Raw genomic sequence first — 230,686 nt, forward strand, 5'->3', positions numbered from 1 at the left:
GGTGCCGCTGGAGCAAGTTCCTGACCCGGCGTTTGCCGAGAAACAAATGGGTGAAGGTATCGCAATCGAACCTTCGGGGAATCAAGTGGTTGCCCCATTTGACGCAAAAGTGGCACATGTCATTAAAAGCAAACATGCGGTTATATTGGAACACACGAGCGGACTTCAAGTGTTGATTCATGTCGGCATTAATACGGTATCCCTTAAAGGAGAAGGTTTCTCTATGTATGTAGACACGGGTGATCGCGTGAGAGCCGGAGAGAAGCTGCTTGAATTTGACCGTAACGTTATCGAAAATGCCGGTTATCCACTCATTACGCCTATTATTATCCCGGATGGTCAGGATATGGTTGAACGGGTTGAAACGGTGACAGGAGATGTCACTTCAAGTCAGAGCGGCGTTCTCAGGATTCATCTGAAAGGATAAATTCATATCTGGTAGTAGTCAAAAGGAGCTGTGAAACCTGCAGCTTCTTTTGGCGTTTACAGGTGTGATTTTCTATAGTCATCATGATAAAATAGTTATGCCATCAAGTAATTACAATTTTTGATAATGAGTCGAAGTGCACTCGTTTGGCGCTTCAGTTGAATGTCAGTCATACGGAGAAAAAGCAGTTCATACAGTGGGTGTACAAGGCGTGTTCCTAGTCAAATGATAAGGAGGAGAGCCATGACTCGGGTAGCGGTGATGGTCATTCATGGACTGGGTATGCAAAAAGAGGATTATGCTGACAAGCTGATCGCTTGCTTGAGCAAAGAAATGGAACGTGTCATGGTGCTGCCAGGCGCCGCGAAACAGATGCTGGATATTGAACCTGTCTTCTGGGCGGACGTGTTCGAGGAGCGGGAAGAGGCTTTGTTTCAACAGTTGGTTCGTTCACCAGGACTGCACTATCAGGCATTGCGCCGTTTTGTCATTCATTATCTCGCCGATGCGGTGGCTTATCAACCTGTAGAGAACCAAGGACATCATTATGATGCCGTGCACCGGACGCTGAATCAGGCCATGCACGTTCTCGCACAGCGCAATGGGCCGGAAGCTCCGCTTTGTGTCGTCGCTCATAGTCTCGGAGCTGTCATTGCAAGCAACTTTTTCTATGATCTGCAGTATCCGTCATCCAACCGAATACCGGAAATAGTGGATGTGAATTCGGCTTTGGAGCGGGGAGATACGCTGACCAATTTTTACTCTTTTGGCACAACATTGCCGCTATGGAGTTTGCGCTACGATAATTTCAGCCGTCCCATTCGGGTGCCTGCGCCGCAGGCCACGCATTACTTTCCACATCTGGAAGGGGAGTGGGTTAATTTTTATGAAAGCAACGATATATTAGGTTATCCATTACGTCCCATTGACCCGGCATATGCGGCCGCTGTGAAGGAGGATATTGAGGTGCGTGTCGGTGGACCAGCTACAAGCTGGAATCCACTGAGCCACGGAGGATATTTTACCAGTGAGCACATGAACCGCAGAATCGCCCAAGGGTTAGCGCGAACATGGACATGGGTAAATCGCTCAAGGTAACAGAATGCTATATGAGGCAAATGAAGGAGGAAACATCATGGAATGCAGGACGGGATGTGCAGCATGTTGTATTGCCATATCCATATCATCACCGATTCCCGGCATGCCTGAAGGCAAACCTGCTGGAGTGCGATGTATCCAACTGACGGACGATAATCGCTGCGGTATATTCGGTCAGGCCAGCCGCCCGGCAGTATGTAGTGGATTGCAGGCTGAGGAAGCGATGTGCGGCAGCAACAATCAGGAAGCCTTTCATATTTTGACACAGTTGGAACGGCAGACAGCACCAGGCCTAAGATGAAAGACTTGTTTGATTACAGAAGGTTAATTATACTTAATATGGAATAATATTGATTGTGGAAGGGGGATTAATAATGGATTGGATCAAACGTCTAGTGAAAGTGGTTGGCCATATGATGAGCGATCTGTGGATGGGTTCATATCGCCGCAACTCCGATCATTATGATGAGCAAGCTCCAAGTCCAAAAAATAAACCGAGATATTACACTTTTGTTGTTCTAGCAGCGGTAGTCACGGTGGGTATAGTCGTTCTTATGTATAATCCAAAATATTGGTAGGTAATCAAGGAGAAATAATCCAAAAAAGAGAGTATCCCGTGAATGCTACAGCATGAGGATACTCTTTTTTTAGTTGTTTATGGTTACGATCTGTCTGCAAGAACAGTAACAGAGGGCTTTGGCTCTCTAAACATGAAGAAGTACATCAGGGAAGAGATGACGTAAAGACAGCCTGTAATGCTGAACGTAACCGCGTATCCCCAATAGGTTCCATAGGTAGTAACCAGATATGACTGCACGGGCCCCATCGTGGCCCAACCAATCATAAACGAAGTTTGCATCATGGAGTTGGCGATCCCGCGGCGTTTATCCGAGATCCGGTCCACTAATATGGCGGAATGAATTGGATTAGCCGCATTCATCAGCGCTTGCCTGAACAAAAAGCTGACGGATGCAATGAAAAGCAGGTTCGTAAAGCCTGTAAATAACAGGAAGGGTAGCGATAATACTTGGAAAATAACTACAGCTCGTACGCTGCCAACTTTGGCAGCTAACGTTGGGCCAATCAACATGGACACAATGGTCATGATCTGACCGAGTGCAATCAGGATGCTCATGCCGCTTAATGATACGGCGAAGCGATTCGTAAAATACAAATTCAGATAAGGCACAACGAGCCCTGATCCTAATCCGATCAGCAACTGTGTCACAATGAACTGACCAATCAGCTTGGTATCTCTTTTTTTAATACGTGTGTCATCATCAACGGGTAATGGTGTTATCACAGCACGAGTAAGCTCCGCTTCAGCCCTCTGAACAGATTGTTGGCTAGGCTGAAGTTGTTTCGTATTTAGATCTGTACTAGATTTCTGATTCTCGGTTACAAAAAGCAACGGAATGAATGCGGCTAGTGTCGCAGCTCCGCCCATAAATAGGACCGTCTGCAATCCGGTGACTTTAACCATGCCGGCAGAGTGAAGCACGTCTGCAAGCACGCCTCCGCCCAGACTGCCAAGAACCTGAGATGCAAGCACCAAAGAGGAATAATAGCTAAACATTTTGAGACGCTGACTTTTTTTGACGTTCTCTGCGAGATAAGGAATAGCGAGTACCTGAAAAACACCAGCAAATAGCCCAGAAAATACAGCAAACCAGATCAACCCGCTGGCGGCATAATCGAAGGATCGTCCGATCAGAAAAGCACCGCTGAATAGTGCCCCGATAATCAACAATTTTTTGCGGCTGAACTTGTCACCGCTAAATCCAATAGGAATGAACATGATTGCTGTAGCAAGAGATTGGATACTGACAATTTGACCATTCATGGTGTCATCGTAACCTAAGCCTTGAATGTACAGATTATAAAGAACCGAGAACATGCCGTTTCCGATCTGATACAGCAGACTTGCCAGAAAGAACAGTTGAATATTGCGAGACCACCCGCCAATTTCAACCTGAATCTGTCGTAAAGCTCTCAAGTGACTCCCTCCAGTCTGCCTGTGCAGTGATACCAGTGTAACAGGAAAGGCAGATTTTCGGAAGAATTGACCACTGTTTATTTTGTTACAGGGGAATCAGTGACACGAGCAATCACAAATCCGTCGTATCCTTTACTACCTACGGTTTGCAGTGCCGTGGCTTCAAGATGAGGGTGATCTCCGATGCATTCGAGAAAAGTTCGAACCCCTTGAACTCTTGCGTCTTCACTGTCAGAGTGAATGACTTCCCCGTCCCTTATAATATTATCTCCGATGATCAAGCTTCCTGGTCGTGTCAGACGTAAAGCCCATCTCAGGTAATCCGGATTACTCGGTTTATCAGCATCGATGAAAATCAGATCAAAGGGTTCAGGGTACTCTTCCTTAATATCAGGAAGGGAGGTTAGTGCCGGGCCTACTCGAAGATCTACTTTGTGCATTAGTCCGGCCCGGGTCAGATTGGCTTGTGCGATTGCCGCATGTTTAGGTTCTGACTCCAGCGAGACAATTCGTCCATGGTCTGGCAGGGCTCTGGCCATCCAGATGGTGCTGTAAGCACCTAGAGTTCCGATCTCCAGTACGCGCGAGGCCCCCTGTATTTTCAGCAATAGCTGAAGGAACTTTCCCTGATTCGGTGTGACATCATGTGACGGTAGCCCTGCTTCTGCATTGGCTTCAAGTGCAGCTTGCAAGTCTTTGTCGTTTGGAAGAAGAAGGCTGTTTATATAATGATCGACCTCATTCCAACGGGCGGGCTGGTTAACCTGGCTATTATTCAAATCATGTTTACTCATTACACATCTTCCTTTCTGTTTAGCTGAATTCGTATTTCTTATAATTCAACTATAGAGGAGATTGACATATAAATAAAATATATATTTTGTATGTTAATATATATTAAAGTTATATATTATGATGGATAAAAATGTTGGACCAGTACGTAAGTAAGCAAGGAAGAGGAGAAGATGTATGAATTTGCATGGATTACGATTGTTTCACGCCATTGTGAAGTACGGCGGAGTTACCCGGGCTGCGGAAGAATTGAATATCAGTCAACCTGCGGTATCTTCTCAGGTCAAACGGTTTGAGCGTGAACTAGGCATAGTGCTGTTTGGTTCCGAAGGACGAAAACTTGTACTTACCGATGCAGGGAAACATTTAATGGAATATGCCGAGCGATTATTCATGCTGGAACTGGAAGTGGAGCAATTTGTGGAGGACATGAGGGAGGGGAAAAAAGGACTGATTCGTCTTACGGCGACTTACTTGCCGGCCAATTTTTTGCTGCCACGTTGGATTGCCACGTTCAAGCAAACACATGAGGATGTTGAGCTTGTCGTAAGCACAAGCAATACACAGATGGCTTTTGACCAGTTGTTTCGTTATGAAGCTGAGATTGCGATATACGGAGGAAGTGGAGTCAGTCATCCGGGTGTGCATTGGGATAAGTTATTCGAAGATGAAATGTGGTTTGTGGTGCATCCAGATCATCCGTATGCAGGTCAAAACATTACATTGCACGAGATGATGGATGAGCCATTCGTAATGCGTGAGAAAGGCAGTGCAACACGAGAACGACTGGCTGCCTTGTGTACGACCAATAACCTGCCCTCCCCACGAATAACACTTCAGTTCAACGGATTGAACGAAACGATTAGCGCAGTAAAGGCAGGATATGGTGCTAATTTCATCTCATCCCTTGTTGTAAGAGAGGACGTTAATCAAGGCAAACTTGCCCGTGTATATGTACAAAACGTACAGTTACAGAATACGATTGCCATCTGTACACGGGCAGGGGAACAGCTGACGCCGGCAGCAAGACAATTGGTTCAATGGATCAGGAAAGAAGCCCTTGCGATGCACTCTGCAATAAATCATTGAGCATTGTTAAATTGTTTCAGTAGCACATATTCGCAAGATGTTCCTCACTCCGGATTACGATGTAACTCTAATTCTTTGCCCCAAGACGCGAATCTTGCCTGAAGCGTTACGCCAGCAATGACCAGTACAGGAACCCACACCGCTACCAGGGGCACATGATGGAAAAGCAATGCTGCGATGATGACTCCGCCGAGATAGATCACAACTGCGCCTGCTCGCAGGTAGGCGTCAGAGGACAGCGCTTTGACCAAGGAGCGAATATTGGCATGTTTTAACCGATGAAGAATGCTTACAGCATCTTCAATCACCGCTGCCAGATTATTGGTCAGCACCGTTGTAGAGATTCCCGCAATACCAATCCTTCGGGCAGCCGTTGTTTGCATCCCCATGGCGATCGCAAACAGTACAATTAACAGATAGGATAATTGCTCGGAAAAGGGAGTGATCATAAGGATTGCAAAGAGCAGAAGTAGTATGCTTTCAACGGTAAATACGGCAGTTACCCGCGGTGACCAACCATTTTTGGTTTTGACCTTTCCAAGCATATGTGCCGCAATTGCATTCCCCGCAATAAAACCGATGAGGGCGAGCAAAGCCCGCAGTACAACAAATTCCTGAGCGCGGGCAATCGCGATACCCAGCAGCACGATGTTTCCAGTCATATTAGCTGTGAGTACATGCCCAAGTCCCAGATATCCGATGACATCGACCATACCGGCTGACATGCAGAGCAGTAACATGGCGTATTTCTGGAGGTGATTGTGATTCATATTTTCCCGTCCTTTCAAGCAAACATAACTCCTCCAGTATACAGCTAATGTACCGCCTTCATCAAAACGAAATCTGAACCAAAGCGGCACATGTACATTTCTAAAATTCGTTTATTCATGTCAGATGTTTTATAATGATATAGAAGACATGTCATAAGACCAGCATGCATACGAACGTATACAAGTTGGTTATCAAATCATAGAGGTGTCAAAAGAAAGGAAGAAACTGATGATGAATGCTCCGCATCCGATTGACCAGTTCAAGAAATTTAAATACGAAATTACACGATTTATGATGATCTATAAATTTGCGCTGGATCAGATGGAAACCAAAATTGAAGTGCTGAAAGAAGAGTTCCAGTCCCTTCATGACTACAGTCCGATTGAGCATACCAAGTCGAGATTGAAGTCTCCCGAGAGCATTATGAACAAAATGTTCCGTAAAAATCATGAGCTGACGTTTGAAAGCATTAAGCAAAATATCAAGGATATTGCTGGTGTACGTATCACATGTTCGTTCATTTCCGATATTTATCGGATTAAGGATATGCTGTGCAACCAAAGTGACTTGCGTGTCCTCGAAGTGAAAGACTACATCCAAAATCCGAAACCAAATGGGTATCAAAGTTTGCATCTGCTTGTTGAAGTGCCGGTATACATGTCTAATGGAGAGGAACGTGCCTGTGTTGAAATTCAGATTCGTACGATCGCGATGGATTTCTGGGCGAGTCTGGAACATAAAATCTTTTATAAATACAACAAAGATGTTCCGGAACATTTAACAAGGGAATTGAAAAGTGCGGCGGATTCTGCCAATGCATTGGATCACCAAATGGAACGCTTGCACCGTGAGATCCAGGAGATCAAGGACGCCGAGAACGAGCGGGATGATGAGGAGTTACGCCGGATTATTATCAATAACCAACAGTTCACCCTGCCGAACAACTTGCTCAGATTGCTTGGAGATGGAGAGAACTAAAAATGAACATGGCAACACGATTGGAACGAAAGGGACATCTTTGGGATGAAAAATAAAGCAGCAGCTTCATTACACACCACGGCTACGCCAAGAGTGAGAATGGCGCTAATTCTCGGGACGCTCTCCGCATTCGGACCGCTGTCTCTGGATATGTATCTGCCAGCCCTGCCAACGCTCGCGGATGAATTTGGCTCGTCCACTTCGTACGCCCAGCTCAGCCTGACAGCTTGTATGATCGGGCTTGCGCTGGGCCAGCTGCTTGCGGGGCCATTAAGCGATGTGAGAGGTCGTCGCATACCGCTGATTGCCGGACTTGTGCTGTATACGATTGCGTCTATATTATGCCTGGTTAGCCCAACGATGGGGTCATTCGTTGTGTTACGTTTTATTCAAGGTCTGGCCGGAGCGGCGGGGATTGTCATCGCACGTGCAGTGGTCAGGGACGTATACGAGGGTCCAGAACTGACTCGGTTCTTTTCTTTGTTAATGCTTATTAATGGAGTGGCACCTATCGCGGCACCGATTATAGGTGGACAAATTCTGACGTATACTTCATGGCGAGGCGTATTCATTTTGCTAAGTCTTATTGGTGTGCTTGCGCTTCTCGCGGTCATCTTTGGTTTGGGCGAGACACTTCCGGCGCAAAAAAGATCGAGCGGGGGGCTTAAGCAGACGTTGCTGACGTTTGGCAGCATAGCGAGGAATCGCCGTTTTATGGGTTATGCTCTAACGCAAGGTTTCGCAGCGGCAGGCATGTTCGCTTACATATCGGGATCACCATTTGTACTTCAGAAAATATACGGGGTGTCCCCTCAAATGTTCAGTATATGTTTTGCCATCAATGGACTTGGCATTATTCTTGCCAGCCAGATTGCAGGACGACTAGCCGGTAAGGTATCGGAGACACGGCTGTTAATCGCCGGATTACTTATAGCGGCTGTTGGAGGAACTTCCTTACTTGTCGCGATTCTTGCTGGAGGCGGGCTGATTTCAGTTCTAATCCCCTTATTCTTGGTTGTGTCCAGCGTGGGGTTGATTAATACAGCGTCGTTCGCGCTGGCTATGGCTGATCAGGCGAAATCGGCTGGAAGTGCATCAGCGTTGATTGGGGTTATGACCTTTCTGTTTGGCGGACTCGTTGCTCCACTCGTGGGTCTTGGAGGAGAACATACAGCAGTGCCCATGGGAATTGTGATCGCATGTGCTGATCTGGGAGCATTGTTCTTGTATATTGTTATGATCGGTAGAAGTAAACCGAAACACAACGTTTCTAAAACTGCATAGTGCTTTGGTTAACCAGGAACGGCCCGCAGGGAAGCATAGTCTTCCAATGCGGGCCGTTTTAGTCTGTCTGCCAATTAACAAAGGGCGAACAAAATTTGGGTGTTGAGCAGAATTCCTGGTGTCTGGTATGGATAGAAATAGCCGACAACAAAGCCAAACAGATTAATAGCAGGCCACATTAAATACACATCATTATACGTAAACACGAGCGACCAACGGTTATAACAGAAGTTAGGGAGTACACGCTGCTCCTGATCCCGTGGGGCGGCCGCACCTGTTTGGGCAAATTGAACGGCTTGTGTCAAGCTTTGCGGTTGCTGCTGGAGGAAGAGTGGCAGTAGTCCAGGACTGCTTTTGATAAGGTTATACAAAAATAACATCTCGGCAGGCGGCTGACCGACCGGGCGAGGATAGGCGCTTAGCAGGGAAGGGAGATTCCCCTGAGCTAGCTGTGGGGGTACACCTGGAGCAGGGCCCGGACCAGGACCCGGTATGCCGCCAGGGAAATAGGGACCCGGAGGGGTTCCTGCACCAGGAATGAAAGGAGGATAGGAGCCCGGGCTTCCGGGAATGCCTGGCGGAGTTTGCCCTCCAGGGAGACTACCTCCACCCGGGAAGAGTGGAGGGAATTGAATGGAACGATCTTCGCCGTAACTTGTATAACGACCTTCATAATAACCTACATAAGGAGAATAAACATGGTTCATATTCAAGAACATCCTTCCTGTCATTTTATTCTGAAAACAGTCTATGATGGTATTCGCCTAGATGTGATTGTTAACAAGTGTGTATTTCTAAACATGAGCAATGAAAATGGGACACTCATGATGGCCATTAGGTCTATACAAGTATTTTTTTGTTTTTATGGACGGTATGCATATATAATAACGAAGGAGAAAGTCGAAGCTAAAAAAGCTGAGGATCAGCCTCATGCATGCAAGTAAGAAAGGGGACTTACATATGTATTCACTAAATCCGGAAGAACTCACGGCTAAAGATAATTATAAATTAATGAGCGGTTCAATCGTACCGCGTCCGATTGCCTTTGTAACTACGCTCTCAGATCATGATGGAATCATTAATGCAGCGCCATTTAGCTTTTTCAATATCGTGAGCTCTGATCCACCACTGTTATCCATCTCGGTTGGACGTAAAAATGGTGTAATGAAGGATACGGCACGCAATGTGCTCGCCCATAATGAACTGGTTGTGCACATTTGTGACGAAGACATGATTGAAGACGTGAATGAAACTGCGGCTTTACTGGAGCCACATGAAAGTGAATTAGAACGGACTCATCTGACAACGGTACCCAGTTCCATGGTCGCTGTACCCGGAATTCAGGAAGCCTTGATCCGGATGGAGTGCAAGCTGTATCAACATATTCCAATCTCGAATGATGCAGGCGTGCCTGTAAGTGACCTGCTTCTGGTGCGTATCGTGCATTATCATTTTAGCGAAAAGGTCTATCTTGCGGATAAAGGTTATATCTTGATGGATCAATTAAAACCGGTCAGCCGTCTGGCAGGGAATGATTATGCCAAACTGGGTGATCGATTCACTGTCGTTCGGCCTGAATAATTGGATGTAAATTAAAACAGTGAGGACGGACAGCCCCATGTAGCATATACATGAGGCTATTTGTCCTTGTTTCATTAGGAACATAATCATGTTTGTTCATGAATAGACTTGTACTACACAAAGCATATCTTATGGTGCTAACCATAATTAGAATCCAATTTATATGCAGAGGAGCTTGGGGATGGGATATCGAAGCTTGGCTGCTCTCATTAGTCGGTATCCGTGGTTTATTATCATCTGCTGGGTGTTTATCATCGGGATGTCGGTCGCCTGGGCATGGAAGTTGCCTGACATGGTTCAAGATCACGGGTTGAAACTGGCTGGGGGACAAGCCCAAGCCGTAGAACAGATATTGGACCAGGAATTTGACTCTCCGCCTGATCCGGTCGTATTACTTTTTAATAAACATCCCAATACTTCTGAGATATCCTTCAAGACGTGGATTCAAGAACAGCTAGCCGCAGTCCGCACCTTGCCAGCGATATCCTCAGTGATTTCCCCTTTTGATGTAAACACACAGGGTAGAATGTTACGTGATAATCAGGCTTACGCTCTGGTGCACATGGACATCGCACCTCACCGAATAAAGCATCCACTAGCTCAATTACGCGAGCTTCTTGAAGAGGACAAGCAAGTCCATCTGCCTGGAACTGTTCAACTTACAGGGAAAACAGTTGTGCAACAGGATGTAAATCAACTAAGTTTTCAGGATTTAGAACGAGCAGAGATCGTGGGGATACCGATTGCATTAATCGTTCTTTGCTTTGCATTCAGAGGACTGTATGCGGCATGTATTGCTGTCATGATGGGGATCAGTGCAGTGATTATGGCAATGGGCATAACGTCTCTACTGGGTCAATACCTTGAGCTGTCCAATTTTATTATTAACGTTATTCCAATGGTGGGTATGGCGCTCAGCATTGATTTTGCACTTATTATTTTGAGCAGATACAGGGAGGAATTAAAGCATCGTTACGCAAGCAGAGGCAAGTTCAATAGTGAGCGCAACAGCATCAACCAACGCGAAATTTTGGAACGGACATTGTGCACAGCTGGTCGAGCGGTTCTGTTCTCAGCGGCATGTGTATTCCTGGGTTTGCTGGGTCTTCTCTGGATCAGGCTACCTATGTTTCTCAGTGTATCGCTTGGGGCTACCATTGTTCTGGTGCTGTCCTTATTGTTAAATGTAACATTGTTGCCAGCCATTCTTTCAATAAGTGCAAACAGAGTATTTGCTCAGATAAAGCCCACAGCCAGCAGTTCTGGAGAACGAATAAAAGATGACACGCTTGAACGAAACTTCTGGCACCGCTGGTCAGCGATGGTCATGAAACGTCCTGTATGGATGGGGCTTGCAGGTACTACGCTGCTGCTATGTTGTGTATTTCCCTTTACACGGATGGATTTGTCCGTTCCCGATGCTTCCTCCTTACCTGCCAGAATGGAGTCCCGTCAAGCATCGGAGCAGATCGAGCAAAATTTCGGTCAGAAGCATATTACTCTGGTCGATATGATCATCGGGAAAAAGGATGAGCCGTTAACAGACTCTCACTGGAGGGTGGCCAAACACAAAGTAACCAGGTTTCAACAGGATGAAAGAGTGGTGAGTATTCACTCTCAAGGGGGGATTTCGGATTCTTTTATTCGCTTAACGGTCGGTGTATACGGCGAAGCGGGTTCAGATGAGATGAAAGAATGGCTGCGACAGACAAGAGCAGAGGATGTAACAGCTGGGCCGGAAGGCATTCCGATTCGTTATGGCGGCGAAGCAGTTTATGAAGATGAAATAATGCATGAAATTGCGCAACAGTTACCCAAAGTACTTGTATTTGTCGTGGTAAGCAATTATCTGGTGTTGCTACTCGCATTCCGTTCACTACTAATACCACTAAAAGCGATTCTGATGAACCTACTTAGTCTGGCCGCATCCTTTGGCATACTTGTATGGGTCTTTAACGAGGGGCATATGGGAATGGAAGTATCATCAATCGCCATTATGATTCCGGTATTCATTGCTGGCCTTGTGTTCGGTATATCGATGGACTATGGCGTCTTCATGTTAAGCCGTATTCAGGAAGTATACAGACAAACAGGAGACAGTGACACAGCGGTTCAACAAGGCTTGGCTTCAACAGGTCGTTTAATTACGTCTGCAGCAGGTATTTTACTGGCGGTAACGGTTCCTTTTGCTTTTGCCGAGATTGAAGGGGTAAGACAGTTAGGGATTGGCATAACAGCAGCTGTATTCATCGATGTGACGCTAATCCGTCTTGTGCTTGTTCCGTCCTTGATGAAACTGATGGGGAGATGGAACTGGTGGCTACCTGGCCAGTAACCATACAAGCAGTGAAAGTACAAGAAGATGATGGAGAGGCACACAAACTTGTTTGAATCCTAGAAAAACGTATGTGAGGATACTCCGGGCCTGAATGCAGGTATGGAGTATCCTTTTTTTTGTTGGAATGCTCTATTTTCAGGGGGAATGGCTAGGTTAAACCTGAATTTTTATTCGGATGAAATGGTTTCCTGAAAAAACTTGTCAAATTTAGGGTGGGAGTGACTTATATTATATAACTTACGCGAAAAATATTCTAATATTTGGTTGTATTAAATATTTATTCAATAATATAACTGATTTTATGCAAAAAAGGGGGCTGTGGCCGGTTTTTGAAGGGTGCATTAATTATTCCAAATACAATTTATAAGGAGGAAAAAAACATGGATCAACAAATTGGTACAAACAGTTGGTTGTGCAGTGTTACTTGCTTCGGAGGTTGTTTAGTGGGGTGTGCAGCAGGATGTGCAGTGGATGGACCGGTCCCAATCTCTGATGTAATTGGTGCAACGGCTGTTAATGCAACAGCAACAACGGTATCAACTGGAGCTACTAAATCAGCATTATAATCGGGATATTTAAAATAAGAAATTAATAAATTCAATCGAATTTGAGGAGGAAGTAAACATGGATCAACAAATTGGTACAAATGGTTGGCTTTGCAGCGTAACTTGTTTTGGTGGCTGTTTAGTAGGCTGTGCCGCAGGGTGTGCAGTGGACGGTCCGGTACCGATCTCCGATGTCATCGGTGCAACCGCTGTCAATGCGACAGCGACAACCATTACTTCGAGTAAGACAAGCTCTGCACTTTAAGTTCTGAGCTGCCGAGTGGGACATTCCGGACAAAACGTGCGGAATGTCCTCTTTCATCCTTTTTTATTCCAAGTTAAGGTGGGCTGGATCATGAATAATATAGGTGTATTTGAAACCAAGCAGGGAAGCAAGTACATTTTTGACGGGGCAACTAATATGGTTCTTTCGGTCAGCGAAGAGCTAGCCCAAACCATTGAAGGTCACGATAAGCTGAACAGAGAGCTTATATATGACCAAGCCGATTTACCGCTGAGACAGCTAATGAAGAAATGGGATCTGTTCAAGCTTCATGAGGTGGAATTAAACCAAGATATGATTTTAGATGAGCTTAGAACCTATCCTTATCCGCAGATGATCCTCGGGCTGACAGAGAATTGTAATTTGAGGTGTAAGTACTGTATTTTCTCCGGGAATTACGAAGAGATGAGGACACATACGTTTAAACGAATGGAGAAAGAAACTGCGTTGAAAAGCGTGCAAAAGTATATAGATTACATTAACGAATGGAAGGAGTACGCCCCAGACAAGCAGCCTGTTATTTCATTTTACGGTGGTGAGCCTCTCCTCCGATTTGACCTCATACAAGAAGTTGTCGCATATGTGAAGCAGACTGGTTTCAAGACCATGTTCTCTATGACAACAAACGGAACTTTACTGACAGATCATATTATTGAATTTTTAGTCACACATAATGTAATGATCTCTGTGAGTTTGGACGGTTCGAAGGAAATGCATGATAAAAATAGAGTTTTTGCCAATGAACGCGGAACATTTGATGTCGTATATGGAAATATCCGTAAATTGCTTGCGGAGATCAAGAGGCAGGGGAAGGAGCAGATCCTGCCCATGATGATTCTTAGCTGTTATGAAAATGAAACGGATATGGTTGCTATGAACGAATTTTTTGTACAGGAAAAGCATCTCCTAAAATCAATGGGGGGGCGACTATCCAAAATTTTGGACACTGAATTGGGTGAGCGTGGTGCTGTCCATGAGAGTATGTCTGTGCTTCTCGACGAGTATCTTCAGGAGATTACTACCCCGAAGAGCGGAGAGCCCGTTCCAGAGCTATTCTTCAAAGAAAGACTTTTTGGTTCCAGTCTGAAAGTCAGTCATAACCGTAACATTAATCCGTATGGAAGAAACTATTCTTCAATCCTCGGTAACGCCTGTATCCCGGGAAGCCGTATGTTCGTAGACGTGGACGGAACCTTTCATATGTGTGAGAAGATAAGTTATCAGTTTCCGATCGGGAACTGCGAAGAGGGTTTGGATATTAAGGCGATTAGTGAGATCGTGGAAAAGTGGAGTGAAAAATTTACAGCGCAATGTAAAGAATGCCCCTATCAATCCATTTGTGGACTCTGTTATGCAAGCTGTGCTTCAGGAGATAACTTCGACATAAAAGGTATTTGCACCACACGAAGAACCGATATCGAGAGACAGTTGTCTATTTTATACAGCACTCTGGAGCAGAATCCAGACGCGATGCGTGATTTTTCAGCACACAAAGACAGTATTGATCGTAAGTATGATTCTTTTCGTTTCATAATGGACAAATGCTAAGATCGTTTTTAGTAGAAGAGGAACATCCAATTGGAGGTGTCTGATATGTTTTTCAAAACGGGTTCCCATTGTTACATTGTACAGGGAGAACTTCAAGCCTCAGTATATGATTTGAGCGAAAATAACATGTTAACGATATCATCAGCAGATGCACTAATGCTGCTTGAATTGAATAGAGGAGTACCTGTCGAACAAGTAGATAACATAAATTACATTTTGCTCTCTCAGCTTATAGATAAAGGTATGGGAAGTTATTATCCTCACAATGCTTATATTGAAAAGGTACGTTTTGGTCTTCCGCCATCCATTAGAGATTTTGCCAAGAATAGAGTAAGAATATCGAATCTATATCTCAACATTAACGATGAGTGTAATTTACAGTGCAGTTTTTGCAATACAGATGACCGAGTGAATCGGATGACCGGGTGCAAGCGTTATAGCGGATTAAGTCAAGATAACCTAATGGGCGAAAATGACTATCATGAAGTACTACAGCAGAGCTATAAATTGGGGTGTCGATCATTGCATATCATTGGCGGAGAGCCGCTGCTGCAGTGGGAGCTGCTTTCTATAATTCTAGCTGAGGCACGGCAATTGGGTTACAGTAATATCTTTATTTATACAAACTTATGGGATGTAGGACAAGTTCATTGGGAAGAGTTATCTTGTGCCAGCTTGGTGATCAATGCTTCCTCCCATAATCAGAATCTGACCAATCGAATGATAAAAAACAGCCCCGACTTCTCAATTTTTTATGAAAATATGAATAAATTGAAAAAAAAAGGAATTTCCTTCTATTTTAATGTAGTATTGAATAAAATGAACTATATGTTTCGAGAGGAGATGGTAGCTTACTATAAGCTCTTTAATCCTTTGGGTATGCAGTTCAGCTTTATTCATGAACTCGGAGATGACACGGTGTATAATGAGCTTTTATTTAGCGACAAGAGCGCTCAGAGCTGTTTTACCGATCTTAGTTTTTTTCATAACGTCGACTTTCATCCTTGTTTAAATGGCAAGTTGTCTGTATTTCGAAACGGCGATGTAACGGTTTGCCCAATGATGAGAAATGAAAAAATTGGCAATGTGCTTAAAGACTCTTTCAAACAGATTGCTGATAAACGAGATTATCAAGAGTATTGGACGTATACGCTGGATAAAGTAGATTCTTGCCAAAGTTGCAGTTCTCGATATGCATGTTCGGATTGCCGGGCTATTGAGAGTAGTGCAGGCGGAGCATTATCCTCCAAGGTATATTGTAAACAGGCTTTAAAGGAGAGCTTGGTATGAACAATATAATTATGGTTTTAAGTATTGTTGCTATAGGTATACTAACCGTTTTCCTCAATAAAAAGGTCAAAAACAAAAGCAGGATGAGCATGATTCTGGCCATCGTTTTTGTCCTGTATATTGCGACATTTATGATTATAGGCATGTTCAAAAATTAATGATGAAAAAATTGTTTAGCAACCTTATGTACCTTAGGCCGTATCTTGAGGGCAGCAGGTTGCTTCTGGTCCTGTCTTTTGGAGCTTTGGTCATGGTATCTCTAATTGCCATGCCAATCCCCCTCATGACAGGAAATGTTATTGACAATCTTTCTTCGCCGGAAGGCACAGTGAGTTTTTTATATCAACAGGTCATTATCATCATATGTTTACATCTAATAAGATACGTTCTCTCTCTCATCGGTAAATACTATCTTGTGAAAGCAGGAACACGTGCTTCCAACGAGCTCCGAATGAAAATGATCGGACATACGGTAGATATGCCTATGGAGTTTATTGACCAACATGATAAAGGTTATTTGATGTCCAGGATTTCAGAGAGTGGAAGCGTGGGTAGTCTTTTTTCCCCATCTGTCATTACCATTCTCATCGGGGTATTGGATGGTCTAATCTCTGTGGTTCTTCTTTTCCGAATTCATTGGAAGCTGGCGCTGATTGTTCTGGCAATTATTCCTGTATATGTTGTTATTACTGTTTGGTACAGTCGACGGATGAGTGCTAGTACAAGAAAAGTGAGTGAAAGCTCAGCTGAAATGGCCGGAGTTGTGTTTGAAACCCTTAATGGACTAGAGGAAATTAAGGTTCAGGGGGCGAAACAACGTTACATATCACGGATTTATAAAAAAACAGATCATGTTATTACTGCTATTCTGAAACAAAACCGAAATATTAACGGTTATATGGAAAGTTCTGCACTTATCAGTTCATTGTCCGGGGCTATTGTTTTACTGTTCTCTGGGATCATGATTTTAGGAAAAACACTAACTTTAGGCGACTATGTATCCTTCACCGGTTACTTCGCAAAAGTTTTGGGAAATGTCCAAGCTATGGCTTCTTTCGGAGTAACTATAAATCCCATAATGGTTAGTATTGATAGAGTAAGGGAGTATATGGATAATAAGGATGAGGAGTTTGATAGAAGCGAGGTTCTTGTGGAACCTATTCATTTCGTTGACATTCACAATGTCTCCTATTCTTATGTTTCCGGAAACAAACAGCGACCTGTGCTGGAGCATATCAATATTAACCTGTATAAGGGCGATATCGTTATTCTGAATGGAGCCAATGGTTCGGGCAAAACCACCTTTGTTAAACTGCTTCTAGGTCTTTACCCTGTGAATGAGGGAACGATCCTTTACAACGGCATGAATATATCATGTCTCAAGTTATCTGATTTGCGCAGAAGAGTTTCCTACATATCACAAAAGACCTATTTGTTCCAAGGGACTATACTGGACAATATTCTCCCGAATGGTCGTCAAGAACAACTTCATTATTTGAGAGAATTGCTGGAGAAGTACGAGCTTCAACATTTTATCTCTAATTTTCCAGATGCGCTGGGTACGGAAATTGCCCATGGAGGAGCTAATCTATCGGGTGGGCAAAGACAGATGATTGCTTTTTTGAGAACAGTGCTGGCGAACAAAGAAGTGGTGATTCTGGACGAACCTACAGCTAACATGGATGCAGTCATGAAGAACAGTGTACTTCGAATGATCGAGAACGAATCCTTTTATAAAATTCTAGTTATCATCTCCCATGATCCGGATTTTTTCTATTTAGGCAGAAAAATAAATTTAGGAGAGTCATCCAGAGAGATGGTGGAGAGCAGCTATACATCAAACTAAAACCTTCGTTTTCATAATTAGAGGGGGAAAATCATGGTATCACAGGTCATTCAAACACGTGGATTAAATTTGAGTCTGCAAGGGAACCAAGTACTCCATAATATAGACATTACTACGTATTCCGGGCAAATCTGCGCGTTCATTGGGGAAAACGGGGCGGGGAAGACGTCAACGATTCGCTGTATTACGGGACTATACCCGCCAACGGCAGGGGGCTGTACGATGTTTGGCGAGCCGGCATATAACATGAGCCAGAAGAATAGAAACCGGTTTGGTATCGTTTTTGACGAGGGTGGGTTGTACGGTGAAATGTCTGCCTGGGAGAATGTCCTTTTTTTTGCACGTCTCCGAGGAATGGATAAGGATAAGATTAACGAACGCTTTAATAGACTTGTACAACATTTTGAGTTGAAGACTGCGTTAAAAGTTTCGCGTTTTTCCAAAGGCATGAAGCAAAAGCTTATGATAATACGTGAATTAGTGCACGAACCTGAACTGTTGATTCTGGATGAGCCCTTCAACGGACTTGATCCGGATTCCAAAATTTTTCTAAGAGATAAACTCAGTGAAGTCTGTTCTAGGCAGGGGACCTCGATCCTTATCAGTTCCCATGATTTGTTTGATTTAGAGAAAATCGCTGATCAGGTTGTTATGATTCATCAAGGCCGAATTGTGGCAAATCAGGCGCTTGAGGAAATAACCGGGATTACGGAGCGGTACATCGTAACTTGCAATAGTCCTCACCAGGTAGCAAGCATTCTTCAGGATATTGAGGGAATTACAGTCGTGAATCATGATGAGCACTCAGTGACATTTACAGTTGAATCAGAGGTTATTAAACAACCGTTACAAATTCTATTGAAGCACAACGTTGAAATTCAGGAATTTTATAAGGAGAAAAGTTCTTTGGAGGACTTTTACAGAACAACTAAACAAGCGGCTGTACAAAATTAAAGTGATAAGTAATCTGTCTGATTAAAGGAGAGGCTAAACTTGCTGCCGTTATTAAGAAAAGATGTACAAATCCTTAATTGGAAAAGGTCAATGACCATGCAGGTATTGATGTTTGGTATTTTCTTTGTGTTTACGATCGGTCAACTGGGGGAACTGGAAGCAAGTCTGGGATTAACCATAGATGGTCTTGTCCCGCTGCTGCACAAGTTAAATGAGACAAGCGAACATCGTGCCATGTTTACAAATTCATTGATTGCTGTAGGTTTCCTGTCATCTGCATTGGTGTTTGCTCTGTATGTTGGCATTCCTCACGTTCTCCAGTTCTTCACGAAAGAAAAGGCCGAAAAGAACTTGAGTTTTCTGCTTGCAGTAGTTTCAAAGCCTGGTAAAATCATGCTTGCTGTCTGGTTATTTGCCCTAATTCGTGTTGTAGCTATGGCTATTATTAATGGTGCGCTCATCTGGGTTATATTTACTTTATTAGGATTTAGATCTGTATGGTCGGCTAGTATGATTACTTCTTCTCTGACTATTATTTTGTGTATTGCTGCATTTTTGTATATTGCCAATGCCATAGTATGGGCTACCAATGGAAGTGAAACCGTACTGAAGATTTTCAGAATATTAATTCTAGTGGGCATTGTCGCAGCATTTCCAGCGGTTAACTATCTTCGGATGGATTTCAGCTTTCTGGATTTTCGCTATGCGGCTTACAGTGGAATGATTTGTATTATTGCAGTGATTCTATCCCAATTTCTAATGAAATTATTTAAGGTTGAAAAAGTTGTATAATGGACTGATACTGTCTGAATTTTAAAATGAATTCTCATCTGATCAAGAGTGGGAATTCATTTTTTGTTCATAAGAGATTCCTTATTTTTACTTTTAGTTCTATAATGGAAAAAACAAAGAAATAACAAGTTATCCATTGAACAGCACCTACAAACAGGAGGGACATAAGCAAATGCAGGATATTGATAAATACCTGTACGAACAAACCAATCTTCAAGGGCGCTCCGTTTATCACGAGGATTTGGATTTTACAGCATGGCGTAGTACATTGCGAGAGAGAGTGCAGGAGCGACTTGGTGGATTACCGGAGGTGGTTGCCGATTTAAAGCCCGTAGTGATTGAACGAACTTTTTGTGATGGCTACATCCGGGAGCGGATTGAGATCACAACGTATGAGGGATTACGGATGCCCATTTATCTTTTAACCCCCAATAATGTAAGCGCTACCGATATGAAGAGGCCTGCTATTGTTGCTTGTCATGGACACGGCTATGGGAGCCGGGAGATTTGCGGAATGGAGCCGGATGGTTCGCCACGGGCAGGGGAGCCTGGATTACACAAAGATTTTGCCGTTGCGCTTGTGAAGCGTGGGTACGTTGTGGCTGCTCCAGAACTGCTTGGGTTTGGAGACAGAAGACTGGATGAGGATCGAGAGGCGCCGCCAGGCGCAAGTTCCTGTACGAAGATCGCCGCACATCTGCTTATGGTGGGTAAAACGCTCGCAGGACATCGGGTCTATGAAACAACACGTGTGTTGGATTATTTATCCACTCGACCTGAAGTTGATTCAGAGCGGATCGGAAGCATGGGCATCTCCGGTGGGGGGCTGGTTACAGCCTTTACAGCAGCATTGGACGAACGATGCAAAGTGGTCGTGGTCAGTGGTTACGCAAGTACGTTTCATGGCAGCATTCTGGATCGCAATCATTGCCTCGACAACTACATTCCGGGGATTCTACAGGAAGCAGAGCTGCCGGATATCATCGGTCTGATTGCTCCGCGGCCTCTATTTCTGGAGATCGGAAGTGAAGATCTTGTATTTCCGCTACATTCGGCACGAGAGGCTCACGAACGGTTGAAAATGATTTATGAGCATGCTGGTGCAGGACAAGTACTGGATGCCGATTATTTCGACGGTGGACATGAGATAAGCGGTGCAAAAGCTTATGATTGGCTTGAACAGGTATTGTAACCGTAGTGGTAACCGTAATTTTTCATCATGATCTGGAATGTGATGGGTACAAAACCGTATCATTCGAATTCGAGAGGAGCGTTATATGATGAAATGGACAACTTCTTTACGAATCATGTTATGTACTGTACTTGCTACGAGTCTGATCGCGGTTGGGTTTGGGAGTGACAGAGCAGAGGTGGCCGAGGCTGCATCGGATCATTACAAATTCGATTTTGGCGCAGGAGCAGTGGCGAACGGATATACTGGAGTGTCTGCCTCAACGGCCTATACAGCTGCAAGGGGGTATGGTTTCAACACTCCGGCTAATATGAAAAATGTTTCCGCATCCGGTAGTGGTGTTGCAAGTGATGCCGTTCAATTTCTGAAATTTGGTACGAAAAGTGATAATACGTTCAATGTTGACCTGCCGAATGGTCTGTATGAGGTCAAAGTGACTCTGGGTAACACCGCCAGAGCTAGTGTGGCAGCCGAAGGGGTCTATCAGATCATGAATATGACGGGCAACGGTGCAACCGATCAATTCCAGATTCCAGTGACAGACGGACAGTTGAATCTGCTGGTAACGGAAGGGAAGGCGGGTACTGCTTTTACGTTAAGTGCCCTTGAAATTCGGAAACTTTCCAACCAGCCTGTCACGAATCGCACGATCTATATTGGTGGAGATTCAACGGTGTGCAACTATTATCCGCTTGGTAGCAGCGTACAGGGGGGCTGGGGGCAGTTGCTTCCTACCTATGTAAACAATACAACTTTCCAGGTTCGTAACATGGCCACAAGCGGGCAGATTGCCAGAGGGTTCCGTGATGATGGTCAGATGGAAGCGATTCTGAAGTATATCAAACCGGGTGACTATTTTATTCTACAGCTCGGAATTAATGATACAAACGCCAAGAACAATACAACTGAGGCCCAGTTCAAAGAAATTATGCGCGATATGGTTCGTCAGGCGAAAAACAAAGGCGCAACCGTTATTCTCTCGACACCTCAAGGGCGGGCAACAGACTTTAATTCGGCCAATGTGCATCAAGCCGAGAACCGTTGGTATAACGCGTCTACGCGTGCACTGGCACAGGAAGAGGGAGTAACACTCGTGGATCTGAACAAGCTCAGCTCGGCATACTTCACTTCCATTGGGCCGGCAGCTACGCTTGCTCTGTACATGAATGGCGATAGCTTGCATCCGAATCGGCAAGGGGCATCACAGCTTGCTCGAATCGTGGCTGCAGATCTGAAACGCCAAGGCTTAAACGGTTTCTGATAAAATAGTGACTTTATAAATACACTCACTCTGTATCGAAGTATGCGCACCATATCAGATTGTATAAGAAATCCCCGAAGGAAAGCCGCTTAAGAGCGATGCATCCTTCGGGGATTTGTTTGTATTAATTTTCGCCACTATATAAGTTGAATTATTTTTTACACTTTAACGGAGAGGACAGAAAAAACCTGAAGAAGCGCTAAGCGTTCGCCTTTATCACCGGATTTTTCCCTTTGGAAAAGGGAATCCAAAAAATCCGGGGATAACAGCGATCGGAAGGTTATTCTGTCATCGGAGTGTTCCGTGTAAACTATTCATTAAATTTATATAAGCTACTCCATCATATCCTTTGCTTCGTGGTTCATCTTTTTCCCTTTTAACAACGGTTCAAGTTCGTCTTGTACACTTTGCTCCCAGAGAGGTACATCGGTGCGGTAGGCCGCACGGCCGTTCAGGTGCCCCGCAACAGGTGCAGTGATGAAAACAAACAAAATACCGAGTAGCAAGCGAGCACTGATATAGTTGTCAAAATACCAAAAGAAGAAAAATGCACCGCTCAGCACACAAAACACGCCTAGTGTCATGCTTTTGGTGGCAGCGTGGGCTCTCAAATATACATCAGGCAGACGAAGGAGTCCGAAGGCACTAAGTGCACTAAGGAGGGCCCCAAGTAACACCAGTAGCCCAATTCCCGTTTCAGCAGTGCTACTAACGATCTCCTTCATTTTTAAACACCGCCCCTCGTTCAATATAACGTGCAAATGCGACTGTGCTTAGAAAAGCCAGAATGCCGATCAGCAAAATGATGTCCAGATAAGCCTGTGTCTTCAGCATCATGGAGAGTACAGCTACGATGGCAATGACATTGATACCGATCGTATCAAGAGCTGTAATTCGGTCAGCCATGGACGGGCCGCGAAGAACACGATACAAACAGGCCAGAATCGCTAGAGATAGAATGAGCAGTGAGATAAACAGTAGTGAGGATAACATTAACGTGTCACCTCCATGATTGCTTTTTCAAACGTATTCTGAATATCGTTTCGCAGTTTCTCTTCATCTTTGATATCCAGTGCATGGATGAAAAGCTTACGCTGATTCCCCGAAATTTCCAGCGGCAGTGAACCTGGCGTCAATGAGATCAGCAGACACAGCAGTGTCACTTCCCAATCCGAAGATAACTGTGTGCGATAGGTGAAAATGCCTGGTCGAATGTCTAGCCGTGGTTTGATAATCTCTCGAATGACCTCAATGCTTGCTCGAACGAGTTCTTTGAACAGCAATCCGATCAATTTGAAGATAGCCCACACTCGAACGATGTAGAAGCGCTGCGGGAAGAAACGTCGCATGCCTCCGATGAGGAGCAATCCAAGCATATATCCAATGAGAAAACCAACGCCATTCCAGGCATTATTCAAAAACATCCAGACAAAGGCAATGATAAGATTGAGTACAATTTGAAAGGCCATAGACATCTACTCCTTCAATACGGCATCAATATAAATGTTGGGATGCAGCAGAATATCACCTGCGCGAGACGTGAGCTGAAACATACCTTCAGCCCCCAGACCCATGACGATGATAAAAGCAAACAGAATTCCGGCAGGAATCAGCAGTCCGCTCACTGCATAGGGACGTCTTGCCATGCCTGCAGGAGGCTCACCCCAGAACGCCTGAATGAAAATGCGGAGTACCGAATACAGCATGAGTAGACTAGAGAGAACGGCAACACCAGTTAAACCGTATAATCCGGCTTCGAAGCCGCCCTCAAACAGCATCAATTTTCCCGGGAATCCACTGAACGGAGGCAGACCCGCAAGCGCAAGCGCACTGATGAAAAACATCCATCCCAGCACGGGATAACGTTGGATTAGTCCACCCATGTTATCAAGCCTGGAAGTTCCCGCAACAGCAATGAGAGCACCGCCGAGCAGGAAAAGCAGTGTTTTGATCAACATGTCATGCAGCATATAGAACAGTAATCCTTCCAGAGCACTACGGCTGGCAGCAGCCATACCAAACGCGACGAAACCTACGCCAGCGACGACATTATAGATCAAAATTTTGTTCACATCACGGTAGGAGATCGCTCCAATCACACCCAAAATCATTGTGGCACCCGCCATCCAGCCGATCAAAGCATTAAAGAAGTCTGGATCATGATAGAAAATCAACGTAAATGTCCGCACAATGGCATACAGGCCAACCTTGGTGAGCAAACCGGCGAATAACGCGGTAACGACGGCGGGCGGAGCTGCATAAGAGCCGGACAACCAGAAGAACAGGAACAAGCCCGCCTTAATGCTGAATACGATCAAGAAAAGAACTGCAATCAGTGTGACTACTCCGCTCTGTCCCACTTCAGCAATGCGTACCGACAAATCAGCCATATTCAGCGTACCCGTGATGGAATACAGAAAGCCGATCGAAGCGACAAATAAGGCAGAAGACACGATATTGATCAGTACATATTTAATCGTTTCACGTAGCTGTCTTTCCGTGCCTCCGAGTACAATGAGAGCGTAAGAAGAGATCAGCATCAATTCAAAGCTGACAAACAAATTGAACAGATCCCCGGTTAGAAACGATGCGTTCACGCCCGCAATCAAAAAATGAAAGAACGGATAGAAGTGATGTTGCTCCCGCTCCTTGTTGATGCTTCGAAAAGCATAGAGCAGGCAAGCCAGTGCAATGATGGAAGCAGCAACAACCAGCAACGCTGCGACCATATCGGCAACAAGTACGATTCCATAAGGTGCTTTCCAGCCACCCATATTGAGTGTCAATACGCCAGATTGGGCAACACGTGTGATGAGTATGGTTGAGACCGTTGCAGTGGCTAACAGACCAATCACGCTAAAGAAACGTTGTATATTGATTTTACGGAAGAACAACAGAGTGATCACGCCCGTGACCAGTGGAAGCAGGATAGGCAGAACCACAAGATTATTCATATGGACGCCCCCTTACTTCTTCCATGTCATCCGTTCTCAGCTTCAGATAAGAACGGTAAGAAAGGACAAAAAAGAAGGCTGTCAGACCAAAATTGATGACAATGGACGTTAAAATCAACGCCTGAGGGAGCGGATCAACGTATTTCTCCGCCATTTCTCCCAGTAGTGGAGGAGCCCCCGTCTTGAGACGTGACATCGTAATTAACAACAGGTGCACTCCATGTGTCAGAATCGACATGCCTAGTACGATACGGAGCAGGCTCCGTGACAAGATTAGAAAGACGGCAACCGCAAACAAAATGCCTACGGCCACACACATCAAAATTTCCATATCAACGATCCTCCCCGATCTGTAAAATGATAGTCATGGTGACGCCGAGCACAGCGAGGTATACGCCTAGGTCAAACAGCATGGCTGTAGCAAGCTCTGTTTCGCCCAGCAGGGGTAGTTCGAAATATCCGAATGTCTGACTGAGAAATGGGACACCGAACAGGAATGAACCTGCACCAGTAAGCAAAGCTATGGCTAAACCAATGGCTGTCAAACTTCGAAAATCGATGGGCAGCGCTTTGCGTATCGTATCCGTACTGAAGGCCAGAGCGATTAGTACGAGGGCTGCAGCTGTGACGAGTCCACCGATGAAACCACCGCCAGGATTATGATGCCCGGCAAAGAACAGATGCATGGAGAAGGTTAAAATGATAAACACAACCACTTTCGTTGTGGTTTGCAACAAAACATCATTACTTTGCAAAGGAACCGTGTCCCAGGACAATGTACTACGCTCGCGGTTTCCGTATTTTTTGGTGTTGTCCGCTTCATCGTCAAGCTCGGGTTCTTCGTCCTTTTTCTCCTCATTTTTACGGAATTTCAATCGGGCTCCAAGATCCTTCGCTTCGAGATTCAGGTTGATCATGGAGTAGATGGACAATGAGGCTACGCCAAGAACCATAATTTCAAGTAATGTATCATAACCGCGGAAATCCACCAGCAATACGTTTACGACATTTTTACCACCCGCGGAACTGTAAGCTTCCTGAAGAAAGAAAGCCGAGATGCTATCCAAGGATACTGTGCCGCTTGCAGCGAGTGCGACGAATGTCATCACAACGCCAACGGAAACAGCTACAATGGCATTCACCGTGAGATAGCGGGAGCTGGACTTGCCACGTTGTAACTCGGGCAGATGGTAGAAGCAGAGCAGGAACAATGCGACGGAGACCGTCTCTACAATCATCTGCGTCAGCGCAAGATCGGGTGCCCGGAACAAGACAAACAGCAGTGTAACCAGGTAGCCGACAGCTCCGGTCATAATGACAGCAGATAATCGGTTTTTCGCAAAAGGAATGGAGATGGCGGCTGCAATCAGCGTGACCAGCAACACGACTTCATAGAATGAGTAGGGTGCATTATCCTGCACATGCCAGGTAATATTTTCACCAGACCGGAAGAAGGCGTAAACGAGTAGCGCAACGGTAAATGAGAATATATAAACCAGATAATTGCGGACGGAGCCGTTCATATAAGCTTCTGTCCACTTCTGTGCATAGTGCTGTACATTGTCTAAAACAACATGATACATATTGTTAATCGTTAATCCCTGTGGATAATGCTCATAAATATTCCTCCATCGTGGCAGTAACTTGTATAACATGACCCCCAGCACAATAACGCCGATAGTCATGAACAATTCGGGAGTCCAGCCATGCCATAAGGAGAAATGTACATCAAAGCGTTCATCCCCATTCAGAAGGGAAGGGAGAACGGCAGCCATTGCCGGTTCGATCAATGACCCGGACAGTAGATCCGGAAAGAGTCCAAAACCGATGACCAGCGCGCCTAGAACGATCGGTGGGATGAGCAAGCCGATAGGCGCTTCATGTAATTTCTCGGCAGGTAACTCACTTCGGCTACGACCGAGGAATGTTTTGAACACAAAAATCAGGGCATAGATCAATGTGAAAACGCTGGCAAGCCACGCGATGACAGGTAGGAGAATACTCCAGGAGCCCATTCCAAAGATACGAAGATCTGTAATCTGTACCATCGCTTGAAAGAACAATTCCTTACTAAGGAATCCGTTAAAGGGCGGAATACCTGCCATAGCTAGTGAACCGATCAGCGCCAGGCTGAATGTGACAGGCATGAATGCTGCCAGCCCGCCAAGCTTGCGAATATCTCGTGTACCTGTCTCATGATCGACAATGCCGGCGACCATAAACAAAGCAGCTTTGAAGGTACCGTGGTTGAATAAATGGAGCAGTGCAGCAGTTATCGCTACGGTGTACATGGCAGAGGACTCGCCATATCCGAAATAGAGAGCAGCAGATCCGATCCCGAAGAGGGACATGATCAGACCGAGCTGTGAAATGGTGGAATACGCAAGAATGGCCTTGAGATCATTTTTTTTCACTGCTAAAAATGATCCGTACCCCAGTGTGAGCAGTCCAACGCCAGTTACAAGCCAGAACCAGAGTCCCTGCCCGCCGAAGATCGGTGTGAAACGGGCAACTACATACAACCCGGCTTTGACCATGGTAGCGGAGTGCAGATACGCACTGACTGGAGTTGGAGCTTCCATAGCGTCAGGCAGCCAGATGTGGAACGGGAATTGTGCCGATTTGGTGAACGCTCCAATCAGAATAAGAACGAGAGCCGGCAAGAATAGTGGGCTGTCCTGAATATGTCCCCACTCGGTAATGGTTGCACGGATGCTGAACGTACCTGTCATCAGGTACATCAACATGAATCCGGCAAGCATGGCGAATCCACCAAAAACCGTAATCAGGAACGATTTTTGTGCACCTGATGTGGAAGCTTTACGCTTGTAATGAAAGGCAATTAACAAAAATGACGTAATGCTGGTGAGTTCCCAGAATCCATACAGCACGATCATATTATCAGATAATACGACGCCAAGCATGGCGCCCATAAACATTAACAAGTAGAGATAGAACCGGTTTAACGCCTCTGTTTTGCTCATATAAAAGATGGAATAAAAGACAACAAGCACGCCTATTCCGCTGATCAGCAACGTTAACAGTAGACTTAGTCCGTCCAAATATAGATTAAATCCGATGTCCAGGGACGGAATCCAGGGAATCTGTCCGGATACCGGGTGACGCTGGGACACGACAGAAATCTGGCTTGCAAAATAAACAAATAATGATGCCGGTACGACGAGTACCAGCCATCCCAGATGAATTTTACGGATTAGTCTGTGTAGCAAGGCTAGAACGATGCCAGCTACAAAAGGCAAAATAACAGCAATGTGAAGCAGGCTCAAATAATTACACCCCCAATGTTTTTTTCTCGTCATTCTCTCTGTGACATACAGGCGCAATCCTTTAAGGATATGCTTGCTCTCTCTATTCATAACCCAAGTTTGTATATACAGAATCGTGACTATTCTTTGAATGGAAGAAACTCGGTTGTGATTTCGGGTAAATTTTGTATGGGTGCATATATTAAAAATGCAAACTAAAATACCGATATAATTCAAAATAAGTGAGAGCTATTTCTTATCATTTTGCAGCGCAGAGCTGTGGATGATTGAGATTGTAAGAGCGGTTCACCGTATGTGCAGGAGGAATTATGTCATTTAAACTTAGAACGGTGCTCACCGTCATTTTCGCTGTGTTATCTCTGTTTGTTATCTTAACCATTGGATATGTTTTCAGCCAAAAATCATTTGATGCGGTGGAAACCGAAATTGGGCACTCTCTGGAAAGCACGGCTCTACAGACCGTGGACAAGCTGGATCGTTTCATGTACTCTCGTTCTGGTGAAATGAATCTTCTGGGCAACATGGCATCTATGAATGATGAATTTAATCACAAGGATATTCAAATGCTGTTGGATCAGCTGCAAAATAGTTTCCCCTCTTTTTCATGGGTTGGATTCATGGATCCAAAAGGAAAAGTGCTAGCCGCTACAGACGGAATACTTTTAGGCGAAGATTTATCGGAGCGGCCTGTGTACCAGGAAGGAATCAAGGGTAAATTTATTGGAGACGTACATAATGCGGTGCTGCTCGCCAAACTATTGCCTAATCCATCGGGAGAGCCATTGCAATTTGTAGATATCAGCTTCCCGCTTAAGGATAGTGATGGACAGATTCGTGGTGTATTAGCAGCACATCTCAGTTGGGCGTGGGCCAAAGAAGTCGAGGCTTCCGTACTCGTTCCCTTACAACGTGAGGAGAAGGATATTGAATTCTTTATCGTTAGCAAAAAAGAGCACACTGTGCTTCTCGGCCCCAAAGAGTGGGTAGGTAAACCCCTTGCACTAGAAGAGATTGAAAATCATCGGAACAGTAAAAGCAGCTGGTCCACTGAAAAGTGGCCGGATGGCAAGGAATATGTTACCGGTTTAGCCTATAGCCAGGGATATAAAGATTATCCGGGACTGGGTTGGACCATTATCATCCGTCAGGGTAAATCAGCAGCTTTTTCCTCCGTTGTTGATCTGATGTGGTTTAACATCGGTGCGGGCATCGTTGTGATGCTTTTGTTTGCGCCGATTGGGTGGCTTCTCTCCAGACTCATCTCGGCTCCACTGGTTCGATTAACCCGTGTTGCAGATCGTCTTGGTGCAGGAGAAAATATTGACATCCCCGAGACCAAAGGGCTGAAGGAAATTGAGGCATTGTCACGGTCACTACGAAACATGGTTTCTTCGATCATGAATAAAGACTCGGAACTGGTTGTGATGCAGAATCTTGCACATTATGATCAGCTGACCGGATTGAAGAACCGCACAGCGCTAGAGACGTATCTTGAGGAAACTCTGGAGATGGAGAGCGAGGATCATACGTTAACTTTTCTCTATCTGGATCTGGACGGTTTCAAAAGTGTGAACGATTCGCTGGGACATCAGACGGGGGATGTTTTACTGCAAAAAGTTGCTCAGCGACTTACAGCCCTAAGTCATGAGGATGGTATAACGGTTCGGCTTGGCGGTGATGAATTCCTGATTGTACTTCGCTCAGCCTTGGATGATCCGCGGCAGGAAGCGATGGAGTATGCGCAAGATATTATTCAAACTCTGAACAAACCATTCATTATTGAGTATGAGCGAGTTCATATTGGATGCAGTATTGGAGGAGCGGAGTATCCGACAAATAGCAACAATCCGAGTGAGATTATTCGAATGGCAGACGAGGCACTTTACAGATCCAAACGTGCCGGCAAGAACAGAGTCACATTTTATTCCGAGTTGGAAAACGAGGGTTAGCATATAATAGTACTATGAAGTGGGGAGTCACTTGAGCATTAAGGCAGGTGTGCATGGACAGTGAGGTAATTGAGAAGGGAGGTGGGGCGCTTGTCTGGAAAATATGCAAACGTACCCTTTGGCTATGAGCCTGTTCAGCCTAGTCGCAAGGGCACGTTGATCTTTTACGATTCGTTTGAGAGCGTAACGAACGAACAGCTTGAGCGTGCAGCAACGATTATGAATGCAAGAGCTTTCAAGCAGCTAGTGCTTTACCCATTACATGAAAGCACGGTAAAACGAATGAGCCGAGACGCGGTACAATCCTTTTACAAGAGAGAGGATCGTCTTCACGAATGGCGGCGTGATCACGCATCTGCACCAATCCGGGTAGAAGGACTAGAGGGGAAGCGCAAAAAGTATACCCCGATTGATACAGCCTTAAGGCATATTCAAGCGGAATACCCGTCACCTCTTTTTCTGTATATGACTTTAGAAATGGCTAATCAATGGGCATCCTTTGACTCCTTTACCGATTGGATCAAGGAACTTCGCCTCATTATTGACGGTCAGTCTGACGAGGTCCATCCAAGGCTGGAGCAATATCGCCATCGCTGGGAGTGGGCAACAGAATAAAGAAAGAACCACAGTTCAAAAAAACAGGCAGATTCGTATGAAAACAAAAAAAGTTGTGTGGTGATCCGTTTGACCGGGTGTACACCACACAACTTTTTTCAATTTACTTTCTCATTAATCATCATGCTGGAACGAGTGAGGTTACGGTTTTATTTTTACCAGTACGTTTGGCAGCATACAGGCAAGCATCCACATCTTCAAACAACTTATCTTTACTCAAATCAAGGTTGTATCCTTTGAGGCCGATACTTACGGTGATGGAAGCACCCCCAAGTTCCAGATGGCCCATTAATGAAATTTTTTGCCGGATAAGCTCAACCAGATCATAAGCTTGTTCAAAGGATTGTTCGAACATTAACAAAGCGAATTCTTCACCGCCATACCGCGCAGCAATGTCACTAGCCGTGATGCTCTCCTGAATGATCAAGGACACCTTTTCCAAAATGATGTCGCCCACACGATGACCATACGTATCATTGATCACTTTAAAATCATCAATATCGATCAGCGCCAAATGCAGACTCATCCCGAGATTGGCGTACTCAAATGCCTTCTCATAATAATCTTTGAACGAGCTCTGATTGTAAAGATTCGTTAACCCGTCTGTTTTAGACTGTTTTGCAATGATGGCATTTCTGACGATAAGGTCTTCCTTGGCGTTCATGCTTGTCTGCAAATCGTCCAGTACTTCGATGCCGGTAGTCACAATGATTTGTGCCACATAGGTGGCCAGGATCAGAAATATCGGAATGGAAACCATGTCAAAGGAGCTAAGATATGCACGATACACCGGGTCAAGTAGTAGAAGACCATATCCTGCCACTTGTAATGAAAAAATGAACCAAACGCGTTTGCTGTCATAAAACAACACAGAGGCAAAGATCGGTAAAAGACATATGGCTGGCATAATTCGAATGTCGTAATTAACATGAATAATGGTCCAGGCAATTACTGTACTGGTTATGGACATTGTAGTGAACGAACAGGAAGGAAATTTTCGATCCATATAACTGGTGAGCAAAATACAAAAAACAGCTAAAACTGTGGGCCAAAATAAAACGTTTACGATGAAATCCAGGGGGGCGCGATCATATTTCAAAAAAAGATAACAACCAATCTGAACTAAAAAATGTACAATAACAACGACCCAATAAGCATGAAGCATTTTACGTAACCATTTGGAATGCTTGATCTCATACTCTCTTGGAATATGTCTGCTATGTTCTGCTGAACTGTTCATAAATCACCGCTGACTGCATCAAAATGATACGACAGATTGCTCTCGTATAAGTAGATTATAAGATAGAATCAGCAAAACGCAAGGGATAAAATTTTAAACATGATAATAAACCTTACATAATAATCCATAGAATATCCAAACTTTCGGAAGTGGACATACAAATTCCCTTACTTTGAATCATAGACTGATAACAGGCTCTGTTGCAGAATTCCCATTTTCCGCTGAAGGGGAGGTGAAATCCATTCCTCTTGTCGTTCGTTCAACTGTCAACGCTACAGGTGCAATTACGTTCACGGGCAATACACTTGGACTAAGCCGTTCTGAAACGGCAGGAGTGCCAGGGACGCAAGACAGTATCGGAGGATTTACAACGATTAATACGGCTTCCACTTATGGAACGTACCCGGCAGGTACAACCAGTCTGTACCAAAGCAACAGCTCAGCAGCGATTCTGGTTCTGCCTGCGGGAAGTACTGTTCTTTATGCGGAGTTGATCTGGGGCGGGAGTTATATTAACGGGACGGTTAACCTCAGTTCGGCAATCAATAACCCGGTTACGTTTACTACCCCTGCGGGCACATCCAGTGTTACGCCTGACCCGGCCACATATAATCAGTTCGACCTTGGCAACAACGCAGCGGGGTATGTCCGATCGGCTAACGTGACCACCCTTGTACAAAATGGGGGAGCAGGTACATATGTCACCGGGGGAGTCGTAGGAACGATTGTAATCACCAATGATGCTACAGCGAATCATGCAGGCTGGACGCTGGGCGTTATTTATCAAAATGGAAATCTACCTTTTCGTAACATGTCTTTACGTGCGGGAGGAGTACTGGTTCAAGCTAGTTCGGCACCGGTTGTTACGACGCTTACTGGTTTTGCAACACCCATCTCAGGAGCTTTGGGGGGCAGGGCGCTCTTCAGTGCACAGGAAGGGGATGCGAACCGCACAGGAGATCAGGCGTTATTTGGAGCGACATCCGCAACTTCAGTTGCATTGTCCGGGCCCAACAATCTAGCGGCCAATTTTTTTGCGTCACAAATTAATGGGGATTCGGGTGCCCTGAATACGACAGGTACCTTTGGAACTCGCAACCAGATTAATGGAGCACCCGGGACCAATATTGTCGGGGGACGTCAGGGCTGGGATATTACCAATGTGGATGTGTCCGCAAGGCTGATTAACAATCAGTCTTCAGCTGTCTTGACACTTACCACATCAGGGGATGCGTACATCGTGAATGGTAACGCCATTCAGGTCGATATTAACGCACCGCGGATTACTGTCGCGAAGTCATTTATAGCAACGGGCGCAGTTGCCGGAGATACAGTCACGTATACAGCGACCATTACGAATGGTGGCTCGGCTAGTGCAGCCAGTGTGGTTCTGTCGGATACGCTGCCTGTCGGTTTAACCTTTGTACCTGGAAGCATTACGGTAGGAGGTGTCTCAAGGCCAACACTGGATGTGACATCAGGTATACCATTAGGCTCTTTGGCGCTCAATAGCAGTGTTGTCGTTACTTACCGAGCTCAGATTACAAACGATACAAGCACTTTACAACTCGTCAATTCCGCAAATGCCGCATTTACTTTTCAGAGTGTTGCTGGTGGTCCGGTGATTAGTGGGGTTATTCCTTCCAATAATTCAACGCTTCCTGTATATTCACCGAATCTCTCTATCGTAAAATCAGCGAATACCACGAATGCAACGGTAGGGGATCAGGTAACCTATACGCTTCAGGTGACGAATGGAGGAAATGTAGGAGCAAGTGTGACGATTGCTGATAATATCCCAGCTGGCAGTTCCTATGTAGCTGGTAGTTTCCGTGTCAATGGAACGGTGGTGGCAGGAGCCAATCCTGCTGCAGGTGTCAATTTGGGTACACTGGCTGCAGGGAGCGTGACAACCATTACGTTTCAAGTGCTGGTGACCAACCTGCCAACACCGCCCACATTGGTTGATCAGGCGACTGCTTCGTATTCGTTTAACTCACCAGACGGAAGAACCATCACGGGCTCAGCGGCATCAAACACACTAACCATCCCGGTAACTCTGCCGAATGTGACGGTTCTCAAAACAGCAACGGTTACGGATGTTGCTGTCGGAGAGACCTTCACGTATTCAGTGGTCACGACCAACGGGGGCATACAGCCGATCACGAATGCAATATTGTCAGATAGTCTTCCAACAGGGCTGAACTTTGTCCCTGGAAGCGTCACGGTTCGGGGTACAAGTGTGCCGTCAGCTAACCCCGCCAGCGGAATCGCTTTAGGAACATTAAATGCAGCGACCTCCGCAACGGTGACTTTTCAGGTAAGTGTGCAGTCCGTACCAGCAGGAGGATCACTTCTTAATCGGGCCTCTGTGTCTTACAGTTCAGGAACATTTACAGGCATTTCAAATTCTAATTCAATAACCACACCTGTGTATCAGCCTGTGATTAACATTGTGAAATCGGCAAGTCAGACCAACGCAACACAGGGAGATCAGCTTGCTTATACACTCGTTGTCAGCAATACAGGAAATATTGCGGCTCAAGTCAATGTGACAGATACAATTCCGGCAGGCCTTACATTTGTGCCGGATTCAGTAACGGTTAACGGCACAGCTAGACCAGGAACAAGTCCGCTAACGGGGATTACACTGGGAAGCATTTTGCCTGGAGGAAGCGCAACCGTGATATTTCGTGCCACATTGACTAGCATTCCTTCTCCACCTGTATTAGAAAATCAAGGGTCTGCTACTTACACATATCAGCTTCCAAGTGGCCGAAATCTATCTGGCAGTTCCAGTTCCAATGTCGTCCGTATCCCTGCTTCCGCGCCTAATATCACCTTATCGAAAACAGTAAACACCACAGACGGCACAGTTGGAGATGCTCTCACATACAGGGTTGTTATCACAAACGCTGGTGGGGCTACTGTACAAAATCTGGTACTCTCCGACACACCTTCATCCGGCTCCGAATTCATAGCGGGAACGGTTACAGTGAACGGAGTGGTGCAAAGTAATGCCAGTCCTGTCGCAGGTATCGCCTTAGGGACTTTGAGCACTTCCGCGAGTGTTACAGTGACGTACCAGACTAGAATTACTGCTGTTCCGCCGTCAGGTGTCGTGAGCAACAGGGCAAGTGCCGCCTTTACTTCAGGCAGCTTTAACGGTGTGTCTTCATCTGTAACGGTGAACACCCCCGTCTATCAACCGGTCATTCAAGTGTTGAAGTCAGCAAGTACGTCAAGTCTGACGGTGGGAGACACATTCAACTACAATGTTCAAATTACCAATACCGGCAATATCCCGGCAGTCGTTACCCTGACCGATCCGGTTCCTGCCGGGGCCATATTTGTGACAAACAGTGTTTTGATTAATGGAAACCCGTCACCAGGTGTGAGTCCGAATACAGGAATCAGCCTGGGAACACTGGCTGCTGGAGCGTCCGTAACGCTGTCTTTTCTGTCCACCGTCACAAGTCTGCCCGATCCAAGGCAGTTAATTAACCAGGCAGTTGCCTCATACAGCTTTACACTGCCAAGTGGAAGAGTTATTGCTGGCTTTGTTCCATCCAATACGGTGACGATTCCGGTCTCTTTGCCTAACGTCAGCATCGTTAAAACGGATAACGCTGATTATGCCGTGTCCGGAGATGTGATCCGTTATACTTCTGTGATTCGAAATAATGGAACCACTGCTGTGAATAACGTCATTTTTATCGATCCATTGCCTTCGAACACCCCATTTATATCCGGAAGTGTCCTGGTGAACGGCATTGCTTCACCGCTCTCCAATCCGACCGCCGGCATCCCAATCGGTACTTTGGCCCCGGGAGCTGAAGTTACCGTAACTTTTGAGGTGAGGATAACTATGCCGATCCCTTCCCAGATTAACAATCAGTCGACGGTCAGCTTTACTTCCGGCTCTTTCTCGGGTTCATCATCTTCCAATACAACACAGACCCCTGTCATACAGCCGCAAATTGCACTAGTCAAAACGGCAAACACCATCAATGCAACCGTGGGAGATACTGTTGTTTATACGATAACGGTGAGCAATACCGGAAATCTGCAAGCAAATGTTACCGTAACGGATACGATCCCGGCAGCGACAACCCTTGTGCCCAATAGTGTTGTTGTCTCGGGTGTACCGCAGCCGGGAGTTACGCCAGGCGCTGGCATTCCGGTAGGCGTTGTAGCGGCAGGGGCAACAGCCATTGTAACGTTTGCGGTTGTTGTGGATACTTTGCCATCTCCGCAACAACTTAGTAACTTTGCTTCATCGACGTTTACATTTACGCCGCCTGACGGTCGAACGTTGACAGGAACGGCAACGTCCAACACACTTACTTTTCCGGTTTCATCGCCTAACGTAAGTGTAGTTAAAAGCACGGTATCTACCGCTGCAACCGTGGGAGATACCATTGTTTATTCCGTATTGGTGACTAATAGCGGTATTGCACCTGTCAACAGTGTGCAGTTCTCTGACCCGATTCCGTCTGGTGCTTCATTTGTTCCAGGCACTGTAACGATAAATGGTGTGGCACAACCCGCAGCAAGTCCGTCAGGTGGAATACCGCTAGGTACCCTTGCACCAGGCGGAACGGTAACCGTTACATTTAGCGTCATTGTTAACGGAATTCCTACGAATAATCAGTTGAGTAATCGGTCAACGGTTACGTTCACTTCCGGAACATTCTCGGGTACAACGTTCTCGAATACCGTCTTAACTCCGGTATTCCAGCCCGTATTAGTCGCTCAGAAAACAGCCAGTACTCAGAATGCCACCGTAGGTGATACGGTCAGTTATACGATTAGTGTGAATAATCAGGGGAATTATGGAGCGCAGATTAACCTGACCGATAATTTGCCAGCAGGTACAGTGCTTGTGCCGAACAGTGTTATCGTCAATGGTCAGCCACTGCCAGCTGCCAGTCCGACAACGGGTATTCCTGCCGGGGCGGTTGCAGCCGGTGCGACAACGACGATTACTTTTTCGGTTGTCATAGACACACTTCCAAGCCCGCAACAACTTGTGAATCAGGCTTCAGTTGCTTTATCGTTCACCTTGCCAGATGGGAGAACTATCAACAGATCCGTGCTCTCTAATGTACTGACAATCCCGGTGTCGGCTCCTGACGTAAATGTTGTCAAATCCACCACTTCCACAGCCGCTTCTGTGGGGGATATCGTAACCTACAGCATTGCAGTGACCAACAATGGAATTGCCAATGTCAGCAATGTCATATTTACCGATGCTTTGCCTGCAAGTACAGTACTCGCGCCTAGCGGTGTATTTGTGGATGGAGTGCTACGACCCAATGCAAATCCTTCCACAGGCATTACTTTGGGTTCCATTGCACCTGGAGCTACCGTAACCGTTGTATTTAGTGTAAGTGTGACAAGTCTGCCTTCACCGGCAATATTGAACAATCAATCAACGGTAAGTTTTACCTCAGGAGCATTCTCAGCGACTACGTTTTCCAACACGGTATCAACCCCGGTATATCAGCCTATTTTGGCTGCAGTTAGAACAGGGGATCAAGCTATTGCCACGGTGGGGGATACGGTAATCTATAGCATTGCTGTCACAAATACCGGAAACTATGGTGCTTCTGTGACACTGACCGATACCATTCCTGCCGGTACAGAGTTTGTGCCGAACAGTGTCGTAATTAATGGGGCATCGGCGCCTGGCGCTGACCCTGCTTCTGGAATTTCACTTGGTGTGGTCTCCACTACGACCATCGTCACTTTTTCAATCGTCATCACAACGCTACCCGTAAGTCAGTCCATTACAAATCAGGCGTCAGCAACCTTTACGTATACGTTACCGGATGGAAGAACACTTGGGGGAAGTATTACTTCGAACGCTCTGATTATTCAAGTCTCTGCACCGAATGTCACTGTTGTGAAAACAACAACATCTACAGATGCCGTCGTAGGCGACACCATTGTTTATGAGATGGTTGTGACCAACAGTGGTATAGACCCGGTCAACAATATCGTCCTGACAGACCCGATCGATCCGGCGACCACTTTTGTTACGGGAAGTGTGCTGGTTAACGGCATACCTCGTGCTTCGGCGAACCCGGCACTTGGCATTGCACTCGGTACGCTGGCTCCTGGGGAGTCGGTTGCGGTATCCTACGCGGTCCGTGTTAACTCACTTCCGACGCCGCCGCAAGTCAGCAGCCAGTCTTCCGTAAGTTTTACATCAGGTGTGTTCTCCGGAGCAGCGTATTCCAATACGGTTGTTACTCCAATCTATCAGCCCATTATTGCCGTTTCCAAAACAGCAAGCACATCCAACGCTACGGTTGGTGACGACATCGTGTATTCATTTACAATTAACAACAGCGGTAACCTTGTTGCCAACCTTACATTAACAGATAACATTCCAACTGGTGCGGTGCTTCTCCCGAACAGTGTTCTGATCGATGGTGTTCCGCAGCCGGGGGCTAATCCCGAAACGGGTATCGTCGTAGGCAACATCCCCCCTGGTGGCTCTGTAAACGTTACGGTCACCCTGGGCGTAACGGTCGATTCGTTGCCTCAAAATCAGCAGTTGAGCAACCAAGCAGTCGCAAATTATACGTTTAGTCCGCCAGACGGACGCGTACTATCGGGAACGGTATCATCCAATGTACTTATCATTCCTGTATCAGCTCCAAATGTAGTTGTTGCCAAGAGCACTAGTGCGATTGATGCTGTCGTTGGTGATGTAATCACGTATACGGTAGTGGTGACCAATAGTGGCATCGAAACGGTGAATAACGTGGTTATGGTCGACCCGGTACCTGTCGGTACTGTATTTGTGCCGGGGAGCGTTGTCGTGAACGGTGTGGCGAGACCGACGGGTAATCCGAATACGGGTATAACTTTAGGTTCCATTGCTGCTGGAGCTTCTACTACAGTTACATTCAATGTAGAGGTTGTGGTGATATGAGCGAAATTCCAGGTACGTTGTCCCACTGGTTAAAGAATCAGTCCCTGGTTCGATTCAGCTCGGGTACGACTGAACTGGAACAGGTGGCTTATTCCAACACCGTTGTGACACCATGGATCGGCCCCAGGCTTAAGGTAAGCAAACAATGCAATGTAACGACAGCAGCCTTGGGCCAATCTCTGACTTATCAGATTGAGATTGTAAACACGGGAAACCGCACGGCAATTGTCCGTGTGGTAGACCCGCTCTCTCAGGAAACCTCGCTTCTGCCGAACAGCGTGCTGAGGGATGGCATCCCGTTGCCGGGAGTGTCACCCACGCAGGGATTACCTCCGGCAGAAATAGCACCTGGTGCAGTGCTGACCTATCATTTTCAAGTCGTTATTGTGCGAGTGCCTGAGAATCTCACGTTATTGAACCAGGCGGAAGTGAAATATGAGTTTGTCACAACAGACAACAGAACGGTTAACGGGACGGAAAAGTCCAACGTTGTTGAAGTTCGTATCGAAACATCGCGGCTCGAAGTAAGTTTGCAAGTGGACCGAAGCAACACGTTTGCTGGAGATATCTTGATGTATACGGTGCTGGTGAGCAATCCGGGGTTTGCCGCAGCGACTGATGCCGTATTAACAGTGAGGTTACCCCAAGGTGCCATCTTTATCCCGGCAAGTGTGACGATTAACGATATGTTCGCACCACAAGTCACACCGGATGCTGGAATTGATCTTGGTAATATCGGGCCAGGAAGTGTGGTTCGAGTGCAGTATCGAGTACAGGTAACTGTAACTCAGGCGACAGGTTCACAAGCGCCGGATCAATTATCAAGTGAAGCTGTCTTAAGATACATTACTGCAGGGAAACAAGAAGTAGTATATTCCAATGTGGTCACACTGATTATTGTTGAACCTCAAATTTCTGTTGTCAAAACGGTCTCTCCTGTAATAACGACATCAGGAGATACGGCGCAATATCATATCACCGTGTCCAACCAAAGCAATTATGCGGTGGATGCCAAACTACAGGATGTTTTGCCTGCGGCGCTAGTCTTTGTTGAAGGTAGTCTCAGCTGGAATGGAGTCAAACGTCCAGGTTCGAACCCGAATACAGGGATAAACTTGGGCACATTAACTGCCCGCTCCGAGCTACATATTCAATTTGAAGCTCAGGTGGAGAACGAAGTGGCCGGGGCAGTGATTTCCACGCAACACAGTTATGTGAATCGCGCCGTATTACTATACACATTCCGCTTGCCGGATTCTCGTAGAGTTCAACGCAGACTTATCTCAAATGAAGCTGTTCTGGAGGTCAGATTGCCTGTCATTCAGGTTCATGTGGAGGTATTTCCCCCTATTGTTGAGCAGGGAGGCACGGTCACTTTCAACGTAAGTGTCAGTAATACGGGTTCGTTGCCTGCACGCGTGCAGTTGGGCAATATTCTGCCTCAGGGAGCTAAATGGGTGGGGCAGGAGAGTGGTCCGATGCAGTTAAATGTCCCCGAATATTCGACTCCAAGGTATCTTCACATTGGTGAGCTCGGCGCAGGATCGGTAAAAGAGTTTGCTTATCTTGTGCAACTTGCTCCTGAACAAACGGGTGTTCTGCAAGGGACCTTGACGGCCCTATACACGTATGAGTGGAATGCACAACGACGCTCGGGAGAGACTAGATCGAACGAATACACCATACTGGTTGAAGCTCAAGATGAGTAAAAGATGATGGGAACGGAATACAAGTTAAATATATACGAAGGAATCGACCGAAAAAAAGGTGTTATGGCATTACACACACGTAAATGAATGGTATACTAATTGAATACGCACTCGGCAAGCAACCGTGGAATCGGGACGTCGTAGTAGAGGAGGTAGCTGTTTTGGCCAAAGCAAAAGTCGCAAAAAGACCCACACGGGATGAGTTCGAACTGGAGGAATTAGGGAATCAACTTGTGGAGGCTTTTCATGAGCGCTCAGAAGTGTTATTGACCGTCTGGGGTAAGGAGGAGCAGGTACAGGGTATTATTGTAAAAATGGACTCCCGTACACGCCTTGTACATGTTGAGCATACGGAAGAAGAATTCACGGCGAAGGTGCCTTTTATGGATATCATGCAGGTACAGTCGCCACGGTACTGATTCAAAATGAATTCAAACGAATTTTAACAATGGGGCATTCGCCCTGTCAAAGTTTTGTTCTCTGCATAAGATAACCCATACCTGTTGCAGAGGAGGTACAATCAATGAGCGAAGTTTTAGGTGGAGAAACAAGAGGTTACGGCTATGGTGGTTTCACTTCTGTAGGCGCGATTCTGGTTCTGTTCATCCTGTTGGTAATCATCTCCAAAGCGTTCTTGGTATAATCATTTTTATAAAAATGATAAAAGAAAGCTCTGCCGTCATGGCAGAGCTTTTTTATTATTATGTTCCGTGAATTCGTCCTTTGACGAATAATGTAGAAAATCGGATGCAAGCTACTTTCGTGTTGTGTTAAAATGAAAACATTCCCACAGAAAGAGGTGTTTTTTCATGAGTCAAGAACTGACAGCGTCTTTAAACGAGCAGATGAACTTCGAGTTTTACTCTGCTCATGTATACATGGCGATGGCTGCGTATTGTTCCAGTAAAAGCCTGGATGGATTCGCTAATTTTTTCCTCGTACAAGCGGAAGAAGAACGTTTCCATGGCATGAAAATTTATAAATTTCTGAATGACCGCGGACATCGTGCTACACTGGCTGCGATGCCTGAACCGAAAAACGAATACAACTCCATGCTGGATGTGTTTGAACACGGTTATGCACACGAACAGCAAAACACGAAGAAATTTTATGCGCTGGCAGATATCGCGCTGAATGAGCGTGAACACGCAACCATGTATTTCTTGAAATGGTTCATCGATGAACAGGTTGAAGAGGAAGCTTTGTTTGATAACATCATTCAGAAGCTGCGCCGCATTGAGAATGACAGCAACGCCTTCTACATGCTGGATGCAGAGTTCAGCAAACGTTCATTTACGGCTCCTGCGGAGTAAGCAGAGCTAAACATCAAAGCGTATATTCGTAACATTACATACCGTATAGCCTACTACTGTATCCCTAGAAGGAGTACCAAGTCATTTTATAAAATGGTCAGTGCTTCACTCAGGTTGTGGTGTATACGGAAGAAAGCTTGCATTCGTGCAAGCTTTTTTGCTGTGTTCAATCCTCCTAAATTCATTATAAGTCTATCAGAATATAAAAATAGGGTAATAAATAATATGTCAACATTGATCTATGGATACAGATGCTAGGTTGGAGATCAAATCTATCAAAATCGTTTTAATTTTTAAGTTTATCTGACAAAAGTGTAACTCATCCGTAGCCTTTGAAGCGAGAAGAGTGAAAGGTGTCTCTGATACTATTAAAATTAATCGCCAAGGGATACGAGTTAAGAGGATACACACACCCGGGTAAAAACACACACAAGGGAGACTATTATTATGCTACAACTTCGTAAATCATTCGTTGCTACACTTGCTATTTTACTTCTGTTTCCGTTGTTATTGTCGCCACAGTCTGCATCGGCCACAGCGTCATCCGCCGATAAATCAAACTCTAAGGCCAGTACGAAAATTTTATATCTGACTTTTGATGATGGCCCTACAGCACATACCGATCAACTTCTCGATATTTTGGATCAATATAAAGTTAAAGCTACCTTTTTCATGCTCGGGCCTCATATGGAGCAATATCAGAAAGCAACGAAGCGTATTGTCAAAGAAGGACATGGACTTGGATTGCATGGTGTAACCCATGTGCCAAGCAAATTTTATAAAAATGCTTACAGCGGATTGAAAGAAATGCAACAAGCCAATAAAAGCTTGAATAAGGTTGCAGGTGTTAAAACGAGTCTTGTACGCACGCCCTATGGCAGTAAACCTTATTTGAAACCTGCTTATCGTAACGTGCTTCTAGCGCAGGGAGGATTTCATCTGTGGGATTGGAATGTTGACTCACTCGACTGGAAATACAAAAAGGATCATCAGAAAGTTTACAACAACGTCATGCAGCAAGTTCACAACGTCCACAAAAATGGTACCACGCCTGTAGTACTTATGCATGATCAGGAGGCTACGTTGAAAGTATTGCCTCAAGTATTGAAAACATTGAAGGCGGAAGGATATCAATTCGAAATTTTAACCAAAAATGTGCAACCGGTGAATTTCTGGAATGACAAGCGCTGAGAACAGGTTACTTGAAACGAAAAACTAAAAACTGGGCCGGTGCAATCATTAGGAGGTATACATCATGAAAAAACAATCGATATGGATGACCATTCCGGTGACGACAGCCGTTGTGCTCGCGCTGGCTGGATGCGGAGGGCCAGACTCCAATCAGCCATCAACAAGTGGGCAAACATCTACAACAACCGGTAGTGAGCAAACGCAGTCTGGCAGCGGGAACTCCGCTTCTTCCGATGATTCTTCTGCTTCAACGGTCAAAGACAGCACAGCCAATTCAAACACGAATGAAAGTACAACTCATTCAGAGTTATCCGATGTTGACGAAGTGGTAAAGGCTGTTCGTAATGAGTTGAAGAATCAGGATGTGTCACTTCCGACAACCCTCCCATTAGCTAAGGGTCAGTATTTGGGCGCAGCCATTACAACAAATACGATAGATGCTTCACATGTAAACTTCTATACAGGAGACAAACCAACGACTTTAAATGATCCCTCATTTACGAAGTCAAACAGTAAAACGCCTTGGTTAGCCAGTTATGAAGTGAAAACCTATGAGAATCCCGATCAAACGGACTTATTCCCTCAAACGGATGTGCAAAACATACCGAAAGATATGAGTGTGGATTTGGGACACGGAATTAAAGGTATGGTGGAAGGTGCCGCAGGGAGTCAGTATCTGACATGGCAAGAGGGCCGGTGGACATTACAGATTCGATCTGTGTCTGAGGATCAGATGAACAACCCAGGGATTGCGAAGAAAATGGTTGAGTATCTGGAGTCACATACGCTTCCTGCCCCCAAAGACAAAGGATTTGTGGACGTGCAATATGCTAGTGGCGGAAAAAGCGTGCGTGTTGCAATTTCATGGCAAGACGGCAAACGAATTCATCAGTTGAAAACAGACCAAGTTCCACTGGATGCGCTTGGCATGGTTGTGTCGGTAAAATGATGGCTTATTGCATGGACGTATCTCAATGATGATCGCGAACAGTCAAACCAAAGGCAAATAACCAAAAAAAGCTTGGCACAAGAGGAACCTTCTTGAGCCGAGCCTTTTTGGTTATTGCGTTTCTGATGCAAGGTAATGGGGACCGTTTATCGTTTGCGTCCATTACCGGCTCCTTCACTTAAACCACCCTTTTTCTTTGGAACGGGTGATCGCTTCAATGCGGTTACTTGCATTCAATTTGTTAAGAATAATCGAGATGTAATTCCGAACAGTGCCCGTTGTAATGAACAAGTGTCCGGCAATTTCCTTCGTGTTTTTTCCGTCAGCCATGAGGCCAAGCACAGCGTGTTCACGTTCGGTTAATGGATTTTCCTCTACATAAGCTTCATCGACCAGATCAGGAGCGAAGATGCGTCTGCCATTCATCACTTGACGAATCGCTTCGGCGAGCTCTTCTATAGGGCTGTCCTTAAGCAAATAACCGCGAACACCGCCTTTAAGCGCACGTTCGAAATATCCGGTTCTGGCAAACGTGGTAAGAATAATGACTTTGCAGTTCATGCCTTTGAGTTCCTCGGCAGCTTCTAACCCACTCTTAACAGGCATTTCGATATCCATTAAACAGATATCAGGCGCATGTTGTTGTACGAGCGCAAGAGCTTCCTGGCCATTGCTAGCTTGTCCAACAACCTCCATGTCTTCCTCCAGATTAAGTAGCGAAGATAATGCGCCTAGCATCATGCGCTGATCTTCAGCAATGACGATTCTGATCATTCTTCTGCCTCCTTTATCGGTTTGCGTACCAGCTTGGGCACATGGATGATCAGCGATGTACCTTCGATTCCTGTACCTGACCGAATGTCCATGCAGCCGTTCACAAATTCCAGTCGTTCTTTCATGCCGAGAATGCCCGTTCCGCGTCGATCTTGCTTGCGCGTGCGCTCCATGCCTATCCCATTATCGTCTACGGTTAAGACATTGTGGGAAGGGGTTTCTTTAATTCCAATAATACACCTCGTAGCCTGACTGTGTTTGACTACATTAGTCACCGCTTCCTTTAAACACATTCCGAGCACATTTTCATTTAATTGAGAGGTGTCCTGTAGCTTGGGGTTGCCTTGTAAAATAAATTCAATGGAAGCGGCTTTCAGAATCTGCTCCGCCCGGAACATCTCATCCACAAGTTGCGTTCCGCGCATCGTTGTAACCATCTCGCGAACTTCCTTCAAAGCTGTGCTTGCTGTCTGTCTAAGTTCATTCAGTTCAATGATGGCTTGATCCGGATTTTTGCGAAGCAAGCGCTTGGCCAGATCGGTTTTGAGACCGATCAGCGAGAGCTTTTGCCCCAGTGTATCGTGTAAGTCTCGTGCAATCCGTTGACGCTCTTCCATTTTCACCAGATCGTCCAGCCGTTTGTTCGCACTTTCCAGCTGGCCTTCTAGTTGCTCTCGCTTGTTTTTATTGTACGTGCTAATCGGTAGGAGAATAGAGGCCATCAGGCTGATAAAGACAAATGGAAACTGGCTGAGCAGCATTGAGTTTTGATTGATAAAACCATAATTGACCGTAAGGAAGCTTGCACCGAGATTTACCGAGTAAAGGGTGAAAAATCCAGCTTTATTTTTAATATTGCCAATAAAAAAAGCGAGAAATAATGAGAAATAAGCATAATCATATGCAATCGTCATCGTAATGGATATGGCAATCAGTAGTCCGATCCACATGTAGACCTGCCAGCCCTTGGTAATGAAGGCCAGTAGATAACACACGAAAAATACAAGAATAATGATAATGCCGGTCACCAGTGTCCACAATTGCGAATATTGAGAGATGTAGTAGAAGGGCAGAATGAAAAAAACAAGCCATACATATGGATTCAACCCTGTATTTTTATAAAATAGTTGCGACCACTTCTGAATATCATTCTCCTCCTTGAAAAAGGTGTTACTGGACTTTAGCCTGACTGTAGCATGACTGCTGTCCGAATACAAGAAAACGAATCCGACAGAGCCTAAGGCTTCTCTGTCAGACCCGCTTGATTAGTTACCCGAATAGGATTCGGAATATACTTTTTGCGTGATGCTTGTTTCAGCTCTCTGAAACTGATGAATTGTTTATGCTCTTCATCCCACAGACGGAAGCGGAGTGCAACCAGACTGGAACGTAGTGTGATCGTTGTGGCCTTCTGCAAAGGCGGTGTTGAGTTATGTGCTTCTTCCAGATAGTAGTTCGGCACACGTGGGCTCAAGTGATGCACATGGTGGAATCCAATATTTCCGCTGATCCATTGTAGCAACTTCGGCAGCTTGTAATAGGAGCTTCCTTCTACTGCTGCTTTGACATAACTCCATTCGTCTTCGTGTTCGAAATATGTCTCTTCAAACTGGTGCTGTACGTAGAACAGCCAGATGCCAAAGAAACCGGAGAAGAAAAATACGGGTGCTTGCACCATGACAAAAGCTTGCCATCCAATCAGCCAGCACATAAAGCTATATAGAGCAATGATTAGAATTGTTGTTAAATGGGTATTAATTCTTTCCTTGCGTCTTGCCGCTTTGCGGTTAAAACGATAGGCAAACAGAAACACATAGATCGGTCCAATGCCAAACATGATCACCGGGTTACGATACACACGATAGAAGAGACGCATCCAAGGTGTTGCAGACTTATATTCATCGACGGTCATAACCCAGATGTCACCTACACCGCGTTTATCCAGATTGCCGCTTGTTGCATGGTGGATCGAGTGCTCTGCTTTCCATTGCTGGTAGGGAGTCAAGGTTAATACGCCCGTGATGGTGCCGAGAATATCGTTAGCCCGTTTGCTTTTGAAGAATGAGCCGTGACAGCAGTCATGAAAAATAATAAACGTTCGAAGCACGAATCCCGATGCCACTAGTGCAATAGGGAACGTAAGCCAGTACGAGATCGATAAGCTGTAATATGCAGCTGCCCATAATATAAAGAGCGGGACTAATGTATTGATTAATTGACGAATGCTAAGTTTGAGATCGTTTTTTTCAAAAGGTGTAACTTCTTTTTTTAGCGCCATTTCTTTGCTTCTACTCATACATGTTCCTCCTTATGCGTACAAACCATAGCGGTCTGTACCCTGCCGATTCCCGATAATGCTCTTTTAGGAAGCGTTTTTATCATTGTAAAAGAATGCGCGCATGACGGTAAGTCACAAACGTCAGCCTGCTGTAATGACAAATATCAAGTATCGACCATGACATTTGTCATGGTCAGTTTCCGTTTTACATGATACAGAGCGTGAAAAGATGGCGTTTTCAAATTTCCTTTGCACAAATGACGCAACAATTTGTATTATGTATACAAATTTTGCGAAGAGCATGGTAGAATCTATCCTGGAGTGTATATGACAGATTATTAGGTAGAGAGTTAATTTAGATGTATTAGTTAAGGTAAGGCGATTAATTAGAAGATTTAGATAAGCTATTATTTTTGGATGGATTGGATGGAGCGCCGAATGAAAAGAAGAATCACGGATATTTTATTTATTATGGCTGGTGCGTTTCTGTTTGCGCTGGCGGTAAACTTGTTTGTCATCCCCAATGATCTGGCAGAGGGAGGCGTAACAGGGATCACGATCATTTTGTATTATCTCTTTCACTGGTCTCCCGGACTGATGAACCTGATTCTCAACGGTATATTACTACTCGTAGGTTATAAGTTTTTGGATCGAACCACGACAGTGTATACGATTATTGCGGTTATCTTTAACTCGCTCTTCCTGCACCTGACAGAAAGCTGGAGCATTGCATCAGATGAGCTATGGGTTAATACCATTTTTGCAGGTGTATTTGCAGGTCTCGGGATCGGTTTAATTGTTAAAGTAGGAGGAACAACGGCAGGCACGGTCATTCTGGCACGGCTTGCGAACAAATACCTGGATTGGAATATCAGCTACGGATTGCTTTTCTTTGATCTGATCGTGGCATTCTCTTCTTACTTTATCATTGGGCCACAGGGTTTGATGTGTACGATTGTATTGCTATTCGTTGGAACGAAAACGATGGAATTTATTATTGAAGGATTGAATCCGAAAAAAGCAGTTATGATTATCTCATCGAAGCAGGATCAGATCGCGAAGCAGGTCATTGAGAAGATGGATCGTGGGGTTACAGTTCTGTCCGGCCACGGTTATTATACGAAGAATCCGAAAGAGATTTTGTATATTGTGATCAGCAAGCAAGAAGTTCCAATGCTGAAGAAAATTGTACGTGCAGAGGATGAGATTGCGTTTATCACCATTCATGACGTGCGCGACGTATTCGGGGAAGGTTTTATCGAGCTTTCGAAGTCATAATATATGATATTGTACAGGTTCAAGCGTGGATAAGGACGAAGTGGGGAAACCATTCCCATTTGGTCCTTTTTGCGTTGTGGATTTACGGAAAATGTGCTGTACACACTTCAAAGTGGATGATATATTGAATTTAATTCGTTAAGAAACTTAACTAACTATGGAGCGGAGGTGATAAAATGGCTGGCACACCGCAATATATCCGTAATCTGAATGAAAACTTGATTATGGATGCCTTGATTACACAAGGCTCCATGTCGAGAGCGGATATCAGCCGTCAAACAGGACTTAGTAAACCGACAGTATCATCAGCGGTAGAGCACCTGATTGAGCGTAATCTGGTGAAGGAGACAGGTCGGGCAGACAATGCCCAAGGGCGCAAGGCCACGTTAATTCAATTTAATGAAACAGCTTATTATGTCTGCGGTATTGATATCGGGGCTACACGAATTCGAATTGCCCTGTCTGACCTGAATGGGCAAATCATTGCGTATGATACCTATCCGCCAATTGATCCAGATCAGTACGTGCAGTTCAACTCAGCAATCGTACAGTCCTCTGGAAAGGTCGAAGTCGAGGGTGGGTATGAGACATCTGTTGTCTCTGAGGTGCCTGTACTTCGCTTGTTACACAGCTATGTGGATCAGCTGCTTCAGAACAATCGCCTTCAGTGGAGTGATCTTCGCTGCATTGGGTTTGGAATTCCAGGTGTTGTCTTGCCTGTCTCAGGCAAGATTAGCCGGATTGTTGACCCGCTTGCAGGCATGGAGCAGGACTTCTCCCGTGATGCCTTAGCTCGTGCTTTTCCATGTGATATTATGCTGGACAATGATGTGAATCTCGCTGCGCTTGGGGAATATAGAAAGGGAGCTGCGATGAATTCGCCTTTGTTCATATTTTTCTCCATTGGGGCGGGAACGGGTGCAGGGATTATGGTTCAGGGTCATTTATTACATGGCTTGGGGGGACTAACTGGTGAAGTAGCTGAGATGCGGATGCAGGATGGCCGCCGTCTGGAAGATGTGTTGTCGGCTGATGGGCTGATAAGCCTGGCGAAGCGACATTACTTAAAAGGCCTTTTAAGTTCAGACATGCAACCTGAGGATATCTTTGCGGCGACTCGTAGCGGAGAGGGATGGGCTATAAGCATGATGAAGGAGTACAGTCAGATGATCGCTTCGGCGTTGCGTCAGATTAGCACGTTGCTTGCCCCTGAATTAATCGTGCTTGGAGGCGGCATTGGCGGGAATGGTGATGTATTGTTACCTCTGCTAAGGAAAGCTGTTGCCGAACAATTTCCGGTGCAACCACAGCTGATATGTTCGGATCTTGGAGAGCGAGCGGTCGTTACAGGGGCTGTGCAAGTAGCTTTGCAACATACATTGATGAAGCTTAAACAAGCGACGACTGAAGAGTAGAAATCAAAGAAAATAAGTTTTGAACCGTTGTACTACCAATAATAAAGAACAGATCTGCCAAGGAGGAAGTGTAATGACAGAAGCACAGCTTGAAGGGTTCGAAGCGAAAGGCTCATGGGTCGCCGGTATTGACATCGGAGGAACCAAAATACTGATGTTGTTATCCAAACAGAAATGCGGTGGAGAAGTGCATGAGCGCAGATTGCCAACACAATCCGCGGAGCAACCGGAACTGTTTTTCCAGTGGTTATTCACGGAATTAAAAACGTTCTGTGTAGAGATTGGATGTGATTGGGATCGGCTCGCGGGTGTAGGGCTAGGTTTCCCGGGTGTTATTTTGCAAGATGAAGCTGTGCTTCGGAATGCTCCTGCATTCCAGTGGCCCGAAGAAGATATTCGCCCGATTATCGCCAAATACTACAGCGGAAAGATCGTTCTGGATAACGATGTGAACATGGCGGCCATGGGAGAAGTGGATCAGGGGGCAGCCAAAGGACATCGTCATAGTGTAATGGTAACCGTAGGTACAGGCATTGGCGCTGCGCTCGTGCTCAATGGAGAATTGCACAGTGGGCAGCACGGTGCGGCCGGTGAGATAGGACATTTTATCACAGGTGATGAGGGACTGAGTTCCGAATATGTAGCAGATGGTGATGCCTTCGGTGTATTTGAACAAGTGACGTCGGGGACCGGCATTACGGAGCGGGCAAGGCATTATTTTAATTCGGGTAAGGGAAGTGAACTATCCCTGATCTGGAGTCTGGCCGGAGGCGAAGTGCAACAGATTGAAGCAAGACATGTGTTCAAGGCGGCGGAGTCAGGCGATGTAGCTGCACTTGAAATTCTGGAACTGCCTATGCGTTATATGGCAAGAGGACTCGCGAATATTACGGCGCTGCTGAACCCGTCGATTATCGTACTCGGCGGCGGAGTAGCTGCATCCAATCCAGCCTATTATCTGAATGAAGTTCAGGCCAGACTCAAACGTTATGTTGTGCTCCCGGTCCAAGTGGTTATTGCCGAGCTTGGCAATAAAGCAGGGGCAATCGGGGCGCTAGCTTCCATTAGACGTCACCTTGAACGTATGTAGCGGCTAGTCATAGGAGTAAACCATACACAGAGACTACAGAAATCAAAGGATGGAGATCCGGATGAGCGATAGACATATGACGGCTACTACAAAAAAAACAAAAGCCGAATTCAATGAAGCAAAAGCTGTATTAATTAAATTGCAGGGTTTATATCTGTTTATGGGACTTGCTGGAGGCATATTTAACCCTTACATCAATCCGATATTGGTTGCTCAGGGTTTTTCGAGTAAGGATACCGGATTCATCATGGCATTTGGAACATTAATATCCATCATTCTCCAGCCAGTCTGGGGGATTTTGGTGGATAAATTCAAAAAAACACGCCTTGTATTGGTGGTCAGCCTGCTTGTTCCAGCAGCGTTAGCGTATTTTTATAATATTCAGGTGTACATTATATTAATTTTGATTTATACTTTGTGCACTATATTTCAAGTGACACAGATACCTGTAGCTGACTCCTACGCGGTAACGGCAGCAAGAGCGGCGAATACCTCTTACGGTATGATTCGGCTGTTCGGAAGCCTGGGGACAGGGGTTGGCGGATTCGCTGCAGGGATGTATCTCTCCCAGTTTTCCATTCATATGTTATGGTTGCCCTTTCTGTTTTTCAACATCTTGAGCGCAATACTGGCGGGCACACTCCCCAAGCAGACGAGCATCTCCTCGTCCTCGGTAACTTTCTCCGTAGGTTTGGCAAGATTACTTCGAAATCGCACGTTCCTTCTCTTTCTCACGGGTTGTTTTCTGGTGAATCAGACCCTTACAGCATTTAACTCCTTTTTTGTTATTTCATTTCAGATGGCTGGTGGCTCGGTTGCCTTGACGGGTACAGCTCTTTTGATCGCTTCCATCACCAATGTACCCTCTATGCTGGTAGCCGCTTATGTGTTGCGCAGGTGGGGACATGAACGAACCATGTTGCTGGCAGCGGGAGCCTACATGTTACGCTGGGGAATTCAATGGTTATGGCCAAGTCCCGAAGTGATGATTGGTGTTCAGGTGTTGCACGGATTGTCATTTGGATTTTTCTATATCGCGGCAGTGGAATATGTGGCGTCTGTTACTGGACGTGAGATGCAGGCGACAGGTCAAAGCTTGTTTAACATGGTGTTTGCAGGACTCGGAGGCATTGTGGGAAATATGCTTAACGGCTATTTGTTGGATACTGGCGGTCCGTCAATGATGTATCTGGCTTGTACCATCAGTGCGGCAATGGGGGCAATTATTCTGTATATCGTCAGCAGACAGGCCAAAGAGCAGAGAAGGGCCTACCCGTTAGAGTAGAAATGGAGTTAGAAACTTAAAGTAGAAACGGAAGGAACTGAGGCCTATGAAGGTAAATCTGAAGCGGACATGGCACACCAGGTTGATTTATTCATATTTCCCCCTATTTCTGCTCACGATTTCCATTCTGATCTTTCTCTCCTTCCTGGTTGTTAACGAATTGTCACGAAAAGAAACCAAAAAAGCGGATATGATCTCCACACATTACATTGTCAGCACATTGGAGCGTTCGTTAGGCGATATCGAGATGAGACTGCTGGATGAAATTGTAACGAACACAATGTACAGTCGTTTTTTGGAAGCCGAAAAAGGACAATTGTCCAGTCAGTTTATTTATGATGCAGCCAGTGATCTGAACCGTATGGTGGATCAACAGGGTATGGTGCAGTCGATTTACCTCTACCGAATGTCGGATTCAAGCATTATTACACCTAGAGGAATGGTAAGTTTTGAGGAATTTGAGGATAAATCGTATATCGAACAGGCGTTGAAAAATAAATTGAATCTGGGTTGGAATCAGCCCAGATCCTACAAAGAACGTTCATTTGATGTCCCTTCACAGGTCATCAGCATGAATAAATGGCTACCACTGCCTTGGGGTGGTGAAGGTCTGCTTGTTATTACCATACGGATGTATGCCTTGGAGAGGCAAATTGACAATATGACGGATGCGAATCTCTCTTTTCTACAGGTGAAGAATAACTATGGGGATCTCGTATATTCGGCTCATCAGATTGACTCGGCAGAGGGGAATGTCCTTAATCAGGTCAAGGCTGAGAAGCTTGGACTTACCTTTGAGAGTGGCATTCAGACAGGTCAGTTATATTCATGGGTATCGCTGGTGTCCTATGTGTGGATTGGAATTGGTATTCTCACCATTGCTGGTGCGGTCGCAGGTCTGATCTATATTACACGTAGAAACGTAAAACCCATGCAGCTGATGATGAATCGCATTCAGGCGTTACAGCCCCGTGTGCATGAAGAGGATGCCGCACCTTCTGTCAAAAACGAGCTTGCACTGATCGACCGGGCGCTGGAACATCTCATTGCTCAAACCGTAGATTACGAGAAACAGCATCATGAGAATCTGCTGATTCATCGCAGGCAGTTGCTTGTGGATTTGATGGAGGGTGAACGTATAGATTCTTTCCGTCAGCGTCTTCGTCACTTGCAACCGCTTGAGGAAAGGTTTCTTGAACCGCAGTGCGCCGCTGTATTGGTAGCGGAGATGAATGGGGCAGACCTGCCCGCTCCTTCCAATACGCTAAAAATGGCACTGATGAATGTGTTCAAGGAACTGGTGCAGAAAGAGAGCAATTTTGGTGCGTGGGCAGAATGGTTTGGCAATCGGCGTTTAATCGTTGTGGTAGCCTGCAATGAAAAAGAAAGACTGAGTCGTGAACTTCTGATGGATTTGGCTAAACAGTTGCATATGTGGATTGCTGAGCATTTCCGGATTCGGTTTACGTTCGGAATCGGGCAGACGGTTAATGGCTGGGAAGAAATCACTCGATCCTATAGCAGTGCAGACACAGCTCTGCAGCACCGGCTCACCCTTGGTCAGAATGCGATTGTACTCAGTGAACAACTGCCAGGCCACATGGAACTGCATTCGTATAAATATTTGCAAATGCTCGCAGACATCGTTCGGGAGTTCAGGCTTACGGGGGATGGCTGGCGAGCACAGCTTGACCAGATGTTTATTGCGTTCAATGAAGACCAAATGAACGATAAAGATATTCGTATGCTCTTGCAATCGTTGATTCAGATGTTGGCGCGTGAGTTCGGGGAGTTATCTGAACGTTTGCAACACCAATTTGATGAGCTGCTTTTGGCGCGGCTTCGCTCGCAAATTCAGGAGCACGATACGCTCGAAGGCATTCGGGGGATTTTGCTGGATTGGCTCAAAGAGGTCTATCGCAATTATGTTGCCGTTAACGAAACGAAAAGTCACCGTGCGATGATAAACGAGCTGCGCGTATACATTGAGGAGCATTTCGATGATCCGGATCTGTCGCTGAAACACCTGAGTGACCGTTTTCAAATCTCGGGTAAATATGCGAGTTATTTGTTCAAAGAAGAATTCGGTATGAAGTTTGTTGATTTTCTTGTGAAATTGAGAGTAGAAAAAGCATGCCGAATGCTAACATCAACGGATACAGCTATTCAGGATATCGCCCAGCAAGTGGGGTATGCTAATGCGATCTCGTTTGGAAGAGTGTTCAAACGTGTGATTGGCGTGACTCCTGGGGATTATCGCAAGCAATATGGCAAACAAGAAGAACAATGAAGCGAAGCATTATTTTTGAAAACTCCTCTACTTGAGCAACGTACATTTTTTTGTTGCGTCGTAGGGGAGTTTTTTTGAGGCTACTCGAAAAATGACGTAAGAACACAGTAGAAAATAAACAATATGTTCTAAACTATATATACATATATCAAAAGGAGGGGACAAAATGCATCAGTATGGACAGCAAGTTTGGGGCTCCGTGGAACTGGGTAGCGAGGTTAACATTACAACGGATAACAGTACCTTCGGTTTTAGCGTAGACGGTTTGCAATATTCTTTGGACATTCCAGCGGGAAGCTACATGACCAGTAGGAACAGACATGAGTCAGAGCTTGTTCAGATCATGACTGAGACAGCTGAGCATCTGAGCTTGCCTGTACAGTTCAAGCTGGGCGGGATTCATGATGATCAGAAGCTGAACGTATTAATTCTGGAACATCTCGACAAGAGTAAAGAGTATGTGCTGGATGAATTCGGAGGAAGCGCAGTAGATACGATTTTTGGAGAAGTGCGTTTTAATCTTGCTCCAAGAAATTAGCCGGGTAGCATCATCATAGATTGTTTAGAAATGACCGCTGATAAGGCGGTCTTTTTTATTTGCGCGCAGATCAGGAAAATGGATTAGTATTTGTCGTTGATTGTCGAATTAGAGGGAATTACCACCTGTAAAAGAGTGAGAATAACTTATATTTGTGTTAGTTTATATAACATAATTAGTGTGAAAATAGTTTATTGTCAGGAAAATTGTTTATAAAGATAGGTTATTTGACGTTAAAATAGCTTTATTCTGTTTTGAAAATAGTTTATTGTCGATTTTCAGAAAACAATGTAATAATTAATGACATTCACAGGTGCAACGAGTTGGACAACCATAACGGAGTGGCGATCATGTGAATCATTACAGAATGGGTGCGAAAGGGGAAAGGTCAAATGAAATTATTTCAGAGATGCAAGGCAGGAAAGGCAAGTTCGATTCTCGCAGCGGTAACAGCATTCACTCTATTATTATCCGCGTGTTCGTCAGGTAGTGAACCATCATCTTCATCATCCGGGGAAGCGGGTGCGGGGAACAGAACCACGTTGAAAGTAGAAATTTTTGACCGGGGAAATACACCGGCTGGTTACACCATCTCCGATAGTTATCTGACACGCTTCATTCAAAAGGAATTTGGTGACCCGAACAACATTGATGTTCAATTTGTTCCGGTTCCCCGCTCAGAAGAAGTGCAGAAGCTTAACGTGCTCATGGCAAGTGGTTCTGAAGTGCCCGATGTTGTATTCACTTATGATTCCGGTACCTTTAATCGTTATGCCTCACAAGGCGGTTTGACAGAGTTGACTGATCTGCTGAACAAAGAGGGAAGCAATCTGAAAACATTTTTGGGTGATGACACGCTGGCATACGGTCAGTATGATGGACAACAATTCGCAGTTCCGGGTAAACGTCTGGTGTTAGGAAAGTACGCTTCTTATGTTCGCCAGGACTGGCTGGATGCACTTGGACTGCCAACGCCTCAAACGGCTGAAGAACTGCACACAGCCTTGAAAGCAATCAAGGAGAAAGATCCGGGCAAGGTGGGCTCGGCACTCATTCCCATGGGGATGTCAATCGCTTCGGCGCAATATGAGCCATTGATCTGGTCTTTCATTCAACCTCTTACGGAAGAACAGAGATATACACTGACTCAACAGCTAGGCTCTAATGATTATCCAACGTTGCTCCCTGGCTTCAAAGATGCACTTAAATATATGAACACGTTGTATAACGAGGGATTAATAAGTGCAGACTTCGGGCTGGATAAAGACAAGAAGAAACTATGGGAAGATGTATCCAACGGGAAAGTAGGTTTCTACAGTGAAGATGCCGGAGAAATTTACATCTCAGGTACGTATAAAAACCTGCAAACGAATAAACCTGATGCGGTGATGACACCGATTGATGCATTCAAAAATTCGGAAGGCAAATTTGCCAAGCCGGCATATGCACCCAATGCGATGTATGTCATGATTCCTAAAACAAGTCAGAATGCAGAAGCGGCTATGAAATATCTGGATTGGATGGCTTCTGGCAACAATTTGTTTGATCTACAATACGGCGTGAAAGACGAGAACTATGAACTGGTGGACGGAGTACCGCAGATTAAAGAAGATGCTTCTCCTGAAATTGCTGGTCGGATCTACAACTCTGGTGATATTGCCATCATTGTAAACGGAAAATATGTCGGAGATGAAAAGAAAAACGAAGAGGCTTATGTCGTTCAGGTAGATCCCAAATATCGGGATGACATGCGTAAATCGGTAGCCATCTCCAATACGGATACGATTCAACCCGTGCGTTTCTCCAAACCAATTGAAGCGGAATCTCGTTATGGTAACGGCTTAAAAGACAAATTCTCTGAGTTTATTGTGAAAACAACCATCTCCAAACCGGCTGATTTTGAAGCTGTGTATAACAGTATGATGAGTGATTATATGGCAAGTGGAGGCCAAGCTGTTCTTGATGAGCGTACGGAGGCTTACAAAGCGATGAAGTAATTATTCATCATATAGCGCAGGTTAGACAGGTCTGGCCGTATTAAACAGGACTTTTCATGGGGGCGATGTAAGGATCGCCTTCCATGAGACATCCTTCACGACTTGGAGGGAACATTATGAAGACAGGCACTTATTTCCGCAGAAACTGGCAAATGTACGCATTACTTGTGTTGCCCATGTTATACTTCATCATTTTCAAATACGGTCCAATGTATGGGGTACAGATCGCATTCAAGGATTTTAACTTCTTCCAAGGGATCAGTGGCAGTGAGTGGATTGGATTCGATGGGTTTAAGGAAGTGTTTCAGAATCAGGGGTTCTATACCGCCTTGCGCAATACTATTATGCTTAACTTGCTCGACTTGCTTGTCTCCTTTCCAGCACCGCTGATTCTGGCTATTCTGCTTTTTGAATTACGAGTCGCCTGGTTCAAAAAGATGGCACAGACGTTGCTTTACATTCCGCACTTTATTTCCTGGGTTATCATTGGTGGTATCGTACTCCAGGTGTTTGGCACACAATCTGGATTCGTTAACAACATGTTAATGAGCATGGGGCTTGATCCGCTTCCATTTCTATCGGATAAAAACTATTGGATCTTTACGTATCTCGCCGTGGGCGTGTGGCAGAGCGCAGGCTGGGGAACGATTTTGTATCTGGCATCCCTTACAGGCATTAACCGTGAACTCTATGAAGCAGCCGAGGTAGACGGAGCCAGCCGTTTGCGCAGAATTTGGCATATCTCCCTGCCAGGCCTCAAAACGACGATTGTTACCTTGCTAATCATTAACGTTGGTAACATGATTTCTATCAGTTTTGACAGGCCGTTCATCATCGGAAATGTGGCAGTACGCGAATATTCGGATGTGCTTAGTACGTTTGTGTACCGTCTGGGTCTGCAATCCGGCCAGGTAACTCTGGCGACCGCAGTGGGACTGTTCCAGGCTGTCGTTGGACTGATTTTCATCCTCGGTGCAAACTACGCATCTAAAAAATTGACAGATGAGAGCATTATGTAACGGAATGAATGCTTCTGCGGCAACACGGTATCCATCTATGATCTGTAAGGAGTGAGTGAGATGTCGGAAAACACGGCGAATCGAATATTCAACACAGTAAATGTAATTCTGATTGTCATTGCGATGGTACTGTGCCTTGCACCATTTATCCATATCATTGCGATCTCGCTTAGCTCGAACCGGGCGATCGGTTCGGGAGAGGTTTCCTTTTTCCCCAAAGAGCTGTCCTGGGAAGCCTATGGCAAGGTGTTCGGTGATGGCTCCATGATTCGTTCCCTGATCTACACGATCTGGCTGACGGTTCTGAGTACGGTGCTTAGTATGCTTATGACGATTATGGCAGCATATCCCCTTGCCAAAAGCAGTCTGAGAGGCCGCAAATGGTTCATGCTGGTCATTGTTGTGACGATGTTTTTTAGCGGGGGAATAATCCCGGAGTATATTTTGATCAAAAATTTGCATTTGCTTGACAGCACTTGGGGATTAATTCTTCCTGGCCTGATCAGTCCGTTTTATATGATTATTCTGATCACCTTTTTTCGCGGCATTCCGGAAAGTCTGGAGGAAGCTGCTGATATTGATGGCAGTACCCAGATTGGAACGTTAATGCGCATTATACTGCCACTATCTCTTCCGGTAATGGCAACGCTCAGCCTGTTTTACGCTGTAGGACGCTGGAATGGATTCCAGGATGCGTTAATGTATATTACCAAACCGGAGTTGTATCCGTTACAATTGAAGTTATATCAGATGATTCAGCAAAACCAAATCACCGAACTGATGCAAAATGAAGGTATTGGTGCAGTTCATGTGTTACCGGAAAGCTTGAAAGCAGCTAGCGTAATATTTTCGACGTTGCCAATCCTGCTCGTCTATCCATGGTTGCAACGATTTTTCATCAGCGGTGTAATGGTAGGTGCTGTAAAAGGTTAACGTCCCAGGAGGTCATAGGCATGACACAACCGATGGTTAAGAAGATGTCCAAGGAACAGCAACATCTAGTACACCAGTCCATGATTATGATGGATCGTTTTTATGACGATGAATTCGCATTGCTTCGCAGCTTTGAAGACGATGCATCAGAGCATGGTACACGAGGCAGTGCACATTATGCGCTGGGCTTGCTGATTCGTCAGGAGCCCGGCGATGTGGAGCGGGCTGTTCGTGTGTTTCACAAAGTGCTCGATTATCAATATGATGCGCCAGAAGAAATCTATCACGGCACCTTTGCTACCCAGACAAATGAAGAGCACCCGCCTGCGGGTCATTATGCATGGAAATCATTTGCGCCAGGCACAGCCTATTTCCTGGAACGCACCTTTGAGAAGGTGTCTGCGCAGTTTATTCATAATCTGCAGCAAGAGAATGATTTGATGAAGGAAGGCGCAGACGCCAAACAATTGAAAGAACTGTTCTATACGTCCGTGAACGCTGTTTTGCCCCCGGTCTGGATCAGTTATGATCCGAACTGGCGGGAATTTATCGCATGTGCGTGTGCTATAGCAACAGCCGAGTTTGCGGCACTTCTGCCGGATACGCTTATTCAGCGGATGGATGAAGCGATGGAACGTGCCGTTCAGGGCTCTGTTGATCGCAGAAGGTCAGATGTGATTCCAATGAACACCAACATTGAACTGATGCATATTTTTATTACCCATTATTATGGACATCGGTTCCAGCGAACGGATTGGATTCAGCATGCGGATGCGCAGGCCGAAAGTCTGTTACAGGAGTTTGAGCAGTTCGGAGGCACGTTTGCCGAGTTCAATACCACGACCTATTACGGAGTGGATCTCGCCGTACTTGGCATGTTCCGAAAGTATGCTGTAACTGAGCGCATGACTGAAATTGCTCACTCGATTGAGCATGGATTATGGAACAATATCGCGCTGTATTACAATGCCAATCTGGAGAATCTCTCCGGGCCATTTGCGCGGGCATATGATATGGAGATGCGGGAGCATAGCTCGATCGGTGTCTTTCTCTATCTATTGCTGGGAGAAGGCTACGAGTATTTGACAGGCATGAATTGTGAATCGGGGCATGATCCGATGATAGCGTTGTTGGGTGTTGATGTCCCTGAAGAGGCTGTACCGTATTTCAAAGCCCATCAAGGAGACCGACTCGTGCAAAAACAGTTCATGGAGCTCTGCGAACGGAGCGATCCAAAAGCGAATCGAAACTTGTGCACCGCTTCGGCCTGGATTGGAGAGAGACGAATGATGGGAGCGATGTCTGGCAGTCGCAATACCAACGGCCAGATGCATCCGGCAACGATTCATTGGCAGACGGAGACAGGAGAGCGGTATTACTTGCGTCTTGTTCGGCGTGAAACAGGTGGAGACTGGAACAGCCATCTGCGGGGTATCACTTTTGAAGCGGAGGTCACGCCGGAAACATTGTATATTGAAGTGCAGCTGGATACGGCGGAAGAGATCGAGGTTTATTTTGAAATCAAAGGACCTCACCTGCATCCTCAGCATTTACAACCGACACGCTGGACGCTTCCGGGGCTAACCTGTTCTGTAAAAGCAGAAGCGCCAGCGCCGGCAGTATTAATGTATACCGACTATGCTGAAATAATCTATCGTTATGTTCCGGGTGTGACGGAGAACCGTATGAAGTTTGAACTCGAGATCAGCGAATAGATCGATGAGGCAAGACGGTATCACAGGGTTAGGCAGGAGACTAAGAGTGGACTTCTATAGAAGGCTATTAGAAGGACTGGGATAGGGCTAATGTGCGGAAGGAGGCAGGGCAGAGTAAATGTATACAGACAAAAAAGAATACTCATTCTCGACATGTTGGAATATCAAGCGCCATACGACGGGTGAAGGTATGATCGACGAGATTCTGTCGCTTGGATTCAGGCAGGTGGAGTTGAATTATAATGTGACGGATGAGCTATTAAAGACGATTGAACCGATGATTGAACGTGGGCAAGTGGGTGTATCGAGTGTGCATAACACGTTTCCGCATGTAGCCGATCCGGATTATGGAACGGATTCGGTGCTGCTTGGATTCGACGATGAGGCGCGGCGTAAAAAGGCGATTGAACTGCTGCTTCGTTCTGCCGAATATGCTCATCGCTACGGTGCGAAGGCTGTTGTTGTGCACCCGGGGGAAGTGCCGTTTGAGTATAACATTGATGAAGCTCTGAAAAAGATCTATCACAAGCAAGGCAAGGATTCACCGGCTTATCAAGCGTTGTGGCATGAGATGCTGGAGAAGAGACGGGCTAGTAGTGAGCACTACTTGAGACGCATACAGGAAAGTCTAGAAGAGGTATGTAATCTGTCAGAGCAGCGTGGATATGGTGTGAATTTCGGAATTGAAACCCGTTCGCGCTGTTATCAGATGCCTACGTTGCAGGAAGCAGGAACGATCATTGGTCAGATGAAGGGTGCACCGCTTGGGTTATGGTATGATATCGGCCACGGCATGATGATGGATCGCATGGGATTGTATGACAATGTGCGCGAAGCGAATGCGCTGATCGATCATGTCGTGGGGGTTCACATCCATGAAACGGTAGGATTGTCCGATCACTGGTGTCCGTATATTCATAGTCAGGACATGAGCTATTTTGATTCATTTCTAGATATCATCGATCGATCTCCTGTGAAAGTGTATGAACTGAAAGCGGCCTGCACACCCGAGGAGATTGACGAAAGTCATAAACTCATTACAGCTCGTATTGCTGAACGCGGGAGAAAATGAAGCAGGCGAACGAATTGTGATGCAGTAGTGGAATTGGGGAAGTCCAAAGTACAACAAGCGTGAGTAAATAGAGCAAACACAGAAATTGCAGAAAACAGAGAAAGCACAGAAAACACAAAATGCACAGAAACACAGAAACACGAGGAGAGCATAACACTCTCTCGTGTTTTTTGTTTACTGATCGAAGCTGAGTGCGTCAAGCAGGTTAAGGGGAGGAACGGAATGGAGAGAGCAATTGAACGGAGCGGTGATCGGAACACGTTAACGTATCAGATAAGAATAGCAAAATGAGTTCTAATCCCGACCCTTAAAGTTCTAACGATCAGCAGGAACCTTATTTCCTCCATCTAGACTGATATAAAATTCTAACGATCACCAGAGAGCTTATTTCTTTAAAGCCCCCTAATCCAATTGGACACTCAAAGCTACCTCAGATACACTAAATGAAATGAGGAGAGTGTTCATGAAAAGACGATTTAGATGCCCAGTTGAGGCGAAAAAGGAGTATGTCGTAGAGGTGCTTTCTGGCCTCCGGACAGAGGTCGTGGCACGAAAGTACGGCATGTCTCCTAAAACGCTGACGACTTGGGTTCGTCAATACGAAGATGAGGTGGGGGAACTGGTGGCTAAAAAACAAAAAGAAACACAACAAATACAGCAAGATGCAGCCAACTATCAAGAATTACAGGAGAAATACAATGAAGCTTTGAAACTTCTTGGCGCAAAAGAATTAGAAAACCAGATTCTTAAGGATCTCGTTAAAAAAAAGTATCCCGACTACAAACCGCGATAGGTTGGATTGAGCGAGGATATCCTGTCCGTACGGTGCTCCGGATCTGCGATGTTCCTCGCTCAACATATTATTATCACTTGAAACACCCTGAACGCCAGCAACCCATAAGTAGCGGACGAAAAATCCCTGGATACTCTTACAACCAGCAAGGGAATCGTATTTCGGACACTCGGATTGTCGGGTTTCTTCGTCGTTTGATTCAAGGGCCAAATGCAGCGTTTGGCTACCGAAAACTAACCGTGTTGTTACGCCGAAAGTACAATCTGGTAATTAACAAAAAGAAAGTATATCGGCTCTGTAAGTCTCTCAGTATCCTTCTCCCTCAGCGCGAACAAATCCATACCGTACCGAGAAAAGTAGCTAATAACCGAACGGTAGATGGGCCTAACCAATTGTGGCAGATGGATATCAAGTACGGTTATGTTGCGGGGAAACGCCGGCACTTTTTCCTCGCAAGTATTATTGATGTTTTTGATCGTCGAATCGTCGCTCACCATCGCGGTAAAGCCTGCGACACGCAGAGCATCCTGCATACGCTCCGGCAGGCTATGGTAACGCGACGTATCCCTAAGACCGAGCCAAAGCTCGTGATTCGTACCGATAACGGCCCTCAGTTTATAAGCAAAGCGTTTTATAACTTCTGTGAAGAAGCAGGTTTAGAGCATGAGCGGACACCCGTTCGAACACCGAATAAAAATGCTTTTATTGAATCGTTTCATAGTGTTCTGGAACGTGAGTGTTACCAGCGACATTGTTTCGAAAGCTACGAAGAAGCCTTTTCCGAGGTAGACCGTTATATCCGTTATTACAACAAAGACCGTATTCACGGCAGTCTACACGACTGGTCGCCGACAGATTACCTGCGCCTGGTCAACGAAGGAACCATAGAGCCCAAATCCATTGCATTATGATGCATCAATCTGAGAAAAAGCTAGCTAGTGTCCAATATTAAGGGGTTGAACCGATTTCGTTGTTTCAGTAACTTTTTGCGTGTATTTAGGCCTTTTTTTGGAAAATAGCGTCATCTGAGATCGTTAAAATTTTAAAACCGCCAAAAAGGTCCAAATAAGCTCTCTCAGGATCGTTAGAGTTTGATTGCCTTCATACCTACACCCGCGCGCTCAAAATTGCATCCTATAATACCCGAACCCGTTCCAGTTCACCCCACATACCTTTTCCTTTCACTCATACATCCGTCGTTCCAATTCAGCAAAAGCAATAGCAGGATCATCACTAGAATTGTCGATGTATGCGATAGATTCCGTTGGAAGTGGCCAGGCCACGCTTTTTCGATCAAGAGAAGAACGGAACGCATCCCAGTTAGCTAGTTTCCATTCGTCTAATGGGGAATGTCTCGCTGTGATTCGTTGACGGTATAACGCTTCGTTCTGCAAGTAAACATAAGCCACTCGAACGTCTGTGTTATCGAGGGAACGGCCAATGCGTGCGAGTTCCTGCTCAATCCAATCCGGTGTCCCGGTCTCTTGGGTAAAAGGCCCAACCACGAGAGTGTCTACACCAAGTTGTACGTTATCCAAAGCGGCGTCCATCGTGATTCGATAACCTAGATCACGGCACAGGCGTTTGTATTCTGGTGAATCCCGGTCTGATGGATCAAGCCCTTGTAACGTCATGATGGCCTCAGCTGCGGGACGAAGCAGGATGTCCATGTCCAAAAATGCAGCTTTATATTTACGCGAGAGCGCTTTGGCGAGTGTAGTTTTGCCACTTCCGGCTCCGCCGAGAAAGAAAATAAGTTTACTTTTGCGCATGAGAGAATGTCTCCTTTAATTCGTAATATCGGTATATCTAAATCTGTAAAGTTCGAAAAAATTTCTATACACAATTTAAGGCTGGATAGAGGTAGTTTAACATAAAAAGATAAATGGGGTGCTGGACATAGAAGGAATTATAAGGTATCATGACACCTAGATTAACTATGCATAGATTTCCGATGTATTAGACCAGTACTTAGGAGGGAGCGTTTTGTTTGCAGATTAATAAACAAATGATTAAAGGAAGTACAGAAACATTAATTTTAACTTTACTTCATGCACAACCCATGTATGGCTATGAGCTGATTAAGGAACTGCATCGTCAATCAGAGGGAGTGTTTAATCTCAAAGAAGGAACATTGTATCCGATTCTACACGCGATGGAAATCGAAGGATGGGTGGAGGCTTATTGGGCAGAAGTGGAGGGCAGAAAACGGAAGTATTACTCCATTCGAGAGCAAGGCATACAGGCATTACAACAGAAAAAAGCGGAATGGTCTCTATTTCGTCGTGCTGTAGATCGCGTGATCGGTGAAGGAGGTTTAGCCTGATGAATCTGAAGCAAGTGAAAGAGCAGGGGAAGCAGAAAGAAAAAAAGGAACAGATTCAGAGTTATCTGGATCAAATCTGTGGTCAGGTCAGGGCGAGGGAAGTACATAAAGATCTTCGTGAGGAACTCGGGAATCATCTTGAAGAGATGACCTATGACAAGGAGCATGAAGGATTTACACCGGAGGCAGCTGCCACATACGCTATTGAACAAATGGGTGATCCGGCTGATCTAGGCAAAAGAATGCACAAAATTCATCGTCACCGAATGCACTGGGGATTATTGGCGGGAGTCGTGGGGATGGCTCTTATTGGCATGGTTTTGACCTGGATATATACGAATAGTCTATTAGACTTGGGAAATGAATACTCATCCGGCCATCTACTGTATACAAGTATGGGGATGTTAGCCATGTTGTTCTGCCTCTTTTTCGACTATAGGAAATGGATTAAATCTGCTTGGTGGGTATACATTCTAATGAATGTTCTCTTATGGATTACCCCGGTGATAGCAGACTCGTATGGTAGCTTGAATAGAATGCTCATATTGCCATTTGGCTTCTCAATCGATGTTACCACGTCCGCGCTTTGGATATTGCCACTCGCGATCGGCGGGATTGTCATTTCCCATTTTCGTTCGGGTCTGAACGTGCAAATGATCTTTACCTATGTTGCGTTAGTAGCTTTGCCTATGGTACTCATCTATCAAATCTCGGATTGGGTCCGATTGTCGTTATTTGGGTGCATATCTTTGCTACTGTTCGGATGGATTACAAGAAAGTGGCTGTATACGCTGATTACTGCGTGTTTTTGCGGAGCGGCTGCAGCCTTTCTATTACTTGTAACAGATCAATATAGTCGATTCGAAAGGTTGTCTGTGGTATTTAATCTGGATCAAGACTCTAAGGGTATGGAATTTATGAATAACGCTATTATTGATATCGTCAAAACAGCGGGATGGTGGGGAAATGGTACGAATATCCCGATAGGATCAACTTTAAAATATCTTTATCTGAGTTATCCAGGGGTTATGCTTATAGACGTGTTTGGGTGGTCTGCCTGTGCGCTGTTTATTGTTGGCATAGTGTGGTTTGTAAATACATTATTTAAAATACTGCCGCGTATACAAGACAAGTTTGGTTCGATGATTGTACTGTCTGTAACGGTTACACTTGCACTTCAACTGAGTTATTCAGTTGCGATCGTCACGGGAATGGTCCCAATCATGAGTATTGAATTTCCCCTTATCGGATATGGATCTCATGTGATACTTGAATACGCTATGATCGGTTTGCTTCTTGGTGTTTATCGTCGAAAGGATACGGTTTCCTTGAGCCGTAACTACACCCGAACCCACACGGGAAAGAGTATGACTTTATCAGAAAGATGATGGACTATGCCAAGGTTCACAACTTATCAGAGGGAAACCAGATGTGCCGCAGATTAACCCAGCCCTGACTGTTGAATGACATTCCGCGAACGGAAGGAAGATAAGCGGTTTCTACAGGTTTTTGGGACAAAATGAACATTAGGTGTTCACGAATTAGAATTTCTTCGATATCGAATAGTGCCTGCTCACGCTCGCTGGTATGTGGAGATGTAGCAACGGATTGTAATCTATGCTGAACCCACTCCTGAGACGGGGATTCCAGATGCTCGGATAATGTGGAGAACAGATCATATCTGCGAAGCTCCACGTCACGATCTTGAATCAGGGAAAAGAGAATCAGATCGGATTCAAGCCGCCAATCGCCTTTGAATTGTTCCATGCTACCTGTGTGTATGGTGCAATGAAAACCGGATTTTTCCAAAACCAGTGCAAGCCGCTCAGCATCGGGCCGATATTGCGAAATGGTAGCAAGGTGCAAGGCAATGGGCTCAGCATAAGGAGGGCTCTCCTGCGAAGTGGGACTATTCTCATATTTATATTCATGATGTTGAGGCCGATTTTGTGTCCCCTTCTGTTGTGCCAGATCAATAGACTGTTGCAAATAGGCTCGTATAGCCGGATCGTTTAACGGTCCGGTTTTTTGTGTGTTACACGTAAGCAACTTGGTCACGGTCACACCAGAGCTTGTCTGTGTCCAAGATGTACCCGCATTTTTAGCCGGATTATGAACAAGGTGGAAGAAGGGAGATTCCACATGTTCAATTGGTCCAGGCTCCTGATTTGGATCAAGTCCCTCCTGTGGAGTACTCCACGGAATTTGCAGAATATCCACCCGGTCAATAAGAGCTCTACCCTGAAAATAAGTTGCATAAGCTTCAAGTCTGCACAGGTGGTTATCCCATGCGGTGACTTTAAAAGGCCCCGTTCCAACAGGTTTCAGCATGGATTGTATCTTCTCGGTAGGCATGTTTATCTGATCTGTATCTGGGTTTCGAGTAACAATGACGGCCCGGCTTGTCGTCAGAAAAGATAAAAACAATTCCTGCGGTTGTTTTAAACAGAAGCGCACAGTTAAGGGGTTTAACGCTTCAACTGAATGGATCTGGTTCATAATTTCACGGTACAATGTACGGCGCTCTGTAGATAACAGCCGCTCGAACGAATAGACGACATCGGGTGCTGTAAAGGGACTGCCGTTGTGAAAATAAACCCCTTTCCGCAAATGGAAAATCCATGTCCGTCTATCATCGGATACATCCCATGTATGCGCTAGACAGGGCAGAATCTTTCCTCGTTCATCTCGTTGTACAAGTCCATCGTATACGTGGCTTGTTACAAAAGACTCGGCAAGCAGATTAATATATAACGGATCGAGCGCATGAAGTTGCTGACGAATAGGTAAACGAAACGTATCAATGGGTTCATTATTCGTTCCAGCTTCCGTGTGGTGCCCTGAATAACCAAGCAACCACTGATTGAGAACATGTTGCATAGAGATTGAACTGGAGAAGTCCCGAACTTGATCCGCAGCCTCTTGTAACTCCAGGCGATTCATCGCTTGCATCATGTACTCTGCAGCAATTTGATCTGCTGGAATCAGTAGAGATAGTGTCGAACGCCGTCCTCGTCCCCGCTGGGCATGCCAATGAATCCAGCCCAAAGAAGCCATTTTTTTCACAATCGTTAATGTGTTGCGATGGGTACAGTCAAGGATCACAGAGAGATCTGCTAGAGTTATGGTGTGTTCTGATGTTTCGCCGAGCTGGCTGTGGAGTAGCAAGTATTGCTGATGTAGCTTCATCGGGGTTCCTCCTTGATGACAAGGTGTATGACGTTCCTTAGCAATCTAAAATAAGAAGTTATATCGGTCAAGATTTCTGTTTGTGTTCTTATTTTATCATTTAGAATAAAACGTAGATAGATGAATGGAGGTTTTTCCTATGATTGATATAATCTCTTCATCCCATCTTTGTTATCTTGTAGCCCGGGTAGAATTGTCCAAATTAAGAACGGAATAGAGCGGAGTTTGGATTTGCCAGCAGTTCATTTATGCAAACGTGATATGTAAGTGCTATAATGTAAAAATAAACGTATGAAGGGGGTGAATCTCTTGTTTGAATTACATGAGCTATTGCCGTATATATTCTCCATTGGTCTGATTTTTACCGTCAGTTACGCCTATATTGCCCATCTACACTGTGGTATGACGGAGTACTGGATGGAAGGTGGAGCTGGAGACGGAATTGAACCCGTCTTTCCGGCACTTGGCTTGAACTTACAGTGCAGGCCGGAAAACTGGAGCCGCATGGTCAGACGAAAAGAAGCACCGGATGAAGATGAACCAGACTGTATTTCCTTGTTGAGACTGGAATCAACCAATCAACAAGGAGGATATATATGGAACAACATACAAACAAGAGGTTCACACTCACATCTGGCAAGGGACGGATCTATGGCCTGATTGTGATTTTATTCGCAGTTATGCTGCTTGCCGGATGCAGTAATAATGTATCAGAGATTAATTCTTCCACTCCAGGGTTCTTTAATCATTACATCGTATTTCCGCTGTCGTATCTGATTCAGCATATCGCCAGTATATTTAGTGGAAGTTATGGTGTTGCGATTATCGTCATTACACTTGTCATTCGGCTCGCATTATTACCGCTCATGATGCGTCAAGCCAAGTCCCAGCAGGGAACACGGGTGATTATGAATGCGATGAAACCTGAACTGGATGCCATTAAGAAAAAGTACGAGGGCAAGAACGATACGGCTAACCGGCAGAAGTTGTCTGAAGAGACAATGGCGTTATACAAAAAGCATAAATTCAACCCGCTGAATATCGGCTGTTTGCCATTGTTAATTCAACTCCCGATTTTATCGGGGATTTACACGGCAATTCGGCTAACGCCAGAGCTGTCGTCCCATTCGTTTTTGTGGTTCAAGCTTGGCGCACCTGACTATGTACTGGCTGTAGTTGTAGCTGTTATTTATCTTATTCAGGCGAAGGTATCACAGGCAAATATGGCTCCTGAACAGCGCAAACAGTTTGCGATAATGGGGTATATCTCCCCGCTAATGATGGCGTTTTTCTCGTTTTCCGCACCAGCAGCTATGCCACTGTACTGGACGGTTGGGGGTTCGTTCTTAGTGCTACAGACGTTGCTGTTCCGCAAATTGTACCCAGTCGAGCATCCGCAGGTAGCCGAAGTGACGGAATTAAGCACGCAGAAGCCTGATCACATCAAAGGTGCTAAAAGCACGAAGAGCGCAAAGAATACCAATAGTGCAAAGAATACACAAAATGCGGGTAATTCCAAACGTTCTGCTAAACCTGCCAAATCGTAGTTGAGTTATAAAAATATTAAATAATGCAATCAAAGAAGCGCGTCCATAGGGACACGCTTCTTTGATTTGCTTAACTTATATTCTAGGTATATCCAGATCTCCGGATAATTGAAAACGGGAAACAAAATGCCAGATTAACTCCCGACGGGAGGAAACCTTTGTTTTGGCGAAGATGGACTTCAGATGATCTTGAACGGTGTAGGCTGAAATATGCATAGCCTTTGCAATTTCCTTCGAGGAAAAGCTGCGTAGCACATAGGCGAGCAATTCACGCTCCCGAGCGGATAAGGCATAACTCTCGGACAGCAGGGGGAGTATGTCCTGAGGCATAGCCTGCTCCAGCCAAACGGCGATCTGATCCCATTTCTCTGCATGTTCTGCCGATTCGAAAGACTGCATCATACTAGCCTGAAGCATAACGTAACGACCGTCCGCCAACTGGACACATACTTTAGACAGTGAACCGTCCGATGTTGGTGAAGCTGACGAGGCATTCTTTTGAATGGATTGCAGTAGATGAGAAATCACGGCACGAACGGGTCTCGGAAGCACATCGGATTCAATCTGCTCCAATCGGCGTAATTGGGATAACCAGTATTGTGCGGCCGGATTTTGCATTACAGGTTCGAGCGGAGCGCGTAAAATAACAATGCCTGGCTCCCGCGGACTGCCACCTTGAAGCTCTTCCATCAATAATAGATGCGTTGTCCGTAGCATAAATGCAATTGAGGATGCCCAGTGTTGCATGAGCTCCCGCTCTTCTTCAGAGAATGTAAGCTTGTTCTGTTTGCGGTACAACGTGAGATAACCCCAGCAGGCATCGTTATTCACAAATACCGTTCGAAGCTCATCCCCGAATCCGGCAGGCTGTAAAATATTCGTGTAACGTGAACTTGCTCCAGGCCGTGATTGGATGGAAGCATGCAAAATAGCAGCATACTGACCGGACTTAATCAAGTCGCTATATTTATGGATATCCTCTTCCATGTATTCATTAATAAATAATCGATCATGAATGACTTCAATGCCATCTTCCGTCACCGCGCCTGTAGAAAGAAGGGTGGAAGGATCTACGGTGGTGAAGCAATAAGCATCATATGTGATAACCGTATGAATTTGTTTGAGAACAGCTTCCCGATAGGTGCGAGAGGTCCAGTTTCCTTTTTCAAGGGAAGTAATCCTGTGTACATTCTGTGCAGTAATTAGGCTGGTCAATTGGATAAGCTCCTTCCCGAGTACGTTAATATCCCATACTTATGGGATGGTCGTCTGTATGTATCCTTTTATAATGAAATTAGACGATTTCAGAGTCAAGTCTAACTTCAAATTCAGAGGAGTGTAACTGCGATGAAAGATCATATAAATGGTACACGGGATGAAAAACGAAATAAAGGAACGGATCATACATGCTCGGATAATCCTTCACCCATGAGTTGGGATAGCGCGGACATCGTTCGTTATGAACAATCGATTGCTCTCAAAATTCCGGGATATGCCCACATGCATGATCTGATGGATAAACTTCTCACAGCAACAATAGCAGATAACAACCATATTAGAATATTAGTTACTGGGGCTGGAGGGGGCAAGGAAATCACTTTGTTGGGTACAAAGCATCCTGACTGGTCGTTGACAGGCATGGATACTTCTAAGCCGATGTTGGATTTAGCGAAAAAAAGAGCAGATGAAGCTCGCATCTCGCATCGGGTCAAGCTTTTTTCCGAGACCATTAAACAATTACCTGAGGATGGATTGTACGATGGTGCCACGAGTATGCTGATGCTGCATTTTATTCAGGGACTGGAAGCAAAAAAGTCTTTCCTGATGCATCTCGCCAGTAAGCTCAAACCCGGCGCACCTCTAATCCTTGCGTCTGTTAATGCAGATCTGGATTCTCCGGCTTATCCAATCATGATGCAGGCGTGGCGGGAACATATGATGCAGGCGGGAGTGCTTACGGAGGAATGGGAACGGTTCGCCGCATCGCTCGGTCAGACATCCGATCCCGTATTCGCTGAAATTTTAGTGAGATTGCTTGCGGAGTGCGGTTTTTCAAGGATAACCCGTTATTTTGCAGCATTCTGGGTGGAGGGGTATTATGCAATCCGAGACTAATATACAACAAGACAACATCATGAAGGATCAGATCTGGGTTGTTGGTGGTTATGGCCAAGTGGGGCAGATGGTCTGTACTCAGCTTGCGCAAGCATTTCCCGGCAAAGTGTGGGCTGCGGGTACACGATTGGAACGTGCCGAACAATTCAGTCGCCAGACGGGTGGAGTAGTTAAACCACTGCAACTGAATATTATGAAAACGGTGGACCCTGCCATGTTGCGACACGTTAAACTTGTCGTCATGTGTGTAGATCAGAATGACACCCGGTTTGTTGAAAGTTGTGCCAAAGCCGGAGCCGATTACATCGATATTTCTGCCAAAGGTGATTTCTTAAAACAAGTGGAAGGATTGCATTCAGTGATGAAAGTTTCTGGATCAACCGCTATTCTTAGCGTTGGTTTGTCGCCCGGCATAACCAATCTGCTTGTTCGTGAAGCGTCGATGCATTTGGATCAAGTGCAGGAGGCGAACATCACGGTGATGCTTGGTCTCGGGGAGAAGCACGGCAAGGCGGCAATCGAATGGACGGTAGACCAGATGAATACGGCTTATGAGGTCAAGAAGCATGGAAAGTTTACCAAAGTTCAGAGTTTGAGCGATGGAAAATGGATTGATTTCGGCGAGCAACTGGGAAGACGGATCGCATATCGATTTCCGTTTTCAGACCAACAGGCTGTAGCCCAAACGTTGCACATCCCTACCGTTTCAACCCGACTGTGCTTGGATTCCCGTTGGATTACCAGAGCATTGTCGATATCCAGACAAGCAGGATTAGTGAAGCTGCTGCGTTTTGCTTGGGTTCGTGATCTGGTAGTAAAAGCATTTGCTGCGATTCCAGGTGGTAAGCCGATGTTTGCTGTGAAGATAGATGCGACAGGATGGAAAAATGGAGAGCGGGTGGGAATAGAGCAGCTCGTTGTTGGCGAGAAGGAGGCTGTTCTCACAGCAGAGGTAGCTGCAGCTGTAGCGAAAAGGGTCTATATGAACGGTCAACAGCCAGGCGTGTATCATGTGGAACAATGTTTCTCCATAAAGGACATTGAAGAGGAACTTAAATACTCGTTAAATGTGGTAACCAAAATCACATAATCTGAACCGTATCCAAGTGACGCGACGCGTTGGACTCATGGCTTAAAACAACTTAAAGGTTGTTTTGTCTGAAAGCGCCAATCTGCTATGATAAAACTAAGGATCAAGCACGATTGGAGGGAGAACATGGACTATATTGCCATACTGCCTTATTACAGAGTACAACGAGAGATGACTGGCCTTTCGCAGGAGATTGAGAGGAATGCCCGTACCATGACCCTTTATTCGGATCGAATCGTGACCAAGTACAGGGAGTTCAGGATTACGGAAGTATTTGATATGTCTTTTCGCCGGATGGGGGACGCAGGTGGTTTTTTCTATCTGCATACGAGCACAGGAGTATATCCCTATATGGTAGAGATAGATCCTAGGCCGTTTATCCAGACATTCCACCAAGTGGCGATTGCTCGAATCAAATGATTGACCTTGCCGCCACGTGAAGCCTTACGATGGATGGGTAGTAATTATATCCAATCCAGAGGAGTGTATCTCATGAGTATTTTGATTCAACAAGTAACTATTCTAACGATGCAAGAAGCCGAAGCACCTTTCACGGGGGATATACGGATTGAAGGAAATCAGATTGTGCAGATCGCGAGTCATATCATGCCTCAACCTGAGGATGAGGTGATTGATGGTCGAAATAAACTGGCGATGCCCGGTCTTGTGAATGCCCACCAGCATTCGCCAATGAGTCTCCTTCGAGGTTTTTCCGACGATCTGAAGCTGATGGACTGGCTGGAGCGCAAGATGTTGCCTGCCGAAGCACGGATGACACCTGAAGATATTTATTGGGGAGCTAAATTGGGCATTGCAGAGATGATTCGTTCAGGAACAACGGCTTTTGCCGATATGTACATTCATATGAATGAGATCGCTGAAGCAGTCACGGAAACAGGCATACGTGCATCGCTGACTCGTGGTATGGTTTTTATGGAGGATGATGGAGGACGCAGGCTGCAGGAAGCGATCGATCTGGTGCAACGCTGGTCAGGGAAAGCAAATGGTCGAATCACAACGATGTATGGACCGCATTCTCCTTATACTTGTCCGATGGAACCGTTACGTGAAGTCGTTGCAATGGCTGTTCAGGACGAGATTCCACTGCACATTCATCTGGCGGAAACGAAGGAAGAAGTAGAGAAGATTCGTAGCCGCTATGATATGACACCTACGGAATATTTGGAGGAATCAGGTATGTTCGAGCGGGCGCATGTGCTACTGGCTCACGGAGTACATCTGAACCCTCAAGACATCAGCAGGCTGAAGGGCATGCGCGGCGGTGTCGCCCATAATCCGGTGAGCAACCTGAAGCTCGGTTGTGGCATTGCTCCAGTAGAGGCGATGATATTCGAGGGGATCACGGTAGGAATCGGGACAGATGGAGCAGGGAGCGCAACAACACTGGATATGTTCGAAGAAATCAAGGCTGCATGCTGGCTGCAAAAGCTGGACTACGGTGATCCAACCCGGCTTCCAGCACGTCAAGTACTTGATATGGCAATCCGTGGGAGTGCAAAATTGTTATCATTGCAAAATGAAGTGGGGATGCTTGCACCTCGATACAAAGCGGATCTCATTCTGATTGACCTTGCCAAACCTCACCTGCAGCCCATTCATAATGTAGAGTCGCTGTTGGCCTACAGCGTGAATGGGGCGGATGTGCACACCACCATTGTAGATGGGCAGATCCTGATGCAGGACAGAAAGTTGCTTACCATAGATGAGGATGAGTTATATCGCGAAGTAAACACTCGCGCGAAGCGAATTGTGGAAGGCGTTTAAAAATATCATGTTTTCGTTTAATCGATTAATTCAAAAGGCAATCTCTAATTTCATCTTAAAAAGTGCTGTATTTCTCCCCATATTTTATTGGCTTCCACAGCGTTTTGTGCTGGTGCGACATACCGGGAGTTATTTTTTGCATGAATGAAATATAATGTATTGAATTTATCGTCAGCCCACTGAATCGTATAATAATCGTCGAGATCAGTTCGGTTTTCATTTGCAATAATGGGGAAATACCGATCACCATTCATTTTTTTCTTCATTTTAGCTATGAAACGATCTGACCTTTCAGGTTCAAAAACATCATATACTTTGTCGTCAATAAGCATTTTTCCTTTAAAGGTAGTAGGTCTGAAAAAATCCCGATAACCTTTCATCGTCATTTGAATTTCGATTTTTTCTCCATCTAATGTACTAGCAGTGTATTTTTGCTCAATGTCATAAGGTAATTTATAGATTAATAGCAATATAAAAAAAAGACTGACAACACCAACAATTAAGGCAATTAATTTCTTGATAATATGACCGCCTTTCTATGAGTGAGTAACGTAAATGATCTATCCTAAGAACAATTCTGTTTACATGTTCATAGTCATTGAAATATCCAAAAATAAAAATAACTGTGGGCACTGTAATTTGGTATGCTGATACAAATTATAACATGTAATATACTGGAAAATAAATCATTTATCAGTATATATAAGTGGGGTTATTCGCGTTTATGATAAACTCAAAATAGAAACTTGCGGATATTTAAAAATATTTTTTTCGAAAATTCAATCGAAAATGGAAATTTTTTGATGATTAAAACGCTATGGGAGCTTATCCTATGGCGTTTTTTGTCGAATATTAACTGGTAATAGTTCTATTGACCTGTTCAGAATCCGTTCAGAAAAGGTCGTTATACTTGCTATGTATCTATATTAAAAATCAGATAAACACGAGGAGGAACATGAATTGAAGGGGAAAAATAAACACAATAAATTAAAGCCGATCATGAAAAAAAGCATGTTGGCCGCACTTAGTCTTGGTATTGCCTTGCCTGTAGCCGGTTCACTTCCTCACGCTCTGGCGGGAGCACTTGAGCCGACCACCATTAACATTTCACGCCCAGTACTTAATGATGATATTTATTGGCTAAGCCATTCGTCCGAGCAAGTGGATGCACTACCTATTATGCCTTCTACCCCAATCGGAGTTGATAATAATACGATCATTATTGATTTGAGTACTCATTTTCCTTCTGAGAAGTTCATTCAACTCGGTGCGATTTCAGAGAATACGAATGTAGCTCGCACTTATGTAACTAACGACAATAAACTTATTGTTGTTCCTTATCGTAGCGGCAAGATCAACATTCAATTGCAGGCTAAAAATGCACTATCCCCAGAAGGGGAAATGATTAGAGACAATATAGAGCTCTACATCAGCAAAAAAGGAGATCTAAACGGTGACGACAAAGTTGATTCTGCGGATGCAGTTCAGCTATACAATTACCTTCGTAACATGGTAACCCGTCGTGGCTTCTCTTTTGTAGAGATGAACCAAGCAGATGTAGATCGAAACGGTGAACCTGAATTGGCAGATATGAATGCTTTGCTAAGTGGTTACGCTAACCAATCTCTTGGGGCTAAAGATAATAGCTATGTATTAACTTTCAAGCAAGTCGATGACGCTCCATATGTGTTGAATGGCAAGTTAAATGGGGATTTGAAAGTGGGCGCTACGTTAACAAGTAACACCGAATTCTTTGACCCTGACGGCGATACACTTAGAACGATGCACTATCAATGGTATCGGGGCTCCGAAGCAAGTGGAGAAGGTAAAACAGAAATCATAGGAGCTACTGATGCAGTATATAAGATTACTGATGCCGAGCAAGAGAAATATCTCTTTTTACAGATTACACCTGAATCTTATTCATCTGATCGTCCTCAAGGAAAACCGGTAGTCCTTCGTAGTGAGTCAACTGTTGCGGTAAAACAGGAGGATATCGTAAGTCTTTCGCCATCGAATGGTTCTACGGAAGTTAGAATCGATGAACCTTTAGTCATTACGTATCGTCAAAATGTTAGAGTAAATAATTACAGCAATTCCAGTATTGTCATTAAGAATCTGACAGCTGACGAGGTGGAGGCTTCCTACATGATTAGTGATGGAGGTAATTTCTATATAATGGGCAATAAAGTATATATCAGAAACAACGGTTTGAGATATGGAGCTAATTATTCCATTGAAATCCCGAATGATGCCTTCATAGCTGCGGATCCGGATGATAATGCTTATATGCAAGGGACCGTCGTAGAACAAAATGGTGTTCCATGGACATTTACAACACGGATACCACAATAATTTAAAATTCTAGCTTGCTCAAAAATGATATCTACCCATTATTGATTCAGACATGGAGGTTATACCATGCTTCAACTGAAAAAGAAACGTATTAAAATGAGAAAAACAATGTCAGGTCTGATTATGTTGACATTATTTTCGTCACTTGTTTTGCCGGGCTCCGCAGGAGCTACACCTTCTCAATCATCACAAGTGGAATTGGCGAATGTCAGTGTACAGGCAGGTCAAACCGTTCATGTGCCTGTTGTTATGAAAGCGACGGAACTTCCGATCAAAGCTTATAATATGCAAGTTGATTATGATACAACAGCGTTGGAGATTGTACGAATCACTCCAAGAACGATCAATACAATCACTTCATCCCCAGAATTAAATACTCCATCCGATTTCCAGTACGTTATTAATAACGAGGAAGGATGGGTGCGGATTATCTGGATGGATCTTAGTGAAGTTGAGCATTGGATCGATACAGGTGACCAAATGTTCGATATCGAATTTAAAGCTAAATCCACTGCTACTCCAGGACAAAAACAGCTCAAAGTGAATCAGGATGACTCAGAACACTTCCATTTCGAAAATGTAGACTATGGTGCTAATGCCCAATTGTCAGGTGGAATCATTACCATTACAGCAGCTAGTTCAGGCGGTAACTCCAGTTCGCCTTCAACGGGTTCATCAGGTGGTGGGGGAGCGGCACCATCTCCTGCACCATCTGTGCCAACCACATCTTCCACTCCAGCGCCAACTAAAGGTGTAGACATTTACGTGAATGGACAGAAGCAGGAGCAGTCTGCAACGGCATCAACCTCCACGATTGATAATAAAGTGACTACAACGATTCAAGTGGATAACAACAAAGTGATCAATCAAGTGGGGAACGGACTTCGTACTCTGTTACTTCCGGTTACAGGCACAGGTACTAATTCGGTTGTCGGTGAACTGAATGGTAGACTCGTGAAGACGATGGAAGGAAGCAATGCACAAGTTGTAATTCAAACGGATACGGGAACGTATACCCTTCCAGCCAGTCAAATCAAAGTAGATCAGGTGGTCAGACAGCTTGGCGGCTCAGCACCTTTGGAAGATGTTAAGTTCCAGATCGCGATTACACCAAGTAATGATGCAAAGAAAGCAGCGATTGCAGCGGCAGCAAGCAAAATGAATAATACAACGGTTATTGCGGCTCCGGTTGATTTTGAAGTGAAAGCTGTTTACAAAGGTCAGCAGGTGGATGTGAATCGCTTCAATGCTTATGTAGAGCGCACGATCACCTTGCCTAAAGACACCGACGGCTCCAAAATCACCACAGGTGTTGTGCTTCAAGCGGATGGTACGATGTTGCATGTGCCAACGAAAGTGATCAAAGGAACAACAAATGATTCCGCGGTAATTAACAGCTTGACGAACAGCACGTATGCGCTGATCTACCACCCGGCAACATTCACGGATATTTCCAATCACTGGAGTCGCACGGATGTTGAGGATTTGGCTTCTCGTCTCGTTGTAGAAGGTGCAGGAGATAACACATTTGCACCGGATCGCAGCATTACGCGTGCAGAGTTCACAGCCGTATTACTCAGAGGTCTTGGTCTGCATACTCCTGAAAGTGCAGTTACGACAACATTTACAGATGTGAAGTCAGACAGCTGGTATGAAAATGAAGTGCAAACCGCCATTTCCTACGGATTGATCTCCGGTTACATGGATAACAGCTTCCGTCCGAACGACGAAATATCCCGTGCCGAAGCGATGACCATCGTTGCACGTGCGATGAAACTCGTAGACTTGGCTAAAGCGGATGCTTCCGAGACGGCGAATCTACTTGGTGGATATAGTGACGGTAGCCAAGTCCAAGCATGGGCCGCAGAGCCTGTAGCTTCAGCAATTAAGCAAGGTCTGGTCCAAGGGGCTGACGGGAAATTGATGGCAGACGCAGACATTAGCCGTGCTCAGACAGCAGCTATTGTGAAACGTTTGCTGGCAAAAGCCGGATTGATCTAATTTATTTTCAAATGATTGTTCATTAAAATGTAATCCTAACAACAATAGAACACCTGCCTCTCGTTTAACGTTATCGTTGAATGAAAGACAGGTGTTCTTTATTTCAAACGAAAGTTTTGTTTAGAGGCGGATCATTTGATAAAATAGAAGGGACGCCTCAGCACACTTTTAATAGAAAAAGTATATTGGCACATTTTTAGATCCTTTACTGTGAGCCTTGTCGTGCGTCTATGTGAATATATGAACATAATCTAGCGATTTTATTATACACAGAATGGAGCCATCCGATGAAATATCGCAATATGGAAGATTGTATAAACGACCTGGAGCAGCATGGTCATCTGATCAGGGTTAAGGAAGAGGTTGATCCGAATCTGGAGATGGCTGCGATTCACATGAAGGTGCATGAGGCTAAGGGCCCGGCGCTGTTATTTGAAAATGTAAAAGGCTCCAAGTTCAAAGCCGTGTCGAATCTGTTCGGCACCGTTGAACGCAGTAAGTTCATGTTCCGCGAGACACTGGAAGGTGTACAGCGCGTTATGGATGTGCGGGACGACCCTATGAAGGCACTCAAGACACCACTCAAACATGTTCGCACAGGACTTGCTGCCTGGCAGGCATTGCCGAAGCAAAAATCCATCAGCCTTCCGGTATCGGCGCAGGAGATTCAGATTTCCGATCTGCCGCTCATCAAACACTGGCCGATGGATGGAGGCGCGTTTGTCACATTGCCTCAAGTGTATTCGGAAGACCCGGACAAACCGGGCATTATGAATTCCAATCTGGGCATGTATCGTGTGCAGCTGAGTGGCAACGACTATGAGATGAATAAAGAGATTGGATTACATTATCAAATTCACCGTGGAATCGGAATCCATCAATCCAAAGCGGTGAAAAAAGGCGAACCGCTGAAAGTTAGCATTTTCATCGGCGGCCCGCCAGCACATACGTTATCAGCAGTCATGCCGCTGCCAGAAGGATTAAGTGAGATGACCTTTGCGGGCCTGCTTGCCGGACGTCGCTTCAGATATAGCTACAAGGATGGGTACTGCATTAGCAATGACGCAGATTTTGTCATTACGGGGGAGATTTATCCTGGCGAGACCAAGCCGGAAGGTCCTTTTGGGGACCATTTGGGTTACTATAGCCTGACTCACGAATTCCCGCTTATGCGTGTTCATAAAGTATATGCTAAACCAAACGCGATCTGGCCATTTACGGTTGTAGGGCGTCCGCCGCAAGAAGATACGGCATTTGGCGATCTTATTCATGAAATTACGGGAGATGCCATCAAACAGGAAATTCCGGGTGTGAAAGAAGTGCATGCTGTGGATGCTGCTGGAGTCCATCCTTTGTTATTCGCCATCGGCAGTGAGCGTTATACGCCTTATACCGATGTGAAGCAACCAACCGAATTGTTGACGATTGCCAATCGAATTTTAGGAACAGGCCAACTCAGCTTGGCGAAGTATCTGTTTATTACGGCGGAGGATCAGCAACCGCTGGATACGCATCAAGAAGTTGAGTTCCTCAGCTATATTCTGGAACGGATGGATCTGCAAAGGGATATTCATTTTCATACGCATACTACGATTGATACACTCGACTACTCAGGTACGGGGCTCAACAGTGGTAGCAAGGTGGTTATGGCGGCATACGGCGACAAGATTCGTGAATTGTGCAAAGAAGTGCCGGAATCGCTGAAGAATATTCGCGGTTACGACAATCCGCAACTGATCATGCCGGGCATGGTTTCCATTCAGACATCTGCCTTCACTACGTATGAAGATACTGCGCGGGAGATGAGAGAGTTTACGGATCTGCTGCAAGAGCGTGGGGGACTGGAATCATGCCCGTTGATTATCGTGTGTGATGACAGCTCGTTCCTGAGTGCAAACCTCAGTAACTTCTTATGGGCTACGTTTACGCGCAGCAACCCTTCACATGACATGTACGGAGTGAACAGTAGTTATAATCACAAGCACTGGGGCTGTGACCAGCTGATTATTGATGCGCGGGTGAAACCACATCAGGCGCCGCCGCTTATTCCTGATGCATCGGTGGAGAAGAGCATTGAACGTTTTTTCGTAAAAGGTGCAAGTCTGGAATCCATTAAACTTTAAGTCGCATTGTAATGAATTGCTCATGAATCAGGAGTCCAAACCATGTGTTAGGGCTCTTTTTCATTACGTTAGTTTCGTTTCATTCGCTTGGAAACACTTGAAAAAGTTATTAAATCTCGCATACACGAAATTAAAAACCGGGATAATACCTTATTGCCTATGAGGATAAAGTCTTAGACGTTCATTTTTGTCCATATGATTAAGGTCGTTTGGACTATGTTGAAAATGTTGGATTCAAACGATATAAGATGTATAAGTATGTCTCGGCCCCGATCATTCGGGGTTGTTAACTATAATCATTTGTTCAGGGGGAGTTCCGATTGAGAATCCATATTATGAACCTGCAAGACGGGGACCGTCTGACAGCGGATACGTTTAGTGATGCAGGACTGCACATTCTCGGAAAGGGGACTGTCATTCGAAGCGAGGATATTACCTTGCTTATGCAGCATCGGGTAGATTACGTAGACATTGAATTGCGTGAAGAAGGAATTACCGAAGCAGAGTTTTTCGCAGCTTCGATGAAACACGCATCAGAATCCAGAAGTAACAGCAGTTCTAGCGGGACGAGCACTGGTGAACAACCTCCTGAAGAAGAGATGAAGTCTCAATTCCTTCAGACTGTACATAATTATCAGAATGCATTTCTGGAAGCGCTGACGGTAGGCAAGTTTAATGCGACGATGGTAGATGATGCCCTGCAACCTATGGTGGATGGACTTGATGAGCAAAAGGACGTTGTACATCTCCTGATGATGCTGGAACGCGATGACGTTAACAACTACACCCATTCCATACAGGTAGGTCTATTATCCTTCTATATTGCGAGCTGGCTAGGATATTCTCAGGAAGAAAGTTACAAAATCAGCCGGGGCGGGTACTTGCACGATATCGGCAAGTGTAAGGTTTCACTTCGAATTCGAAACAAAACAGAACCGTTGACGGCAGAAGAGCAACTCGAATTGCAGCGTCATACGATCTATGGACATGAAATCATTAAGAACTCTATGACAGATGAAGCTACGGCTCTGGTCGCTTTACAGCATCATGAGCGTGAAGATGGATCAGGGTATCCAATGCAACTTGGAAAAGGTGAGATTCATCCGTATACTCAGATTGTGTCTGTAGCTGATATCTACATTGGTATGCGGACCGGTAAACATGGAGCGAGCAATCCGAACCTGATTAACAATCTCAGAGATATCTATGGCATGGGATTTGGTAAATTGAATGAAAAGGCGGTTCAAGCGTTAATGCAGCATTTGCTGCCTAACTTTATCGGTAAACAAGTACTTCTCAGCAATGGTGAGAAAGGTGTTATTGTTATGAACAATGCGTCCGATATTTTCAAACCGCTGATTAAAGTGGAATCCGAACAGTATCGTGATCTGTCCAAAGAGCGCACTCTTTCCATTAACGAATTGCTGATTTAAGCGGTAAAAAAGAAAACAGGCAAAACGAGCTTCTTATCATTGGATGAGAAGCTCGTTTTATTAATGAAACAATCTCAACCATTGCTAGCGATCACGCCTCGCTAAAACAAACCGCTCCGACAGAAGATCCACGATCCATACCAGCAAAGCCGTGATACTGACACCTGTACCTAATAAACATACTCCCCTCCAGCCTGACCAGGCGTACACTTGTGTAGAAATAATGGAACCAACTGCGCTGCCGATGGAATAGAAGATCATATACGATGCAGTTAATCGGCTCTGAGCTTCCGGACGGACTTGATAAATCAGACTTTGATTGGTCACATGCACAGCTTGTACAGCAAGATCAAGCAGGATCACACCCACAACCAGAAACCATAATGAAGTATGTAACAGGCTGGTAGGAATCCAGGACAACACTAAAATGATGAGAGAAATGCCGGTTGTTGTCTGTCCAGAACCATGATCGGCCAGTTTGCCTGCTTTGGCGGCAGCAAGTGCTCCAGCAAGGCCTGCAAAGCCAAAAGCGCCTATAGCAGCGTGGGATAACGATATTGGGGGTGCGCTGAGTGGTAACACAATGGCAGTCCACAATATGCTGAAGGCCATAAAAATCAACATGGCTAGTAACCCTCGGATACGAAGTACATGTAACTCTTTATATAGTCGCAGGGTGGAAGCAAGCAGTTGCAAGTAGCCAAGCTTGGATTGTTTGAACGATCCTTGAGGGAGCATACGCCCCAGCACAAATACACTAATCAGAGTGAGACTGGCTGAAAATAAATATACAGATCTCCAGCCCAACCAGTCGTTCATCAAACCGGCCACAGATCGCGCAAGCAAGATGCCGATGACAATTCCGCTGGTTACCCGGCCTACGATGCTCCCTCGCTGGGAGTCGGCTGACAAATGAGCCGCATAAGCGACAAAGGTTTGTGTGATAACGGCTAATAACCCAACCATTGCAATAGCTGAGAATAAAATGGATGATGAAGCAGAAGTTCCTACAACGATTAGAGCGGATGCGGATAAAATCATCTGGATCAGGATCAGTTTTCGGCGGTTGACGAGGTCTCCCAGTGGAACAAGCAGTAAGAGGCCAAGCGCGTAACAAATCTGAGTAATGGTAATCACGAGACCAATGGTTGCAGTGGATAGATGAAATTCGAGTGCGATGGAATCCAATAAGGGTTGCGCATAGTAAATATTCGCTACGGATAGACCGCTACACACAGCAAATACCCATGCTAATGCTCCTGTCATGCTCTGTTTTGTAGAAGATTCCTTGTTTACTTTTTGAATAGAATGTTGCATTTATGACGCATTCCTTTCTTGTTTTCTATTTTGTACTGGTTGGTATATTATTGATGGGATTAACCATATATTTTATCTTTCTGAATGTCAATAGGGCTCCTGATTAGAAAAAGAGGAAATGGTTATTAATTGATTGAGATGCTATGTTTATTGTGGGGGAGGGAGGATTGATGATTTAAATACATTTTGACATTTCGAATCAATGCGTTAGTATATAACTATACTGTTCGATAAATAATGGAGGGGTATTGTGGTTAGAAAAAGAGAGTTTAACACAGAAGAAGCACTGGATGCTGCTATGCATGTATTTTGGCTTAAAGGGTTCGAGGCAACCTCACTAACGGATTTAACAACGGCAATGGGGATTCAGCGTCCCAGTTTGTATGCAGCCTTTGGAGATAAAATGGAGCTGTTTGAACATGTGCTTCGTAGATACACCAATTCACATGCCGCGCAGATCAGAGCTATGCTAGGGCATGGGGAGTCCGTCAGAGAAGCTTTTCGCGCAGTTTTTGACTGGATTACATCTGGGAAGAAGAAAGTTAATGCCAGTCACGGTTGTTTTTGTATCAACACCATGGTTGAACTGGCTCCCCATGATCCCAAATTTGCTGTGTTAACACGCGAGCATCAGATGTATCTGGCGGTTATTTTCAGAGAAACACTCGAAAAAGGTCAACAGAATGGAGAGTTACCAGAGGAGTTAAACGCCGGACTTGTGGCACAAAGTTTAGTTGTTTCGATGATTGGGTTAACTGTGCTAATGAAGGCGGCACCGGATCGTTCGTTCATCGAACAAAGCATTGAGGCAACGCTATCTGTATTGAATAACAGCGATCATAGAAACGAGCCTCTTATTTTAAAATAAGAAGCTCGTTTTTTGAATGGATACGGCGATAATTGTGTACAAATCCGTTTATCCTCATTTTTAGGAATGGGCATTGTTTATCGGGTTTGACGAGCGAATCATAGCTACACTGGACTCGCGGACAATCAACCGCGGTTCGAACTGGATATGTTCGTAATCTGAAGTACTCATCTCACGAATCCGTTTAAGCAACAACTCCGTTGCGAGCCGAGCGACCTCCTCACCCATGATGGAGACGGAACTGATCTGGGGCGACGACACCGTTGTCCATTGATTATTATCCACGCCCACCACAGCAACATCCTCGGGTACCCGTACGCCGAGCTCTTTAAAGCGGTTCACAAGTCCGATGGCAACCATATCATTGATTGCATAGACTGCATCCGGCATATGGGTCAAACCATAGAAGTAATCCGCTGCACTTGCTCCCGTAGCAAGTGAGAAGTCCTCACCGAAGTAAACGAGGGAAATATCCACATGTCCGACAGCCTGCTCGTAAGCACGATAACGCTCCTCGATAATATCTTTGGGGGCTCCGGCATAAGCAATCCGGGTTCTTCCGATCTTAAACAGATGCTCCATAACCAGTTTTCCCTCAGGTTGCGATAAGGAGACGATGTCTGCTTGAATGCCAGGTTCCAATTTTTTTCCGTAGTTAATAATCGAGATGGGAAGAGGCGCTTTGTCAATGAGTCCGGGCAGTGTTTTTGGATAGGCAAGTGGCATGAAAATAAGACCATCAACGTGTAATTTCTTCACATTACGTATCGTTTCAAGTTCTGTTCTGGCATTGCCAGCTGTGTTAATCTGCACAACATGGTACCCGTGCTGCTTCGCGGTCTGCTCAACGGACCAGGAGATTTCGGGAATGATGGCGTTGCGGATATCCGGAACAACAAGTGCAATCTGATGCGTTTGCCTGATTTTGAGACTCTGTGCAGAAGTGTTGGGCACAAATCCTAAATCTTCTATGGCACGCATAACCTTTTCTCGTGTTGCACTGCTGATTCCATCCGAATTGTTAATAGCCCGCGATACGGTAGCAATCCCTACACCAGCGCGTTCAGCGACATCTTTAATCGTGATTTTCTGCTCTTTACTCACTTTATCATTGACCTCACTTCATCGGAAACGATTCCGTATTTTAGGCTTATGTATGTATTGCAAAGTATGCATATAACTTGATTATACCATTGCAACATTATAGTATCCCGTAAACAAACAGAAATGGATGTAAATTTATGCATCTTTATGTTTAATTTTCTAATTTATGATTAAAAACAAACGAAATCTTAGAATGATCATCGCGTTTTTTTTCTTTAGGAGCATAAAATTACAGATTAATCGACGAATTTACTCACGAGATCGACATATTTATGGAGAAAGAGGTTTGACAGGTTATCTCTAATGTGACATATTTAATTTACGGAAACGTTTCCGATATTATATGAATTAATCATTTGGGAGATGAATGAAATGAAAGCATTGCGTTGGCATGGTGTCAAAGATCTTCGTCTGGAACATATTTCTGAACCTCAGATTGAACAGGGTAAAGTGAAAATAAAAGTGGAATGGTGCGGGATCTGTGGTAGCGATCTACATGAATACACAGCTGGACCGATTTTTATACCAGCTCAGGCTCCGCATCCGCTAACAGGGGAAAAAGCACCTGTTGTTATGGGACATGAGTTTTCTGGACAAGTGGTTGAAGTGGGCGAAGGGGTGACTCGTTTTCAGGCAGGTGATCGTGTGGTTGTAGAGCCCATTTATGCGTGCGGTCATTGCGAAGCTTGTAAACAGGGCAGATACAATTTATGTGACAAGATGGGATTTCTAGGTCTGGCCGGGGGAGGAGGGGGATTCTCCGAGTATGTAACAGCAGATGAGAAGATGGTTCATGCCATTCCTGATTCCATCTCCTATGAGCAAGGTGCTCTGGTTGAACCTTCTGCAGTAGCTCTGCACGCTGTACGCCAGAGTAAACTGAACGTCGGGGATACGGCAGCGGTATTTGGTGCAGGGCCGATTGGACTGCTGGTGATTGAAGCGCTCAAGGCATCCGGAGCATCGGATATTTATGTTGTGGAACTGTCGCCGGAGCGTAAAGCAAAAGCGAAAGAACTGGGTGCAATTGTGATTGATCCGACCGAGGTTCAAGTGGTTGAAGAGATTCACCAGCGTACACAAGGGGGAGTCGATGTAGCCTACGAAGTAACAGGTGTACCTCGTGTGCTGCAACAAGCGATTGACTCAACGCGTATTGGTGGCGAACTGATGATTGTAAGCATTTTTGAACAAGAAGCGCCAATGCAACCGAACTCCATTGTGATGAAAGAGCGCACAGTAAACGGAATCATCGGTTATCGCGATGTGTTCCCGGCGGTCATCCGTTTGATGGAGAAAGGATTTTTCCCGGCCGACAAGCTGGTGACCAAACGAATTGTGCTGGATGAGGTTGTAGAACACGGTTTTGAAGCGTTGCTTAAAGAAAAAAATCAGGTGAAAATTTTGGTTAAAGCAGAATAGTTCTTGAAACCTTATAGTAGACCTCTTATCCACGGATACGAGCGTCTACTTTTTTTGCTGAAAAGGGCGAAATTTGTTGCAGTGTACGCACCTTTTACATACTATAAAAAGATACAATTTGTATCTTTTTTGAACGTATGAAAAGTGATTATGTTGAAGGAGGATGCGGATATGCAAAGGAAAGTAACCTGGGCAGCAATTGGGCTGGCTCTTGTCGCCGGAGCAGGCTGGATGCTGATGGGAAACGCCAAACCCAAGACGAACACTCCGGCCATAAGACCTGTGGCTACAGAGCGTGGGGGTGTGCAAGTGTCAAATGCCCCGATTCAATCCGTTGATGTGACAAGCAAACTGGAATTGTTAGGGAGGGCTTTTAACAAATCGCCTTATGCCAACAACGTATGGGACATGCAACAATACAACGGTAAAATCTATCTGGGTCATGGAAATAGCAGCAATACGGGGCCTGCACAAAATGCGGGGCCGATCCCTGTCGTGTACTATGATGCAACGAATGCCGAGTTTCAGACACAGGCGGTGACAAACAGTAATCCGAGCATTATACCCTCAACAAAAATGTACGTGGATGAAGAGCAGATTGATCTCTATAAGGTGTTAAATGGAAAACTGTATATCCCTGGTCATGATTCCGATGGTGAAAGCTGGGACTTTGGAAACTTTTACCGCTTGGACGAAGGGACGTGGACCAAATATCGCAATCTGCCCAAGGGCGTTCATGTCTATGATCTCGCATATTATCAAGGCAAGCTGTTTGCTGCACTTGGCACAGAAACCAAACCAACCATCTTAATCTCACATAATGATGGGCAAAGTTGGCAGCAGTTTGCAACAATCAACACATTTGGCTTTAGAGCATATACGCTATTCGAAATCCAGGGGAAATTGTATGCCTCCGGAATGATGTACCCCGCCAATAAAATATGGAATGACAAAACGAATATACTGGAGATTAATGAACGTTTGGAAAAGAGAGATGTAGCTATCTACGGTAACAAAATGTTACCCGGGTTGACCTATCAACAAGGTACAGTTCCGTACAATAAAATTGGTAAAAATATTAATTTTAACAATAAGCTGGTGTATATTGCTGGTGGTGTCTTCAATGATAGTCAACTGTTGCCTAAGTCATTGAATGTGATGACGGATATCAATCAGGCGAGACGTGTCAGTCTGGCAGATGCGAATGCGTTACCAACAGACCTGCTTGTGCGTGATGATAAAGTTTATGTGTTAACGTATACGCGCAAGCAGGCCAATGTCTACGTGAGCAGGGTCTATCAAACCAATGATCTGACAACATGGAATGAAATTTTGCGCTTTACACAGGACACTTATGCCAAGTCATTTGAGGAGCTTGATGGTGATTTTTATTTTGGATTGGGTACAGACCCGGACGTCCTATCGCCCTCATCTGGAAAAATATTACGAGTGAATCGAGTGGATATTCCTGTGAATTCAAATTAAAATATAAGGAAGATTATGGATTATATACTATGCTGCATCCACATTGTTGGTGACCCGGCGATGTGCTGATGATATTCATCGTGCAGAACAAACTGCAGCACCCGAGTCAACGGACAGCGGCTCTTCCGAAGCTGTTCTTTTTTTTGTGGTTCAGTTTCGTGTGAGAAATTTGTTTGAAAATAAAAATAAGAATCTATAAAATGGATAAAGAGAAATATTCATGACAGTCCACAGGCGTATGACCGCTGCTTGATGTATCCAAAGCATGTCACATCTCAAGGTAAGTGCGAAATGTAAACTTCCCATTGCAAAGGAGACTAAATCATGAGCGTACCTTCATCATTGTTTAAACCGTTCACATCTGACAAACTTACCTTGCCCAATCGAATTGTTATGGCACCGATGACGCGGGGATTTTCACCGAGCGGTGTACCAGGGCCCGATGTGGCTGACTATTACCGCCTTAGAGCGGCTGGCGGCGTGGGACTTATTATTACAGAAGGCACAGGGATCAACCATCCATCCTCAGTAAGTGGTGAGAACATCCCACTTTTTTATGGAGAAGAAGCGCTGCAAGGATGGGCGAATGTGGTCAAGGCTGTTCACGATGCCGGCGGGAAAATAATGCCTCAGCTCTGGCATGTTGGCACTGCACGGCGCTCTGGAGATTTACCTAATGCAGAGGCTCACCCGGTTAGTCCGTCCGGAATAAGCATGGCTGGTGAAGCGGCTTACGAACCATTAACGGAAGAGGAGATCCAAGAGCTTATACAAGCCTATGCAGAAGCAGCGGCTGATGCGAAGCGTATCGGTTTTGATGGAATTGAGTTACATGGTGCGCATGGATATTTAATTGATCAATTTTTCTGGGCGCAGACGAATCGCAGATCTGACAAGTATGGCGGAGATTTAGTACGCCGGACACAGTTTGCAGTCGAAGTGATCGAGGCTTGCCGTGCTGCAGTAGGACCTGATTTTCCAATTGTTCTTCGCTTCTCGCAATGGAAAATGGGCAGTTACGAGGCAAAACTGGTCGAATCGCCAGAGGAGCTGAAACAGTTTTTGGAACCGCTCAGTGCAGCGGGGGTAGATATTTTCCATTGTTCCACACGTCGTTTCTGGCTTCCGGAGTTTGAAGGTTCTGATCTCAATCTTGCCGGCTGGACCCAGAAAATAACGGGTAAACCCGCGATTTCGGTTGGTTCAGTAGGTCTAGAGGCAGAGTTTGTTGAACGTGGCAGTGAAAAGCAAGAAACGGGAGATGCTCATCTTGACTTGCTGGATGATAAGATGAAGAATGGGGAATTTGATCTAATTGCACTTGGACGTGTGCTACTAAGTGACCCCGAATGGCCGCTTAAAGTGCAAGAGGGACATAATGCTGATATCATTCCTTTTACAAGTGAAGTATTATCCAAATTGCACTGAGAATTTCATTATATGAAAAATTCGAAATAGCAATACTTAACATGTGATTACATCCATAACAACGGGATAAAAAGGTGTTTAAAATCAACAGCAGAGCCGCCGCAAGGCGGTTTTTTTATTCCCGATTTTATTTTTCCAATAACCATCCTCTTAAACAAAGAACTTAATACCCACCATTCTCAAAAAAATAAATATTTCATCATATGAAAAATTCACAATAGAAAGCGGAAATCCGCATATACCCAGAACACATCCACAACGTATACTCCCGCCCACTGTTAAAACAGCTATTCATGCCATATCCAGGTACAAGAAGCAAGAATACTTTTCACATCTAAGACCTATTTTGAAAATCATTTACCTTATGGTAAGGTTAGCCTGAACGAATTCCAAAATTTTCAGAACCGATAAGACATAAGGAGGAAGAACATCCTTGAACGTGAATAGAAACCTGCGTTTGAAGCGGAATTTCAGATTTGTGCTGGTGCTGTCTGTGATTGCAACTCTGAGCCTTGTACTGGCCGCATGCGGACAAGCTCCAAAGCCTTCAACTGCAACAGGTAACAATAATGGAACAGCATCGGGCCAAAATCAATTACCTTCTGGGAATAACGCCGCTGCACCTCAAGATGAAGTACATGAAGAACCTCAGGATGAAACACAGGAAGAGATTGATCCGGTAAAGGAACAGCTTCAGCAACTAACGCTGGAGGAAAAAGTAGGCCAGATGATTCTTGCTGGTGTGCAAGGAACAGCGTTGGATGAACAGGCGAAACGAATGATTGCTGACCAGAAGATCGGCGGCATTATTTTTTATGCCAACAACGTAACAACGCTTCAGGGAACGGCCGCATTTGTGCAATCGATTAAAGAGGCGAATCAGCAAAACCCGGTTCCCATTCTAATGAGTGTGGATCAAGAGGGCGGTAAGGTAAGCCGCATGCCAGATACGGTTGAGTCCATTCCTTCCAATCGAAAAGTAGGCGAAACCAATGATACTAAGCTTGCTGAGAAGATGGGCGCATTGCTGGCGAGACAGATCAAGCTTGCCGGTTTTAATGTTGATTTTGCACCCGTGCTGGATATTAACAGTAATCCCAAAAATCCAGTCATTGGAGATCGTTCCTTCGGCACTACTGCTGACCTGGTTACACGTATGGGGATCGCCGAGATGAAAGGACTTCGTAGTGAAGGGGTCATCCCGGTGGTGAAACATTTTCCAGGCCACGGTGATACTTCCGTCGATTCTCATCTGGACTTGCCTGTGGTGAACAAATCGGAGAAACAGCTTGCAGAGCTGGAGTGGATTCCGTTTCAGGCGGCGGTGAAACAACAGGCCGAGGCGGTAATGGTTGCCCATATTTTGTTTCCCAAGCTTGACCCGAATTACCCGGCATCCCTATCAAAAGTGATCATAGGGGATCATCTGCGCGGAAAGTTCAAGTATGACGGTGTAGTGATCACTGATGATCTGAGCATGGGGGCGATCTCGAAAAACTACCCATTGAACAAGGCTGCAATCGCAACGGTTCAGGCCGGAAGTGATATTTTGCTGGTGGCTCATAGTTATGAAAGTGCCAAAACGATTTTTGATACTTTAATTAGCGCAGTGAAGTCAGGCAAAATCAAGGAGTCTCGTATTGACGAGAGTGTGTATCGTATTCTGGCATTGAAACAGCATTTCAAGTTGTCTGACGACCAAAAGGCTACTGGAGATGTGAAGCAGTTAAACGCAGATATTCGAAGCTGGCGCAAGCAAGTCGATGCCCGCTGATCTATCCTGTGTTATGATTTGGCTATAAATAGAGAGACATTTGCCATCATAACAGGTTAGAGGAGAGAGCTTTTCATGTATACCATTATGATTATTGAAGATGATCCCAAGATTGCGGGACTGCTGAAATCACATATCGAGCGTTATGGGGACCGAGCTGTATCCGTTGAGGATTTTGAGAATGTGACGGAACAATTCAAACAGCTTCAGCCTCATGTTGTATTACTGGATATCAACTTGCCGAGCTATGACGGGTTTTACTGGTGCAGGCAGATCCGAACGATATCGACATGTCCGATCCTGTTTATTTCCGCGAGAAGTGGCAAGATGGATCAGGTTATGGCGCTGGAGAACGGGGCTGATGATTATATTACCAAGCCGTTTGAACATGAGATTGTTATGGCTAAAATACGTAGTCAGTTGCGCCGGGTGTATGGAGATTATGCTGCCCGAGATGAAGAACGTAAGGTCGAACTGAACGGACTCGTGGTGTACTTGGAAAGGCTTGAGATTGAACTCGGCGATCAGAAAGTGCAACTCACCAAAAAGGAAACGATTCTACTGGAAACGCTGATGCGTCGCAGTCCAAAGCTGGTCAGTCGGGAAACCATTTTGGAGAAGTTATGGGATGACTCGTTTGTGGATGATAATACCCTTAGCGTTAATATTACCCGGGTACGGAAACGTCTTGCCGAACTAGGCATTACCGATGCGCTGGAAACGGTGAGAGGCTCCGGATACAGGCTGATTAATAACTGGAAAGCGACATCATCGTTATGAAGTTGTTTATTCGAGAACATATCGCTCTGACGTGCTGGGTGTTTGCGATGATGTTCACCGTGGTTGCTGTATTTTGGTACGATGGATACGATCATTGGAAGACGGCGCTATATGCCGTAGGGCTGGGCTTGTTTTTGTATGTCGGTTATCTGGTGTATCGTTACATGTCACATCGAGCCTTTTACACCCGTATGACACAGCCCGTGAATTCGCTGAATGAATTGGTAGCATTACATGAAACGGCGCCGTTATCAGCCTCTTTGGAAAAACTGCTGGATTCCCAGTACGGCCAATATCACGCACATCTGAGCCGGCTCGAACAAAAGCAACAGGAATATCTTACGTTTATGAACCAATGGGTACATCAGATGAAAACACCGTTATCGGTCATTGAGCTGACCGTGGAAGAAGAAGAGGACGATGATGCTCGTTTTCGCAGTATTCGTGAGGAAGCAGATCAGATGCGACGTGGATTGGAAACGGTCCTATATGTCGCAAGGCTGGATACCTTCGAGCAGGACTTCAGCGTGGAACCGGTTGAACTGCGAGTGGTAGGTGAAGAAGCGATTCATGAGTTGAAACGATTTTTCATTCGTAACCATGTGTATCCCGAGATGCAGATTGATGCTTCGCTGGTGGTGCAATCTGATGCAAAGTGGGTTCGATTTGTGCTAGTACAGCTGTTATCCAATGCCATCAAGTATGCTGCAGGCAGTGGACAGAAAGTGCATCTTCGCGCCTACGAAGCGGAGCAGAACGTCATACTGGAAGTTCAGGATCATGGGATTGGCATACCCAAATCAGACCTAAACCGGGTGTTTAGACCCTTTTTCACTGGGGAGAACGGAAGGCATTTTAAGGAATCTACTGGTATGGGGCTGTACATCGCAAAAGAAGTGCTGACACGTATGAATCATCAGATTGAGCTTGAATCGGTATATGGGGAAGGAACGACAGTCCGAATTACCTTTTCGGTTTGAACGCAAGATAATGAATAATTAGACCTGATTTTATATATGAAGTTGAATATGAATTACATGTGAAATAACGACGCCTTTTGCTGTGCTGGGAGGAAGGCGTCTTTTTCTTGCGATTTCTGAGGGGGACGGGTACGGAATCTTACAATATTGTCATGTTGGTGAAAGGTTAACCCATAGGAGAATGAGTGAAGTTTCGGGTAGACTGTAGTCAGAAGGTTAGCGAAGAAGATAAGTACTTAGAAATTAAAATTAGACGTTAATCGTTAAAGGAGTTGTACGTATGGAGATATGTTCCGTCAAACAGATCAGCAAAATTTATAAAGGGATTGTATCCTATGAAGCCTTGTCAGGGATTGATCTTAGTATCCAAGAGGGAGAGTTTGTGGGCATTATGGGGCCGTCCGGTAGTGGCAAAACAACATTACTGAACATGATTTCAACCATTGATCATCCGACGTCAGGGGAATTGCGAATTGCGGGTCAGAATCCATTTGATCTGGGGTCGGATCAGCTGGCTTTGTTCCGGCGCAGAGAACTAGGCTTTGTCTTTCAATCCTTCAACCTGCTTAACACACTGACGGTGAAGGAAAATATCGTGCTCCCATTAACATTAGACGGTATTTCCGTTCGGGAGATGAATGCGCGAGTAGTGGAGCTTGCTAACAAATTGGGGATTGAAGGAATTTTAAACAAACGCACGTATGAAATATCGGGCGGACAGGCACAGCGGACAGCGATCGCTCGAGCGTTAATCCATTCTCCCAAGCTGATTCTGGCGGATGAGCCGACGGGAAATCTGGATTCCAAGGCTGCCAAGGATGTGATGGAGATTCTTGAACAGCGCAATCGAGAGGATCAGGCGACGATGTTGCTCGTAACCCACGATGCTGTGGCAGCTAGTTACTGTAGCCGAGTGGTCTTCATTAAGGATGGTCAATTATATAACGAAATTCATTACGGTGATAACCGCGCGGCCTTCTATCAAAAGATTATAAACGTATTATCCCTGATGGGAGGCTCTGGACATGAATTTTCGCCAGTTCGCCATTAATAACGTTGTTCGAAACAAACGAATTTATTTAGCTCATTTTCTAAGCAGTACGTTCTCGGTTATGATCTTTTTTATCTATGCGTTGCTGCTGTTCCACCCGGATTTACAAGATGGTTTGAAAGGTTCTTCCCAGACGGTGACGGTGCTTGCGAACCAAGGCCTGATGATTGCTGAAATCATCATTTTCATATTCTCTTTCCTGTTTCTGCTGTATTCGGTCGGTTCATTTCTGAAGACTCGGAAGAAGGAGTTTGGTATCTTCCTGATCATCGGCATGACTCGAAAACAGATGAACCGACTTTTATTTATGGAAAATATGTGTATCGGCTTAGCCTCCATCGTGGCAGGTATCGGACTTGGACTCATATTTGGTAAATTGGTTTTGCTTATTTGTGGTTCCATGCTTGCGGTGGAGAACAGTCTGAGATTTTACTTTCCACTCAAAGGAATTCTGCTGACAGCCGGAGCGTTTCTGGTGCTTTTTGTAGTCATTGCTCTGTCATCCTCATTGCTGATTCGTAAGAGAACGTTAATTGACCTCGTGAAGTCAGAGGAAAAACCAAAACCTGAACCTAAGGCATCCCCGCTGCTCTCGCTGCTCTCGGTTGTGCTGATTGGTGGAGGGTATACAGGTGTATTTATTTTCGCGTGGGGATCATATATTTTCCCTTTATTGTTTGGCAGTGTGCTCAGCGTAATTGCAGGTACGTATCTTCTGTTCACGCAGCTGAGTGTATATGTCATTCGGGCATTGAAAAAGAAAGAAGGATTGTTTTACCGCAAGACCAATCTGCTCTTTCTGTCCGAGCTTACCTATCGCATGAAAGATAACGCCGTGATGTTTTTTATGGTCAGTGTTATCTCGGCTTCTGCGTTTACGGGCATTGGCAGCATGCTGACTATAGGTGACCCAAGGCTGTCTTCCATGACGAATCCATATGCTTTTACGTATACAAATTCAGGCTTTACGGATTCTGCAGTCGTTGATCGTCAGATCCAAAAAATTGAAGAGACGCTGGTTAATCGCGAAGTTCCATATGTAAAAGGTAGTTACCAGCCTCTCTATGAGAACAATAACAACTACATCATCAAACTGAGTTCATATAACCGTCTTGCCAAAGCACTTGGTTATGAAGAACGGGTGCTGGATCGCAATGATCTGGCGTTTAATACAGCACCCAATATTACTGCACGCAATAAACTGTTAGATACGAAAAAGGACAGTTACCCATACTCCGCTGACTTGTATGTTGGTGAACAGCAGCATTTACAAATGCAGATGTTGCCACCGGCAACCGATATCGTGATTCCGATGGAGGGTGAGGCGGGCGTCTACGTTGTTTCTGATGACCTGTATTCCAAGATTCGAGAAGCATACATTGCAGAGATTAAGATGGATGTTGATTTTTACTCCGATCAGACGACATTTTTTGTGGTAAAAGACTGGATGTCGACACGCAGTTTTGCTTCGGAATTGCTGGATACTATTGAAAAAGACCGTCCGGAGAAGGGATATGTTCAGTTCACTTCTCTTGTCGTAGACTGGCTGAATAACAAACAAACCAATGGCATCATTCTCATCGTAAGTGGATTGATCGGTATTGTGTTTTTCACCTTCGCGGCGAGCTTCACCTATTTCAGGCTGTATGCAGATCTGGAGCGAGATGAGGCACAGTATCGCATGATTGGTAAAATGGGGCTTAGCCACCCGGAGCTACGCAAAATTGTAACAAGACAGCTCGTGCTGATGTTTTTCCTGCCGCTTCTCGTGGCTTTGATTCACAGTACAGTTGCATTTACGGCGCTGTATCAGATGGTTCAGTTTTCGATTCTAGATCATAGCCTTGGCGTATTTATGGTGTTTGTCACGATGCAACTTATCTTCTTTGCCATAGTACGCTGGCGCTATCTGCGTCATATGTATTCGAAGCTCGTGTAAATTAGCAGTGCACCTTATACATTTCACTGCGTTTTATCAGCCTTGGCCTGTAGGTCAGGGTTTTCTTTTTTAGTTAAGAAAGATTTAAGATAGAGGAATTAGCAGGAATGAAGGGATTTGATATATAGTAAATATTAATATATAGAGAAAAGAATAATTCAAAGCTGAAGAACGGCGATAAATCTATTGTTTAAAGGTAATGCATTTGTCCGGTTCAGCATTGCACTGGCCCTGATTTTGGTTAATATCTATTTATTATCCTGTGTGAGCACGCCTAGAGGGCAGAAATGTAACTGTGCGTAAACCGTGGTAGAATAGAAGGGATAACATCCATACTTAGAACAACAAAAAAAGATCATAAGGAGAGGAACTTATGTCTGAAATCATTGAAAAAACTGTAACCGAAGCGGAATATATTGCACCTCCAGCGATTCAGCTTGGAACCATTCATATTTCTAACGATGTCGTGTCCAAAATTGTGGGCATGGCCGCGCAAACCACTCCAGGAGTGTCTTCCATGTCTGTTGGGCTGACGGAAGGTCTCGCCAAGAGCATCAGCGGTAAAAGTCTGCAAAAAGGAATTGACGTTCATATTCAAAATGATGAAGCGTCCATTCAATTGCGCATTAATGTGCAATATGGCCGCAAGATGCACGAGGTCTGCCAGGAACTGCAACATAACGTACAGCAAGCGGTGGAGCAGATGGCAGGCGTAATCGTGAAAGAAGTTAAAGTGCAGGTTGTCGGCATTGCCATGCCTGAAAACGTCTAGATCTTATAATCTTATAATAGGTAAGCACCTTCCTAACATGGGTTCATGGGGAAGGTGCTGTTTTGTGTTTTCGATAGTAGGTGGGAGCTTCACCCAGCACTTTTTTAAACATTTTGGAGAAAAGAAGTTGGTCTGTATATCCGACGGAACGGGCAATATCCCCGATACTCAGGCTAAGATCGAGCGTCAGCTCGGCTGCTCTGCGCATACGATAATGGACGAGATAAGATTGAATGCTGCTTCCGATCTGATCTTTGAAGAGTGAACACAGATAACTTCGCTGCAAGCCGATGTGAGAGGCGATGGACTGCACTGTAATGGCGTTGGCATAGTTCATCTCGATAAAATCAATCACTTGGGTTACATATGTTTCTTTGCCGTATTCTGCAGTGGGCTGAACGTTCTCGTCATGCGAATGATCAATCAGAATGGCAAAAAACTGATAGAGCCATCCGGTCATACTAATCTCCCAGCCTTTATAAGCCGTGCGAGAATGGATGATGCGGTGCAGACATGAGCGCATCTCATCGTCTTCGTCACCGAGATCAAAGATGGGTTGTTGTTCCGATAAAGAGGCTTGTTGTAAAAAGGAAGCACTATGCGTGCCCTGAAATGCAACCCAGCTATACTCCCATGGATCATCTTGATCAGCTTTATAATGTACCACGAAATGTGGCACGATCAGGAAGCCTTGCCCCTTACGTAGTTGATAAGTCTTCCCTGCAACTTCAAACGTGCCTTTGCCGTTCAGGACATAATGGATTTTATAGTAATCCCTCATTGCTGGGCCGAAGTGGTGCCCGGGCGTGCAGGCTTCAGTACCATAATGAAGGAGCTGCAACTCCTGAAAATGCGTGTTTTTGAACATATACGTAATCATTACGTCCACTCCTGTGAGAATCAATTGATTCTTGCATTTTAACATATATATAATTGTAATTGGTACTTAAATTGAAGTATAAGTTTAGCTATAACGATCATTTTTACATATCAATGTAGTGATAAACCATATCGTTTATGCAGAAAAATGACTAAGATAAAAGAGTATTAACGGCTGGGCTTAACCTACTTTACAGAAAAGAGTGAATTCACGATGCCTTATATTGCAAATGAACAACGTTATGATGATATGAGCTATTCTCGCTCAGGCAAATCGGGAATTAAGCTTCCACAGATTGCGCTGGGATTATGGCAGAATTTTGGCGGCAATCGCACGCTGGATATTCAGGAACAAATGATTTTACGCGCGTTCGATCTCGGTATTAATCATTTTGATCTGGCGAATAACTATGGGCCACCTCCAGGGTCAGCAGAAGAGAACTTTGGCGTGATCTACCACAAACATCTGCGTCCTTACCGGGATGAGCTACTGATCTCTTCTAAGGCAGGGTACCATATGTGGAGCGGCCCTTACGGCGAGTGGGGTTCCCGTAAAAATTTGATTGCCAGTCTCGACCAGAGCTTGAGCCGAATGGGACTGGACTATGTAGACATTTTCTATCATCATCGTCCAGATCCAGACACGCCACTGGAAGAAACGATGACAGCGCTGGATCACATCGTAAGGCAAGGTAAGGCGTTATATGTGGGCTTGTCCAACTACAATGCACAACAGACGCAGGAAGCGGTGACGATTCTGCGCGGGCTCGGAACACCTTGTCTTGTTCACCAGCCGAATTATTCCATGCTGAATCGCTGGATTGAAGAGGGTTTGCAAGATGTGTTGGACGAGCAAGGTGTAGGTTCTATTGCGTTTTGCCCACTCGGTCGAGGTCAGTTGACGAACAAATACGTGGACAAAATCAAAGCGGAACGGGCCAATCCTACAGGTAATCTAAAGAAAGAATCTTATACAGACGAACGTATCGCGAAATTCGAAGCGCTACAAGCCGTGGCAGAACGACGAGGACAGACGATTTCACAACTTGCACTCAACTGGGTATTACGTGGTAACCGTGTAACGTCCGCATTGATCGGAGCCAGCCGAGTATCGCAGATTGAAGAAAATGTTGCTGCACTCAAGGCTCCTGAATTAACAGCCGCAGACCTGAGTGAGATCGATACGATTTTGGACGGCATCGGAAATATTCCTTGGTAAACGTCTTATATAGGTAATGTTTATATTGAGTACCTTTTCTCTTTATAGAGAAGGGGTACTTTTTATGTTCAGAAGGGAAGAACTGGCGTATCGAGTAGCATAAGGTTTATACTGGAATGATTCGTTATTAGGTTATCAGATGAGCAAGAAAGGGAGATGCATCATGGAGTTTTATCGATTTGATCAAGAGAGCGGCAAACAGATCACGAAATTTGATTCCGACTTTGTGATGTCGCGAATCATTCAAACGAGTGGGAACGCGCATATAGGCTGTATGCATATCCCCGCTAATGGTGTGGTCGGATACCACCAGGCGAATTCACCGCAACTAATGCTCATTATGACAGGAGCAGGACGGGTCCGAAGCGGGAACGATGATTTTATCGAAATAAAAGCGGGAGAAGCTGTTTTTTGGGAAAACGGAGAATGGCATGAAACCATATCAGAGATCGGTCTAACAGCTATTGTCATCGAGAGTGAAGCATTGAACCCCTCAGCATACATGACTCCCAAAGAAAGTGACCTCTAGATATCACGAATAGAATGAGAAAGTCGCGTTCTTATGATAAAAAGGTTGTTGTTCATAGTACCTGGTCATAGGATTTGATGTATAATATAAAGAAGCTATATAAATGAACTTTTTTACACGTAAACGGAGAGGACAGAAAAAACCTGGAGAAGCGAAGTTAAAAGCTTTCTGTAAGAAAGCTACATCGTAAGCATAAGATTCGCCTTTATCACCGGATTTTCCCTTTAGAAAAGGGAATCAAAAAAATCTGGGGATAACAGCGATGGGAAGGTTATTCTGTCATCGTAGTGGATGTGTAAACCTATTCAATTTATATATATTTGAATGATAAAGGAGAGGCTCCATTTGAATTTTGAACAGTGGATTGCGCCTGAAAACTATAACCTGACATCCGAGATGGAGAATCACCCGTCAGACCGGATTGCACTTAGATGGCTCAGCGATCAGAAAGAAGTAGAAGAGATTACGTACGGTGATTTGTTAAAACAGGCGAACCGTCTGGCTGGAGGACTGCGTGAACTTGGTTTGGCGAAAGGAGATCGGGTGCTGGTCATGGTACCACGCCGGATTATCGCTTATGTGATATATATTACATGTCTGAAACTTGGCATTGCTGTGATTCCATCTTCGGAGATGCTACGTGCGAAAGATTTGGAATACCGTCTGCGGCATTCATCGGCGAAGGCAGTCATTGTATGGTCTGAGACCACATCAGAAGTGGAGAAAATGGATTCCGACCTGCCAGCACTTGCCCATCGTATCGTTGCATCACCTAACGAAGACCATGGTGTTCCTGGAGAAGGCTGGGTTAACGTACATCAATTGATGCAGAATCAGCCGGATGAAATGGCTGCTGTTCAGACGCACCGTGATGATATGGCTATTCTGGCGTATACCTCTGGCACGACGGGCAATCCAAAGGGCGTCGTACATAGCCACGGCTGGGGTTATGCACATCTGCGGATAGCATCCACGTTATGGCTGGATATTCAGCCGACAGATACGGTGTGGGCAACAGCAGCACCTGGATGGCAAAAATGGATCTGGAGCCCGTTCCTGTCGGTACTCGGAAGAGGGGCAACAGGTTTGGTATACAACGGCTCATTCCAGCCGAAGCGTTACCTGGAGTTGATGCAGGCGCATCAGATTAACGTGCTCTGCTGTACACCGACGGAATACCGCCTGATGGCAAAAACGGATGATCTCGGACATTATGATTTATCCCATCTTCGTAGCGCTGTATCGGCGGGAGAACCGCTGAATCAGGAAGTGATTGAAATCTTCCAGCGCCATTTCGATCTCACCATCCGTGATGGTTACGGACAGACGGAAAGCACGCTGTTAATTGGCAGTTTGAAGGATGCGCCTGTGCGCATAGGTTCGATGGGTCAGTCCATTACCCCGGGATTGATCGAGATTATCGGTGAAGATGGACAACCTCTACCTGCTGGGGAGGTTGGAGATATTGCTGTGCATCAAGACATGCCAGCGCTGTTCCGTGCTTATTATCAGGACGAGGGTCGCAAGGAAGCGAACCAGCGCGGGGAGTATTTTGTCACAGGTGACCGGGCAAGCAAAGACGAAGAAGGGTACTTCTGGTTTGAAGGCCGCAGTGATGATATTATCATCAGTTCGGGATATACCATTGGGCCGTTTGAGGTGGAAGAAGCGCTCATGAAACATGCGAGTGTGAAAGAGTGTGCTGTCGTTGCAAGTCCGGATGAAATTCGGGGCAACATTGTCAAAGCTTTTGTTGTGCTCCGAGACCCTTCCCAGGCTTCATCGGAACTCGCGCATGAACTGCAAAGACATGTGAAGGAATGGACAGCACCTTACAAATATCCACGCAAAATTGAATTTGTAACGGATCTACCCAAGACCAACTCAGGTAAAATTCGCCGCATTGAACTCCGTGAACAGGAAAAACGCAACGGTTAGTTTGCGGACTGTGTATAGAGTGATATAGAGGCTAAAGATGAAATAACATTTTTGATTGATGAAGTTTGAGAATACAGCAATTTGAAATCTTACCGAAGCAGGAGTGAACCTAACATGAGCTCGTTTGAACAATCTTTTGCAACATCATTGGAACAATACGCTGAACTGGTCGTCAAGGTTGGTGTGAATATCCAGAAGGGACAAGACCTACTGGTAACAGCACCGATTGAAACATTGGAGTTTACACGTCTAATCGCCCAAAAAGCTTACGCGGCCGGAGCTAACTATGTACAAGTCGATTTCGAGGACGATAATATTACACGTAGCCGGTTTGAGCATGGTTCGGATGATAGCTTTGACTATTATCCGAAGTGGAAAGGCGACATGATGGAACGTTTCGCCGAAGCTGGAGGAGCAACACTGACAATTAAAGTTCCTGACCCAGACTTGTACAACGGAATCGAAGCGACCAAAGTATCCCGTGCAACCAAAGCGGCAGCAGAGGCACGCAAAGGATATTCCAAATATACACGTAACCATGACATCAGCTGGTGTCTGATCAAAGCGCCAACCAAAGCTTGGGCCAATAAAGTGTTTGCCGACATTCCTGAGGAAGATCGCATCAACGTGATGTGGGATACCATCTTCAAGATGAATCGTGTGGACGGCGGAGATGCTGTACAGAACTGGAAAGAGCATATTGAGACGTTGAACAAAATGAGTGAGTTACTCAATCAGAAAAATTATAAGAGTTTGCACTATCGTGCACCAGGTACGGATCTGAAAATTGAACTGGTAGACAACCACATCTGGGGCGGTGGCGGCAGTGAAAACAAACAAGGGGTCTACACCGTCGCGAATATGCCGACAGAAGAGGTATTTACGATGCCGAAGCGTAGCGGTGTGAACGGTTATGTTAGTAGCACGATGCCGCTGAATCTGAACGGACAGCTGGTAGATCAGATGCGAATTACATTTAAAGATGGTCAGGTTGTTGCGTATACAGCGGCTTCTGGCGAAGAGCATCTGAAGAACCTGTTTGCGACAGACGAGGGGGCTCGTTACTTGGGAGAAGTGGCGCTCGTGCCGCATGATTCGCCAATCTCGAATCTGAATCGTATTTTCTATAATACGGGCATTGATGAGAATGCATCCTGTCATCTGGCTGTCGGAAGTGCGTATCCGTTCACCATGAAGGGTGGCACATCGATGTCGAATGAAGAACTGTTGAAACATGAATGCAATGTAAGCCTGACACATGTCGATTTCATGATTGGTTCTGCGGAACTGGACATCGACGGGGAGTTACAGGACGGTACGATTGAGCCGGTATTCCGCAAAGGAAACTGGGCATTTTAATATGAAATGCATAGTCTGTTAACGATGAAAGTATAAGTGCAATTCTAGTGTAGTCAAATCAATAACAGATGCAACGTAGAAAAGTGACTTCAATGGAAGTCACTTTTCTGTTTATATTCAGTCATTAGGGAGCATATAAGACTAAGTCTGGGATAAAACATGTGAAGTCTAAGCAACTGTGGAATCATCTCATTCCAGGTTTCCTGAATACCCTCAGCCGTATGAGGAATCGTGAAAATGATAGTCTGGTAGCATTGTAAACCACCCAAAGAACTCATAAAATAGGCATGATACGACATTTACATAGTGAACGTGTGAAATTGACTAGGGAGGAGAATGGATGATGAATATGGATGGAATGGATATTACAAACGCCTTTACAGATGAACTTTTCAAGCAATACATATTAGCGAATTATTGTGATCAACGGGGTTATATTCGGGCACAGGATGTGAGTGAAGTGGAGACCCTGGAGCTTCCCAAAGTAGGTATGAAAAATCTTCAAGGCATTGAATATTTCACGGAACTCAAGGTGCTCGATTGCACATATAATGCGTTGGTCAGTCTGAATGTTGAACATAATCTGAAGTTGAGAACGTTATTATGCAGAGAAAATCAAATTGTTGAGCTGAAGTTGAACTCCAATACAGAGCTTGACACATTAGATTGTAGCTTTAATTGTTTGCGTAAACTGGAACTTTCGCAGAATCATAAGCTGATAGCGATTGAATGTAACTGGAATTTGCTCTCTGAACTGAAAGTAGGGCATCTAAAGCAATTGCAAAGACTTGCATGCAGCTACAACACACTTTTCTCACTGGATATGGTAAGTAATGAGCATCTAACTTATTTGGATTGTTCGAGCAATGATCTTATTGAGCTTGATGTCACTGGCTGTCCCGCTTTACTAGAGCTTCGCTGTCACCACAATCAACTTAAAAGTCTGGATCTCCGTTCCAATCACCGTCTGGAAAGTGTGCGTTGTTTCAATAATCATATTCGTGAACTGGATTTACGTAATAATACCGAACTTGCGGAACTATATTGTTCTGAAAATAAGTTAAAATCACTTGACGTGAGCTGTAATTCCAAGATGGAGCGCATGCAGTATGGAGCGCATGCAGTACGGTGATAATCTCATCATTGAACCGGATCATGAAGTCCCAGGCATGGGTACATTTCAATATGATAACGAAACGACGATATATCATATGAATTTGCAGGAGGAAGGAAGAGAACTGCGAGTTACGGCACAAATTTCAACGAAGGCCGGTATGGATGCATTGTCCGCTTCTTTCGAAGCTGCTTGGGAACAATGGCATGTCCTGCGAGAACGGGCGCTTCATATGATTGGTAACGCTCATCCAGACGAGGATGTAAATACTTTGGCGCTGGCAGATGTAGAATTTCAAGCAGATGGCATTTTAAAGTTGGGATTTGATGCTGGCGATACGCCAGCCGGGCAGCTCTATATCTATGCGGAATTCGATAGCGATCTCCAGATCTCGGATGAGTTAATATATGAAACGTATTGAAACAACGGAATGTTAAGAAGGCTATTAAGGCAGTCAGTAACTTGATTAAGTTCTACACACGAAAAAGCCACGAAGTCGAAGTCGTGGCTTTTAAAGCACTTTTATTTTAGGAAAAAGATCGGATAACAGTTATTCGGCATTCATTTTATTAAAGCTAACATATTCATGAATGGGTTTGCGATACCCGCGTGGACGCTGTTTGGATTCTGATTTTTTGCCAATGGTAATCATCATCGCAGGTACATAATGATCCGGAATGTTAAGACTTTGCTGCAGTTCCTCAGCGTTAAATCCAATCATCGGACAAGTATCCCAGCCACGATCCTGAGCGATCAGCATGAATTGCATCGCTGACAGGCTGGCGTTACGGATGGCATCCTCACGTTGGAAAAATCTGCCGCGAGTTTCGTAGAATTCGATAACACTTTGTGATTCCTGCTCGTATTGAAAAGGCGTGAGTGCGCCTAAGTTAAGCAGTCCTTCGTTAATCGTGCGAATATGATGATGTGCATTGACATCCCCTAACACGATAATGACCGCAGAAGCTGTTTTCACCTTGTACTGCTGAGAAGCCTGATATACTTTCTCTTTCTGAGCTTCATCGGTCAATACAAGATAATGAGTGTGTTGCAGGTTAAACGCGGATGGCGCAAATTTGTTCAAAGCAAACATTTCTTCCAGTTCGGACTCTGAAATTTCAATTCCCTCTTCAAAAATAACAGCAGATCTTCGGTTTTTAATCAATTGGTCCAGTTCGCTCATGTTGTTTACCTCACTTATGTATAGTTTGCTTGCTTATAAAGTGAATATAACATACTTAATTACTTTATGTAAGTATTATTTTTGAATAAGACAAGATATGCTCGCCATACGCTAGTAGAAAACAGCAGAGGTGAGTCATGAGATCATTCATCCTCAGATTAAAATCAGCTTGGCGGCATCGTGAGTTCCAGGTTTATGTCTTTGAATCCTCTGCCCTTAAAAAGTTTGTGGTGGTGGAGATCATACTGGGTTACATTGTATACAAAACAGCCTTTTATCTGAGCCACAACGATTTACTGGCAGGGGCAAGTTCCTGGGCGGGTACCGAAGGTGTAAAACGGTTGCCTGTTTTGATTCGGCGTATTGCTGGAGTCTAAAAAATGTTGAATAGTTGATCTGTAACCGTGTGGGATACGTGACTGCAATCAAGAACACTTTCTCAGAATACATTGGTGCACAGATGCTTTCCTGGAACTATAGCTATCTTGTAATTTATATGGAGAAGGGGCGAGTGTGCCCCGTTCTCCAGGTATCGATCTGCAAATGAAGAGGTTGAGTTACTAAGCTGCTTGCCGACCGAGAGCTTATTTTGCACGTTCCAAATATTGCTCCAAAGTTAATTTTTGGCTAGTAATCTCGCCAGCAATGTAGACACCAACATAACGGACATGCCAAGGCTCATATGAATATCCGGTTAACTTCTCTTGATCTTTGCCATAACGGATAATAAAACCGTATTTGTGGGCATTGGCTTTCAGCCATTTGCCTTCTTTGGTGTTGCCAAAACTTTGCTGAAGATCATAACCTGCCGAAGCGCTGGAAATGTCCATGGCGAGTCCGGTTTGATGTTCGCTCTGTCCTGGACGAGCACTTGTTTTGTTAGCAACAGCTTCGCCTTTGATGCTGGCATTACGGTCAAAGATTGCTTTCTGCGTAGCATATGAACGGTAGCCGGATACAGCTTTGATATCGATACCATCCTTTTTCGCGGCGGCAAACAATTTCTCCATTGCTGTTGCTGCGACTTTACGCATCTGTTTCTTGGGACTTGAGCCGGAGAAGCTGAATGGGATGTTAGGAACGACCAGATCTTTCGGCTCGTAAGTGGATGGTAGGTTTCTTTTTTTATTCACAAGCACAACAGTGCTGGATAGGTTCGTCACGGTAGCAACGCCTTTGCTAGAGGTCGTAACGGTACGGCTTGGTGCGTTATCTCTCAGAAATTGAGAGAAGCTTGAGCTTGCCGCAGAGGCAACCGGGTTAAAGATTTGGTTGATTGGAAGTGTAGTAAACGCTGTGCTTGCAAGCACTGAGCCAACCAGAAGTGTCGATATGATGGATTTGCGAGTAAATGATGACATGATGGGAATTCCTCCTTGGAATATATTAATCTATAAACCAAGTATACTGGAGGATTATGTCCATAGGTTCTCCAAATGTTTCCGACTTGTAAACAAAGTTTGCTAGAATCTATTTTATTGGGAAATTAGATGAAAGTTCGAATATCGCATATTTCAGGATGAAGGTCCTAGAAAATCGGTTGCTACCGGGCAAAAGATGCTGGAAGGAGAAATGTAAACGGTGGGGGAGAAAGGAAAAAGATGAAAGTGAGTAAAGACATAAAGAGCACAAAATATAGAGTATAAAGGGAATAAACAGGGAGGGCCAAGTTATTCATCAGCAAATTCAAGGCACAAGCAAGTAAAACAATTTAAGCGAGTAACTCGAGGCTTTTACCCAGTAAACTGTAAAAAATCTAACGATCACCACAGTGCTTATTCTACGAAAAAAGCCCATTTTTATAATCAAATACTGCTTTCAGGTTAAATAACGTTACTGGTGATCGTTAGATTTTCAATTTACTATTTTGGAGCTAAATAAGGTTCCTCATGATCATTAGAAGTTGCTCCAAGCATCTGGTGCTTGAGAAAGCTGGAAAAATCATCTTTGCAGGCTTTCCTACAAGGGTGACAATACTCTGCTTACCTGCTGTTTAGGATAGTGTACATGCATTTTCCGCACTAGGTGTACCTACTGCGGCAGCACGTGTATCCCGGAGTCTGAGATTACTGCTGATTACACCCGAATCACTGCTCAAAGTAAAGGCAGGAAAGTTTTCTTGTGCATCCAGCTTCATGTTTGATTCCAGGTTAAGCTGGTGTTTGGGGTCCACGTAGAATGGAACAAAGTTGGTTTCAATCTGCTCATCCAGCGCAGCCAGTTCATCAACAATCAGCAGTACGACAACACCGTTACATCCACAGCCTTCCATATCGTAAAATACTTTGAAATAACCCGGTTGATCATTCAAACTTGTTGTTAAACGTTGTGCCGCCAGATCAGTAATTTGCATATGCATATCGCTTCACTCCTCTATATATTGACCTCGTCATAAATGGTTAAGGAACATTCAGCCTGTAATGCCATTATACCACTTTGTCGAAAATTAAATCATTCATTTTCTTGACTGATCAGTCTGGAAAGTGTAAGATGTGTTTAACGAAGAGGAGGTGGGGACACCAGTTGGGAAGAGCGAAAGAGTTTGACACAGAACAAGTATTACGAAAAGCGACTTCTGTTTTTGGCGCTTATGGTTATGAAGGGACCTCGTTAACGGTATTACTTAATGAACTCGGCATTGCCCGGCAAAGCCTCTATGACACCTACGGAACAAAACATGATTTGTTTGTCTCTGCTCTGAAATTTTATGTGCAGCAGAAAACAGAAGCATCGACACAACTGTTAGAACAAAGCGGCAGTGTACGTGAGGGTATGCAACAATTGTTTGAAGAGGTGGTGAACGTGTTAGCCGATCCGGATCGGCGCAACGAATGTTTTATCATTAACAGCGCGATAGAACAGGCACCTCAGCAACATGAGATCGCTGCGTTTATACAGGCGAATAATCGCTGGATGGAGAACGTATTTTACACAGCACTTTTACGAGGGTGCAATACGGGAGAGTTACAGTTACAAGAAGAAGAACTGCATCGTATCGCACGGTTTCTTAACTATTCAAGGCTTTCGTTCACATATACGGCGAAGAGTGGTGCTAGTGAGGAAGAAATGCGGGAACTTGTGCAAACGACTTTGAAGGTTTTGGATTAAACGATTAATAAATGAACGCCTTAAGCGTTTATTTTTTTAACTATTCTAGACTGATTAGTCCGAAAAGGAGAGGGTTTAAAATGAAAGAACAACAAGAGGTGGACAATGAGCAAAATGTGCCCAAGCAAATCATGCAACACTTCACAGGGCTTTTGCTTGAGGGGAAACTTGATGAGTGGGCAGAGCTGTTTACCACGGATGCCATTTTTGAATTTCCTTATTCACCTCCGGGTTATCCGCAGCGGCTGGAAGGGAAATCAGCCATTTTCAATCATGTGAATGCGTTGTTTAAATTTCTCAAAATTCATCAATTTAGCGAACCGACCATTTTAATCGATTCAGACCAACAACGATTTGTAGCAGAATTCACTTGTGAAGGCGTATTTCTGAGTACAGGGAAGCCATACAATCAAACATATATTTCTGTCGTCAGCTATGATGGTGACAAAATTACGCATTACAGAGACTATTGGAATCCTCTTGTCGTAATGGAATCGGAAATGGGAGGTGTTGTAGATGAGCAATGAGAAACCTCTTACACTCATTACCGGAGCGAGTGGCAAGACAGGAAGTCGAGTGGCTGCACAGCTACAGAAACAAGGTTATCCGGTACGTTTGGCTGGAAGAAAGCTTCCGTCGTCCACAGATTCTCGTGGGAATCATGTCTACTTTGACTGGTATGATCCTGCGACATATGGCGCAGCACTAAAGGGTATTAATCAAATTTATCTTGTTGTGCCACAGATGGATATGAATCCAGAGAAAGTGATGTTTCCTTTCATTCAGGAAGCGATATGGAGTGGAGTGAAGCGTTTTGTGTTGCTGGGAAGTGCATCTGTCGATGAAGAAGGGCCCGTTTTTGGCAAAGTACATCAAGCCTTGAAAAAGCTTGCGCCAGAGTGGGCTGTGTTACGTCCTTCTTATTTTATGGAAAATTTCACGGAGGGTCCTCATCGACAGTCGATTGCCCAGTTTCGCAAAATATATAGTGCAACGGGTGAGGGGAGAATCGGTTTTGTAAGTGCGGACGATATAGCAGCTGTTGCCTTTCATGCCCTAACCGATACTGTGCCTCATAATAGAGAGCACATCATAACGGGACCGGAATCGTTATCCTATGCAGAGGTGGCGCAGAAAGCCAGTGAAATATTAAATCAGCCAATCCAGCATGAATCGTTATCGGAAGAGACTTTAAGAAACCAGATGATTCAAGTAGGGATGCCTGAGAATTATGCGATAATGCTTGCAGGTTTGGACACTCATATTAGAGAGGAAGGAAGAGAAGATCAGGTAACGGATACTGTTATTCGCGTAACGGGTAATCAACCACGATCCATTGAGCGCTTGTTTTCAAAACAGATGATGGAGTAGCATAGTGGAGAAATTTCATGAGAAAATCTTGGTGAGTATCAGATCATTGCATAATCTATTATTACAAGAGGTAAGAGCATAAGTGAAGCATATAAGGTAGATTATGAGGTAGTTTACAAGGTAAATGTACAGGATACGTCGAATTCCTACATGTATAGACGAAGCAGAAAGGATGGGAATGAAGATGTCCGTCAACTTTACAAACCTTGAACGAGGAAGCTGGACAACCGAGCCTGTCTATACCCAACATGATGGAGAGAGGTTGATTGTACAGGCTCAGGAGGGCAGCGATTTTTGGGAAGAGACGTTCTATGGTTTCTGTCACCGAAATGGCCATGCCTTGCTTGCGCCGTGGGATGGGGAACAAGCTGTTGAAGTTTCGTTTGATCTAAGTTCTTTTACAGAATTATATGATCAGGCGGGATTAATGCTGTGGCATGGAGAACATCAGTGGATTAAAGCCGGGGTTGAAGTCAATGATGGCATTGTGCATGTGGGCGCTGTTGTCACAGATCAATTTTCAGATTGGTCACTCTCACCTGTACCGGAGTGGGGGGGACGAATCGTTACCATTCGTGCATCGTATCACCAGGAATCCGTTGTCATTCGTGCGCGTACAGATGAGCATCCTTGGCGTACGATTCGAGTGGCGAGATTTGCTTATCCAACCAATAAGCAGGCAGGACCGTTCCTTTGCTCGCCTAAACGGGCAGGCTTTGAGGTTGCTTTTACAAGATGGACCTATACTCCACCAGATGCAGACTTGCATACCGATCCACCAATTAGCGGGTAAACGCAGAGAATAGATTCTGTAAGGGAATCAGTGAATCAAAATGTATAGAAGATGTATGAAGGTTCGTTTTATCGGATGGATGATGGAGGGCATTTAACTCATATGCGAATTCAGAAGGCCATGACTCATTACCGATTCAAATCCGACGGAGAACAACGCCTGAAAGGCGTGTACCCTATCCAAAATGTAAACAGCTACCACAGCCAATTGAAGAAATGGAAGGATTGCTTCGATTGTAAGAATAAAAAAACTTCGGTTTTCTGCTTCTTCTTGTTAAGCTAAAGGGCAGTTATGCGTAACTTTCAGGGAATGTAAACATCTAAATAACGTAAGAAACGAGGAGGCAGACAATTTATGGGGGAAACGAATGTATGGGATGCGGAGTGGGAGGTTAATGAAGAGCAGGCGCAGACGCTGATCGGCAGACAATTCCCTCAGCTGTCATCAAAGCAAGTGAAGCGATTGGGATGGGGCTGGGACAATACGGTTTTTCTCATCGGTGACGAGTACGTGTTCCGGTTTCCAAGAAGAACGTTTGCAGTTGGTCCGATTCGTATGGAAGGGAAGCTGCTACCGAAGCTGGATGCATATTTGACCATCCCTTATCCGAAACCGTTATTCTATGGCGAAGCAAGTGACGAATACCCGGCACCATTTCTTGGCTATGCCCACGTGCCAGGAGATTTCCCAATTGGTTTGGCGGAAGAACGCCGGGCTTTATCGGCAGAGACGCTGGCGAAATTTTTGCGGAGATTACATGAGTTTCCGGTGCAGGCGGCGCTGGAGTGCGGAGTTCAGCAAGATCATCGAAACTTGACGGACATCGCATCGCGCAAAGTGAAAATGGAGGGTTTTCTATCGAAGGTAGTCGAACACTTGTCGCCGGAAGAGTTCGGTGCAATCGAAGCATATATTGGCAGTCTGCCACAGGACCGTGTCAAGGCCGTGAATAAAGTGCTACATGGAGATCTTCATTTCAAAAATATGCTTGTGAATGAGAAAGGGATCGTTTCCGGCATCATTGATTGGGGGGATCTGAGTGTAGGTCATCCGGCTTGCGATTTGAGCATTGCTTATAGCTTTTTACCACCATACGCTCGCGGCGTGTTTTTTGAAACGTACGGAGGAGCGGACGAGGAAACGAAGTTGCTGGCGCGTCTGATCGCTGTATACATACCTATACTGATCTTAATGCAAGCGATCGATGACGGGAATGAAACGATTGCGGCAGAAGCGAAATCCAATATCATGCGGGCACTGTCGGATTAGGTTCATTATTTCGTTCCGGCTAAGAGGCTATGGCTATCAACACCATTTTGGCGTTTATAGTCGCGATAAGGTACGATCCGCCTTCTCAGACGCCGCTTTACATCTACGAACACGGAATTCAACAGAGTAAGTCGTTGCGCTAACGGGACACGATTGTAATTACCGCCTTTTCAACAAAGGCGGTTTTCTTATGGTCAAATATCAACATTACATTCAATGAATGCTTCATGAGGCAGCTAGCGAAAAATTGTATTCTGGCAGAAAATGCTCAAGTACGTTCATAGGATGGCTCGATGAGCAATTAGAGGTAGCACTATATTACATTTTAGAATAAATTTGCCTCTGTACTGGTCTGGTCACTTCTGTTCTGGTTCTTGAGTGAGCTCGTTGTCTTGTTCTTCCTTGTCTTGCATTTCTCGCATACGTTCTTCGTAATCGTCCAGAAACCATAGCGGGTCCATATTATCTTCTTCGCCGTTATAGTTAATGAGGATTTCTTCGCCAGCCTTGATGTCTTTATAAGCATAGAAATCAAAGGTGTGATTTTCGAAGTTGATATCATACGTGGCATTAGGCTCGTAGGAATGATTAATCAGACTGCCGTATCCTAACAGGATCGCGGTATGATTAGCACCGTATTCGAAGACGTAATCCTCCAGAATTGTTTTCTCAATATGCTCGTGATCTTCATTTGGATAAGGCACCACGGGGGCCTGATGGATCAGTTGACCTTTTGCAATATCCACTGTAGCAAATACCCCGCGATTAAACTCACCGCCGTCACCCAGCTTGGACTGTTTTACTTCAATCATGACATTCACCTGATGCTCTCGCTGAGAGCTCCGTTCTATATAATGGTTGTAATTCGTTTAAGGCAAAATTTTACCGCATACGCCGGGATAAGGCAAATCGAACATCACATTTTTTAAATAGGGCGTTGAGTTGTGCGGCAGATAACGCTTATAATATACAAAGAATTAAGTCTATATAGAAAAGGTGTCATGAATGAGCATATTAAATGTAGAAAAATTAAGTCACGGTTTTGGTGATCGTGCTATCTTTAACAACGTTTCATTCCGCTTGCTTAAAGGCGAACACATTGGTCTGATCGGGGCGAATGGAGAAGGTAAATCGACCTTCATGAATATTATTACAGGTAAGCTACAGCCAGACGAAGGTAAAGTGGAATGGTCCAAACGTATGCGTGTAGGTTATCTCGACCAGCATGCGGTACTCAGCAAAGGACAATCGATTCGCGATGTGCTGCGCGGCGCATTCCAATACCTGTTTGACATGGAACAGGAAATGAATGACATGTACGGCAAGATGGGCGACGTTACGCCAGAGGAACTGGAGCAGTTGCTTGAGGATGTAGGTACAATTCAGGATACACTGACAAACCAGGACTTTTACATGATCGATGCCAAAGTCGACGAAACTGCGCGTGGTCTGGGCTTGACCGACATTGGTCTGGACAAGGACGTTAATGACCTGAGCGGTGGACAACGGACCAAAGTATTGCTCGCCAAACTATTGCTGGAAAAACCGGATATTCTGCTCCTCGACGAGCCGACGAACTATCTGGATGAACAGCATATTGAATGGCTGAAACGTTATCTGCAGGAATATGAGAATGCCTTTATTCTCATCTCGCATGATATTCCGTTCCTGAACAGCGTAATCAACCTCATTTACCACATGGAAAATCAAGACCTGACGCGTTATGTGGGCGATTACAACCACTTCCAGGAAGTCTACGAGATGAAGAAACAACAGCTGGAATCGGCGTACAAGCGTCAGCAGCAAGAGATTGCAGACCTGAAAGACTTCGTAGCACGTAACAAAGCCAGCGTTGCCACTCGGAATATGGCGATGTCCAGACAGAAGAAACTCGACAAAATGGATGTTATCGAGATGGCCAAGGAGAAACCGAAGCCACAGTTCAACTTCCGCGATGCGAGAACGTCAGGCAAGCTTATTTTTGAAACGAAAGGCCTGGTTATTGGTTATAACGAACCGTTGTCCAGACCGCTTGATCTGCGTATGGAGCGCGGCCAGAAAATTGCGCTTGTTGGTGCGAACGGTATCGGTAAAACTACCCTGATGCGTAGCATTTTGGGTGAAATTCAGCCTTTGGAAGGCAATGTCCAGCGCGGAGAACATCTGGAGATCGGATACTTCCAGCAAGAGATGAAGGATGCCAACTACAATACGTGTATTGAAGAGATCTGGCAGGAGTTCCCTTCCTATACCCAGTTTGAAGTTCGTGCCGCACTTGCCAAATGCGGACTGACAACGAAACATATCGAGAGTAAGGTCGCAGTTCTCAGTGGTGGAGAGAAAGCGAAAGTGCGTCTTTGCAAGCTGATCAACAATGAGACCAACCTGCTTGTGCTTGACGAGCCGACGAACCACTTGGACGTGGATGCGAAGGATGAGTTAAAACGTGCGCTTCAAGCGTACAAAGGCAGCATTTTGCTGATTTCACACGAACCTGAATTTTACCGTGACGTCGTGACAGACACATGGAACTGTGAATCCTGGACGACCAAAGTATTCTAAAAGGCGCGTATTTCACTTGCATAGAGCATGTGGAATACGCGTTTTTTGTCATATTAGGCGGAGGATGAAATAGGACAAAAGAATGGTTGACAGCCTTAAAAGCAAACGATATTCTAATTCTAGAAAGCGGTTACATTTTGTGTTTAAGAAACCTGTTTGACGACATGGGCAAAAAAGAAACGGTTCTCGGTTCTCCGTAACGTGCATGATTGCACCTGCCTGAGTAAACGGGGCTTTTTTTGCTCTTGAATGAAACCGGTTTCATTGAATGGGGAGGTGTGATCAGCGGAAGAAGCATGGTCTGAGGCCCAATGGACTGATTCATGTGTACTAGGGCGTGTTTAACCACTACGCTGAATATGTAAGGAACTTGCTTATATATTCAGGCGCAAAGGAGCGAATCGAGATTGGATAAACTGAGAAAACCGGTTGCAATTCTATTATCCGCTGCACTGATGTTATCTTCAGGACCGTTGATGTACCCGAACAAGGTTCTTGCAGATGGAGCTCTTATTCCCGGATTGTTAATTCAAGACGATTTTTCCGATGGGGACTATACCGTTTCACCAGAATGGCACGTGATCTCAGGCCAGTGGCAAGTGACATCAGATCCGACGGACGCAGCCAACCAGGTTCTTTTTCAAAATGGGACCGATGAAGGCTTTATCACAACGGGGGAGCCCACACCGGACAAGACAGTGTCGATGCGTTTTTATACAGGAGCGGGTGAGGGATTTCCCGGTATTTTGCCGCGGTTTCAAGACAAGAGCAACTACTACTATTTCCAAATGCAGGTGCCAGGCAACAAACTCGTTTTCAGCAAAAGAGTAAATGGCGCAGATACCACGCTAAAATCGGTGGAGTATGCATTCAGTAAAAATACATGGTATACGCTTAAAGTGTCGGTATCGGGGACCTCCATCCGCGGTTATATCGTCGAAAATGGGATGGACCGATTGGTTTTTGATCTGAACGATACATCTATTGCAACCGGTACCGTTGGCATTCGAAATAAGTGGCAGACCGTACATATTGATGATGTAATGATTGCGGAGCCGCCTCGAGTGAATGAAGCTGTGCTTGCAAAGGATGGAGAGACGGCATCTTCAATTTCATTGCATTGGCCGGAGATTGAAGGGGCAACGGGTTACCGTCTGTATCGCTCGAACACGCAGGAAGGCGGCTACTCTTATGTAAGTCAGACGTCATCAACAAGTTATGTAGATGAAGGACTAAGCTCGGATACAGCCTATTATTACAGACTTGCCTATGACTACGGGGCATTAACCGAGTCACAGTGGTCTGTCCCGCTTGAAGCCAAAACGGCTGCCGAGGCACCACAGGCACCGGGGGACTTGAAGGCGACAGCGTTGACAGCGACAAGTGTCAAATTGAGCTGGAATACGGTCAGTAAGGCGAATGGTTATCGTGTCGTTCGCGCCGAGCAAGGAACGGAAGATTATGAACAGGTATATGACGGCAACCTATTGTCTTTTACAGATCAGGCACTTGAGCCTGGAAAGAACTACAGTTATCGGGTGACGGCGTACAATGCTGCGGGTGAATCGGCCTTTAGTACAGCGGAAGCGCAGACGTACACGGTAGATTCTCCTTCAGGATTTGGTGTTACTGCTATAACGGATACGTCCATTTCCTTAGGATGGGCTGCACTGCCCGGATCGGAAGTCTCCTACACGGTTTCGAAGGCGACAAGCGCTTCGGGGACGTATCAGCAAGTCTACACAGGGAAGTCTACTTCGTTAGACGATACAGGTTTGACGATGGGCACGGGATACTTTTATACAATTCAGGCCAAAGTGGACGGAATGGACACTCCTGTATCTGCACCGCTTGGTGTATCCACGGTGCGCACAAGTATTACGCCAGGACAAATGTGGCCGGATCAAAACGGCAAACCGATTGATGCTCATGGCGCAGGTTTCTTTTACGATGAAAAAACAGAAAAATATTACTGGTATGGCGAATATCATACCGGGGGGTGGCCAGCTGCAGGGGTGCGTGCCTATTCTTCCAAAGATCTGATGAACTGGACAGACGAAGGCATGGCATTGACGATGCTGCAATCGATGGATGATTTTGACACAAACCCGTTAATCAAGGAACTCTATGCAGGTCGCGAGGATCGTGTGGACATCTGGGCTGATATTCGCAAAGGACGGATTATCGAACGGCCAAAGGTCATTTACAATGATAAAACGAAAAAATATGTCATGTGGGCTCATATGGATGGAGACAAGGACCCTTACAATAATAATGCGAATTACGGTAAAGCGAAGGCCGGTTATGCAATCAGTGACTCACCTGCTGGACCTTTTATATATCAGAAAAGTTACCGTATGGACATGGCTCCTGAAGGCGAGAAGGACTATTTCCCAAGTGACAGAGGTATGGCCCGTGACATGACGCTATTTAAGGATGATGACGGCACGGGTTACCTGATCTACTCCAGCGAAGAAAATCTGACGTTATACATTTCCAAGCTCACCGAGGATTACAGTGACGTCACAGGCTGGCATAAGCAAGGTCTTAAGGATGATAAAGGCAATCCTGTTCGCGATAGCGTATATCAGGCGGAATACGGCGTAGACTATGTCCGGGTATTCCCGGGTGGACAGCGAGAAGCACCGGCCATGTTCAAGTATCAGGGCAAATACTATATTATAACATCGGGTGCAACGGGCTGGGCTCCTAATGAGAACAAAGTTACGGTCGCGGATCACATCTTCGGACCTTGGTCGGCGATGACAAATCCGTTTGTCCGCACACTGCCGAGTGATCCTGATCCCGGGAAGGCATTTGGTACACAGGCAACTTCAGTCATCCCGGTTGATCCGGAAAAGGGCAAGTTTATTTATGTAGGAGATATGTGGAACGGAGGCAATTTCGCCAACGATGCAGCCAAGTACGTGTTTTTGCCAATCGAATTCGGTATAGGGTCAGACATTGCGATCAAGTGGTATAACAGCTGGACACCTGATCTGCTGGATTCCATGGGTAAGGTAGATATCGCAGATAAACTGCCTGAAGCGGTGAAGCTTGGCGAAGTTCCAGTGCTTCCTTCCACGGTAAAGGTGCGTGATGGAAATAATCTCGTGTCAACGCCAGCCGTCTGGACGATTAATCATCGTGCGATGACAGCGGAGGATTTTGCCAAGCCTGGACCGCTTACGCTACAGATCACGACCCCTGAGTATAACAACAAAACACAGGCAGTTCGTGTGTATGTCATTCCCGAGAATACATTATATTTTGTGAACAGCGGTGGTTATGATACGGCAGATTACAAGCTGATGAGTAGTTATATGCAAGATACGCTCATGCATCCGGGAATTATAGATCAGATGTATGCTCCGGCTAATGGTCAATCCTGGGGATATGTTAGTGCCGATGCGCTGCCTTCCGGTTCGAACGGCGGTGATATTTTCTCGACCGTACGTTATCTGAATGGCGGCAATGTCAGCAACTCGCCTAAAGGCAAGGATTTGACCTATAGCTTTGATGTACCAAACGGTGAGTATGATGTGTATGCGGGATTCAATGACCCGTGGACGAATACTTCACGCCGTGCGGATTTGTTAATTAACGGTACGAATACCGGGGCGGTTACCTATATCCCTGCAAGTGTTCGGGCGCAAAAGGGTATTCAAGTGTCAGACGGTAAACTGGATATCACGGTGCGTAATACTGCTTCCCAAGACCCGCTGATCAGCTGGATCATGATTGTAAAACCTGATATATCGTCCCCTGGTTACGGTAGCGGGGGGCTGCACTCTGTTTCCGCCACGCCTTCAAGTGTAACACTTGGCTGGGATACATTACACGGTGCGGCGACCTATAAGCTGTATCGTTCGAATCAAGAAGAAGGAACTTACGAAATAGTTTATTCCGGCGCGCTTCCAGAGTATACGGATTCTGGGCTGAGTGAAGATACGGTTTACTATTACAAAGTCGAGGCACTGGACGATGCAAGCCAATCCATCAAAGGATTGTCTGATCCTTATCAAATCACAACAACTCGCCAGACGGCTGCTGACGTGGCTTCAGGCATTACAACACTCGAACAGCCAACGACGGCTTCTGTAAAAATTAAACTGCCAGTGTTGCCTCAAGGTTTTACGGCATCCGTTCATTCAAGCACAGCTCCGTCTGTAGTCCAACTGGACGGAAGCATTATTTTACCAGCGAGTGAGACGACGGTCTGGATTGAACTTGCCATCACACGAACCTCTGATGGGAGCAAAGCGATAACGACGCCTCTGATCATTAAAGTGCCTGCACGTACAATATCTCCAGGCGGCAATGATTCGGGAGGGAATTCTGGCGGAGGATCAGGAAATAGCTCAGGCGGCAATAATGGAAATGGTTCAAACCCGGGCAACGGTGGTCAGATAGGCAACAATAATGGTACCTCAGGCACAGGTCAATCGCAGTCGTCAACTCAACCTGTCACAGAAAAGGACCGCGCTGTTCTTGAACTGCAAGCCTCTTCGGCTCCAGAAGGAAATGCACAGTCCAAAGTGGATGCTTCAGCGATTGAAGCTGCGGTCAAAGCCGCACCTCTTACAGGCACAGGTCAACGTCTGGTTGAATTTCGCTTGAAGTCTGTTCCGGAAGCGGCTGCATATGAGCTGGCCCTGCCAGTTTCATCCCTGCTGGAGCAGAAGAAATCCGATGTTTTCCGTATCGTGTCTGCGTTTGCGACGGTTGAGCTTCCCGCTGATTTGCTGCCAAAAGAGGGAACCAATGAGGGTACGGCAATTATTCGATTGATCCGCACACCGCTTTCGCAAGGGATAACGGATCGTTTGGGAGCAGGACATGGTGTGCAAATCGAATTTAGCCTTAATCATCAGAACTTCATGCCTGATAGAGAGATTTCAATTGAATTACCGTATACCTCTTCGAAAGATACCGTCGCTGATAAAGTGATTGCTGTGCAAATTGGAGCAAGCGGGGAAATCAAACCGCTGCCACAGAGTTATTACGATCCGCAACGCGGTGAGATTATATTTTCTGCAAATGCTTTATCCTTGACTGGTGCATATGCTGCCTTATCTATGGAAGAGAACTTTTCGGATCTAGCCGGAGTACCATGGGCACAAAAAGCGATGGAGGCACTCGCTGTTCGGGGCGTGGTGGATGCAACAGGTAGTGAGGACACCAGACAGCTTCATCCAAAGCAAGATATGACACGCGGGCAATATGTGCAGTGGCTTGTAGCTTCGCTCGGCCTAAACGGGAGTTCTACTGAACCATTCAAGGATGTGAATGAACAATCTTCTTATTATAAGGCCGTTAACATAGCACGATCACTCGGTATTACGGATGGGGCTGGAGATGGACGTTTCAAGCCAGAGTCCACGATTACTCGTCAGGAGATGATGACCTTAACAGTAAGAGCGCTTGTTTCGGCTGGACTCATTGATGATGAAGCACAGAATTCTTCCGCAACTGATCTTGCCCGTTTCCGGGACGCAGTTCAGATCAACTCGTATGCAAGAGAAAGTGTAGCTGCGCTTGTGAACCTGGGCATCGTAGGTGGTTACAACGGTGAAGTAAAACCTGCGGCTGAAGCCAGCCGAGCCGAATCTGCTACGCTGATCTATGCAATGATGAGCAAGCTGGTCTGGAAAAAGTGATGAATCACTGTAACTTATAAAATAGAAAGAAGCTTGTTTTCACCTGAAGTCAGGTCAAAGCAAGCTTTTTTTGCTGTTCATTGTCGATTGTTGTTGATGTATTTGCAACGAGGTGATTTTCACGTTTTGTTCCTTTATCAGTGAAACTGATAAATGGTATAAAATCATTGAAATTGACCCTCACCCCCCGGTGTGTTAGGTTCTAGAGAGAAGAAATTAATATGATCATTTTAGTAGGAATTAAAATCGAAGTAATGCGTGAGGTGGCAGATGGTGGAACTTCAAGTGACAAATAGTCCTTTTAATCAAGAGCAGGTAGAATTGCTCAATCGACTTATTCCTACATTAACGGACGGACAAAGACTCTGGCTTGGTGGGTATATTGCAGCGTATCAAGCAGGTGTGGCAACAGCACAGACTATTGGGCAAGTTGGACAAAATCCGGTAGCAGCGCCGGTCAGTGCTCCTGCCGTTTCCCGTGAAGTTACGGTGCTGTACGGTTCCCAGACAGGGAATTCCATTGGATTATCGAAAAAACTCGGTAAGAAGCTGGAAGAACAGGGACTGCAAGTAACCTTGTCATCCATGGGAGATTTCAAACCGAACGGACTGAAGAAAATTGAAAATCTTCTGATTGTGGTCAGCACACATGGAGAAGGCGAACCGCCGGATAATGCAATTCCTTTTCATGAGTTTTTGAATAGCAAACGTGCTCCAAAGCTGGACGGACTTCGTTATTCCGTATTGGCGCTTGGAGATACCTCTTATGAGTTCTTCTGTCAAACGGGTAAGGATTTTGATAAACGACTACAGGAACTGGGCGCAACAGCTTTGGTTCCGCGCGTAGACTGCGATGTTGATTTTGATGAGCCGGCTGCGGCGTGGATGAACGATGTGCTTGCTTCGCTTAGCGGCGCAGCAACTACAGCCGGTGCGGTAACCAGTGAAGCAATCACAGCAGCGGTAAGCAGTGGAGAATCGGAATTCAACCGTACCAACCCGTTCAAGGCAGAGGTGCTGGAAAATCTCAACTTGAACGGCCGAGGATCGGATCGTGAGACACGCCATATTGAGCTGTCTTTGGAAGGTTCCAATCTGGATTATGAGCCGGGCGATAGCTTGGGTGTTTTCCCGGAAAACCATCCGCGCCTCGTGGATGAATTAATTGCAGCTATGGGGTGGAACGCAGACGAACGGGTTACGGTGAACAAAAATGGAGATCAAGTATCGGTTTACGAAGCACTGCTGCGTCATTACGAGATTACAGCAGTAACCAAACCGGTGGCAGAGCAACTCGCCAAGTTGAGTTCAGGAAACGAATTAACAGCATTGCTCGCCAATGATTCCGAATTCCGTAACGTCATGAATAGCTCCGATCTGCTAGATGTGGTTCAGGACTACGCGCTGAAGGGCATTCCAGCCGCTCAATTTCTAGCGGTTCTTCGGAAAATACCAGCACGTCTGTATTCCATTGCAAGCAGTTCGAAGTCTTTCCCGGACGAGGTTCATCTAACGGTTCGGACTGTACGTTATGAAGCACGTGGCAGACAACGTTATGGCGTATGCTCGGTACATCTCGCTGAACGTATCGAAGCCGGTGACACTTTGCCAGTATATATTCAGCATAATCCCAACTTCAAATTACCCGAGAATTCGGATACTCCAATCATTATGGTTGGACCTGGAACAGGGGTTGCTCCATTCCGCTCTTTCCTTGGTGAAAGAGAAGAAACGGGTGCAGAAGGAAAAACATGGCTCTTCTACGGGGACCAGCACTTCTCTACAGACTTCCTTTACCAAACGGAGTGGCAGCGTTGGCTCAAAGATGGCGTTCTGACGAAAATGGATGTTGCCTTCTCTCGTGATACGGAACAGAAAGTATATGTACAGCACCGTATGCTGGAACATAGCAAGGAATTGTACCAATGGCTTCAGGATGGAGCAAGCGTGTATATCTGCGGCGATGAGAAAAAAATGGCTCATGATGTACATGCGGCGCTGATTACGATTCTACAGCAGGAAGGCGGCTTGTCATCCGAGCAGGCTGTGGAATACATGACACGGTTACAACAGGAGAAACGTTATCAGCGGGATGTGTATTAATCCAAGGCTAAGCCGAAAGGTTATATTCCGCAGAAACGAGAGGAGAAAGCGGCATGGCTTATAATAACTTACTTAATCCGCAACGTACCAACAGCGATGTGGAAGATATAAAGATCAAGAGCAATTACTTGCGTGGAAGTCTCACGGAGACACTGGCCGATCGCATTACCGGCTCAATTCCCGAAGATGATAACCGGCTGATGAAACATCATGGCAGTTACATGCAGGATGATCGTGACTTGCGCAATGAGCGTAATAAATCCAAGCTGGAGCCTGCATATCAGTTCATGCTACGTGTGCGTGCTTCCGGGGGAATCGTAACGCCGGAGCAGTGGCTGATGATGGATCGTGTTGCCCATAAATATGCGAATCAGACGATCCGTCTGACCACTCGGCAATCGTTTCAGTTGCACGGGGTGTTGAAATGGGATCTCAAAAATACGATTCGTGAGGTCAATGACTCTTTGCTTAGTACACTCGCTGCATGTGGAGACGTTAACCGTAACGTGATGTGCAACCCGAATCCGAATCAGTCTGAAGTTCATGCCGAAGTGTATGAATGGGCTTGTCAGGTGAGTAATCATCTCGATCCGCGAACTCGTGCATATCATGAGCTGTGGCTCGACGGGGAGAAGATCATTGACTCCCAGGATTCGGACGAAGAGGTTGAACCGATCTACGGCAAAGTATACTTGCCACGTAAGTTCAAAATTGGTATCGCGGTACCGCCTTCCAATGATGTGGATGTATTTTCACAGGATCTCGGTTTTATCGCCATTGTAGAGAACGGCAAACTGCAAGGGTTCAACGTATCTGTTGGCGGAGGAATGGGCATGTCTCACGGAGATTCGAAGACATATCCTCAGGTATCCAAAGTTATTGGTTTCTGCACGCCGGAGCAGATGATTGATGTTGCAGAGAAAACGGTCATGATTCAGCGTGACTACGGGGATCGTGCGGTTCGTAAACATGCGCGTTTCAAATATACAATCGATGACCATGGTCTGGAGTGGTTTGTTGATGAGTTAACGAGTCGTCTTGGCTGGAGTCTGGAAGCGGCACGTGAGTATCATTTTGACCATAATGGGGATCGTTATGGTTGGGTGAAAGGCAGTAATGGCAAATGGCATTACACGTTATTCATTCAGAATGGACGGGTAAAAGATGTAGATGGTTATCCGCTCATGACGGGTTTGCGTGAAATTGCCAAAATACACACCGGAGATTTCCGTCTGACGGCGAACCAAAACCTGATCATAGGTAACATTAGCAGTCAGAAAAAGAAAAAGATTGAAGCATTGATGCAACAATACAATCTGACGGATGGCGCGCATTATTCAGCACTTCGCAGAAGTTCCATGGCTTGTGTCGCACTCCCAACCTGTGGTCTTGCCATGGCTGAGTCCGAGCGTTACCTGCCATCCTTGATCGACAAACTGGAGCCTGTACTGGATGAAGCGGGTTTGAGGGATGAAGAGATTGTCATTCGTATGACAGGTTGCCCGAATGGGTGCGCCAGACCGATGCTGGCAGAGATTGCTTTTATCGGAAAGGCACCAGGCAAGTACAATTTCTATCTCGGTGGTAGTTTTACAGGTCATCGTCTGAACAAATTGTACCGCGAAAATATCGGTGAAAATGAGATTCTGGACACACTGACACCGATGATTAATCAATATGCCAAAGAGCGCAATGAAGGCGAGCATTTCGGAGATTTCGTGATCCGTGCGGGTTATGTGCCTGAAGTGCTGGACGGAAGACAGTTCCACGCGTAACTTGACGTTTACCCAAAAAGCATTCCTTACGGAGTGCTTTTTGTTTCTCAGAAGCAGAATCGTTTGATGAGATGAACTTGTTGAACCAAGCGCAACACGATATAATGACAAAGTAGAAAGCAGATTACATGTTGAAAGTGAGCGGAAACGATATGGGTCGTAAGTGGAATAATATTAAGGAAAAGAAAGCGTCAAAAGACGCAAACACAAGCCGGGTCTATGCGAAATTTGGCGTTGAGATCTATGTAGCGGCGAAAAAGGGCGAACCGGACCCGGAAGCGAACCGTGCACTGAAGGTCGTTCTGGAGCGTGCCAAAACGTATAACGTACCTAAAGCCATCATTGACCGTGCGATGGAAAAAGCAAAAGGCAGCGGCGATGAGAACTATGAAGAGTTGCGTTACGAAGGATTCGGGCCAAACGGTGCGATGGTCATCGTGGATGCGCTCACGAATAACGTAAACCGTACAGCACCTGAAGTGCGTTCTGCGTTTAACAAAAACGGGGGCAACATGGGTGTGAGTGGTTCCGTTGCTTACATGTTTGATCCTACAGCAGTCATCGGCGTTGAAGGTAAAAATGCGGAAGAAGTGCTGGAAGTCATGTTGGAAGCAGATGTAGACGTTCGTGATATCGTGGATGAAGATGAAGCGGTTATCGTATACGCAGAACCGGATCAATTCCACGCGGTACAGGAAGCGTTTAAGGCTGCGGGTGTGAACGAGTTCACGGTAGCCGAGCTGACGATGCTGGCGCAAAACCACATTGAACTGCCTGCGGATGCACAAGTTCAGTTCGAGAAGCTGATCGATGCGCTTGAAGACCTGGAAGATGTGCAGCAGGTATATCATAACGTGGAGTTTGTGTAAGCGAGCTAATTACTCACTCAGTCTGATATTTTTTGATTGATTAATATCGTGACTCCGGAGCAATCTACTTAACTTACTTACGTATGTTCTAAATTTAATTAGGCTCTAAAAGGTTTGAATTAAAAAGAGTGTCTATCCAATCCAGTTTGATTGGAAGACGCTCTTTTCTTTTGATTAAGATTTACTCGGCACAGTGTGGGCTTGCTTATCCGATGAATCGGATGTTTCTTTTTTCAGTCCGCCAAATTTGAAGAGCACGATGCCACCTACAATGACAAGTACACCAATAAGTTGGTTCCATGAGAACGGAATTTGCTCCAGACCGAGCCAGCCCATCGAATCAAATAGTAAAGCGAAGCTTAACTGAGAGGTTAATACGATGGAAATCGCATAAGTTGGTCCGAGTAACTTCATGCCTTGAACGAGACAGAAGACGACGCCTACACCAATCGCACCGCTCAGCCAGTACCACGACTGCATGTGCTGAATGCTAAATGTATTTTTTCCTTCAACGAGTAAGGAGATTACAAAAGAAGCAATAAATCCGGTAAATAACACCATCGTTGTGGTCGACCATGAACCGGTGCGTTCATTGACTTTACTATTAAATATCGTTTGCAGACTGACCAGTGAACCTGCCAGAAGCGCAAGTAAAATACCTGTAATGATCATGTATGTCCTAACTCCTTATTCATAAATGTTGTGTCCCGCAATGTGTCTAAGGCCTGCACGATTTTTAATGCGGATTAATCCTTGATCCCGTTGAATATAACCGTCAGCACATAGCTTCTGAATCACCCGATTCAAATGGCGATAACTGGTGCCGATCAGGTTGGCGATGTCCGTCAGGTTAAAAGCATCCAGTTCCTCATGCAGTACGGTTCCGCCTTCATCCGTTGAGATGGATAACAGATAACTGGCTAAGCGAACATCCACCGGATACATCAGATTAAAGTTCGAAAAGTTCGAATCGATGTAAAACTTGTGTGAGATGATTTTTAGCAAAAATTGCAGTAATGGCGCGTAATCACTGGCAAGCTCAGTAAGCCAGCGGTAATGAATACGGAGCATTACAACAGGGGACACCGCCTGAACGGTGTTAACGATGTTACTTTCACGCACATATTCGATATCTCCCACCACTTCAAGGGGTGTTTTGAAACAGAGCACGAGTGTTTTGTCTTGTGGAGAGGTGGTGAAAATTTTAATTTTCCCCTCTACCAGGACATATAAGTATTCGGAAGCTTCGCCTTCGCGGCAGATGAGCTCACATTTTTCAAATTGACATAGGGTCATATGAGGACGTAGGTGTTCGTGAAAAACCGCCTCCAATTGATACTGTTTCAAATAGTCCATAATTTGCTGGGATTGATGAATCTCTTCCATGCGGTTCTCACCTCTGCGTTAATTGTAATGAAACTACAGCTTCATAATGATGACACCGGCGATCATTAGAGCAATGCCTAGGAATTGCGGCAGTTTCATTTTTTGTTTAAGCACGCCAAACCATCCGTTGCTGTCGATCAAAAAAGTTAGAAACAATTGGGCAATCAACAAAGCCGAGATCGTAAAAGTGACGCCAATTTGCTGAATCGCGGAGACTTCACTGAAAATAATAACCGCACCAAATGCTCCTCCGGCGAGATACATCGGTTTAACCTGTTTAATTCCCTGAAGATTGGTGTCCCGCACAAACATCAGGATGATCGCCGCGAGTATAAATCCCGTTAACTGGGTGATCGAGGCGGCCTGCCATGTGCCTATATCTGTACTGATTCTGGTGTTAGCAACCCCTTGTAGCGTAATGCAGGCTCCGCCCAGCAAGGCAAAAATAATCCCTCTCATCTTTCTCCGTACACTCCTTCAATGCATGACTTCGACTTCTATTAAATGATAAATATCTCCAAACAGCCAAGGACAAATGTCCTGAGTCTGAAATTTACAGCATCTAGCGTACACTAAAGCTTCAGGATATTCCAGAAAAGCAAGAAAAGAAGTAGCTATGGAAGGTAGGAAGGGGAGGAAGGGGAGGAAGAAAGAAGTGGATTAACGATCCCAGGAACGCTATTCCACCAAACGAAGTCAAAACGCTGGATATGTGGAAAAATGGAGGAGATAGCTTCACTGAGGATCGTCAGGTTTATAAATGAGACAAGTTACGTAAAAAGGTATGTCAGCTGTAGTTCAATATGTTCTCTAACCTAGCCTAACGTTAAAACACCTTAAATACAGGCTGTTCCTTCACAAAAGTAATTTTGGTCTCTGGAAAAGACTCCTTCAGTCTGTCCGCCAAAAGCTTCATTCCCGGGGCCTCACTTTCGGCATGTCCAACCATGATGAGTGCTTTGGATTTACCTTGCTGCACAGCATCACGAACATATTCAGGCGTTTCCCATTCAAATCCTTCCCCTGCGATAATCAGATCCACCTGTTCATTCTGAAGAAGAGGTATCGTGACGGGTCCATTTCCACGAAATCCAACCAGAACGGCAGCGCGTCTGCAAACGATTTCAGAATTGCCCGCAATGCGGACATAGTCAATACCCAGACGTTGCTTTAAATGTTGAGCAATTTCCTGAACGGTCATTCCTTCTGGAAATGTAACTATATCCGACTCTGCCGTTCGCCCGCTCAGATATGTAATCCAGCCAAGCTCCTGAATGAGTCCATCTGTAATGCCATCTGGCTCGAAACGGTGGATTATATCATGGCAACGAAAAAGAGCAATGCCTGCTTGGTCGATCAATGTTCTTTTATCCGTATAAACGGAATTGTTCACAAGCCAGTCGGTCGCACTGTGATGATTATAAAATGGGGATTCATGGGCAATAATCAGATTAGCTCCGACCTGAATAGCCTGTTCAATGACCTGTTGTGTAGGCATAAAAGCAACTACAATGCCAGTCACAAACTGATTTGGTGAACCCGTGATCAGCTGATCCACTGTATTTTCCGGAAGTGTTATCCCCTCTGTGAGGTGCAGTATAATCTCTTGAACCGTGAGTTCCTTAGGTCCTGTCATATCTTTAATTTCCATTAGCTTCATTCCTCCAAAATAAGGATATAGTGTTAGTGTATCATCTTCATAGGTAAAAACCAGCTATACATACGATACTTCATTACCCTGAAAATGAACGATTTTCAGATAGACTCTACGGTGCTCTAGGCATGCTCAGGTCCGTGTCTACCCTATGTTTAACCCAGGCTTACAGCACATCCATCAATTCCGCAGTTAACCTAACAACGTAAGTTTACAACCAGCTCACAAGCCTCTTGAATTCATGTAGTTTTCTGATACGAGAAACCGTATACTTACATAGAGTCTTTTTTGAATCAGGTAAAATTTACTATATTCGCAATAGATTTTTACGCTAATCATAGCCTGGATTCACATCACGATACGAAAGGGGATAACGACATGACGGCAGTTAGTATTATGGAACGCCTGAAGAGTGAGACAGCACATTATCATAGACAAGTAGAACAGAACCCCTATGCGAAAGCAATTATGGATTCGACCATAACGATTGAACAATATAGAGTGTATTTGGAGAAATTCTACGGTTTCCTAAAACCTTTGGAGGATCAAGCGATAGCGCAGTCTTTTTGGGCGGAAACAGGATTGGATATCGAGGTAAGAGGCAAGGCTGGTTTATTAGAACAAGATCTGAGGGATCTTGGCTTAAGCGAGGAGCAGATCAAGCAGATTCCACAATGTAGCCACAAGGATTTACCCGACATTTCTACACCTGCACGACTGTTCGGATATCTCTATGTCATTGAGGGCTCAACGAACGGGGGTCAGATCATGACCAAACGTTTGTCACAATTTTTGCCTATAGAAGCAGATCGTGGACTGCAATATTTCAACGCATACGGCACACAGACACGCACGAGATGGAGCGAGTTTGTGGAATTGTTACAACAATCGATTCAGACATCCGAGGATGAAGACAGCGTTTTGTATACGGCTTCGGAGACATTCAGGCTACTGGATCAGTGGATTAATACGTAAGAATTACGCCAAAAACACCCGATTAGCTACCCGACGTAAGTTCTGTAACAATGAAACAACACATGCTGAGAGGGGATATTCAAGTTCATGGCTGAACCTAGGTCGAGGCAAGAAATGAGTCTGCTTAACCGCACCTTACTCCCGCAAGGGACATATACCAATGATCCGATCGACCTGAATAACTGCGATAAGGAGCCTATTCATATTCCTGGCTTTATCCAGCCACATGGCGTGCTTCTGGCTATCGATCCCAAAGGGACAGCAACTATTGTGCAGTGTAGCCAAAATACACAGGATCATCTGGGCATAGATTACTCAGATATTTTAGGTATGCCTCTAAGCGACTTGATCGCTGAAGAAGATGTAAACAAGCTCCTGAACAACCGCTCGAACGCAGCTGTAACGTCAGACTTGCATTATATGGATCTGATTATAGAAGTGGCAGGGGAAGAGAAAGTTTTTTCAACGGTCCTGCATGAGAGCGAAGGTCTGTTAATTCTTGAAATCGAGCCTTATTATGAAAAAGAAAACATCGAATCGAACGATTTTGAATGGATATCCCGTTTCTTCGGAAGAATCAAAAGCACGGACAGCCGCGTGGATGCGAGCCAGATTGCGGCTGAACAAGTCAAAGAAATGCTTGGATATGACAGAGTCATGATCTATGAATTTGACGAGCAATGGAACGGCAAAGTGATTGCGGAAGCGCGCGAACCGGAACTCGAACCATTTCTAGGGCATCACTATCCGGCCTCGGACATTCCCAAGCAAGCAAGGGAACTGTATCTTCGTAACTGGCTACGTACCATTGTCAACGTGGATTATACGCCTGTTGAAATCGTACCAACGTTGCAGCCCCTTACAGGCAAACCTTTGAATTTAAGTCTGTCTGTGTTGCGGAGTGTATCTCCGCTTCATATTGAATATTTGCAAAATATGGGCGTGGGAGCTACCGTGACCATTTCGCTCATCCATGATAATCAACTCTGGGGACTCATTACGTGTCATCATTATTCTGCAAGATACGTCCCGCATCGTGTTCGTAATCTGTGTAACTTCCTGGGAGCCTTTTTCTCTAATGAATTGTTCCAGCGTCAACAGCTGGATGATTACCAGGCAGAGATCAACTCCCGTGAGGCTGCTACGCGGATCGTTAACATTTTCATCGGCAATACAAGCCGGGCGCGAGTGGTGGAAGAGCTGCAAGGAGAGCAGGAAACCATTCTTAGGTTAATGAATGCATCCGGTGCGGCAATTTGTTACCAGGACAAGTTGCTGTTATTCGGTGAGACTCCGACAAATGGACAGATTCGTGAATTGGCCGGATGGCTGGCTGGACAGGCAGAGGATCACAGCTATCACACGTCGAAGCTGAGTCTGGAATACGAGACAGCCAAGCGATATCAAGATGTAGCCTCCGGGGTTATTTATGTTGCCATCTCACCGGGTCACCACAACTATATGTTATGGTTCCGTCCCGAGGTAGTTCAGGTGGTCGAATGGGCTGGTGATCCGGCGAAAGCCGTGCTGAAGACGGATGATGGTGTACGTTTGTCTCCGCGGAAATCGTTTGAAAAATGGAGGGAGGTTGTGCAATCGACCTCCTATCCATGGACAACGAGAGAACTGAGCATATTACCTTTGCTAAAGTCTATTGTGCGTCGTCAGACGGAAAATCAGCTGGCTCAAGCGGAGGAGCACGCTTTTCAGAATGCCCGTATTTTGAAGCGAAACGAGCAACGTTATTTGCAATTGATGGACTTCTCGCCTGTTGCCTTTTTCACACTTACCGAAGGGCGGATTATTTACTGTAATAGGATGGCGGCCGAACTGTTTGGATATGAAAATACAGCCAGTCTGATCGGGAAGAGTTTTAACGATTTTTTGCCTGATAATACACGGGACATAATACGGCAAGACTTTGAAAAATTGCAGCTCGACATCACAAGTTTGATGAACAATCAGTTGTATTTTACAACAGCTTCTGGCATGTCTTCGCTCTTTGAGATTACAATGGCCTCCGTTGTTCATGCAGGCAAACCTTCCGTCATGTTGTTGCTTCGCAGCAGAACATCACAACAGGGGCAGGATGATTACAGCGATACAACAAACCAATTACGCAATTACCTGACCACCGATCCGTTAACCGATATGCCGGTTCAAACGGTGTTCAAGCAACAACTCGAAGGGGATTGGAAGGATTGCTTGCAGGATAACTGTAGTCTGGGGCTGCTGATCATTGATATTGACGATTTCCGTTCTTATAATACGGCGTATGGCCTGCAAGGTGGCGACCTTTGTTTACAGTGGATTGGCGAGGTGTTAACGGTGGTTAGCGAACAGCATAACGCTGTCATTTCCCGCCAACGCGGAGGTACGTTTATGCTGAAATTAAAAGACACAACCTCAGCGTATTTAATGGAACTGGCTGAGGAGATCAGGCAACATGTGCTTGCTCTGCATATCCAGCGAGAGCTCACGGGTCAGAGTGGTGTGGTTACCGTCAGCGTTGGCGGGGCGGTTCTGCTTCCTGATGAGAATACTGTCGCAAGTGATTTGATCGAGCTGGCTACTCAAGCCCTGTCTCAAGCCAAGGATGAAGGCAAAAATCGTACGCGGGTGGTTTGAGTTGAACGGATAAGTCCGCACTGTGTATCAAAAAAAGAGATTCAATTACCTGTAAAATAGATAGGAAATACAAAATAGAGAAGAGGGCAGTGATGCCTTCTTTTTTGTGTGAAAAGAAAGTATGATTTTGCCGCCCATAGAAGCTACACAAGTGTTATAATGTTGCGTATGGATACACGTGTTCGTATTTTGCCCTGAAAGAGGTGGATTCAATTCCATGAGAGATCATTCGGAACAGCTGGAATTCATGGAGATTGATCTAAGTGAAGATACAGAGACAACCTCGATTCGTATACCTGATCGTTCATCTATAGAGAACCAGACTCGTCAACCACACAAGTCGCAGGGAGCTGTATTGTCTTCGGAGAAGCGATTTGTGGAGGAAGCTAGACGCCTTGCAGAAGTTACGGGAGAAGAAACTTCACCTGTTCCATTTATGAGTTACTGGCCGACGTATGGGGTGATGAATGACGCACAGCTGAAATGGTATTTGTACTGGAGAACGCAGGTACGCCAGGAAAGATACCTGGATGTCGACCTGTCGTATCTGTTTGTTCATGTTTACGAGTTGATTAACGGGATCGGCTGGTTACATCCAGAGGATGGTTATCACCAATTAAAACAATTATGGTTGAATTACCGAGAGCGGCTTCCTCAGCTTCATGTTTATATGCAGGAGTGGATGGTCGATTACGTTCTGGTTCACGATCTTCATACATTGCTTCATGATGTGATGATGCTCTCGGGTGGTTATTTGCCAGCATCATTGATGGACAAGGAATTAGAACGGGTGTTACAGGATAATGTCGCTGAGGTAACGCTGGATATGCTGAAATGGTATTTTGACTATGATGTTACGCTAAATGCCTTTTACCGGGATGGCGGCAAAGAATTAATGGAACGATATGTGCCCAAAGTGATGGCTGTGATGGATTCGTATTTGCAGCGAACGCAACAAAGAGGGCTGTTGCCTGAGCTTGAATCGAAAGCCGAGCAGACGGTTAAACGCACGCTGTTTCATAAAGCGGTATATGACGAGTCCATTTACGGCAGATTTGTTACGTTCACTCATGTTCCTCTCATATTGGAACGTGAATTTGTGGAGAGGTTAATCGGGATTTACCGCTGTACGGAAAATAAGCTGCGTGAACTGTTAGGCTTCCGGGGCCGTCTGCGAGGTAAAACGCTGGAGCCTGAGCTTGCCAGTGTGATTGAGCGTTATCTGGAAAGAGCTTTTGCCATGGAACAAGCTGAGGCTGTAACTGCGCCAGTCATTCAGATTGATACGGCCAAACTGGCTTCTTTGCAGAAGGATAGCGAATATGTGCGTAAGGCGTTGAGCATTGAAGATAGCGCAAATTCCGAATCGGATAATGCTAAATCTGACCTTGAAGAAAACGCAGACGAGAATGAAAGACACGGAATGGATGAGCCGCTTTTCCAAGAACAGCAAAGTGGTTCACTATCGATCCTAGACAACGGGAGTCAGCCATCCATGAGTTCGGATCGTTGGAATGAAGTGCTTATATGGGACGAAGCTGCGGAAGCCCATGTACCAGAGGAGTGGCGGGAATTTGCCGAGAGGTTGGATGCCCGGCATGTAAGAGCCATCCATGCTTTGCTTGGTGAACATCCGGATGGTGATTTGATGCGGCTTGCCGAAGAAACGGGAACGATGCCAGCTCTTTTGCTAGATGAAATGAACGATATCGCTATGGAAACCATCGGAGATCTGCTGGTGGATGGTGACCGAATCGTTGCTGATTATATTGATGTATTTGAACATGTGAAGAGGTGATTGACATGACTGAGCATACAGTGAATGAACATCAAAAGACAGAACATCAACCAAACCAGCTTAAGATTCCAAAACGTTTGACCACCGCACTTGTGAATTCATTAACGGCAGGCGTCGTGCCACGGATTGGACTGGAGCAAATTGCTGTAGGGCGAAAGCCGGAAGTGGAAGCGATCTTGCGAGACTTGGATAACATTGCTGAAGGCGGTGCAGCATTTAAACTGATTACTGGCCGTTATGGTAGCGGTAAAAGCTTTCTTTTGCAAATGATTCGAAATTATGCGATGGATCGTGAGTTTGTGGTTGCGGATGCGGATCTTTCTCCAGAGCGTAGACTTGTCGGCACAAAAGGGCAAGGTCTGGCAACTTATCGTGAGCTGATGACACGCTTGTCTACACGAACACGCCCGGATGGTGGGGCTTTGGAGCCTATTTTGCAAAAATGGATTGCAGGCTTGCAGCAAACAGCGATGACCCAGTTGAATATACGTCCAGATGATCCTGCGTTACCGCTGGAGGTAGAAAAACAGATTTACCTCGTGACGGGTGAAATGCAGAACTTGGTTCACGGTTTTGATTTTGCCAAAGTGCTGGCCTCTTACTGGAACGGTTACAAACTTGCTGATGATGACCTGAAACAGTCTGCACTCCGCTGGCTTCGGGGTGAATTCGCGACCAAAACGGAGGCGAAGAAAGAGCTTTCCGTGGGTGTCATTATCGATGATGATAACTGGTATGATTATTTCAAATTATGGTCTGAATTTACGGCACGTATCGGTTACAAAGGGCTGTTACTCTTTATCGACGAAGCTGTGAATCTGTATAAAATTACAAACAGCGTTTCGCGTCAAAGCAACTACGAGAAGTTGCTAACGATGTTTAATGATACGATGCAGGGGAAAGCCGAGCATCTGGGCATTTTTGTGGGGGGAACCCCTCAATTTGTGGAGGATGAACGCCGTGGTTTGTACAGCTATGAAGCGCTTCGATCCAGACTTATTGACGGTCGTTATGCCGCAAGTGCGTATGCGAATTATACGGGCCCCATTATCAAACTCACGATGTTGTCGCATGAAGAAATTTTGATTTTGCTACAAAAGCTACGCCAGATTCATGCCCTTCATTTTGCATATACCGCTAGCTTGAGCGATGAACAATTAGTAGGTTTTATGCAAATGGCTGTGAATCGTTTGGGTGCGGATGAACTTTTGACAACACGAGAAGTGGTGCGTGACTTTATGGATGTGTTGCATACGCTACATCAGAATCCTGATGTGACTTACGAGCAGTTACTTGGTGAGCGTGCGGCTCTTTCCGATGGTTTGGCTCGTGGAGCCAAGGGTTCCCAAAAGGAATCCGATGAGCTTGATGATTTTCTTGCGGAGTTCGAACTATGAGTGAGAACCCAAATCCATTTTATAGACTGGCTCCGTTTGTGCAGGAATTTATTTATAAAAAAAGATGGGAATCGCTACGTCCTGCGCAGATTGAAGCGTGTAACATTTGTTTTCACACTCCGCACCACATGCTGATTGCGGCGGGGACGGCTTCCGGCAAGACGGAGGCCGCTTTTTTTCCCGCGTTGACTGAACTTTATGACCAGCCTTCCAAATCGGTGGGCATTCTGTATATTGGCCCTTTAAAAGCACTGATTAATGACCAGTTCGAACGACTCAAAGACTTGCTCACGGAAGGCAATATTCCTGTCTGGCACTGGCATGGTGATGTGCCGCAGGCTGAGAAAACCAAGCTGATGAAAAATCCGTCAGGTGTGTTGCAGATTACGCCCGAATCGCTGGAAGGGCTGTTGATGAATCGACCGAATGCGATTCCTGCGCTTTTTCATGATCTGCGCTATATCATTATCGATGAAGTGCATGCGTTCATGGGAGCGGATCGGGGCATTCAGGTGTTAAGCCAGTTGGCTCGAATTGAACGCATGGCTGGCTGTGCTCCTAGAAGAGTTGGATTATCCGCTACACTTAGCGATTATGAAGCAGCGACAGCTTGGCTTGCAGCGGGAACACGGCAAGGAGTTGATGTCGTATCCTCCCCAGGCGGACGTAAACTGCGGCTCCGGGTGGAGCATTTTTCATTCCCGGATGCACAAAACGAAGAGCAGGCTGAGCAGCTTCATCATGCGCGTAAAGCCTATTACGACTTCATTTATGAGAGCACACATCGCAAAAAGGCTCTGATTTTCACCAACAGCCGCACGGATGCGGAAGTCACGATTCTGGAGATGCGCCGTGTTGCAGCACGCAGAGAAGAACGGGATGTGTTCCATGTGCATCATGGAAGTATATCGGCCATGCTGAGAGAAGAAACCGAAGCGGCTTTGCGGACAGGTCCGGGTCCGGCTGTCGCTGCTGCGACGGTTACGCTGGAACTTGGCATTGATCTGGGAGAATTGGAGCGTGTCGTTCAGCTTGGCGCACCTTATAGTGCTTCGAGTTTCGTTCAGCGGCTGGGTCGCTCGGGTAGGCGTGATGATATGGCATCGGAGATGCTTTTTGTATGCCCGGAGGAAGAAGACGAGGAAGCACAGCTGCCGGCCCGTATGCCATGGACATTAATGCGTGCAATAGCGGTGATTGAGCTGTACGTTAAAACCAAATGGGTAGAGCCACTTGAAGCTCGGAAAATGCCTATTGGGGTTCTTTATCACCAGACGATGAGCATGTTAAAAAGTATGGGGGAGGCTGAGCCAAGAGAGCTTGCTGCCGCAATCCTCTCCCTGGCGCCTTTTTCAGAGATTACACCGGATCAATATCAAACGTTCCTGAATTACCTGATCGCGACGGATCATCTGCAATGGACGGAAGAACAGACGCTGATTATCGGACTCACGGGTGAAAAGATTGTAAACAACTACCGCTTCTATGCCGTGTTCAAGGACGATGAAGAGCATAAAGTACTGAACGGCTCGGAAGAAATCGGGTCGATCACGACCGTGCCGCCACCAGGCTATTGTTTCTCTCTCGCCGGTAAGCTGTGGAAGGTGGAAGAAGTGGATCACAAGCATAAGGCCGTGTACGTGAAGTCCGCGAAAGGCAAAGTCGATACACTGTGGCTTGGTGCAGGTGGAGATATTCATACCGCGGTTGTACAAAAAATGCGCGAGGTGCTGTCCGAATCCGTGATCTATCCGTATCTGTCACCACAGGCCGTTAACCGGTTGGAGCGCGCACGTCGCCTGGCTCGTGAGAGCGGATTGCTCAAACAGGTTGTCATTCCGGCAGGCGGGGATTCCATGTATGTGTTGCCTTGGGTGGGTAGCAAATCGTTTCGCACGCTGGAGCGGTTGATGAAACATAATTTGTCTGAAAGGCTCGCTTTGCGTTCCGTTGTGCCGATGGAACCATATTATTTTGTGGTATCAGGCAAAGTGGACGAACGAACCTTGTTAGCCGAGATGATGAGTGAGTGTCGAACGGCCCAGAATGCATCTGATTTGCTTGCTGAGGATGAAGCACCGTATCTTGGCAAATATGATGAGTTTATTGCACCGCCCTTGATTCGTGAAGCTTTTGCAGTAGATGGTCTGGATCTCGAAGGATTGAAATCAGGATTGCAAAAGACGCTGGAGTGGGACAGCTAGAGGAGACATTGGAGTGAACAAATGAGGTGGCCATGTTAAGCTTTCATTTTTTAACTTTTAAAATTGAAAAGAAATGGGTTGACACCACTTGACCTCCCATGTAATATATGAAAAGTCGTCACACATGAGCGATATTTAAATTGCATACTTCATTTCGTATAACCTCGCAGGCCGAAAGTGTACACAGGGCGAGGGTCTCTACGGGAAGCCTATACTTCCTAACTACGAAGCAAAGGAATCAACAAATTCCTTGCTCGGAGTTAGGATTTTTTGCATTTAATACGTGGTTGTGACCTTACATGAACCCGGACACCGGGCGCATTATTGAATCATCGGGAGGTTAATTACACATGAAATATTATTTGTCAGTCCTTGCAGGCGCGATGAGTTATGGTATTCTGTCCACCATTGTTGTACTGGCGTATGGCCAGGGATATCAACTTGGTGAGGTTGTGGGAACACAGCTGATTACCGGTTTCATCTTGTCGTGGATGCTGGCTTTATACACGCGTTTTAGAGCTAAACGCAAAGCACCGGCTGGTGGCCAAGTAAAGGTTACATCGGCTAGTCCTTCAAACGTCTTCACACGTTTAACTTGGAAACAGCGTTTGATGCTGATGGCGGCTGGAACGCCAACGGTAATTACCGGACTCGTGTATTATCAATCGTTACGTTACATTCCGGCATCGCTTGCGATCATCCTGCTCTTCCAATTTACATGGATCAGCGTGCTGATTCAGGCGATTAGCAAACGTCAGCGTCCAGACAAAATCACGTTCCTGACTCTCTTTATTCTGTTTGGAGGAACCTTGCTGGCAGCAGGTTTTCTGGAACAGGGCATTAGTAATGTAAGTGGGATCGGGATTGCGCTCGGATTAATGGCAGCAGTTAGCTACTCCTTGTTTGTTCTATTCAGCGGTAAAGCAGTTCCTTCTGCACACCCGGCATTTCGGAGTGCTTGGATGGTTACAGGCGGATTGATTTTGCTTTGCATTTTATTCCCGCCGACGTTCCTCTTTAACGGTCTAATCTGGAGTCAACTGCTTGGTTTTGGATTATTGCTTGGATTCTTTGGAGCTTTTATCCCGCCAGTGCTGTTCGCCATCGGCGTACCTCATATTGGTGGAGATATGGCGGGGATTCTGGGGGCGGTCGAACTTCCGGTTGCCGTGTTATTATCCTCCATCGTACTGCATGAGCATGTTAGCGCTCTACAATGGTTCGGTGTCGTTATCGTACTGATTGGTGTGGCTCTGCCGGAATTGTATAAAATGAGGGCACGGCGAAGCCGGAGCACACCTGTATATTCCGGATAGCCCAGAGGGGTCATTTTCATTAAGTGCATAATGGGGTATGCTTGTAGAGTACATCCATCCACTAACGAATGAAGATGGGACAACGGAATAAGGAGTGTGTATATGAATAACTGGTTTAAAAAAGCGTGGCCGTTCTTAACTCTGGGCGTGGCTGTAGTTGCTCTGCTCGGTGGATTTTTTGTATATTTCATGGGTAAGGACGTATCCCCGGGATCAGGCGGTTCAGTAACAGCAAAGATCGAGACACCGGAGGATTTGAAAGGATATGAGGTCATTAATGTGAACGTGAGCAACGATGGATTTGAGCCGAATGTCATTGAGGTGAAATCTGGAGTGCCTACGAAAATTAATTTCATCCTGACCCGAAGCGTGACACATGTCAAATCTGTCGCTGCAGAGAAGTTAGGCATGGATCTTTATATGCAAAAGGGAGATAACTACTACACGGTCGATCAGAACGTCGCCCCAGGAGAATACGAGCTTCACTGCGGGATGTACATGATCTATGGTACGATTAAGGTTATTTAAAGAGTCAGCGTAACGGATAGGGAATGTACGCCAGATATCATTAGTTCAACTCATACAGAGGAGCAGAGTTCGTTCAACCGGACTTTGCTCCTTTTTGGCCTGCATGATATCATGAACGGGGAACATAATCGATCTGGAGGTGCAGCAATGAAAGCGCTATTTATCGGAGGGACAGGCACAATAAGTACAGCGATTACCGAGATGCTTGCCAAGCAAGGCTGTGAATTGTATTTGATGAATCGCGGCAATCATAATGACAATTTGCCTGCAGGAGTCAAGGTTCTTCAAGCCGACATTAATGACGAAAAACGGGTAGCCGATCTGATTGCCGATTTACAATTTGATGTCGTTGCGGACTTTATTGCTTTTGTACCCGCTCAGCTGGAGAGAGATTATCGTTTGTTTCAAGGCAAGACCAAGCAGTTCATTTTTATAAGCTCCGCATCGGCCTATCAAACGCCGCTGTCGGATTACAGAATTACCGAAGGAACGCCATTATCCAATCCATTCTGGGAATACTCCCGAAATAAAATTGCGTGTGAAGACTACCTGATGAAATTATATCGGGATGAAGGTTTTCCCGTGACCATAGTTCGTCCAAGCCATACTTACGGGGATAAGTCCGTACCGCTTGGTGTACATGGTGAGAAGGGAAGTTGGCAGGTTCTAAAGCGTATGCTTGAAAATAAACCAGTGATCATTCACGGTGACGGCACTTCGTTATGGACGATTACACACAACACCGATTTTGCCAAAGGCTTTATCGGCTTAATGGGCAACATCCACGCCATCGGTGAGGCTGTACATATCACCTCGGATGAGTCTGTCACATGGAATCAGATTCATGAAATCATTGCTGATGTACTCGGGGTCAAGTTACATGCGGTTCATGTGCCATCGGATTTTTTGGCGGCTAGCAGTGATTTGGATTTCAGGGGTGGTTTGCTTGGAGATAAGGCCAACACGGTTGTTTTTGACAACAGCAAACTGAAACGACTGGTTCCTGAATTTGTAGCTACAACAAGGGCGGATCAGGGTATTCGCAGCACGATTGAGCATATTCTGGAGCACCCGGAATTACAGATGGAGGACCCTGAATTCGATCAATGGTGTGACCTTGTTGTCAGCACATTGGACGAGGCGTTGCTTAAAATCAGAGATGGAAAGTAAAACTCGATAGAGAATGACTTTTTATACACGTTCCCATTCCAGGTATTTACATTCGATTTCCGAATCGTTATAATCAATAAAAAAATAACACTTTAGGGGAGGCACCCCAACTCAGGACATTGTTCCTTGGTTGGGGTGCCTCCTTTTTTTGTGTGCACAAAAAGGAGAGCAAGGTATTGAAAAACTCAAGAAAACGGTTGAAAAAGCAAGCGGAGCAAATGTCTAAAGTGATGCTGGCGTTTGCATTATTGTCGCCTCAGTCATTAATACCTGAATGGAGCCAAGCGGGCACGGCAATGGCAGCAACGGTAGAGAATATTGGGGTGGTATCCGATACAGCCTCATTAAAGGCGGTACAATCCTCCAAAGTGAAAGTGGAGATGAACAGTGATGGAAAATACCGAATCGTATTACTACCAAATACGAACGTTTTTTACGGAGGTGACACCGGTAATGTATCGACAATTATTGACCATCATGGCACAGCAATCAATTTCAAATCATTGCCGCTGAATTATTATCGAATTAACAACAATGTCATCGAGATGTCCAGACAAAAAGACAATGTAGAGTATATTTTGCGAGTCTCCATCGTAAATGCGACATCTCAAGGCGGATATATGAAGGTGGAACTGGAAGCGATAAATCGAAGCGGCTCAGCGCTGAATCTCGGGGGGACTTTTTATTGGGATACGATGGTGAACGGCAACGATGCTTCTCCTTTTGAAGTCATTCAGAACGGGTGGCGCAATTATAGCGGAGGCGTACAGGTGACGGCTTTTTATGCCAACACGTACAACGTCGTTAATGCTGACCGTGTATTCATGGGACAATATCAAAGCCCGGATAGTGCCCAGTTGACAGGGGGCTCAGCTCCATCAGCCTATACACCTGGACAGATCGTGAATGCGAGTGATACTGCAGCTCAGTTCTGGTGGGACGCGAGATCAACGGCTAATCAGGGATCACGGAAATTTTCAACCATTGTAGGCATTGGGCCACAAAACGTTCCGCCTTCTTTTACATTAACAGCACCTGCATCAGGTCAAACGTATTACAAAGGGGAACAGTTGCAGATTTCAGGTACAACACGGGATAACGACGCAGGCGATCTGTTAACGGTCAAGTGGTCCATTGACGGCGGGCCTGAGAATGTTCTGACGCAAATAACGGCAACAGGTTCGAACCAGGCTTTTAACACCAGTTATACCTTGCCCGATACATTGCCGGACGGATCTCATTACTTGCAAGTATGGGTTATGGACGATAAGGGCGGAGTATCCTCCGCGGGAACAGTTAACTTCTTGGTCAGAAGTTTTGTCGTACCCGGAACTCCGACGTATACCCTGGTGAATAATAATGATCTGACGGTGAACTGGGATAAAAGAGTAAATGATGCTTCTGTAACGTATGAACTGAAAAATATGACAACGAATCAGACCTACGATACAGGAACATCCAACACGAGACAGCTGACGGGTCTAACACCCAATACAAGTTATTCGTTTGCCGTACGCGCGAAAAATTCAAGCGGTGCTTATACGGGCTACTCAGCTACATCCTCCAAATACACACTTGCGAATCCACCTGCGGATGTTGCTGCTTCACAAATCGGAAATAACGTAACAGCCAGCTGGACTACAAACGGTAATCCTGCCGGTACCAGATACAAAACGGAAATCCGCAATGTGAATGGACAAGTGCTTCAATCATCAACGACGACTTCTACCTCGATGACTACAGCCTTAACAGGAATGGAGGATGGACGTTATGAACTGTATGTAGCAGCTTTGAATGCTGAAGGTATTCAGACAGCCTTTGTCTTGGCAGGGCAGATTATGAAAGATACAACCGGACCTTCTGCTCCTTCCATTACCCTCACCCCTTCAACGTGGACAAAAGAAGAGGTTCTTGTCACGGTTGAAGCGGGGACTGATCAATGGAGTGGAACACAGAAGACGGAAGTGAAGATTGGCCTCAATGGTGAATGGAGAGAATATACCGGGCCATTCACTATGAACGATGAGGGAAGTACAACAATCACAGTACGGAGCGTGGATGCATTCGGGAACTTGGGTCAGGAAAGCCGTGTGACTGCACGAGTTGACCGGACGGCTCCAACCCCGCCGTTGATTTCCTTGAATCCAGCGGAATGGACGAAGGAATCGGTTGTCGTTACCTTGACGGAAGGTACGGATGATGCAAGTGGTATCGCCTTAACACAATATAGAGTTGGTGAGAGTACGCAATGGATCGATTACAAAACACCGTTCATTCTGAAAGATGAGGGCGTAACCGAAATTTACGCACGCAGTATAGATCGAGCTTCGAACGTAAGTGCATTGACGTCAACCGTTGCCCGAATTGACAAAACAGCACCTGAACAACCTGTGATCCAATTAAGCGAAGCCGACTGGACGAGAGAGGATGTATCTTTTGTCATTACAAGTGGTACAGATGAAGGAAGCGGGACAAGCAAAACGCAGTATCGGTTAACAGAGCATGGGCCTTGGTTAGATTATTTAGGTGAGGTCACGATTAAAGATGAAGGTGAAACCGTAGTTTATGCTCGTACATTTGACCGAGTAGGCAATGTAAGTATGTTGGCGCAAGCCACGGCTCGGATCGACAAGACGGCTCCGACAGAACCGGAGATCTCGTTGAGCCAATCCGGCTGGAGTAAAGAAGCTGTACAGTTTACGATCGCTGGAAGTGTGGATGATAGAGAAATTACATATGAATATCGATTGGAAAATGAGCCATATACGACCGGAAATAAAGGTACGGTCAATACAGATGGAGCAACTGTAATCTATGCTCGGGCCAAGGATGCAGTCGGTAATGTGAGCAGAGAAGTCAGCAGGACGGTGTATGTGGATAAAACTCTACCGAATATTAGCTTTACTCCTGAGGGAGCGGCTTGGACTGATGAAAATATAACGGCTACCGTACAATTCGCAGACAGCCATTCCGGCATAGATGGAACACAACGTTTCTATCAGATTACAGCTCAGGCAGAAGCTCAAGGAGACTGGCTGGAGGCTGAATCCGATCAGCAGAGCATATCCATATCGTCTGAAGGTACTTGGTACATCTACGCCAAGACCGCTGACAGAGCAGGCAATACCGTTCAGGTGACATCTTCTCCTTATCGAATTCAACGGAAGCCTAATCAACCAACTCAAGTCCAGAGGAGTACGGTTGGTGAAACATCGGTAACACTAACAGCTGATTTACCTTCAGGTGAAACTTACACTTCAGGTTACCAATATGAAATCAAAAATAGAACGACCGGGCAATCCTGGACACTGCAATATCCGAACAATAGTCTAGTTAATGACACATTGAGCGGAGGGCGAGTTTATGAGTATGAAGTGAGAGCAAGAAATCATACGGGTGTAAGTGAGCCGGCGATTGTGAGTGTTTTAACTTTACCGCCATCTCCAACTGAGATGCGCATACAAAAAGTGGACGCAGAGCCAAGTCTGGCTAAAGTAGACTTTGATCACGTACAAGGAGCCACAGCATATCGGGTGACGGCTACGGATTCTAACGGAAGAATCGTTTTTGAACAAACCATCACTGATCCGGAAAGTCTTCCTTACATTAGCAATCTTGCTCCCGGAATGGTTCATACGATATCTGTTACGCCTATGAATGCGAGTGGTGCTGGTGCAAGTTGTGTAGCCGCATTTATGAGTCTACCTGCCGCTCCGGGTGAGTTCACAGCAGTGCAGATTCGTGAGCATGATATCTCCATGACGTGGGAGTCCGTAACATCGGCTACGTATTATGCACTTGCACGTAACGGAGATATGATTTACGAGGGAGGGGAACTCTCCTACAAGGATGCTGGACTTGAAAGTGGAACAGATTACAGTTATACCGTTGTTGCAGAAAATGAAACAGGCTCAGGTCCTTATGCGAGTTTACCATTGCTAAGAACGTTGCCTGCGCAGGTGGCGGGTTTACACGTCACGGATGCCTCGCACTCAAGTTTGCATCTGAACTGGGAAGCCGTTCGTGGAGCAGAAGCTTATGAGGTATGGAGTAATGGAGAGAAAGTGGGCGAGATTACAGCTGACAAGAATGCATGGACACTGACAAATCTGAATCCGGGATCGGCGTACCAACTGGAAGTTCGGGCGGTAAACAGAGCTGGGCATGGAATGAGTAGTTCAATAACGGGACTAACTATTCCCAAAAGTCCAATAGGACTTCACGTTGTAAGGGCTACGGAACAGGGAGCGACGTTGAGCTGGGAAGCTGTGGCTGGAGCAGACAAATACCGCGTGACCATTGATGGGCAAACATACGAGATGTCGGGTACAGAGCTGACTGTTAAGCACCTGTCAGGTAGCAATCTGTATACGTATGAAGTGCAAGCAGGGAATGCTGCGGGGTATAGTGAGGGCGTAACGAGCACTGTTCTGACGCTGCCAAGGAGGCCGGAAGGATTACAGGTCAGCTTAACGGAAGAAACGCAGATCGGTATTCGCTGGCAAGCTGTTCCTACAGCAGAGATGTATATCGTTATGATTAATGGTGTAGAGACAGGCAGAACGTCCGATATCGAATATAGGGCGGAGGGATTGTTACCCGGCCAAGAATACACGTTGCAGGTGCAAGCGGTAAACGCAGCGGGTGCTGGTGCACAAGCAGAGCTTGTGCGATTGTCCAAACCTCGTCGTCCAACGAACATTACGATGCAACCAGATGTACATGTCACCCGTTTGTCATGGTCTGCCGTTCCGGGAGCTTCTGAATATGTCATATTGCAAGAGGATAAAGAAGTATACAGAGGCATGGATACAGATGCCGTAATTACAGGGCTTGAAGCTGGGCGATGGCATCATTATAGGCTATTTGCGGTCAACAGGCAGTCCTCCCGTTCTGAAGCAGCAGAAGTATCGTTTCTGACTTTGCCGATTAAACCGGAGAAGGTGGATGTACGTGACGTAACCGAGAATGGGCTTTCACTCGATTTTACTGATACGGGTGTACGTGGAGCTGATCAATATATCATTGAACGTAATGGGCGAGAAGTGGCTCGTATGGAAGCAAGTGAAACTCAGTTTGTAGAAGAACATTTGAAACCGGGCACAATGTACACTTACGTTATCCGTGCAGTGAATGCAAGCGGTACCGGTGCACCGTTGACGATCAGAACGATGACACAAACGCTACCGCTCACAACAGACACGATTGAAGTGATTTCAGGAACCTATTCACAAGACATAAGCTGGGAAGCGGTCACTGGGGCTGTTGCCTATGAAATTCGAAACCAGGCCACAGGTGAGGTCACAAGTGTATCTGAGCCTCATGCACATCTCGTGAGTATGGAGGACGGCACGGTGTATCGATTAGAAATTGTGGCTGTAAATGAGCAGGGACAGCGCTCCAAACCTGTTCAGATTGAAACGTTAACGAAGCCTTTAGCGCCGCAGACTGTCAGTGTAGATCAGTTCACAGATCGGTCAGTCAAGCTGGATTTATCAGAAATTTCTGTTCGAGGTGTGGAGCAATTTATCATTCGGCGGGATGATGTCGAGATTGCCAGAATTTCTGCAAATCAGACAGATCAAAAGCAGTTTGAAGACAGTGGGCTCGTCCCTGGAGAGCGCTATACTTATTCCATTCATACATTTAATACATCGGGCGAGAGTGAAACCGGATTTAATCTTGATGTGAAAACCTTGCCAGCAACGGTGGATGAAGTGTTGAGTGCACAAGAGATTGGGGAAGAAGATGCAGTACTGGTCTGGCCTAAGGTACAGGGGGCAGAAGGCTACATTGTTCGCATTAATGATGAGGAAGTTACTAGATTAGATGACGCGAACACGACTGAGTTCAGGTTAACGAACATGAGTAGTGCGGACGTGTACGACAAAATTAAAGTCATTCCGATCAACTCGGCAGGAGAAGGCGCCGCAATTGTGGTTGCCCCCTTTTATACATTGCCACGCATTGATTCGCTCGATATGAGAGTCTTTCCAGAATCTGATCATATCAAACTGGAGTGGGACTTTTCCTATCCTAACGAAACGTTTGTGATTGTATTGGATGGTGTGGAGCGATATCGGGGACGGAATCAAGAATATGTAGTTGATGGACTGGAGGCGGGTAAACAATATCAGCTTGAGGTATACACGGAAAATGGTGAGCAGACTGCATCGGACAAAAGAAGCTATTCCCTCTTAACCAAGCCGGGTTCCCCGATAAAAGTTGCATATAAAGCCACCAAGGATCAAGTACATCTTCTATTGGAAGAAACACGTGCGGCTGGTGCCGAGCAGTTTTCAATTGAAAGGAATGGTCTGGAGATTGCCCGTATTAACGCCAAGGAGACAAGGTATGAAGATACGGATCTTGAGCCCGGAACACGATACAACTATGTTATTCGAGCGATCAACGCTTCGGGCACAAGTGATGACGGATTTATGCTGCAAGCTGTGACTTTACCTGGTCAGTTAAATGTACCGCCAATTGTGCAGGACCGTTCCGTATCTGGTGCGACGCTGGTTTGGGAACTTGTACCCGGTGCAGAGGGTTATCGGATTTATCAAAATAAAGAAGTAGTCGAAACAACAGCTGAAACGTCACTTCAAATCTCCGGATTGACTAGTGCTGCAAAATATGATGATTTTAGTATTATTCCTTATAATGAGGCCGGTGAAGGTGAAGGCATGAAGGTGCCGGAGTTTGAAACGCTACCCTCGTTGCTTGAATCGATTACAGCCACCGCAAAAGGGCCTGATCATATCCTGCTTACGTGGAGATTGGAAACCCAAAATGAGATTGTTGTAATTGCTTATAAGGATCAGGAGATTTATCGCGGTCAAAAGCGAGAATATGTCTGGAAAGGCTTAGATGCAGAACGTCATTACGAGATTTCAGCGTGGACGGAAAATACGGCTGGTGAGGCAAGTGAGAAGAAAAGCGCAGCAGCAGTAACCATTTCGGTTCCAGTAGTTTCATCGAACGGTGGAAGTGCAGGAAATAACACCAGTACCAATGATAATGATTACAAGGACAAGAATGAGGAAAAAGATAAGGATACAACGAATACTCAGCCTGGAGGAATAACAAGTAGGCGAGTTGCTTTTTTAGATATTGACCAAACGTTTAATAAAGACCAGATTACTTGGCTTGCTGAGCACAATATTATACAGGGGGTAAGCTCAACGCGTTACGAACCGCGTCGCCCCATTACTCGAGCAGAGTTTACAGCACTTATTGTGCGTTTAATGAGGCTGGATATCTCGTTGAAACCATCACATGTTTTTCAGGATGTGAATGACACGGATTGGTTTGCACCTGAGATCAACACAGCAGCCGAGCGTGATGTTGTACAAGGTATGGGGAATGGAAAATTTGCTCCACATGCTCTGGTGACTCGCGAGCAAGCCTCCAAAATTATAGCCAATGTGGTTCATCAGATTAGAAGCGAGCCGATCACCTCACATAAGACATTCACTGACCAGGTCGATGTCTCCAACTGGGCCAGGGAGGAGGTCGCGGAGTTAGCAGGTATTTATATGATTAACGGATACGAGGACGGCAGTTTCCGCCCATTACAAGCGTTGAGTAGAGCTGAAGCGGCCGCGTTAATATTCCGTTTGAATAAACTGATGCAGGTTATTGCCAGCGACGCAGATTCCCTTTGAACTGGTTTTAATGTTATGATTGGTTTCAAAAAAGGTAATGAATTATGGTGATGAAAAATGAATAATAAATTTATCCGAATATACGAAGATATCGCTGGACGTATTCGGAACGGAGACATTGAAGCGGGCACACTGCTTCAATCAGAACTGGATTTATCAGAACGATATCAAACATCCAGAGAAACGATACGTAAAGCACTGAAAATGCTATATGAAGAAGGTTATATTCAGAAGATTCAAGGTAAGGGTTCCATTGTACTGGATATCCGTAAAATTGATTTTCCCGTGTCAGGTCTCGTTAGCTTTAAGGAGCTCGCACAAAAGATGGGACACCGCGCACAAACGGTTGTGAAGCTGTTTGAGGAACAAGGGATTGATCAGACGCTCAGCCAAAAGACCAGCTTTGGTCTGAATGAACAAGTGTGGCAGATCAATCGTGTTCGCATTGTGGATGGAGAACATGTCATTCTGGACAAAGACTACATCAGTCAGCGCTTAATTCCGGGGCTGAACCAGGAAATCTGTAATGACTCCATCTATGAGTATATTGAACAGAAGCTTGGGCTATCGATTTCTTATGCCAAGAAAGAAATTTTGGTGGAGGAGCCTACGGCTGAGGATCGCGAGTTACTTGATCTTGACGGTTTTCACAATGTTGTTGTCGTGAGAAGTCAGGTGTATTTAGAAGATACTAGTCAGTTCCAGTATACGGAATCACGGCATCGACCGGACAAGTTCACATTTGTGGACTTTGCCAGACGTAAGTAAACGGGGTAGAAAGGTAGAATATATGTAATGCGAATTCAGTAATTGAACCCATAACCTAATGTCGACAAGAAAAGAGTATCAGGTCACTGTAATCAGAGGTGATCGGGTACTCTTTTTGCCATGCAGCATTCCAGTCATGATCCGAAGATCGTCCATCAATAACCGTTAAATGTCAATGTCAGTCTCGCTTATCTAAGCGTATGATCATTCTATCTCGAAGCAAGGAGTGAGCGAATATGGAATTGAAGCAGGTTAGTGCAGAGACGTCCGTTCGGATCTGGGAAGAGAATAGAGACATTCCAACCTATAGCACAGGTAAACCCGATAAAAATCCAATGTTTCTTGAAAAACGAATCTATCAGGGCAGTTCGGGCAAGGTATATCCTTATCCCGTCATTGATCGAATCGAGAATGAGGCGAAACTGCAATCGTATCGATTGATTATTCTTGAAAACGAATATGTCCGCATTGAGATCATGCCAGAACTCGGTGGCCGTATCTATCGTGCGCAGGATCTGACAAACCAGTATGATTTCGTCTATTACAACCGAGTGATCAAACCTGCTTTGGTTGGTCTTGCAGGGCCTTGGATATCAGGAGGGATTGAATTCAACTGGCCACAACACCATAGGCCAAACACATTTGGCAAAGTAGATTGTGCGCATAGTAGCAATAAGGACGGGAGCGCTACTGTATGGGTGAGTGAGATCGATCGGATGTACGGTACCAAGGTGACGACGGGTTTTACTTTGTATCCCGGGAGAGCTTACCTGGAGATTCATTCCCAAGTATATAATCGGACAAGTGAACCCCAGACGTTTCTATGGTGGGCTAATCCAGCGGTCGCTGTGAACGATGATACGCAATCTGTGTTTCCACCAGATGTAAACGCCGTACTGGATCATGGTAAACGTGATGTTTCCCGATTTCCCATTGCTACAGGAACGTATTATAAGATGGATTATTCGGAGGGGGTGGATATTTCGCGGTACAAGAATATTCCGGTTCCTACTTCCTACATGGCATACAAGTCCGAATATAACTTTGTAGGTGGATATGATCATTGTTTACAGGCAGGTCTGTTACATGTTGCCAATCATCATATCTCTCCAGGCAAGAAACAATGGACCTGGGGTAATGGGGATTTCGGCAAAGCATGGGACAGGCAATTGACGGATGAAGATGGGCCGTATATTGAACTGATGACAGGCATTTTTACGGATAATCAGCCTGATTTTAGTTGGCTACAGCCATATGAAAGCAAGTCTTTTACTCAATATTTCATGCCTTACAAAGATGTCGGTGTAGTAAAAAATGCAACGATTGACGCAGCGGTTAATCTGGCGCTGGATAAGCAGACGGGAACGGCCAAGATTCTGGTTTACGCGACAGCTAATTATGAGAAAGTCTCTATTAAAGTAAAGGGTGCTGCAGGGAATTATTTTGAAGACATATGCGATATCTCGCCAACACAATCTTATACAGGTACATTCCCATGGAATGAAGAGGAAGAGTGGCATCAATTAAAACTGAGTGTATGTACAAAAGAGGGAAGAGTACTTGTGGCGTATCAGCCAGAACAGACGCGCATTCAGGAAGTTCCTGATCCTGCGAAGCCGCTACCGCTCCCCTCAGAGATCCAGACCAACGAACAGCTCTATCTCGCAGGTCTTCATCTGGAGCAGTATCGTCATGCAACCTATGAACCGGAATTATATTATCTAGAAGGACTGAAACGTGATCGGACTGATATCCGCTTGAACGTTGCATATGGGACTTTACTCTTACGAAGATGCCTATTTCAGGAGGCAGAGACTCATTTTAGACAGGCCGTTCAGTCCCTCACATGGAAAAACACCAATCCGTATGATAGTGAGGCTTATTACCAGCTTGGTTTGAGTTTGAAGCTTCAAGGAAAGATGAAAGAAGCCTATGATGCAATATATAAATCCGTTTGGTCGGCACAGTTTCAGGATATCGGATATTTCACTCTCGCCCAGATTGATGTAGCTCAGGATCGGTATGCACAGGCACTCGAACACATTGAATGTGCGCTAATTCGGAACAGTAGAAATCTCAAAGCACGTCACTTGAAGACATCATTGCTTCGAAAAACGGGGTGTAACTCACAAGCCATTTCGTTTGCTCGTGAAACACTGGATATAGACCCGATGGAATATGGCACGGCATATGAACTGATGTTATTGTCTGCTGAGCAGGCGAAGGAATATTTCTTGCGGATGATGAGCGGGGATGTTCACAATTACTTGCACTTGGCTGCAGATTATGCAGAGAGTGGCATGTGGGAGGAAGCACGAAGTGTACTTTCCTCAATAGAATCCGATTTGACTAGACCATACCCGATGCTTGGTTATGCTCAGGCATATCTGTATCGGCAGTTGGATCAACTGGATCAGGCATCTCAATGTCAGGCACAGGCGAGTGCCGCAGAGACGGAGTATTGTTTTCCGAATACACCGTTCGAATGCATGATTCTTCAAGATGCGCTTGAAGCGGACCCAGAGGATGCACATGCACATTATTATATGGGTAACTGGCTCTACGACCACAAACGTTACGAGGATGCGATAAACCACTGGGAGATGTCTTGTAAGATAAACCCGGCCTTCCCTACGGTACACCGAAATCTAGGTCTGGCTTATTACAACAAGAAGAATCAGCCTGATAAAGCGTTGACTTCGCTGGAGGAAGCATTTCGGCTGGAGCCGCAGGATGCCCGTGTATTCTACGAGTTGGATCAATTACAGAAGAAGCTTGGATGCCCTCCAGCAGAACGATTGCAGCGGTTTGAGGCTCACATGGAGCTGGTACATCAACGGGATGACTTATACATCGAGTGGGTTACGTTGTTGAATATGTTAAGTCATCATCAGGAGGCTTACAATGCACTGCAAACAAGAACATTTCATCCATGGGAGGGCGGAGAAGGTAAAGTTACGGGTCAGTATGTGACGGCTCTGACGGAACTTGCTAAGCAGAAACTCACGGAAAAGCATACAGAAGAAGCTATAGAATTGTTGCTTCGGGCTCAGAAGTATCCTGAAAATCTGGGGGAAGGCAAGCTTGCGGGCAGTGCAGACAATGCACTTTATTATGTTCTGGGCTGTGCATATGAACAGATGCAGCAGACTGTTGCCGCTGAAGAGAGCTTCCGCAGAGCTTGCACAGGTTTGCATGAACCAGCAAGTGCGATGTTTTATAACGACCAGCCACCAGAATCTATATTTTATCAGGGACTTGTCTGGAAGAAACTGGGCGATATCAAGGAAACAAACAGACGTTTTAACAAACTGATTGATTACGCCGAACGGCATATGCATGACTCCATTCAGATCGATTATTTTGCCGTATCTTTGCCAGACTTCCTTGTATTCGATGATGATCTGGATCAGCGAAATAAAGAGCACTGCCATTATATGCGGGCTTTAGGCCTCCTCGGTCTGGGTAAGAAACAGGAAGCTTCACAGGAATTGCAACGAGTGCTGGAAAACAATGCAAATCATCAGCAGGCATTTTTACTTTTGGCAAAAGGGATTTAAATTGGATTTTCACATCGTGACATCCTGCCTATTCTATTGAAGAAAGAGTTGATCTCCCTAAATGAAAGATAAGATAAACGCCGATATGTGTAAGCACATCAACGAACCAGACGACAAGTTTTGTTCACATCGTTGTATTCGCTTCACATTGGAAGCCGAGGATAAACTGATCCAACCGGGCCACATGGAAGGCTATGGAGGTTACAACACGCGCGGAGAGTCCTATGATTTCACTAATTTTTATATGATGCATAATGATAAACCGTATATTCCGGTCGTCGGGGAATTTCATTTCTCAAGATTTGTCTATCTTCAATGGGAAGAAGAATTGTTGAAGATGAAAGCAGGGGGAGTGCATGTCGTAGCATCCTATATCTTTTGGAATTTTCATGAGGAGCAGGAGGGAGAGTTTAATTGGTCGGGTAACTTGAATTTGCGGCAGTTTGTGGAGTTATGTGGTAAACATGAGCTGGCTTTAATTCTTCGGATTGGTCCGTTCTGTCACGGAGAAGTTCGGAATGGCGGTTTGCCGGATTGGCTGTTCAACTATGCATTTGAGGTCCGTTCTAATGACGAAGGGTATTTATTCTATGCGAAACGGTTATATCAGGAGATTACTCGTCAGATTGAAGGCTGTTTTTATCAAGATGGCGGGCCGATCATCGGTATCCAGCTGGAGAATGAATATATGCATGCTGGTGCGCCAATGGATTCGTGGGGTTATTCGCAGGATAAATATATCTCTTCAGGACGTGATGGAAAAGAACATATGGAGCTGCTTCGCCGTATTGCGGAACAAGCGGGTATGAAACCGATGTTTTACACGGCGACTGCTTGGGGGAAAGCGGCAGTTCCCGCTCATGGTACGCTACCAATGCTTGCAGGATATGCTTATACCCCTTGGGTACCTAATCAGCCACCTAGCGGGGAGTATCTGTTTCGTGACTTGCATCTAAATCCTGCAGAAGAAGTGGATTATGATAGTAAACACTACCCAGCGGCCTATTGCGAACTTGCCGGCGGAATGCAGGTTAGTTATCATGCCCGCCCTGTGGTCGATGCAGACAGTGTAGAGGCGATGACTATTGTTAAGCTGGCGAATGGTAGCAATATGGTGGGTTATTATATGTATCACGGAGGTTCCAATCCCATTGGTCGCAAAACGTACATGAACGAACGAGGATTACCGAAGGTGACGTACGACTATCAAGCACCCCTTGGAGAGTTTGGACGTATCGGAGAATCGTATGATCGAATCCGAAGTTTGTCCATGTTCTTGGAAGCATATGGGGAGCAGTTGGCACCGATGGGGTGTGTCATTTCTGAGGATCAGTTGACTATTGCGCCAGAAAATACGTTGGATCTGCGTTGGTCGGTCCGCCAGCGGTCAGGAGCAGGATTTCTTTTTATAAATAACTATCAGGATCATATTCATATGCCGGCGCGTGACATTCGACTGGAGCTTCTTACCTCTCAAGGAAATGCGATGTTTCCCTATGAAGAGGGCACCATGCAATTGAATTCTGGCAAAGCAGTAATCCTGCCTTTTCATCTGGATCTCGGGGAGATAAAGCTTATAAGTGCTACGGTTCAACCTTTGACTAAATTTCTGGTAAAAGAGGAGCTTACGGCTGTCTTTTATGCTCATGAAGGCATGACTCCCGAATATGTAATTGATGCATCCTCTGTAGCAAGTGTGCAAATGACAGCAGGTACAGTCCGTGAACAGGATGGGAAGTACGTCCTTCATCCGGTGGCTGGCAAAAATGATGGCTTTAGTGTTAGCACGATGGATGGGAAAGTGATTCGTATCGTTACGTTAACGCGTGAGGAAGCCTTGCAAAGTTATCTTTTTGAACTAGGTGGAGAAAAAAGATTGGTGATCAGTAGCAGTCATATATACCAACAAAATGAGCAGTTGATAAGCACGTCTGTTGGACAGAGTGAGATCGAGGTTTCCATATATCCTGCACCTGAGAGGATAACGGCCCCTGAATATACAATCATCTCCCGGATGCAGCAGCAACAGTGGTTTGTAACCTATACTTTGCAGGTATGTGTATATCAGCCGGAAGTGGAGATCAATTATCCGAAAGAGCATGCAGCTTCTTTAAAAATAAATACGTGCTGGCCTGAACAGGTTCATGACCTGTTTGTGGAGATTGATTATGAAGGGGATGTGGCGGCAGCCTACATTCATCAACAGTTATTGACGGATCATATCCAGTATGGTCACACTTGGAACATTGGACTGAAGCAATCCCGGCATTTATTACATGACCACGCTCTGAGATTATTAATAACACCTCTTCGTAAGGGAAAGACAGAACATTTTGTGAATCAAGCGTATGTGGAGAGGTTCCACGGTGTAGAAGTAGGCAGCTTTCAGCAGATTCGAATTGTACCGCATTACCGAGTGGCTCTAAAGTTTTCCTGAGTGTGTTCCAAAGACTTTTACTCTGTCCGTATGGAGTAAAAGTCTTTTTATTGTTCAAACAAAAACCTGAAAATGGAAAAAACAATTGACTGGTAAGCGTTTTCATTTTAAGATAAATATATTACTTTAACGATAAGTTTATTTAGGCAGTATTTTTTTTAATTTGAAAACTTTATATTGATTCTGCTTCTAAAGTTAATTTGAAAAGATTTTGTTCAGCGAAGGTGCAAATACGCTCATGGTTTTGATTCGCTTTGTTAGTGCAAAGTGAATTAAAATAAAAACATAACAGGAGGTTTCAAACGAATGGTCAATCTGAAGAAATGTACGATCTTTACGTTGATTGCTGCGCTCATGTTCATGGCTCTGGGGAGTGTTACGCCCAAGGCAACTGCTGCATCCGGTTTTTATGTAAGCGGGAACAAGTTATATGACTCGACGGGCAAGCCTTTTGTCATGAGGGGAATCAATCACGGCCATTCCTGGTTTAAAAACGATCTGAATACAGCCATACCTGCTATTGCGAAAACAGGCGCCAACACAGTACGAATTGTTCTCTCGAATGGAACACTGTACACCAAAGATGATCTGAATTCAGTTAAAAACATAATCAATCTGGTCAATCAGAATAAGATGATCGCCGTGCTTGAAGTGCATGATGCAACAGGCAAAGACGATTATAACTCGCTGGATGCAGCCGTGAATTACTGGATCAGCATCAAAGAAGCGTTGATTGGCAAGGAAGATCGAGTGATCGTTAATATCGCCAACGAATGGTATGGAACCTGGAACGGCAGCGCTTGGGCAGACGGTTACAAAAAGGCTATTCCGAAGCTCAGAAACGCAGGCATCAAAAATACGTTGATTGTGGATGCTGCAGGCTGGGGTCAATATCCACAATCGATTGTCGATTATGGTCAAAGCGTATTCGCAACAGATACGCTCAAAAATACAGTGTTTTCCATTCATATGTATGAATATGCGGGTAAGGATGCGGCAACGGTGAAAGCTAATATGGAGAATGTGCTGAACAAAGGACTTGCAGTAATCATTGGTGAGTTCGGTGGATATCACACAAATGGTGATGTGGATGAATATGCCATTATGAGATATGGACAAGAGAAGGGTGTAGGCTGGCTTGCATGGTCATGGTACGGCAACAGTTCCGGTCTGGGTTATCTGGATCTGGCTACCGGTCCGAACGGAAGTCTTACAAGTTATGGCAATACGGTAGTTAATGACACATACGGAATCAAAAATACGTCCCAAAAAGCAGGGATATTTCAATAGATAACAAATTTAATGAAAAAATAAAACAAAATGTGATCGGCAAAGAACAGGACAAAGCATGAACTATAGTGCGATGTCCTGTTTGTTTTTTGCACATTTCTAAAGAAGGAACACCGTTGAAGGAGATATCTATTTAGATTCTTTGTATATTTTTGTTTTTCCTGATAAAGTTTTTGTTTTCAAAACAAAACAAAGATGATAAACTCGTTTTAGGAAGAAAACAAACATTATCGGAGGGGAACAAATGGTACAGAGTTTATGGAATGCAGCGAAGGCATCAGAGAAAACAACAGGGCTTGAACAATTAGTCTACCGCTCTAATCTGATCGGAGCAGATCGTCGGGTCTGCAATATTTATGGGGGTAACACATCTACTAAAACAACAGTAAAGGATTTTCGTGGTCGTGATGTCGAAGTGATGTATGTGAAGGGGAGCGGATCGGATCTCGGTTCCATGGAAGCAAAACATTTTACCGGACTGGCGCTTGAAGATATCGGCCCCCTCATGGAACGTGACTCGATGTCGGATGAAGAGATGGTTGAATACCTTGGGCATTGCATGATTGATGCGAAACATCCGCGAGCTTCCATTGAAACGTTGCTACATGCGTTCCTTCCGTACAAACATGTGGATCATACACACCCGGATGCAATTATCAGCCTCTGCTGTGCGGATAACGGGAAAGAGCTGGCACGTGAAATATATGGCGATCGTTTTGTATGGGTTCCTTATGTGCGCCCAGGTTTTACACTGTCCAAGATGATTGCTGAAAGCGTATTCGCCAATCCGAATGCAGAGCTTGTACTTATGGAGAAACATGGTCTGGTGACTTGGGGAGAGACCTCTGAGGAATGTTACGCTCAGACGATCAAAATCATTAATGAAGCGGAAGCATTCATCGAGGCACGTGTCAATGAAGCTAATCTGTTTGGCGGCATGAAGCATCCTGCACTTCCTGCTGAAGTTCGTCGTCAGATTGCTGCTCGGGTGATGCCTGTCATTCGCGGAGCGGTGTCGGACAGCAAAAAAATGATTTTGTCCTTTGACGATCAGGATGATGTACTTGCTTTTGCAGGTGGAACGGATTCTCCGCAGTTGTCTCAGGTTGGCGCGGCTTGTCCGGATCATCTGGTGCATACCAAAGTGGTGCCGCTGTTCATTGACTGGACGCCGAATGCGGATGATATAGACGGACTGAAAGCCAAGCTGGCGGAAGGCATTGCTACGTACAAAGAGCAATACAAGCAATATTTTGAGGAGAATAAAAATGAAGGCGACGTAATGTTCGAAGCCGCTCCTCGCGTTATTCTCATTCCAGGCGTAGGGATGATTAATACCGGCAAAAGCTGGGCGTTGTCACAAGTAAGCGGTGCGCTGTACCATCGGGCAATTGCAGTTATGCGTGGGGCAACAAGCCTCGGTAAATTCGTTTCGCTCAGTGCGAATGAATCTTACAATGTGGAATACTGGCCGCTGGAGTTATATAAATTGTCGCTGGCTCCTGCAGAGACGGAGTTTTCTCGCAAAGTAGCGTTTATTACGGGTGGTGCAGGCGGTATCGGTAGTGAAACAGCACGCAGACTCGTTTCGGAAGGCGCCCATGTTGTGCTTGCAGATTTGAATTTGGAAGGCGCGCAGAAGGTAGCACAGGAAATTAACGATCAATATGGTGCCAATCGTGCATACGCGCTCAAGATGGACGTGACAGATGAAGAAGCGGTACAGGCAGCTTATGCAGAAACGGCTCTGCAATACGGTGGTGTGGATATCATCGTGAATAATGCGGGCCTGGCCACATCCAGTCCATTTGACGAAACTTCATTGAAGGAATGGAATCTGAATATGAGTGTGCTGGGCACAGGTTATTTCCTGGTCGCTCGCGAAGCGTTCAAATTAATGAAAGAGCAGAGCATCGGTGGAAGCATGGTCTTCATCGGCTCCAAAAACTCGGTATATGCAGGTAAAAGTGCCTCTGCTTACAGCTCAGCGAAAGCACTCGAAGCCCATCTGGCGCGCTGTATTGCAGCAGAAGGCGGTGAATATGGTATTCGTGTCAACACTATTCTGCCGGATGCCATTTTGCAAGGTTCCGCGATCTGGAACGGTTCATGGAGAAACGAACGTGCGGCCGCATATGGCATTGAACCGGATCAATTGGAAGAATATTATCGCAAACGCACGACATTGCTCGTTAACATCTATCCGAGAGATATCGCGGAAGGTATCGCCTTCTTCGCTTCATCGAAATCGGAGAAAACAACAGGTTGTATGCTGACCATTGATGGTGGTGTACCAGCAGCATTTACACGTTAAGGGAGGTTAGATTGATGCAAAATCAGGTAGAACAAGCGTATCAAGCTGCGAAGACTTTGTATGCACAACACGGCATCAATACAGACGATGTGCTGAGCAAGCTGGCGGATATCAAAGTCTCCGTGCACTGTTGGCAAGGAGATGATGTTAGGGGTTTTCTCAACCAGGAAGGTGAACTGACGGGTGGTATATCGGTTACGGGAAACTATCCGGGCGCAGCAACAACCCCTGCGGAGCTTCGTGCCGATCTGGAGAAGGCTTTTGCACTCATTCCCGGTAAACATAAAGTCAATTTGCACGCGATCTATGCGGATACAGACGAACAAGTGGAACTGGATCAGATCGAGCCAAGACATTACGAAAATTGGGTAAAGTGGGCGAAAGAGCACGGGCTTGGACTGGACTTCAACCCAACGTGTTTCTCACATGAAAAATCAAGCGACGGCTTCACACTTAGTCATCCTGATCCGGAGATTCGCAAATTCTGGATTGATCACTGCAAAGCTTCACGGCGAATTGGTGCGTATTTCGGCGAACAATTGGGCCAAACCTGTGTGACCAACGTATGGGTACCGGATGGATTCAAGGACACCCCTGTTGACCGGATGGCTCCCCGCAAACGTTTGAAGGAATCCTTGGACGAAGTATTTGCAGAACCACTGAATCCGAAGCATAATCTGGATGCGGTTGAAAGCAAGCTGTTTGGTCTTGGTTCTGAAGCTTACGTTGTCGGGTCACATGAGTTTTATATGGGATACGGTTTGCAAAATGATACGTTAATCTGCCTGGATGCTGGTCATTTTCATCCAACAGAAGTGATATCTAACAAGCTGTCCTCTCTGGCATTGTTTACGAGTGGTATTCTGCTTCACGTTAGTCGTCCGATGCGCTGGGATAGCGATCATGTCGTTATTATGGATGACGAATTGCTTGAAATTGCCCGTGAATTGGTGCGTCATGAGCTTCTCGGCACAACCCATATCGGACTGGACTTCTTTGACGCCAGTATTAATCGTGTGGCGGCATGGGTGGTCGGTACCCGTAATACAATTAAAGCTTTGCTGCGAGCTATGCTGGAACCGGTAGAAGCTTTAAAACAGGCGGAACTGGATGGAGATTACACGACACGCCTGGCCTTGACGGAGGAGTTCAAATCCTATCCATTTGGCGCAGTATGGGACTACTATTGTGCTCAGCAAGGTGTGCCTGTCCGTGAGCAGTGGATTAAAGAAGTTAAATCCTATGAGCAGGATATACTTCAAATAAGGTAAAATATTGAGAAAACCCTGTTATTACAGGGTTTTTTTGTTTACATATAAAATATTTTGATCATACAGCTTGATCGATGTTATTTGTCGACAGCTGAATGGTAGCTTGCAAGCCCAATATTTGTCATACTATAACTAGGTCCTTAATGAATGATCAAAGAGGTCTTTAAAGGGAGAGGTGGGGTTGGTATCTCTAGTGTAGATACGATAATTGTAGTGGGTGTATCTGGAGCCGTTATTTTTTTAATTGCACTAGTCGTTGTTATTACATGGTTAGTTTTAAAGAGAAAAAAGAAGGATAATAAACGAATATAAAATACAGAGTAGTTGCTAATTAAGCCTTGTTTCAAGAATTTTTTTTCTTGTTTAATAACAAACTTAAATTCTCATTTGGTCATATAAATTAACTAACTCTCATAAACCACGTCGGAACGAAAATTCCGTACGTGGTTTTTTGGCATATATCCGTTGTTGTGCATAACCAAAGCGTTTATTTCCATACTAGGAATACACATAAAGAAATTGAGAATCACTATACAGAGGAGGGTGAAAGCATTTTGAAGTTTGCTCATGACAAACTATATATAGCTGCACTGGGCGGCGTGAATGAAATCGGTAAAAACATGTATTTGATTCAATATGATCAAGACATCATTGTGATTGACTGTGGTTCGAAGTTTCCCGATGAAACGATGCCGGGCATTGATCTCATCGTGCCGGATGTGACGTATTTGCTCGAAAATCAGGATAAAGTAAAGGCCCTTGTTGTCACGCATGGACATGAAGACCATATTGGTGGAATTCCGTATCTTTTAAAACAAATCAATATCCCCGTCTATGCTTCCAGGCTAACACGAGGTCTAATTGAGTTGAAATTAAGAGAGCATAACTTGTTGCGCCAATCTGAACTGCACACCATTGACGCAAACTCTCAGATCACGCTAGGGAGCATCGCCGTCTCATTTTTCGCAACGAGTCACAGTATTCCGGACTGTCTGGGTATTTTCTTTCAGACGCCGGCAGGCAATGTGGTTCACACGGGCGATTTCAAATTTGATATGTCCCCTGTAAACGGCCCTTTCCCGGATTTACACCGCATGGCTGAGATTGGGAAACAAGGGGTGCATGTGCTTCTTTCCGAGAGTACCAATGCCGAAAGACCGGGTTTCACTCCTTCAGAACGTGTTGTCGGAGATCATATTCTGGATGCCTTTATTCGTGCGAAGCAAAAAGTGTTTATCTCTACCTTCGCATCCAATATCAGCAGAGTTCAGCAGATCGTGAATGCTGCATTTCAGACTGGCCGCAAGCTTGCACTGCTTGGACGAAGCATGATTAACGTCGTGAATGTTGCAAGTGAACTCGGATATCTCGATGTTCCTGACGGGCTATTGATTGAGGCCGTTGATTCAGGACAGTTTCCGCGTGAGCAGGTGGTAGTGTTATGTACGGGAAGTCAGGGGGAGGCGATGGCTGCTTTGTCCCGGCTGGCTGCGGGCAAGCATCCTCAAGTTAGCATTGAATCGGGAGATACGGTTATCATTGCAGCAGGAGCTATACCTGGCAACGAAAGAAACCTTGCCCATGTCATCGACAACTTGTATGTTCTGGGCGCTCGTGTGATTTATGGCTCCAGCGGAGCGGCGGGCATGCACGTATCAGGACATGGCAGTCAGGAAGAGCTGAAGCTGATGCTTACGCTGATGAAGCCGGATTATTTGGTACCCATTCACGGTGAATTCCGAATGTTGTATCAGCACAGGTTGCTTGCGGAATCTGTTGGGATTGAGCAAAGTCATGTGTTTATCGTTAATAATGGAGATATGGTGGAATACAGAGACGGAACAGCTTCATTGGGTCCGAAGATTGCCTCAGGTAACAGCTTGGTGGACGGGCTTATTATCGGTGACGTTGGCAATGTTGTGCTTCGGGATCGCAGGCAGCTATCATCGGATGGGATGCTAGTCATTGTAACCACGCTTAGCAAAACAGAAAAACAAATGGTTGCCTCCCCGGAGATCATCTCCAGAGGTTTTGTTTTTGTGAAGGACTCAGAACAATTCATGAAGGAGATTCATGAACGGGTCGTTAACCGCATGGATGAATTAACAGGTGCCGGGGTTAATCAATGGAATGTAATCAAACGGAAGCTGAAGGATGAGATTGGTCATTACATTTATGCACAAACCAAGCGCAGGCCGATGATTTTACCGATTATTATTGAGGTTTGAACTCAATGTTTGCTGGCAGAACGGAAAGTTATCCGTTCCTGATCTCTTTATACGTATGTGTTTACAAAATGACTTTACCAAGCTGGGTTCGATTCGTATGGAGCACACGACGTCGTGTGCTTCTGCGTGAACCGGGCTTTTTTGCTATGTTATCCTACTCATGTTCGCTGAGGATCGCGATTCGAGTTATAATACATAAATGGATGATTTTATTGACACTAGAGGAGTTTCTTATGAATAAAACGATTTCAGATATTGCTCAAATGGCAGGCGTGGCGAAGAGTACCGTATCCCGTTTCCTAAATGGCGGCTCGGTCAGCGAAGATACCCGTCAGAAGATTGAGCGTATTATTAAAGAATATAATTATGTTCCGAATACCTTTGCGCAGAGTCTCAAAGCAAAAAAGACCAGCATTATCGGTACAGTGGTTCCAAGGCTGGATTCCTATGCGACATCACAGACGCTAATCGGCATTGATGAGGAGCTAAGAGGGTTGCAATATCAGATGCTCATTGCCAATACGAGTCAGGATATGCAGCGTGAGATTGATGCTATTTATGATTTTGCCAGACAAAAAGTGTCCGGGATCATTCTGCTTGCCGCTGAAATGACGGATGCACACCTGAAGGCCATAGAAGACATCCAGCTTCCCGTGTTACTGGTAGGACAGCAGCATGAGCTACTGCATAGTCTCATTCACAACGACGAACAAGCCGGGTATCTGATGGGCAAATACGTTGTGGAACAAGGACACCGGGACATCGTGTACATGGGGGTAAGCGAGAAGGACCAGGCTGTAGGTATCCATCGTAAACAAGGGTTTAAGCGTGCCATTGACGAGTGCAGTGATTGTACGGTGAGGTATTATGAAACGAGCTTTAAAATGTCAGAGGCAGTGCTTACGGCAGCGGAGATTTTGCAAGAAAACAGACCTTCTCTTATCGTTGCAGCGACAGATAATATTGCGATGGGCGTCATGAAAACCGCGTCCTTTCAAAAAATTCGCATCCCCCAGCAAATGTCAGTAGCCGGGTTCGGCGGATACGATATCACCGAAATGATTCATCCGACATTGACGACGGTAAAATATCATTATTTGCAGGCCGGAAAACTCGCCGCAAGTCATATTAGCAAGCTGGTTAAAGGGGAGCGTGTAAGTCAGCACACCGTTATGGATGTTGAATTAATTCCCCGAGAAAGCGTTGACAAAATATAAATTGATCCTTTATGATAATTCCATCGAACCGGTTCCATTCTAGTGTTTAGTTCGAGAATGATGACACCGGTCAGCAACAATGGTTGTATGGAATTATTTTTTTGTCTGCTTTGGAACCGGTTCCTCTAAGAGTGGAACTTCTGATTTTGCATCATGATTGGAGATTGATATGACGTATGAAAATGACAAGAGAGCAGCTCTATCGGCGGATTGAGCAAGCTGAACCGGGAGAGATTGCTGCACTGGAAGCTAAGATCGCTGCATGTCCATGGAGACAGGGTTACCATATTCAGCCCGTAACCGGTTTGCTCAACGATCCGAACGGATTTTCCTTTTATGAAGGTTACTACCATCTGTTTTATCAATGGTTCCCTCTTGGAACGGAGCACGGCATGAAATACTGGTATCATAACCGTTCTAAAAATTTGGTGACTTGGGAGAATGTTGGTATTGCGATTGAACCCGGAACTCCTTATGACTCCCACGGAGCGTATTCCGGAAGTGCGATTGAAAAAGATGGCATGTTAAACCTGATCTACACAGGCAATACGCGAGATGAGAATTGGATTAGACATCCGTTTCAGTGCTTGGCGTTCATGGATGAGCACAATGTAGTCACAAAATTCGAGCATCCTGTCATTTCTGACGTACCGACTGGATATACCGAACATTTCCGAGATCCGAAGGTGTGGCTACACGAAGATGTCTATTATGGTGTCATTGGAGCCCAGCGTACGGATGAGACAGGATGCACGGTTCTGTATTGCTCGGCAGATTTGAAACATTGGCAGTTTCTTGGGGAGATCGGCACAACATTGTCTTCCTTCGGTTACATGTGGGAATGCCCCGACTATCTGGAGCTTGAAGGGCGAGGAGTACTCATCTTCTCACCACAAGGCATTCCGGCCGAATCAGACCGCTACCAAAACATTTATCAATCGGGATACCTCATTGGTGAACCTCTAAACCTGGATACGAGAGAATTCACACATGGGGAGTTTGAGGAACTGGATCGTGGATTTGACTTTTATGCGCCGCAAACGATGCAATCTCCAGACGGAAGACGAATCCTGGTTGCATGGATGGGACTTCCTGATCTGGCGTATCCCACAGATGACAGTGGCTGGGCTCATTGTTTAACGATTCCACGGCAATTATCGATTCAAGGCGGCAAGCTTATTCAGCAACCTGTTCCTGAAATGGCTCAGCTGCGCAAGGATCAGCAAGGTATTCGGACTCAGGACTCGCTTAGCAATGAAAGCCGATCCTTTGCAGGCTTTAATGGTATCGCTTACGAACTCCAATGTGAGATTAGCCAGAACGATGCAGACCTTGTGGGCATTGAGTTCCGGGCGAGCGATACGGAGAAAACGGTCATTCAGTATGATCGCATTCAGCGCAAACTTATATTGGATCGCAGTCAGTCTGGTGCGACACTATCTGAAGCCAATGGCACCATTCGCACCTGTACTTTGGATGAAGATATAGATGTAGATGCTGTAATCAAGCTGCATATGTTTGTGGATTCGTCCTCGGTTGAGATATTTGTCAACGATGGACAGGAAGTCTTCACTAGCCGAATCTTCCCAAGCCGAGACAGTATGGATATTCGATTTTTTGCACACGGAGGCAAGGCGGATTTCAGAGCGGTTATGTGGAATGTTTAGATTGAATGAGAGAGGGATGAGACAACATGTCGGATAATCAGCGTATTGCTAAAGAGGTCATCCAGGCTGTCGGGGGAAAAGACAATATCGCCTCCTTTGCACATTGTGCAACACGGCTTCGCATTATGGTGAAGGATAAAGAGCAGATTGATCAGAAGCAAGTTGAGAATATCGACAAGGTGAAGGGTGCCTTTTTCAACTCGGGCCAATATCAGATTATTTTCGGCACAGGTACGGTCAACCGAATTTTTGAAGAGGTGGAGAAGCAGGGGATTGAAGGGACATCGAAAGAAGATGTGAAGAGTCAGGGGAAAAAGGAAGGCAATGCATTCCAGCGGGCTATTCGCACATTTGGTGATGTCTTTGTTCCGATTATTCCTGTGCTGGTAGCGACAGGGCTATTCATGGGGCTGCGCGGTCTGCTTACGCAAAATGAAATTCTGGCATGGTTCGGCGCAACGCCTGATGACATATCGCCAAACTTTTTGCTGTTCACGCAGATTCTAACGGATACGGCTTTTGCATTCCTGCCTGCGCTTGTCGCCTGGTCTGCATTCCGCGTATTCGGCGGGAGCCCCGTGCTCGGGATTGTACTTGGTCTGATGCTGGTGAATCCAGCGCTGCCGAATGCTTATGCTGTAGCTGATGGCTCGGCGCAACCCTTGCATATGTTCGGGTTTATCCCCGTCGTAGGGTATCAGGGATCGGTACTGCCTGCCTTTTTTGTAGGTTTACTCGGTGCGAAGTTTGAAAAAGTATTGCGTAGACGTGTGCCTGAGGCACTGGATTTGATTTTGACTCCATTCATTACGTTAACGGTGATGATTACGCTAGGACTATTCGCTATTGGTCCTGTATTTCACTCACTTGAAGAGTGGGTTCTGCATGGAACAACGGCTGTACTCGATCTGCCTTACGGAATCGCAGGCATTATTATCGGTTTTTTCCATCAGATCATTGTGGTTACGGGTGTACATCATATCTTTAACTTTCTTGAGATTCAATTGCTTGAAAAAACGGGCTTCAATCCGTTTAACGCGATTATTACATGTGCAATGGCTGCACAAGGAGCGGCATGTCTTGCGGTGGGTCTGAAAACCAAAAATATGAAGCTCAAAGCACTCGCGCTTCCTTCATCGTTATCTGCATTCCTGGGTATCACTGAACCCGCAATCTTTGGTGTGAATCTGCGCTATATGAAACCATTTGTAATGGGCCTGATCGGGGGAGCCGTTGGTGGTTTCATCGCTTCACTCTTTCATCTGCAAGGTACGGGTATGGCAGTAACGGTAATTCCCGGAACACTTCTATATCTGAATAGTCAATTGCCTTTGTACATTTTGTCCAACGTAACGGCAATGGCGATTGCTTTTGCACTGACATGGTTCTTTGGTTATAAAGATCAAGCTGTAGAGACAGCTTCCGGTAACAGTTCGTCGGTGGAATCAACGACTGCTTCATCCACATCAGGCATAGCTTCTTCTACATCTTCGGCAACGGTAACGGAATCGGTCAACACCGCATCTCGTCCCAAAGTGAAACTACTTGAGATTGCATCCCCGATCCATGGTACACTCGTTGAACTGGAGCAGGTACCTGATTCGGCATTTGCGGAAAAACATATGGGAGAGGGCTTCGCCATCGAGCCTTCCGAAGGCAAAGTATATGCTCCGTTTGATGGCGTTGTTGCCCATGTCATGGATAAGAGTAAACATGCGGTTATTTTAGAGCACGAGACAGGAGTTCAACTGCTGGTTCATATCGGTATCAATACCGTCGGTCTGAAAGGAAAAGGCTTTGTTACTCATGTGAAAAGCGGGGATTCCGTGCTTGCTGGACAACTACTCATTGAATTTGATATGGATATCATCGAGGAGGCTGGACTGCCGTTGATTACTCCTGTGCTGATCCCGAGCGGGAATGAGTTTATTGCTTCTGTGAGAGCGATAACAAGTGGTATCGTGCAGGCGAATGAGAAAAAGGTACTGACGGTGGAGTTTACGGAGCCGCAATAGGAGATATCATGTAAAATAAGAGCTACAAAAAAAGGGAAACCGGGTGGATTCATCCTCCGCAGGTTTCCCTTTTTTCTAATCCTATTATAATCCGGCATTCCGCTTAAGTCGTTCTGCAATCTGAAGAAAGTCCTCCGGCGATATTCCAGGAGCAAATTCTTCCGGTAGATCAGGAAGCTCAGGAATGGGCCCTCCGTAACCCGGTAAACCTGCAAAGGCCTCCAGTTTACCTCCGTCGGTAGGATGCACACCCTTCCATATCTGGGCAATCTGCTGATAATCCTTGTCACTGAACGTGTACAATCGTCTTTGTTCACCCATCGCTTCCCATTTGCGGGTGGTCTCAAACGCTTTGTTGTCAAGAGAGGGGATGGGAATCAGCTTCGTCACATCAACCCCGGTCGCAATCTCCAGCGCTTTGGCGTATGCCAGAATGTGCACACCGCCCCGGACAAGCAGATAACCTGTCATCTCACGAGCCGTATTGTTGTCGGTCATTTCGTACACTCTCATTTTGTGTGTTCTTGCACCACATTCCAAAAAGAAATTATGCAGCAGATCCAAAATCAAGTTACCACTGCTAAAAACATACGAGCCATTCCAAGGTCTTCCCATGGAATCATAGGGCAGTGCCGTCTGCGCGGATTCAATAAAATGCGAAGTCATACGTAAATCCTTGGCTATGCGAAGCGGTATGGAGTCTGGTTCGCCAGGTGACGTTGAACCTTCAAGCATCAAATTAATCGTGTTCGCGACAAGTTCGACATGACCGAATTCTTCTGCTGTAATACTGGCAACAATGTCATAGAAGGGACGTAGCTTGGATCTGCCTCTGAAGTTAAACGACTGATACATGTAATTGTTCAGCGTTGACATCTCGCCATATTTTCCACCAAGCAATTCCTGTACGGCACTGGCTCCGTTGGGGTCGGGATTATTCGATATAGGCAATTCAATGGCAAGACGATCTACACGTTTAAACATGTCAATTCCTCCTCAATCCTCATTACAATCAAGGTATGAAGGTTGACTTGTACGTTATTCAATCTAATGTTGCGCCCTCTACGATGGAGCCTTTTTTCGTAAGGGTATATTCAATCACATTACCACTCCAGAAATGGAACTTGAGCTGGATTTCGCCATCTTTGGTTTCGTTAAAAAAGTTAGGTTTCAGTTCAATGACGTTACGATCATAATCCGGGCTAAACGTATAGGCGAATTCCTTAAATGACGTCCAGTTCTGAGGGCCGGCATTTTCTCCATTGGCATAGGTCGCTTCCATCGTTGCGAGCTGATCGCCACTAAATGTGACAGGAATAGCGAAAGCACTGGTTGTACCCTGCGCATCATTTAAAACAGGTGTGTTGTATTGAATAATATTCAACGTCCAGTCTGCACCTGCACTGAACCCGGCTGTCAGTGTGGCATTTACCCCCAGCTTGCTTTCAGCGGTTAATCGGGTTAGCAGGCTTGATTTTAAAGTGAGTACACCGTTTCGAATCGAGTAATCTTTACCTCGTAGCAGTGCAGTTGTGCCATTTTTCAGGGAAAAGAAGCGATTTCCATTCAAATGGAGATTAATTTTCACATCCTGAACGGGTTCATGTTGTTTTAGATAAACCTGATCGGTCTCTGCGGTGGAGGAACGTCCGTTCCAGCTCGCCTGAATCATATCAAACAGTTGTTGATCTGACCAAGTATAGCTAGTGCGTCCAAAGTGTTGTCCATTGTCCCAAAGCATGGTTGTCATCTGTTTTTGCCGGGAATAATGTCCAACGAATTCAAAAAACTTTAATTTTTCACCTTGTTCAATCACACCTGTATGCTGGTCAAATCCGAGCAAACCGTACTCACCGATGATGACTGGAATACCTTTGGCTGTAAAGGCATCGTGAACGCGGTCGAACGTGTCGGTAACGTCCTTTTGTACTTCGTCGTTGAATTTGGTAAATCCCGCAATGTTCACGCTGAAAGGCCAGAACCCGTAATAATGTACGGTAGCGATGAGATTAGGATCATCCAGCTTTTGAATCGTCTGATTCAACGCATCCAGATCAGGCTGAGCCGATGAAGTATGCATGGTAGGCAGTACAAGTGGACGGGTATCATTGTTACCGCCGGACGATCTTACGATATGATGAAAAGAAGTATTTAACGTATCCAGCATGCGGTATCCGGTATCTGCATTCGTAGTGCCACCTTCGGTGAAGCGGGGTTCATTGACACTCTCGAACATCAGTTTCTCGGGTGCATCCTTGAACTTGTTTGCAATCTGTGTCCAAATGGCATTGTAACGCGCAAGAACGTGATCATAGTCTTTCTCCATGGTGCTGATCCAGCGCCAGGAATCATGATGCAGATTGATCATGACATAGAGGTCGGCATCAAGCGCCCAGCCTACGACCTCCTGAACCCGATTTATGTAAGCCGCGTCAATGTTGTAATCCGGTTTGTCACCGATGTGCGCTTCCCAGGTAACGGGTATGCGAATGCTTTTGTACCCTTGATCGGCAATCGATTGTATCAGCTCTTTCGTAATGCGCGGGTTGCCCCAAGCCGTCTCATCATCCCCAACTGCATCCAGCGAGTTACCCAGATTCCAGCCTGGTTCCATTGCATTAACATAAGTTTGCATTTTACTTACGGGGGCTGGTTTACTGTCGGGTTCGTGGGAGCTTGTTGCAGCAGAGGCCATGGCCGTGGAGAACATAGACAGAACCAAGGCGGCAACAACGGTGATCGAGAGGATGGACTTTCGTTTTTTTGGCATCAATAACATCTCCTTTTTTAAAATCAAGATGATGAACCTAAAATACTGAAAGCGTTTTCTGAACAGTAAATATATCACAGTTAACAGGAAGGAAATACCATTACAATTGGAATAAAATTCATTCGAAAATTAGTGCTTATCTGCTGCATTTGATTTATATTAATATGAATGTTAGTAGACTGAACTAACGTGGACAACACAGGAGGGCACTGATGATGAAACTCGATGCACATCAACATTTTTGGAATTATAACATTCGTGATTATGGATGGATCGGTGAAGAGATGAGTGTGATTCAACGTTCATTTCTGCCAGAAGACCTAGAGCCAATACTTACGGATTCCGGCGTCTCGGGCTGTGTAGCTGTTCAAGCGCGCCAAACTCTTGAAGAAACCGAGTGGCTTCTCGAACTTGCGGACAAGCATGGTTTCATTAAAGGCGTAGTTGGCTGGGTAGATCTACGCTCTGAGGAAGCATCATCTCAACTGGAAAAGTTTGCGGCTAACCCGTGGCTGAAGGGGGTTCGTCATGTCATTCAGGACGAGCCTGATGTAAAGTTCGTGTTGCGTGAGGACTTCCAACGAGGCATTGCCCTGCTGGAACAGCACGATCTAGCCTACGATTTGCTCGTATCGAAGGAGCAACTTCCTTATGCGGTAGAATTGGTTCAAAAGTTCCCACAGCAGCGCTTTGTCATTGACCATCTGGCTAAACCGGACATTAAGGCTGGAATCGGTTCGCCTTGGAAGGAAACCATGGAAGCGATTGCGGCATATCCAAATGTCTATTGCAAATTGTCTGGCATGGTCACCGAAGCGGAATGGAAAAAGTGGACACAGGAAGACTTTGCGCCTTATATAAATACCGTGCTTCAAGCCTTTGGACCAAAGCGAGTGATGTATGGATCAGACTGGCCGGTATGTACCGTAGCTGGTACATACGCACAGGTTTTCAATCTGTTGCAAACGCATGTTCAGAGCTTGCCAGAATCGGAGCGGCAGCTGATTTTTGGTGATAACTGTGCTACATTTTACAAATTATAAGCATTTGAGAAACGGGGCTGACATAAAAGAGTAAACCTTTGATGAGCCAACAGGTATGTCTAATTAAAATGCGCGCGTTGACATATTTCCTGTTTCTTGGTAATGTTTTATCTAATCCGCATAATGTTTTCTGGGAATGTTACCGAATACGGGCATAACCTGAGCTGGCTTGTGATACACGCTATCGTGTATACAGGCTGGTTCGGGTTTTTTCTATTTTCCAAGTGGCAGATCTGGAGGGCAGAAAAGGGGCGGATCATGGAGTTACATATTTGAAAGGAGAATACAAATGACAACATTTAAATTTCCTGAAAACTTTCTGTGGGGGGGAGCGATTGCGGCCAATCAGGCAGAGGGAGCATACCTTGAAGGCGGTAAAGGGCTGAGCATCGTTGACCTGTTGCCGACGGGAGAAAACCGTAGAAGCATTATGAAAGGCAACGTTCCAGCGTTTACACCGCTCGCTAGCGAGTTTTACCCATCACATGAAGCGATTGATTTCTATCACAGATATCCGCAAGATATCGCTCTTTTCGCCGAAATGGGGTTCAAAGCATTACGTGTATCGATCGCTTGGGCAAGGATCTTTCCGACAGGTGAGGATGCGCAGCCGAATGAAGCGGGTTTGCAATTTTACGATGATCTATTTGATGAACTGTTGAAACATGGCATCCAGCCGGTGGTTACGCTTGCTCACTTCGATGTGCCTGTACATCTGATTGAGAAATATGGTAGCTGGAGAAGTCGCAAACTAGTTGATTTGTTTGAGACTTACGCCAAAACGGTATTTACGCATTACCAAGACAAGGTGAAATATTGGATGACGTTCAATGAGATCAACATGTTGCTTCATCTTCCTTTCCTTGGTGCCGGACTGGCGTTTACGGAAGGTGACAACATCAAAGAAATTCAATACCAAGCGGCACACCATCAACTCGTTGCAAGTGCGCTTGCCGTTAAAGCTTGTCATAAGATCATCCCTGATGCCATGATTGGTTGCATGCTCGCAGCAGGTAGCTTCTACCCTTACACGTGTAACCCGGAAGATGTATTCCAGGGCATGGAGAAGGACAGAGAGTCCTATTTCTTCATCGACGTGCAATCACGCGGGGAGTACCCTGGTTATGCTAAACGTTTCTTCAAGGATCACAACTTGAACATTGTGATGGAACCGCAGGATGCTGACATTTTGCGAAACCACACGGTAGACTATATCGGATTTAGCTATTATTCCAGTCGGACAACCAGTACTGACCCAGAAGTGAACAAAAATATGACCAGTGGCAACGTGTTCGGTTCCATAGCGAATCCATACTTGGCCAAATCGGAATGGGGATGGACGGTTGATCCCAAAGGTTTCCGCATTACGGCGAATCAGCTACATGACCGTTATCAGAAACCGCTGTTTGTGGTGGAAAATGGCTTTGGTGCACATGATGAGGTGACCCCTGAGGGTGAAGTCGATGACTCGTACCGAATTGATTATTTGAAACGCCATGTAGCTGAGATGGGTGAAGCCATTCAGGATGGATGTAACATCATCGGTTATACCAGCTGGGGGCCTATCGATATCGTCAGTGCTTCTTCCGGGGAGATGAGAAAACGTTACGGTTACATCTATGTGGATCGTGACAATGAAGGTAAGGGCGAATTGACTCGGATCAAAAAGAAAAGCTTCGAATGGTATAAAAATGTCATTGCGTCTGGCGGTACAGACCTGGGAAACAATTAATCTCAGTGTTTTTTAAAACAGCTGTCTTCAAGCATCAGGAAGTTGCATGATTCATGTAACTTCCTCGTGTCTGACCGTTGAAAGCGTTGACATATGACGCAGTTCACGCTATACTTGACGCAAATATATCGTTACTGGGATTGTTACTACATCACACGCGTAGGCAAAACCTGAGCACCAAAAAAAGCAGACCGCCACGTCTTGTTTATTTTGTGATGCTCCAGGTTTTTTTTGCATGCCCATAATTGGATATATCTTGGCGACTAGAGAGTGGAACGTGACGGGGGGATTGAAGTGAAAATAGCAAAGGTTATCAACAATAACGTCATTAGCATCTATCAGGCCGACGGGGCAGAGCTTGTGGTGATGGGACGTGGGATTGCCTTTAAGAAGAAGCCGGGGGATAAAGTAGACGAGACCCGCATTCAGAAAGTATTTGCCTTGAAAAATAAACAGACATCCGATAATTTCAAAACGCTTTTGCGTGAAGTTCCGATGGAGCTTGTTGAGATTGTGGAGGAAATGATTGCCCATGCGCGTGACAATTTGGGACGTAAATTGAATGAGAACATCTATGTTTCGCTTACAGATCATATTCATTTTGCCATCGAGCGTTATCATGAGGGAATCGAAATTAAAAATGCTTTGATGTGGGAGATCAAGCAGTTGTACAAGGCCGAGTTTGGGCTGGGACTTCGCATGCTGGAGCAGATTAACAGTAGGATGAATATTGAGCTTCCACCAGATGAAGCGGCTTTTATTGCGCTACATATTGTGAATGCGGAAATGAACGAAGAAGTGATTACGACGATGAATATCACGAAGTTTATCCAGCAGATTATTAATATCGCCAAGTATCATTTCAAAATGGAGTTTGATGAGGAGTCTCTCAGCTATTTCCGTTTTATCACTCATCTGAAGTTTTTCTCCCAGCGAGTGCTTAGCGGGACTCATTATGACAACAATTATGATCATTTTTACGACATGATTAAGGAGAAACATCCCGAAGCAGCAGCATGTGTAGAGAAAATCGCATTGTTTGTCAAAAAAGAGTATGATCATGAACTCACCAATGAGGAAAAGTTATATCTTACGGTACACATCGAACGTGTTGTGAACCGTTAACATTTTAATTATTGACATAAATGGGTATATTATAATATTATGTTTGTAACAGGAATTGAATACGATTTAACTGGGATTGTTACTGGTTATGCAGGCAAAACCTAAGTCATGTGTATTTCGGCATTTTATGTCCATTTACGCAAGGCTTAGGTTTTTTGTGTGCAAAAAAATCGGTAGGAGCCTGTTATATAAATGGAATTATCATTTACACATCAACGAAGAGGACAGAAAAAAACTGGAAAAGCGAAGCGTTCGCCTTTATCATCGGATTTTTCCCATTTTAAAAAGAATCAAAAAATCTGAGGATAACAGCGATTGGAAGGTTATTCTGTCATCGGAGTGACCGTGTAAAAGACTTTCAGTTCAATTTTATAGACACAACGTAGGAGGGCAAATTATGAGTCAAGAGAAATTAGCTAGAGAGATTGTTGAACGGGTTGGCGGTGAGAAAAACGTACAATCACTGGTACACTGTGCAACTCGGTTGCGGTTTGTATTGAAGGATGATTCCAAGGCCGACAAAGCAGGTTTGGAGAAAACGGAAGGTGTCATTGCTGTTAAGGAAAACGGTGGACAATTCCAGGTTGTCGTGGGCAACAAGGTTCCTGAAGTCTACCAGGCGATTGGTCAGATCAGCAATATTTTGGATGATTCATCGAGTAAAGAAAAAAGCAGTAAAAAGGTTAAGGGGTTAGGCGGTATCATTGACGTCATCTCCAGCATCTTTGCACCGCTCCTTGGTGTAATGGCTGGAGCAGGTATTTTAAAAGGATTGTTGCTGATTGCGAACAATGTCGGTTGGCTTGAAAAGACAGACACGACCTATATCATTCTGTATGCAGCAGCAGATAGTTTGTTCTACTTCTTGCCGTTGCTGTTAGCGGTTACAACAGCACGTAAGTTCCAAGGAAATGCATTTGTTGCATTGACCATAGCAGGTGCATTGATCTATCCAACGATTATTCAGTTGAAAACGGACGGAACGCCAACAGACTTTTTCGGTATTCCCGTAGTACTGATGAGTTATGCTTCGACCGTCATTCCTATTATTCTAGCCGTTATTGTGATGAGCAAGCTGGAGAAGTTCTTTAACAAGATACTTCACGATAGTATTAAAAACTTTGTTACACCGCTATTTTTGCTTGTTATTATGGTTCCGCTCACACTGCTTGTCTTCGGACCATTCGGTGTATATGTCGGTAACGGCATTGCATCGGCGATGGTGGCTGCATTCGGATTCAGCCCGCTACTTGCCGGAGCGGTAATGGGTGCAAGCTGGCAACTGCTCGTGATCTTCGGTGTACACTGGGGTCTGGTGCCTGTATTTATTAATAACATTGCCGTACACGGTCAGGACGGTGTGAAGCCAGCAGCGACAGCTTCTGTCTTTGCTCAAACGGGTGCAGCATTTGGTGTCATGCTCAAAACAAAAAATAAAAAATTGAAAACACTCGCTGGTTCTTCAACACTTACAGCTCTGTTCGGGATTACAGAACCGGCCATTTACGGTGTAACGTTGCCGCTAAAACGTCCGTTTATTGCAGGGGTTATCGGTGGTGCCGTCGGTGGTGCCATTATCGGTCAGGCAGGTACGCAAGCTTTTGCTTCCGGTGCGCCTGGATTGCTGACTTTGCCAATCTTCTACGGACCGGGTGGTCAAGGTTTTCCAGGCTTGATTATCGGTATCGTGGCATCGTTCATTGTTTCCGCAGTATTAACGTATATCATGGGCTTCAAAGACCCTGTCGATGATGAAGAGAAAAAGGCAGATTCCGCACCATCTGCTGGAGCAGCGGCTACACCTCGTAAAGATGCTTCTTCGAAGTCATCTGCTCAGGCTACAGCTACTTCCGATCAAGCGGTATTAAGCCCGATTGAAGGTAAAATTGTTGATTTGGCCGAGGTTCCAGATCCGGCGTTTGCTTCAGGCGCGATGGGTAAAGGGATTGCGATTGAGCCATCAACAGGCCGGGTTGTTGCTCCTTTTGATGGAACGGTAACCGTCGCTTTTAAAAAGAAACATGCGCTTGCTGTGGTTTCGGATTCCGGTGCGGAGATTCTGGTACATGTGGGTGTGGACACAGTCAAACTTGATGGAGAACATTTTATCTCTTACATTGAGGAAGGCGATAGAGTAAAGGCAGGTGATCTGCTGCTGGAATTCGATATTGAACAAATTAAAGCGGCTGGTTATCATACCGTAACACCAATTATTGTAACGAATTCAGCAGATTACAATGATGTTATCCCGCAAGCTACTGGACAAGTAAGCAATAAGGATATGCTTTTGAAAATTGTCGGAACAGAAGCAAGTAAAGCCTAAGTCTAGCTAACGATACACATTTCGATGATTTACTAATGGAAGAATTGCAATAATTTATCTTCATATTAAACAAACAACCGCTCAAGAAAAATGTAGCGGTTGTTTGTGGTTCGTTCATAATAAATAGTTGGTTAGGGAAGGAAGCTTGCTGTTAACTTGCTTTTACTACATTAGAGTGCATATGACCTGTCAGCCGCGAAGGCGGATATACGATGCGAACTGGAGCAATGATGATTGTGGCGAAGATGGCTTTGATCAGATCTCCGATAATATAAGGGTAGAAACCTTGAATCATCGCATCCGATAACGACATGCTGAATCGATAAGCCAGCCAAGGAACACCTGTAACATAGATTAACAGGGAACCAAACAACTCAATGATGATAAAAGCAAACAAAAATCCTTTAAATCCCCGGATTTGCACTTTGGAGAGGAATAGACCCATGAGCAATGCGGCAAACGGCCACATCATTACGTATCCCCCGGTTGGTCCCAGTAGTACACCAAGACCGCCTGTACCGTGTAATAGAGGGAAACCAAGTCCTGTAAGAACAACGACAAGGGCTATACTGAGAAAGCCATAGAGTGGCCCGAGCAGTCCACCAGCCAACATCACAGCTAAAGTTTGTAACGTGATGGGTACAGGTGAAAAGCCAAGAGGAATGCTTATGTATCCGAAAATAACGAGAATGGCAGCCATAAGTGCACTAAATACGATACCTCGCAAAGATAATTTCATGTTTGTACAATCCTTTCGATTTTGATAGAATAATTGTTAACTTATTATTTATATTTGGTTGACGATTAGGATATTATCATATAATTTCAGAATGTGAAAGGACTAATTTCGAAATGCAAGACAAGTTACCTATCATTTCATTGCTAGATGTCCGTGTTCACTACGCTACTGAAGGCGGTGAAGTTAAAAAGGCACTGGACGGTGTCTCGCTTAATCTCAAAGCGGGAGAGTGGTTAAGTATCGTGGGCGCTAATGGCAGTGGGAAAAGCACGTTAGCCGGATTGCTGCTTGGTTTCATTCCCTTATCCGCCGGAGAGCGAAATGTGCCTGCAAACCTGACCATTCGCGGTGTGTTACAGCAGCCCGATGCACAGGTGCTGGGAGATACGATTGAAGAAGAATTTCATTTTGCTTTATCGCATTTACATATATCGAGCGAAGAGAAAGCTAGACGTAGACAAGAAGCGCTACATCTTGTGGGACTTCACCACCCGTTGGATATGGTGATCGCCCGTTTGTCCGGTGGACAGAAACAGTTACTTAACATTGCTACAGCCCTTGCGGCCAAGCCGGATGTACTGATTATGGATGAACCTGCAGCGATGCTTGATCCAGATGCGAGAGACCGCATAGAACGTATTGTGCAGTCCGTCACCAGCAACGGTACGGCAGTAATCTGGATTACTCACCACCTAGAAGAAGCGACCTTATGTGATAGGATTATGGCTATGAGTAAGGGTAAATGTGTCTATGACGGCATGCCGGAGACTTTTTTCTATCCAGAGGTCACAGCTATGGAGGCATCATCAGATACGAACCCGTATGAAAGGCTTGAATCTCCTTGTGAAAAGGTCGGGCTGGAACCGCCTTTCACAGTGAAGACATGCCTGATCTTGAAACAGCGGGGAAGACTGAAGGGTGTTAACCCCCTCCGGCCTGAGCAGCTTGCGAAGGAGGCTGCGCGTTGGTGATTGCACTTAATAATATATACGTGCGAGTTCATGATGAGACGAAACGAACCTTACTTGATCATATTTCGGTAACAATGAACCGTAGTGAAATCACACTGCTTCTGGGCTGCACTGGCTCTGGCAAGACAACGCTACTGCAGACGATAGCTGGTCTTAAGCAGCCGGATTCCGGGGACATTACGCTTGCAGGAGAGCCGATGTGGCATGACGGCAAGGTACCTAAGTCCGTTTTGTTTCAGATGGGACTTGTGTTCCAGTTTCCAGAGCAACAATTGTTTGCCCGAAATATTAAGCGAGAGCTGTTATATTCCCTTCGCCCTTATCGTTTGAGTGAAGCTGAGCAAGAACAGCGGATCGAAGCAACCTTGGCACACTGGGACCCGCATAGAGGAGATGATGCAGAGCGACGTTTTCACTTGGACAGGTCGCCCTTTGCGCTTAGTGGTGGAGAAAAGCGCAGATTAGGACTTGCACTTGGTTATGTGACCCAGCCAGACTGGCTTTTGTTAGATGAACCTAGCGCAGGGCTTGAGGCACAGAGTATCAAGTTGCTGCTTGATTCATTGCATGAGCATCGTGTGGAAGGCGGAGGAGCGGTCATTGCGACGCACGACCTGGATACATTCCTGCCGCATGCAGATCGTGTACTTTTATTAAGGGATGGGCGTTTGGAAGCAGACCTGACGCCGCTGGAACTGCATCAGCAGCCGGAGATATTAGTGCAAGCGGGAATCGGTCTGCCTCCATCCATGCGACTAGCGGCGCAGCTGAGGGAGGCAGGCATACCGATTAGTTCTCAACCCATGACTCCTGAAGAAATGGCGGAATCCATGTTAAGATCCGGGATGGAGATGACGGATACTTCTCTCAACGCGGAGAATGACCATGACACCGTTGCGATGACACAAGAGACATGTACAAGGACATCTGGAACGGTTATTTCCAAAGCAGATAGACTTGAAGCTGCTGTTTCTGCCGTAACAGATTCATTGTTGAGCGGTAACGAAAGAACGGTCCCTTCTTCGAGTTCATTCAGTTCTTCCAGCCGTCTGAAAAGCATAATGGACCCGCGTCTGAAATGGATATTGTATATGTTGCTTGTTACAGCGGCGATGCTTCAGCATCATTGGGGAGGACTAACGTTAACTCTGATTCCTGTGGCTGGTGCTTTGGCTATCTTGCCTCGACAAATGCTGATGGGATGTATCAAGTTGATGAAACCACTTGTTTTGTTTTTTGTTCTATCTACAGCACTATCGGGAAGTACCTTAACCACAGGAGATATCGGGATTCAACTGGGATTTTCCTTGACTCAGGCCGAGGGAACATTACTTAATCTCTACCGCTTGTTTATCGTAACCCTTGCAAGTCTGTGGTTCTCACTTACGACGCCATATGGACGCATGGTTGAAGGACTGAACTGGGTGCTGGCTTACGGGAGAAAAATCAAGCTGCCTGTAGCTTCGTTTGCACTGGCTGTATCCTTGGTTTTTAGATTTATTCCAATGATTTGGAGTGAGTGGCAACGGTTCTCACTGATCGTAAGGGCACGCGGAAAAGCGGCTTTGAAGCCAAATACGGTTCGGGTACGAGATTTAGGACCTATGGTTATTCCTCTGATCATGGCGTTGTTTCAGCGCGCTGAGGATATGACGATTGCGATGGAGATGCGCAAGGTGAGAGAAAACGGCGCGCTTGGCGCTCGTTCCTCACTTCTGTCCTGGAGCAGGCGGGATACCTGGATCAGTATCCTTGGACTGCTTGTGTTTGTTGTGCTGGTATCGTTGCGCCATTGGTAAGTGGCGTAGATGAAGGTGCTGATTTCGCTTGTCGTATTAGCACCAGAAACGCAGTGTTTTCCATTGAAAACGCATAAAAACTTTACGTTTCGCTCACCATAAAGGTGCGTTGATCATCTCAAGACGATCAGGAGGGACGAGTGATGGAAGAGAAGTTTTTGCAGGAAGATAGACGAGAATACACAGACGTGTCCACTGTAGAGTCGCAGCGGAATGACATTACGCTTGAAGAATTTCCGGAGGGTCCTTACGGTTCAACCTTGCTGTCTGAGTCGCTTGGGAAGAGCTCTCCGTGGCGAGCAGATCAGAGAACCGCACACCGTTTTGACTATGAGAACCATGAGTTGCACGAGGGTGAAGTGCGGGATTATCCGGGTCAAGATGTCTTTGATGAAACGGTGCCAGATGATGTGCACGAACCTCAATACCCGGGTAAAATGTAATAACGTTTTTTGTCCAATTGAAATCCATATACGCAGCCTTCGGCGTGAACGGTTCGTGCGAGGGCTGTTTTTCATTCTGTCTTATTACATCCAATTCAAGCAAATTTAAAAAATGTGTTTACTTCCGTACTGGAATTTTGATATTATAATCGCAATATCAAATGCAACGACGAGACGAGTAGATAAAAATCATTCTTTCATCAGAGAGCTCCGGTAGCTGAAAAGGAGCAAAGAACCTTTTATCGAATAAAGACTCTGAGCAGCACATCGGAATCGGCTTACGCTGAAGGATGGTGTGACAGGCGCTCCTGTTATAGAGCTAGAGTATAAACGGATGAAGACAGCATCTAGATTAGTTGAACTTTTATTTTACACAAAAACGGAGAGGGCAGAAAAAACCTGGAGAAGCGAAGCGTTCGCCTTTATCACCGGATTTTCCCTTACTAAAAGGGAATCAAGAAATCTGGGGATAACAGCGATTGGAAGGTTATTCTGTCATCGAAGTGTTCGTGTAAATAACTACTTTAACTTATATAGGGGCTGGGTTATTCTTCACATACTTGAAGAGGTGAATATGGCGACATATTTGCGAATCTGGGTGGTACCACGAGTGTTCAATCTCGTCCCTGAGACTTTTGTCTTGGGGATGGGATTTTTTGGTTTTTTCGGAGCTGGGATTACACGCTTTGGATGGACCTGAATAGTGTGAATGATAGGGTAATCAAGTTTCAAATATCCCATGTACGATGACAGTAACAGATGTTCTAACTTAAATCGAAAGGAAATGATGATTCCATGTCAGCAAAATTAAAAGTCGGTATTGTCGGAGGAACAGGAATGGTAGGTCAACGTTTCGTAGACCTGCTGGATCAACATCCGTGGTTTGAAGTAACAGCGATTTCAGCAAGTGCCAACTCGGCAGGTAAAACGTATGAAGAGTCTGTAAAGGGAAGATGGAAACTAGCGGTTCCAATCCCTGAGCCTGTGAAAAACATTGTGGTGCAAGATGCATCTCAGGTTGAAGCTTTTGCCAGCCAGGTTGATTTTATTTTCTGTGCCGTGGATATGAAAAAGAATGAAATTCAGGCGCTGGAAGAGGCTTATGCCAAAACAGGTACCCCTGTCGTGTCCAACAACTCCGCACACCGCTGGACAGCAGACGTGCCCATGGTTATTCCTGAGATTAACCCGGGCCACTTGGCGGTTATTGAAGCTCAGAAAAAACGTCTGGGCACAACGACAGGTTTTATCGCTGTAAAACCAAACTGTTCCATCCAAAGTTATGTGCCGGCTCTACATGCATTGCGTGAGTTTAACCCGACACAGGTTGTAGCTTCCACATATCAAGCGATTTCGGGAGCAGGCAAAAACTTTACGGACTGGCCTGAAATGCTAGATAACGTGATTCCTTACATTGGTGGCGAGGAAGAAAAAAGTGAGCAGGAGCCACTGCGTATCTGGGGAAGTGTAGAGAATAATCAGATCGTTAAAGCATCTGCACCATTGATTACAACACAATGTATTCGTGTGCCGGTAACAGACGGACACTTGGCAACGGTTTTTGTGAACTTCGAGAAAAAACCGAGCAAAGATGAAATTCTGGAGCGTTGGTCTCAGTTTAAAGGTCGTCCTCAAGAGCTGGCTCTGCCAAGCGCGCCGAAGCAGTTCATTACGTACTTTGAGGAAGAGAACAGACCGCAGACTCAGCTTGATCGTGATATCGAGCGTGGCATGGGCGTTTCTACAGGCCGTTTGCGTGAAGACTCACTCTATGACTATAAATTTGTTGGATTGTCCCACAACACACTGCGCGGAGCAGCTGGTGGAGCCGTACTGATTGCTGAACTGCTCAAAGCAGAAGGATATATTCAACCGAAATAAGCGATTTTTTTTATATAATGTGAAAAGGCTCTTGAATCTGTCATCTCCAAGTGACAGTTCAGGAGCCTTTTTTTATTCCATTTTCTGCAAGTAAAATCGATATCAAGCTGCTGAGGTTTTATCCGAGTTGCGCAATAGCTGAGAACGTCTGCCGAGTAAGTACCCTGAAAGGGAAGCAAGCATTTGCTGAAATACCATCCCAAGTACGACGGGGACAGCAACGGGCGGCGGAAAATAAGTAACTGCAAGAACGGCACCAGCGCTAATGTTACGCATTCCTCCGTTAAAAACAAGAGCCACTTGATCCGCTTCATTCCAACCTAGCCATCTCGCAATGAAATAACTGAGTGCATAGCCGAAGGATGCCAGAAAAACGATAATTACCGCCAGCCCAGCCAAGCGCCAGTTGAAGTCAGCCAGATAGGGTGCGACAACCGAGCCATTAATGGCAACGACCGAAGCCATAAACAATTTGGATAATGGATTAAGGCGAGGTCCCCATACAGGAACGATCCCACCTTTAGTCCATTCATTCAGGAGCATACCCAGCAGTGAAGGGAAAACAATCATCCAGAATAGGCTGCTCATCATCGCTGCCGTATCCAGTGTGACGCTTGTGCCAACAAGCAGGGATAACACGCCGGGCACAACAAACGGAGCCAGCAAGGTATCAATCAGAATAATCGAAAGCGTAAGCGCAATATTCCCCCTGTAGATGCTTACCCATATAAAACTGCTAATACCCGTCGGAATGACCGCAGCGAGAACAAGTCCTGTGATAGTATAAGCATCGGTTGGAAACACAAGATGACCCATGCCCAGCGCAATAAGAGGCATGGCCAAATGCAAGATCAGAAGGCAAACAAACAGCGGAAAAGGCTTTTTTAAGACATTTACAAAGTCTCGTACGCTCAGACTAATACTGCCCGCGAACGTCATGAAGGCAAATAGCCAAGGCGACAAATACGTGTAAGAAGATAAAAAACTGCCGCATAAAACACCAATGATAATACTAGCGGGGGTAATCAGTGGCATGATGCGGTTCAAGCGTTGATTCAAGGCCTGAAGCATAATGTCGACATCCCTTTATTGTGTGATTCTCCTATTATACATCGGAATGTCCGGCTATGCAGGCTGATTTGCAATGTAGCTTTGTGAACAAGTATCATGAAGTAAGGTACCATCATTCTGAGATGAAGAAAGGAAGATAATCATGCGAAGGCGAAAAAGAAGACACAGGACGATGATCACAGCCATTGTGGCCTCCAGTATGTTGATGCTATCCGCTTGTTCGATTGTAGAGCAAGCCAATCAAAGTTTGAGTTATGTAAGCGGTGCTACGGATTATATTAATCAGGTATCGAGTGCTGGAACCGAGTTACAACAACTTGCAACGGATGCCATCAATAACCCGGATGTAACGGGTCAGATTCAAGAGAAGATTGATTTAATTCAAGCAGAAGCGGCTGAGTTTTCGGAGATGAGTGCGCCTGCTATTGGAGAAAACATCCATGAAAATTTGGTTAGTTATAACAATCAGCTGACAGAAGTTATGAACCAATTCGAAACTTCCATCGCGGAGCAAGGGATTACCGCTGAGAATTGGGAGAAAACAGGTATTCCGGAATTAATCAACAACATCAACAGCCTCAAGGAACCGCTGAGCGGATTACAAAGGGAATAATAAGTTTAAATTAAAAATAAGAATAATCTTTCCTTCTCCTTGAAGAGCATTTGAACAGGAAAGTTACAGAAGACGGGTGATCTGGAAGGGCTGCTCGTCTTTTTTGCATATTTATTTTGTAGAAAGAAAAACTATATGAATTACGACAAAGATCCAAAATGCTGGCCGTGTATCAATCGGGAATACCAAGATGGTGATTAATTGTTTGTTAGTAACAAGCTGGTCGATCGTAATCGCATCGTATGATCGACCCATTTGACAAAAAGGTGATAGACTAGTATGGTTAAAATATAAACATATATATAGTAACTAACATTAGTTTAGTTACTTGAAACCAATTTTATTCAGCAAAGGAGATCTATGTTATGTCCGAACATACGGGAAAAGTCATTGTTATCACAGGTGGAGCAAGCGGGATCGGAAAAGAAACAGCACTGCAACTATCTGCACAGGGAGCAACAATCGTTGTCGCGGATTTTAACGAAGAAGGAGCCAAACAGGTTGCGACCGAGATTGAAGCAACCGGTGGCACAGCCGGAGCTTATAAAGTAGATGTATCCAAAGGTGATGAGATTAAAGCTTTGATTGACTGGACTGTCGAAAAGTATGGAACATTCAACGGAATTTTCAATAACGCTGGGATCGGTCTTGTAAAGCCGTTTCTGGAGATGGACCCGGAATCCTATCACAAAGTTATTGATGTAGACCAACACAGCGTATACTACGGTATGTATTATGGCGCGAAGAAAATGGTTGAATTAAACGTACGGGGCACAATTGTTAATACAGCATCGATCTATGGAAGCGTGGCAGCTGTAGGTAGCTTCAACTACAATGCGGCGAAAGCAGCAGTAGTGATGATGTCCAAATCGGGTGCACTTGAACTGGCCGAGCATGGAATTCGCGTGTTGGGTGTGGCGCCTGGGTTCATCGAAACTCCCATTCTGGGAAATGACAAAGCCATGAAGGATGCATTGGCCACTCAACATATGCGCGGAGAGTTGATCCAGCCGGAAAAAGTAGCAAGTGTGGTGACCTTCCTGTTCAGTGATGCCGCGAATGCAATGAACGGTACAACAGTGGCAGTTGATGATGGCTTCCTGAGTTTCAAAACGAAATAACGGGTTATCTAACTCTAAATCATATTGCATTTAAAATGAACTAAAGGCACAGGATGTAATCATCCTGTGCCTTTTCATGTTCATTCTTGTAATAAATTCATCATACAATAGTGTCGAATCATCCCGAAATTTAGGAGTTCATGATACAATATAAGGGCTACTCGTTTTATCCATTTGTGGTGTCGTACACAATACGGACTCCGAGTGAGCCATAACTTTCTTCTTTATAGTGACAATGAGTGCAGGTTTTGACTGAGCATAATTCATCATGATGTGTTTGTAATTTTTCGTTACAGCGAGGACATGTATTCACAAAAAGTGCCTTCAACACATTCAACATGCTTAATCACTCATTTCTGATTAAATTACTTGGTTTTAAAGTATTATACCCGAATCCAAGTGTCCTGTATATGTTTTTTGGAATGAAATTTTATCTTTTTTTTGATTTCGTATCTTCGTATTATCTTCATGAAAGGAAGGTTATAGCCGATGGATCTTTTGCTGTTCTTCATCATGTTTATACTGGGTCTAATCGGTTCATTTTTCTCCGGATTGCTTGGCATTGGTGGGGCGATCATCAATTTCCCTCTCCTGCTGTATGTGCCGGAAATGGCAGGGCTCGAACCGTTCACGGCTCATCAGGTGTCAGCCATCAGCATGTTTCAAGTGTTCTTTGCTTCGCTTGCGGGCGTAGTTGCATTTCGCAGAAAAGCAAAAGCAGGCAAAACTAGCGGCGCTGTGATCGATTCCAAACTGGTACTGTACATGGGAAGCAGTATTCTGGTGGGCAGTTTAATTGGTGGTTTTATCTCAGGCATGCTGGCTGAACGTATGATTCATCTGGTTTATGGCATTCTGGCGATCATAGCGATCGTTTTAATGCTCATACCGAGCAAGGGGCGGCTGGATCTGGACCAACCGTTAACGTTTAATAAAATGATTGCTTCAAGTACTTCGCTTGCTGTGGGGATCGTTTCAGGAATTGTCGGGGCTGGAGGTGCATTCGTACTCATCCCTGTTATGTTGACTGTTCTGAAGATTCCGGTTCGGACAACGATTGCCTCATCCCTTGCGATTGTTTTCATCTCTGCAATAGGAGGGGTTATTGGGAAGTTATCTGCGGGAGACATTCCGGTGGAGCCGATTATTTACACGGTGCTGGGAAGTTTGATTGGTGCTTCGATTGGTTCGAGAGTAAGTTCAATGGTTAATGTGCGGCTACTTCGATATGGGTTGCTTCTTCTGATCGCGATTACTGCGGTTAAAGTATGGTCTTCGATATTCTAATTTAACGCTCTTATCTCTCAGACATTAGCGATTTCGTAACCAAACGGCCGAAGTGCCGTATATAGGATATGAACATGAGCGGACCATGTTTAACTTTAACTGAAGTTGAGGGATCGACCGATGAACAACGTACTTATGAATCAGACGAAAGCCGAGGCTAATGCGGATGAAGCTTATCGTCACGCAGAGCAGAAAGCATCTCAGTATTTTGTGACACTCTCTCAGCAACTGCTGAATAATACTCATATAGATACACTTACGAAAGATTTTAGAATTTGGCAAAAAAAACATATCCATCGTTGGAGCTGGTTATCCTGGTTCGCTGGCAAAAGAAAACCGGATGCCACTGATATTCAGAAATATATGCATTGGCTCAATGCGACAGGCAAGATCGATGATTATCTGGATCGCAGCATCTCATATATCTACATGCGCGATCTGGGGCAGGCGCTGGATAACCCGAAAACAAAAGACAAGATTCAGCGTATCGCTAAGGATACCCAAGCATATTTTATGCGTGTCGCAAGTGAACAACAACGTCAGGCTGACTACATAAGCCCGGCAGCATTATATCGGTGGGGACAGCGAGAACAGATTGAAGAGGCAGTCATCTGGGTGATGGACAAATTAAAACATGTTGCAGCAAACATCCCACCAGAACTCGATGCGGCACAGGCTCAACGTAAACTGATCAAGATTATTCTGGGTGTCGTGCTTCACGTCGATGATGAGCTTACAGAGGACACGCCGCGGGAGGAACGGATCGCAAAGCTTGATGCAGCCATCAGGCTGGGTTATTCCTACGGTTTAACATACCCTTTTGTGGATGATCTTCTCGATTCTCAGGCGCTGACTACACAGGAAAAGGAACAGTATTCGGCGATGATACAACAAGCTCTGCTTACCGGCATTGTGCCTGATCTTGGAGAATGGAAGGGACCTCAGCTTGAAGTGATTCGGTATGTACACTCCGAGCTTCGAGAGGCCTTTGAATATATTCGGAACTATCAACATGAAGAGATGCGACACACTTTTTTTGAACAGTCTTATGTGTTCTTTCAATCGCAGGAGATCGATCGTGGCAAGAAGTTATCCAATGCGCATTATACGAATGAAGAGCTGTACATTCCGATCATTATCAAGTCGGCGTCGTCGCGATTGATTGTTCGTTCTGTTCTGAGCGCACCGGAAGATGAAGGGTTTGATCTGCGCACCTTCCATTACGGGATTTATAATCAACTTGCGGATGATTTTGCGGATATGTTCGATGATATGCAGGACGAGGCCGTGACACCTTACACGTATTATTTGAAATATCGTGACCTGCGTCCGGATTTGATTAACCCGTATGAGCTGTACTGGGCAGTCATCTCGTTTCTAATCCATGATGTCTACCATTCCAATGCCAAGGCGAGGGAAGTTATACTGGATCGTGCGATTAACGGGCTGAAGCGTTGCAGAGAGCGGCTCGGTCAGGCGAAGTATGACGAGGTCATGACGATCTTTGCTTCAGCCCAACCGGGACTTAATCAAGTAGTACAACAAATGGTGCGAAAAGCAGATGACGTGGACTTTCTGGATAAATTGTTACGGGATCAGGTTGTTTCGCAGCTCAGTAATGATAAACAAGAGAAAGAGTCGTTCCAGCAGACGATCCGAACGGTACGTGAGCAGATCAATGTAGAACTGCAGATTAACAAAGCTACTGAAGAGCTCGAAATGAAGGGGAAGCTGATGGACGCGGCTAACTACAGTCTGCAAGGGGATGGCAAACGTCTGCGTCCGATCCTGACTTGGGTCATGGGTGTTCAGGAGTACGGGCTTAGCGAGTCGGCAATCATGCCGTTGTTACGCTCCATGGAATATATGCATACCGCTTCACTCATCTTTGATGATCTGCCCACACAGGATAATGCCGAGATAAGACGTGGACGTTCTACGCTTCATCAGTTGCATAATAGCGCGACGGCAGAACTCACAGGACTATTCCTGATTCAGCGAGCGATTCGTGAGCAGTCTTCATTGAACCGATTTGATGCGCAAACGGTGCTGAAGCTGATTCAATATTCGGCTATAAAAGCAGAAGATATGTGTATGGGTCAGGCGATGGATCTTGATTCGAAAGGGAAGCCGCTCTCGCTGGAGGAGCTAAACACGATTTGTTTTTACAAAACAGGCATTGCCTTTGAGGCGGCGCTGGTTATGCCAGCGATTTTGGCAGAAGTAAAAGATGAGGAGATTGACGCGCTAAAAGCGTTTGCGTATCATGCAGGCATTGCTTTTCAGATCAGGGACGACTTGCTGGACTATGGAGGAGATCAACAAACCCTTGGCAAACCTGCTGGTCAGGATGAGCGAAATAACAATTCAACCTTTGTATCCATTCTGGGAGAGACAGGTGCTCAAAAAGCGATGTGGGAGCATTACTGTCTTGCTACGGATGCATTACGTCAAATGCCTAAACCGATTCCATTTTTAAAACATCTGCTGGATTATCTCGTCGGCCGTGAACGGTAAGGCTAATATGGACGCAACAGATGTAGATGACTTGCATGATCTTCTTAATGGAAATTACAACGAATTACCGTACTTATAACTGCTATTCGATGTATATTAAAGGAAACCCTCACCCGTATTTTAACAGGGCTGAGGGTTATTTTGTATTGCTGGATGTCAATCTCTCAGCGTGTGAAAATTATGGATTTTTGATCCATAGCTTCGAGATATCCAGGAATCCAAACTCTGAAGTTTGCATGCCGTAGAAACTCTGGTGCAATTCCGCTTTTTTGTTCATATGACATCCGTACAACATCCAGCTATTTTCCCGCAGTAATTCTTCAGCCTGCTCCAGAAGATCGCTACGCCCGGAGTGAGGAAGCTGTGGAAAGGGATCCAGCAGGGAATCCAATATGGATTGAAGCTCGGGAGTCATGTACTCATGGAGCGTATTGCTTTGGTTTTTGAAAAAGTGAATCATGCCATACTGCCAGTCGTCCTCCAGTATTTCTTCTCTGAGAATCAAAGGTGCATCTGAGGTCTTCACGACATCCAGATAATCGTCAAAAGGCTCCAGGTCAATCCGTAATCCAATTTGGCGTGCGCGTTGTTGTATCCACTCCGCCACATCGGAATCTTTGTTCTTCTTATAAGATAACAAGAAGGATTCCCCTTGATAACCCGATTGTTCAAGCAATGCTTGAGCATCGACGAGTGATGTGGCTTCCCAGCTCTGTGCAGCGCTTTTCCAGGGGAGAAAACTGCTGGCGGGTGTAATTCGATTTTCACCCAAATCGTTCACAAGGTTGACCGGATCATAGACGATGCGCATGGCCTGACGGAAAGGGAGTGTATGATGGCAACCCGGGACATTGAAGTTGAAAAGCATATACTGACATCCCAGTGCAGGATAGTCGATATAATGAGGTCGCTCATGACTGCTTCCAGGCAGACTAAGCCGGTCAGTACCAGACATATCATAATAACCGTCGCTTGAAGCCGGCTCAGGGAGAAACCAGATGTGGATCTGATCGAGATGAGGACGGAAACCAAAATAAGCATCAAATGCCTTCAATTTAATCACATCTTCATTCATCTCGGTGATCTGAAACGGGCCTGTGCCGACCAAAGTCTGGTTCGAGTCATAATCCGCGGGCAGTACCGTCATCCGAATACAACTGAACAGATGCAGAAAAAAACGGTTCGCCCGATGCAATATAAACTTGATGCAATAATCGCCGTTCACTTCTGTTCGCTTAATATCACGGTACAGCCACAAAGACGAACAATTTGTATCAAACAAACGCATCAATGAAGCCTGAACATCATGAGATGTCATCACACGTCCGTCATGGAAACGAACCCCTTTTCGCAAATAAAATACCCATTCTTTATGGTCTTTGTTAGATTCCCATGTATGTGCAAGTGCGGGTAAGAAGGTATCGGTGTGGGCGTTATAAGTAATCAGTGTGTTGCATATTTGGCCAAGAAGATAGGTTTCAAAAGCCGTATAAACCGAAGCCGGGTCCAGATCACCCAGTTGACGTGATCTCAACATGCGAAGTGTATCCTGTCCAGAGGCGGTTTCGGTGTAACTGCGAAATCCCATCTGCTCATGAAGAGTAAGCATTAGTTTTTCCCGCATCAAGTCATCGATTTGCACACTTCCAATCAACTCGATGGCTTCTTTCAGTTTGCCTTTGAATAACAGTTCAGTAAAGTTGGATTCTAAAGCATCATTCAGACTTCGCAGTAGTGTAAGCTCGGAATGATGGCCTCGTCCACGTCCAGGTTTCCAATGGATAAAATTCTGATCTTCCAGCTTTCGTAGAATGAATTTTACATTGCGTGGAGTGCAACAGAGAATGGAGGACAGATTCTCAATCGTTACAAGTACAGGTTCATTGATCTTAATCGAGAGCATATCAGAGCCAGCAAGTCTTAAAAAGTGAGTGTATATCGTATCCATGTGTATAGATCCTCCATAAAGGTGAAAAGTGAGAATGAAACATTACACTTTTACTTCCCCCTTTTATCTTTACAATTATACCTATGAGGATGACAGAATTCATCCATTTTCGTAGCAACAGGATAGATAGAGAACGCAGCAAGATAGGAGAATGAAAGATGAAGCATATTTTGAAGCAAATTCACCCGCTGGCCTGGACCATTATTATTGGAACGATGTTCGGGCGTCTCGTGACGTCGATGAGTATTCCGTTTCTGTCCATCTATCTGACACGTGTGCTTGAAGCCACGCCGACCCAGACGGGAATCACGGTTGCGGTAAGCTCGCTGGCGGGAGTGCTCGTCAGCTTTTACGGGGGATATATCTCTGATCGAATCGGTCGCAAAATCGTTATGCTCGTCTCGGTATTTAGTTGGGCCGCTGTATTTTTCATTTTTGCGGCAGCTGAACATCTATGGGTGTTCTTTGTTGCAAACACGTTAAACGGTTTGTGCCGGGCTGTGTTTGAGCCAACCTCAAGAGCGTTGTTATCCGACATAACTTCACCGCAGAACAAACTACTAGTGTTTAATCTGAGATATGCAGCGATTAACTTGGGGGTCGTGTTCGGGCCAATTATCGGATTTCAGCTGGGATCATCGGAATCGACGTTTCCTTTTGTCATCTCGGGGCTCGTTTATATTGCGTATGGTCTGATTCTGGGACTTCAATTTAAACTGCATCACGCCAATTTGCCCGGACGTCTAGAGGTTATTGCACCTCGTCTGCGCGAAGCCCTCATGACCACCGGACGGGATCGGGTATTCTTGCCTGTGCTAATTGGGACGACGTTTTGTGTGTTAGGTTATGGCCACTTCAGCTCTACGTTAGCTCAGTATCTGGCGAGAAGTCCAATCTTTGAAAATGGAAGTCAGATGTTCTCGTATATGCTTTCACTCAACGCGATTACCGTGCTCATCATTCAGTATCCACTCGTTCGTACTTTCCGGAATGCACCGCCGCTTGTACCGCTTATTTTGGGGAATCTGCTCGTTGCCGCAAGTCTGTTGTTATTTGGTCTAGCCGAAGGGATTGTACTGATGATGATAAGTGTCATCTTGTTTACAGTAGGGGAAGTACTACTCTTTACCATGATGGATATGCTTATCGACCGAATTGCAAAGCCTGAATGGAAAGGAACGTATTTTGGTACAATCGGTTTCAACAATATTGGAAATGTTGCGGCTCCAGTCATTGGTGGGTTGCTGTTAAGCCAGTTTGGTGCGGGAAATGGACTAGCCGTCTTTATTCCCATTGCTATAACGACTGCACTCGGGGTTCCTTTTCTACTGATAGCACATAAGCGACTTGTCAGCAGAGAAAAGCAAACACCTGAATCTGTACAAATTGGACTCTAACAGATGAAGTAAATAACAATTAAGTTAATAATTATGTTGACGTATAAAGAATGAGCGAATACAATAAACAACAAATATGTGGAACGGGTGGGATAAACAATGATGGATCAGCCAGCGCAGGTGCTTCAACCAATAATTGAATATGCATGAGCATAGTGACATTATCCAGGTAGAGTATTGACCATGTTTGGACAGTCCAGCTTACTGCAATCCTGTCTGGACGCTCATTCATACTGCGATGTTAGAGAAGAAGCTGAAATGTCACATTTTCTGGCTGGCTTTTCGATCCAATCAAGCTGTAGATGAACTTCGTTCATCTATGGCTTTTTTTTCATTCCACCAGACGGTTCACATGGAAAGGAGCATGAGTAAGAGTAAAAGTAAAAGTAAAAGTGAAAGGAAAAAAGCAAGAATTGAAATCGATTCCAAGTTGTTACTTAAGTTCGATCTATATCCATAAGAAAGGAAGAATAAACTATGGTTAATGCATGCAAACAATGTGTTTCTTCGGGAGGCCTTGCTGATTACAATACGCTCATACATGATTCGTCATAGCGAAGGTAATCAAAAGTGTAGTTGGAAGATTCAACATTCAAATGATAATTATGCGCGCGACAAAGTATAAATCCGAGTGAAATTTTTAATTAAAGGGGTGGGGCTGGTGCCCAAAACAGAAAAACGCTCCATGTCATGGCTGCTACGATATTTAAAGCCGGTGAAAGGCAAGCTGGCCGTGTTGCTGATCATGTTGTTAACGTCAACAGGGCTGCAGCTTCTCAATCCACAGATTATTCAACGTTTCATTGATACGGCTGCAAGCGGCGGGATTCTGGGTGATCTGGTACAGCTTGCCGGGCTCTTCCTGCTCATTGCCGTGAGCAATCAATTGATCACGATCGCGGTCAGTTATTTAGGAAACGATGTAGCCTGGCGGGCAACCAACCGGATGCGTGGAGATTTACTGAAACATTGCCTGAGGCTGGATATGCGTTTTCATAACGTCAAAACACCTGGAGAGATGATTGAACGCGTGGATGGCGATGTAACGAGCATTTCGAACTTCTTCGCCATGTTTATCGTACAGGTCATCGGCAGTTTTGTTCTGCTCGCAGGTATTCTGGGATTCATGTTTACGATTAATGTGCCAATCGCACTGGTTATGACCGTATTTACGTTATTATCTATTCTGTTCATGGTCATTATTCGCAATCTTGGAGTGGAGTCTTCCAAAAATGAGCGCGCCGCCAGTGCTTCCTTGTTCAGCTTGATTGAGGAACGAATTGCCGGTATTGAGGACGTGCAGGCGAATGGACACGTACCATATGTGATGAACCGATTCTTTCGTACGATGCGCACCGTTTTCCTCAAAGGCCGGAAGGCATGGATGCTTAGGGTTATCCCTTGGAACACCACGGTGGTCATGTTTATTGTATCCGTTACGGTCGTTTTGCTTCTGGGTGTGCACTACTATATCGAAGGTGCAATCAGCATTGGAACCTTGTTTTTGATCTATCAATACAGCCAGATGTTGAATGAACCTATCGAGTTGCTTGGCGATCAGGTACAGGAGTTTCAAAAGGCAAAATCAGGTATGCTTCGTTCACGCGAATTATTGTCTTTACGAAGCGAGATTGAGGACGGAAGCGAAGAGAGGTTACCTGATGGCCCGCTTGGACTGGAGTTTAATCAGGTGTATTTCAGTTACAATGAGGATAAACCTGTGCTTCAGGATATCACCTTTGCGGTGAAACCGGGAGAACGGCTAGGCATCATCGGTCGAACGGGAAGTGGAAAATCAAGTCTGAGCCGTGTTCTTCTACGTCTGTACAATCTGGATCAGGGCACGATTCGTATCGGTGGAACTGATATTACGAAGTTATCCATGCAGGCTCTGTATCGCAGAGTGGGGATGGTGACACAGGATGTGCAGTTGTTTGATGGTACGCTACGTGACAATCTGACTTTGTTTAATTCAGAAGTATCGGATGCCATGATTAAGCAAACAACAGAGCGACTGGGGTTACATCACTGGATTGATACACAGCCGGAAGGCTTGGATACACATCTAACTGCAGGAGGTGCTTCATTATCCGCAGGGGAAGCGCAGCTCTTCGCTTTGACCCGTGTATTTCTAACGGAGCCGAGTCTGGTCATACTGGATGAGCCTTCTTCACGGCTTGATGCAGCGACCGAGAATTTACTTCAATCTGCTATTGATGAATTAATGAAACGATCAACAGGTATCATTATTGCGCATAGATTAGCCACGCTGGAGAAGGTGGATAAGATTATGGTTCTTGGTGGAGGCAAGCTGCTGGAATTCGGATCAAGAGTGGAGCTTGCGAATAATCCGTCCTCCCATTATGCACGACTTCTGGTCACGGGCCAAGAGGAGGAACTGGCATGAATGTAACAGGATTTATAGGGCGCTTGTTTCGCTTTAAGCCTTATTTGTTTCTTATTAACGGTTTGTTATGGTGTATCTTTCATTCGCTTCCCCTAGCAGTGGGGCTTGGGATGCAGTGGTTCTTTGACCGGACATCAACAGGAAGGGCGGACTATATGTGGCTTGCTGTACCGCTCATTGTTATCGCGTTGTTCCGCTTGACCCGTGTAGGCACGTTCTTTGTCGCATTCCATGCTTGGGTGACCTATATGTATCATATTCAGGCCATTTTGCGGACGAATATGCTGGCTGGCATTATGCGCTGGCCGGGACGGAATCTTCCTGCATCTCCGGGTGAAGCGATGAGTCGTTTCCGGGATGATGTCGATGAAGTGGTTGAATATATCGAATCCTGGGTGGATTTTTGGGGTCGATTGGTTTTTGCAGTGGTATCCATTGCGATCATGGCCAACATTAACTGGAAGATTACACTTGTTGCTGTTTTACCGCTTTTGGTGGTAACGCTTCTGAATAACCTCTCAGGTAATCGTGCAAGAAAGTATGCACAGGTTAATCGTGAAGCCACAGGTCGTATTACCAGTTTTATTGCCGAGACGTTTGGGGCTGTGCAGGCACTGAAGCTGGGTCAGGCAGAAGAGCATGTCTCCACACGGTTCAACCGGCTGAATGAAGAACGACGTCAGGCTGCCTTAAGAGACAATCTGTTCAAGCAATGGATGAAGTCACTTAATCAGCATGTACTAAGTATATGTACCGGGCTTATTTTGTTGATGTGTGCTGCGGAAATGAAGGCAGGTAACTTTACGGTAGGTGATTTTGCCTTATTTACGAGTTATCTCGTTAATATCGGGTTCAGCATTTCACTTTTCGGATACATGGTATTCCAGCATAAAAGACTCAAAGTATCTTATGATCGGATGCGAACACTTTTTCGTCCAGGTGAAGAGGATCGGATTATGGAGAAACGGGAAATCTATCTTAATGAAGAGCCGCCAGAGCCAGTAAACGAAGCAAGAAATCCGAAGGAGAAATTGCGTGAACTTGAAGTGAATGGTCTTAGCTATCGCTATGAGCAATCCTCAAACGGTATACAAGACATCAACTTCAAGCTGAAACAGGGACAATTTCTTGTCATTACAGGACGAATCGGTTCTGGTAAATCCACACTGGTTCGTACACTGCTAGGACTTCTGCCCAAGCAACAAGGTGAAATTCTCTGGAATGGAGAGCACGTAGATCCGGCAACATTTCTTATGCCACCTAGAGCTGCATATACGCCTCAAGTTCCAAGGCTGTTCAGTGACACGCTCAGAGAAAATATCGTTCAAGGTAAACAGGGGAATGTAGATCAAGCGCTGGACAAAGCCATTCGACTGGCTGTTTTGGATAAAGACATCAGACAATTGGATCAAGGATTGGAAACACCTGTAGGACCAAGAGGTGTTATGTTATCCGGAGGTCAGATTCAGCGATCAGCAACAGCGCGAATGCTGATGACCGAGGCAGATCTGTTTATCTTTGATGATCTGTCCAGTGCGCTTGACGTGGAAACAGAGCAGCTGGTATGGGACGGACTCTTTAAAGAGAGAGATGTCACATGTATTGCCGTATCTCACCGCAAGGCCGCTCTTACCAAGGCAGATCACATTATTGTTATGAAAGATGGTCGTATTGAAGCTGAAGGAAACCTGGCCGATTTACTTGAAAGCAATGAAGAAATGCAGTTGCTATGGCAGGGAGAGCAGGTGCCAGTGAAGGCAGGATAGTATAGGTTCTAACGAAACGGATAGAGCAGCAATGTGATAATTCAGATGTTATAAAAAAATGACAAAAAACCGTACAGATCATGCCTGAACGCAGGCGTAGGATCTGTACGGTTCTTCACTTTTAATAAAGCCCGGTAGAAATGTCTATTGTCTTATTTTCTTTAAGCAATCAAGGAATACGCAATGATAACCAAGAAAATGATAGTGATATGGTTAATGGAAAAAATAAACATACGCTGTGACCATTTTTTGGTTTCTTTCTTGTCAAACGTAGCCACACTAAGAATAAGCCAAGCCAGACTTACCAGAAAAGCCACGATGGCAACAAACGGGCTCATTGGCCAGAACAGGAAGCTGGAAAGCAACAGCAATACCAGATAAACATTTGTTTGTACATAAGTACGTCCAATCCCTTTTACAACAGGTAACATCGGAACGCCTGCCGCCTTGTATTCATCGAAGCGACGAATAGCGATACCGTAGAAATGGGGCATTTGCCATAGTAACATCGTTACGACCAGTGCCCAGATTTCAAAGTGTCCAAGTTCCGGAGAGATGGCTGCCCATCCAATCAGCGGAGGAACAGCACCTGACAGACTACCTACCTCAGTGTTGTAAATCGTTGTACGTTTGGTCCACATCGTATATGGAATGACGTAAAGGAACAAACCAAGAAGGCCAAAAAAAGCGGCCGATGGAGATGCGATGTACAGCATAATCGCACCAATCAACGTAATCGAAAACCCTAGAATCAGACCAGACTTGGTATCGACCCGCCCTGTAACGGTAGGACGTTTCTTCGTACGCTCCATAATCGCATCAATGTCCCGGTCATACAGATTGTTGAACACTCCAGCTGCTCCGATGATTAATGAAGAACCGAGAAATGATAGTAAAATCGGAACAATATTAGCAACGATAGATGCATCAAATACATATAAAGCTAAACTTAAACCTGCAAACATGGCGATCAAGTTGGACTTGATGATTCCAATTTTGATCGTATCTAAAAATACTTTTGGAATCGAGCTGTACTCCAGGCTGATATTGGCTTGTGATTCATTATTTAATGTTTTCAAATACTCACTTCCTATTGTTTGTACTTAATATAATATGTGTCCATTATATCATTCAATTCGCGTTGTGATTTAAATTACATTCTAGTATTTATAATAATGTCATTTGATTGTGAACAATTTAAAAACAAGAACTTTTTTAATTGTTAAAACAACCGTTCTGTGCTACGCGCGTATTTTCAAAAGATTGTCATCGTTTAATTGTAGAAATGAAACAAAGATATTGCAAATACGAAATAATAACTGTATTGTAGATATAAGATATCTCTAATGGTCTTGTTCAAGAGACATAAAGTCTGGATTCCACTATCTGTTAGAAGGGACGCTATTATATATCTCACATGTCTTTGCTTCTTAAGTACCAAGTGTGCAGAAGAGAGAGAATTTTTTTTGTTACTATTAGAGATATTAAATGTCTGGAAAGGGTGTTATATATGAATGAAGATCGTAATGCATTTGATGTCGTGATCGTGGGGGGAGGGCCTGCTGGACTTAACGCTTCGCTGGTACTTGGGAGAGCCCGGAAACAGGTACTTGTGATTGATGATCAAAAACCTCGTAATTGGGTTACCCGAGAGACACACGGCTTTTTAACCAGAGATGGCGTAAGTCCGCAGGAATTCCGTAGAATTGCAAAAGAAGAGATCGCTGCGTATCCTTCCGTGCAATTTGCATCTGATACCGTGATGGAGATTACCGGACAACATGGTGAGTTTGTTGTTAGAACAGTCGAAGGAAAGCAGTATGACGCGAAAAAGGTTTTATTTGCTGTTGGTAAAAGAGATTTACCTTTGGAGATTACAGGTTTATCCGAAGTCTACGGAAAAAGCGCATTTGTCTGCCCGTACTGTGACGGATGGGAACTCAGGAATCGGGAGCTTGTCATCATTACCAGCGCCAACCATGCATTACATATGGCTAAATTAATCTCCGGCTGGACAAGTCAGTTTACGCTGTGCATCCAAGATGATAATCCTTTAGAAGCAGAACAGAAGCAAGATCTTTCACATCATGGGGTGCAGGTTTATGAAGCTCCTATTCAATCGATTAGATCGGAGGATGGAATGGTAAGCGCAGTTGAACTGAGTGATGGAACATTGATTCCTTGTACGGGCATCTTCTTCCAGCCCAAACTTCAGACGGGTTCAGATTTGCCCAAAGTCATAGGTTGTGAGATGACGGAGACAGGAACCATCGTCGTTGATGCACAAGGAAGAACATCTGTCCCTGGTGTGTTTAGTGCTGGAGATGCCGCATCTGAACTGTATCAGGCGATCACGGCGGCATCGTTAGGTGCATTAACCGCTGTTAGCATTAACAATGAGTTAAACGTTGAAGCTTGGGATTTTAACTAAAGCGTAAATACACGAAGTGAAGCCGCCAGCTAATTCTCGATTACAAGTCGATAAGGCTGACGGTTTTACTTATGTCTCTATATAGTAGGGAAGTGTTATTTTTTCGTAAAATTTAAAATAAAAGCATTGACATGTTGCCCGCGAGCGACTTTAATTATATAGACCGATTGTTATAATTTATTGAAGGAAGTGGCTTTCTTTGAGTGAAAAGTCGAATGCCAGAGATCTTATTGTTGGCACAGCAGCGAGACTTTTTTTTTCACAAGGGTATCATGCGACCGGTCTGAATCAGATCATTAAGGAGAGTAACACGCCGAAAGGTTCGTTATATCATTATTTTCCTAAGGGGAAAGAAGAGCTGGCTCTCGAATGCATTCAATCAGCCAATGCCCATATCTTGCAAAGGTTCGAGGAAATTTTTGCAGCCCATGAGACGACTGCAGAAGGCATTCGGCAATTCATTTATGAAACAGCGAATGAAGCCGAAGCCTGTGGTTATACGGGTTTTCTGCCATTCAGCTTTTGGGCTGCTGTAGAGACTTCCTGTATCAGTCAACAGCTGCGTACGGCTTCACAGAACGTATTTGCAGGGTGGCAGGATATTATCGCAAGGCATCTCATGTTGGACGGTATTAGTGAAGAGAAGGCTCGTGAGACGGCAATGCTCGTAATTTCTCTGATGGAAGGCGCTTTGATCATTACGCTGACCAATCAGGATAAACAGCCGATGCTGACGGCTGCGGATTATTTGTCAGTTGTAGCGAAGAATGTCCAGCAGCATCAATAGTTGTACCAAGAGAAAGAGAAAATAGAAATCGCAGGATATGTTTGAGGAGGATGGGATCGTGGAGGCTTCCATGAAGGCTGGTACAGCAAAAGACCAGCAAGAAACACAGCAATATAAGGTATTTCCGATTTTGTTTGCCATGCTACTGAGCGGGTTTATCGGTTTGTTTGGTGAAACGGCTTTGAATGTCGCTTTGACACCACTAATGGGTCTGCTTGAGGTTGGACCAACTACGATTCAATGGTTAACTACAGGATACCTGCTCGTCCTGGGTGTTCTGGTACCAGTTTCAGGATTGTTATTGCAATGGTTTACGACCAGACAGCTGTTTACAACGTCACTTATTTTCTCGATTGCAGGAACATTGGTTGCTGCACTGGCACCCAGCTTCGAAATTTTGCTCGTAGCCCGCGTGTTACAAGCGGTGGGAACGGCACTGTTGCTCCCGTTAATGTTTAATACGATACTGGTGATCTTCCCTATTGAAAAGCGTGGAGCGGCGATGGGTTTGATTGGTCTCGTTATTATGTTTGCACCAGCAAGCGGCCCGAGTATTTCAGGACTGATTCTGGCTAACTTGAGCTGGCACTGGATTTTCTGGATTTCCTTGCCGTTCTTCCTGATCTCCTTGGTATGTGGGTTGTTGTTCCTGCCGAACATTTCCAAGTTGACCAAGCCTAAGATTGATGTGTTATCGATTGTTCTGTCCACACTTGGTTTTGGTGGCATCGTTTATGGCTTCAGTAGTGCAGGTGGACATGGTGAATCTGGCGGAGGCTGGACCAGCCCGGTTGTTATTGCCACGTTGGCCATTGGTATCGTTGCATTGCTCTTGTTCAGTATCCGTCAATTAAGTATGAAAGAGCCAGTGATGAATCTAAGAGCGTTCAGATATCCGATGTTTACGACGGGACTGCTTCTAGTCTTCATCTGTATGATGATGATTCTGTCGTCCATGTTGATCTTGCCGATGTATTTACAGCAGGGAATGGCTGTTACACCACTTACTGCCGGACTCGTTTTATTGCCAGGTAGTTTGCTGAATGGATTTTTGTCTCCGGTGATGGGACGATTGTTTGATAAGTTTGGTCCAAGATGGCTCGTTATTATCGGGATGGCAGTCGTTGCGGTTGTTTTGTTCCTGTACACAGGTATCGAAGCAACAACACCTCTGATCCAGATTATTATGCTACATGTGTTCATGATGATTGGTATTTCAATGGTGATGATGCCTGCACAGACGAACGGATTGAATCAGTTGCCTCGTGAGTTTTACCCTCACGGTACGGCGATTATGAACACACTTCAACAGGTATCCGGTGCTATCGGTACAGCTGTTGCCGTAAGTATTTTGAGTGCTGGACAAACGCGGTTTCTGAGCAGTGTAGAGAATCCGCAAAGTCCGGAAAATATCCTTGCAGGATTCACATCTGGTGTACAGAATGCATTTGTCTTTGCGTTGATTTTGGCCCTCGTTGGGTTTGTTATTGCTTTATTTGTAAAAAGAGTGAAGGTTGGATCGGCTGACAAGCAACAGAGTCCGATGCACTAAAATGAAATGAATCATTTGAAAAGAGCGATGTTCCCTAATGTAAGGGAACATCGCTCTTTTGTTTACTTTCCGGAACTACCTTTTCGGATGATTACTGTTATTCCGTCGGATTAATTATTTCTTAACAATCTGAAGGATTTCATCAGCTACAATGTCCGGGTGGTATTGATGAATGTAATGCTCCGTATCTTTGACAGTAATTTGTTTGGACAACGTTGACCATGATTTGAATTCACTCTGAGTTTTCACCCAATCTGGTTCCGGTTTACCAAAGTAATCTGCGGTCAGAATTGTGAGAGGGACGGATAAGGGATACTTATTGGCAATCACCGTTTTGGCATTCCGTTGCGTTTCACGTAACTCATCAATCGTGTTAGCATTGCCATAGTTCAGAAGTAGCGCCGTTTTATCTACTATTCTCAAATCCTCTGGTACCAGTTTTAATTCATTGCGATTGGCATTAGAGGCGTCAACGACAGCCGGGACTTGCATACTTAGCCGGAAAAGTCCGGTTTTGATACGGAATTGGTTCGCGAAACCACCAATCGTATCTGCGAGGTTATCCTGACCCGTTGCGTAGAATTCAGGATTGCCACCGTCGATCATCACAATACCTTTTACCAAGTCAGGATACTTCTGTGCGAATCGAAGGGTCTCCAATGAACCAAGGGAGTGAGCAACGAGCACGTAAGGTGGTTTTTGGCCGGAAACCTGTAGCAATTCATGCAATTCGTCCGCTACCGTGTCTACATCCCGTTTCTTATCGGTTCTGTCACTGTATCCATAGCCGAAGCGGTCGTATACAGCGAATTTCGTATTAGGGGCAAGCTTTTCATATAAAGGATAATAGTCTACATAAGGATCAGCTGTTCCCCAACCTGAGGCAAGAACGACGGTCACATCGCCTTCTCCCCCTGTATACAGGTGCATTTTATCTCCATGTACTTCATACAGTTTACCCGGAGGTGTAAATGTTTTTTCATCTTGTGAAGAACTGATCTGCTGATAGATCAATCCGGTACTTAATAGAATAATAATCAGTGACAGGTCGAATATCAGAAATTTAACAAGTCTTTTACGCCATTTTTTGCTCATGGTAGCTCACACTCTCTCTTGTTTTTCTATATCATATAAGCCCAGTCTTATACGAGTGGAAACAGTATCTTAATTCTAGCTTAACGGCATCGTAGTTCCTCTGGTTCATACAAAATTGAATATCGGCAAGCGTTGAATTAAGATGAAGTAAGATTAGCATTTCTCCACAAGACTAGCCATGGAGTATGGAGAACAGAAGGGTGAAATATGACGAAATACGAAAATCAGATTCCAACGACCGCCGGAATGAGCATCAAGTCACTCACAAGTATATTGAGAGATTCCATGCGCAGACATGTAGAACGGAGGCCGTCAGGGAATATACCTATGGAACACTATCAACCTGCTACAACAGAGGGGGTGTCTGAACATTCACAGGTGACGTGGTTTGGACATTCGGCTTTTCTGCTCGAAATCGAAGGTCACAGACTACTCTTTGACCCCATGTTGGGTGACAGGCCGTCACCCGTGTCGTGGGTTGGAACGAAACGTTTCCGCAAGGATTTGCCTATGCAGCCTGAAAACTTTCCTACTTTGGATGCGATTGTAATCTCTCATGATCATTATGATCACCTTGATGCTTCTTCTATTCGAAAATTAAAAAGCAAGACCAATCGTTTTATCGTTCCACTCGGTGTACGCAAACGCTTAATCAAATGGGGAGTGCCAGCTGGCCAGATTACGGAGCATCAATGGGGGGATGAATTCTCCTTCAAGGGTTTAACATTCGCTTGTGCACCTGCTCGTCACTTCTCAGGAAGAGGATTATTTGATCGGGATTCGACGTTATGGTGCTCATGGGTTATTGTCGGGCGGGAAACGAAAGTGTTTTTCAGTGGAGACAGCGGTTACGGTCCGCATTTCAAGGAGATTGGAAGCAAGTATGGACCGTTTGATCTGACCTTGATGGAATGCGGCCAATATGACGAACGCTGGTCCAACATTCATATGATGCCTGAAGAAACGGTACAAGCCCATCTGGATGTGGGCGGAAATGTATTGATTCCGATTCATTGGGGAGCATTCACCCTCGCCTATCATGCGTGGAACGAACCGGCTGAACGGGTAACTCGCGCCGCACGGGCCTCGAATGTATCTGTCATTACACCGGTCATAGGCGAGACGGTTGCGTTGAGTAATGTAGCTCATGCTACTCGGTCATGGTGGAGAAGGAATCTGGAGTAACGTTTTTAAGCAAAGCTAGCGTTCGCTTATTAGATGAGTGGACGCTTTTGTTTTTAGTTTTATGTGATCAACGAAACCGAGGTCCAGATCAATAAAAGACCCATAACGATATTAAAAGGGCGTTCATATTTTAACAGGAACCGTTGAAATAAACGTCCACCCAATGCCCATGTCAGATTCGCACTTATTCCAATCAGGGTGAGCAGTAACGAATACCCTAAGAGTTGATGATGTGACTGCGCGTGGGGCAGGACAAACACGGATAAAGCTGTAAGCGCGTATAGAATAACCTTCGGATTAATCAGTTGAAGGCTGAATCCGAACCAAAATGAATAACGGGTCTTTTTCGAATTGTGCTCAGACTCACTCTTGGAAGATGTGCTCCTCATGATTTTGAAAGCCAGATAGAGCATGTAAATACATCCGAATACATTGAGGCACGGGGTGATGGCCGGAATGTATTGATGTAGAGCAAGGTTGAAATAACTGGATAACATCATGATCAGAAGGCATCCGGCAGCGACTCCACGAATAAAAGGAAACGTGCTCTTGAATCCATGCTCCCTCGCACGGGTCATGGAGATGATATTGTTGGGACCGGGGGTAAAAGAAGAAATCATTGCGTACGTTACTAAAGATAAAATATCCATATGCTCTCCTTGTGGGTATATTGTATGTTATAATGAACTATATGGTCGTTATAACGCATGTATGTTTTAATTGTACATTATGTGCTATATAGTGCACAAGAGGACGCGAGGAGAGAGGTGTATTTTGGATGGAAAATATTAATTTGGTTTTGGCTCACAACTTGAAGCAAATCAGAGAGCAAAGAAAACTTAGTCTGGACAAGGTCGCAGATCTGTCGGGCATTAGCAAGACGATGCTGGGTCAGATTGAACGCGGGGAGTCTAATCCTTCGATTGCAACGGTCTGGAAAATTGCAAACGGGTTAAAAATTTCATTCAGTGAATTAATTCATGAAGCGAAGTCGGATACAACCGTTCTCATGAGGGAAGACATCAAAGTCATGCGAGAAGATGAGGGAAGAATCCGAATCTATCCTCATTTTTCTTTGGAAGAGGGGCGCCGGTTTGAAATGTACATGATGGAGATGGATGAACAGGCATCGTTGACTGCTGAACCGCATATTGACGGGGCTGAGGAATTCATAACGCTGTATGAAGGGGAGCTTACGATTAGGGTAGGCGAAGAAGAATACAAGTTAAGACAAGGAGACTCGATTCGTTTCAAAGCGGATCAGCCGCATGGTTACGATAATTCTGGGGCAAGCACTAATAAACTATGCATGGTGATACACTATAATCATACATAGGTTTAAGAACATACACATAGCTTCACATATGCGTATATATTCAAACGCCAGCATGAATTCTGCTCAATAACAGAGTTCATGCTGGCGGGGTAAGACCTTTTCATTACCTTAACCAATGAGTACATGGTCTTCGGCATAACCGATTTTGGACTTATGTTTTTTCTGTGCCAAAGCAAATGCAAGCGTTAATGGCCCCAATCGACCTGCAAACATGGTGAAGATCACGATCAGTTTACCTGGCACGCTTAATTCACTGGTTAATCCCATTGAAAGCCCAGTCGTACTAAAGGCAGAGGTTGCTTCAAACAGAACATCTAGGAAGTGATTTTCTAGTATTCCCTCCGTGATGGATAACAGTATCGAAATACCTAATACAAATGCTAACGAACTCATAACAACCGCGAGAGCCCTCATTACAGTTTCTCCTGCAATTCGCCGCTCAAAGGCATGAACTTGTCCACCACCTCGAAAGGTTTGAATCGTTGCTAATACAAGAACGACGAAGGTGTTGATTTTGATTCCTCCACCGGTCCCGCCAGAGGACGCGCCGATAAACATGAGGATGATGATAAAGAACTGTGAAGTTGCAAGCATGCTCCCGATATCAATGGTATTAAATCCAGAGCTTCGAGGTGCAGTGCCTTGAAATAAAGCAGCCCAGACACGTTCACCCCATGATAAGTTGGAGAATGTGGCAGGGTTCCAGTTCTCTAGCAAAAAAATAATAATGAAACCTATGACATATAACGAGGAGCTACCAACCAAAACAATTTTGGAATGTAATGATAGCTTACGCCAAGATCGTTTACGGAAAATATCGACTACGACCATGTAACCCAACCCTCCCATGATAAAGAGGAGGATAACTGTTATATTAACGATCGGGTCACCGACAAACGGAGATAGACTATCCGGCCACAAAGAGAACCCTGCATTATTGAATGAAGATACTGAATGGAACAACGCATAATAGAAACCTTGACCCAGCCCTAATTCACTTTGCCAGCGTAAGGTTAAAATCAAGGTGGCAAGTGCTTCAAAAGCAAAGGCAATCAGAACGATATACAATGAAAGTTTCACAAGTCCTTGGGCGGAGGAAGCGTTGGCCGCTTGTTGAATAAGAAGCCGTTGCTTTAAACCGATTCGTTTACCGAGTATGATAGCGACCATCACACCCAAGGTCATAAAACCGAGCCCACCCACTTGAATTAGTATCATAATGATTACTTGGCCGAACGTAGAAAAAACACTCCCTGTATCCAGGACAACCAATCCATTAACACATATTGCCGAGGTAGCTGTGAATAAAGCATCAAGCAAACCTACAGAGTTACCGCTTTTGGAGGAAATCGGTAATGCCAGCAATATAGCACCTACCCATATGAGTGCAAAGAAAATCATCATAATAAGCTGTGGAGGACTTGTCTTATTTTTCAGGATATTAACAATGTTTTCAAGTTTGGTTAGTACTGAAGATTTTATGTTATTGTTATTAGCTCCGTTCATAATCACGCTCCAGGCTCCGAATGTTATCATTACTTCCAATCAACAAAAGCGTGTCTCCCATCTGTATCTGATCCTCTGCAAGGGGAGAGATATTGATCTCCTCCCCCGTTTTAATAGCGATGATCGTGCAACCGTAATTAGCTCGAATATTGAGCTCCAGTAATGTTTGCTGATGCATACTCGCCGGAGCCTTTAATTCAACCAAATTGTAATCAGGAGATAATTCAATCGAATCAATCATGTTGTCAGAACTCAGTTGATTTCCCAATCTGGTTGCCATGTCACGTTCCGGGTAAACGATCTGGTCAGCGCCAATCTTGCTGAGCACGCTACCATGGTTTTCGTTCTTCGCTTTTGCTGTAACTTTGGGAACATTAAGCTCTTTAAGTAAGAGTGTAGCTAGTATGCTGGCTTGAAGATCTTCACCAATGGCTACAATAGCATGTGAAAAGTTACTTGCTCCAAGCTCTTGAAGGACTGACTTGTCCGTACAATCAGCCTGTACCACGTGAGTTGCTATCGACGAGATTTCTTGTACCAGAGTTTCATTCTTGTCAACGGCAAGCACTTCATGTCCGTTTTTAATTAGAGTGCGTGTCAAACTTGAACCAAATCGTCCAAGACCCAGAACCATAAATTGTTTTTTCATGAACTCCCTCATTTGTTATCAGAATTAATCCATATTTTCTCGGAAATCAACAGGTAAATATTACGTTTCATTGTATAATAAGTTTCAGCAATAGAACAACAAAACTGGAGAACAATGAAATTCGAATTATATAATATTATGATCTACTGATAAAGTGTGAAATCGATATTGCTAGGGCTGAAAATATGAGATCTAATAAAAAAACAGTGCCTCGATAAGAGAAGGCACCATATTTTGTCTGCTTTGAGGCTGTTATACTTGGTTCAAAAATTTAGACGAAGCATATTAATCGTGGACTTATTTGTTCGTGGAGTGTTGTTTGTTCGGCAATTTATCACCGGGCGTACCTTTACCATTGTTTTTGTTGTGACGTGCTTTCTCGGCATTTTCATTGACCTTTTTCACAAATTCTTGTGTACTTTCCATTCGGATTCATGCTCCTTTCCAAAACAGGGAATGGGTAATTCAAGCTTAATATAACCAGGCTTAACTCATTTTATTTGAACAGACACCATGAAACTGGACAGGTGCTGAACTTGTCTCTAAACTAGATACAAGTTGAACTATTCTTTTACACATTTAAGAACGAAGGGACGTTCTGAACAAAACATGTTGCAAAAATTCGGTTTTACTCAATATGAAAGTCAGGTCTATGAAGCTATACTTGCGCAGGATGAACCGCTGGATGCGACGACGATTGTAAGCGCCTCGAATGTACCCAAGGCTAAAATTTATGAAGTGCTTAATCGAATGATCGATAAAGGCATCGTGCTGACAACGATGGATGGCAAGAAAAAACTGTACATGGCGGTGGATCTGCAAACGGTGATTCACAAAATCAAGCTTGATTTCGACAAAGATATAGAAACCTTGAAACAATATAAAATCAAGCGTACGTTCACGGATGAGCATATTTGGACATTAAAGGATGAGTCATCCATTGCTTCAAACATAGAACAGCTGATTGAAGAGGCAGATTCATCGATTCTTTTTCTGGCCTGGAATGAGCGGTTGGAGAGATACCGTGGTTTGCTGGAGCAGAAGGAGAGACAGGGTGTGTATGTAGAAGTGCTCGCGGTTGGTGGTCTGGAAAGTTCGCTAACCCGCAAATACTCACTTATTCCGTTACTTGATGCGCCAGAGCCATCACAATTGCTTATTGTAGATCATGCCTATCTGCTGTTCGCCGGATTGGAAAATGAATCGTGGAAAGCGATCAAGACCATGTCCAAACCGATTGTTAAAGCGATGACGGATTATTTCTATCACGATGTGGCTCTGACACAGATCACCAGAAAATACGGGGAGCAACTGTTGCAGGACGAAGAAATTGAACGTTTGCTTACGAGATTGATCTATTAGAAGACTATTCTTTCGAAGAATAGTCTTTTTTTTTGTTTTTTATCTTTTTGTAAATAAAATGAAAAACAATCTGAAAATAAATTAAAAATATCCATTGAACTTTTCAATTTATTAGGTTACTATCGTAGTTGTAACTTGTTAGGGGGATTTTATAATATGAACAAAAAGGTATATGTTTTAGCCATTGCAGCCTTTGTGGTCGGAACGGTTGAACTGATATTGGGAGGCATATTGGATCTGATTGCAACGGATCTCCATCTGTCTCTGGCGAAAGCCGGTTATTTAATTTCAATCTTTTCATTGGTCTATGCGGTATCCGCACCCATACTACTCAATATGACAGCCCGGTTTGAGCGTAAAAAGGTATACATGGTTACGTTATTTGTATTTCTGATCAGTAATCTGATCTCAGCGTTTAGTGTGAACTTTTATATGTTAATGGCAGGGCGAATGCTTGGAGCCGCAACAGGTTCGCTTATTTTTGTATTATCATTGACACTAGCCTCACGTATCGTGAAACCTGAGTATAAAGGACGTGCGGTGGGTACGATAACGATGGGAGGAAGTGCATCTCTGATTCTCGGCGTACCGATTGGAATTTTTATAGGTAATGCGCTTGGATGGCGTGAAGTATTTATGCTGATTGCGGTTCTTACCGTGCTAGTCATGGTGGCGATTGGCCTTGCGATGGATCGTGTACAACCTGCTCCTGCCGTGAGTTTGAAGAACCAACTGAAGGCACTTTGGAATCCGAAGATGTTGGCGATTCACACTACTACATTGCTCGTACTGGCTGGGCATTTAACGTTATATGCGTATTTTACGCCTTTCCTGCAGGAAACCATCGGTGCCAGTTCAACAGCAATCACGTTAATCTATATGATGTTTGGACTCGCTGCTGTAGCAGGCGGAGGCATGGGGGGCATGTTATCCGATCGGCTTCATCCTGCTAAAGCCATTATCATCGTGTTAGTCCCGTTCATGATCAGTATGGCTGTCATTCCTCTCAGCACGGGACTGCCTTTGATTGCTTTTCTGCTACTGTTAAGTATCTGGGGTGCTCTAAGCTGGACGGTTACACCCGTACAAAATAGTCTGATTATTAAGACTTCGCCTGAGACATCTGAAATTCTAATTAGCACGAACTCAGGTATAGCCCATGCGGGGATCGCACTGGGAACGTATATCGGCGGTCTGGTTATTGATCACTCTTCCATTATGAACACCGGATGGGTTGGCTCTATCCTTGTATGTGTTGGACTAGGTACTGCCGTTCTCGCAATTAGTATGAAAGAAAAACATGCTCATGCGATCGCATGAGGCTACAATGATTCATAATTGCAACTCAAATAGAACCTCTGTGTTTCCAGCATTTTTGCGGAAGTACAGAGGTTTTTTCGTCATTTAATGGACGGAGTCCGTAGGCCGAAAATACAAAAGAGGCTTGATTTTTGATCATGAACCCATATAATTAAAATAGTTTTAAAAAGTATAAGTATAAGTTGTTAAGCTTTATAACTTGTATGAACGTTACTACTTACTTCCAAAGAATACACATATAAGATCCGCACAAAGGAGATTTACATGACGATCAAATCAGAGAAACAGAAGATGCTGGACGGGGAACTGTATATGGCTACTGATGCCGAGTTATCCCGAGACAGAGAGAGTGCACGGAAGAAGACACGTCTATTTAATCAAACGACGGAGATCGAACAGGAGACACGCCAAAAGCTGTTAAAGGAACTATTCGGATCGACAGGTGAGCATCTAAGCATGGAACCGAATATCCATGTCGATTATGGGTATAACATCCACGTAGGCAATCATTTTTATGCCAATTTTAACTGTACGATTCTGGATGTATGCGAAGTTCGAATCGGAGAGAACTGTTTGTTGGGACCAGATGTACATATCTATACAGCAACTCATCCGCTTAACCCACATGAGCGCAGCACCGGAGCGGAATTCGGTAAACCTGTAACCATTGGTAACAATGTATGGATTGGCGGTAGAGCAATTATTAATCCAGGAGTTACCATCGGAGATAACGTGGTTATTGCATCGGGAGCGGTAGTTACGAAAGATGTGCAGGGTAATATGATTGTAGGCGGGAATCCCGCAAGAGTGATCAAGGAGATTAATGTGGAGTAGCGCGATATGAAAAAAAGACCCTCCTCGGCAGAACAGTCAGCATGCCAAGCTTGGATGCTATGGCTTTGCTGACATCATGCTGCCGAAAGAAGGGTTTAACTAGTTTACGTTTTGAAGTTAAAACCTGAAATTTACGCCTTGAAGTTTATGCCCTGAAATTTAAATCTTGGAGCTTAACGCTTCAGGCTATTTCCGTTGCTGGCAATAACATCTTTGTACCAGTGGAAGGATTTCTTGCGGTAACGCTCGAGCGTACCTGAACCATCGTCGTGACGGTCTACATAGATGAAACCGTAACGTTTTTTCAATTGCGCAGTGGAGGCGCTCACGACATCAATACAACCCCAAGAAGTGTATCCCATAATGTCTACGCCATCTTCCAATGCTTCACCGACTTGAACGAGATGGTCATTCAAATACTGGATTCGATAATCATCATTCACTGTTTTCTCGCCATCCGGACCCGTGATTAACTCGTCGACTGCGCCAAGACCATTTTCCACGATAAACAGCGGCTTCTGGTAACGATCATAGAACATATTCAGCACATAGCGCAGTCCTTGCGGATCGATCTGCCAGCCCCACTCACTCGCAGGCAAATACGGGTTAGGGATTCCTCCGATCAGATTTCCTTCACCAGCCACTTGTTTGGCAGGATCGGCTGTCTGACATGTGCTCATGTAATAGCTGAAAGAGATGAAATCAACGGTGTTAAGCAGCATCTCCTGATCGCCGTCTTCCATATGAATCTCAATGCCCTTTTCACGGAAATAACGTTTCATGTATCCAGGGTAACGTCCACGCACATGCATATCACCGAAGAAATAGTTGCTATGTTCGTACTCCATCACCTTGATGACATCATCGGGGTTCGGAGTTAGTGGATACGTCGGCATACTTAAAATCATACATCCGATCTGAGCATCAGGGATGATCTCATGGCACAGCTTCACAGCAGATGCACTTGCCACCAGTTCGTGGTGGATCGCTTGATACAGATCTTGCTTGCTTAGCTTTTCTTTGGGTGTGTAGATCCCGCCACTCATGAACGGGAATTCAAGAATAGAGTTGATCTCGTTGAAGGTAAGCCAGTACTTGACTTTGTTTTTATATCGATTGAAAACAGTTGTTGCATAGCGCTCATAGAAGCCGATCATTTTCCGGTTAACCCAGCCATCATATTCTTTGGCAAGGTGCAGAGGTGTCTCATAGTGGGATAACGTGACCAACGGTTCAATACCGTACTTGCGGCATTCATCAAACAGATTATCATAAAATTGCAGGCCTTCTTCATTCGGCTCAAGCTCGTCCCCTTTAGGAAAAATGCGAGACCATGCGATAGAAGTACGGAACACTTTGAAACCCATCTCGGCAAACAGCTTCACGTCTTCCTTATAACGGTGGTACATGTCGATACCGATCAGTTTCATATTGTCGTCCGTTGGCTCTTCCGTAATCGAACCCATAACACCCCGGGGAGCAACGTCTTGAGTGGACAAACCTTTGCCGCCTAGATTGTATGCACCTTCAGCCTGGTTCGCCGCAATGGCACCGCCCCACAGAAAGTTTTCAGGAAATGAATACGTATGATTCGAAGATTTACTCATATAGATCGCTCCATTCATTGAATTCATGGTGAACGTGCTGCGTTCACATTAGTATTTTCTCTCGAAAAAAGCTTACACGTTGTAACGGGTTACACGTCAAGTTTTACTTTTACAGAGCAGATGAGGCATACTATATTTGGCGTTTATTCGCAGGAAAGGAGCATCGGGATGTCCAAATTTGATGAAATTATGAAACGTTCCGGTTATTCGAGGGCTACGGTATCCCGGGTCATTAACCGTTCACCACACGTCAGTGATGAAGCAAGACGCATTATTACAGAAATTATGAATGAGCTTGACTACATACCTAACCGGAATGCAGTTTCTCTGTCTACAGGGCAGACGAAACAGATCGGGATTGTCACTGCGATGATTGATGAACTGAGTTTGACCTTCATTAACCAATTTATGGATACCGCGATGGACTACGGATTCCAGACGATTGTATATATGTCGCGCAGTGATAAACAAATTGAGCTACAGGCATTCGAGGATTTGCGGAGTAAACGTGTGGATGGTTTGTTAATCGTGACTTGTGTGAATGATCCGGGGGAATTGAAAACATATCTGCAATATGGACCGATGGTGTCCTGGCAACGCATGGGGAACGACGAGATTCCTTCGATTGCAATGGATCAGGCACAAGGGTATAGACTGGCGCTGGAGCATGTGGTATCGAAAGGCTACACACGTATTGCGAATGTGTTTGGCCGCAGTAATAGTCTGAATACGAAAAGCCGCCGCGAAGCATATGAGACATTCATGACGAGCCAAGGACTTCCCGTGTGGCGTGAAGCATATCAGTATTCCGTATTTACTTCATCAGACGGAGAAACGGCCTTACGACGTATGGCCAACGGAGGAGAGCTACCGCAAGCGGTGCTGTGTTCCAACGACTATGCTGCAATAGGCATCATGAGTGAAGCGCGCAGACAGAACATACAGGTTCCAGATCAGCTGGCTATTGTTGGATTTGATGATATTGAATTGTCACGTGTGCTTGAGCTGACAACCATTCATAATCCAATTGCGGAGCAAGCAAAACAGGCTTTTTATCATTTGTGGAGAGTGCTGGGGAACGAGGAACATAAGGCGACATCACTGGCATACCGTTTGATTGAACGAGCAACGACTTGAGCGAAGCAAGACGGATGATATTGATTCTATTCAATTCAATAATTATTCAAATTTAAAGTAAATCTGACTCGGATGCATGTTTTATAATACGGGGAAGGAGCTTACATACGTTGTGTGAGAATCGAATACAGCGTTGTAAAGCATCATGTTATAAGTTACATATTTCACAAACAATTTAACGGAAAGGTGAGAGCATACGGAATGAACACGGTCACAGGTCGCTTCAGAATTGCAGGAATCTGGGAGGGGATATCCCTTCTACTACTCGTATTTATTGCAATGCCACTCAAATATTTTGCGGATATCTCTTCAGCTGTAGCCATACTGGGGATGATTCATGGTATTTTATTTCCTCTATATCTCATTGCACTAGTACATGTAGGCTTGGTCAAAAAGTGGAAGATATCACTGTGGATTATGGGGCTATTGGCGGGACTGCTTCCTTTTGGAACATTTGTATTTGAGTCTTATCTCAGAAAAAGAGATTGGCAGTAACGAATAACGCATAGCTCATAACACATAGCGTATGGTACACATTGCAAAGTAATGCGAAAGAACAACCTCCTGAACAGAAATCAGGAGGTTGTTTTTGTATAATCTTTTGCACATTAGGAATTGCATCAGTTATGTATGTCCAGATGTCCAGCATGGAACGATCAATCGTTATCTCGGTTTAACGGTTCCCGTTTGTCGATCAGATAACACGCTATATCCGTTGTCTGTCGGTGCCGCCGAAGCAAAAGCAGCGAATGAGGAGACAACAAACAGGGCAGCAAGGAGCAGGAGCGTTTTCTTCGTCATATACAAACCTCCTTTCTACAAGAATGAACCACACATCCATTTTAATCCAAAAATGAAACTTGTGGGAATGTTTTTTCGGAGCTGAACTATCTTTTGCAATTCAGTTGACCACCGTCGTTTGCTTGCGATATTCAGTGGGATTCAATCCGGTGTGTTTCTTGAACTGTCTGGAAAAGTAATACGAATCGCTGAATCCGAGATTGTCCGCGATTTGAGTCATCGTTAGAGAGGTGCAGTGAAGCATCTCTTTGGCTTTATCTATTTTTCGGCTGGTGAGATAATGAATGGGGGGCATTCCTACTTGCTGTTTGAAAAAACGAATGAAATAATTCGGATGCATATGCAGCATCTTAGCCAAATCTTGAACGGACATGTTCTCTTCGATATGAGTATCAATATAGGTGAGCAAGGTGGATAGTTTTTCAACCACGGGCACGTTCAAGTAGGTAATCTGGTTCACATCCAAGTTCATGATGTAATAGGAAAGCAATTCTGTCAGTTTACTCTTGGCCATCATGCGGGCGTAAATTTCATTGGAATTCGCATAGGTTAACACACTGCCAAAGATGTCCTGAAATCGTTCGGGCTGATTCACGTCAACAACGTGTGGGAATTTGAGAATCTGAAATAGATTGATTCCCCCGACTTTGGCGGAAAAATGACACCAGTATTTGAGAAAAGGTTTGTCACTGATTACTGAATAGGATTGTTTTATTCCTTCCGGCATCAAAAAAAGCTGTCCTGGTTTGGGGTAATATTCCTGATCCCCGATTCGCAGCCAGCCTTCTCCCTCGCAAATCCAATACAATTTGCTATAGTCCGGTGTGTAGTCCAGATCTCTCCAATCCGGGCCGCAACGGTTGTAATTCACCATAAACAGATCCACTTCCAGATTCGACAAATAGTTGGTCAGCAGTGTTTGATGATCCATGAGCATATCTCCCTGAAGGTTATTATCGTCCATCTAAACGTTAATGTTCTGCATGTGCATCGGAATCCTGCCACACTACAATACAAATGTAGTCAACCAGGAAAGGATGGGGATAACACATGAACAAACATGAATATTTGCGACATATCGATACCAGTATTGCTAACGGAAAATTCAAGGACAACTGGACTTCGCTTCGTGAAATCGTCGTTCCCGAGTGGTATCCAAAAGCAAAATTCGGCATTTTCATCCATTGGGGCGTGTATTCGGTTCCGGCTTATGATAGTGAATGGTACTCCCGTAATATGTACATTCAAGGGTCCAAGGCTTATGAACACCACCTTAAGGTATATGGAGACCATAAGGAGTTTGGATATAAGGATTTCATCCCGATGTTTAAGGCAGAGAACTTTGATGCAGACGAATGGGCGACTCTATTTAAACAAGCAGGTGCAAAATATGTTATGCCGGTTGCCGAGCATCATGACGGTTTTCAGATGTATAAAAGTTCTATCTCTCACTATAACACATATGAAATGGGCCCTAAACGTGATGTGTTAGGTGAGATGAAAGTCGCCTATGAGAAGCAAGGGTTAACCTTCTGTGTGTCGTCCCACCGTGCCGAGCACTGGTTCTTCATGTCTCATGGCAAAGAATTCGATTCCGATATCAAGGAACCGTTGCAGTGCGGGGATTTCTACTGGCCCGCCATGCCGGAGCCGCCCGATTTTCAAGACCTGTACGGTTCACCGCCTTCGGACGAATTTCTGGAAGATTGGCTCATTCGATGCTGTGAACTGGTAGATGAGTATCAACCGAGGGTGTTCTATTTTGACTGGTGGATTCACACGGTGGCGTTCAAGCCCTATCTGAAAAAGTTCGCAGCGTATTATTATAACAAAGGCGAGGAATGGGGCATTCCCGTTGCCATCAATTACAAGCATGATGCGTTTATGTTTGGTGCAGCGGTTCCTGATGTAGAGCGTGGACAATTCGCTGAGCTTAAGCCTTATTTTTGGCAGACGGATACCGCAGTTGCGAGAAATTCCTGGTGTTATACGGAAAATAATCAGTACAAAACGGCAGAAGAGATTATTCGGGATCTTGTGGATATCGTCAGTAAAAATGGAAGTCTACTGCTCAACATCGGGCCACGTGCAGACGGAACGATTCCAGACGAGGATCGCAATATTCTGCTACGTATCGGGAAGTGGCTGGAAGTGAACGGAGAGGCGATCTACGAGACCACGTACTGGCGTACGTATGGTGAAGGGCCTACAGAGGTGAAGGAAGGTCAGTTCACGGACGGAGATACGAAGGTTTTTACAAGTGAAGATATACGATTTACGGTGAAAGGCAGTAGTCTGTATGCGACGGTAATGGTTTACCCGGATAACGGAATCGTGCACATCCAATCGTTGAAAGAAGGATCTCCGCATTTTCATGGAATAGTTGAGCAGGTTCAGATTCTGGGATATGAGGAGCAGCCAAATTGGGAGCGAGATGAAAATGCTTTAACGCTTACCACTATGGGTGTGCAGAGCAATGTACCTGTCGTATTTAAAATTGATCTGGACTAAGTGTGAAGAGAACCGGCGCAAGGGCTGGTTCTTTTTTTTATGGATTATGCGCAAATGCGAAAGGAGTATAGGTCGAAGGTGTAGACAATAGAAGTTAAAAAGCATGATATAGACTTATTTTCTATTTTTTTCAAATAAGGACTTGTGCAGTTCCCACTTTGAAACTATACTATACCAATAAAATCCAATTTAAGCCTAAATTTAACTTTTATATGTAATTCAAGATGTATTCTGTTAATCAACCCGTACGAATCACACAGATTCACTTACCACTTCATGGCGAGCGTTATACGAACACTTCCGAATATCCTCCACACGAATGCTTACGACATCCCAGTTACTCTCTTATGACACCCACACTAATTATTGATGACCTCAGTCAGCATAAAAACCTTTATCTAAAGTGCCATTTTCTCACATTTATTTAACCTATGGACAATTTCCAAATGATTCAGTTCCCTATGTTCCCTAACCAAACCTGTAAAGGAGGTGAGGCCGTATGTGAAGTGAAAAGAAAGTAAGTAAGGTGAAGTAAAAGATGTCCGATGATGGTCACTACACCGCTACGAAATCAACAATTGCATTCATTCACAGAGAAGGGTACTTGTACTAGACCAAGTAATAAAGCCGGGTAAAGGGAGTGGAAAAGTTTGATAAAATTAAAACCGTTACGCAAGCCCGTTTCCATGGGGCTCTCGCTTCTCCTTGCATTATCAATGGCACTTCCGGTTTCTGCACAGAACTCATCCTCATCTAAAATCGATATGAAGTCCAGCTTGGCTGAGGTTTCAACGTCTAAAGTGAATGCCAAACTGACCAAAGCCTTTGAAGGTAGCGAATATGTCACCTATCTTGTCAAAATGAAGGAACAGGTGGATACCAAGGCTGTCTCCAAACAAGCGATGGAAAAGGCAACGATTGCCAAGGAAACACCTTCGGCAACCAAGCTCTCTGTGCGGAACTCTGTTGTGAGTTCCCTTCGTGAAACGGCTTCGCGGACACAATATTCAATTGAAAATTATCTGGAAAAGGAAATTGACCTGGGGAAGGTCAAAGAATATAAAAGTTACTTTATCGTGAATTCACTCGCGGTCACCAGTACCAAAGAAGTCATGGAACAGATTGCGTTGCTGCCAGAGGTAGAGAAAATTCTGCCGAACGAAACGCGATATCTGGATAAGGCGGAAGTAAGTAAGCAGCCAGCGAGTGTGTCGCCAGCGAAGGATTCCGTCCAATCACCGGCTAAAGAGTCAGCTTCACAAGGAACTGCAACCAAAGAAGCGGATTCCAAGGTGAAGAAACAGACTGAAAATGTCGAATGGAATATAGATTACATCAATGCACCTGCGATCTGGGAGCGAGGCATTGATGGAACAGGCATCGTGGTTGCCAATCTGGACAGTGGCGTGGATTACACGCATCCTGCGCTTCGCAGTAAATGGCGTGGTCTGGACGCTTCAGGCAATGTCGTTGATCCAGAGCTAAGCTGGTACGATCCGCATAGCGGCGCGACTCTTCCTGCTGATGCAGACGGACACGGTACCCACACCATGGGAACGATGGTTGGTTCAGAAGCGAACGGCACGAATAAGATCGGTGTTGCACCTGGTGCAAAGTGGATCGGAGTGCGTATTTTTAATCCGGAAACAACAGATGCCATTATTCTGGATGGCGGACAATGGCTCATTGCCCCAGTGGATGCCGAAGGCAATCTGCATCCTGAACTCGCACCGGACGTTGTAAATAATTCATGGGGCGGAGGCGCAGGGCTCGACGAATGGTTTAGACCGATGGTTCAGGCTTGGCGTGATGCTCAGATTTTCCCTGAATTCTCTGCAGGGAATGTACGATTGGGGAATCCGGGCGGTCCTGGTTCCGTTGCGAACCCGGCCAACTATCCTGAGAGTTTTGCTACAGGAGCAACCGATATTAACGGCAATTTAGGTTCATTCTCATTGCTGGGACCATCCCCGTATAATGAGATCAAACCAGAAGTATCCGCCCCTGGCGTGAACATTCGTTCAGCCGTGCCTGGAGGTACATATGAAGGTGGATGGGACGGCACATCCATGGCAGGTCCGCATACGACGGCGCTCGCAGCATTGTTGCTTCAAGCGAACCACTCTCTTAACGTGGATCAGCTGGAACAGATCATCATGGATACGGCGACACCGCGAACCGATAGCAAATTTCCGGTTACCCCGAATAACGGCTATGGTCACGGAATCATTAACGCACTGGATGCGGTTGGTTCGGTTCTCGAAGGCATCGGTACTGTCTCCGGAAGAGTGGTTACGGCTGGAGATGATCTGGAAGAGCCGGTGCTGGAGCACACGCCTGTAAATACGGCGTTTACGGGTCTGGACATTCCTTTAACGGCACATGTGACAGATAATGTAGCGGTAGTTTCCGTCGAAGCTTTTGCCAGAACCAAAGGCACGAAGCAGTACGTCTATCTGCCAATGAATCGGATTGAAGGAGACAGTAAAGCAGGTACGTATACTGCGACGATTCCGGCTTTCCTGATTGAGCCAGAAGGTGTGGAGTATTACATTCGAGTGAATGATTATGGCAACAATGGATTTGAGAGTAAGGTATATAACATTGCGGTGTCTAATGGTGTGAAGCCTGGATATTTGCAGGACTTTGAGGCCGATCAGCTTGGCTTTACTACGGGCGGCACAGGCAGTACGTGGGTTTGGGGGGCACCTGTAAGCGGGCCGAAGGCTGCTTACTCAGGTGAGAAAGTGATTGCTACCAATCTGCAAGGCACGTATCTGCCTAATAGTAATGCGTACTTGCTTGCTCCTCCGATCGACTTGACAGAAAGCCCTGAAGGGGCATTGTTAACATTCAAACATTGGTATGATATTGAGAATAATCTCGATTTTGGCAAGGTATACATTGCTTCTGAAGATAACGACTATGTATTTGAAGAACTGCTTAGTTACACAGGAACGAGTGGTGGATGGAAAACACAGTACATTGATCTGCGTGATTATGCCGGACAGCAGGTGTTCATCCAGTTTAATCTGACCAGTGATGCTTCAGTTCAGAAAGCTGGTTGGTATATCGATGACTTTGCCGTTCAAGAACTAGACGATATTGCTCCAGGAACGCCTTCAGCTTTGTCTGCAACAGCGGATATTCTGGGGAACGTAACGTTGAACTGGACGGGTTCGGATGATGAGGATCTTGAATCTTATGTGGTTTACCGTTCCGAAACGGCTAGTGCCGGTTATGAGGCTGTCGGCACGGTGAAGAAAACCACATTTACAGATACGGCTACGGAGTCGAACGCTACGTATTATTACACTGTGGCGGCACGTGACTATAGTGGTAACGAAAGTGAGAAATCGAATGAAGTTTCCATCACCGTAGAGGTGCCGGAAGATATTTATATCGATTCGTTTGATGGAAACGATGATAATGGCTGGACTCATGCCGGAACCAAGGATGAGTGGGAACGAGGTATCCCGTTAACGGGTCCTTTAAGTGCGGTATCCCCGCCTAATGTGTGGGCAACCGATCTCGACAACACGTATGAGAATGGTTCCAACTACTCGCTGGTATCCCCGGTGATTGATTTGACGGATGTCTCTGATGCGACACTTACGTTTAATCATTGGTATGAGATTGAAGGTGGATATGACTTCGGTTATGTCGAAGCAACCAAAGATGGAGGAACAACCTGGACGGAACTCGGCAAATTCTCGCATAATACCAACGGAAAACAGTGGACACCTGTCTTCTATGGACTGGACGCACTGTCTGGGAATGAAGTTCAATTCCGTTTCCGATTAACCTCGGATAACAGTGTGGTGAGAACAGGTTGGTTTATCGATGATTTCCGTGTACTGGGTGTTGCTACACCAACGGTAACAAAGGATGAAGCCGTTGTGCTTTCGAGTGACAAACCTAAACCGGACTATGATAATCCATGGTACAAAGTTACGCGTACAGACAAAGCAGAATTCAATAAGACGAAACAACAAGAGCCTGCTATCAAAAAACCGGGCACGGGTTCAGTTCAGCCGCAAAGTCTGCCGGCTAGTGCAACGGTTACCGTGCTTGAGACAGGACGTTCTGTGAAAACAGACTCGTCAACAGGGAAGTACAGCTTCACACATGTTGCAGGAGAGTATACGTTAAAAGCGGAGGCATACGGTTATTATCCGCAAACGAAAACGGTGACGATCACAGATGGTGGCGGAGCCAAAGCCAACTTCAACCTGGAAATGATCCCTTATGGACAGATCAAAGGTGTAGTTAAGGATGAACGCTCAGGTCAACCGGTAGCGGATGCCTCGGTGCTCGTTGTGGAGGATGCTAAAGTAGCAGAAGTTCGTACAGGAGCAGACGGAAGTTTTACGCTTCAAGTGTTAGAGGGAAGTTACACATTGTCGGTTCGCGCGGCGGACTATTACAGCAAAAAAGTTACGGTGACTGTTCCGGGCAACGGCACAGTAGATAGTAATATCGCTTTGAAACCATTTATCGGTTTCCCAGGTGAAATTGCTTATGACGACGGTACAGCCGAGAATGCAAGAGCTTTTAATGCTGCTGATAATGCATGGGCCGTTCGAATGACTCCAGAGCTCGAAACAGCTCAAGTCACGGGAGCTTCGTTCCGATTCTGGAATACGGAGTGGCCTGTACCTGGTGGGACTGCTTTCCAATACGCGGTTTATGATGCATCAGGTGCTGGTGGAGCACCAGGCAAAAAGCTTGCTGGACCGTTCAATGGTACGGCACTGCGGAACGATCAGTGGACTTCCGTAGAATTCCCTGAGCCAATTATTGTGACAGGTGATTTCTACATCGTTTATATCCAGAGTTTAGCGGGTACAGCTGCTCCTGGTCTGGCTACGGACGAGGATGGAACTTATGCGGCCCGTAGCTGGCAACGTGTAAGCGGGGCATGGAGTGCTTCCCCTGCTGAAGAGGGGAACTACATGATCCGCGCGGTGGTACAATATCCGGTGAATGCCCCGGTGCTTACACCACCAGCGAATACGTATACCAATCAGTCTACCTTTACGATCGCTGGAACATCTCCTGCTTCTGGAGCACAGATCAAGTTTTACAATGGCAAGGATGCTGCAGGTACAACAACGGTTAATAACGGGAAATTTTCACATGGAGTAAAGCTGCGGGCGGGCGTTAATGTGATTATCGCAGAAGCTGTCATTAATGGTAAAACGACAGATCGTTCGCTTCCCGTGATTATCATTCTTGACCAGACCAATCCGCAAGTGAATGGTGTCAGTCCGGCGGAAGGAAGCCGGATTAATACCGAGGTCGTTCATGTGACAGGCAGTGTGGTGGAACAATTCCTCGACAAAGTCACCGTGAATGGTCAAACCGTGCAGGTTGACAGAGACAGAAAGTTCAGTCATCGCGTACTGGTGAATAAAGGTGAAAACATCATCACAATTGTGGCAACCGATCTTGCCGGAAATAAAACGACAGTAACACGTAAGGTTTATGTGGAAACGGAAGCGCCTGAACTTACCGATATCACGCCAGCCCAAGATGTACGAATTACATCAGGGGAAAGTCTCAACGTTTCGTTCAAAAGCAAACCGGGATTGCAAGCCTCTTTCCGAGTTCAGTTGCCTTTGAATCTAAACGCGGACGGTGCGGGAGAGGTGCCTCTGGTGGAAACAGAACCGGGTGTATACACAGGCTCTTACACAACACCTGCTAATCTTGTACTTGAAGGTGGAGTCATTGTGATCCGGGCACAGGATGCCGCAGGCAACAAGGCTGAAGCTCAAGCTACTGGAAAATTGTTTGTCCATGCAGAGCAAGGAGAAAACAAAGCAGAAGGGCAACCTGCTCCAGAGAAGGAAGCTGAGGCAGGGAGTGACCTGAAATCGGACCCAACCGATATAGGCTCTAATCCCGCTGAAAGTCTTGAACCATAGTCTGATCCGTCAGGGGGCATAACCTGTCCATGCTTTGACATCATCTGAATGGAAGTTTTGTAAGCTATATATAGGCTTTGTCAGCTAAATTCAGTATCTGCTAAAAAACGGTAAGCCTGGAATCAGGGCTTGCCGTTTTTTGGGGTTTAACTATGCACACATACAATAATTTTCATCTCTCCTTCACTTTAATGATATAACATGATATATTAGGGTATAAGAATTATGAAGTAAAGTGTTTATGGAGGTGCTTGTATTGGCGAAAGACTCGGCTTCCAAGCCGATGTATGAACAGATCTTTGAGTCGTTGAGAGAACGAATACAGCAACATCAATATAAAATTGGTGATCGTGTTCCATCGGAAAAAGAACTATGTGACGAATTCGGCGTGAGCCGGATTACAACGAAGAAGGCGCTGGAAATGCTGGCCAATGAACAGCTGATTGTTCGACAGCCGGGACGTGGTTCATTTGTGGCTGATACCGCTTTGGATGAGTTAGGACGAGATGTTACGTCTGTAGCCAACAAAGGACAGAAGCAGGAACGTAAACTGCTCATCGGTCTGGTCATTACCAATTTCAGCGATATGTATGGAACAGAGCTTTTATATGGTATGGAGGAAGCTTCACGAAAACATGACAGCTTTCTTGTGCTTAGACGTTCTTTCGGTATTCCCGAGCAGGAGGAACAGTGTATCCGTGAGTTGCTGGAGCTTGGGGTAGACGGTTTAATTATTTTCCCTGCACAGGGGGAATATTTTAGTGACGAGATTTTAAAACTGGTGGTTGGCAAGTTCCCGTTTGTAATGATAGACCGATATCTTAAAGGGATTCCCGCTTCCTCGGTTAGCACGGACAATGTCAGAGCAGCAAGAGAAGGTACAAAGTATTTGTTCGATCTGGGGCATCAGCATATTGCTTTTCTTACGCAGCCTCCAGTGAACACAACGACCATTGAGGAACGAATTGAAGGTTTTATTGAGGCGCACAACGATCAGGGTATACTTGTGAATCGAGAAATGTGGGTGGAGTCTATCCTTTCGTCCTTGCCGAATGAATTCGATCCTGAAGCCAAGCATCGTGACGTGGAGAAGCTTGTTGCGCATTTTAAAAAATACCCGCAGATTACAGCGGTTTTTGCAGCTGAATATGACATTGCATTACTTGCTTTAGAGGCCGCAGAACAGTTGGATATGCGTGTACCCGAAGAACTGTCCATCCTGTGTTTTGACAGTCCGCATACCGAAAGGTATTCGCGAATTACCCACCTCAAGCAGAACCAGTTTGATATGGGAGAAAAGGCGTTTGAAATGGTCTTGCAACATATGCAAGGTCAAGAACTAGGCGAGGTTAAGCGAGTTGTCCTTCCTGCGTCCATCGTAAAGGGAACCTCGACAAGTCAGGTAAGAGAGCGTGCTGTTTTTCAACCGAAATAAGGGTATTGAATTTGTGGAATTCGATGCACCAGATGGATAAGATCAGATGAATATAACGGAGGCTTTGGTGACGAAGTCTCTTTTTGTTGTGCATATGTTCTTATTGGCTTTAATGACAAAAGTTAACATACCATTTGATTTATTTTATGTAAATAACATGATGTTATATAATTAAATATATTGACATAACATTTAATTCGTTTTAGGATGATGAAAGCGGTTAAACTTTTGGTGTTTAAGGAGGACTCATGCACATAACGAGAAAAGATCAGAACATTTCTCCTTCCATTCAGCAGATGATCGGCAAAGTGAAGGCTAGTTTGCCAGACCATCCCAAGCTTGTGGAGATGTTTGAAAACTGTTTTACGAATACATTAACAACGACGATTCAGCGTAAGGAAGACGGGACAACATTCGTCATCACCGGGGATATACCCGCAATGTGGCTCAGGGATTCTGCGGCTCAGGTCAGACCGTATCTGATGCTTGCTTCAGAAGATCAGGAACTGTCGGATATGATCGCCGGGCTGGTTGAAAGGCAACTGAGATACATTCTGTTAGACCCTTATGCAAACGCTTTTAACGAAACAGAGAGTGGCAATGGACATCAATCGGATCTTACAGAAATGAATGACTGGATCTGGGAGCGAAAATACGAGATTGATTCACTGGCGTATCCAATTCAGCTCAGTTATCTGCTATGGAAAAATACAGGCAGAACAGATCAGTTTAATGCCACGTTTCGTAATGCCGTCAACGAGATCATCTCTTTATGGCAAGTAGAGCAACATCATGAGACCCGTTCTCCATATACATTTCAGCGACTGGACGCCCCCGAGACGGATACGCTCGGAAGAGAAGGGCGAGGCACAGAGACCGTTTATACGGGTATGACCTGGTCGGGTTTCCGCCCAAGTGATGACAGATGTGAATACGGATATCTGATTCCATCCAACATGTTCGCGGTAGTAGCTCTCCGATATGTAGAGGAGATTGCACTTGCGTTACTGGATGAACCTATGCTGGCTGAGACAGCTCGAAAGCTGGCGGAACAGATTGACGAAGGAATTCGGAAATATGGAATGGTGGAGCATCCTGAATACGGGACGATCTACGCGTATGAAACGGACGGGAAAGGCAACCACAACCTGATGGATGATGCCAACGTACCAAGTCTCTTATCTTTACCCTATCTCGGATATGTTACAGAAGATGACGAGATCTATCAGAACACACGCCGGTTCATATTGTCCGCACAGAACCCTTATTTTTATGAAGGTTCTTCGGCTTCCGGAATTGGTAGTCCGCACACACCCGAAGGATATATATGGCACATCGCCTTATCTATGCAGGGACTAACTTCTGTAGATCGGAATGAAAAAATGAACATGCTTCAGTTGATCCAGCGGACGGATGCGGATACAGGTCTGACGCATGAAGGTTTCTCGGCGAATGATCCACATGAGTATACCCGTCCATGGTTTTCCTGGTCCAACATGTTATATAGCGAGTTAGTCATGGATTATTGCGGATTCCGCATACAGAAATAGGACAAAAAGGAGATCGAGACATGAGAAAATTTTCGATGAAACTGCCGGTGGCAGCTGCGATGACTTCTTTGCTTATTCTGACGACTGCCTGCTCAAGTGGAAGTTCTTCCACAGGCACGACTAGTGATGGGAAAAAAGAAGTAACCGTATCGTTCCGTTCCTCTGGTTCGGAGGACACCCTTACGAAGTTTTTCAAATCTGGACTGGTCGAGCAGTTTGAGAAAGATCATCCCGATATCAAGATTAACATAGCACCTGTGCTTGCTAGTGAAGGCGATTACACTTCCAAAATGGTGTTACAGATGAAATCACCGGATACTGCACCTGACGTCATTGCCGAGGATACCTCTATTATTAAATCGGACGCAGCTGCAGGTTACCTGGAGCCTCTGGACGAGCAAGTGAAAGGCTGGGCAGATTGGAACGGCAAAATGATCGACAACCTGAAAGCCGGAGTAACTGGAGAGGACGGCAAAATCTATGGTATACCAGCGACTTCGGATACACGCGGCATCTGGTATAACAAAGAGCTGTTCCAGCAAGCTGGACTACCTGTACCGTTCAAACCGGCAAGCTGGGATGAAGTTCTGGAAGCAGCCCGCACGATCAAGCAGAAGCTGCCTGGCGTAACGCCGCTGAATCTCATTGTCGGTAAAGCGAACGGTGAAGGCGTAACGATGCAGACGCTGGAGATGCTGTTATATGGTACAACGGATACGCTCTACGACGATGCAACGAAGAAATGGGTTGTGGACAGTCCGGGATTGCTGGATTCCTTCAAGTTTATTGATCAGGTCTTCAACAAGGACAAAACCGGACCAACCATGCAAGTAGCGCTTAACGGACAGGCAGGAAGCATTGCGTTCCAGCAGCAATTTCCGCAAGGCAAGCTGGCAATGGCGGTCGATGGAAGCTGGGCAGGTTCTACATGGGCGGAAAATGGAGCTGCTCCGATTCCGAATGTAGAAGAAAAAATCGGTTTCGCACCGTTCCCGACACAGAATGGACAGGAGCCAGGTGCGACCACAATGTCTGGAGGCTGGGCGTGGTCCGTTCCTGCTCAGGCGAAAAACAAAGAAGCAGCCTGGACGTTTATTGAGTTTCTGATGAACAAAGAAAACGCAACAGCACGTGTCGTTGCCGAGGGCAGTCTCAGTCCACGCAACGATTCGACAGAAGTTGAAGGGTACACGAATCGCCCTTATACGAAGGAAGCACAAGAGCTGTTGAATGTGGCTCACTTCCGTCCGGCCAATGATCAATATGCATCGGTATCCGCACAATTGCAAAGCATCGTGGAGAGCATTGCCTCCGGAAAACTCACGCCGGAAGATGCCATCAAACAGTTCAAGGATAATGTCTCCCGAGCAGTTGGAGCGGAGCATATCGAAGAAAAATAGTTTACTTGCAAGAGATGTGAATTAGATATCTATAGAAGTTGAACTTGTCATTTACACAAAAACGAAGTGAACGTGTAAATATATCTTTGGTTCAACTTATATAGGGAGGATAACAACATCGATATATTCGGAGGGGGAGCGAAAAACTCCCCTTTTTCCGGTTCGAATGGAGAGTGACGTATGAAAAGAAAAGCCCCGGGCTCATTTCTGTTTCTGATGCCTTCCGTAACGCTGTTACTCGTGTTTTTTATCGTGCCGATTGTGCTCACAATCTGCTTTGCGTTCACGAATATGGCATTAACCGGTGCCGCAGCCAAAAGCCTGGAATTTGTAGGGTTCCAAAACTTTATTAACATGTTCCAGGACCCTGACTTTCGGATCAGTGTATGGCGTACACTTGTATTTCTGATTTTCTCAGCAGTGATCGGTCAGGTCGTGCTCGGATTTATTCTTGCCTTACTCATGAAAGAAAAAAATGTAACGTTCCGCCGGATCATCGGCATAATCGTAATTGCTGGCTGGGTCACGCCCGAAATTGTCGTGGCATTCTGTATGGTAGCCTTTTTCAGTGACAATGGTTCATTGAATCAGATTCTGGGCTGGTTTGGCGTAAGTCCGATCTCATGGCTGTTCAGTTTTCCCATGGTGAGTGTCATTATCGCTAACATCTGGCATGGAACGGCTTTTTCCATGATGGTTTATCAGTCTGCACTGGATGATATTCCGAAGGAAGTAGAAGAGGCCGCTATTATTGACGGCTCCACCGGATTCCAGATCATTCGCCATATTACGATTCCGATGGTGAAAGGCTCAATCGTTACCAATATGATGCTGGTTACTTTGCAGACACTGGGTGTTTTTACCCTGATTTATACGATGACGGGCGGTGGCCCGGGTACCTCTACGCAAACCTTGCCTATATTTATGTATAACCAGGCTTTTGTGAATTACCAGTTCGGATACGGAACAGCCATTTCTCTTGTGTTACTGTTCATTGGCATTATCGCCAGCCTGTTCTACATCCGTTCGATGAAAGTAAAAGTGTAAGGATTAAGGAGGTGTCATGTTCTTATGATGGTCAAACACGGTATTCAACGCAAAATCCAGTACGGTATTCTGGTTTTCCTCGGTCTATGTTTTTTATTGCCGCTACTTTGGATTATTCTGGCATCCTTTGATCCGAACGCGCAGCAAGGCATCAAGATGCCTGCAACGTGGACACTGCAAAATTTCAAGGATGTACTTGGGGATGAAAGTAACCTGCGCTCGTTCGGGGTAGGTCTGATTCTGTCAGGAGGACAGGCGGCACTTGTTGTCGCAGTATCTGTGCTGGCGGCCTATCCGTTGTCACGCTACGAGATGCGGTTTAAGAAAAGCTTTTTATTATCCATTCTGTTTATGACGGCTTTGCCGATTACGGCTGTGATGGTGCCAGTGTTCCAGATGTTTCTGTTCTTCAAAATGCAGAACTCCATCATTGCTACGATGCTGTTCCTGACGGCTTCATCTCTTCCATACGGCATCTGGATGATGAAGAACTTCATGGATTCTGTTCCAATTGATCTGGAAGAATCGGCCTGGATTGATGGTGCGTCGGTCTGGAGAGGCTTGCGAAGCATTGTTGCTCCGCTGATGCTGCCAGGCATTGCAACCATTGCGATCTTTACTTTTTCAGGCAGCTGGGGCAACTTTTTTGTACCTTACATTTTGCTTCAAACCCCGGAAAAACTGCCGGCATCGGTCACGATTTATCAATTCTTCGGCAGTCATGGCATGGTGGAATACGGCAGATTGGCCGCATTTTCGATGTTATACACGATGCCTTCGGTAGTACTCTATATTTTCTCCCAACGTTATATGTCCAAAGGATTTAGTATGGGTGGAGCGACAAAGGGATAGGAGGAGACACATATGACGAATACGACGAATCAAAAAACAGCGCATCTGATCTCACACACGCATTGGGATCGGGAATGGTATATGCCATACGAGCATCATCATGTGTTACTGGTTGAACTGATGGACAAGTTGCTGGACACACTCGACCGGGACCCGGAATATCGGTACTTTCATCTCGACGGTCAGACCATCATTCGGGAAGATTATTTACAAGTTCGACCAGACCAGCAAGAGCGGCTGGATCGTTACATTCGGGAGGGGCGTATTCAATTTGGCCCGTGGTACGTGCTTCAGGATGAGTTTCTGACGAGTAGTGAGGCTAACCTGCGCAATCTGCTCATTGGGCACCGGGACGCCAAACCTTTTGGAATCATCTCCAAAACCGGGTATTTCCCGGATTCGTTCGGCAATATGGGACAAGCCCCGCAAATTTTAGAGCAGGCGGATATCCAGAATGCGATCTTTGGGCGCGGGGTCAAACCTACCGGATTCAACAACGCTGTTGTGGATGCAGAAGCTTATGAATCTCCTTATTCAGAGATGATCTGGCGTTCTCCGGACGGTTCGGAAGTGCTCGGTATTCTGTTTGCCAATTGGTATTGTAACGGGATGGAAGTACCTGTAGACCCGGAGAAAGCACGAGTGTACTGGGACAAAAATCTGCAGGAAGCCGAGAAATTTGCATCAACATCACATCTACTCTTCATGAACGGTTGTGATCATCAGCCTATTCAGACGGATCTACCTGAGGCACTTCGTACCGCTTCCGAGTTGTACCCTGAAGTGAAATTTGTACATTCCAATTTTGATGACTATATCGCAGCAGTCTCGCAGCAGGTTCCTGATCATCTGGCAACGATTGAAGGAGAGCTTCGCAGTCAGCATACGGATGGATGGGGAACGCTGGTGAATACAGCCTCTGCACGTGTCTATCTGAAACAGTTAAACCAGCAAGGTCAGACGTTATTGGAAAAAGTAGCAGAACCCCTGGCAGCCATGGCCCATGTAGCCGGGGTTAAGGAATACCCGCATCATCTGCTTACCCATGCCTGGAAGATGCTTATGCAGAATCATCCGCATGACAGCATCTGTGGCTGTAGTGTAGATGAGGTGCATCGGGAGATGGTGACCCGGTTTGCCAAGAGCCGGCAACTCGCCGAGAAGCTGGTATCCCAGACGTCGCAAGCCATTGCGGAATGCATTGACGTACAGAATATCGAAGCTTGGGCCGAGGATGCCGTGTTGTTCACCGTGTTTAATACGGCTGGGTGGATGCGGAGCGGTATCATAGAGAAAGAACTGATCGTAGATAAATCCTTTTTCCCGGAAGGTCCGAATCCACAGGCTCTTGCGCGCAAATTGGAAGAAGTCGTGCTACCGACATATCAAGTGATCGATGCTGAAGGCAATATATACGTAGCCGAAATCCTTGATCTAGGTGTTCATTTCGGTTACGAGCTTCCGAAAGATCGCTTCCGTCAGCCATATATGGCACGTAAGGTTAAGGTGACTTTCCAGGCGAAGAATGTTCCTGCACTGGGTTATCAGACGTATGGTCTGGTTCCAGTCGGTGAAAAGGAAGAAAGACAGGTGGCTGGCGTTGAAGTTAACGTTGAGATTGAAGCGAACATGATGGAAAACGAATATCTGCGAGTGCGTGTGGAGCAGAATGGCGCGATCACTTTGCTCGATAAACGCTCGGGAACAGAATATCACGGACTGAACGTCTACGAAAATACCGGGGATATCGGCAACGAATATGTGTACCGTCAGCCTGAAGGCGAACAAGCGTTATCCACTAAACAACTCAAGGCGGAGCTACGTCTTGTGGAGCATTCCCCTTATCATGCCGTAATGGAAAGTGTGCTGCGTTGGAACATTCCGGCTGGGGCAGATGAGCTGTTTGAGCGGGAGAAACGTTACATGGTTCCGTTCACGGAGCGTAAGGCTCAGCGTGTTCAGGATACCGTTCCTCTTAACATCACAACAACATATACACTGGAAGCAGGCAGTAATATGGTCAAGGTAAAGACCGAATTTAACAATCAGGCCAAAGATCATCGTCTACGCGCGCTTTTCCCGTCCGGTCTGGTCACGGACCATCATTATGCTGATTCCATCTTTGAAGTCGCCAAACGGCCAAACATTCCGGCGAAGGAGTGGGTGAATCCGAGCAATGCACAGCATCAGCAAGCATTTGTTCATGTGACGGATGGGAGCACCGGGCTGATGGTTGCGAACAAAGGGCTCAATGAATATGAGATTTTACAGGAGAATGCAGGAAGTACGATTGCGGTTACGCTGCTCCGCGCTTCATCCGAATTGGGAGATTGGGGTGTATTCGACACACCGGAGGCTCAATGTCTGGGACCTCAGGCGGTGGAGTATGCTATTATTCCATTTGCAGGCGATGCGGCGAAATCAGGTGCTTGTGCAAGTGCATACACGTATCCTATCCCGTGGACGACGGTGCAGCTTGGGGAACTGGCTCATACGTATGAAAAAGAAGCGCAGCCTGTACATGGAATGAAAGGTGGCCAACGGAAATTAGCACTGAGCAAACAGTGGCTGGACTGGCAAGCCGAGAATTCGACGCTGGCATTTTC

175 protein-coding genes, 1 pseudogene and 1 riboswitch (2 of these 177 only partly in view) are annotated in these 230,686 nt (G+C 45.3%); of the genes and pseudogenes, 133 read left to right on the top strand and 43 right to left on the bottom strand.

Annotated elements, in window-relative coordinates:
* The 4 genes from treP to ACT89M_RS12690 form a co-directional block, all read left to right on the top strand.
* Window positions 1-427, top strand: the 3' portion of a protein-coding gene (gene treP / locus ACT89M_RS12675; RefSeq protein ID WP_487345258.1) for a PTS system trehalose-specific EIIBC component. 1,568 nt of this gene lie to the left of the window's left edge; the window shows 427 of its 1,995 coding nt (coding positions 1,569-1,995); the start codon falls outside the window, past its left edge; it ends in the stop codon at window positions 425-427.
* Window positions 428-670: 243 nt separating this feature from the next.
* Window positions 671-1,525, top strand: a complete 855-nt coding sequence (locus tag ACT89M_RS12680) for a chemotaxis protein (RefSeq protein WP_154886186.1) — start codon at window positions 671-673, stop codon at window positions 1,523-1,525.
* A gap of 37 nt (window positions 1,526-1,562) precedes the next feature.
* The gene (locus ACT89M_RS12685; protein WP_154958793.1) at window positions 1,563-1,826 is read left to right on the top strand and encodes a YkgJ family cysteine cluster protein; all 264 of its coding nucleotides are present in this window, start codon (window positions 1,563-1,565) and stop codon (window positions 1,824-1,826) included.
* A 73-nt stretch (window positions 1,827-1,899) separates the two neighbouring features.
* Window positions 1,900-2,103 (top strand): hypothetical protein, encoded by a 204-nt coding sequence (locus ACT89M_RS12690; RefSeq protein WP_154958792.1) that lies wholly within the window; start codon window positions 1,900-1,902, stop codon window positions 2,101-2,103.
* An 83-nt stretch (window positions 2,104-2,186) separates the two neighbouring features.
* Here the strand turns inward: ACT89M_RS12690 and ACT89M_RS12695 are convergent, their stop codons facing one another.
* Together ACT89M_RS12695 and ACT89M_RS12700 are read right to left on the bottom strand one after the other, a co-directional pair.
* Window positions 2,187-3,521, bottom strand: coding sequence for an MFS transporter (locus tag ACT89M_RS12695; protein ID WP_487345259.1), 1,335 nt, complete (start codon window positions 3,519-3,521; stop codon window positions 2,187-2,189).
* 77 nt (window positions 3,522-3,598) lie between these two features.
* A complete protein-coding gene (locus tag ACT89M_RS12700) occupies window positions 3,599-4,315 on the bottom strand; it encodes an O-methyltransferase (protein WP_487345260.1) in 717 nt (238 codons plus the stop codon).
* A 175-nt stretch (window positions 4,316-4,490) separates the two neighbouring features.
* Here ACT89M_RS12700 and ACT89M_RS12705 point away from each other — a divergent pair, with 175 nt between their 5' ends.
* A complete protein-coding gene (locus tag ACT89M_RS12705) occupies window positions 4,491-5,402 on the top strand; it encodes a LysR family transcriptional regulator (protein WP_253494975.1) in 912 nt (303 codons plus the stop codon).
* A 44-nt stretch (window positions 5,403-5,446) separates the two neighbouring features.
* On the opposite strand, the gene ACT89M_RS12710 is transcribed toward ACT89M_RS12705, so the two are convergent.
* Entirely contained in the window at window positions 5,447-6,172 is a 726-nt protein-coding gene (locus tag ACT89M_RS12710; protein WP_487345261.1) for a YoaK family protein, read from the bottom strand.
* A 232-nt stretch (window positions 6,173-6,404) separates the two neighbouring features.
* Here ACT89M_RS12710 and ACT89M_RS12715 point away from each other — a divergent pair, with 232 nt between their 5' ends.
* Both ACT89M_RS12715 and ACT89M_RS12720 read left to right on the top strand, forming a co-directional pair.
* The gene (locus tag ACT89M_RS12715) at window positions 6,405-7,151 is read left to right on the top strand and encodes a GTP pyrophosphokinase (RefSeq protein ID WP_145330233.1); all 747 of its coding nucleotides are present in this window, start codon (window positions 6,405-6,407) and stop codon (window positions 7,149-7,151) included.
* A gap of 45 nt (window positions 7,152-7,196) precedes the next feature.
* A complete protein-coding gene (locus ACT89M_RS12720; RefSeq protein WP_487345262.1) occupies window positions 7,197-8,435 on the top strand; it encodes a multidrug effflux MFS transporter in 1,239 nt (412 codons plus the stop codon).
* A 74-nt stretch (window positions 8,436-8,509) separates the two neighbouring features.
* Here ACT89M_RS12720 and ACT89M_RS12725 read toward each other — a convergent pair whose 3' ends face one another.
* The gene (locus ACT89M_RS12725; RefSeq protein ID WP_487345263.1) at window positions 8,510-9,148 is read right to left on the bottom strand and encodes a hypothetical protein; all 639 of its coding nucleotides are present in this window, start codon (window positions 9,146-9,148) and stop codon (window positions 8,510-8,512) included.
* A 247-nt stretch (window positions 9,149-9,395) separates the two neighbouring features.
* On the opposite strand from ACT89M_RS12725, the gene ACT89M_RS12730 reads away from it, so the two are divergent.
* From ACT89M_RS12730 to ACT89M_RS12785, 12 genes are all read left to right on the top strand, one after another.
* Window positions 9,396-10,016, top strand: a complete 621-nt coding sequence (locus tag ACT89M_RS12730; RefSeq protein ID WP_487345264.1) for a flavin reductase family protein — start codon at window positions 9,396-9,398, stop codon at window positions 10,014-10,016.
* Between the two features lie 181 nt (window positions 10,017-10,197).
* Complete coding sequence (locus tag ACT89M_RS12735; RefSeq protein WP_487345265.1) at window positions 10,198-12,351, top strand: MMPL family transporter; 2,154 nt, start codon at window positions 10,198-10,200, stop codon at window positions 12,349-12,351.
* A 383-nt stretch (window positions 12,352-12,734) separates the two neighbouring features.
* Complete coding sequence (locus ACT89M_RS12740) at window positions 12,735-12,920, top strand: hypothetical protein (RefSeq protein ID WP_123063757.1); 186 nt, start codon at window positions 12,735-12,737, stop codon at window positions 12,918-12,920.
* 58 nt (window positions 12,921-12,978) lie between these two features.
* Window positions 12,979-13,164 carry a hypothetical protein gene (locus tag ACT89M_RS12745; protein ID WP_154958784.1) on the top strand — a complete coding sequence of 62 codons (186 nt, stop codon included), beginning with the start codon at window positions 12,979-12,981 and terminating at the stop codon, window positions 13,162-13,164.
* Between the two features lie 90 nt (window positions 13,165-13,254).
* Window positions 13,255-14,730 carry a radical SAM protein gene (locus tag ACT89M_RS12750; protein WP_154958783.1) on the top strand — a complete coding sequence of 492 codons (1,476 nt, stop codon included), beginning with the start codon at window positions 13,255-13,257 and terminating at the stop codon, window positions 14,728-14,730.
* Window positions 14,731-14,775: 45 nt separating this feature from the next.
* Complete coding sequence (locus ACT89M_RS12755; protein ID WP_487345266.1) at window positions 14,776-16,020, top strand: radical SAM protein; 1,245 nt, start codon at window positions 14,776-14,778, stop codon at window positions 16,018-16,020.
* On the top strand, window positions 16,017-16,178 hold the full coding sequence (locus ACT89M_RS12760; RefSeq protein WP_186811692.1) for a hypothetical protein: 162 nt from the start codon (window positions 16,017-16,019) through the stop codon (window positions 16,176-16,178). Before ACT89M_RS12755 ends, ACT89M_RS12760 begins: the two co-directional genes overlap by 4 nt.
* Window positions 16,178-17,866, top strand: coding sequence for an ABC transporter ATP-binding protein (locus tag ACT89M_RS12765; RefSeq protein ID WP_336122545.1), 1,689 nt, complete (start codon window positions 16,178-16,180; stop codon window positions 17,864-17,866). Before ACT89M_RS12760 ends, ACT89M_RS12765 begins: the two co-directional genes overlap by 1 nt.
* A gap of 33 nt (window positions 17,867-17,899) precedes the next feature.
* On the top strand, window positions 17,900-18,820 hold the full coding sequence (locus ACT89M_RS12770) for an ABC transporter ATP-binding protein (protein ID WP_308721906.1): 921 nt from the start codon (window positions 17,900-17,902) through the stop codon (window positions 18,818-18,820).
* 39 nt (window positions 18,821-18,859) lie between these two features.
* The gene (locus ACT89M_RS12775; RefSeq protein WP_154958779.1) at window positions 18,860-19,612 is read left to right on the top strand and encodes a hypothetical protein; all 753 of its coding nucleotides are present in this window, start codon (window positions 18,860-18,862) and stop codon (window positions 19,610-19,612) included.
* A 172-nt stretch (window positions 19,613-19,784) separates the two neighbouring features.
* Complete coding sequence (locus ACT89M_RS12780; RefSeq protein WP_308721905.1) at window positions 19,785-20,804, top strand: alpha/beta hydrolase family protein; 1,020 nt, start codon at window positions 19,785-19,787, stop codon at window positions 20,802-20,804.
* An 88-nt stretch (window positions 20,805-20,892) separates the two neighbouring features.
* Window positions 20,893-22,065, top strand: coding sequence for a rhamnogalacturonan acetylesterase (locus tag ACT89M_RS12785; RefSeq protein ID WP_373323185.1), 1,173 nt, complete (start codon window positions 20,893-20,895; stop codon window positions 22,063-22,065).
* A 332-nt stretch (window positions 22,066-22,397) separates the two neighbouring features.
* Here the strand turns inward: ACT89M_RS12785 and mnhG are convergent, their stop codons facing one another.
* Genes mnhG through ACT89M_RS12815 form a run of 6 tightly spaced genes read right to left on the bottom strand, consistent with a single transcriptional unit; the run spans window position 22,398 to window position 28,339 of the window.
* A complete protein-coding gene (gene mnhG / locus ACT89M_RS12790) occupies window positions 22,398-22,790 on the bottom strand; it encodes a monovalent cation/H(+) antiporter subunit G (RefSeq protein ID WP_090920613.1) in 393 nt (130 codons plus the stop codon).
* Complete coding sequence (locus ACT89M_RS12795) at window positions 22,774-23,058, bottom strand: Na(+)/H(+) antiporter subunit F1 (protein ID WP_090920611.1); 285 nt, start codon at window positions 23,056-23,058, stop codon at window positions 22,774-22,776. The genes mnhG and ACT89M_RS12795 overlap by 17 nt, the downstream gene beginning before the upstream one ends.
* Window positions 23,058-23,534 (bottom strand): Na+/H+ antiporter subunit E, encoded by a 477-nt coding sequence (locus ACT89M_RS12800; protein WP_090920607.1) that lies wholly within the window; start codon window positions 23,532-23,534, stop codon window positions 23,058-23,060. The genes ACT89M_RS12795 and ACT89M_RS12800 overlap by 1 nt, the downstream gene beginning before the upstream one ends.
* Before the next feature lie 6 nt (window positions 23,535-23,540).
* Window positions 23,541-25,019 carry a Na+/H+ antiporter subunit D gene (locus ACT89M_RS12805; RefSeq protein ID WP_487345267.1) on the bottom strand — a complete coding sequence of 493 codons (1,479 nt, stop codon included), beginning with the start codon at window positions 25,017-25,019 and terminating at the stop codon, window positions 23,541-23,543.
* Complete coding sequence (locus ACT89M_RS12810; protein ID WP_090920602.1) at window positions 25,012-25,350, bottom strand: Na(+)/H(+) antiporter subunit C; 339 nt, start codon at window positions 25,348-25,350, stop codon at window positions 25,012-25,014. Before ACT89M_RS12810 ends, ACT89M_RS12805 begins: the two co-directional genes overlap by 8 nt.
* Window position 25,351: 1 nt before the next feature.
* Window positions 25,352-28,339: a Na+/H+ antiporter subunit A gene (locus tag ACT89M_RS12815; protein WP_487345268.1), complete on the bottom strand. Its 2,988-nt coding sequence runs from the start codon at window positions 28,337-28,339 to the stop codon at window positions 25,352-25,354.
* A 275-nt stretch (window positions 28,340-28,614) separates the two neighbouring features.
* Here ACT89M_RS12815 and ACT89M_RS12820 point away from each other — a divergent pair, with 275 nt between their 5' ends.
* Together ACT89M_RS12820 and ACT89M_RS12825 are read left to right on the top strand one after the other, a co-directional pair.
* Window positions 28,615-30,255: a diguanylate cyclase domain-containing protein gene (locus ACT89M_RS12820; protein ID WP_487345269.1), complete on the top strand. Its 1,641-nt coding sequence runs from the start codon at window positions 28,615-28,617 to the stop codon at window positions 30,253-30,255.
* A gap of 90 nt (window positions 30,256-30,345) precedes the next feature.
* Window positions 30,346-30,870 (top strand): hypothetical protein, encoded by a 525-nt coding sequence (locus tag ACT89M_RS12825; RefSeq protein WP_154958773.1) that lies wholly within the window; start codon window positions 30,346-30,348, stop codon window positions 30,868-30,870.
* Window positions 30,871-30,991: 121 nt separating this feature from the next.
* Here ACT89M_RS12825 and ACT89M_RS12830 read toward each other — a convergent pair whose 3' ends face one another.
* Complete coding sequence (locus ACT89M_RS12830; protein ID WP_338119248.1) at window positions 30,992-31,840, bottom strand: GGDEF domain-containing protein; 849 nt, start codon at window positions 31,838-31,840, stop codon at window positions 30,992-30,994.
* A 442-nt stretch (window positions 31,841-32,282) separates the two neighbouring features.
* Here ACT89M_RS12830 and ACT89M_RS12835 point away from each other — a divergent pair, with 442 nt between their 5' ends.
* From ACT89M_RS12835 to ACT89M_RS12865, 7 genes are all read left to right on the top strand, one after another.
* On the top strand, window positions 32,283-39,056 hold the full coding sequence (locus ACT89M_RS12835; protein ID WP_487345270.1) for a DUF7507 domain-containing protein: 6,774 nt from the start codon (window positions 32,283-32,285) through the stop codon (window positions 39,054-39,056).
* Window positions 39,053-40,765: a hypothetical protein gene (locus ACT89M_RS12840; RefSeq protein ID WP_487345271.1), complete on the top strand. Its 1,713-nt coding sequence runs from the start codon at window positions 39,053-39,055 to the stop codon at window positions 40,763-40,765. Before ACT89M_RS12835 ends, ACT89M_RS12840 begins: the two co-directional genes overlap by 4 nt.
* A gap of 161 nt (window positions 40,766-40,926) precedes the next feature.
* The gene (locus tag ACT89M_RS12845) at window positions 40,927-41,184 is read left to right on the top strand and encodes a YolD-like family protein (RefSeq protein ID WP_090920584.1); all 258 of its coding nucleotides are present in this window, start codon (window positions 40,927-40,929) and stop codon (window positions 41,182-41,184) included.
* Window positions 41,185-41,288: 104 nt separating this feature from the next.
* On the top strand, window positions 41,289-41,408 hold the full coding sequence (locus ACT89M_RS12850) for a hypothetical protein (protein ID WP_017688846.1): 120 nt from the start codon (window positions 41,289-41,291) through the stop codon (window positions 41,406-41,408).
* Window positions 41,409-41,574: 166 nt separating this feature from the next.
* Window positions 41,575-42,078, top strand: coding sequence for a ferritin (locus ACT89M_RS12855; RefSeq protein WP_090920581.1), 504 nt, complete (start codon window positions 41,575-41,577; stop codon window positions 42,076-42,078).
* A 447-nt stretch (window positions 42,079-42,525) separates the two neighbouring features.
* Window positions 42,526-43,269, top strand: coding sequence for a polysaccharide deacetylase family protein (locus ACT89M_RS12860; RefSeq protein ID WP_487345272.1), 744 nt, complete (start codon window positions 42,526-42,528; stop codon window positions 43,267-43,269).
* Window positions 43,270-43,333: 64 nt separating this feature from the next.
* On the top strand, window positions 43,334-44,218 hold the full coding sequence (locus ACT89M_RS12865) for a hypothetical protein (protein WP_487345273.1): 885 nt from the start codon (window positions 43,334-43,336) through the stop codon (window positions 44,216-44,218).
* A 174-nt stretch (window positions 44,219-44,392) separates the two neighbouring features.
* On the opposite strand, the gene ACT89M_RS12870 is transcribed toward ACT89M_RS12865, so the two are convergent.
* The 3 genes from ACT89M_RS12870 to desA all read right to left on the bottom strand — a co-directional run bounded on the left by ACT89M_RS12870 (window position 44,393) and on the right by desA (window position 47,288).
* Window positions 44,393-44,992 carry a response regulator transcription factor gene (locus tag ACT89M_RS12870; RefSeq protein WP_154984201.1) on the bottom strand — a complete coding sequence of 200 codons (600 nt, stop codon included), beginning with the start codon at window positions 44,990-44,992 and terminating at the stop codon, window positions 44,393-44,395.
* Window positions 44,989-46,137 (bottom strand): sensor histidine kinase, encoded by a 1,149-nt coding sequence (locus ACT89M_RS12875; protein WP_487345313.1) that lies wholly within the window; start codon window positions 46,135-46,137, stop codon window positions 44,989-44,991. Before ACT89M_RS12875 ends, ACT89M_RS12870 begins: the two co-directional genes overlap by 4 nt.
* 92 nt (window positions 46,138-46,229) lie before the next feature.
* Complete coding sequence (desA, locus tag ACT89M_RS12880; RefSeq protein WP_154886166.1) at window positions 46,230-47,288, bottom strand: Delta(5) desaturase DesA; 1,059 nt, start codon at window positions 47,286-47,288, stop codon at window positions 46,230-46,232.
* A gap of 420 nt (window positions 47,289-47,708) precedes the next feature.
* Here desA and ACT89M_RS12885 point away from each other — a divergent pair, with 420 nt between their 5' ends.
* The 13 genes from ACT89M_RS12885 (at window position 47,709) to ACT89M_RS12945 (ending at window position 63,606) form a co-directional block, all read left to right on the top strand.
* The gene (locus ACT89M_RS12885; RefSeq protein WP_090920568.1) at window positions 47,709-48,548 is read left to right on the top strand and encodes a YitT family protein; all 840 of its coding nucleotides are present in this window, start codon (window positions 47,709-47,711) and stop codon (window positions 48,546-48,548) included.
* Window positions 48,549-48,724: 176 nt separating this feature from the next.
* Window positions 48,725-49,963: an ROK family transcriptional regulator gene (locus ACT89M_RS12890; protein WP_487345274.1), complete on the top strand. Its 1,239-nt coding sequence runs from the start codon at window positions 48,725-48,727 to the stop codon at window positions 49,961-49,963.
* 73 nt (window positions 49,964-50,036) lie between these two features.
* A complete protein-coding gene (locus ACT89M_RS12895) occupies window positions 50,037-51,053 on the top strand; it encodes an ROK family protein (RefSeq protein ID WP_253494949.1) in 1,017 nt (338 codons plus the stop codon).
* A gap of 61 nt (window positions 51,054-51,114) precedes the next feature.
* Window positions 51,115-52,338 carry an MFS transporter gene (locus tag ACT89M_RS12900; protein WP_244159311.1) on the top strand — a complete coding sequence of 408 codons (1,224 nt, stop codon included), beginning with the start codon at window positions 51,115-51,117 and terminating at the stop codon, window positions 52,336-52,338.
* 46 nt (window positions 52,339-52,384) lie between these two features.
* The gene (locus tag ACT89M_RS12905; RefSeq protein ID WP_154886163.1) at window positions 52,385-54,628 is read left to right on the top strand and encodes a helix-turn-helix domain-containing protein; all 2,244 of its coding nucleotides are present in this window, start codon (window positions 52,385-52,387) and stop codon (window positions 54,626-54,628) included.
* 166 nt (window positions 54,629-54,794) lie between these two features.
* A complete protein-coding gene (locus tag ACT89M_RS12910) occupies window positions 54,795-55,166 on the top strand; it encodes a protein kinase family protein (protein ID WP_154886162.1) in 372 nt (123 codons plus the stop codon).
* Between the two features lie 392 nt (window positions 55,167-55,558).
* A complete protein-coding gene (locus tag ACT89M_RS12915; RefSeq protein ID WP_154886161.1) occupies window positions 55,559-57,163 on the top strand; it encodes an extracellular solute-binding protein in 1,605 nt (534 codons plus the stop codon).
* A gap of 116 nt (window positions 57,164-57,279) precedes the next feature.
* The gene (locus ACT89M_RS12920; RefSeq protein WP_487345275.1) at window positions 57,280-58,182 is read left to right on the top strand and encodes an ABC transporter permease; all 903 of its coding nucleotides are present in this window, start codon (window positions 57,280-57,282) and stop codon (window positions 58,180-58,182) included.
* Window positions 58,183-58,242: 60 nt separating this feature from the next.
* A complete protein-coding gene (locus tag ACT89M_RS12925; protein ID WP_090920547.1) occupies window positions 58,243-59,115 on the top strand; it encodes a carbohydrate ABC transporter permease in 873 nt (290 codons plus the stop codon).
* 20 nt (window positions 59,116-59,135) lie between these two features.
* The gene (locus ACT89M_RS12930; RefSeq protein ID WP_154886159.1) at window positions 59,136-60,830 is read left to right on the top strand and encodes a hypothetical protein; all 1,695 of its coding nucleotides are present in this window, start codon (window positions 59,136-59,138) and stop codon (window positions 60,828-60,830) included.
* A gap of 118 nt (window positions 60,831-60,948) precedes the next feature.
* The gene (locus ACT89M_RS12935) at window positions 60,949-61,902 is read left to right on the top strand and encodes a sugar phosphate isomerase/epimerase family protein (RefSeq protein ID WP_154886158.1); all 954 of its coding nucleotides are present in this window, start codon (window positions 60,949-60,951) and stop codon (window positions 61,900-61,902) included.
* 463 nt (window positions 61,903-62,365) lie between these two features.
* A complete protein-coding gene (locus ACT89M_RS12940; protein ID WP_221789174.1) occupies window positions 62,366-62,695 on the top strand; it encodes a transposase in 330 nt (109 codons plus the stop codon).
* A 5-nt stretch (window positions 62,696-62,700) separates the two neighbouring features.
* A complete protein-coding gene (locus tag ACT89M_RS12945) occupies window positions 62,701-63,606 on the top strand; it encodes an IS3 family transposase (protein WP_308723561.1) in 906 nt (301 codons plus the stop codon).
* Window positions 63,607-63,876: 270 nt separating this feature from the next.
* On the opposite strand, the gene ACT89M_RS12950 is transcribed toward ACT89M_RS12945, so the two are convergent.
* Window positions 63,877-64,467 (bottom strand): P-loop nucleotide/nucleoside kinase family protein, encoded by a 591-nt coding sequence (locus ACT89M_RS12950; protein ID WP_154889508.1) that lies wholly within the window; start codon window positions 64,465-64,467, stop codon window positions 63,877-63,879.
* A 218-nt stretch (window positions 64,468-64,685) separates the two neighbouring features.
* Between ACT89M_RS12950 and ACT89M_RS12955 the strand changes: the two genes are divergently transcribed.
* Complete coding sequence (locus ACT89M_RS12955; protein ID WP_186809674.1) at window positions 64,686-65,021, top strand: PadR family transcriptional regulator; 336 nt, start codon at window positions 64,686-64,688, stop codon at window positions 65,019-65,021.
* Window positions 65,021-66,409 carry an FtsW/RodA/SpoVE family cell cycle protein gene (locus ACT89M_RS12960; protein WP_154889506.1) on the top strand — a complete coding sequence of 463 codons (1,389 nt, stop codon included), beginning with the start codon at window positions 65,021-65,023 and terminating at the stop codon, window positions 66,407-66,409. The genes ACT89M_RS12955 and ACT89M_RS12960 overlap by 1 nt, the downstream gene beginning before the upstream one ends.
* A gap of 16 nt (window positions 66,410-66,425) precedes the next feature.
* Here the strand turns inward: ACT89M_RS12960 and ACT89M_RS12965 are convergent, their stop codons facing one another.
* Window positions 66,426-68,210 carry an ABC transporter substrate-binding protein gene (locus ACT89M_RS12965; RefSeq protein ID WP_487345276.1) on the bottom strand — a complete coding sequence of 595 codons (1,785 nt, stop codon included), beginning with the start codon at window positions 68,208-68,210 and terminating at the stop codon, window positions 66,426-66,428.
* 309 nt (window positions 68,211-68,519) lie between these two features.
* Here ACT89M_RS12965 and ACT89M_RS12970 point away from each other — a divergent pair, with 309 nt between their 5' ends.
* Entirely contained in the window at window positions 68,520-68,870 is a 351-nt protein-coding gene (locus ACT89M_RS12970) for a hypothetical protein (RefSeq protein ID WP_090923965.1), read from the top strand.
* Complete coding sequence (gene yidC, locus ACT89M_RS12975; protein WP_253494927.1) at window positions 68,807-69,757, top strand: membrane protein insertase YidC; 951 nt, start codon at window positions 68,807-68,809, stop codon at window positions 69,755-69,757. Before ACT89M_RS12970 ends, yidC begins: the two co-directional genes overlap by 64 nt.
* 75 nt (window positions 69,758-69,832) lie before the next feature.
* Here yidC and ACT89M_RS12980 read toward each other — a convergent pair whose 3' ends face one another.
* Window positions 69,833-70,972: a helix-turn-helix transcriptional regulator gene (locus tag ACT89M_RS12980; protein WP_487345277.1), complete on the bottom strand. Its 1,140-nt coding sequence runs from the start codon at window positions 70,970-70,972 to the stop codon at window positions 69,833-69,835.
* A gap of 132 nt (window positions 70,973-71,104) precedes the next feature.
* On the opposite strand from ACT89M_RS12980, the gene ACT89M_RS12985 reads away from it, so the two are divergent.
* The 4 genes from ACT89M_RS12985 to ACT89M_RS13000 all read left to right on the top strand — a co-directional run bounded on the left by ACT89M_RS12985 (window position 71,105) and on the right by ACT89M_RS13000 (window position 74,747).
* Window positions 71,105-71,872, top strand: a complete 768-nt coding sequence (locus ACT89M_RS12985; RefSeq protein ID WP_487345278.1) for a class I SAM-dependent methyltransferase — start codon at window positions 71,105-71,107, stop codon at window positions 71,870-71,872.
* Window positions 71,856-72,962: a saccharopine dehydrogenase NADP-binding domain-containing protein gene (locus ACT89M_RS12990; RefSeq protein WP_154889498.1), complete on the top strand. Its 1,107-nt coding sequence runs from the start codon at window positions 71,856-71,858 to the stop codon at window positions 72,960-72,962. Before ACT89M_RS12985 ends, ACT89M_RS12990 begins: the two co-directional genes overlap by 17 nt.
* A gap of 126 nt (window positions 72,963-73,088) precedes the next feature.
* Window positions 73,089-73,382: a hypothetical protein gene (locus ACT89M_RS12995; RefSeq protein ID WP_090923969.1), complete on the top strand. Its 294-nt coding sequence runs from the start codon at window positions 73,089-73,091 to the stop codon at window positions 73,380-73,382.
* A 72-nt stretch (window positions 73,383-73,454) separates the two neighbouring features.
* Window positions 73,455-74,747: an amidohydrolase gene (locus ACT89M_RS13000; RefSeq protein ID WP_154889496.1), complete on the top strand. Its 1,293-nt coding sequence runs from the start codon at window positions 73,455-73,457 to the stop codon at window positions 74,745-74,747.
* A 50-nt stretch (window positions 74,748-74,797) separates the two neighbouring features.
* Here ACT89M_RS13000 and ACT89M_RS13005 read toward each other — a convergent pair whose 3' ends face one another.
* Window positions 74,798-75,217, bottom strand: a complete 420-nt coding sequence (locus ACT89M_RS13005; protein ID WP_154889494.1) for a hypothetical protein — start codon at window positions 75,215-75,217, stop codon at window positions 74,798-74,800.
* Between the two features lie 490 nt (window positions 75,218-75,707).
* Between ACT89M_RS13005 and ACT89M_RS13010 the strand changes: the two genes are divergently transcribed.
* From ACT89M_RS13010 to ACT89M_RS13025, 4 genes are all read left to right on the top strand, one after another.
* A complete protein-coding gene (locus ACT89M_RS13010; protein WP_487345279.1) occupies window positions 75,708-77,102 on the top strand; it encodes an Ig-like domain-containing protein in 1,395 nt (464 codons plus the stop codon).
* A gap of 66 nt (window positions 77,103-77,168) precedes the next feature.
* Window positions 77,169-79,103 carry an S-layer homology domain-containing protein gene (locus tag ACT89M_RS13015; RefSeq protein WP_487345280.1) on the top strand — a complete coding sequence of 645 codons (1,935 nt, stop codon included), beginning with the start codon at window positions 77,169-77,171 and terminating at the stop codon, window positions 79,101-79,103.
* Between the two features lie 287 nt (window positions 79,104-79,390).
* Entirely contained in the window at window positions 79,391-81,226 is a 1,836-nt protein-coding gene (locus ACT89M_RS13020; protein ID WP_154889487.1) for a UbiD family decarboxylase, read from the top strand.
* 320 nt (window positions 81,227-81,546) lie between these two features.
* Window positions 81,547-82,659, top strand: coding sequence for an HD-GYP domain-containing protein (locus ACT89M_RS13025; RefSeq protein ID WP_308721889.1), 1,113 nt, complete (start codon window positions 81,547-81,549; stop codon window positions 82,657-82,659).
* An 84-nt stretch (window positions 82,660-82,743) separates the two neighbouring features.
* Here ACT89M_RS13025 and ACT89M_RS13030 read toward each other — a convergent pair whose 3' ends face one another.
* Window positions 82,744-83,976 carry an MFS transporter gene (locus tag ACT89M_RS13030; RefSeq protein ID WP_154889485.1) on the bottom strand — a complete coding sequence of 411 codons (1,233 nt, stop codon included), beginning with the start codon at window positions 83,974-83,976 and terminating at the stop codon, window positions 82,744-82,746.
* 250 nt (window positions 83,977-84,226) lie between these two features.
* On the opposite strand from ACT89M_RS13030, the gene ACT89M_RS13035 reads away from it, so the two are divergent.
* Entirely contained in the window at window positions 84,227-84,844 is a 618-nt protein-coding gene (locus tag ACT89M_RS13035) for a TetR/AcrR family transcriptional regulator (RefSeq protein ID WP_154889483.1), read from the top strand.
* Window positions 84,845-84,904: 60 nt separating this feature from the next.
* Here ACT89M_RS13035 and ACT89M_RS13040 read toward each other — a convergent pair whose 3' ends face one another.
* Complete coding sequence (locus ACT89M_RS13040) at window positions 84,905-85,948, bottom strand: LacI family DNA-binding transcriptional regulator (protein ID WP_090923978.1); 1,044 nt, start codon at window positions 85,946-85,948, stop codon at window positions 84,905-84,907.
* A 372-nt stretch (window positions 85,949-86,320) separates the two neighbouring features.
* On the opposite strand from ACT89M_RS13040, the gene ACT89M_RS13045 reads away from it, so the two are divergent.
* The 9 genes from ACT89M_RS13045 to ACT89M_RS13085 all read left to right on the top strand — a co-directional run bounded on the left by ACT89M_RS13045 (window position 86,321) and on the right by ACT89M_RS13085 (window position 97,579).
* Window positions 86,321-87,370 carry a 2,3-butanediol dehydrogenase gene (locus tag ACT89M_RS13045; protein WP_154889481.1) on the top strand — a complete coding sequence of 350 codons (1,050 nt, stop codon included), beginning with the start codon at window positions 86,321-86,323 and terminating at the stop codon, window positions 87,368-87,370.
* Between the two features lie 171 nt (window positions 87,371-87,541).
* The gene (locus ACT89M_RS13050) at window positions 87,542-88,855 is read left to right on the top strand and encodes a Kelch repeat-containing protein (protein WP_154889480.1); all 1,314 of its coding nucleotides are present in this window, start codon (window positions 87,542-87,544) and stop codon (window positions 88,853-88,855) included.
* Between the two features lie 324 nt (window positions 88,856-89,179).
* Entirely contained in the window at window positions 89,180-90,283 is a 1,104-nt protein-coding gene (locus ACT89M_RS13055) for an NADH:flavin oxidoreductase (protein ID WP_154889478.1), read from the top strand.
* Between the two features lie 439 nt (window positions 90,284-90,722).
* Window positions 90,723-92,057 (top strand): beta-N-acetylhexosaminidase, encoded by a 1,335-nt coding sequence (nagZ, locus tag ACT89M_RS13060; RefSeq protein WP_308722022.1) that lies wholly within the window; start codon window positions 90,723-90,725, stop codon window positions 92,055-92,057.
* A gap of 75 nt (window positions 92,058-92,132) precedes the next feature.
* The gene (locus ACT89M_RS13065) at window positions 92,133-92,837 is read left to right on the top strand and encodes a response regulator transcription factor (protein WP_090923982.1); all 705 of its coding nucleotides are present in this window, start codon (window positions 92,133-92,135) and stop codon (window positions 92,835-92,837) included.
* On the top strand, window positions 92,834-93,817 hold the full coding sequence (locus ACT89M_RS13070; RefSeq protein WP_253494906.1) for a sensor histidine kinase: 984 nt from the start codon (window positions 92,834-92,836) through the stop codon (window positions 93,815-93,817). Before ACT89M_RS13065 ends, ACT89M_RS13070 begins: the two co-directional genes overlap by 4 nt.
* A 280-nt stretch (window positions 93,818-94,097) precedes the next feature.
* Entirely contained in the window at window positions 94,098-94,868 is a 771-nt protein-coding gene (locus tag ACT89M_RS13075) for an ABC transporter ATP-binding protein (RefSeq protein ID WP_253494904.1), read from the top strand.
* Window positions 94,843-96,807 (top strand): FtsX-like permease family protein, encoded by a 1,965-nt coding sequence (locus ACT89M_RS13080; protein ID WP_308721888.1) that lies wholly within the window; start codon window positions 94,843-94,845, stop codon window positions 96,805-96,807. The genes ACT89M_RS13075 and ACT89M_RS13080 overlap by 26 nt, the downstream gene beginning before the upstream one ends.
* Before the next feature lie 373 nt (window positions 96,808-97,180).
* Window positions 97,181-97,579: an Asp23/Gls24 family envelope stress response protein gene (locus ACT89M_RS13085; RefSeq protein ID WP_090923986.1), complete on the top strand. Its 399-nt coding sequence runs from the start codon at window positions 97,181-97,183 to the stop codon at window positions 97,577-97,579.
* 43 nt (window positions 97,580-97,622) lie between these two features.
* Here the strand turns inward: ACT89M_RS13085 and ACT89M_RS13090 are convergent, their stop codons facing one another.
* Entirely contained in the window at window positions 97,623-98,459 is an 837-nt protein-coding gene (locus tag ACT89M_RS13090) for an AraC family transcriptional regulator (protein ID WP_308721887.1), read from the bottom strand.
* Between the two features lie 213 nt (window positions 98,460-98,672).
* On the opposite strand from ACT89M_RS13090, the gene ACT89M_RS13095 reads away from it, so the two are divergent.
* The 6 genes from ACT89M_RS13095 to ACT89M_RS13120 all read left to right on the top strand — a co-directional run bounded on the left by ACT89M_RS13095 (window position 98,673) and on the right by ACT89M_RS13120 (window position 105,038).
* Window positions 98,673-99,677 (top strand): aldo/keto reductase, encoded by a 1,005-nt coding sequence (locus tag ACT89M_RS13095; RefSeq protein WP_308721886.1) that lies wholly within the window; start codon window positions 98,673-98,675, stop codon window positions 99,675-99,677.
* A 163-nt stretch (window positions 99,678-99,840) separates the two neighbouring features.
* Window positions 99,841-100,206: a cupin gene (locus ACT89M_RS13100; protein ID WP_308721885.1), complete on the top strand. Its 366-nt coding sequence runs from the start codon at window positions 99,841-99,843 to the stop codon at window positions 100,204-100,206.
* Window positions 100,207-100,530: 324 nt separating this feature from the next.
* A complete protein-coding gene (mbcS, locus tag ACT89M_RS13105) occupies window positions 100,531-102,144 on the top strand; it encodes an acyl-CoA synthetase MbcS (protein WP_487345281.1) in 1,614 nt (537 codons plus the stop codon).
* Window positions 102,145-102,258: 114 nt separating this feature from the next.
* Window positions 102,259-103,503, top strand: coding sequence for an aminopeptidase (locus tag ACT89M_RS13110; protein WP_308721884.1), 1,245 nt, complete (start codon window positions 102,259-102,261; stop codon window positions 103,501-103,503).
* A 340-nt stretch (window positions 103,504-103,843) separates the two neighbouring features.
* Window positions 103,844-104,635, top strand: coding sequence for a leucine-rich repeat domain-containing protein (locus ACT89M_RS13115; protein WP_487345282.1), 792 nt, complete (start codon window positions 103,844-103,846; stop codon window positions 104,633-104,635).
* The gene (locus ACT89M_RS13120; RefSeq protein WP_308721882.1) at window positions 104,613-105,038 is read left to right on the top strand and encodes a hypothetical protein; all 426 of its coding nucleotides are present in this window, start codon (window positions 104,613-104,615) and stop codon (window positions 105,036-105,038) included. Before ACT89M_RS13115 ends, ACT89M_RS13120 begins: the two co-directional genes overlap by 23 nt.
* A gap of 129 nt (window positions 105,039-105,167) precedes the next feature.
* On the opposite strand, the gene ACT89M_RS13125 is transcribed toward ACT89M_RS13120, so the two are convergent.
* Window positions 105,168-105,800, bottom strand: a complete 633-nt coding sequence (locus ACT89M_RS13125) for a nitroreductase family protein (RefSeq protein ID WP_308721881.1) — start codon at window positions 105,798-105,800, stop codon at window positions 105,168-105,170.
* A gap of 137 nt (window positions 105,801-105,937) precedes the next feature.
* On the opposite strand from ACT89M_RS13125, the gene ACT89M_RS13130 reads away from it, so the two are divergent.
* A complete protein-coding gene (locus tag ACT89M_RS13130) occupies window positions 105,938-106,177 on the top strand; it encodes a hypothetical protein (protein WP_154889456.1) in 240 nt (79 codons plus the stop codon).
* Between the two features lie 207 nt (window positions 106,178-106,384).
* Here ACT89M_RS13130 and ACT89M_RS13135 read toward each other — a convergent pair whose 3' ends face one another.
* Together ACT89M_RS13135 and ACT89M_RS13140 are read right to left on the bottom strand one after the other, a co-directional pair.
* On the bottom strand, window positions 106,385-107,161 hold the full coding sequence (locus tag ACT89M_RS13135) for a M15 family metallopeptidase (RefSeq protein ID WP_253494887.1): 777 nt from the start codon (window positions 107,159-107,161) through the stop codon (window positions 106,385-106,387).
* 632 nt (window positions 107,162-107,793) lie between these two features.
* On the bottom strand, window positions 107,794-108,159 hold the full coding sequence (locus tag ACT89M_RS13140; protein ID WP_308721880.1) for an iron-sulfur cluster biosynthesis family protein: 366 nt from the start codon (window positions 108,157-108,159) through the stop codon (window positions 107,794-107,796).
* A 164-nt stretch (window positions 108,160-108,323) separates the two neighbouring features.
* Here ACT89M_RS13140 and ACT89M_RS13145 point away from each other — a divergent pair, with 164 nt between their 5' ends.
* The 6 genes and pseudogenes from ACT89M_RS13145 (at window position 108,324) to ACT89M_RS13170 (ending at window position 112,341) form a co-directional block, all read left to right on the top strand.
* Window positions 108,324-108,908: a TetR/AcrR family transcriptional regulator gene (locus tag ACT89M_RS13145; protein ID WP_154958734.1), complete on the top strand. Its 585-nt coding sequence runs from the start codon at window positions 108,324-108,326 to the stop codon at window positions 108,906-108,908.
* Between the two features lie 80 nt (window positions 108,909-108,988).
* A complete protein-coding gene (locus ACT89M_RS13150) occupies window positions 108,989-109,435 on the top strand; it encodes a nuclear transport factor 2 family protein (RefSeq protein ID WP_154958733.1) in 447 nt (148 codons plus the stop codon).
* Window positions 109,425-110,279: an NmrA family NAD(P)-binding protein gene (locus ACT89M_RS13155; RefSeq protein ID WP_154958732.1), complete on the top strand. Its 855-nt coding sequence runs from the start codon at window positions 109,425-109,427 to the stop codon at window positions 110,277-110,279. Before ACT89M_RS13150 ends, ACT89M_RS13155 begins: the two co-directional genes overlap by 11 nt.
* Before the next feature lie 178 nt (window positions 110,280-110,457).
* Entirely contained in the window at window positions 110,458-111,072 is a 615-nt protein-coding gene (locus ACT89M_RS13160) for a DUF1349 domain-containing protein (protein ID WP_487345283.1), read from the top strand.
* An 83-nt stretch (window positions 111,073-111,155) separates the two neighbouring features.
* Window positions 111,156-111,291: pseudogene (locus tag ACT89M_RS13165) on the top strand (IS1595 family transposase); the annotation flags it as partial.
* 135 nt (window positions 111,292-111,426) lie between these two features.
* Window positions 111,427-112,341: a phosphotransferase gene (locus ACT89M_RS13170; RefSeq protein ID WP_154958730.1), complete on the top strand. Its 915-nt coding sequence runs from the start codon at window positions 111,427-111,429 to the stop codon at window positions 112,339-112,341.
* Window positions 112,342-112,697: 356 nt separating this feature from the next.
* On the opposite strand, the gene ACT89M_RS13175 is transcribed toward ACT89M_RS13170, so the two are convergent.
* A complete protein-coding gene (locus ACT89M_RS13175; protein ID WP_308721878.1) occupies window positions 112,698-113,153 on the bottom strand; it encodes an SET domain-containing protein in 456 nt (151 codons plus the stop codon).
* A 193-nt stretch (window positions 113,154-113,346) separates the two neighbouring features.
* Between ACT89M_RS13175 and ACT89M_RS13180 the strand changes: the two genes are divergently transcribed.
* The 5 genes from ACT89M_RS13180 to ACT89M_RS13200 all read left to right on the top strand — a co-directional run bounded on the left by ACT89M_RS13180 (window position 113,347) and on the right by ACT89M_RS13200 (window position 125,310).
* Window positions 113,347-114,903, top strand: a complete 1,557-nt coding sequence (locus tag ACT89M_RS13180) for an ABC-F family ATP-binding cassette domain-containing protein (protein ID WP_154958728.1) — start codon at window positions 113,347-113,349, stop codon at window positions 114,901-114,903.
* Window positions 114,904-115,310: 407 nt separating this feature from the next.
* The gene (locus tag ACT89M_RS13185; RefSeq protein ID WP_308721877.1) at window positions 115,311-120,563 is read left to right on the top strand and encodes an S-layer homology domain-containing protein; all 5,253 of its coding nucleotides are present in this window, start codon (window positions 115,311-115,313) and stop codon (window positions 120,561-120,563) included.
* 273 nt (window positions 120,564-120,836) lie between these two features.
* The gene (locus ACT89M_RS13190; RefSeq protein ID WP_308722020.1) at window positions 120,837-122,666 is read left to right on the top strand and encodes an assimilatory sulfite reductase (NADPH) flavoprotein subunit; all 1,830 of its coding nucleotides are present in this window, start codon (window positions 120,837-120,839) and stop codon (window positions 122,664-122,666) included.
* Between the two features lie 53 nt (window positions 122,667-122,719).
* Window positions 122,720-124,441: an assimilatory sulfite reductase (NADPH) hemoprotein subunit gene (gene cysI, locus ACT89M_RS13195; protein WP_154889439.1), complete on the top strand. Its 1,722-nt coding sequence runs from the start codon at window positions 122,720-122,722 to the stop codon at window positions 124,439-124,441.
* Between the two features lie 152 nt (window positions 124,442-124,593).
* Window positions 124,594-125,310, top strand: coding sequence for a YebC/PmpR family DNA-binding transcriptional regulator (locus tag ACT89M_RS13200; RefSeq protein ID WP_154889597.1), 717 nt, complete (start codon window positions 124,594-124,596; stop codon window positions 125,308-125,310).
* A gap of 174 nt (window positions 125,311-125,484) precedes the next feature.
* Here the strand turns inward: ACT89M_RS13200 and ACT89M_RS13205 are convergent, their stop codons facing one another.
* From ACT89M_RS13205 to ACT89M_RS13220, 4 genes are all read right to left on the bottom strand, one after another.
* The gene (locus ACT89M_RS13205; RefSeq protein ID WP_154889595.1) at window positions 125,485-125,979 is read right to left on the bottom strand and encodes a DMT family transporter; all 495 of its coding nucleotides are present in this window, start codon (window positions 125,977-125,979) and stop codon (window positions 125,485-125,487) included.
* 18 nt (window positions 125,980-125,997) lie between these two features.
* Window positions 125,998-126,696: a Crp/Fnr family transcriptional regulator gene (locus tag ACT89M_RS13210; RefSeq protein ID WP_154889435.1), complete on the bottom strand. Its 699-nt coding sequence runs from the start codon at window positions 126,694-126,696 to the stop codon at window positions 125,998-126,000.
* A 33-nt stretch (window positions 126,697-126,729) separates the two neighbouring features.
* Entirely contained in the window at window positions 126,730-127,155 is a 426-nt protein-coding gene (locus ACT89M_RS13215; RefSeq protein ID WP_090924008.1) for a DMT family transporter, read from the bottom strand.
* A gap of 367 nt (window positions 127,156-127,522) precedes the next feature.
* On the bottom strand, window positions 127,523-128,347 hold the full coding sequence (locus ACT89M_RS13220; RefSeq protein WP_260510859.1) for a Nif3-like dinuclear metal center hexameric protein: 825 nt from the start codon (window positions 128,345-128,347) through the stop codon (window positions 127,523-127,525).
* A gap of 381 nt (window positions 128,348-128,728) precedes the next feature.
* Between ACT89M_RS13220 and ACT89M_RS13225 the strand changes: the two genes are divergently transcribed.
* The 19 genes from ACT89M_RS13225 (at window position 128,729) to ACT89M_RS13315 (ending at window position 166,800) form a co-directional block, all read left to right on the top strand.
* Window positions 128,729-129,325: a biliverdin-producing heme oxygenase gene (locus tag ACT89M_RS13225; RefSeq protein ID WP_154889433.1), complete on the top strand. Its 597-nt coding sequence runs from the start codon at window positions 128,729-128,731 to the stop codon at window positions 129,323-129,325.
* Between the two features lie 87 nt (window positions 129,326-129,412).
* Window positions 129,413-131,953 (top strand): diguanylate cyclase domain-containing protein, encoded by a 2,541-nt coding sequence (locus ACT89M_RS13230; protein ID WP_154958723.1) that lies wholly within the window; start codon window positions 129,413-129,415, stop codon window positions 131,951-131,953.
* Between the two features lie 217 nt (window positions 131,954-132,170).
* Complete coding sequence (locus tag ACT89M_RS13235; protein ID WP_154889429.1) at window positions 132,171-133,751, top strand: TerB N-terminal domain-containing protein; 1,581 nt, start codon at window positions 132,171-132,173, stop codon at window positions 133,749-133,751.
* 5 nt (window positions 133,752-133,756) lie between these two features.
* Entirely contained in the window at window positions 133,757-135,148 is a 1,392-nt protein-coding gene (locus tag ACT89M_RS13240; protein WP_154889427.1) for an ATP-binding protein, read from the top strand.
* Complete coding sequence (locus tag ACT89M_RS13245; RefSeq protein WP_154889425.1) at window positions 135,145-137,352, top strand: DEAD/DEAH box helicase; 2,208 nt, start codon at window positions 135,145-135,147, stop codon at window positions 137,350-137,352. Before ACT89M_RS13240 ends, ACT89M_RS13245 begins: the two co-directional genes overlap by 4 nt.
* Before the next feature lie 134 nt (window positions 137,353-137,486).
* A riboswitch (purine riboswitch) is annotated at window positions 137,487-137,597 on the top strand.
* Window positions 137,598-137,702: 105 nt separating this feature from the next.
* Window positions 137,703-138,668, top strand: a complete 966-nt coding sequence (locus ACT89M_RS13250; RefSeq protein ID WP_154889423.1) for an EamA family transporter — start codon at window positions 137,703-137,705, stop codon at window positions 138,666-138,668.
* A gap of 102 nt (window positions 138,669-138,770) precedes the next feature.
* On the top strand, window positions 138,771-139,196 hold the full coding sequence (locus tag ACT89M_RS13255) for a cupredoxin domain-containing protein (RefSeq protein WP_154889421.1): 426 nt from the start codon (window positions 138,771-138,773) through the stop codon (window positions 139,194-139,196).
* 147 nt (window positions 139,197-139,343) lie between these two features.
* Complete coding sequence (locus tag ACT89M_RS13260) at window positions 139,344-140,366, top strand: SDR family oxidoreductase (RefSeq protein ID WP_154889591.1); 1,023 nt, start codon at window positions 139,344-139,346, stop codon at window positions 140,364-140,366.
* Window positions 140,367-140,542: 176 nt separating this feature from the next.
* Entirely contained in the window at window positions 140,543-148,033 is a 7,491-nt protein-coding gene (locus ACT89M_RS13265) for a fibronectin type III domain-containing protein (RefSeq protein WP_154889419.1), read from the top strand.
* A gap of 57 nt (window positions 148,034-148,090) precedes the next feature.
* A complete protein-coding gene (treR, locus tag ACT89M_RS13270; protein WP_154889417.1) occupies window positions 148,091-148,801 on the top strand; it encodes a trehalose operon repressor in 711 nt (236 codons plus the stop codon).
* Window positions 148,802-149,037: 236 nt separating this feature from the next.
* The gene (locus ACT89M_RS13275; protein WP_308721876.1) at window positions 149,038-152,361 is read left to right on the top strand and encodes a DUF5107 domain-containing protein; all 3,324 of its coding nucleotides are present in this window, start codon (window positions 149,038-149,040) and stop codon (window positions 152,359-152,361) included.
* A 61-nt stretch (window positions 152,362-152,422) separates the two neighbouring features.
* Window positions 152,423-154,798, top strand: a complete 2,376-nt coding sequence (locus ACT89M_RS13280; protein WP_308721875.1) for a beta-galactosidase — start codon at window positions 152,423-152,425, stop codon at window positions 154,796-154,798.
* 354 nt (window positions 154,799-155,152) lie between these two features.
* Window positions 155,153-156,088 carry a glycoside hydrolase family 5 protein gene (locus tag ACT89M_RS13285; RefSeq protein ID WP_308722019.1) on the top strand — a complete coding sequence of 312 codons (936 nt, stop codon included), beginning with the start codon at window positions 155,153-155,155 and terminating at the stop codon, window positions 156,086-156,088.
* Window positions 156,089-156,332: 244 nt separating this feature from the next.
* The gene (locus ACT89M_RS13290; RefSeq protein WP_154958713.1) at window positions 156,333-158,402 is read left to right on the top strand and encodes a bifunctional aldolase/short-chain dehydrogenase; all 2,070 of its coding nucleotides are present in this window, start codon (window positions 156,333-156,335) and stop codon (window positions 158,400-158,402) included.
* 14 nt (window positions 158,403-158,416) lie between these two features.
* Entirely contained in the window at window positions 158,417-159,673 is a 1,257-nt protein-coding gene (gene rhaA / locus ACT89M_RS13295; protein WP_154889409.1) for an L-rhamnose isomerase, read from the top strand.
* Window positions 159,674-160,227: 554 nt separating this feature from the next.
* Window positions 160,228-161,901, top strand: a complete 1,674-nt coding sequence (locus ACT89M_RS13300; RefSeq protein ID WP_154889407.1) for a ribonuclease J — start codon at window positions 160,228-160,230, stop codon at window positions 161,899-161,901.
* Window positions 161,902-162,134: 233 nt separating this feature from the next.
* Entirely contained in the window at window positions 162,135-163,118 is a 984-nt protein-coding gene (locus ACT89M_RS13305) for a LacI family DNA-binding transcriptional regulator (RefSeq protein ID WP_154889405.1), read from the top strand.
* A gap of 176 nt (window positions 163,119-163,294) precedes the next feature.
* Window positions 163,295-164,785: a glycoside hydrolase family 32 protein gene (locus ACT89M_RS13310; RefSeq protein ID WP_154889403.1), complete on the top strand. Its 1,491-nt coding sequence runs from the start codon at window positions 163,295-163,297 to the stop codon at window positions 164,783-164,785.
* A gap of 26 nt (window positions 164,786-164,811) precedes the next feature.
* Entirely contained in the window at window positions 164,812-166,800 is a 1,989-nt protein-coding gene (locus tag ACT89M_RS13315; RefSeq protein ID WP_154889401.1) for a sucrose-specific PTS transporter subunit IIBC, read from the top strand.
* An 84-nt stretch (window positions 166,801-166,884) separates the two neighbouring features.
* On the opposite strand, the gene ACT89M_RS13320 is transcribed toward ACT89M_RS13315, so the two are convergent.
* Both ACT89M_RS13320 and ACT89M_RS13325 read right to left on the bottom strand, forming a co-directional pair.
* On the bottom strand, window positions 166,885-167,784 hold the full coding sequence (locus ACT89M_RS13320; protein ID WP_308721874.1) for a manganese catalase family protein: 900 nt from the start codon (window positions 167,782-167,784) through the stop codon (window positions 166,885-166,887).
* A 58-nt stretch (window positions 167,785-167,842) separates the two neighbouring features.
* Window positions 167,843-169,570: a cellulase family glycosylhydrolase gene (locus ACT89M_RS13325; RefSeq protein WP_487345284.1), complete on the bottom strand. Its 1,728-nt coding sequence runs from the start codon at window positions 169,568-169,570 to the stop codon at window positions 167,843-167,845.
* 212 nt (window positions 169,571-169,782) lie between these two features.
* Here ACT89M_RS13325 and ACT89M_RS13330 point away from each other — a divergent pair, with 212 nt between their 5' ends.
* From ACT89M_RS13330 to ACT89M_RS13345, 4 genes are all read left to right on the top strand, one after another.
* Window positions 169,783-170,613, top strand: coding sequence for an amidohydrolase family protein (locus tag ACT89M_RS13330; RefSeq protein WP_308721872.1), 831 nt, complete (start codon window positions 169,783-169,785; stop codon window positions 170,611-170,613).
* A gap of 289 nt (window positions 170,614-170,902) precedes the next feature.
* On the top strand, window positions 170,903-172,345 hold the full coding sequence (locus ACT89M_RS13335) for a 6-phospho-beta-glucosidase (RefSeq protein ID WP_308721871.1): 1,443 nt from the start codon (window positions 170,903-170,905) through the stop codon (window positions 172,343-172,345).
* 294 nt (window positions 172,346-172,639) lie between these two features.
* Window positions 172,640-173,470 (top strand): BglG family transcription antiterminator LicT, encoded by an 831-nt coding sequence (gene licT / locus ACT89M_RS13340; RefSeq protein WP_090924027.1) that lies wholly within the window; start codon window positions 172,640-172,642, stop codon window positions 173,468-173,470.
* A gap of 397 nt (window positions 173,471-173,867) precedes the next feature.
* Window positions 173,868-175,793, top strand: coding sequence for a beta-glucoside-specific PTS transporter subunit IIABC (locus ACT89M_RS13345; RefSeq protein WP_154889392.1), 1,926 nt, complete (start codon window positions 173,868-173,870; stop codon window positions 175,791-175,793).
* Window positions 175,794-175,944: 151 nt separating this feature from the next.
* On the opposite strand, the gene ACT89M_RS13350 is transcribed toward ACT89M_RS13345, so the two are convergent.
* Window positions 175,945-176,532: a biotin transporter BioY gene (locus ACT89M_RS13350; protein ID WP_221788598.1), complete on the bottom strand. Its 588-nt coding sequence runs from the start codon at window positions 176,530-176,532 to the stop codon at window positions 175,945-175,947.
* Between the two features lie 113 nt (window positions 176,533-176,645).
* Here ACT89M_RS13350 and ACT89M_RS13355 point away from each other — a divergent pair, with 113 nt between their 5' ends.
* The 4 genes from ACT89M_RS13355 (at window position 176,646) to asd (ending at window position 181,626) form a co-directional block, all read left to right on the top strand.
* Window positions 176,646-177,503, top strand: a complete 858-nt coding sequence (locus tag ACT89M_RS13355) for an energy-coupling factor ABC transporter ATP-binding protein (RefSeq protein ID WP_308721870.1) — start codon at window positions 176,646-176,648, stop codon at window positions 177,501-177,503.
* A complete protein-coding gene (locus tag ACT89M_RS13360) occupies window positions 177,500-179,302 on the top strand; it encodes an ATP-binding cassette domain-containing protein (protein WP_308722018.1) in 1,803 nt (600 codons plus the stop codon). Before ACT89M_RS13355 ends, ACT89M_RS13360 begins: the two co-directional genes overlap by 4 nt.
* A 143-nt stretch (window positions 179,303-179,445) precedes the next feature.
* Window positions 179,446-179,745: a hypothetical protein gene (locus ACT89M_RS13365; RefSeq protein ID WP_154889385.1), complete on the top strand. Its 300-nt coding sequence runs from the start codon at window positions 179,446-179,448 to the stop codon at window positions 179,743-179,745.
* A gap of 795 nt (window positions 179,746-180,540) precedes the next feature.
* On the top strand, window positions 180,541-181,626 hold the full coding sequence (gene asd / locus ACT89M_RS13370; RefSeq protein WP_090924033.1) for an aspartate-semialdehyde dehydrogenase: 1,086 nt from the start codon (window positions 180,541-180,543) through the stop codon (window positions 181,624-181,626).
* A gap of 102 nt (window positions 181,627-181,728) precedes the next feature.
* Here the strand turns inward: asd and ACT89M_RS13375 are convergent, their stop codons facing one another.
* Window positions 181,729-182,697 carry a bile acid:sodium symporter family protein gene (locus tag ACT89M_RS13375; protein ID WP_090924034.1) on the bottom strand — a complete coding sequence of 323 codons (969 nt, stop codon included), beginning with the start codon at window positions 182,695-182,697 and terminating at the stop codon, window positions 181,729-181,731.
* A gap of 172 nt (window positions 182,698-182,869) precedes the next feature.
* Here ACT89M_RS13375 and ACT89M_RS13380 point away from each other — a divergent pair, with 172 nt between their 5' ends.
* From ACT89M_RS13380 to ACT89M_RS13395, 4 genes are all read left to right on the top strand, one after another.
* Complete coding sequence (locus ACT89M_RS13380) at window positions 182,870-183,310, top strand: DUF6376 family protein (protein WP_154889383.1); 441 nt, start codon at window positions 182,870-182,872, stop codon at window positions 183,308-183,310.
* 365 nt (window positions 183,311-183,675) lie between these two features.
* On the top strand, window positions 183,676-184,431 hold the full coding sequence (locus ACT89M_RS13385) for an SDR family NAD(P)-dependent oxidoreductase (protein WP_154889381.1): 756 nt from the start codon (window positions 183,676-183,678) through the stop codon (window positions 184,429-184,431).
* A gap of 489 nt (window positions 184,432-184,920) precedes the next feature.
* On the top strand, window positions 184,921-185,718 hold the full coding sequence (locus ACT89M_RS13390) for a sulfite exporter TauE/SafE family protein (protein ID WP_154889379.1): 798 nt from the start codon (window positions 184,921-184,923) through the stop codon (window positions 185,716-185,718).
* Between the two features lie 120 nt (window positions 185,719-185,838).
* Window positions 185,839-188,235 (top strand): polyprenyl synthetase family protein, encoded by a 2,397-nt coding sequence (locus ACT89M_RS13395; RefSeq protein WP_373323159.1) that lies wholly within the window; start codon window positions 185,839-185,841, stop codon window positions 188,233-188,235.
* Between the two features lie 178 nt (window positions 188,236-188,413).
* Here the strand turns inward: ACT89M_RS13395 and ACT89M_RS13400 are convergent, their stop codons facing one another.
* Window positions 188,414-190,183 (bottom strand): ABC transporter substrate-binding protein, encoded by a 1,770-nt coding sequence (locus tag ACT89M_RS13400; RefSeq protein ID WP_154889377.1) that lies wholly within the window; start codon window positions 190,181-190,183, stop codon window positions 188,414-188,416.
* Between the two features lie 158 nt (window positions 190,184-190,341).
* Between ACT89M_RS13400 and ACT89M_RS13405 the strand changes: the two genes are divergently transcribed.
* From ACT89M_RS13405 to ACT89M_RS13415, 3 genes are all read left to right on the top strand, one after another.
* On the top strand, window positions 190,342-191,580 hold the full coding sequence (locus ACT89M_RS13405) for an MDR family MFS transporter (protein WP_090924039.1): 1,239 nt from the start codon (window positions 190,342-190,344) through the stop codon (window positions 191,578-191,580).
* A 661-nt stretch (window positions 191,581-192,241) separates the two neighbouring features.
* The gene (locus ACT89M_RS13410) at window positions 192,242-193,987 is read left to right on the top strand and encodes an ABC transporter ATP-binding protein (protein WP_154958699.1); all 1,746 of its coding nucleotides are present in this window, start codon (window positions 192,242-192,244) and stop codon (window positions 193,985-193,987) included.
* Window positions 193,984-195,753, top strand: coding sequence for an ABC transporter ATP-binding protein (locus ACT89M_RS13415; RefSeq protein ID WP_308721869.1), 1,770 nt, complete (start codon window positions 193,984-193,986; stop codon window positions 195,751-195,753). The genes ACT89M_RS13410 and ACT89M_RS13415 overlap by 4 nt, the downstream gene beginning before the upstream one ends.
* Window positions 195,754-195,914: 161 nt before the next feature.
* On the opposite strand, the gene cyoE is transcribed toward ACT89M_RS13415, so the two are convergent.
* The gene (gene cyoE, locus ACT89M_RS13420; protein WP_244159429.1) at window positions 195,915-196,832 is read right to left on the bottom strand and encodes a heme o synthase; all 918 of its coding nucleotides are present in this window, start codon (window positions 196,830-196,832) and stop codon (window positions 195,915-195,917) included.
* Between the two features lie 431 nt (window positions 196,833-197,263).
* On the opposite strand from cyoE, the gene ACT89M_RS13425 reads away from it, so the two are divergent.
* The 3 genes from ACT89M_RS13425 to ACT89M_RS13435 all read left to right on the top strand — a co-directional run bounded on the left by ACT89M_RS13425 (window position 197,264) and on the right by ACT89M_RS13435 (window position 200,523).
* A complete protein-coding gene (locus ACT89M_RS13425) occupies window positions 197,264-198,184 on the top strand; it encodes an NAD(P)/FAD-dependent oxidoreductase (RefSeq protein ID WP_090924042.1) in 921 nt (306 codons plus the stop codon).
* A 199-nt stretch (window positions 198,185-198,383) separates the two neighbouring features.
* Window positions 198,384-198,971: a TetR/AcrR family transcriptional regulator gene (locus tag ACT89M_RS13430; protein WP_154889367.1), complete on the top strand. Its 588-nt coding sequence runs from the start codon at window positions 198,384-198,386 to the stop codon at window positions 198,969-198,971.
* Window positions 198,972-199,041: 70 nt separating this feature from the next.
* Complete coding sequence (locus ACT89M_RS13435; protein ID WP_154889583.1) at window positions 199,042-200,523, top strand: DHA2 family efflux MFS transporter permease subunit; 1,482 nt, start codon at window positions 199,042-199,044, stop codon at window positions 200,521-200,523.
* Between the two features lie 114 nt (window positions 200,524-200,637).
* Here ACT89M_RS13435 and ACT89M_RS13440 read toward each other — a convergent pair whose 3' ends face one another.
* Window positions 200,638-201,618: an alpha/beta hydrolase gene (locus tag ACT89M_RS13440; protein WP_308721868.1), complete on the bottom strand. Its 981-nt coding sequence runs from the start codon at window positions 201,616-201,618 to the stop codon at window positions 200,638-200,640.
* A 207-nt stretch (window positions 201,619-201,825) separates the two neighbouring features.
* Here ACT89M_RS13440 and ACT89M_RS13445 point away from each other — a divergent pair, with 207 nt between their 5' ends.
* Entirely contained in the window at window positions 201,826-202,803 is a 978-nt protein-coding gene (locus tag ACT89M_RS13445; protein ID WP_154889364.1) for an MBL fold metallo-hydrolase, read from the top strand.
* Window positions 202,804-202,862: 59 nt separating this feature from the next.
* Here the strand turns inward: ACT89M_RS13445 and ACT89M_RS13450 are convergent, their stop codons facing one another.
* Complete coding sequence (locus ACT89M_RS13450) at window positions 202,863-203,453, bottom strand: LysE family transporter (RefSeq protein WP_154889362.1); 591 nt, start codon at window positions 203,451-203,453, stop codon at window positions 202,863-202,865.
* A 128-nt stretch (window positions 203,454-203,581) separates the two neighbouring features.
* Between ACT89M_RS13450 and ACT89M_RS13455 the strand changes: the two genes are divergently transcribed.
* Window positions 203,582-204,139 carry a helix-turn-helix domain-containing protein gene (locus tag ACT89M_RS13455; RefSeq protein WP_154889360.1) on the top strand — a complete coding sequence of 186 codons (558 nt, stop codon included), beginning with the start codon at window positions 203,582-203,584 and terminating at the stop codon, window positions 204,137-204,139.
* Between the two features lie 108 nt (window positions 204,140-204,247).
* Here ACT89M_RS13455 and ACT89M_RS13460 read toward each other — a convergent pair whose 3' ends face one another.
* The 3 genes from ACT89M_RS13460 to ACT89M_RS13470 form a co-directional block, all read right to left on the bottom strand.
* Window positions 204,248-205,645, bottom strand: coding sequence for a TrkH family potassium uptake protein (locus ACT89M_RS13460; protein ID WP_154889359.1), 1,398 nt, complete (start codon window positions 205,643-205,645; stop codon window positions 204,248-204,250).
* Window positions 205,632-206,294, bottom strand: coding sequence for a potassium channel family protein (locus tag ACT89M_RS13465; RefSeq protein ID WP_154889357.1), 663 nt, complete (start codon window positions 206,292-206,294; stop codon window positions 205,632-205,634). Before ACT89M_RS13465 ends, ACT89M_RS13460 begins: the two co-directional genes overlap by 14 nt.
* Before the next feature lie 297 nt (window positions 206,295-206,591).
* The gene (locus tag ACT89M_RS13470) at window positions 206,592-206,720 is read right to left on the bottom strand and encodes a DUF4023 family protein (RefSeq protein ID WP_090924048.1); all 129 of its coding nucleotides are present in this window, start codon (window positions 206,718-206,720) and stop codon (window positions 206,592-206,594) included.
* A gap of 183 nt (window positions 206,721-206,903) precedes the next feature.
* On the opposite strand from ACT89M_RS13470, the gene ACT89M_RS13475 reads away from it, so the two are divergent.
* The 3 genes from ACT89M_RS13475 to ACT89M_RS13485 all read left to right on the top strand — a co-directional run bounded on the left by ACT89M_RS13475 (window position 206,904) and on the right by ACT89M_RS13485 (window position 209,810).
* Window positions 206,904-207,656 (top strand): TrmB family transcriptional regulator, encoded by a 753-nt coding sequence (locus ACT89M_RS13475; protein ID WP_154889581.1) that lies wholly within the window; start codon window positions 206,904-206,906, stop codon window positions 207,654-207,656.
* A gap of 156 nt (window positions 207,657-207,812) precedes the next feature.
* On the top strand, window positions 207,813-208,976 hold the full coding sequence (locus ACT89M_RS13480) for an MFS transporter (protein WP_154958689.1): 1,164 nt from the start codon (window positions 207,813-207,815) through the stop codon (window positions 208,974-208,976).
* Between the two features lie 264 nt (window positions 208,977-209,240).
* Window positions 209,241-209,810 (top strand): sugar O-acetyltransferase, encoded by a 570-nt coding sequence (locus tag ACT89M_RS13485; RefSeq protein ID WP_154889353.1) that lies wholly within the window; start codon window positions 209,241-209,243, stop codon window positions 209,808-209,810.
* A 173-nt stretch (window positions 209,811-209,983) separates the two neighbouring features.
* Here ACT89M_RS13485 and ACT89M_RS13490 read toward each other — a convergent pair whose 3' ends face one another.
* Entirely contained in the window at window positions 209,984-211,417 is a 1,434-nt protein-coding gene (locus ACT89M_RS13490) for a glycoside hydrolase family 1 protein (protein WP_154889352.1), read from the bottom strand.
* A gap of 168 nt (window positions 211,418-211,585) precedes the next feature.
* Here ACT89M_RS13490 and ACT89M_RS13495 point away from each other — a divergent pair, with 168 nt between their 5' ends.
* On the top strand, window positions 211,586-212,554 hold the full coding sequence (locus ACT89M_RS13495) for a LacI family DNA-binding transcriptional regulator (RefSeq protein ID WP_154889350.1): 969 nt from the start codon (window positions 211,586-211,588) through the stop codon (window positions 212,552-212,554).
* Between the two features lie 201 nt (window positions 212,555-212,755).
* Window positions 212,756-213,049, top strand: a complete 294-nt coding sequence (locus ACT89M_RS13500) for a DUF3817 domain-containing protein (RefSeq protein WP_154889347.1) — start codon at window positions 212,756-212,758, stop codon at window positions 213,047-213,049.
* A 168-nt stretch (window positions 213,050-213,217) separates the two neighbouring features.
* On the opposite strand, the gene ACT89M_RS13505 is transcribed toward ACT89M_RS13500, so the two are convergent.
* Both ACT89M_RS13505 and ACT89M_RS13510 read right to left on the bottom strand, forming a co-directional pair.
* Window positions 213,218-213,355 carry a hypothetical protein gene (locus ACT89M_RS13505; RefSeq protein WP_167375824.1) on the bottom strand — a complete coding sequence of 46 codons (138 nt, stop codon included), beginning with the start codon at window positions 213,353-213,355 and terminating at the stop codon, window positions 213,218-213,220.
* A gap of 100 nt (window positions 213,356-213,455) precedes the next feature.
* Complete coding sequence (locus ACT89M_RS13510; protein ID WP_154889345.1) at window positions 213,456-214,286, bottom strand: AraC family transcriptional regulator; 831 nt, start codon at window positions 214,284-214,286, stop codon at window positions 213,456-213,458.
* Between the two features lie 119 nt (window positions 214,287-214,405).
* On the opposite strand from ACT89M_RS13510, the gene ACT89M_RS13515 reads away from it, so the two are divergent.
* The 8 genes from ACT89M_RS13515 to ACT89M_RS13550 all read left to right on the top strand — a co-directional run.
* Entirely contained in the window at window positions 214,406-215,866 is a 1,461-nt protein-coding gene (locus tag ACT89M_RS13515) for an alpha-L-fucosidase (protein ID WP_154889343.1), read from the top strand.
* 650 nt (window positions 215,867-216,516) lie between these two features.
* Window positions 216,517-221,796 (top strand): S8 family serine peptidase, encoded by a 5,280-nt coding sequence (locus ACT89M_RS13520; protein WP_308721866.1) that lies wholly within the window; start codon window positions 216,517-216,519, stop codon window positions 221,794-221,796.
* A gap of 247 nt (window positions 221,797-222,043) precedes the next feature.
* The gene (locus tag ACT89M_RS13525; RefSeq protein WP_308722017.1) at window positions 222,044-223,231 is read left to right on the top strand and encodes a GntR family transcriptional regulator; all 1,188 of its coding nucleotides are present in this window, start codon (window positions 222,044-222,046) and stop codon (window positions 223,229-223,231) included.
* 248 nt (window positions 223,232-223,479) lie between these two features.
* Complete coding sequence (locus tag ACT89M_RS13530) at window positions 223,480-224,781, top strand: glycoside hydrolase family 125 protein (RefSeq protein WP_154889336.1); 1,302 nt, start codon at window positions 223,480-223,482, stop codon at window positions 224,779-224,781.
* 20 nt (window positions 224,782-224,801) lie between these two features.
* Window positions 224,802-226,181 carry an extracellular solute-binding protein gene (locus tag ACT89M_RS13535; protein ID WP_090924059.1) on the top strand — a complete coding sequence of 460 codons (1,380 nt, stop codon included), beginning with the start codon at window positions 224,802-224,804 and terminating at the stop codon, window positions 226,179-226,181.
* Between the two features lie 180 nt (window positions 226,182-226,361).
* On the top strand, window positions 226,362-227,228 hold the full coding sequence (locus ACT89M_RS13540) for a carbohydrate ABC transporter permease (RefSeq protein WP_090924060.1): 867 nt from the start codon (window positions 226,362-226,364) through the stop codon (window positions 227,226-227,228).
* 27 nt (window positions 227,229-227,255) lie between these two features.
* The gene (locus ACT89M_RS13545; RefSeq protein ID WP_123063799.1) at window positions 227,256-228,080 is read left to right on the top strand and encodes a carbohydrate ABC transporter permease; all 825 of its coding nucleotides are present in this window, start codon (window positions 227,256-227,258) and stop codon (window positions 228,078-228,080) included.
* A gap of 12 nt (window positions 228,081-228,092) precedes the next feature.
* Window positions 228,093-230,686: the 5' portion of an alpha-mannosidase gene (locus ACT89M_RS13550; RefSeq protein WP_487345285.1), read on the top strand. The gene runs 211 nt beyond the window's last position; only the first 2,594 of its 2,805 coding nucleotides appear in the window; its start codon is at window positions 228,093-228,095; its stop codon lies beyond the right edge, outside the window.

The sequence above is a fragment of the Paenibacillus sp. NN59 genome, from assembly GCF_057597225.1.

Bases quoted from the DNA above. Each gene is read 5' to 3' on its own strand.
- ACT89M_RS13285 (WP_308722019.1), top strand. From the start codon at position 155,153: ATGTTCATGGCTCTGGGGAGTGTTACGCCCAAGGCAACTGCTGCATCC.
- ACT89M_RS12780 (WP_308721905.1), top strand. From the start codon at position 19,785: ATGCAGGATATTGATAAATACCTGTACGAACAAACCAATCTTCAAGGG.
- mbcS (WP_487345281.1), top strand. From the start codon at position 100,531: ATGATAAAGGAGAGGCTCCATTTGAATTTTGAACAGTGGATTGCGCCT.
- ACT89M_RS13515 (WP_154889343.1), top strand. From the start codon at position 214,406: ATGAACAAACATGAATATTTGCGACATATCGATACCAGTATTGCTAAC.
- ACT89M_RS13100 (WP_308721885.1), top strand. From the start codon at position 99,841: ATGGAGTTTTATCGATTTGATCAAGAGAGCGGCAAACAGATCACGAAA.
- ACT89M_RS13325 (WP_487345284.1), bottom strand. From the start codon at position 169,570: ATGCCAAAAAAACGAAAGTCCATCCTCTCGATCACCGTTGTTGCCGCC.
- ACT89M_RS12940 (WP_221789174.1), top strand. From the start codon at position 62,366: ATGAAAAGACGATTTAGATGCCCAGTTGAGGCGAAAAAGGAGTATGTC.
- ACT89M_RS13095 (WP_308721886.1), top strand. From the start codon at position 98,673: ATGCCTTATATTGCAAATGAACAACGTTATGATGATATGAGCTATTCT.
- ACT89M_RS12710 (WP_487345261.1), bottom strand. From the start codon at position 6,172: ATGAATCACAATCACCTCCAGAAATACGCCATGTTACTGCTCTGCATG.
- ACT89M_RS13500 (WP_154889347.1), top strand. From the start codon at position 212,756: ATGAACACGGTCACAGGTCGCTTCAGAATTGCAGGAATCTGGGAGGGG.
- ACT89M_RS13505 (WP_167375824.1), bottom strand. From the start codon at position 213,355: ATGACGAAGAAAACGCTCCTGCTCCTTGCTGCCCTGTTTGTTGTCTCC.
- ACT89M_RS13545 (WP_123063799.1), top strand. From the start codon at position 227,256: ATGGTCAAACACGGTATTCAACGCAAAATCCAGTACGGTATTCTGGTT.
- ACT89M_RS13465 (WP_154889357.1), bottom strand. From the start codon at position 206,294: ATGAAAAAACAATTTATGGTTCTGGGTCTTGGACGATTTGGTTCAAGT.
- ACT89M_RS13445 (WP_154889364.1), top strand. From the start codon at position 201,826: ATGACGAAATACGAAAATCAGATTCCAACGACCGCCGGAATGAGCATC.
- ACT89M_RS13315 (WP_154889401.1), top strand. From the start codon at position 164,812: ATGTCGGATAATCAGCGTATTGCTAAAGAGGTCATCCAGGCTGTCGGG.
- ACT89M_RS13355 (WP_308721870.1), top strand. From the start codon at position 176,646: ATGCAAGACAAGTTACCTATCATTTCATTGCTAGATGTCCGTGTTCAC.
- ACT89M_RS12915 (WP_154886161.1), top strand. From the start codon at position 55,559: ATGAAATTATTTCAGAGATGCAAGGCAGGAAAGGCAAGTTCGATTCTC.
- ACT89M_RS12920 (WP_487345275.1), top strand. From the start codon at position 57,280: ATGAAGACAGGCACTTATTTCCGCAGAAACTGGCAAATGTACGCATTA.
- ACT89M_RS12740 (WP_123063757.1), top strand. From the start codon at position 12,735: ATGGATCAACAAATTGGTACAAACAGTTGGTTGTGCAGTGTTACTTGC.
- ACT89M_RS12900 (WP_244159311.1), top strand. From the start codon at position 51,115: ATGAGCGATAGACATATGACGGCTACTACAAAAAAAACAAAAGCCGAA.
- ACT89M_RS12895 (WP_253494949.1), top strand. From the start codon at position 50,037: ATGACAGAAGCACAGCTTGAAGGGTTCGAAGCGAAAGGCTCATGGGTC.
- ACT89M_RS13385 (WP_154889381.1), top strand. From the start codon at position 183,676: ATGTCCGAACATACGGGAAAAGTCATTGTTATCACAGGTGGAGCAAGC.
- ACT89M_RS12905 (WP_154886163.1), top strand. From the start codon at position 52,385: ATGAAGGTAAATCTGAAGCGGACATGGCACACCAGGTTGATTTATTCA.
- ACT89M_RS12705 (WP_253494975.1), top strand. From the start codon at position 4,491: ATGAATTTGCATGGATTACGATTGTTTCACGCCATTGTGAAGTACGGC.
- ACT89M_RS13415 (WP_308721869.1), top strand. From the start codon at position 193,984: ATGAATGTAACAGGATTTATAGGGCGCTTGTTTCGCTTTAAGCCTTAT.
- ACT89M_RS13365 (WP_154889385.1), top strand. From the start codon at position 179,446: ATGGAAGAGAAGTTTTTGCAGGAAGATAGACGAGAATACACAGACGTG.
- ACT89M_RS12730 (WP_487345264.1), top strand. From the start codon at position 9,396: ATGTATTCACTAAATCCGGAAGAACTCACGGCTAAAGATAATTATAAA.
- ACT89M_RS13180 (WP_154958728.1), top strand. From the start codon at position 113,347: ATGAGCATATTAAATGTAGAAAAATTAAGTCACGGTTTTGGTGATCGT.
- ACT89M_RS13490 (WP_154889352.1), bottom strand. From the start codon at position 211,417: ATGAGTAAATCTTCGAATCATACGTATTCATTTCCTGAAAACTTTCTG.
- ACT89M_RS13055 (WP_154889478.1), top strand. From the start codon at position 89,180: ATGAGCGTACCTTCATCATTGTTTAAACCGTTCACATCTGACAAACTT.
- ACT89M_RS13020 (WP_154889487.1), top strand. From the start codon at position 79,391: ATGAAATATCGCAATATGGAAGATTGTATAAACGACCTGGAGCAGCAT.
- ACT89M_RS13075 (WP_253494904.1), top strand. From the start codon at position 94,098: ATGGAGATATGTTCCGTCAAACAGATCAGCAAAATTTATAAAGGGATT.
- ACT89M_RS13110 (WP_308721884.1), top strand. From the start codon at position 102,259: ATGAGCTCGTTTGAACAATCTTTTGCAACATCATTGGAACAATACGCT.
- ACT89M_RS13320 (WP_308721874.1), bottom strand. From the start codon at position 167,784: ATGTTTAAACGTGTAGATCGTCTTGCCATTGAATTGCCTATATCGAAT.
- ACT89M_RS13305 (WP_154889405.1), top strand. From the start codon at position 162,135: ATGAATAAAACGATTTCAGATATTGCTCAAATGGCAGGCGTGGCGAAG.
- ACT89M_RS13440 (WP_308721868.1), bottom strand. From the start codon at position 201,618: ATGAGCAAAAAATGGCGTAAAAGACTTGTTAAATTTCTGATATTCGAC.
- ACT89M_RS13330 (WP_308721872.1), top strand. From the start codon at position 169,783: ATGATGAAACTCGATGCACATCAACATTTTTGGAATTATAACATTCGT.
- ACT89M_RS13215 (WP_090924008.1), bottom strand. From the start codon at position 127,155: ATGAGAGGGATTATTTTTGCCTTGCTGGGCGGAGCCTGCATTACGCTA.
- ACT89M_RS13130 (WP_154889456.1), top strand. From the start codon at position 105,938: ATGAGATCATTCATCCTCAGATTAAAATCAGCTTGGCGGCATCGTGAG.
- ACT89M_RS12800 (WP_090920607.1), bottom strand. From the start codon at position 23,534: ATGGCCTTTCAAATTGTACTCAATCTTATCATTGCCTTTGTCTGGATG.
- ACT89M_RS13115 (WP_487345282.1), top strand. From the start codon at position 103,844: ATGATGAATATGGATGGAATGGATATTACAAACGCCTTTACAGATGAA.
- ACT89M_RS12755 (WP_487345266.1), top strand. From the start codon at position 14,776: ATGTTTTTCAAAACGGGTTCCCATTGTTACATTGTACAGGGAGAACTT.
- ACT89M_RS12715 (WP_145330233.1), top strand. From the start codon at position 6,405: ATGAATGCTCCGCATCCGATTGACCAGTTCAAGAAATTTAAATACGAA.
- ACT89M_RS13470 (WP_090924048.1), bottom strand. From the start codon at position 206,720: ATGGAAAGTACACAAGAATTTGTGAAAAAGGTCAATGAAAATGCCGAG.
- ACT89M_RS13175 (WP_308721878.1), bottom strand. From the start codon at position 113,153: ATGATTGAAGTAAAACAGTCCAAGCTGGGTGACGGCGGTGAGTTTAAT.
- ACT89M_RS12750 (WP_154958783.1), top strand. From the start codon at position 13,255: ATGAATAATATAGGTGTATTTGAAACCAAGCAGGGAAGCAAGTACATT.
- ACT89M_RS13240 (WP_154889427.1), top strand. From the start codon at position 133,757: ATGACTGAGCATACAGTGAATGAACATCAAAAGACAGAACATCAACCA.
- ACT89M_RS12885 (WP_090920568.1), top strand. From the start codon at position 47,709: ATGAAAAGAAGAATCACGGATATTTTATTTATTATGGCTGGTGCGTTT.
- mnhG (WP_090920613.1), bottom strand. From the start codon at position 22,790: ATGAAGGAGATCGTTAGTAGCACTGCTGAAACGGGAATTGGGCTACTG.
- ACT89M_RS13170 (WP_154958730.1), top strand. From the start codon at position 111,427: ATGGGGGAAACGAATGTATGGGATGCGGAGTGGGAGGTTAATGAAGAG.
- ACT89M_RS13070 (WP_253494906.1), top strand. From the start codon at position 92,834: ATGAAGTTGTTTATTCGAGAACATATCGCTCTGACGTGCTGGGTGTTT.
- ACT89M_RS13375 (WP_090924034.1), bottom strand. From the start codon at position 182,697: ATGCTTCAGGCCTTGAATCAACGCTTGAACCGCATCATGCCACTGATT.
- ACT89M_RS12870 (WP_154984201.1), bottom strand. From the start codon at position 44,992: ATGATCAGAATCGTCATTGCTGAAGATCAGCGCATGATGCTAGGCGCA.
- ACT89M_RS13155 (WP_154958732.1), top strand. From the start codon at position 109,425: ATGAGCAATGAGAAACCTCTTACACTCATTACCGGAGCGAGTGGCAAG.
- ACT89M_RS12680 (WP_154886186.1), top strand. From the start codon at position 671: ATGACTCGGGTAGCGGTGATGGTCATTCATGGACTGGGTATGCAAAAA.
- ACT89M_RS13485 (WP_154889353.1), top strand. From the start codon at position 209,241: ATGACGATCAAATCAGAGAAACAGAAGATGCTGGACGGGGAACTGTAT.
- ACT89M_RS12810 (WP_090920602.1), bottom strand. From the start codon at position 25,350: ATGGAAATTTTGATGTGTGTGGCCGTAGGCATTTTGTTTGCGGTTGCC.
- cysI (WP_154889439.1), top strand. From the start codon at position 122,720: ATGGCTTATAATAACTTACTTAATCCGCAACGTACCAACAGCGATGTG.
- ACT89M_RS13475 (WP_154889581.1), top strand. From the start codon at position 206,904: ATGTTGCAAAAATTCGGTTTTACTCAATATGAAAGTCAGGTCTATGAA.
- ACT89M_RS12850 (WP_017688846.1), top strand. From the start codon at position 41,289: ATGAGCGAAGTTTTAGGTGGAGAAACAAGAGGTTACGGCTATGGTGGT.
- ACT89M_RS13220 (WP_260510859.1), bottom strand. From the start codon at position 128,347: ATGGAAATTAAAGATATGACAGGACCTAAGGAACTCACGGTTCAAGAG.
- ACT89M_RS12760 (WP_186811692.1), top strand. From the start codon at position 16,017: ATGAACAATATAATTATGGTTTTAAGTATTGTTGCTATAGGTATACTA.
- ACT89M_RS12995 (WP_090923969.1), top strand. From the start codon at position 73,089: ATGGACTATATTGCCATACTGCCTTATTACAGAGTACAACGAGAGATG.
- ACT89M_RS13280 (WP_308721875.1), top strand. From the start codon at position 152,423: ATGAAAGATAAGATAAACGCCGATATGTGTAAGCACATCAACGAACCA.
- ACT89M_RS12930 (WP_154886159.1), top strand. From the start codon at position 59,136: ATGACACAACCGATGGTTAAGAAGATGTCCAAGGAACAGCAACATCTA.
- ACT89M_RS13000 (WP_154889496.1), top strand. From the start codon at position 73,455: ATGAGTATTTTGATTCAACAAGTAACTATTCTAACGATGCAAGAAGCC.
- ACT89M_RS12785 (WP_373323185.1), top strand. From the start codon at position 20,893: ATGAAATGGACAACTTCTTTACGAATCATGTTATGTACTGTACTTGCT.
- treR (WP_154889417.1), top strand. From the start codon at position 148,091: ATGAATAATAAATTTATCCGAATATACGAAGATATCGCTGGACGTATT.
- ACT89M_RS12720 (WP_487345262.1), top strand. From the start codon at position 7,197: ATGAAAAATAAAGCAGCAGCTTCATTACACACCACGGCTACGCCAAGA.
- rhaA (WP_154889409.1), top strand. From the start codon at position 158,417: ATGCAAAATCAGGTAGAACAAGCGTATCAAGCTGCGAAGACTTTGTAT.
- ACT89M_RS12925 (WP_090920547.1), top strand. From the start codon at position 58,243: ATGTCGGAAAACACGGCGAATCGAATATTCAACACAGTAAATGTAATT.
- ACT89M_RS12985 (WP_487345278.1), top strand. From the start codon at position 71,105: ATGAAAGATCATATAAATGGTACACGGGATGAAAAACGAAATAAAGGA.
- ACT89M_RS12815 (WP_487345268.1), bottom strand. From the start codon at position 28,339: ATGACGAGAAAAAAACATTGGGGGTGTAATTATTTGAGCCTGCTTCAC.
- ACT89M_RS13535 (WP_090924059.1), top strand. From the start codon at position 224,802: ATGAGAAAATTTTCGATGAAACTGCCGGTGGCAGCTGCGATGACTTCT.
- ACT89M_RS13405 (WP_090924039.1), top strand. From the start codon at position 190,342: ATGAAGCATATTTTGAAGCAAATTCACCCGCTGGCCTGGACCATTATT.
- desA (WP_154886166.1), bottom strand. From the start codon at position 47,288: ATGAGTAGAAGCAAAGAAATGGCGCTAAAAAAAGAAGTTACACCTTTT.
- ACT89M_RS13225 (WP_154889433.1), top strand. From the start codon at position 128,729: ATGACGGCAGTTAGTATTATGGAACGCCTGAAGAGTGAGACAGCACAT.
- ACT89M_RS13455 (WP_154889360.1), top strand. From the start codon at position 203,582: ATGGAAAATATTAATTTGGTTTTGGCTCACAACTTGAAGCAAATCAGA.
- ACT89M_RS13085 (WP_090923986.1), top strand. From the start codon at position 97,181: ATGTCTGAAATCATTGAAAAAACTGTAACCGAAGCGGAATATATTGCA.
- ACT89M_RS12735 (WP_487345265.1), top strand. From the start codon at position 10,198: ATGGGATATCGAAGCTTGGCTGCTCTCATTAGTCGGTATCCGTGGTTT.
- ACT89M_RS12685 (WP_154958793.1), top strand. From the start codon at position 1,563: ATGGAATGCAGGACGGGATGTGCAGCATGTTGTATTGCCATATCCATA.
- yidC (WP_253494927.1), top strand. From the start codon at position 68,807: ATGGAACAACATACAAACAAGAGGTTCACACTCACATCTGGCAAGGGA.
- ACT89M_RS13125 (WP_308721881.1), bottom strand. From the start codon at position 105,800: ATGAGCGAACTGGACCAATTGATTAAAAACCGAAGATCTGCTGTTATT.
- ACT89M_RS13015 (WP_487345280.1), top strand. From the start codon at position 77,169: ATGCTTCAACTGAAAAAGAAACGTATTAAAATGAGAAAAACAATGTCA.
- ACT89M_RS13090 (WP_308721887.1), bottom strand. From the start codon at position 98,459: ATGATTACGTATATGTTCAAAAACACGCATTTTCAGGAGTTGCAGCTC.
- ACT89M_RS13255 (WP_154889421.1), top strand. From the start codon at position 138,771: ATGAATAACTGGTTTAAAAAAGCGTGGCCGTTCTTAACTCTGGGCGTG.
- ACT89M_RS13120 (WP_308721882.1), top strand. From the start codon at position 104,613: ATGGAGCGCATGCAGTACGGTGATAATCTCATCATTGAACCGGATCAT.
- ACT89M_RS13275 (WP_308721876.1), top strand. From the start codon at position 149,038: ATGGAATTGAAGCAGGTTAGTGCAGAGACGTCCGTTCGGATCTGGGAA.
- ACT89M_RS12745 (WP_154958784.1), top strand. From the start codon at position 12,979: ATGGATCAACAAATTGGTACAAATGGTTGGCTTTGCAGCGTAACTTGT.
- ACT89M_RS12950 (WP_154889508.1), bottom strand. From the start codon at position 64,467: ATGCGCAAAAGTAAACTTATTTTCTTTCTCGGCGGAGCCGGAAGTGGC.
- ACT89M_RS13395 (WP_373323159.1), top strand. From the start codon at position 185,839: ATGAACAACGTACTTATGAATCAGACGAAAGCCGAGGCTAATGCGGAT.
- ACT89M_RS13045 (WP_154889481.1), top strand. From the start codon at position 86,321: ATGAAAGCATTGCGTTGGCATGGTGTCAAAGATCTTCGTCTGGAACAT.
- ACT89M_RS12805 (WP_487345267.1), bottom strand. From the start codon at position 25,019: ATGAATAATCTTGTGGTTCTGCCTATCCTGCTTCCACTGGTCACGGGC.
- ACT89M_RS12700 (WP_487345260.1), bottom strand. From the start codon at position 4,315: ATGAGTAAACATGATTTGAATAATAGCCAGGTTAACCAGCCCGCCCGT.
- ACT89M_RS12830 (WP_338119248.1), bottom strand. From the start codon at position 31,840: ATGTCCATAACCAGTACAGTAATTGCCTGGACCATTATTCATGTTAAT.
- ACT89M_RS13345 (WP_154889392.1), top strand. From the start codon at position 173,868: ATGAGTCAAGAGAAATTAGCTAGAGAGATTGTTGAACGGGTTGGCGGT.
- ACT89M_RS12990 (WP_154889498.1), top strand. From the start codon at position 71,856: ATGCAATCCGAGACTAATATACAACAAGACAACATCATGAAGGATCAG.
- ACT89M_RS12965 (WP_487345276.1), bottom strand. From the start codon at position 68,210: ATGAAGCTACATCAGCAATACTTGCTACTCCACAGCCAGCTCGGCGAA.
- ACT89M_RS13235 (WP_154889429.1), top strand. From the start codon at position 132,171: ATGAGAGATCATTCGGAACAGCTGGAATTCATGGAGATTGATCTAAGT.
- ACT89M_RS12865 (WP_487345273.1), top strand. From the start codon at position 43,334: ATGAAAAAACAATCGATATGGATGACCATTCCGGTGACGACAGCCGTT.
- ACT89M_RS13390 (WP_154889379.1), top strand. From the start codon at position 184,921: ATGGATCTTTTGCTGTTCTTCATCATGTTTATACTGGGTCTAATCGGT.
- asd (WP_090924033.1), top strand. From the start codon at position 180,541: ATGTCAGCAAAATTAAAAGTCGGTATTGTCGGAGGAACAGGAATGGTA.
- ACT89M_RS13435 (WP_154889583.1), top strand. From the start codon at position 199,042: ATGAAGGCTGGTACAGCAAAAGACCAGCAAGAAACACAGCAATATAAG.
- ACT89M_RS13030 (WP_154889485.1), bottom strand. From the start codon at position 83,976: ATGCAACATTCTATTCAAAAAGTAAACAAGGAATCTTCTACAAAACAG.
- ACT89M_RS12860 (WP_487345272.1), top strand. From the start codon at position 42,526: ATGCTACAACTTCGTAAATCATTCGTTGCTACACTTGCTATTTTACTT.
- ACT89M_RS13290 (WP_154958713.1), top strand. From the start codon at position 156,333: ATGGTACAGAGTTTATGGAATGCAGCGAAGGCATCAGAGAAAACAACA.
- ACT89M_RS12840 (WP_487345271.1), top strand. From the start codon at position 39,053: ATGAGCGAAATTCCAGGTACGTTGTCCCACTGGTTAAAGAATCAGTCC.
- ACT89M_RS12935 (WP_154886158.1), top strand. From the start codon at position 60,949: ATGTATACAGACAAAAAAGAATACTCATTCTCGACATGTTGGAATATC.
- ACT89M_RS13380 (WP_154889383.1), top strand. From the start codon at position 182,870: ATGATCACAGCCATTGTGGCCTCCAGTATGTTGATGCTATCCGCTTGT.
- ACT89M_RS13260 (WP_154889591.1), top strand. From the start codon at position 139,344: ATGAAAGCGCTATTTATCGGAGGGACAGGCACAATAAGTACAGCGATT.
- ACT89M_RS12855 (WP_090920581.1), top strand. From the start codon at position 41,575: ATGAGTCAAGAACTGACAGCGTCTTTAAACGAGCAGATGAACTTCGAG.
- ACT89M_RS13400 (WP_154889377.1), bottom strand. From the start codon at position 190,183: ATGGATACGATATACACTCACTTTTTAAGACTTGCTGGCTCTGATATG.
- ACT89M_RS12690 (WP_154958792.1), top strand. From the start codon at position 1,900: ATGGATTGGATCAAACGTCTAGTGAAAGTGGTTGGCCATATGATGAGC.
- ACT89M_RS13350 (WP_221788598.1), bottom strand. From the start codon at position 176,532: ATGAAATTATCTTTGCGAGGTATCGTATTTAGTGCACTTATGGCTGCC.
- ACT89M_RS12890 (WP_487345274.1), top strand. From the start codon at position 48,725: ATGGCTGGCACACCGCAATATATCCGTAATCTGAATGAAAACTTGATT.
- ACT89M_RS12770 (WP_308721906.1), top strand. From the start codon at position 17,900: ATGGTATCACAGGTCATTCAAACACGTGGATTAAATTTGAGTCTGCAA.
- ACT89M_RS13200 (WP_154889597.1), top strand. From the start codon at position 124,594: ATGGGTCGTAAGTGGAATAATATTAAGGAAAAGAAAGCGTCAAAAGAC.
- ACT89M_RS13050 (WP_154889480.1), top strand. From the start codon at position 87,542: ATGCAAAGGAAAGTAACCTGGGCAGCAATTGGGCTGGCTCTTGTCGCC.
- ACT89M_RS13480 (WP_154958689.1), top strand. From the start codon at position 207,813: ATGAACAAAAAGGTATATGTTTTAGCCATTGCAGCCTTTGTGGTCGGA.
- ACT89M_RS13510 (WP_154889345.1), bottom strand. From the start codon at position 214,286: ATGGATCATCAAACACTGCTGACCAACTATTTGTCGAATCTGGAAGTG.
- ACT89M_RS13245 (WP_154889425.1), top strand. From the start codon at position 135,145: ATGAGTGAGAACCCAAATCCATTTTATAGACTGGCTCCGTTTGTGCAG.
- ACT89M_RS13450 (WP_154889362.1), bottom strand. From the start codon at position 203,453: ATGGATATTTTATCTTTAGTAACGTACGCAATGATTTCTTCTTTTACC.
- ACT89M_RS13460 (WP_154889359.1), bottom strand. From the start codon at position 205,645: ATGAACGGAGCTAATAACAATAACATAAAATCTTCAGTACTAACCAAA.
- ACT89M_RS13080 (WP_308721888.1), top strand. From the start codon at position 94,843: ATGAATTTTCGCCAGTTCGCCATTAATAACGTTGTTCGAAACAAACGA.
- ACT89M_RS13210 (WP_154889435.1), bottom strand. From the start codon at position 126,696: ATGGAAGAGATTCATCAATCCCAGCAAATTATGGACTATTTGAAACAG.
- ACT89M_RS13335 (WP_308721871.1), top strand. From the start codon at position 170,903: ATGACAACATTTAAATTTCCTGAAAACTTTCTGTGGGGGGGAGCGATT.
- ACT89M_RS12960 (WP_154889506.1), top strand. From the start codon at position 65,021: ATGAATCTGAAGCAAGTGAAAGAGCAGGGGAAGCAGAAAGAAAAAAAG.
- ACT89M_RS12910 (WP_154886162.1), top strand. From the start codon at position 54,795: ATGCATCAGTATGGACAGCAAGTTTGGGGCTCCGTGGAACTGGGTAGC.
- ACT89M_RS13540 (WP_090924060.1), top strand. From the start codon at position 226,362: ATGAAAAGAAAAGCCCCGGGCTCATTTCTGTTTCTGATGCCTTCCGTA.
- ACT89M_RS13140 (WP_308721880.1), bottom strand. From the start codon at position 108,159: ATGCATATGCAAATTACTGATCTGGCGGCACAACGTTTAACAACAAGT.
- ACT89M_RS12765 (WP_336122545.1), top strand. From the start codon at position 16,178: ATGATGAAAAAATTGTTTAGCAACCTTATGTACCTTAGGCCGTATCTT.
- ACT89M_RS13065 (WP_090923982.1), top strand. From the start codon at position 92,133: ATGTATACCATTATGATTATTGAAGATGATCCCAAGATTGCGGGACTG.
- ACT89M_RS12820 (WP_487345269.1), top strand. From the start codon at position 28,615: ATGTCATTTAAACTTAGAACGGTGCTCACCGTCATTTTCGCTGTGTTA.
- ACT89M_RS13495 (WP_154889350.1), top strand. From the start codon at position 211,586: ATGTCCAAATTTGATGAAATTATGAAACGTTCCGGTTATTCGAGGGCT.
- ACT89M_RS13160 (WP_487345283.1), top strand. From the start codon at position 110,458: ATGAAGATGTCCGTCAACTTTACAAACCTTGAACGAGGAAGCTGGACA.
- ACT89M_RS13250 (WP_154889423.1), top strand. From the start codon at position 137,703: ATGAAATATTATTTGTCAGTCCTTGCAGGCGCGATGAGTTATGGTATT.
- ACT89M_RS13150 (WP_154958733.1), top strand. From the start codon at position 108,989: ATGAAAGAACAACAAGAGGTGGACAATGAGCAAAATGTGCCCAAGCAA.
- ACT89M_RS13425 (WP_090924042.1), top strand. From the start codon at position 197,264: ATGAATGAAGATCGTAATGCATTTGATGTCGTGATCGTGGGGGGAGGG.
- ACT89M_RS13230 (WP_154958723.1), top strand. From the start codon at position 129,413: ATGGCTGAACCTAGGTCGAGGCAAGAAATGAGTCTGCTTAACCGCACC.
- ACT89M_RS13310 (WP_154889403.1), top strand. From the start codon at position 163,295: ATGAAAATGACAAGAGAGCAGCTCTATCGGCGGATTGAGCAAGCTGAA.
- ACT89M_RS13135 (WP_253494887.1), bottom strand. From the start codon at position 107,161: ATGTCATCATTTACTCGCAAATCCATCATATCGACACTTCTGGTTGGC.
- ACT89M_RS12795 (WP_090920611.1), bottom strand. From the start codon at position 23,058: ATGTTATCCTCACTACTGTTTATCTCACTGCTCATTCTATCTCTAGCG.
- ACT89M_RS13530 (WP_154889336.1), top strand. From the start codon at position 223,480: ATGCACATAACGAGAAAAGATCAGAACATTTCTCCTTCCATTCAGCAG.